The 174043-nt window shown below is 57.1% G+C and carries 164 protein-coding genes, 2 tRNA genes and 3 pseudogenes (1 of these 169 running past the window's edge); 107 read left to right on the forward strand and 62 right to left on the reverse strand.

Features of this window, described 5'->3' with window-relative positions; all coding sequences use genetic code 11:
* On the reverse strand, positions 1-1166 hold the start of the coding sequence (locus tag AC2FH6_RS08405) for a pyruvate carboxylase (RefSeq protein WP_496702070.1). 2272 nt of this gene lie to the left of the window's left edge; the window shows 1166 of its 3438 coding nt (coding positions 1-1166); it begins with the start codon at positions 1164-1166; its stop codon lies beyond the left edge, outside the window.
* 601 nt (positions 1167-1767) lie between these two features.
* Complete coding sequence (locus AC2FH6_RS08410; protein ID WP_496702206.1) at positions 1768-3555, reverse strand: sensor domain-containing diguanylate cyclase; 1788 nt, start codon at positions 3553-3555, stop codon at positions 1768-1770.
* A 181-nt stretch (positions 3556-3736) separates the two neighbouring features.
* Here AC2FH6_RS08410 and AC2FH6_RS08415 point away from each other — a divergent pair, with 181 nt between their 5' ends.
* Complete coding sequence (locus tag AC2FH6_RS08415) at positions 3737-6133, forward strand: ATP-dependent helicase (protein ID WP_496702072.1); 2397 nt, start codon at positions 3737-3739, stop codon at positions 6131-6133.
* A 394-nt stretch (positions 6134-6527) separates the two neighbouring features.
* Here AC2FH6_RS08415 and AC2FH6_RS08420 read toward each other — a convergent pair whose 3' ends face one another.
* A complete protein-coding gene (locus AC2FH6_RS08420; RefSeq protein ID WP_496702074.1) occupies positions 6528-6752 on the reverse strand; it encodes a DUF1127 domain-containing protein in 225 nt (74 codons plus the stop codon).
* Between the two features lie 881 nt (positions 6753-7633).
* On the opposite strand from AC2FH6_RS08420, the gene mraZ reads away from it, so the two are divergent.
* The 9 genes from mraZ to AC2FH6_RS08465 all read left to right on the forward strand — a co-directional run bounded on the left by mraZ (position 7634) and on the right by AC2FH6_RS08465 (position 17312).
* Positions 7634-8137, forward strand: coding sequence for a division/cell wall cluster transcriptional repressor MraZ (gene mraZ, locus AC2FH6_RS08425; RefSeq protein WP_142635055.1), 504 nt, complete (start codon positions 7634-7636; stop codon positions 8135-8137).
* 4 nt (positions 8138-8141) lie between these two features.
* Positions 8142-9134: a 16S rRNA (cytosine(1402)-N(4))-methyltransferase RsmH gene (gene rsmH, locus AC2FH6_RS08430; RefSeq protein ID WP_496702208.1), complete on the forward strand. Its 993-nt coding sequence runs from the start codon at positions 8142-8144 to the stop codon at positions 9132-9134.
* Positions 9131-9499: a cell division protein FtsL gene (gene ftsL / locus AC2FH6_RS08435; protein ID WP_496702076.1), complete on the forward strand. Its 369-nt coding sequence runs from the start codon at positions 9131-9133 to the stop codon at positions 9497-9499. The genes rsmH and ftsL overlap by 4 nt, the downstream gene beginning before the upstream one ends.
* Positions 9496-11283, forward strand: coding sequence for a peptidoglycan D,D-transpeptidase FtsI family protein (locus AC2FH6_RS08440; RefSeq protein ID WP_496702078.1), 1788 nt, complete (start codon positions 9496-9498; stop codon positions 11281-11283). The genes ftsL and AC2FH6_RS08440 overlap by 4 nt, the downstream gene beginning before the upstream one ends.
* A 21-nt stretch (positions 11284-11304) precedes the next feature.
* Positions 11305-12786 (forward strand): UDP-N-acetylmuramoyl-L-alanyl-D-glutamate--2,6-diaminopimelate ligase, encoded by a 1482-nt coding sequence (locus tag AC2FH6_RS08445; RefSeq protein ID WP_496702080.1) that lies wholly within the window; start codon positions 11305-11307, stop codon positions 12784-12786.
* Positions 12783-14177, forward strand: coding sequence for a UDP-N-acetylmuramoyl-tripeptide--D-alanyl-D-alanine ligase (locus AC2FH6_RS08450; protein ID WP_496701654.1), 1395 nt, complete (start codon positions 12783-12785; stop codon positions 14175-14177). The genes AC2FH6_RS08445 and AC2FH6_RS08450 overlap by 4 nt, the downstream gene beginning before the upstream one ends.
* A 24-nt stretch (positions 14178-14201) precedes the next feature.
* Positions 14202-15284 (forward strand): phospho-N-acetylmuramoyl-pentapeptide-transferase, encoded by a 1083-nt coding sequence (gene mraY / locus AC2FH6_RS08455; protein WP_282021459.1) that lies wholly within the window; start codon positions 14202-14204, stop codon positions 15282-15284.
* Between the two features lie 147 nt (positions 15285-15431).
* The gene (murD, locus tag AC2FH6_RS08460; protein WP_496702082.1) at positions 15432-16826 is read left to right on the forward strand and encodes a UDP-N-acetylmuramoyl-L-alanine--D-glutamate ligase; all 1395 of its coding nucleotides are present in this window, start codon (positions 15432-15434) and stop codon (positions 16824-16826) included.
* A gap of 111 nt (positions 16827-16937) precedes the next feature.
* Positions 16938-17312, forward strand: coding sequence for a glycine zipper family protein (locus AC2FH6_RS08465; RefSeq protein WP_246097157.1), 375 nt, complete (start codon positions 16938-16940; stop codon positions 17310-17312).
* A 22-nt stretch (positions 17313-17334) separates the two neighbouring features.
* Here the strand turns inward: AC2FH6_RS08465 and AC2FH6_RS08470 are convergent, their stop codons facing one another.
* Positions 17335-18516 carry a BaiN/RdsA family NAD(P)/FAD-dependent oxidoreductase gene (locus tag AC2FH6_RS08470; protein ID WP_496702084.1) on the reverse strand — a complete coding sequence of 394 codons (1182 nt, stop codon included), beginning with the start codon at positions 18514-18516 and terminating at the stop codon, positions 17335-17337.
* 483 nt (positions 18517-18999) lie between these two features.
* Between AC2FH6_RS08470 and ftsW the strand changes: the two genes are divergently transcribed.
* The 15 genes from ftsW to AC2FH6_RS08545 all read left to right on the forward strand — a co-directional run bounded on the left by ftsW (position 19000) and on the right by AC2FH6_RS08545 (position 35475).
* On the forward strand, positions 19000-20163 hold the full coding sequence (gene ftsW / locus AC2FH6_RS08475) for a putative lipid II flippase FtsW (RefSeq protein WP_142635039.1): 1164 nt from the start codon (positions 19000-19002) through the stop codon (positions 20161-20163).
* On the forward strand, positions 20163-21260 hold the full coding sequence (locus AC2FH6_RS08480; RefSeq protein ID WP_142635037.1) for a UDP-N-acetylglucosamine--N-acetylmuramyl-(pentapeptide) pyrophosphoryl-undecaprenol N-acetylglucosamine transferase: 1098 nt from the start codon (positions 20163-20165) through the stop codon (positions 21258-21260). The genes ftsW and AC2FH6_RS08480 overlap by 1 nt, the downstream gene beginning before the upstream one ends.
* Positions 21257-22654 (forward strand): UDP-N-acetylmuramate--L-alanine ligase, encoded by a 1398-nt coding sequence (gene murC, locus AC2FH6_RS08485; protein WP_496702087.1) that lies wholly within the window; start codon positions 21257-21259, stop codon positions 22652-22654. The genes AC2FH6_RS08480 and murC overlap by 4 nt, the downstream gene beginning before the upstream one ends.
* 88 nt (positions 22655-22742) lie before the next feature.
* Complete coding sequence (locus tag AC2FH6_RS08490) at positions 22743-22991, forward strand: DUF2484 family protein (RefSeq protein WP_496694818.1); 249 nt, start codon at positions 22743-22745, stop codon at positions 22989-22991.
* Positions 22988-23242 carry a DUF2484 family protein gene (locus AC2FH6_RS08495; protein WP_142635031.1) on the forward strand — a complete coding sequence of 85 codons (255 nt, stop codon included), beginning with the start codon at positions 22988-22990 and terminating at the stop codon, positions 23240-23242. The genes AC2FH6_RS08490 and AC2FH6_RS08495 overlap by 4 nt, the downstream gene beginning before the upstream one ends.
* A 45-nt stretch (positions 23243-23287) precedes the next feature.
* On the forward strand, positions 23288-24214 hold the full coding sequence (murB, locus tag AC2FH6_RS08500; protein ID WP_496690897.1) for a UDP-N-acetylmuramate dehydrogenase: 927 nt from the start codon (positions 23288-23290) through the stop codon (positions 24212-24214).
* Positions 24215-24318: 104 nt separating this feature from the next.
* The gene (locus tag AC2FH6_RS08505) at positions 24319-25239 is read left to right on the forward strand and encodes a D-alanine--D-alanine ligase (protein WP_496702089.1); all 921 of its coding nucleotides are present in this window, start codon (positions 24319-24321) and stop codon (positions 25237-25239) included.
* Entirely contained in the window at positions 25227-26222 is a 996-nt protein-coding gene (locus AC2FH6_RS08510; protein WP_142635027.1) for a cell division protein FtsQ/DivIB, read from the forward strand. The genes AC2FH6_RS08505 and AC2FH6_RS08510 overlap by 13 nt, the downstream gene beginning before the upstream one ends.
* Before the next feature lie 8 nt (positions 26223-26230).
* Complete coding sequence (ftsA, locus tag AC2FH6_RS08515; protein WP_281972769.1) at positions 26231-27565, forward strand: cell division protein FtsA; 1335 nt, start codon at positions 26231-26233, stop codon at positions 27563-27565.
* Positions 27552-27965: a hypothetical protein gene (locus AC2FH6_RS08520; protein ID WP_271950279.1), complete on the forward strand. Its 414-nt coding sequence runs from the start codon at positions 27552-27554 to the stop codon at positions 27963-27965. The genes ftsA and AC2FH6_RS08520 overlap by 14 nt, the downstream gene beginning before the upstream one ends.
* Before the next feature lie 348 nt (positions 27966-28313).
* Entirely contained in the window at positions 28314-29921 is a 1608-nt protein-coding gene (gene ftsZ, locus AC2FH6_RS08525) for a cell division protein FtsZ (RefSeq protein WP_282027540.1), read from the forward strand.
* A gap of 212 nt (positions 29922-30133) precedes the next feature.
* Positions 30134-31054: a UDP-3-O-acyl-N-acetylglucosamine deacetylase gene (gene lpxC, locus AC2FH6_RS08530; protein WP_185956629.1), complete on the forward strand. Its 921-nt coding sequence runs from the start codon at positions 30134-30136 to the stop codon at positions 31052-31054.
* 126 nt (positions 31055-31180) lie between these two features.
* Positions 31181-32023 carry an outer membrane protein assembly factor BamD gene (locus AC2FH6_RS08535; protein ID WP_142635022.1) on the forward strand — a complete coding sequence of 281 codons (843 nt, stop codon included), beginning with the start codon at positions 31181-31183 and terminating at the stop codon, positions 32021-32023.
* A gap of 35 nt (positions 32024-32058) precedes the next feature.
* Positions 32059-33708 carry a DNA repair protein RecN gene (gene recN / locus AC2FH6_RS08540; RefSeq protein ID WP_496702091.1) on the forward strand — a complete coding sequence of 550 codons (1650 nt, stop codon included), beginning with the start codon at positions 32059-32061 and terminating at the stop codon, positions 33706-33708.
* Positions 33709-33789: 81 nt separating this feature from the next.
* Positions 33790-35475: a chloride channel protein gene (locus AC2FH6_RS08545; RefSeq protein WP_142635018.1), complete on the forward strand. Its 1686-nt coding sequence runs from the start codon at positions 33790-33792 to the stop codon at positions 35473-35475.
* A 329-nt stretch (positions 35476-35804) separates the two neighbouring features.
* Here the strand turns inward: AC2FH6_RS08545 and AC2FH6_RS08550 are convergent, their stop codons facing one another.
* The 8 genes and pseudogenes from AC2FH6_RS08550 to AC2FH6_RS08585 all read right to left on the reverse strand — a co-directional run bounded on the left by AC2FH6_RS08550 (position 35805) and on the right by AC2FH6_RS08585 (position 44132).
* Complete coding sequence (locus AC2FH6_RS08550; RefSeq protein ID WP_496690891.1) at positions 35805-36692, reverse strand: branched-chain amino acid ABC transporter permease; 888 nt, start codon at positions 36690-36692, stop codon at positions 35805-35807.
* 3 nt (positions 36693-36695) lie between these two features.
* On the reverse strand, positions 36696-37409 hold the full coding sequence (locus tag AC2FH6_RS08555; RefSeq protein ID WP_496702094.1) for an ABC transporter ATP-binding protein: 714 nt from the start codon (positions 37407-37409) through the stop codon (positions 36696-36698).
* Positions 37410-37421: 12 nt separating this feature from the next.
* Positions 37422-38573: an ABC transporter substrate-binding protein gene (locus tag AC2FH6_RS08560; RefSeq protein WP_496702096.1), complete on the reverse strand. Its 1152-nt coding sequence runs from the start codon at positions 38571-38573 to the stop codon at positions 37422-37424.
* On the reverse strand, positions 38570-40450 hold the full coding sequence (locus AC2FH6_RS08565) for a branched-chain amino acid ABC transporter ATP-binding protein/permease (protein ID WP_496702097.1): 1881 nt from the start codon (positions 40448-40450) through the stop codon (positions 38570-38572). The genes AC2FH6_RS08560 and AC2FH6_RS08565 overlap by 4 nt, the downstream gene beginning before the upstream one ends.
* Positions 40447-41217, reverse strand: a complete 771-nt coding sequence (locus AC2FH6_RS08570; protein ID WP_496690888.1) for an N-formylglutamate amidohydrolase — start codon at positions 41215-41217, stop codon at positions 40447-40449. The genes AC2FH6_RS08565 and AC2FH6_RS08570 overlap by 4 nt, the downstream gene beginning before the upstream one ends.
* Positions 41214-41983 (reverse strand): annotated as a pseudogene (locus tag AC2FH6_RS08575) (Rossmann-fold NAD(P)-binding domain-containing protein). The gene AC2FH6_RS08570 and the pseudogene AC2FH6_RS08575 overlap by 4 nt, the downstream one beginning before the upstream one ends.
* Positions 41983-43287 carry a glutamine synthetase family protein gene (locus AC2FH6_RS08580; RefSeq protein WP_496702098.1) on the reverse strand — a complete coding sequence of 435 codons (1305 nt, stop codon included), beginning with the start codon at positions 43285-43287 and terminating at the stop codon, positions 41983-41985. Before AC2FH6_RS08580 ends, AC2FH6_RS08575 begins: the two are co-directional and overlap by 1 nt.
* On the reverse strand, positions 43284-44132 hold the full coding sequence (locus tag AC2FH6_RS08585; protein WP_496702099.1) for a MurR/RpiR family transcriptional regulator: 849 nt from the start codon (positions 44130-44132) through the stop codon (positions 43284-43286). The genes AC2FH6_RS08580 and AC2FH6_RS08585 overlap by 4 nt, the downstream gene beginning before the upstream one ends.
* A 145-nt stretch (positions 44133-44277) precedes the next feature.
* Between AC2FH6_RS08585 and AC2FH6_RS08590 the strand changes: the two genes are divergently transcribed.
* The 7 genes from AC2FH6_RS08590 to AC2FH6_RS08620 all read left to right on the forward strand — a co-directional run bounded on the left by AC2FH6_RS08590 (position 44278) and on the right by AC2FH6_RS08620 (position 49937).
* Positions 44278-44919 carry a cysteine hydrolase family protein gene (locus AC2FH6_RS08590; protein WP_271950264.1) on the forward strand — a complete coding sequence of 214 codons (642 nt, stop codon included), beginning with the start codon at positions 44278-44280 and terminating at the stop codon, positions 44917-44919.
* 772 nt (positions 44920-45691) lie between these two features.
* Positions 45692-46045: a hypothetical protein gene (locus AC2FH6_RS08595; RefSeq protein WP_142635000.1), complete on the forward strand. Its 354-nt coding sequence runs from the start codon at positions 45692-45694 to the stop codon at positions 46043-46045.
* A 10-nt stretch (positions 46046-46055) separates the two neighbouring features.
* A complete protein-coding gene (locus tag AC2FH6_RS08600; protein ID WP_496702100.1) occupies positions 46056-46874 on the forward strand; it encodes a hypothetical protein in 819 nt (272 codons plus the stop codon).
* Positions 46875-46957: 83 nt separating this feature from the next.
* Positions 46958-48157, forward strand: coding sequence for an N-acetyltransferase DgcN family protein (locus AC2FH6_RS08605; protein ID WP_496702102.1), 1200 nt, complete (start codon positions 46958-46960; stop codon positions 48155-48157).
* Entirely contained in the window at positions 48154-49275 is a 1122-nt protein-coding gene (locus tag AC2FH6_RS08610) for an alanine/ornithine racemase family PLP-dependent enzyme (protein WP_496702104.1), read from the forward strand. The genes AC2FH6_RS08605 and AC2FH6_RS08610 overlap by 4 nt, the downstream gene beginning before the upstream one ends.
* Before the next feature lie 48 nt (positions 49276-49323).
* Entirely contained in the window at positions 49324-49536 is a 213-nt protein-coding gene (locus tag AC2FH6_RS08615; RefSeq protein ID WP_281972780.1) for a hypothetical protein, read from the forward strand.
* Positions 49537-49655: 119 nt separating this feature from the next.
* On the forward strand, positions 49656-49937 hold the full coding sequence (locus AC2FH6_RS08620; protein WP_282021446.1) for a hypothetical protein: 282 nt from the start codon (positions 49656-49658) through the stop codon (positions 49935-49937).
* Between the two features lie 339 nt (positions 49938-50276).
* Here AC2FH6_RS08620 and AC2FH6_RS08625 read toward each other — a convergent pair whose 3' ends face one another.
* The 3 genes from AC2FH6_RS08625 to cobT form a co-directional block, all read right to left on the reverse strand.
* Positions 50277-50618, reverse strand: a complete 342-nt coding sequence (locus AC2FH6_RS08625; RefSeq protein ID WP_142634990.1) for a DUF427 domain-containing protein — start codon at positions 50616-50618, stop codon at positions 50277-50279.
* A 65-nt stretch (positions 50619-50683) separates the two neighbouring features.
* Positions 50684-52465: an aminopeptidase P family protein gene (locus AC2FH6_RS08630; protein ID WP_496702106.1), complete on the reverse strand. Its 1782-nt coding sequence runs from the start codon at positions 52463-52465 to the stop codon at positions 50684-50686.
* Positions 52466-52518: 53 nt separating this feature from the next.
* Positions 52519-54396 carry a cobaltochelatase subunit CobT gene (cobT, locus tag AC2FH6_RS08635; RefSeq protein WP_142634986.1) on the reverse strand — a complete coding sequence of 626 codons (1878 nt, stop codon included), beginning with the start codon at positions 54394-54396 and terminating at the stop codon, positions 52519-52521.
* Positions 54397-54674: 278 nt separating this feature from the next.
* Between cobT and AC2FH6_RS08640 the strand changes: the two genes are divergently transcribed.
* Entirely contained in the window at positions 54675-55679 is a 1005-nt protein-coding gene (locus tag AC2FH6_RS08640) for a hypothetical protein (RefSeq protein WP_496702108.1), read from the forward strand.
* A 93-nt stretch (positions 55680-55772) separates the two neighbouring features.
* Here the strand turns inward: AC2FH6_RS08640 and cobS are convergent, their stop codons facing one another.
* Positions 55773-56756, reverse strand: a complete 984-nt coding sequence (cobS, locus tag AC2FH6_RS08645) for a cobaltochelatase subunit CobS (protein ID WP_496690879.1) — start codon at positions 56754-56756, stop codon at positions 55773-55775.
* A 450-nt stretch (positions 56757-57206) separates the two neighbouring features.
* Here cobS and AC2FH6_RS08650 point away from each other — a divergent pair, with 450 nt between their 5' ends.
* Positions 57207-58094 (forward strand): Hint domain-containing protein, encoded by an 888-nt coding sequence (locus AC2FH6_RS08650; RefSeq protein WP_496701691.1) that lies wholly within the window; start codon positions 57207-57209, stop codon positions 58092-58094.
* A gap of 5 nt (positions 58095-58099) precedes the next feature.
* Here AC2FH6_RS08650 and AC2FH6_RS08655 read toward each other — a convergent pair whose 3' ends face one another.
* On the reverse strand, positions 58100-58726 hold the full coding sequence (locus AC2FH6_RS08655; RefSeq protein WP_496689725.1) for a J domain-containing protein: 627 nt from the start codon (positions 58724-58726) through the stop codon (positions 58100-58102).
* Positions 58727-58833: 107 nt separating this feature from the next.
* On the opposite strand from AC2FH6_RS08655, the gene AC2FH6_RS08660 reads away from it, so the two are divergent.
* Positions 58834-59088: a BolA family protein gene (locus tag AC2FH6_RS08660; protein WP_496702110.1), complete on the forward strand. Its 255-nt coding sequence runs from the start codon at positions 58834-58836 to the stop codon at positions 59086-59088.
* Positions 59089-59350: 262 nt separating this feature from the next.
* On the forward strand, positions 59351-60433 hold the full coding sequence (locus AC2FH6_RS08665; RefSeq protein WP_496702210.1) for a glycosyltransferase family 4 protein: 1083 nt from the start codon (positions 59351-59353) through the stop codon (positions 60431-60433).
* A gap of 55 nt (positions 60434-60488) precedes the next feature.
* Here the strand turns inward: AC2FH6_RS08665 and AC2FH6_RS08670 are convergent, their stop codons facing one another.
* The 5 genes from AC2FH6_RS08670 to pepN all read right to left on the reverse strand — a co-directional run bounded on the left by AC2FH6_RS08670 (position 60489) and on the right by pepN (position 67108).
* Positions 60489-60920, reverse strand: a complete 432-nt coding sequence (locus AC2FH6_RS08670) for a DUF4177 domain-containing protein (protein ID WP_281972785.1) — start codon at positions 60918-60920, stop codon at positions 60489-60491.
* A 182-nt stretch (positions 60921-61102) separates the two neighbouring features.
* Positions 61103-62614, reverse strand: a complete 1512-nt coding sequence (gatB, locus tag AC2FH6_RS08675; RefSeq protein WP_496702113.1) for an Asp-tRNA(Asn)/Glu-tRNA(Gln) amidotransferase subunit GatB — start codon at positions 62612-62614, stop codon at positions 61103-61105.
* 70 nt (positions 62615-62684) lie between these two features.
* Complete coding sequence (locus AC2FH6_RS08680; RefSeq protein WP_142634967.1) at positions 62685-63944, reverse strand: hypothetical protein; 1260 nt, start codon at positions 63942-63944, stop codon at positions 62685-62687.
* A gap of 129 nt (positions 63945-64073) precedes the next feature.
* Positions 64074-64502 (reverse strand): hypothetical protein, encoded by a 429-nt coding sequence (locus AC2FH6_RS08685; RefSeq protein WP_496702115.1) that lies wholly within the window; start codon positions 64500-64502, stop codon positions 64074-64076.
* Positions 64499-67108: an aminopeptidase N gene (gene pepN, locus AC2FH6_RS08690; RefSeq protein ID WP_496702116.1), complete on the reverse strand. Its 2610-nt coding sequence runs from the start codon at positions 67106-67108 to the stop codon at positions 64499-64501. Before pepN ends, AC2FH6_RS08685 begins: the two co-directional genes overlap by 4 nt.
* Before the next feature lie 221 nt (positions 67109-67329).
* Here pepN and AC2FH6_RS08695 point away from each other — a divergent pair, with 221 nt between their 5' ends.
* From AC2FH6_RS08695 to AC2FH6_RS08705, 3 genes are all read left to right on the forward strand, one after another.
* Positions 67330-69462: a malate synthase G gene (locus tag AC2FH6_RS08695; protein WP_496702118.1), complete on the forward strand. Its 2133-nt coding sequence runs from the start codon at positions 67330-67332 to the stop codon at positions 69460-69462.
* A gap of 25 nt (positions 69463-69487) precedes the next feature.
* On the forward strand, positions 69488-69913 hold the full coding sequence (locus AC2FH6_RS08700) for a GlcG/HbpS family heme-binding protein (RefSeq protein ID WP_271950308.1): 426 nt from the start codon (positions 69488-69490) through the stop codon (positions 69911-69913).
* A 220-nt stretch (positions 69914-70133) separates the two neighbouring features.
* Positions 70134-70913: a gamma-glutamyl-gamma-aminobutyrate hydrolase family protein gene (locus AC2FH6_RS08705; protein ID WP_496694845.1), complete on the forward strand. Its 780-nt coding sequence runs from the start codon at positions 70134-70136 to the stop codon at positions 70911-70913.
* A 42-nt stretch (positions 70914-70955) separates the two neighbouring features.
* Here AC2FH6_RS08705 and AC2FH6_RS08710 read toward each other — a convergent pair whose 3' ends face one another.
* Both AC2FH6_RS08710 and AC2FH6_RS08715 read right to left on the reverse strand, forming a co-directional pair.
* A complete protein-coding gene (locus AC2FH6_RS08710) occupies positions 70956-73196 on the reverse strand; it encodes a xanthine dehydrogenase family protein molybdopterin-binding subunit (RefSeq protein ID WP_496702121.1) in 2241 nt (746 codons plus the stop codon).
* A gap of 3 nt (positions 73197-73199) precedes the next feature.
* Positions 73200-73664: a (2Fe-2S)-binding protein gene (locus AC2FH6_RS08715; RefSeq protein ID WP_142634955.1), complete on the reverse strand. Its 465-nt coding sequence runs from the start codon at positions 73662-73664 to the stop codon at positions 73200-73202.
* A 114-nt stretch (positions 73665-73778) separates the two neighbouring features.
* On the opposite strand from AC2FH6_RS08715, the gene AC2FH6_RS08720 reads away from it, so the two are divergent.
* On the forward strand, positions 73779-74345 hold the full coding sequence (locus AC2FH6_RS08720) for a TetR/AcrR family transcriptional regulator (protein WP_246097152.1): 567 nt from the start codon (positions 73779-73781) through the stop codon (positions 74343-74345).
* On the opposite strand, the gene kynU is transcribed toward AC2FH6_RS08720, so the two are convergent.
* Positions 74338-75531 carry a kynureninase gene (gene kynU, locus AC2FH6_RS08725; protein WP_496702123.1) on the reverse strand — a complete coding sequence of 398 codons (1194 nt, stop codon included), beginning with the start codon at positions 75529-75531 and terminating at the stop codon, positions 74338-74340. The two genes, AC2FH6_RS08720 and kynU, sit on opposite strands and share 8 nt — an antisense overlap.
* A gap of 183 nt (positions 75532-75714) precedes the next feature.
* Here kynU and AC2FH6_RS08730 point away from each other — a divergent pair, with 183 nt between their 5' ends.
* The 7 genes from AC2FH6_RS08730 (at position 75715) to AC2FH6_RS08760 (ending at position 83634) form a co-directional block, all read left to right on the forward strand.
* Positions 75715-76167: a methyltransferase family protein gene (locus tag AC2FH6_RS08730; RefSeq protein WP_496702125.1), complete on the forward strand. Its 453-nt coding sequence runs from the start codon at positions 75715-75717 to the stop codon at positions 76165-76167.
* Between the two features lie 128 nt (positions 76168-76295).
* Positions 76296-77867 carry a Re/Si-specific NAD(P)(+) transhydrogenase subunit alpha gene (locus AC2FH6_RS08735; RefSeq protein WP_496701713.1) on the forward strand — a complete coding sequence of 524 codons (1572 nt, stop codon included), beginning with the start codon at positions 76296-76298 and terminating at the stop codon, positions 77865-77867.
* A 13-nt stretch (positions 77868-77880) separates the two neighbouring features.
* Positions 77881-79335 carry an NAD(P)(+) transhydrogenase (Re/Si-specific) subunit beta gene (locus tag AC2FH6_RS08740; protein WP_496690868.1) on the forward strand — a complete coding sequence of 485 codons (1455 nt, stop codon included), beginning with the start codon at positions 77881-77883 and terminating at the stop codon, positions 79333-79335.
* Positions 79336-79495: 160 nt separating this feature from the next.
* Entirely contained in the window at positions 79496-79852 is a 357-nt protein-coding gene (locus AC2FH6_RS08745) for a VOC family protein (protein ID WP_142634943.1), read from the forward strand.
* A 108-nt stretch (positions 79853-79960) separates the two neighbouring features.
* The gene (locus tag AC2FH6_RS08750; RefSeq protein WP_142634941.1) at positions 79961-81238 is read left to right on the forward strand and encodes a DUF3422 family protein; all 1278 of its coding nucleotides are present in this window, start codon (positions 79961-79963) and stop codon (positions 81236-81238) included.
* A 68-nt stretch (positions 81239-81306) separates the two neighbouring features.
* Positions 81307-82455: an MFS transporter gene (locus AC2FH6_RS08755; RefSeq protein ID WP_281972794.1), complete on the forward strand. Its 1149-nt coding sequence runs from the start codon at positions 81307-81309 to the stop codon at positions 82453-82455.
* A gap of 15 nt (positions 82456-82470) precedes the next feature.
* Positions 82471-83634: a M20 aminoacylase family protein gene (locus tag AC2FH6_RS08760; RefSeq protein ID WP_281972795.1), complete on the forward strand. Its 1164-nt coding sequence runs from the start codon at positions 82471-82473 to the stop codon at positions 83632-83634.
* Positions 83635-83662: 28 nt separating this feature from the next.
* Here AC2FH6_RS08760 and AC2FH6_RS08765 read toward each other — a convergent pair whose 3' ends face one another.
* The gene (locus AC2FH6_RS08765; protein WP_496690865.1) at positions 83663-84973 is read right to left on the reverse strand and encodes a 3-deoxy-D-manno-octulosonic acid transferase; all 1311 of its coding nucleotides are present in this window, start codon (positions 84971-84973) and stop codon (positions 83663-83665) included.
* Between the two features lies 1 nt (position 84974).
* Positions 84975-85982: a GTP 3',8-cyclase MoaA gene (gene moaA / locus AC2FH6_RS08770; RefSeq protein WP_496694854.1), complete on the reverse strand. Its 1008-nt coding sequence runs from the start codon at positions 85980-85982 to the stop codon at positions 84975-84977.
* A 90-nt stretch (positions 85983-86072) separates the two neighbouring features.
* On the opposite strand from moaA, the gene AC2FH6_RS08775 reads away from it, so the two are divergent.
* Positions 86073-86489 (forward strand): hypothetical protein, encoded by a 417-nt coding sequence (locus AC2FH6_RS08775; protein WP_496690863.1) that lies wholly within the window; start codon positions 86073-86075, stop codon positions 86487-86489.
* Here the strand turns inward: AC2FH6_RS08775 and AC2FH6_RS08780 are convergent.
* Genes AC2FH6_RS08780 through glmU form a run of 4 tightly spaced genes read right to left on the reverse strand, consistent with a single transcriptional unit; the run spans position 86477 to position 90888 of the window.
* Complete coding sequence (locus tag AC2FH6_RS08780; protein ID WP_271950220.1) at positions 86477-87166, reverse strand: DNA alkylation repair protein; 690 nt, start codon at positions 87164-87166, stop codon at positions 86477-86479. The genes AC2FH6_RS08775 and AC2FH6_RS08780 overlap by 13 nt on opposite strands.
* Positions 87163-87708, reverse strand: a complete 546-nt coding sequence (locus AC2FH6_RS08785; protein ID WP_496702129.1) for a pyridoxamine 5'-phosphate oxidase family protein — start codon at positions 87706-87708, stop codon at positions 87163-87165. The genes AC2FH6_RS08780 and AC2FH6_RS08785 overlap by 4 nt, the downstream gene beginning before the upstream one ends.
* A gap of 3 nt (positions 87709-87711) precedes the next feature.
* Positions 87712-89532 carry a glutamine--fructose-6-phosphate transaminase (isomerizing) gene (gene glmS / locus AC2FH6_RS08790; RefSeq protein WP_142634924.1) on the reverse strand — a complete coding sequence of 607 codons (1821 nt, stop codon included), beginning with the start codon at positions 89530-89532 and terminating at the stop codon, positions 87712-87714.
* A 3-nt stretch (positions 89533-89535) separates the two neighbouring features.
* On the reverse strand, positions 89536-90888 hold the full coding sequence (gene glmU, locus AC2FH6_RS08795) for a bifunctional UDP-N-acetylglucosamine diphosphorylase/glucosamine-1-phosphate N-acetyltransferase GlmU (RefSeq protein ID WP_271950216.1): 1353 nt from the start codon (positions 90886-90888) through the stop codon (positions 89536-89538).
* 134 nt (positions 90889-91022) lie between these two features.
* Here glmU and AC2FH6_RS08800 point away from each other — a divergent pair, with 134 nt between their 5' ends.
* Together AC2FH6_RS08800 and AC2FH6_RS08805 are read left to right on the forward strand one after the other, a co-directional pair.
* The gene (locus AC2FH6_RS08800; protein WP_142634920.1) at positions 91023-91694 is read left to right on the forward strand and encodes an HAD-IA family hydrolase; all 672 of its coding nucleotides are present in this window, start codon (positions 91023-91025) and stop codon (positions 91692-91694) included.
* Positions 91695-91734: 40 nt separating this feature from the next.
* Complete coding sequence (locus AC2FH6_RS08805) at positions 91735-92925, forward strand: DegT/DnrJ/EryC1/StrS family aminotransferase (RefSeq protein ID WP_496690859.1); 1191 nt, start codon at positions 91735-91737, stop codon at positions 92923-92925.
* Here AC2FH6_RS08805 and AC2FH6_RS08810 read toward each other — a convergent pair whose 3' ends face one another.
* Positions 92926-93996 carry a Hint domain-containing protein gene (locus AC2FH6_RS08810; RefSeq protein ID WP_496702131.1) on the reverse strand — a complete coding sequence of 357 codons (1071 nt, stop codon included), beginning with the start codon at positions 93994-93996 and terminating at the stop codon, positions 92926-92928.
* A 175-nt stretch (positions 93997-94171) separates the two neighbouring features.
* Here AC2FH6_RS08810 and AC2FH6_RS08815 point away from each other — a divergent pair, with 175 nt between their 5' ends.
* Positions 94172-95335: an isovaleryl-CoA dehydrogenase gene (locus AC2FH6_RS08815; protein ID WP_496702133.1), complete on the forward strand. Its 1164-nt coding sequence runs from the start codon at positions 94172-94174 to the stop codon at positions 95333-95335.
* Between the two features lie 54 nt (positions 95336-95389).
* Here the strand turns inward: AC2FH6_RS08815 and AC2FH6_RS08820 are convergent, their stop codons facing one another.
* Positions 95390-95995, reverse strand: coding sequence for an OmpW/AlkL family protein (locus AC2FH6_RS08820; RefSeq protein ID WP_142635181.1), 606 nt, complete (start codon positions 95993-95995; stop codon positions 95390-95392).
* A 136-nt stretch (positions 95996-96131) separates the two neighbouring features.
* On the opposite strand from AC2FH6_RS08820, the gene AC2FH6_RS08825 reads away from it, so the two are divergent.
* The 33 genes from AC2FH6_RS08825 to AC2FH6_RS08985 all read left to right on the forward strand — a co-directional run bounded on the left by AC2FH6_RS08825 (position 96132) and on the right by AC2FH6_RS08985 (position 126162).
* Positions 96132-97658, forward strand: a complete 1527-nt coding sequence (locus tag AC2FH6_RS08825) for an AMP-binding protein (RefSeq protein ID WP_142634914.1) — start codon at positions 96132-96134, stop codon at positions 97656-97658.
* Positions 97659-97663: 5 nt separating this feature from the next.
* Complete coding sequence (locus AC2FH6_RS08830; protein WP_142634912.1) at positions 97664-98176, forward strand: hypothetical protein; 513 nt, start codon at positions 97664-97666, stop codon at positions 98174-98176.
* Positions 98173-99777, forward strand: a complete 1605-nt coding sequence (locus AC2FH6_RS08835) for a carboxyl transferase domain-containing protein (protein ID WP_496702135.1) — start codon at positions 98173-98175, stop codon at positions 99775-99777. Before AC2FH6_RS08830 ends, AC2FH6_RS08835 begins: the two co-directional genes overlap by 4 nt.
* 5 nt (positions 99778-99782) lie before the next feature.
* Positions 99783-100451 carry a hypothetical protein gene (locus AC2FH6_RS08840; protein ID WP_496702137.1) on the forward strand — a complete coding sequence of 223 codons (669 nt, stop codon included), beginning with the start codon at positions 99783-99785 and terminating at the stop codon, positions 100449-100451.
* 10 nt (positions 100452-100461) lie between these two features.
* Entirely contained in the window at positions 100462-102393 is a 1932-nt protein-coding gene (locus tag AC2FH6_RS08845) for an acetyl/propionyl/methylcrotonyl-CoA carboxylase subunit alpha (RefSeq protein ID WP_496702139.1), read from the forward strand.
* A 64-nt stretch (positions 102394-102457) separates the two neighbouring features.
* Positions 102458-103312 (forward strand): hydroxymethylglutaryl-CoA lyase, encoded by an 855-nt coding sequence (locus tag AC2FH6_RS08850; protein ID WP_496702141.1) that lies wholly within the window; start codon positions 102458-102460, stop codon positions 103310-103312.
* 3 nt (positions 103313-103315) lie between these two features.
* Positions 103316-104098 (forward strand): crotonase/enoyl-CoA hydratase family protein, encoded by a 783-nt coding sequence (locus AC2FH6_RS08855; protein WP_496702143.1) that lies wholly within the window; start codon positions 103316-103318, stop codon positions 104096-104098.
* Positions 104099-104280: 182 nt separating this feature from the next.
* Complete coding sequence (locus AC2FH6_RS08860; protein WP_496690852.1) at positions 104281-104646, forward strand: NADH-quinone oxidoreductase subunit A; 366 nt, start codon at positions 104281-104283, stop codon at positions 104644-104646.
* On the forward strand, positions 104637-105170 hold the full coding sequence (locus AC2FH6_RS08865; RefSeq protein WP_037307875.1) for a NuoB/complex I 20 kDa subunit family protein: 534 nt from the start codon (positions 104637-104639) through the stop codon (positions 105168-105170). The genes AC2FH6_RS08860 and AC2FH6_RS08865 overlap by 10 nt, the downstream gene beginning before the upstream one ends.
* A 10-nt stretch (positions 105171-105180) precedes the next feature.
* Positions 105181-105786, forward strand: coding sequence for an NADH-quinone oxidoreductase subunit C (locus AC2FH6_RS08870; protein WP_271950203.1), 606 nt, complete (start codon positions 105181-105183; stop codon positions 105784-105786).
* Positions 105786-105959: a hypothetical protein gene (locus AC2FH6_RS08875; protein WP_170433422.1), complete on the forward strand. Its 174-nt coding sequence runs from the start codon at positions 105786-105788 to the stop codon at positions 105957-105959. Before AC2FH6_RS08870 ends, AC2FH6_RS08875 begins: the two co-directional genes overlap by 1 nt.
* Before the next feature lies 1 nt (position 105960).
* Positions 105961-106092, forward strand: a complete 132-nt coding sequence (locus AC2FH6_RS08880) for a hypothetical protein (protein WP_271950199.1) — start codon at positions 105961-105963, stop codon at positions 106090-106092.
* On the forward strand, positions 106092-107315 hold the full coding sequence (locus AC2FH6_RS08885) for an NADH-quinone oxidoreductase subunit D (RefSeq protein WP_271950197.1): 1224 nt from the start codon (positions 106092-106094) through the stop codon (positions 107313-107315). The genes AC2FH6_RS08880 and AC2FH6_RS08885 overlap by 1 nt, the downstream gene beginning before the upstream one ends.
* 367 nt (positions 107316-107682) lie before the next feature.
* Entirely contained in the window at positions 107683-108783 is a 1101-nt protein-coding gene (gene nuoE, locus AC2FH6_RS08890) for an NADH-quinone oxidoreductase subunit NuoE (RefSeq protein WP_496702145.1), read from the forward strand.
* 32 nt (positions 108784-108815) lie between these two features.
* Positions 108816-109037, forward strand: a complete 222-nt coding sequence (locus AC2FH6_RS08895) for a DUF5337 domain-containing protein (RefSeq protein WP_142634889.1) — start codon at positions 108816-108818, stop codon at positions 109035-109037.
* Between the two features lie 12 nt (positions 109038-109049).
* A complete protein-coding gene (nuoF, locus tag AC2FH6_RS08900; RefSeq protein ID WP_142635179.1) occupies positions 109050-110348 on the forward strand; it encodes an NADH-quinone oxidoreductase subunit NuoF in 1299 nt (432 codons plus the stop codon).
* Between the two features lie 5 nt (positions 110349-110353).
* Positions 110354-110770 (forward strand): MAPEG family protein, encoded by a 417-nt coding sequence (locus AC2FH6_RS08905; RefSeq protein ID WP_496702147.1) that lies wholly within the window; start codon positions 110354-110356, stop codon positions 110768-110770.
* The gene (locus AC2FH6_RS08910; RefSeq protein ID WP_496702149.1) at positions 110770-111153 is read left to right on the forward strand and encodes a hypothetical protein; all 384 of its coding nucleotides are present in this window, start codon (positions 110770-110772) and stop codon (positions 111151-111153) included. The genes AC2FH6_RS08905 and AC2FH6_RS08910 overlap by 1 nt, the downstream gene beginning before the upstream one ends.
* Positions 111154-111251: 98 nt before the next feature.
* Complete coding sequence (locus AC2FH6_RS08915; RefSeq protein WP_271950189.1) at positions 111252-111656, forward strand: DUF5333 domain-containing protein; 405 nt, start codon at positions 111252-111254, stop codon at positions 111654-111656.
* 20 nt (positions 111657-111676) lie between these two features.
* On the forward strand, positions 111677-112102 hold the full coding sequence (locus tag AC2FH6_RS08920) for a DUF5333 family protein (protein ID WP_271950187.1): 426 nt from the start codon (positions 111677-111679) through the stop codon (positions 112100-112102).
* Positions 112103-112110: 8 nt separating this feature from the next.
* Positions 112111-114132: an NADH-quinone oxidoreductase subunit NuoG gene (gene nuoG, locus AC2FH6_RS08925; RefSeq protein ID WP_496702151.1), complete on the forward strand. Its 2022-nt coding sequence runs from the start codon at positions 112111-112113 to the stop codon at positions 114130-114132.
* A 204-nt stretch (positions 114133-114336) separates the two neighbouring features.
* Positions 114337-115374 carry an NADH-quinone oxidoreductase subunit NuoH gene (gene nuoH, locus AC2FH6_RS08930; protein ID WP_496690845.1) on the forward strand — a complete coding sequence of 346 codons (1038 nt, stop codon included), beginning with the start codon at positions 114337-114339 and terminating at the stop codon, positions 115372-115374.
* 1 nt (position 115375) lies between these two features.
* Positions 115376-115870: an NADH-quinone oxidoreductase subunit NuoI gene (gene nuoI, locus AC2FH6_RS08935; protein WP_037307839.1), complete on the forward strand. Its 495-nt coding sequence runs from the start codon at positions 115376-115378 to the stop codon at positions 115868-115870.
* Positions 115867-116277 (forward strand): carboxymuconolactone decarboxylase family protein, encoded by a 411-nt coding sequence (locus AC2FH6_RS08940; RefSeq protein WP_496702153.1) that lies wholly within the window; start codon positions 115867-115869, stop codon positions 116275-116277. The genes nuoI and AC2FH6_RS08940 overlap by 4 nt, the downstream gene beginning before the upstream one ends.
* Positions 116274-116876 (forward strand): NADH-quinone oxidoreductase subunit J, encoded by a 603-nt coding sequence (locus tag AC2FH6_RS08945; protein WP_281972815.1) that lies wholly within the window; start codon positions 116274-116276, stop codon positions 116874-116876. Before AC2FH6_RS08940 ends, AC2FH6_RS08945 begins: the two co-directional genes overlap by 4 nt.
* On the forward strand, positions 116873-117460 hold the full coding sequence (locus tag AC2FH6_RS08950; protein ID WP_496702154.1) for a hypothetical protein: 588 nt from the start codon (positions 116873-116875) through the stop codon (positions 117458-117460). Before AC2FH6_RS08945 ends, AC2FH6_RS08950 begins: the two co-directional genes overlap by 4 nt.
* Positions 117457-117762, forward strand: a complete 306-nt coding sequence (nuoK, locus tag AC2FH6_RS08955; protein ID WP_050602759.1) for an NADH-quinone oxidoreductase subunit NuoK — start codon at positions 117457-117459, stop codon at positions 117760-117762. The genes AC2FH6_RS08950 and nuoK overlap by 4 nt, the downstream gene beginning before the upstream one ends.
* Positions 117763-117768: 6 nt before the next feature.
* The gene (gene nuoL / locus AC2FH6_RS08960) at positions 117769-119919 is read left to right on the forward strand and encodes an NADH-quinone oxidoreductase subunit L (protein WP_496702156.1); all 2151 of its coding nucleotides are present in this window, start codon (positions 117769-117771) and stop codon (positions 119917-119919) included.
* Positions 119919-121463 (forward strand): NADH-quinone oxidoreductase subunit M, encoded by a 1545-nt coding sequence (locus tag AC2FH6_RS08965; protein WP_142634872.1) that lies wholly within the window; start codon positions 119919-119921, stop codon positions 121461-121463. The genes nuoL and AC2FH6_RS08965 overlap by 1 nt, the downstream gene beginning before the upstream one ends.
* 15 nt (positions 121464-121478) lie before the next feature.
* Positions 121479-122921 (forward strand): NADH-quinone oxidoreductase subunit NuoN, encoded by a 1443-nt coding sequence (nuoN, locus tag AC2FH6_RS08970; protein WP_496702158.1) that lies wholly within the window; start codon positions 121479-121481, stop codon positions 122919-122921.
* Between the two features lie 36 nt (positions 122922-122957).
* Positions 122958-123707, forward strand: a complete 750-nt coding sequence (locus AC2FH6_RS08975) for a biotin--[acetyl-CoA-carboxylase] ligase (RefSeq protein ID WP_496702160.1) — start codon at positions 122958-122960, stop codon at positions 123705-123707.
* Positions 123708-123718: 11 nt separating this feature from the next.
* A complete protein-coding gene (locus AC2FH6_RS08980; protein WP_496702162.1) occupies positions 123719-124498 on the forward strand; it encodes a type III pantothenate kinase in 780 nt (259 codons plus the stop codon).
* Positions 124495-126162 carry a ribonuclease J gene (locus AC2FH6_RS08985; protein WP_496702164.1) on the forward strand — a complete coding sequence of 556 codons (1668 nt, stop codon included), beginning with the start codon at positions 124495-124497 and terminating at the stop codon, positions 126160-126162. Before AC2FH6_RS08980 ends, AC2FH6_RS08985 begins: the two co-directional genes overlap by 4 nt.
* A 6-nt stretch (positions 126163-126168) precedes the next feature.
* Here AC2FH6_RS08985 and AC2FH6_RS08990 read toward each other — a convergent pair whose 3' ends face one another.
* Together AC2FH6_RS08990 and AC2FH6_RS08995 are read right to left on the reverse strand one after the other, a co-directional pair.
* A complete protein-coding gene (locus tag AC2FH6_RS08990; RefSeq protein WP_282021545.1) occupies positions 126169-126873 on the reverse strand; it encodes an NUDIX hydrolase in 705 nt (234 codons plus the stop codon).
* Between the two features lie 25 nt (positions 126874-126898).
* Entirely contained in the window at positions 126899-127297 is a 399-nt protein-coding gene (locus tag AC2FH6_RS08995; RefSeq protein WP_142634860.1) for a DUF983 domain-containing protein, read from the reverse strand.
* A gap of 223 nt (positions 127298-127520) precedes the next feature.
* On the opposite strand from AC2FH6_RS08995, the gene AC2FH6_RS09000 reads away from it, so the two are divergent.
* From AC2FH6_RS09000 to AC2FH6_RS09015, 4 genes are read left to right on the forward strand one after another with little or no spacing between them, the layout of a single operon-like run.
* On the forward strand, positions 127521-127988 hold the full coding sequence (locus AC2FH6_RS09000; protein ID WP_496702165.1) for an EF-hand domain-containing protein: 468 nt from the start codon (positions 127521-127523) through the stop codon (positions 127986-127988).
* 6 nt (positions 127989-127994) lie between these two features.
* Positions 127995-128609: an RNA polymerase sigma factor gene (locus tag AC2FH6_RS09005; RefSeq protein ID WP_496702167.1), complete on the forward strand. Its 615-nt coding sequence runs from the start codon at positions 127995-127997 to the stop codon at positions 128607-128609.
* Positions 128596-128943: a hypothetical protein gene (locus AC2FH6_RS09010; RefSeq protein WP_281994865.1), complete on the forward strand. Its 348-nt coding sequence runs from the start codon at positions 128596-128598 to the stop codon at positions 128941-128943. Before AC2FH6_RS09005 ends, AC2FH6_RS09010 begins: the two co-directional genes overlap by 14 nt.
* Positions 128940-129413: a periplasmic heavy metal sensor gene (locus AC2FH6_RS09015; RefSeq protein WP_496702169.1), complete on the forward strand. Its 474-nt coding sequence runs from the start codon at positions 128940-128942 to the stop codon at positions 129411-129413. Before AC2FH6_RS09010 ends, AC2FH6_RS09015 begins: the two co-directional genes overlap by 4 nt.
* A 5-nt stretch (positions 129414-129418) precedes the next feature.
* On the opposite strand, the gene AC2FH6_RS09020 is transcribed toward AC2FH6_RS09015, so the two are convergent.
* On the reverse strand, positions 129419-130819 hold the full coding sequence (locus AC2FH6_RS09020; RefSeq protein WP_496702171.1) for a diguanylate cyclase: 1401 nt from the start codon (positions 130817-130819) through the stop codon (positions 129419-129421).
* A gap of 87 nt (positions 130820-130906) precedes the next feature.
* Here AC2FH6_RS09020 and AC2FH6_RS09025 point away from each other — a divergent pair, with 87 nt between their 5' ends.
* The 5 genes from AC2FH6_RS09025 (at position 130907) to AC2FH6_RS09045 (ending at position 135291) form a co-directional block, all read left to right on the forward strand.
* Positions 130907-131191, forward strand: a complete 285-nt coding sequence (locus AC2FH6_RS09025) for a DUF3572 domain-containing protein (RefSeq protein ID WP_142634849.1) — start codon at positions 130907-130909, stop codon at positions 131189-131191.
* 25 nt (positions 131192-131216) lie between these two features.
* The gene (locus AC2FH6_RS09030) at positions 131217-131912 is read left to right on the forward strand and encodes an HAD family hydrolase (protein ID WP_496702173.1); all 696 of its coding nucleotides are present in this window, start codon (positions 131217-131219) and stop codon (positions 131910-131912) included.
* Positions 131913-132030: 118 nt separating this feature from the next.
* Positions 132031-133590, forward strand: a complete 1560-nt coding sequence (locus AC2FH6_RS09035; protein WP_496690834.1) for a trimethylamine methyltransferase family protein — start codon at positions 132031-132033, stop codon at positions 133588-133590.
* Positions 133591-133711: 121 nt separating this feature from the next.
* On the forward strand, positions 133712-134299 hold the full coding sequence (locus AC2FH6_RS09040; protein ID WP_496690833.1) for a heme NO-binding domain-containing protein: 588 nt from the start codon (positions 133712-133714) through the stop codon (positions 134297-134299).
* Entirely contained in the window at positions 134296-135291 is a 996-nt protein-coding gene (locus tag AC2FH6_RS09045; protein WP_496702175.1) for a diguanylate cyclase domain-containing protein, read from the forward strand. Before AC2FH6_RS09040 ends, AC2FH6_RS09045 begins: the two co-directional genes overlap by 4 nt.
* 45 nt (positions 135292-135336) lie before the next feature.
* Here the strand turns inward: AC2FH6_RS09045 and AC2FH6_RS09050 are convergent, their stop codons facing one another.
* The 8 genes from AC2FH6_RS09050 to AC2FH6_RS09085 form a co-directional block, all read right to left on the reverse strand.
* A complete protein-coding gene (locus tag AC2FH6_RS09050) occupies positions 135337-136035 on the reverse strand; it encodes a CbiX/SirB N-terminal domain-containing protein (RefSeq protein ID WP_496702177.1) in 699 nt (232 codons plus the stop codon).
* 69 nt (positions 136036-136104) lie between these two features.
* A complete protein-coding gene (locus AC2FH6_RS09055) occupies positions 136105-137037 on the reverse strand; it encodes an AEC family transporter (RefSeq protein WP_142634838.1) in 933 nt (310 codons plus the stop codon).
* A gap of 62 nt (positions 137038-137099) precedes the next feature.
* A complete protein-coding gene (locus AC2FH6_RS09060) occupies positions 137100-137897 on the reverse strand; it encodes an MBL fold metallo-hydrolase (protein WP_496702179.1) in 798 nt (265 codons plus the stop codon).
* Complete coding sequence (locus tag AC2FH6_RS09065) at positions 137894-138700, reverse strand: TatD family hydrolase (RefSeq protein WP_281994858.1); 807 nt, start codon at positions 138698-138700, stop codon at positions 137894-137896. The genes AC2FH6_RS09060 and AC2FH6_RS09065 overlap by 4 nt, the downstream gene beginning before the upstream one ends.
* Positions 138697-139818: a DNA polymerase III subunit delta' gene (locus tag AC2FH6_RS09070; protein WP_496702181.1), complete on the reverse strand. Its 1122-nt coding sequence runs from the start codon at positions 139816-139818 to the stop codon at positions 138697-138699. The genes AC2FH6_RS09065 and AC2FH6_RS09070 overlap by 4 nt, the downstream gene beginning before the upstream one ends.
* A gap of 10 nt (positions 139819-139828) precedes the next feature.
* The gene (gene tmk, locus AC2FH6_RS09075; RefSeq protein ID WP_496702183.1) at positions 139829-140452 is read right to left on the reverse strand and encodes a dTMP kinase; all 624 of its coding nucleotides are present in this window, start codon (positions 140450-140452) and stop codon (positions 139829-139831) included.
* Positions 140449-141615: a D-alanyl-D-alanine carboxypeptidase family protein gene (locus AC2FH6_RS09080; RefSeq protein WP_496690829.1), complete on the reverse strand. Its 1167-nt coding sequence runs from the start codon at positions 141613-141615 to the stop codon at positions 140449-140451. Before AC2FH6_RS09080 ends, tmk begins: the two co-directional genes overlap by 4 nt.
* A 19-nt stretch (positions 141616-141634) precedes the next feature.
* Positions 141635-142819, reverse strand: coding sequence for an SPOR domain-containing protein (locus tag AC2FH6_RS09085; protein WP_496690828.1), 1185 nt, complete (start codon positions 142817-142819; stop codon positions 141635-141637).
* 204 nt (positions 142820-143023) lie between these two features.
* On the opposite strand from AC2FH6_RS09085, the gene AC2FH6_RS09090 reads away from it, so the two are divergent.
* Both AC2FH6_RS09090 and AC2FH6_RS09095 read left to right on the forward strand, forming a co-directional pair.
* A tRNA-Ser gene (locus tag AC2FH6_RS09090) sits at positions 143024-143113 on the forward strand.
* A 1012-nt stretch (positions 143114-144125) separates the two neighbouring features.
* A pseudogene (locus tag AC2FH6_RS09095) lies at positions 144126-144427 on the forward strand (transposase); the annotation flags it as partial.
* Here the strand turns inward: AC2FH6_RS09095 and AC2FH6_RS09100 are convergent.
* From AC2FH6_RS09100 to AC2FH6_RS09140, 9 genes are all read right to left on the reverse strand, one after another.
* Positions 144418-145539, reverse strand: a complete 1122-nt coding sequence (locus tag AC2FH6_RS09100; protein WP_496702185.1) for a Gfo/Idh/MocA family protein — start codon at positions 145537-145539, stop codon at positions 144418-144420. The pseudogene AC2FH6_RS09095 and the gene AC2FH6_RS09100 sit on opposite strands and share 10 nt — an antisense overlap.
* Positions 145536-146612, reverse strand: a complete 1077-nt coding sequence (locus AC2FH6_RS09105) for a Gfo/Idh/MocA family protein (protein WP_496690825.1) — start codon at positions 146610-146612, stop codon at positions 145536-145538. Before AC2FH6_RS09105 ends, AC2FH6_RS09100 begins: the two co-directional genes overlap by 4 nt.
* Before the next feature lie 12 nt (positions 146613-146624).
* Positions 146625-147632 carry an ABC transporter permease gene (locus tag AC2FH6_RS09110; RefSeq protein ID WP_496690824.1) on the reverse strand — a complete coding sequence of 336 codons (1008 nt, stop codon included), beginning with the start codon at positions 147630-147632 and terminating at the stop codon, positions 146625-146627.
* Positions 147629-148570 carry an ABC transporter permease gene (locus AC2FH6_RS09115; RefSeq protein ID WP_496702187.1) on the reverse strand — a complete coding sequence of 314 codons (942 nt, stop codon included), beginning with the start codon at positions 148568-148570 and terminating at the stop codon, positions 147629-147631. Before AC2FH6_RS09115 ends, AC2FH6_RS09110 begins: the two co-directional genes overlap by 4 nt.
* Entirely contained in the window at positions 148567-150051 is a 1485-nt protein-coding gene (locus tag AC2FH6_RS09120) for a sugar ABC transporter ATP-binding protein (protein WP_496702189.1), read from the reverse strand. Before AC2FH6_RS09120 ends, AC2FH6_RS09115 begins: the two co-directional genes overlap by 4 nt.
* A 73-nt stretch (positions 150052-150124) precedes the next feature.
* A complete protein-coding gene (locus tag AC2FH6_RS09125) occupies positions 150125-151162 on the reverse strand; it encodes an ABC transporter substrate-binding protein (protein WP_496690821.1) in 1038 nt (345 codons plus the stop codon).
* 45 nt (positions 151163-151207) lie between these two features.
* Positions 151208-152122 carry a sugar phosphate isomerase/epimerase family protein gene (locus AC2FH6_RS09130; protein ID WP_496702190.1) on the reverse strand — a complete coding sequence of 305 codons (915 nt, stop codon included), beginning with the start codon at positions 152120-152122 and terminating at the stop codon, positions 151208-151210.
* 10 nt (positions 152123-152132) lie between these two features.
* Complete coding sequence (locus AC2FH6_RS09135) at positions 152133-153287, reverse strand: Gfo/Idh/MocA family protein (RefSeq protein WP_496702192.1); 1155 nt, start codon at positions 153285-153287, stop codon at positions 152133-152135.
* A gap of 12 nt (positions 153288-153299) precedes the next feature.
* Positions 153300-154028 carry an SDR family NAD(P)-dependent oxidoreductase gene (locus AC2FH6_RS09140; protein ID WP_496702193.1) on the reverse strand — a complete coding sequence of 243 codons (729 nt, stop codon included), beginning with the start codon at positions 154026-154028 and terminating at the stop codon, positions 153300-153302.
* A gap of 177 nt (positions 154029-154205) precedes the next feature.
* On the opposite strand from AC2FH6_RS09140, the gene AC2FH6_RS09145 reads away from it, so the two are divergent.
* From AC2FH6_RS09145 to AC2FH6_RS09165, 5 genes and pseudogenes are all read left to right on the forward strand, one after another.
* Positions 154206-155234 carry a LacI family DNA-binding transcriptional regulator gene (locus AC2FH6_RS09145; protein ID WP_281972354.1) on the forward strand — a complete coding sequence of 343 codons (1029 nt, stop codon included), beginning with the start codon at positions 154206-154208 and terminating at the stop codon, positions 155232-155234.
* A gap of 61 nt (positions 155235-155295) precedes the next feature.
* On the forward strand, positions 155296-156471 hold the full coding sequence (locus tag AC2FH6_RS09150; RefSeq protein WP_496702195.1) for a fatty acid desaturase family protein: 1176 nt from the start codon (positions 155296-155298) through the stop codon (positions 156469-156471).
* Complete coding sequence (locus tag AC2FH6_RS09155; RefSeq protein ID WP_496694939.1) at positions 156471-156782, forward strand: MocE family 2Fe-2S type ferredoxin; 312 nt, start codon at positions 156471-156473, stop codon at positions 156780-156782. Before AC2FH6_RS09150 ends, AC2FH6_RS09155 begins: the two co-directional genes overlap by 1 nt.
* A gap of 22 nt (positions 156783-156804) precedes the next feature.
* Positions 156805-157854: a hypothetical protein gene (locus AC2FH6_RS09160; RefSeq protein ID WP_496701793.1), complete on the forward strand. Its 1050-nt coding sequence runs from the start codon at positions 156805-156807 to the stop codon at positions 157852-157854.
* A gap of 105 nt (positions 157855-157959) precedes the next feature.
* Positions 157960-158496 (forward strand): annotated as a pseudogene (locus tag AC2FH6_RS09165) (DDE-type integrase/transposase/recombinase).
* Positions 158497-158713: 217 nt separating this feature from the next.
* On the opposite strand, the gene AC2FH6_RS09170 reads toward AC2FH6_RS09165, so the two are convergent.
* From AC2FH6_RS09170 to AC2FH6_RS09205, 8 genes are all read right to left on the reverse strand, one after another.
* Positions 158714-159811: a M56 family metallopeptidase gene (locus AC2FH6_RS09170; protein WP_496701794.1), complete on the reverse strand. Its 1098-nt coding sequence runs from the start codon at positions 159809-159811 to the stop codon at positions 158714-158716.
* Positions 159798-160193: a BlaI/MecI/CopY family transcriptional regulator gene (locus AC2FH6_RS09175; protein WP_142634715.1), complete on the reverse strand. Its 396-nt coding sequence runs from the start codon at positions 160191-160193 to the stop codon at positions 159798-159800. The genes AC2FH6_RS09170 and AC2FH6_RS09175 overlap by 14 nt, the downstream gene beginning before the upstream one ends.
* Before the next feature lie 65 nt (positions 160194-160258).
* A complete protein-coding gene (locus tag AC2FH6_RS09180; protein WP_281972348.1) occupies positions 160259-160663 on the reverse strand; it encodes a DUF2160 domain-containing protein in 405 nt (134 codons plus the stop codon).
* An 8-nt stretch (positions 160664-160671) separates the two neighbouring features.
* Positions 160672-161469: a carbohydrate ABC transporter permease gene (locus AC2FH6_RS09185; RefSeq protein WP_142634711.1), complete on the reverse strand. Its 798-nt coding sequence runs from the start codon at positions 161467-161469 to the stop codon at positions 160672-160674.
* A complete protein-coding gene (locus AC2FH6_RS09190; protein WP_142634709.1) occupies positions 161466-162329 on the reverse strand; it encodes a carbohydrate ABC transporter permease in 864 nt (287 codons plus the stop codon). The genes AC2FH6_RS09185 and AC2FH6_RS09190 overlap by 4 nt, the downstream gene beginning before the upstream one ends.
* Entirely contained in the window at positions 162326-163402 is a 1077-nt protein-coding gene (locus tag AC2FH6_RS09195) for an ABC transporter ATP-binding protein (RefSeq protein WP_496702196.1), read from the reverse strand. The genes AC2FH6_RS09190 and AC2FH6_RS09195 overlap by 4 nt, the downstream gene beginning before the upstream one ends.
* 1 nt (position 163403) lies before the next feature.
* Complete coding sequence (locus tag AC2FH6_RS09200; RefSeq protein ID WP_496690812.1) at positions 163404-164453, reverse strand: ABC transporter ATP-binding protein; 1050 nt, start codon at positions 164451-164453, stop codon at positions 163404-163406.
* A gap of 62 nt (positions 164454-164515) precedes the next feature.
* A complete protein-coding gene (locus AC2FH6_RS09205; protein ID WP_271946219.1) occupies positions 164516-166255 on the reverse strand; it encodes an ABC transporter substrate-binding protein in 1740 nt (579 codons plus the stop codon).
* 319 nt (positions 166256-166574) lie between these two features.
* On the opposite strand from AC2FH6_RS09205, the gene AC2FH6_RS09210 reads away from it, so the two are divergent.
* From AC2FH6_RS09210 to AC2FH6_RS09240, 7 genes are read left to right on the forward strand one after another with little or no spacing between them, the layout of a single operon-like run.
* On the forward strand, positions 166575-167936 hold the full coding sequence (locus AC2FH6_RS09210) for a V-type ATP synthase subunit B (protein ID WP_496702197.1): 1362 nt from the start codon (positions 166575-166577) through the stop codon (positions 167934-167936).
* Positions 167914-168519 (forward strand): V-type ATP synthase subunit D, encoded by a 606-nt coding sequence (locus tag AC2FH6_RS09215; RefSeq protein ID WP_496689803.1) that lies wholly within the window; start codon positions 167914-167916, stop codon positions 168517-168519. The genes AC2FH6_RS09210 and AC2FH6_RS09215 overlap by 23 nt, the downstream gene beginning before the upstream one ends.
* Positions 168516-170312, forward strand: a complete 1797-nt coding sequence (locus AC2FH6_RS09220) for a V-type ATP synthase subunit I (protein ID WP_496702199.1) — start codon at positions 168516-168518, stop codon at positions 170310-170312. The genes AC2FH6_RS09215 and AC2FH6_RS09220 overlap by 4 nt, the downstream gene beginning before the upstream one ends.
* Positions 170309-170752, forward strand: a complete 444-nt coding sequence (locus AC2FH6_RS09225) for an ATP synthase subunit C (protein ID WP_281972343.1) — start codon at positions 170309-170311, stop codon at positions 170750-170752. The genes AC2FH6_RS09220 and AC2FH6_RS09225 overlap by 4 nt, the downstream gene beginning before the upstream one ends.
* Positions 170752-171429: a hypothetical protein gene (locus AC2FH6_RS09230; protein WP_496694952.1), complete on the forward strand. Its 678-nt coding sequence runs from the start codon at positions 170752-170754 to the stop codon at positions 171427-171429. Before AC2FH6_RS09225 ends, AC2FH6_RS09230 begins: the two co-directional genes overlap by 1 nt.
* A gap of 1 nt (position 171430) precedes the next feature.
* Positions 171431-172123 (forward strand): hypothetical protein, encoded by a 693-nt coding sequence (locus AC2FH6_RS09235; protein ID WP_496694954.1) that lies wholly within the window; start codon positions 171431-171433, stop codon positions 172121-172123.
* The gene (locus AC2FH6_RS09240; protein ID WP_496690808.1) at positions 172120-173961 is read left to right on the forward strand and encodes a V-type ATP synthase subunit A; all 1842 of its coding nucleotides are present in this window, start codon (positions 172120-172122) and stop codon (positions 173959-173961) included. Before AC2FH6_RS09235 ends, AC2FH6_RS09240 begins: the two co-directional genes overlap by 4 nt.
* Positions 173962-173966: 5 nt before the next feature.
* Here AC2FH6_RS09240 and AC2FH6_RS09245 read toward each other — a convergent pair.
* Positions 173967-174041 (reverse strand) — tRNA-Glu (locus tag AC2FH6_RS09245).
* Positions 174042-174043: the final 2 nt, after the last annotated feature.

Below are 174043 nucleotides of genomic sequence, written 5' to 3' on the forward strand. Positions count from 1 at the left end.
GTGATTACACCACCCGCATAGGCCGTGCCGCCATCCAGGCGAATACCCATGCCAGTAGCCGAGCGGTATGCGGTGATGCGACCGTAGTCGGGAATGAAGTTGTTCTGCGGGTCTTCGGTTGTGATCCGGGTCTGAAGGGCATGACCGTTCAGGTGCACATCCGCTTGGCTGGCGGCGCCGGTGGCTTCGGCCAACGATTTGCCCTCGGCGATCAGGATCTGTGCCTGCACAATGTCGATACCTGTGACTTCCTCGGTGACGGTATGTTCCACCTGAACGCGCGGGTTCACCTCGATGAAGTAGAACTTGCTGGTTTCCATATCCATCAGGAACTCGACGGTGCCTGCGCATTCATAATTTACATGGGCGCAAATCTTGCGGCCCAGTTCGCAGATTTCCGCGCGTTGTTCTTCGCTGAGATACGGGGCAGGCGCGCGTTCCACGACTTTCTGATTACGGCGCTGGACCGAGCAATCGCGCTCATACAGATGGTAAATTTCGCCATGTTTGTCGCCCAGAATCTGCACTTCGACATGGCGGGCGCGGATAATCATCTTTTCCAAATAGCCCTCGCCATTGCCAAAGGCAGCCTCGGCTTCGCGGCGGCCTTCCAGGACCTTTTCTTCCAGTTCGTCCTCGGATTCGATTGGGCGCATGCCGCGGCCACCTCCGCCCCAGGATGCTTTGAGCATCAGGGGATATCCGATCTCTTTGGCTTGTGACCGGATCGCGTCCATATCGTCGCCCAGCACTTCGGTCGCAGGGATCACCGGAACTCCGGCGGCGATGGCCACGCGGCGGGCGCTGGCCTTGTCGCCCAAGGCGCGCATGGTTTCGGCCTTTGGTCCAATGAAGGTGATCCCGTTCTGGACGCAGGCATCCACGAAATCTGGGTTTTCCGACAACAAGCCATAGCCCGGGTGGATGGCATCCGCACCACATTCCTTGGCCACGCGAATAATCTCGTCAATGCTGAGGTAAGCCGCAACCGGCCCCATCCCCTCGCCGATGCGATAGGCCTCGTCCGCCTTGAAACGGTGCAAGCCAAGCTTGTCCTCTTCCGCATATACGGCGACTGTGCGTTTGCCCATCTCATTCGCTGCGCGCATCACGCGAATGGCAATCTCGCCGCGGTTGGCGATCAGGATCTTGTCGAAATGTGTCATATCAGGTCCCGGTCCTGTTTGTTTGGCGAACTTCTAGGCGAACAATACGCGCAGGTATATCGGTGATTTGGGTAGAACCGGCATGTTAACGCTCGCAAACGCCTCCTGTTGGTGAATGCTTGATAGCCTTGCTGCGCTGCGGCATCAAGACTGGTGAATTGCGGCGTGATTTGGCGTGTTCATTATGGACTTTTTGGCCACGGTCGGCAGATGCTTTGCCAAGTTTCGACATAGCAGGCAAGTTGCGCGCATGGTCGTGCCGGGTGCCGAGCCGATTGACTTCAAGAACGTTGGGAACGAAAGGCCTGACCGTGTCCGGTTATCGTGGATGTGCAGCCCCGAGAGGTTTTGGGCAGATCGTTTGCGTGCTGCTTGCCTCAAATCATTGCGTTACTTCTTTATCCGATCCTCTGAAAGATCACCGACCGTTTAAGAGTCTAGGGATTGTGCCGCTCAAAAGCGATAGGGCTGGCTAGGACGGTTGGCAAGATCGCGATGTGGCCAAGATGTTGGTGAAAGCTAACAAGTATAGAAGTGGCTACCTTGCCCGCTCAGTCAGGCGCCGAGTAACTGAAGTTTTTGCTAAGTATTAGCTAGAGTTTCACGCCGCCGCGACTGGGCCTGAAGTCCGAACCTTTTGGCCGTTGCTATCAGCGGACCCGGTTTCGGTTGGCGTTCCCTTGGCGACTTGCACCTGATTGCGCCCTTTGTCTTTTGCCATATACAGCGCGTCATCGGCGGCGCGCATCAAATCTTGCGGCATGGTGCCATGCGCCGGGTAATGCGATACACCAACCGAAATCGTTATTCGCGGAAGCGACTTGTCACCGTATCGGACCGAAACCGCTTCGACCGACTGCCGTAATTTCTCGGCACGGCTCACCGCGTCATCCGGGGTGTTGTCCGGCAAGATCAGCATGAATTCCTCACCACCGATGCGGCAGGCAATTTCATCCCGATCACAGCCCTGCTCCAATGCGGCACCGACCGCGCGCAAGACCATGTCGCCTGCATCATGGCCATGGGTATCGTTGAACTTTTTGAAGTGGTCCACATCAACGGCGATCAGGCTAAGCGGTACACCGGTCTGCTGACTGCGCGAAATGGATTTGCGCAGGGTTTCCGTCATATGACGACGGTTGAACAGTCCGGTCAAAGGATCACGCACGGACTGGTCGTGCAGCTGATCGCGCATCCTCACATTTGCAATGGCCATGCTGATCTGTTCAGCGCAGAGCTGCGCCAGTTTCCTGCTGACGTGAAACTCTTCTTCGCGCTCTTCAAGCGCGCGCAGATGCAGCAGGCCGACTGTTTCGCCATGCGCCAGAATTGGAAAGCAGAAATACGGGCGGCCGTCATGCGGTTCCGCATGTTCGCAGATGAAATCAATCTCGGAGGCGCCGAATTCATAGGTACGCCCCCGGCGCAGACCCCAGCACCCCTCGGGGTGGATATGCGCTTTATGGGTGCCGCCGTTCCAGCTGGCACATCCATCCAGCACATCGCGCGAGTTCGAGTAGACGTAAACGCTGCCCTCTGCTTCGGGCAGGATATGGGTCATAAAACGTGAGACCATGTCGAACAGCTCATCCAGAGAACGGCTGGATTGCAGCCACTCGTTCAGCTCCCCTAGCAGCCGCACCTCGCGTGCCAGGCGGAGCTGGTCCGCCATCAGATCACGCTCTTTCTCGGATTGTTTGTGCAAAGAGCGCAGTTGCGCCCGGTTGGTCCTGTAGGTCACCAATGACACCATCGCCAGCGCCAACAGGGCCACACCGCTTAGAACGATCAGCGAAATTCTCAGCCGGGTTATGAAGGTCGCCCGCAAATCCGAGATATCGGTAAAAAACTCTATCGCACCGATGAAGCGACCGTTTTTGGTAACCGGCATAAAGACTTTGACTATGTGATGCGCACTGGAGTTCTGAATGTTGCCTGTGTGCAAGTCCAGGCCGTCAATCTCGGATAGGGGCACAACTTCTTGTAAATAGTACACCATTCCCCGGGCAACATCGGCGCGAAAGAACGCGCTGTCTTCGCGCAGGCCGACCTCACCTTGACGAGTGGACCAGACCACGCGTCCACTCGTGTCGAACAACCTGAACCGGTAGACATCCGATGCTTCGGGCATCGAGGTCAGAAACTCTGCGTCATGCCCATCTATATGGCCGGTTCGCAGCGTTGTTTCGGGGTCTTCAAGATGCAAAACAACGCGGCGTTTCCACAATTCTGACTGTTTGAGGATATCTGTCCGCAGCATCCGTTCCACCAAGGGCGCAGGAAGCCTATAGACACCCCAGCCCGCTCCAATGGCGAGGCTGATCAGCAATAGGGTGATCCCGGTCCATTTGAGTCGATGATTGATCGTCCCCCGCTCAGCCAATGCCATATCCATATGCTCCCAAACCTTTGGGCCAAGCATCTGACCTAAGGCTTTACAGAGAGTTAATGGCATCAGTCGAACACCGCTTCATTTGGTTAGAATTGAACGCGAGGAAAATCTTAAAAGCTTGTGAACAAGCCGTGAACAAAGCCTTTCCCTTTGCGCCCATCCGGCGTAGTTTAAGCGTATGAGCAGTTTTGACGAAATGGACGCCTTCGAGGACGCATCGCTGTCGGCGCGGGCGATGCCTGCGGTGGCTGCCGACTATTTGAACGACCTCAACCCGGCACAGCGCGAAGCGGTCGAGCGGCTGGACGGTCCGGTTTTGATGCTGGCAGGTGCCGGCACGGGCAAGACCAAGGCACTGACCGCGCGGATCACCCATCTGCTCAGATCGCATCGGGTACGCGAGAACGAGATTTTGGCCGTGACCTTCACCAACAAGGCCGCGCGCGAGATGAAAGAACGGGTCGGGCGCATGCTGGGCCGACCTGCCGAAGGGATGCCGTGGCTGGGAACGTTCCACGCGATCTGCGTCAAACTGTTGCGCCGCCATGCCGAACTGGCGGGCCTCAAGTCGAATTTTACCATTTTGGATACGGATGACCAAAAGCGCTTGCTCAAGCAACTGACTCAGGCAGCCAATATCGACGACAAACGCTGGCCTGCGCGGATGCTGGCCGGGATCATTGATGACTGGAAAAACCGCGCGCTGACACCAGATAGAGTGCCTGCTGCGGATGCCGGAGCTTATAATAACAAAGGCATTGAGCTTTATGCCCAATACCAGACCCGCCTGCGTGAGCTGAATGCGGTGGATTTCGGCGATCTGCTGTTGCACGTGGTGACGATCTTTCAAACCCACCCGGATGTGCTGGAGCAATACCAACGCTGGTTCCGCTACATCCTTGTCGACGAGTATCAGGATACCAATGTCGCCCAATATCTCTGGCTGCGTCTGCTGGCCGGGGGGCATAAGAATATCTGCTGTGTTGGCGATGACGATCAGTCGATCTATGGCTGGCGCGGGGCTGAGGTGGGTAACATCCTGCGGTTTGAAAAGGATTTCCCCGGCGCTTTCGTGGTGCGGTTGGAGCAGAACTATCGCTCGACCCCGCATATTCTGGCCGCCGCCTCGAATGTGATCCGTGGCAATGAAAAACGACTGGGTAAAGAGCTTTGGACCGACCGGGAAGAGGGCGAAAAGGTTCGCCTGATCGGCCATTGGGATGGCGAGGAAGAGGCGCGTTGGATCGGCGAAGAGCTTGACGCGATGCAGGTCGGGACGCGTGGCGTGCGCCCGATGAACTTGGACGAAATGGCTATCCTCGTGCGTGCGTCGCACCAGATGCGCGCGTTTGAGGATAGGTTCCTGACTATCGGGATGCCCTATAAGGTGATCGGCGGGCCGCGGTTTTACGAGCGGATGGAGGTTCGCGATGCCATGGCCTATTTCCGGTTGGTGGTCAGCCCCGAGGATGATCTGGCGTTCGAGAGGATCGTGAACACGCCCAAGCGCGGCCTTGGGGACAAGGCGCAGCAGACCATTCAGGTGGTGGCGCGTGAAAACGGAGTGTCTCTGGTCGAGGGCGCGCGGATCGTAGTCGAGCAGGGGTTGATCAAGGGCAAGGGCGGCAAGGCGCTGCGCGAGTTGATCGACGGGCTGGCTCGGTGGAATGCGATGACACGTGGACCACGGATTGAAGTGGATGATGACACCCTTATTGATGACGGGGTGTCTCCGATCCGCTATGGCGCGCCCGAGCACACGCATATCGAACTGGCGCAGATCGTGCTGGACGAGTCCGGCTATACCGCCCATTGGCAGAATGAGAAAACGCCCGAGGCGCCGGGGCGGCTGGAAAACCTCAAGGAACTGGTCAACCAGCTGGACAATTTCGAGAACCTGCAAGGGTTTTTGGAACATGTCAGCCTGGTCATGGACAATGAAAAGGAAACGGATGGGGCAAAGGTCTCGATCATGACGTTGCATGCGGCCAAAGGGCTTGAGTTTCCTGCTGTATTTCTGCCGGGGTGGGAGGATGGCTTGTTCCCGTCGCAGCGGTCGATGGACGAGACCGGAATCAAGGGGCTCGAAGAGGAACGGCGTCTAGCCTATGTGGGCATCACCCGTGCCGAAGAGGTCTGTACGATTTCCTTTGCCGCCAACCGCCGGGTGTTCGGGCAATGGCAGAATTCGATGCCATCACGGTTTATTGACGAACTGCCCGAGGAGCATGTCGAGGTTCTGACGCCTCCGGGGCTCTATGGCGGGGGGCAGCCCTCGGCCGGGATCGAAACCCGCGCGGCTGAGGCTAATGTCTATAACTCACCCGGCTGGAAACGGCTGCAGGCGCGGCAGGGACAATATGGCATGTCGCAACCGCGCGAAACCCGCAACACGGTGATCGACGCAACCGCAGTGGCAAGTTTCACACTGGGCGAGCGGGTGTTTCACAAGAAATTCGGCTATGGCGCAGTGGAGGGCATCGAGGGCGACAAGGTTGAGGTCGCGTTCGACAAGGCGGGCACCAAGAAGGTTGTTGCCCAGTATCTTTTTCCGAAGGACGACGTTCCGTTTTAACCAAAAGGAATGCGCCTGACGGCGCATGCTCAATGTTTTGAAAGGCGCCTGGGTGGGCGCCTTTTTCTTTGGGAGAAACGAAAAACGGCGGTTCCCAGGGAGGAGGAAGGAAACCGCCGTTCTTTTCAACACCAAGGCAGGGAGGAGGAGAGCCCCGATGTATCCGAACCCGGGTTTGATCCCGGTATGAGGAAGACGCGGCGACGTCAGGGAGGAGGAGAGACGTCGCCGCGTACTTTCAACATCAGGGCAGGGAGGAGGAGAGCCCCGATGTATCTGCTTCCGGCGTTCAGGGCCGGTATAAAAGGCGGCAACGTCAGGGAGGAGGAGAGACGTTGCCGCAGATTACAGACCCAAGGGAGGAGTAGGGTCTGATCTCTGTATTGCTGTGCGCTTAACGCGCGAATTGTTCTTCTGCGGCCTGCATTGCCAGCCGACGGATCATTGAGCGGTGCAGGCCCAGGTCGGCCAACTCGCGATCGGACAGCTCGGACAGTTCGTTAACCGTCTGGCGGTAGGCCCGATAGCGTGCAAACCGGGTCTTTGCGGTTTCGATCATCGAAGCCAGGCCGAATGCCGGAGCGCCTCTCAGAGCGGTTTGTTGTGTTGCTACACCCATCTGCGTAACCCGTTTCGTGTGTTGGTGCCGAAGTGTTTCGGCGTTTGCTTGAGGATGAAAATAAGCAAATGCTGCGATTGCACAATAGTTGACGTCGTCAATGCTGCTATGCAGCAAATGCATGGATATCAAAGAGTTGAACGTTGGCAATCGAATATGCCTTAAAAATATGGGTTTGAGTTGCGCCAAGGGTGTCGCTTCTAATGCGGTTCCACTGAAAACCATAGGATCGTGACGTAAGGTCCGATTGCTTCGGTACGGTTATCGAAGAAGCCGAATGGCTGTGGTCGTGCGTATATGGGAAATCGTGGGTTCAGGTGGTTTTTAGTAACTTGGGAGTGCGTGGGAACCGAGCCACCTTTGTTGATTCGTAGTTTGGAATGGAGGATTTGCTGGCTCTATCTACGGGGAATCGATGAAAGTGAAAAAATGTTGGGAATTCATGGGACGCTCATAATTTCTCTGATTTGTCTATATATGGTTGCTTTAAGGTATTTGTGTTCTAATTCTGGTGTAAAATAGAGTTTCCATTCATTTTATTATCGATTACATTGTGAGTTGGGACGTGAGTGCGAGAAATTTTCTATTGATTTCCATGAATTCCCATGCCATCCCTTAGTTATCCGATGAGGACGAGGCACATGGGGCGCTAAACGACCCCGAACCAATAAAATCAGGTTTCATACAGGCATCTCGCTTTCATCAATCAAGAGATCCGGCGCGCGGGCGAGCAGACATCCCCCCAGGTGGCGCGCGCAGCTGGACATCCCGCAAAGCGGGTCAATGCGGCGGGTTGATCAGTGGCAGCAGATCAACCCGCCGTTTTAATTCTGGGGGGAGTGAGAATTTCAAGTGGGGCGCAAGCGAAAGGGACAGTCGTCTTGGCGCGCAGGTTTAGAGGTGAAAGCCACCATAAGGTGGACACGAAGGGCAGGGTCTCGATCCCGGCCTCGTTTCGCCGTGTGCTTGAAGCTTCTGATCCCAACTGGCAGCCCGGTGACAATCCCGAACTTGTAATTGTTTATGGCGACCACCGGCGCAAATTCCTTGAATGCTATACTATGCAGGCGATTGACGAAGTTGACGCCAAGATTGATGCGCTTCCACGGGGTTCAATGCAGCGGAAGACATTGCAGCGCATGTTCCACGGACAATCCTTTCCGACAAACGTGGATGAGACAGGGCGTCTGGTTCTACCCGCCAAGCTGCGCAGCAAGATTGACTTAGAGGGTGAAGCCTTCTTTATTGCCGCTGGCGACACGTTCCAGATCTGGAAGCCTGAAACCTACGAGTCTGATGAATTGGCGGCCGCCGAGGAATGGCTGGATGATCAACCCGAGGATTTCGATCCTTTGGTGTTCCTAGATGGCGTCGGGGACGCGTGACGGCATGGCCGGTGCGCAAACCTCTTCTGACAAACCACATATTCCGGTATTATTGCGCCCTTTGCTGGCTGCGGTCTCTCCGGTGTCGGGTGTTTGGTTGGACGGAACCTTTGGTGCCGGAGGATATACCCGTGGCCTGCTCGAGGCAGGCGCGGACAAGGTCGTCGGCGTTGATCGTGATCCGCTGGCCTTTGAAATGGCTGCGGACTGGGCCAAGGGCTATGGTGATCGGCTGGTGATGCAGCCCGGCGTCTTTTCGCGTCTGGACGAATACGCGCAGGACTTGGACGGGGTGGTGCTGGACCTTGGGGTTTCCTCGATGCAGCTGGATTTGGCCGAGCGTGGCTTTTCCTTTATGAAGGACGGCCCGCTGGACATGCGCATGAGCCAGGACGGCGAAAGCGCGGCTGATCTGGTCAACACCGCAAGCGAAGCGCAGCTCGCCGACATCCTGTTTCACTATGGTGAAGAACGCGCCAGCAGGCGAATTGCCAGGGCTATCGTAAAGGCGCGGGCGGAAGAGCCGATCACAACCACTTTGCGGTTGGTGGGGCTTATCGAATCCTGTCTGCCCAGGCCCAAACCCGGTCAATCGCATCCCGCGACACGCAGCTTTCAGGGGCTGCGCATCGCGGTAAATGCAGAATATGAAGAATTGTTCCAGGGCCTGATGGCCGCTGAGCGTGCGCTGAAACCTGGCGGGCAGCTGGCTGTTGTGACGTTTCATTCGATCGAAGACCGCATGGTCAAGCGGTTCTTTCAGTCGCGGGCTGGCAAAACAGGTCGGGCAAATCGTTATGCGCCCGAAATTGCGCAGGACCAGCCGCAATTTGCGCTCAAAACCCGTAAGGCAGTGGGGCCGGACGATCAGGAATTGCAGGAAAATCCGCGTTCGCGCTCAGCCAAGCTGCGTGTTGCGGTGCGCACCGAGGCTCCGGCAGGGGAAATTGAAGCCCGCGCCATTGGGATGCCGCAACTAGGGGGAAGGGCAAAATGAAGAGTGTATTGTATGTGTTGACTGCCTTGGCCGTGTTCGGGGTGGCCCTTTGGGCGTATCAAGAGAACTACCGCACCCAGCAAGTTGTGAAAAAAACGCAAACACTGCAACGAGAGATCGGCGTGGCGCAGGTCCGACTGGCCGTTCTGAATGCGGAATGGGCTTATTTGAACCGTCCTGATCGTCTTCGAGAGCTGGCGGATCTGAATTTTGAACGTCTCGGCCTGCTGCCCTTGCGAGCAGAGCAGTTCGGACGCGCGGATCAGGTTGCCTACGCCGAGGATCCGGATCTTCCGATTGTCGATCCCATCGAATTGCAGGCGATAACCAACATTAAGGCGTTGGGAGAGGTGCAGTTCCCATGACGCGCACGCCCCTCCGCCCTCTGGCCCGTGTCCTGGATGCGCGCGCACGCGGTGAAAACCCCAAGGTTATCGAGCGCGAAAACATCCAGAAGCGCCATGAAGATATGAAGGACAGGGCCCGCGCTCGGGCCGAGGGCCGTTTGCTGGTGCTGGGTCTTTTCTTCTTTTGCGCCTTCTCGGTGGTTGGTGTTCGGATGGGGATGCTTGCGACATCCGAGGCGCAAGAGCCCTTGGCCAACGCCCCCGGTGCCACAATCGCGATGCAGCGCGCCAATATTGTTGACCGCGAAGGGCGCATTCTGGCCACCAACCTGGACACCTATTCCGTCTATGCCCAGCCGCCGTTGATGATCGACCCGATTGCCGCCGCGGATCAACTGGTGGCAATCTTCCCGGATTTGGAAAAAGACCGTCTGATCAAGGATTTCACCGGCAACCGCAAGTTCCTGTGGATCAAAAAGCGTATCTCGCCCGAGCAGAAGCAAGCCGTGCATGACATCGGTGATCCAGGTATTCTGTTTGGCCCCCGCGAAATGCGCCTTTACCCGAATGGCAAGCTGGCAGCACATATCCTTGGCGGGTCAGGTTTTGGGCGTGAAGGCGTGAGCGCTGCCGAGGTGATAGGCGTGGCCGGGATTGAAAAGCAATTCGACGATTATCTGCGGGACCCCGCCAACGGAAACAAGCCGCTGCAACTCTCGCTGGATCTGACCGTACAGGCCGCTGTCGAGCAGGTGCTTTTTGGTGGCATGAAGATCATGAACGCCAAAGGCGCCTCAGCCGTTTTGATGGATGCGCATACGGGCGAGGTCATCTCGGCGGCGTCGCTGCCATCCTTTGATCCCAATGATCGCCCGCGCCCCCCGACGTCGGGGTTCGATCCATCGGACAGCCCTTTGTTCAACCGCTATGTGCAGGGCGTTTACGAGCTGGGATCGGTGTTCAAGATATTCACCGCCGCGCAGGCAATTCAGCTTGGTCTGGTGAATTCTGAAACGATCATCGACACCTCGGGTCCGATGAAAATCGGTCGTTTTCCGATTGGTGAGTTCAACGGCAAGAATTACGGCAAGATCAGCGTGGCGGATGTGATCGTCCACAGCTCGAACCGGGGGACCGGGCGTCTGGCGCTGCAGATCGGTTCGCAGCGGCAACAGGAATTCCTGCGTTCGCTGGGCATGTTCGAACCGACCCCGTTTGAGATTGTCGAAGCCAAAGGCGGCGAACCGCTCAAGCCCAAAAAATGGGGCGAGCTGAGCACCGTGACCATTTCCTATGGCCATGGCCTGTCGACCAGCCCGATGCATCTGGCGGCGGGATATGCGGCGATTGCCAATGGCGGATATTATGTCAGCCCGACCATTTTGCGCCGGAGCGGGTCACAATATGGCCCGCGCGTGATGTCTCTGGGGGCGGCGACGCAGGCGCAGAAGATGCTGCGCAAGGTTGTCACCGATGGCACCGCCAGCTTTGGCGATGTCGTCGGCTATGACGTGGCAGGTAAAACCGGTACGGCAGACAAACCGAAACCGCGCGGTGGGTACTATGATGACAAAGTCATCGCCACTTTTGCGACGATCTTCCCGGCCTATGATCCGAAATACGTGCTGATCGTCACTCTGGATGAACCTTCCATCGTGGCCTATGGCGAAAAACGCCGTACAGCAGGGTGGACAGCCGTACCTGTGGCTGCGGAGCTGATCGGGCGTGTCGCGCCCTTGTTGGGATTGCGCCCCCGGCTTGAGCCTGAGGCGCGCGCTGCTATAACGCTGACCTCGAATTAGGCGTCCGGCGAAAGGTGGGTCATGGGCACTAGGACTAAGAAACTCAGCCAACTGGCCCTGACCGCACGTGCGGGTGCAAACCCTGAGATTACCGGGTTGGCCGTTGATAGCCGCGAGGTCAAAGACGGTTATCTGTTTGCGGCACTTCCGGGAACGCGGGTCCATGGCGCAGAGTTCATTCAATATGCTCTGCGCATGGGGGCCGCCGCAATCCTCACCGATGCCGAAGGGGCTGAGGTCGCAGCGGATGTGCTTGCGGGGTCGGATGCCGCGCTGGTGGTGGTTGAAGACCCAAGGCAGGCGCTGGCAGGATGCGCAGCACTGTGGTTCGGAAAGCAGCCTCAGACCATCGTGGCTGTGACGGGGACCAATGGTAAAACCTCTGTCGTGACCTTTGTCCGTCAGATTTGGATGGAGCTGGGCCATGCCGCCGTCAACCTGGGCACAACCGGGGTCGAAGGCGCATGGACGGCCCCTTTGGCGCATACAACGCCCGAACCGATCACCCTGCATCGGTGTTTGGCCGAAGCGGCTGAGAACGGTGTGACACATGCCGCGATGGAGGCATCCTCGCATGGTCTCGAGCAGCGCCGCCTCGACGGGGTACAGTTGGCAGCAGCGGGTTTCTCGAATTTCACCCAGGATCATCTGGATTATCACGAAACCTTCGAGGCGTATTTTGCCGCCAAAGCAGGACTTTTCGACCGCGTGTTGCCTCAGGACGGCACGGTTGTGGTCAACATGAGCGATCCAAAGGGTGGGCAGGTTCGTCGTATCGCTGAAACCCGTGGGCAAAATGTGCTGACCGTTGGATTGGGTGATGCAGATCTGTGTCTGCTCAATCAGCGCTTTGATGCAACCGGGCAGGATCTGCGGTTTTCGTGGCAGGGTAAGGTATATCAGACCCGATTGAACCTGATCGGTGGGTTCCAGGCTGAAAACATCCTGCTGGCATGTGGGCTGGTGATCGCTGGTGGCGAAGATCCCACGCGTGTTTTCGAGACCCTGCCGCACCTGACGACGGTCCGGGGACGGATGCAACTGGCTGCGACGCGTGAAAACGGGGCTGCTGTGTTTGTCGATTACGCCCATACGCCAGATGCTGTGGCCACGGCACTCAAGGCTTTGCGCCCTCATGTTATGGGCCGGCTGATCGCCGTCATCGGTGCCGGCGGAGATCGTGATGCGACCAAGCGCCCGCTGATGGGCAAGGCTGCGGCCAATAACGCTGATGTGGTATTTGTCACCGACGACAATCCCCGCACCGAAGACCCAGCTACTATCCGTACTGCGGTGATGCTGGGCGCGCCCGAGGCGACCGAGGTGGGTGATCGTGCCGAAGCCATCCTGCGCGGCATAGATGCCCTGCAACCGGGTGATGCGCTGCTGATCGCCGGTAAAGGGCACGAGACAGGACAGATCGTGGGCGATCAGGTTTTACCTTTCGACGACGTAGAACAGGCCAGCATCAGCGTGGCCGCCCTCGATGGGAGGGTGGCATGACGCTCTGGACTGCGGCTGAGGCTGTTGCGGCCACTGGCGGGCGTGCCACCGCCGATTGGCAGGTCAATGGCGTATCCATCGACACCCGCACATTGCAGCCCGGAGATCTGTTTGTTGCGCTGAAGGCGGCGCGCGACGGCCACGATTTTGTGGCGCAAGCGCTTGAGAAGGGCGCAGGCGCAGCGCTGGTCTCGCAGATACCCGAAGGCGTTTCCCCGGACGCGCCGTTACTGATCGTCGAGGACGTGCAGACCGGGCTTGAGGCGCTGGGGCAGGCGGCCCGCGCGCGGACAGAGGCGCGCGTGATTGGCGTGACCGGGAGTGTCGGCAAGACATCGACCAAGGAAATGCTGGCCAATATTCTGGAAACGCAGGGGAAGACCCATGCCAGCGTTGCCAGTTACAACAACCATTGGGGTGTGCCGCTGACGCTTGCCCGGATGCCGCGCGACACTGAATTTGCCGTGATAGAAATCGGGATGAACCACCCCGGAGAGATTGCTCCGCTGGCGCGTCAGGCCCGCCCGCATGTGGCCTTGGTTACCACCGTCGCGGCAGTCCATCTGGAAGCATTCGAGTCCGTCGCAGGTATAGCCCAAGAGAAAGCAGCGATATTTGAAGGGTTACTCCCAGGCGGCGCGGCCATCGTAAATGCGGATATCGAACATGCCGACATCCTGCGCCAATACGCAACTCAGGCTGGGGCAGGGATTGTCGACTTTGGACGCGCTGCGTCAGATTACGTGCTGACCGGAGTTGTGCAGAAACCGGACTCGGTCCATGCAACGGCCAGGGTCGACGGAAAAGCCATCTCCTTTGATGTGCAATCAGCAGGCACTCATTTTGCCATGAATGCACTTGGGGCATTGGCGGCCTGCGTTGAACTTGGTGTCGACCTGAACGAAGCCATCGCAGGCTTGGGCAACTGGTTGCCGGTAAAAGGTCGCGGCTTTCGCGAGCAGATTTCACTGGCGGATGGTGGTCAGGTCGAATTGCTGGACGACAGCTATAACGCCAATCCAACTTCGATGGAGGCTGCCTTGGAAGTTTTGGCCGCCTCACAGGGCAGGCGCCGGATCGCATTTCTGGGTGATATGAAAGAGCTGGGCGCACAAGAGATCCCCATGCATGCAGCGATGGCAAATGTCGCGGCTATGACGCAGATGGATCAGGTTCACTGCATTGGCCCGCTTATGAAAGCGCTTTACGATGCGTTGCCAGCGGAAAAGCGCGGACTTTGGTTTGAGACCAGCGTTGAGATGGCTGAACGGCTGCCAGAGCTGATCTGCGCAGGCGACACTGTTCTTGCCAAAGGATCACTCAGCATGGCGCTGGCGCGAATTGTTGACGGTTTGCGGGAAATGGGGCAAGGGGACGCGCTTGAGCCATGATCGCCGCACGGGAAAGGTATTGATATGCTCTATTGGTTGACCGGCCTGTCGGACGGAGGGGATTTTTTCAATCTCTTCCGGTACATCACGTTCCGGGCGGGCGGTGCCTTTATGACAGCGCTGATTTTCGGGTTTATCTTTGGCAAACCGCTGATCAATGTTCTGCGCCGCAAGCAGGGCAAAGGGCAACCGATCCGGGATGATGGCCCCGAGGGGCACTTCTCCAAAGCGGGCACGCCGACCATGGGCGGCTTGCTGATCGTAGGCGCGCTTGTCACATCGACACTGGTTTGGGCACGGTGGGACAACCCCTATGTCTGGATGGTCTTATTCGTGACGCTGGCCTATGCCGCCATTGGGTTTGCAGATGACTATGCCAAGGTCTCCAAGCAAAACACCAAAGGTGTTTCGGGGAAAATGCGGTTAGGACTTGGTGTGGTTATCGCAGTTCTTGCGTCTATTTGGGCCACGATGCACCACCCTGAGGCGCTGCAGAATCAGCTTGCTGTGCCGGTATTCAAAGACACGCTGCTCAATCTGGGGATATTCTACATTCCCTTCGCGATTGTCGTGATCGTTGGGTCAGCAAATGCGGTGAACCTGACCGATGGGCTGGACGGGCTGGCGATCATGCCCGCAATGATCGCCGCATCGACCCTGGGGATTATCGCCTATGCAGTGGGCCGGGTCGACTTCACTGAGTATCTGGATGTGCATTACGTGCCCGGAACCGGCGAAATCTTTATTTTCACCTCGGCCCTGTTCGGTGCTGGCCTTGGGTTTCTATGGTATAACGCGCCGCCTGCGGCCGTGTTCATGGGCGATACTGGATCGCTTGCCTTGGGCGGCGCTTTGGGAGCGATTGCGGTGGCCACCAAACACGAATTGGTGTTGGCTGTCGTCGGAGGTCTGTTCGTGGTCGAAGCGCTGAGCGTGATCATCCAAGTGCTGTATTTCAAACGCACAGGTCGTCGCGTGTTTCTGATGGCCCCGATCCATCATCACTATGAGAAGAAGGGCTGGGCCGAGCCCACCATCGTGATCCGGTTCTGGATCATCTCACTGATCCTGGCGATGATTGGGCTTGCGACGCTGAAGGTCCGGTAGGCTCCCGCCAAGTTCGGAGGACAGCCGGCCCGCCGCCTCCTGTTGGGCCGGGCTCGCGCTGCGCACGAACCTGCTGTCGATCTTGCCAATGGCAGGTTCATCTGTGCAGTGTGTCGGCGCATTTGAAGTCGAAAGAAGGTGGGAAATATGATCCCGGTCAAAGGGTTTTCAGGACAGAAAGTTGCGGTTCTGGGGCTGGGTCGGTCTGGCCTGACCACGGCGCGCGCCTTGCGGGCCGGTAAGGCCGAACCCGTCTGCTGGGATGATAATCCGGCTGCACGCGCGGCGGCCGAAGCCGAAGGGTTCACATGCTGCGATCTAGGCCGTCACGGGGCGTTTGATGATGTCGCCACTCTGATCGTGTCGCCGGGGATCCCCCATCTGTACCCAGAGCCTAACCCGGTTGTGGCGGCCGCGCTTGAGGCCGGGGTACCGGTGGATAACGATATCGGTTTGTTTTTCCGCTCGTTCGCCGGGCCAGAATGGGACAATCTCGATACTCCGCCCCGCGTGGTCGCGGTGACCGGGTCGAACGGGAAATCAACCACCGCCGCACTTATCCATCATATCCTGACCGAAGCTGGCCGTGAGGCACAGCTGGCGGGGAATATCGGCCGAGGCGTATTGGACATTGATCCAGGGGGCAATGGCTCGGTCGTGGTGTTGGAGTTGTCGAGTTATCAGACAGAGCTTGCGCGGTCGCTGACACCTGATGTGGCCGTTTTCACCAATCTGTCACCGGATCATCTGGATCGTCACGGCGGCATGGGGGGCTATTTCGCCGCCAAGCGCCGTTTGTTTGCCGAAGGCGGCCCTGACCGGGCCGTGATCGGTGTGGATGAGGACGAAGGCGCCTTTCTGGCCGGTCAACTGGCCGAAGCGCCAACGGATGACCGGGTGATCCGTATCTCGGTTGCCCGCAAGTTGACCGGACCCGGATGGCAGGTATTTGCGCGCAAAGGGTTCCTGTCGGAGTATCGCAAGGGGCGACAGGCGGGGTCGATTGACCTGCGCGAGATCAAAGGTCTGCCCGGTGCACATAATCACCAGAATGCCTGTGCCGCCTACGCCACGTGCCGCGCGTTGGGGTTGGCCCCTCGGATCATTCAGGATGCGTTGCACAGCTATCCGGGCCTGCCGCATCGCAGTCAGATCATCGCCGAAGCGGATGGGGTCACCTATGTGAACGATTCAAAGGCGACCAATGTCGACAGCGCAGTAAAGGCGTTGAATGCGTTCAAGAAGGTCCGCTGGATCTGTGGCGGGCTTGAGAAAGAGGGCGGGTTGTCTGCACTCAACTCAGCCAGTGAACATGTGCTCAAGGCTTATGTGATCGGGCGCGAAGCTGCCGGATTTGCAATGCAGTTACAGGCAGATACCCTGGTTTGCACCACAATGGCAGAAGCCGTTGAACAGGCAATGAACGACGCGCAGTCGGGCGAGACGATTTTGCTGGCCCCTGCCGCAGCCAGTTTTGATCAATATGACAATTTCGAACAACGCGGTGAGGATTTTGCAGAACAGGTTCGTAAACGGCTTTAGGACACGCCATTTGCAATAGATCGCCGGTTGGGCCAAGCTGAGATGCTATCAGCTTGACGCGCCATATTTTTTGGTTTTGCTACCCGTCAAATTCAACACGAGGTTATGACTATGCCATATCGTAAGTTTTCCCTGATCCTGCCTGCCATTCTGATTGCGGGTGCCTGCACCAACACTGGCGCAAACTACCAGCCGATCATCGATGGTCCGGTTGGCCCTAATTACAACGTTGATCTGCAGCAGTGCCAACAGCTTGCGGCATCGCAGGCATCTGTTGATGGCACCACGGCCGGGAATGCAGCCATCGGCGCCGTTGGCGCAGCCGCAGTGACCGGGATCGTACAGGACAGCAGCGATAATCTGGGCCGCGCTGCAGTTGCAGGTGCGTTGGTTGGCGCCGGTGCGGATGTGATCAACAAGAACCAGAACAAAGAAGTGTTGGTGCGTAACTGCATGCGTGGCCGTGGGTACAACGTCGTCGGCTAGTGCCACGCAAATACCGTGTCGGCTAACCACGACTGGCGATTGCAGTTCCAGCGGCATGGCCCGAGGACCATGCCCATTGGAAATTGTACCCGCCCAGCCAACCGGTGACATCCACCGCTTCACCTATCGCATAGAGGCCGGGGACATCCCTGGCCTCCAACGTTTTTGACGACAGATCATCGGTGTCGATGCCGCCCAGCGTGACCTCGGCGGTGCGATAGCCTTCGGTCCCGGACGGGGTCAGATGCCAGTTCGACAGGGCCTCGACCAGGTCCGAAAGGGCAGTGTCCGATTGGTCGGCCAGATTGCCCTGCATGGGAATGTGTTGGCTCAGGAAATCGACCAATCGCGCGGGTAACTGCCGGGAAAGTTCAGTAGTCAGGGCTTTGCGTCCGCTGTTTTGGCGCTGATCTCGCAGCAGGTCGAATAGTGGCATATCCTGGATCAGGTTGACCCGGATCGCCTCACCCTCGCGCCAGTATGAGGATAGTTGCAGCGCAGCTGGTCCGCTGAGGCCGCGATGGGTGAAAAGCAAAGCCTCGTCAAAGCTGGTCCGGTCGTTCGACAGCCGCGTCGGCAGCGAGACACCGGACAGGTCCTTGAACCTGCCGTCGGAAAAGGTGAACGGCACCAGAGCCGCGCGTGTCTCGGTCATCCGCAATCCAAACTGGTGCGCGATGTCATAAGCCAGACCCGTCGCCCCCATTTTAGGGATCGACTTACCACCCGTGGCCAGTACCAGATTGGTGCAGGTCAGGGCATGTCGCTGTCCCTCGCGTTCAACCGTCAGCGCGAAACCAGTGTCGGTTTTGCACAGGTCCTTCATCTCGGTCCTTACCCACAGCTCGGCCCCGGCGCGCTCTATTTCATCCAGCAACATTTGGATGATCTGTTTCGAGGAACCGTCGCAGAACAGCTGTCCCAGTGTTTTCTCGTGCCAAGCGATGTCATGACGCCCGACCATTTCAATGAAATCCCACTGCGTGTAGCGCGCCAATGCGGACTTACAGAAATGCGGGTTCTGAGACAGGAAGTTGCCCGGCCCCGCGTACATATTGGTGAAATTACACCGCCCGCCGCCCGAGATGCGGATTTTCTCACCCGGCGCCTTCGCGTGGTCGATCACCAGAACGCGCCCAACGCAATGGGCGGCACACATCAAGCCAGCAGCACCGGCGCCCAGGATGATCGTATCATAAGTCATGCGCGGGGGATGGCGTGGAATGGCTGGGATGGCAAGGGGGAGACGTAAACACGCGCTGCAATCGTCCGTCCGTGACTGTGGATCCGTCCTCTGATTGGTTTGGGAAAATGGAATGAAATTGGCAGTTGGAACATTTGTGATATTGGCCGGAATACCATGTGCCAGAATACGCCCGACAAGGAAGCTCAATATGACGCACTGCATAGGAGGGCGGTTCAGTGATCACGCGCATTTCCCAAGTCACAGTTCAACTGGGAAAAAAGGCTGAATTGGTCGAATCCAGGAGGATAAAGCACTACGATCTTGTTCCCTAGGTGTTCCGAACGCCCGGGACGGGAAGCCCTGAAGCGGATCACTGGCTTGAAGGCGCCAATTTCCCTCTGTTGCGGCGTCATTCCACTAGCCCAAACACTAAAACCCCTGTAGACTCGCTCGTAGACCCCGAAAACGGGGCGTTGACGAGGCAGATAGTGGCGGTATCTCATGACTGAGATGGTGTATGGCGCGGTTCAGGACCAGCGCGGAGAACCGATTCTACCAAAGTGGTGGCGGACGATTGATCGTTGGACGATGTCCTGCGTACTGATCCTGTTTGTCATCGGGCTGTTGCTGGGGCTGGCCTCATCGCCGCCGCTGGCTGGTCGCAACGGGTTCGACCCGTTCCATTACGTCGAACGCCAGGCGCTGTTCGGCGGATTGGCGCTTGTTGCGATGCTGCTGACCTCGATGATGTCGCCCACACTGGTTCGACGTCTGGCGGTGTTGGGGTTTCTTGCTGCTTTTGTCGCGCTGGTCTTCCTTCCCGTCTTTGGCACAGATTTTGGCAAAGGTGCGGTGCGCTGGTATTCGCTTGGCTTTGCCTCGCTGCAGCCGTCTGAATTTCTGAAACCCGGGTTTATCGTTGTGGCGGCCTGGTTGCTGGCCGCGTCACAACAGATCAACGGCCCGCCCGGTCGGCTATGGTCTTTTGCGCTGTGCATGGCGATTGTCGCCATGTTGGTTATGCAGCCCGATTTTGGTCAGGCCTGCCTGATCCTGTTTGGCTGGGGCGTGATGTATTTCGTTGCCGGTGCGCCGATGTTGTTGCTGGTTGGTATGGCGGGGTTTGTCGTGCTTGGCGGTATGTTCGCCTATTCCAACTCGGAACATTTCGCCCGACGCATTGACGGGTTCCTGAACCAAGAGGTCGATCCGACCACTCAGCTGGGCTATGCCACCAATGCGATCCGCGAGGGCGGGCTTTTCGGTGTCGGCGTGGGTGAAGGGCAGGTGAAATGGTCGCTGCCCGATGCCCATACGGATTTCATCATCGCTGTCGCGGCCGAGGAATATGGCCTGATCCTGGTGCTGATTATCATCGCACTGTATTCCCTGATCGTCGTGCGGTCATTGCTGCGGCTGATGCGCGAGCGCGACATGTTCATCCGTCTGGCGGGCACCGGTCTGGCCTGCATGTTCGGGGTTCAGGCGATGATCAATATGGGCGTCGCCGTGCGTCTTTTGCCTGCCAAAGGCATGACTTTGCCGTTCGTCAGCTATGGCGGCTCGTCCCTGATTGCAGGTGGTATTGCAATCGGCATGCTTCTGGCGTTTACCCGCACCCGCCCTCAGGGCGAACTTGGTGATATTCTACGCGGACGAGGCTGATGGGCAAACCCTACCTTCTGATTGCGGCTGGCGGGACCGGGGGCCACATGTTCCCGGCTCAGGCGCTGGCCGAGGCGATGCTGCACAGGGGCTGGCGTGTGCGCTTGTCCACCGATACGCGCGGCGCACGATATACGGGTGGCTTTCCGCATTCGACTGAAATTGTCGAGGCGTCCTCGGCAACCTTCGCTCGTGGCGGACTGCCCGCCAAACTGATGGTCGGTCCCAAGATCGCAGGTGGTGTCGCCGGTATGGCGTTTCAGATGCTGCGCGACCGACCGGACGTCGTGGTCGGCTTTGGCGGTTACCCCTCGATCCCAGCGCTGGGTGCTGCGACGATGTTGAAGATCCCGCGCATGATCCATGAACAGAACGGCGTTTTGGGCCGCGTGAATCAGCTGTTTGCGACCCGCGTGGCGCAGGTGGCTTGTGGTGTCTGGCCGACTGATCTGCCGGACGGTGCAAAGGGCATACATACCGGCAACCCGGTTCGGGCCGCCGTGCTGGACCGGGCTGCGGCGGGCTATATCCCACCGGGCGATTACCCGATGTCGATCCTGGTGATGGGTGGCTCGCAAGGTGCGCGCATCCTTAGTCAGATTGTGCCCGAAGCGATTGCCGCGCTGCCTGATGAGATGCGCCGCCATATTCGTGTCGCACATCAGGCCCGTGACGAAGACGGCGCCCGTGTTTCCGCGTTTTATGACGACCACGGTATCCGTGCCGAAGTGAAACCGTTCTTTCAGGATGTGCCCCGTCGTATGTCCGATGCGCAGCTGGTGATATCACGCTCAGGCGCGTCAAGTGTGGCGGATATATCCGTCATCGGACGGCCCTCGATCCTGATCCCGTATGCCGCCGCAGCGGGCGATCATCAGACCGCCAACGCACGCGGGCTGGTTCAGGCCGGAGGGGCAATCATGATCCCCGAGAACCTGCTTGACGTTCCTTCGCTGACACAGCAAATCACCGCAGTTCTGACAAACCCCGAAGCCGCGCAAAAGATGGCCCATGCTGCCTTATCGACCGGCGCACCGGACGCGACCGAGCGCTTGGTCGCCCAGGTCGAACAGTTGGCGCAGAAGGAGACCGCATGACCCCAGCAACCAAACTGCCGCAGGATGTCGGGCCGATCCATTTCGTGGGTATCGGCGGGATCGGGATGTCGGGCATTGCCGAGGTGCTTTTGAATCTGGGCTACCGGGTGCAGGGCTCGGACCTGAAAGCGTCGAAAATCACCGACCGCCTTGCTGGTCTGGGCGCCGAGATCTTTGTCGGTCAAAGTGCTGAAAACCTTGAGAACGCCGCCGTGGTTGTGGTGTCGACCGCGATCAAACCGGGCAACCCGGAGCTGGACGGCGCCCGTGCGCGGGGCCTGCCAGTGGTGCGTCGGGCCGATATGCTGGCCGAGTTGATGCGCTTGAAATCCAACATTGCCATTGCCGGAACCCACGGCAAGACCACCACCACCACGATGATGGCTGAACTGATGGTGGCAGGGGAATTTGACCCGACCGTGATCAATGGCGGTATCATTCACGCTTATGGCTCGAATGCGCGAATGGGGCAGGGCGAATGGATGGTGGTCGAGGCGGACGAATCCGACGGCTCGTTCAACCGTCTGCCTGCGACCATTGTCATTGTCACCAATATCGACCCCGAGCATATGGAGCATTGGGGCGATTTCGACCAGCTGCGCGACGGGTTCTACGAATTTGTCTCGAACCTGCCGTTTTACGGGCTTGCCGTCTGCTGCACCGACCACGCCGAAGTGCAAACACTGGTGGGTCGCATCACAGACCGGCGCGTGCGGACTTATGGTTTCAACGCGCAGGCGGATGTGCGGGCCGAGAACCTGACCTATAAGGGCGGCGTCGCACATTTCGACATTCACCTGCAATACGAAGACAAGAGGATCGAGGGCTGCACCCTGCCGATGCCAGGCGACCACAACGTCTCGAACGCGTTGTCTGCGGTTGCTGTTGCCCGCCATCTGGGCATGAAAGCCGCCGAAATCCGCGAAGCGTTGGCTAATTTCGGTGGCGTCAATCGTCGCTTTACCAAAGTGGGTGAGGTCGATGGTGTCACGATCATCGACGATTACGGTCACCACCCGGTTGAAATCGCAGCGGTTCTGAAAGCCGCACGCCAGGCCACCGAAGGCCGTGTGATCGCGGTCCATCAACCCCACAGGTATTCGCGTTTGTCTAATCTGTTCGATGATTTCTGTACCTGTTTCAATGACGCCGACGTTGTTGCCATCGCCGATATTTTCGCTGCCGGAGAGGACCCGATCGAAGGGGCGTCCCGCGATGACCTGGTTCAGGGGCTCATCCGGCATGGGCATCGACATGCCCGCGCTTTGATGGACGAATCCGATCTTGAACGTCTGGTTCGTGAACAGGCCCGCCCCGGAGACATGGTTGTCTGCCTTGGAGCCGGTACGATCAGCGCCTGGGCCAATGGCCTGCCTTCGCGCTTGCAGAAATAACAGGCGATGTGACGTAATGGACTCTTTTGCGGTGCAACCCTAAAGAGTGATCGTGCAACCGCAGAAAAAGCGGTCTCGGAGGCAAGATTTGGCGTACTCGGTATTATTTGCAGGGATGTGGGTCATAGCGTCGACTATCGTGGCCATGCTACCGATGCGCCTGCAATTTCCACCGGGGATTGTGTTGGTTATCGTTGCGCCGGCGCTGATTGTCTGGCTGGGTTACGATTTCGGCTGGTTCTTTTCGGTCCTGGGCTTTGCGGCTTTTGCATCCATGTTCCGAAACCCAATTCGCCACTATTGGCAACGTTGGACAGGCCGAGGGGACGACGAATGAATTGGTCCATTGCCCTTGCCGCCCTGTGGGGAGTTGTTGCGAATGTCCTGGCGATGATCCCCAGCAAGGATAATCACTGGACCCGCGCCTATTTCTTGATTGCTGCGGGTATTCCTATCGTTGGCTATGTCACGCTGCAGAACGGTCCGTGGATCGGGTTGATTGTTCTGGTTGCTGGGATCTCGGTACTGCGTTGGCCCGTGATTTATCTGGGCCGGTGGTTGCGTCGGATCCTGGGTGCCGCGCAATAGCGGATACAGCTTGCTTTGGCGGTTCGAATCCGCGAATTAGCGGCCATGACTTCTGTTCCCTCGCCACGCGGCAAGCTCACCCAGAACCGCCCGCTGAATGATCTGACCTGGTTGCGGGTCGGAGGACCGGCGGATTACCTCTTTCAACCCGCCGACCAGGAAGACCTGCAGCAGTTTCTGCGCGACTTACCTGACGATATCACGGTTTTCCCGATGGGCGTCGGCTCGAACCTGATTGTCCGGGACGGAGGGCTGCGCGCCGTAGTGATCCGGTTGGGCCGGGGATTTAATGGCATCTCGATTGAGGGCAACATTGTCACCGCAGGCGCGGCGGCGCTGGATGGGCATGTGGCGCGCAAGGCAGCTGATGCGGGCGTGGACCTGACGTTTTTGCGAACCATTCCGGGGTCGATTGGCGGCGCTGTGCGGATGAATGCGGGATGTTATGGCAGCTATACGGCGGATGTTCTGTGCAAGGCGACGATCATTACGCGGCAAGGGCAGGTCGTCGATCTGACGCCCGAAGAACTGAATTTTCGCTATCGTCAGTCGGATCTGCCTGAGGGTGCGGTGCTGATCTCGGCCACGTTCGAAGGCCCCCTAGATGATCCTGATGAACTGCATGCCCGCATGGACTCGCAGTTGAAAAAGCGGGATGAGACCCAGCCGACCAAAGATCGCAGCGCGGGCTCGACCTTCCGCAATCCGGCCGGGTTTTCCTCGACGGGCCGCGCAGATGATGTGCATGACCTCAAGGCCTGGAAGGTGATCGACGACGCGGGAATGCGGGGCGTGATGCGGGGCGGAGCGCAGATGAGCCCCAAGCATCCCAATTTTCTGATCAACACCGGCTCTGCCACCGCTGCCGACCTCGAAGGGTTGGGCGAAGATGTGCGAAAAAAGGTTTACGAAACAAGCGGCATCACGCTAGAGTGGGAAATCATGCGGGTCGGTGATCCGCTGACAGATTAAAGCTGCGACCGTCAGACCCAAAACAGGCAAAATAGGGCGACGGATCAAAGGCATAAAGCAGGACGGACCACCACATAAGGTCCGCAGGATTTGAGGCGCACGACGTGGGTAGTTCGAGCAGGACAAACCCCAAAGTGGCGGTATTGATGGGTGGACCCTCGGCGGAACGTGAGGTGTCTCTCAGCTCTGGGCGCGAATGCGCAGCCGCCCTAAGGGGAGAAGGCTTTGAAGTGGTCGAACTGGACGCAGGTCCGGACCTCTGTGCGCGCCTTTTGGATATCAAGCCGGATGTGGTCTTCAACGCTCTGCATGGTCGCTGGGGCGAGGATGGCTGCGTGCAGGGTCTGCTGGAGTGGTTGCGTATTCCCTATACCCATTCGGGTGTGCTGGCTTCGGCGTTGGCCATGGACAAGCAGCGCAGCAAAGCGGCGTTCCGTATCGCCGGTCTGCCAGTCGCCGAAAGTGTGATCGAGGCCAAATCCGAAGTTGCCGCGCGTCATACGATGGAACCGCCCTATGTGGTCAAGCCCAACAATGAGGGTTCCAGCGTCGGCATTTATCTGGTGCATGAGGGCGCCAATACTCCACCGAAACTGGCAGACGACATGCCCGAACTGGTAATGGTCGAACAATATGTGGCTGGCCGCGAGTTGACCGTCACAGTCATGGGCGACCGCGCCCTGACCGTGACAGAAATCATGACGGATGGCTGGTACGATTACGATGCCAAGTACAAGCCGGGCGGGTCGTGGCATGTGCTGCCTGCTGAAATCCCGCAGGACATTTTTGACCTGTGTATGGGCTTTGCCAAACAGGCGCATGATCTGTTGGGTTGCAAAGGCGTCAGCCGCACAGATTTTCGGTGGGATGACAGCAAGGGCGCAGAGGGCTTGTTCCTGCTGGAAACCAACACCCAGCCAGGAATGACGCCGACGTCACTGGCTCCGGAACAGGGCGCGCATTGCGGGATAACCTTCGGCCAGTTTTGCGCATGGATGGTGGAGGACGCATCATGCGACCGCTGACAGCCACCCGTGCGCCGGTTATCCATCGGTCAAAGCCACTTGCCGGTCCGGATGCCGATTTCGCTTCGGGGGACCGCAACAATGTAGAACCCAAGTTCCGCCTGCGGCGACTTTGGGGGCGTAAGTCATCGGCGTTTGATCCGGCGCCGTCCCGCCTAAGCTATCGGTTGCAGCGCTGGATGTTGACGCCTGGTGTTCGCCGTGGCCTGAAATACGGGCTGCCGGTCTTCGCTGTGTGTGCTGCGCTTGGCGGGTATTTCAGCTCTCAGGACCGGCGCGAAGCGATTGTGGCTCATGTCCATGATGTGAAAATCTCGATCCAGCAGCGACCAGAATTCATGGTCAACCTGATGGCGATTGATGGGGCGGGAACCAACCTTTCGGAAGACATTCGTGAAGTGGTGCCGCTGGACTTCCCAATCAGTTCCTGGGACCTGGATGTCGAACAGATGCGCGAAACGATCACAGGATTGGATCCGGTTAAATCAGCCTCTGTGCGCATCCGTCCAGGAGGTATCCTGCAGGTGGATGTTGTCGAACGGCAGCCCGCCATTGTCTGGCGTACCCGCCGAGGGGTCGAATTGCTGGATGAAACTGGCGCGCATGTTGAAATCATCGCATCGCGGCAGGATCACTCCAATCTGCCACTGATCGCGGGTGAGGGCGCGGATTCCTATGTACCCGAAGCGCTGCAACTGACGGCCACAGCCAGCAGTCTTGGCAATCGGGTGCGCGGTCTGGTGCGAATTGGCGAACGTCGCTGGGATCTGGTTCTGGATCGCGGTCAGCGCATCATGTTGCCGACAGAACGGCCAGTGCGCGCATTGGAACGCGTGTTGGCCGTGAACGAGGTTCAGGATCTTCTGGAACGCGATGTGGCCGTGGTGGATATGCGCCTGGGTCAGCGACCGACAATCCGAATGACCAAAGCCGCCAGCGAAGACTGGTGGAATACAAAAGTAGATGTGAGTAGTGGGCAGTAACGACAATGATGACCGATCTTTATCAGTCCCAACGGGCCATGCGGCAAATGCGCAGGCAGGCGATGCAACGCGGCGTTGTCGCTATTCTGGATGTCGGGAGCTCAAAGATTTCCTGCCTTGTGCTGCGGTTCGACGGCGCCGGGCGTTTGCACGAGGACAGTGGCATCGGGTCTCTGGCCGGACAATCCGGGTTTCGGGTGATCGGTGCCGCGACCACGCGTTCCCGTGGTGTGCAATTTGGCGAAGTCACTGCGATGCAGGAGACCGAGCGCGCCATTCGAACCGCGCTTCAGGCCGCGCAGAAAATGGCAGATATCCGGGTCGACCATGTGATCGCCTGTTTCTCGGGGGCAAACCCGCGGTCCTATGGTTTGGATGCCCAGGTGGATCTGGAAGGTCAGCTGGTAACCGAGGCCGAAGTCGGCCGGGTTCTGAATGCCTGTGACGTGCCCGACTATGGTGCGGGCCGCGAAGTCCTACATGCTCAGCCGGTGAATTTTGCGCTGGATAACCGATCGGGCCTGATCGACCCAAGGGGTCAGATGGGGCAATCGCTGGCCGTCGATATGCACATGCTGACCGTGGACGCGGTTGCAATCCAGAATATCGTGCGCTGTATCAAGCGTTGCGATCTCGAATTGGCCGGTATCGCAAATTCGGCCTATGTCTCGGGTATTTCGGCGCTGGTTGAGGATGAACAGGAACTGGGTGCGGCCTGTATCGACATGGGCGGTGGCACCACCAGCGTGTCAATCTTCATGAAGAAACACATGATCTATGCCGATTGCGTGCGCATGGGTGGGGATCATGTGACCAGTGACATCTCGATGGGGCTGGGCGTTCCGGCGTCTGTTGCCGAACGGATCAAAACATTCAATGGCGGCGTTCACGCGACCGGCGCGGATGATCGTGACCTGATCGACATCGGAGGGGATACCGGTGATTGGGAACATGACCGTCGTACGGTCAGCCGGGCCGAGCTGATCGGCATCATGCGCCCGCGTGTCGAAGAAATTCTGGAAGAAGTGCGTGTACGGCTGGATGCGGCTGGCTTTGAGCACATGCCCAGTCAGCAGATCGTCCTGACCGGAGGCGGTAGCCAAATCATGGGGCTGGACGGGTTGGCCTCTCGTATTCTGGGGCAGCGTGTTCGCCTTGGTCGCCCGCTGCGGGTCCATGGGTTGCCGCAATCGGCCACAGGGCCGGGGTTCTCTTCGGTTGTGGGGCTAAGCCTGTTTGCAGCCAACCCACAGGATGAATGGTGGGATTTTGAAATCCCCGTAGACACCTATTCCGCACGCCCGTTCAAGCGCGCTGTGCGGTGGTTCCGTGACAACTGGTAAGGCCGCGATCGCGGCGCTGGTCATGGCTGTGCCGTCAGCGATAGAGGCTCAGACCCGTATCACACCCGAAGCCTTCCTGGGGGCCGTTCAAGGAAAGACCGTAAAGTTTCACGTCTATGACAGCGGTATGCTGGTCGGCACCGAAGAGTTCCTGAGCCCGACTCTCTCGGTCTGGCGTATGGAGGGCAAGGGTTGTGTGTACGGGAAAATTACAACTCCTAATGGGCAGATTTGCTTTCTGTACGACGATGACGAGGATGGTCTGCCAGTTTGCTGGTGGCCGTTTTTGTATGAAGACCAGTTGATGGTGCGAATGGTCGGTTTCTCCAGGACAGAAATTCAAGAGGTCAGGGACATTTCTGAGAAAGGTCTTAACTGCCCAAGTGCCCCAATTAGCTAAAGAAAAATCTTGCAGGGGCTGTCAAAATCCCGCAAGATATCCACAGGGCCCGTCAGAGGCCTTGCGAGAGGGCTTGAGCAGTTTTCCGCAGACAGAATGTGAATGAATTGCAAGTGACGCGCCCGTCAACAGTGGCGCGAGCGTCGCATGTTTTGTGGTGCATTGAGATAATTCCGCAACATCTGGCAATATCTGCCAAATACTGTTTCCAGGTGCCTTATTTCCTCCATATTTTGTGGATTTTCGCGATTTTTGGCGTGACGTTTGCCGTTTGGATCGGTAGGATTGTTAGTGGATAGGTAAGAAAAACACCGCGTTGGCGGGTTATATAAACAGGCGGACAGAAGCATGACATTGAATCTTTCGATGCCCGGGCACGACGAGCTGAAGCCTCGGATTACAGTTTTTGGCGTTGGCGGAGCGGGCGGTAACGCCGTCAACAACATGATTGAAAAACAGTTGGACGGTGTCGATTTTGTCGTTGCCAACACCGATGCCCAGGCGCTGCAGCAAAGCCAGTCTTCGTCACGAGTTCAACTAGGCGTGAAAGTCACCGAAGGTCTGGGTGCGGGCGCGCGTCCGACAGTGGGTGCGGCAGCGGCCGAAGAAAGCATCGAGCAGATTGTAGACCATCTGGCAGGCGCGCATATGTGCTTCATCACGGCCGGTATGGGTGGTGGCACCGGCACGGGTGCCGCACCGATCATCGCGCAGGCAGCGCGTGAATTGGGTGTTTTGACCGTCGGTGTTGTGACCAAGCCTTTCCAGTTCGAAGGCGCCAAGCGGATGCGTCAGGCCGAAGACGGTGTTGAAGCCTTGCAGCGCGTTGTCGACACGCTGATCATCATTCCAAACCAGAACCTGTTCCGTCTGGCCAACGAAAAGACCACGTTTACCGAGGCGTTTTCGATGGCGGATGACGTTCTGTATCAGGGTGTCAAAGGCGTGACCGACCTGATGGTGCGTCCGGGCCTGATCAACCTCGACTTCGCGGATGTTCGCGCCGTTATGGACGAGATGGGCAAGGCGATGATGGGCACGGGCGAAGCCACCGGCGAAGATCGCGCGGTTCAGGCCGCCGAGAAGGCCATCGCGAACCCGCTGTTGGATGAAATCAGCCTCAAGGGCGCCAAGGGCGTTCTGATCAACATCACCGGCAGCCACGACCTGACCCTGTTCGAACTGGACGAAGCCGCAAACCGTATCCGTGAGGAAGTGGATCCTGAGGCGAATATCATCGTCGGCTCCACGCTGGATACCGCAATGGAAGGCGGCATGCGCGTTTCGGTTGTGGCAACAGGTATCGACGCCAGCGAAAAGCAGGATGATGTGCCTGTCGCACGTCGTTCGATGTCGGCACCGCTGACCCGTTCGGTTTCTGCAGAGGAAGCGGCCCTGGAAGAAATGTCAGTGGCGGCAAGCGCCGAACCTGAACCTCAGCCCGAACCAACGCGTGAACCTTCGCTGTTTGAAACAACTGAAGAGCCGATGGAACCGCAGTTCCAACCGCGCGCAGAACAGGATGATGACGGCCTGCCACCCCCGGCTTATCAGCCGCGCGTGGCCGAATTCGAGCCGACTCCCGAGCCGGTCGAATACGCCCCAGAAAGCTTTGTTGCACCTCAGCCGCAAGCACCCGCAGGATCGCCATCACCTGAAGCGCTGAGGCGCTTGCAGGCAGCCGTCCAGAATGTACCTCCGGCTGAAAGAGGTCATCCTGCGCCTCGGCCGCAGGAGGTCTCCGATAGTCATGGGGATGCCGACCGCCCGCGGTTTGGTTTTAACCGCCTGATTGATCGCATGACCGGCCACGCAGCCGATACTCCGGCGCAGCAACCGGCCCGCCAGCAGCCGGTATTGCGCCAATCTGACGCAACGGCACCTGCACATGTCGAGGACGACCCGGAGCAGGATCGGATCGAAATACCGGCCTTCCTTCGCCGTCAAGCCAACTGATCGCGGTAACAATATACTAAAGAGGGGCTGCCATTTGGCGGCCCTTTCTTATTTTAAAACAGTGCATTATCCCTATGTGAGCAGGGTTTTGCCGACCTGTCACATTCATGTTTCATTCGGTTGCAAAGAGTGAGTTGAGCCTTTTGACCTGCTTCCTTAGTTGAATGCCAACACGGCCATCACAGGTCGGACGCCACTCACCGAGGTCACACTTGCAACATACGCTCAAATCTCCGATCACGTTTACAGGCCTCGGGCTGCACAGCGGTAAGCCTGCGACGATGATCCTGAAGCCGGCTGCTGCTGGCCACGGCATCTGGTTCAAACGGACGGATATCGAGCTGGGCAATGCGTTGATCCCTGCAATCTACGATGTGGTCGATCGTACCCCGCTTTGTACCCGACTGGTCAATGAAGCGGGCGTTACGGTTTCCACCGTCGAGCATATCATGGCAGCTTTGGCTGGATGCGGTGTCCACAATGCGCTGATCGAGATTGATGGCCCCGAGGTGCCGATCATGGACGGGTCTTCGATTGAATTCGTTCGTGGCATCATGTTGAAAGGCGTGCGTCGTCAGGCAAGCCCGGTCCTGGCCTATGAGGTTCTTAAACCTGTGACCGCAACCCGTGAGGGTGCCAGTGCTTCGATTGCGCCTGCGGACGGTTTGATTATCGATTTTCATATCGATTTTGAAGACAGCGCCATTGGTCGTCAGACTAAGACGCTGGATATGTGCAATGGCTCTTTTGCACGCGAGCTTAGTGATTGCCGGACATTTTGCCGTCGTACCGACGTCGAAGCGATGCGCGAGAACGGCTTGGCTCTTGGCGGCACGCTTGAAAATGCTGTGGTCGTTCAGGGCGACGAAGTTCTGACCCCGGGTGGCCTTCGCCACGCAGACGAGGCAGTGCGTCACAAGATGCTAGATGCTCTGGGTGACTTGTATTTGGCGGGTGGACCGATTCTGGGTCATTTCACCGGCGACAAGTCTGGTCATGCGATGACAAACACGCTGCTGCGCAAGCTGTTTGAAACGCCCGGTGCTGTGCGTCCGATCCTGTGTACCCCCGAACAGGCCGCGCGTCTGCCCGGGCAGGGTCTGGTCTGGGACGAAATCCCCGAAGTCGCCTGATTGGTTCCACTCTGCTGACAAATCCGCCAAAGGGCCTACTAAGGCGTTTTGCACTGGAATTTTATGTGCTAGACCAAGGCCCAAACCGGGGTATTCCCATTAAGCAAGACGACAAGGATTGGCGGAATGATAGGCACCAAAGCGGCGGTCAGATTCGCAGGGGCGGTACTTCTGACAGCAGTTTTGACAGCGTGCAACAGCGGGGGCGCTGACCGCAATCAGAACCTAGAAGGGTTCACCCCCGAACAGATTTTCACGCGTGGGGAATTTGAGCTGTCGGAGAATCGTTCCGACGATGCGGCGTGGTACTTCTCAGAGGTTGAACGTCTTTACCCTTACTCTGACTGGGCAAAGCGCGCGCTGATCATGCAGGCGTTTTCGTACCATGCAGATGAGAATTACGAAGAAAGCCGTGCAGCGGCACAGCGCTATATAGATTTCTATCCAACCGACGAAGATGCGGCCTATGCCCAATATCTGTTGGCACTCAGCTATTATGACCAGATTGACGAGGTGGGCCGCGATCAGGGCCTGACGTTCCAGGCGCTTCAGTCATTGCGCACGGTGATCGAGGTCTATCCGGACAGCGAATATGCCACCTCCGCCGTGTTGAAATTCGATCTGGCCTTTGACCATCTGGCTGGCAAAGAAATGGAGATCGGACGTTATTATCTGCGTCAGGATCACTATACTGCCGCGATCAACCGGTTCCGCGTTGTGGTAGAGGATTTTCAGACAACTTCGCATACCGCTGAAGCGCTCTATCGCCTGATCGAGGCCTATCTCTCGTTGGGTCTGGTGGATGAGGCGCAATCGGCCGGTGCAATTCTGGGTTACAACTACCAATCCTCGGAATGGTATGACGCTGGCTATAAGCTGCTGACCTCTCGCGGGCTGAAACTCAAAAGCCGCGGCAACAACTGGCTCAGCACGATTTATCGCCAGACCGTCAAAGGTCAGTGGTTGTAATCGCCATGGCTAAAGGCGTGGGACGCTGAGACCCGATGCTGCGCGCCCTTGATATCCGCGATATGCTGATCATCGACCGGTTGGAACTGACGTTCCAGCCGGGATTGAACGCGTTGACCGGCGAGACCGGCGCAGGCAAGTCGATCCTACTGGATTCGCTTGGGTTCGTTCTGGGCTGGCGCGGGCGGGCAGAGCTGGTGCGTCAGGGGGCCGCTCAGGGCGAAGTTGTGGCCGAGTTCGAGCTGCACGAAAACCACCCCGCACATGCGATTTTGGCCGAAGCCGGATTGCCCGGAGGCGAAGAGCTGATCCTGCGCCGCGTGAACACAGCCGAGGGCCGGAAAACCGCATGGGTCAATGACCGGCGTTGCTCGGGCGAGGTGCTGCGGGCCTTGTCGGAAACCCTGGTGGAACTGCATGGCCAGCACGATGATCGCGGCCTGCTGAACCCACGTGGCCACCGCGCGATGCTGGATGATTTTGCCGAGGCAGGGGGGCAACTGGCCACTGTGCGCTCTGCATGGTCCGAGATGTCGCGTGCGCGCAAGCTTTTGTCTGAGGTCGAATCTGCCTTGGCTGCCATGCGGGCAGAGGAAGAATTTCTGCGCCATGCGGTCACTGAGCTTGATAAGCTTGATCCGCAGCCCGGCGAGGATGCCGAACTGGATGCAAGGCGCCGCATGATGCAGGGGGCAGAGCGGATTCGCGATGACGTCGCCCGTGCCTATGACTTGCTTGGCAGCGATGGGGCCGAGGGCGCGATGTCTGATGCTCTGCGCTGGTTGGAAGGCGTGTCCGATAATGCAGGCGGGCAGTTGGAAGAGCCTGTTGCCGCACTGGGGCGTGCACTGGTCGAATTGGGCGAGGCGCAAGATGGCGTTAATGCCAGTCTTCAGGTGCTGGACTTCAATCCGGCTGAACTGGAGGCAGTCGAGGAACGGCTTTTCGCCATTCGTGCGTTGGCCCGAAAGCATGACGTTGCCCCGGACGACTTGGGTGGGTTCGCGGAGACCCTGCGTGAGCGGCTGAACCGTTTGGATGCTGGTGACGCTGATCTGGCCGACAGGCGCTTTGCGGTTGAGACTGCGCAGGCAGTTTATCACAAGGCTGCGGAAGCACTCAGTAGCCTGCGCCAACGGGCAGCGGGTGAACTTGACACCGCTGTGATGGCCGAGCTTGCACCGCTGAAAATGGAACGCGCTGTGTTCCAGACCGAGATCACCCCGTCCGATCCCGGCCCCGAAGGTGCGGATGCTGTGGCGTTCACCGTTGCCACCAACCCCGGTGCACCGTCTGGACCGTTGAACAAAATCGCCTCGGGCGGTGAACTGAGCCGCTTCTTGCTGGCGCTCAAGGTCTGTCTGTCCGGCGATGACAGCGCGCGCACGATGATCTTTGATGAGATCGACAGGGGTGTTGGCGGCGCGACCGCGGATGCTGTTGGTAGGCGTCTGGCTGCGCTCGCGCAGGGCGGGCAGGTATTGGTCGTGACGCATTCCCCGCAGGTCGCCGCACGTGCCGCCTATCACTGGCGTGTTCAGAAACATGTGACCGATGGGCAAACTCTGTCGACCGTGGTGCCCTTGGCCCAGGCCGACCGGGTGGACGAGATCGCCAGGATGGTCGCCGGAGACACGATCACGGACGAAGCGCGCGCCGCTGCCCGTGCTCTTCTGGACGCATAGGCCCTCACAGACACGCGATCCGGCTTTTAACCGTGCCCTCCGTGGCTTAGTAAGGGGTGTATTCTGATCCCCCGAGGGCAAATGACCCAGTCAACCCGCACCGTTCTGCGCAACCAGCTCAACCAGGCTCTGGCCGCGATGAAGGACGCGTGGCGGGTGATGCGCAGGCGCGGGCCCAGCCAAATCCAGTTCTGGTTCATCGCGCTGGCGATTGGGATTGCCGCAGGCTTTATGGCATTGGGATTTCGTAAGGCAATTCAGGCATTGCAGGCCTATGTCTACGACACCGGGGATATCTCGTTACTGCACAGCCATGTGGAAAAGCTACCCTGGTTCCTGATCCTGATCACACCGATCATCGGCGGTCTTATCGTTGGCATCATCCTGCACCGGTATACCGATGACGGGCGCGTGCGTTCAGTTGCCGACGTAATCGAAGGCGCTGCCCTCACCGATGGTCGGGTCGAAGGCAAGGCGGGTATCGCGTCTTTTTTCTCCTCGCTGATTACGCTCAGCACAGGTGGGTCCACGGGTCGAGAAGGGCCGGTTGTGCATATGGCAGGCGTGATCTCGACCTGGGTCAGTAATCGTATCCATGCCGACGGAATTACCGGGCGTGATTTGCTGGGATGTGCGGTGGCGGCGGCAGTTTCGGCCAGTTTCAACTCACCCATTGCCGGTGCTTTGTTCGCACTTGAGGTGGTGTTGCGCCATTTCGCGGTGCATGCTTTTGCGCCCATCGTTATCGCTTCGGTCGCCGGGACGGTGATTAACCGGCTGGAATACGGCGACGTGACCGAATTCACTCTGGATACGCCCGGATCACTGCAATTCTATGTCGAGCTGCCCGCGTTTCTGATCCTTGGGTTGATCTGCGGGTTGGTGGCCTTGCTTCTGATGCGGTCGATCTTTTTTGCAGAAGATATTGGCAATCACATTCAAAGCCGGCTGTCCTTGCCCGGATGGCTGCGTCCTGCTGTATCAGGCGCAATGTTGGGACTGATCGCGATCTGGTTTCCCCACATCATCGGCGTTGGATACGAAACCACGATCCGGGCTCTGGCCGGAGATTTGGTTCTGACAACCGCCATCCTGTTCGCAATCATCAAAACTGTGGCTGTTGCGATCACGATGGGGGGACGTATGGGTGGCGGTGTGTTTTCACCCTCGCTGATGATAGGTGCGTTAACCGGGTTGGCATTCGGGTTGATTGCAACGGGTTTGCTGCCCGATGTATCGGGTACCCATACCCTCTACGCATTTGCCGGGATGGGCGCGGTGGCCGCTGCCGTGCTTGGTGCCCCGATTTCGACCACGATGATTGTCTTTGAACTGACCGGAGATTGGCAGATCGGTCTGGCGGTGATGGTGTCGGTTTCAATGTCCACGGCGCTGGCTTCGCGCCTCGTGGATCGATCCTTCTTCCTGACACAACTGGAACGGCGCAATGTGCATCTGGCCGCGGGGCCACAAGCCTATCTTCTGGCAATGTTGCGCGCAGGCGCAGTGATGCGACCGCTTGGCGATGCACGTTCAATCACCCGGGAAGAAGCACAGGTTTTGATTGATCAGGGTCTTTTTGTTCAAGCAAGCGCTACACTTGAGGCGGCGATGCCGTTCTTCGACCGAGACGAAATCCTCTGCATACCGGTGGTGGTGAGCGGTAATGACGGAGCTGAGACGCCAGTCGGTACGCTCTACCATATTGATGCGCTAAAGGCCTATAACCGCGCGTTGGCAGCCACGGCTGCAGAAGAACATTCATAACAGAGGCCCCTGGAACATTGGTCTTTGTCCATCTTGTTCCTTGAAACAGGCGAGGCATTGACGCGATACGATCTTTGGATCTGCACCTGCCGGGCGTGGCCAGTCGAAATCCCGAGGCTCATGTGTACGATTCTATTGCGGACTTTTGTCGGTATCTGGTCAAAGAACGGCAGTGTGGCACAGCCCAATTCCGCGGCGGCTGCGCCAATGTCTGATTTTGGAAGTTAGATTCAATTTCCGCAGAATCCGATTTGCACACTCTTTGTCTGTCATCGCGCTCTGAGGGCAACAATCCGAGCGAGTGATGAACTTTGCGCCAACACCGCTCCTTACGATCTGTTGGCATTCGCCGCTGGAAGGAGGCCATCCGGGCGTAACAGCAACAACAAGATGACTGAGGCCAGAACCATTGCATCCCGGTATGGGGCCAGACTGTCTGGCAGGAAAGCCTGTAGCAGAACCTCCAGCCCGCCGACGATGAACCCACCAAGGACAGCGCCGCCCAAGCTGCCCAAACCCCCAAGTACGGTCGCAATGAAGGCCTTGAGAACGGGGAAAAATCCCATCAGTGGATCCACTGACCCGCGTTGTGCCGTCCAGATGACAGCGGCAATACCCGCAAGTAGCCCTGACAGGGCAAAAGCCACAGCAACGACCCGGTTGGCCTTGATACCCAGCAGTTTGAGCATCTCGATATCTTCGGCAGCGGCGCGCATGGCCATGCCAATCGTTGTGCGCCGCAACACGAATGTCAGGCCTGCAAGGGCTGAAAATGTTACGATGATTGATACGGTCGGGATAATGCCAAATGTCGTCTGGCCGATATGATACGTGCCAGACCATGACGCTGGAAAAGAGATCGGGACGGGTCTGGCGGAAATTCCGTTCTGGAACAGAACTTTGAGGATCTCGGATACCGCGAAAGATGTGATCAAAAGTGCAACGACATCCGCGCCGCGCATGGCGCGAAACGCTGTACGCTCCATTGCCATGGCCATGAACACAGAAGCGCCAAGCCCGACAACAAGAGCGGCGATCGGCGGCAGGCCAAAGCTCATGGCCAGAAAGATGCCATAGCCCCCGAACGTCATGATTTCGCCATGCGCGAAATTGATCAATCGCACAATAGAGAACACAATCGCCAGCCCCAGGGCCAGCATCGCATAAATTCCCCCAAGGCTAAGCGCGTTGATCATTTGTTGAAGAAGAACATCCATCGCTCAAGCCGCCAGATATGCGGATTGCAAGACCGCGTCATTTGCTAGTTCCGACGGTGCACCGGCAGCGGCAACAGCGCCATTCGCCAGCACGACAGCATGATCGGCAATGTCCAGGGCAAGAGCCGCGTTTTGCTCGACCAGAAGCACTGAAATACCGTCGGCTTTCAATTCTTCTACGATGTCGAAAATCTGATCCACGACCTGCGGCGCAAGACCAAGCGACGGTTCGTCCAGCAACAGCAAGCGCGGTCCGCTCATCAAGGCACGTCCCACCGCCAGCATCTGTTGTTCGCCCCCCGACAAAAGCCCCGCCATCTGACGGCGGCGTTCGCCCAGGATCGGGAAACGCTCTTTCATCTCGGCCAAACGTTTGGCGCTGAGCTTCTCGTCGCCCAGAATTGATCCGGCCAGCACAAGATTTTCTTCGACCGTCAGCTGCGCAAACACGCGGCGTCCTTCCGGTGAGATGGCCACACCCGCCCGCACAATGGCGTCGGGTGCGGCCCCTGTCATATCCTTGCCAAAAAGGGAAACAGCGCCCGATACCACGGGCAAAGCACCTGCGATGGCCATGACTGTCGTTGTCTTGCCTGCGCCATTGGCCCCTAAAAGCGCCGTTATGCCGCCTTTGGGGACGATCAGGTCAATGCCCTGAACCGCGCGGATTGGGCCATAGCGGACGTGCAAGCCTTGGATATCGAGTGCTGTTTCCATTGGGTTCAGACCTTACGGCTGTGGCAGGATTGCGGGATCAGCTGAGGTGCGCAGGACAAACTCTTTTTCGCCTGCATCGGTAATCCGTGCGACCACAACATCACGCAGAGGCATCCGGTCGGTCCCCGCGAAAGTGAAGTTGGACATGATACCCTCACCATTCTCAATGCCGGCCATTGCGGCAGTCACGGCAGCAGGGTCTGTCGTGCCAGCCGCTGCGACAGCATCCTCGATCATATGCGCAATATCGCAGCCATTGACGTAGTAATTGTTGTCAGGCGTGATCCCCTTTGCAGCAGAGAACCGCGCGATGAAATCGGCATAGGCAGAGCCTTCGTCTGGGAAGCCACCAGATGTATGCGCTACGCCTGTGACGACATCACCAAGGCCGCGTACGGTTGGTGAATCGAGTACGTCACCTCCCATCACCTGGGTATCAACCCCGGCACCGCGCAGCGCACGGATGAAGGCAGGGAAATCAGGCTCCCACGCCCATGTGACGATCACGTCCGGGGTGGTATCCGCATTCTTGATGGTCGTCACGATGGCAGAAAAGTCCGGCTGGTTCAGCGAATAGTTGCTTTCCCCGACAACGGCACCACCAAGCGATGTGAAGGCCTCGCCAAAGTACTCGGGCCCACCCAATGTGTAGGCACTGTCTGGGGATTTCACGAGCCAGACACGTTCGAACCCTTGCTCGCGTGCGTGGCCTGCCAGTACGGCGGCCTGTTGGTTGTCCGCGGGGTAACTGCCAAAGACATGTTCACCGACTTGCGTCAGAACCGGGGCTGTTCCGGCAAAGGTCATTGTTGGGATGCTGTCAGCCGCTGTGATCTGGGCCGCGGCGATTGTCGGATCGGCATCGGCTGACGCCACGATGAACTGCGCGCCGTCATCGATCATTTCCTGTACAACTTTAACGCCTTCGGCGATGTCAGACCGGGTGTCGCGCACAATCAACTCAACAGGTGTTGTGCCGTTCAGGCCCCCCTTGGCGTTCATTTCGTCAATGCAGAACTGGAACCCGGCATAGGCGGGTCCGTCATAGGGGGCCAGATAGCCCGATTGCGCGGACATTACGCCGATTTTATAATTCTCAGCCATCGCTGTTCCAGCCAGGCCGGTGATAACTGCTGTTGAAAGAAGAAGGGCATTACGTATCATTTTATTGCTACCTCTGTTGGTTGACTTCGGTTGGTTTCGCTAATTTCTGCTTTTTGGGCTGTGCGCCCTTTGCCGATGTAAGCCTCGATGACTTTGGGATTTGCGCGCACGTCTTCAGGCGTGCCTTGCGCGATGACGCCACCTTGGTGCATCACCACGATCCAGTCCGACAGGCGGTTCACGAACCTCAGGTCATGATCGATCAGAAGGACACCGAGGCCGCGTGTTTTGCCGACCTTAATCAGCCGATCAGCCAGGTCATCTGTTTCGCCGGGATTCATGCCAGCGGCCGGTTCATCCAGTAAAAGAATCTTCGGGTCTTGTGCCAAAGCGCGGGCGATTTCCAGGCGCTTGCGGGCACCATATGGCAGGCTGTCGGCGCGATACCCGGCGACTTCCTCAAGATCAAAGGCATCCAGTTCACGCAGGGTGATAGCCGCGGCAGTCTTGCGGTCGTGACCTGCGGCCAAAGCGGCAACAAGAACATTTTCATAGGCTGTCAGACCGCTGAACAGGCGCAAGTTCTGGAAGCTACGCGAGACACCAAAGCCTGGCACTTTGTGATGCGAGACACGGGTCAGATCAACCTCGCCCATATGCGCAGAACCGGTGTCCGCCTGATAGGCGCGTGTCAGCAAGTTAACAAGCGTGGACTTGCCAGCACCGTTGGGGCCAATCAGGCCAGTGATGCGCCCAGTCGGAGCTTCGAAACTGACGTCTCTTACGGCTTTGACGCCTGCGAAACTTTTTGACAGGTTTGATGCTTTCAGCGTGGCTGGGACGACGGGCTCGGGCGTGCGCGCAGGAGTTACTCGGGACTTCAGGCGCCCGAGCAGATTTGCATCGGCGCCAGGGCCAAGTTCAAAGCCTCCGACCAGACCCTGAGGTCGCGCCCAGATCACCAGCAGGATGGCAAGCCCCAGGACAATCGTCGTCAGGCCAAAGACCTCGGGCAAGGTGACGCCAAGCACAGTTGAGCCGCCTTCGAACTGGCGCACAGTGTCCTGCAGCAGCGTCACCGCGATCACCCCGACCACTGCGCCGCCAACCGATGACATTCCGCCGACAATCATCATGACCACCTGCGCAAAGACGAGCCCAAGGTAGAAGGATGCGGGTGAAAATGCCCCTAGCATATGCCCGTAAAGTGCACCTGCGACTGTCGCCATGGTACCAGAGGCACACCAAGCGATGAATCTTGTGCGTCGGGCATTGATGCCAAGTGCTGTTGCGGCATCCTCATCGTCACGGGCCGCGCGGGAAAACAGGCCCAAACGGCTTTCGCGATACCAACGGGCCAGCAGGATTGCGACCGTGGCCGCGCCGAGGGCCAGAACCAGATCTGTCACCCTTGGCACACCGTAAAACGTCTGGCTGCCGCGTGTGATTTCGCGTGCGGCGATGGCCACGCCATGGGCGATGATCAGCAGGCCAAGCGTGGCAATCGTGGCAGACGCACCCACAAGCCGAGCGATGGCGCTTCCGGTTAAAGCTGCAAAGGCAAGTCCCGCAAGGGCGACCACCGGCAGCGACACCCAGATCGTTACTTCATGGCCTGCCAGAAATGACGGTAGATCCGGTAGGGCAGAACGTTGAAGAGCAGCAGGCATGGTGAGAATGCCTGACAGATAAGCGCCTAGCGCCAAAAACGCGCCATGCCCGAAAGACACAATGCCCGTGTTGCCGCAATAAATCGCAAGGGCCACTACGGCGACCACATTGACACACATCTGTACAGCAATCCGCTCGCCAGTGCGTCCAAAAATCAACGTCAGCCCAAGCACCACAGCCAGCAGCACAGCAACCGCCGCCGCCGTCCGGAGCAAGTTGGACGCCCGCAAGCGTCCGGGATGTGTATGAAGGGGGGCGATGCTCATGAGGGAATGTCCCCTACTGCTGTAAGGATTGCGTCTGCCAGCAGATCCGCCCACAGCCCGACTTGCGATTGTTCGCGGATTTGATCGTTTCGAATTTCAATCAGGCAATGCACAAGCTCACGGGGTTCTGCATGCGCTGGAATAAACCAATCGCCCTCAGTTTCGATCTGATAGGGCTTGTTCAACGCAAAGGTCATGTCAGGGCGGCGCTGCGCGATATGTGCCATCAATGCTTTGGCAGCACCGCCTGTACCGCGGCTTAAAAAGCCTGCCTGCCAAGGCCGGTCCTTGCCATCGAGATGCGGTGTAAAGGAATGGATCGAAAACGCGGCACGACGCGGACGGTTGGCAAAGAGCCGATTCAACTCTGCATCCATAGGTCGGAAGATTTCATCGACACGCATGGCCCGGCTCAATTCGGTGATCGCGCTGTTCCCCGGCACCTCAACCTGGTCGCTGATCGCAGGGACCGCCAAGGGGCTGTCAGGGGGACGGTTACAGTCAAATACCAGCCGTGAGTAATTTTGGACGACGAGAGGCGCGTTCAACTGTTCAGCCAACTGGCGCGCTACATTCTGAGCACCAATGTCCCAGCCGCGGTGGCTTTCAATGACGTCGCGGTGGACGCCCAAATCTCCAAGCATCTCGGGGACCGCATTGCCTGCATGCTCACACAGCAGCACGATCTCCGACGTGCTATCCGCATTAACGACGTCAATCGGCGCAGGATCGTTCGGCCCCAATAAGGTATGAGTACACAAATTCATGCAGCTTGGACCGCACGGTGTGTGTATCGTCTTATCATACCGAGCAGATCCTTGGGATCGTGCGGGTCGGCAATCAGATCCAGCATTTTGCTTGGGGCGCCGTCAGTCGCTTTTTGATGCAGCCAGCGTGTGGCCGAGAAATCCTCGACCACAAAGCCAACACCATCAAAAACCGTGATCTGATCTTCGGAGGTTCGTCCCTTTTTAGAACCGGTTAGAACCTGCCACAGTTCGTTGACCGCGTGATCCGGGTCGAGTTGCTGGATATCGCCCTCGATGCGCGCCTGTTTTGCGTACTCTACAGAAATGTCATTGCGCATCAGAATATCCTGTAGCCGATACTCGCAGCGGTTTTAGCTGATTTGGGGGCCAGTATACGCGTCACCATCGCCGATGTTGCCACCGTGCGAAGCGCCGTCAGAAGGGTCATTTCAGAAATGAGTCGTCGATAGCCGGTATCAACAGAGTCCAGCACACCAACGGCGGTTAGGGTTTGCAGGCCGACCTTGGTGTTCGATGGGTGCCCGTTCACGGATTTGAAGGTGTGATCCACACCATCAGAGGTTGGCATGAGTTCAATCACACCGACCTTAGAATGGGACGCAACGCGCGGTGTCTTGTCAAATACCGGCCAGCGTTTGAAATCGGCTTCGATCATATTGGCCAATTCCGCAAGGCAGTCCCGTAGGCCATGCTTGTGGACCAGGTCCCGCATGTTTTCGACGCTGACAAATGGAACCAATGCTCTGTCAGAGGGCGCACTCATCAGTATGTTCCTTCATACGCGGCGCATTTCTGTGCTGTGTCCATGTCTTTTACCGCGTCGATTTCTGCAGCCTTATGGGCGGCGTAGACGCTCGCGAAATCTGGTCCGAACCAACTGGTGACGGTCGTATCCGCCTGAAACGCCTCGAGGGCGGCCTCAAGCGTTTCGGGCAGGCGCACAAATCCACGCGCCGTGAGATCGTCCGCTGACAGAAGCGACAGGTCTTCCTCGGTCGGCGCAGGCGCTTTCAGCCCATCTTCGATCCCCTGAACACCAGCATGTACAACAGCGGCCAAAGCCAGGTAAGGCGACGCCGCTGCATCCGCCGCTCGGTATTCAATGTTGAATTGTCTGGCGATTGAAGCGGGGTCCTTTGCCGTCACAGGGCAGACCCTCAACGAGGCCTCGCGGTCTCGGAACCCGAGATTGTTATACGCAGCCGACCACCGGTGCGGAGTAAGGCGTTCGTATGACACGACAGACGGTGCCGTCAGCGCTAAAATGTTAGGCAGGTATTTTAGCACGCCAGCAGCGAACCCATCAGTAAGTCTGGACATCCCGCAGGGGCCGCTTGCATCAAATGTGACCGGCTCGCCGGCATCGTCGACAAAGCTCATGTGGATATGAACGCCATTGCCGACGCTCGCCACATCGCGGATTGGCGTAAAGGTTGCGGCCTCACCCAGATGACGCGCTGCCGAGCGAGTAAGCTCGCGCAGGATTACCGCCTCATCTGCCGAGCGCACACCCTTGGCAGGGCCGATAACGACCTCGTATTGATTGGGGCCGAATTCCTTCATGATACTGTCTGGTTCAAGCCCGTTTTCGGCGAGTGTCGCCATCAGCACTTCGCAAAGCTTCCGCTGAATCTCGAACCCTTCGCGTCCGTATCCCTGATTTTCCACCGCCGGTGGGCTTTTCAGTTGAAACTCGTGCTCGAACGCCGAGATCAGATGAATGCCCGCCACATCATGCAGGCGCTTCAGCGCGGATTTGAGGATAGCGCGCGTACAAAAGGCCCAAGGATCCCCGTCAAGCGTGACGACATCGCCCATCAGGAAATGCTCGGTCACATCTCCAAATGTCGCCCGGGCCTCTGCGTTTGCATCGGGAATCAAAAGCAAATCACCTAGCGCGCCGAACGGGCTGTCAGCGATTATGTCGAAACAGGTGATCTGCACATTGGTAGGGGTCCAGCCGACCCCCCGCACCAGCCGTTTTTCCAACTGATCAGCGGGAAAGGCTTTGCCGCGCACCTTTCCGGCAACATCGGATATGGCAGCAAAAATTAGCGGCAGGGTCATTTTTCATTTTCCTCTTGAGTAAAGCGCAAAGCATCCCAGGCCTTGATGCGGTCTCGGGTCTGTTCCCAGTTGTCCTCGGCAATCCGCGTCACGATGGCCTCGGTCACCGAGAGAGCCGCCGAGTAAGTATCCCACAAGGTGCCGCTATCAATTGGCACCGGCATGACCTCATGGGCGTGTTTGGCAATCGGTGAAATCCATTTGTCCGTCATCAGGATCACACGGGCATTCCGATCGCGTGAGGCAACAAGCGACAGCTGCTCCAGCGCCGGTTGGTAGCGGCGAAAATCAACAGCATAAAGGATATCCCCGGGCCGCATCCGCAACAGATATTCTGGCCAGCCTTCAGGCGTATCAGGCAGATGAAACACATCCTTGCGGATCTGACGCAGGTGGAACGAAAGATGCTTGGCGATCGTATCGCTGATCCGGCCACCCAGCACGTAAACGCTGCGTTTCGGGTCGGTCAGAAGGGTGCAGATCTGGTTAAACTGATCTTCGGTGATAGCATCAGCCGCCATGGCCATCTGGCTGGCCGATTTGGAAATAAAGTCCTTCAGATATCTCCCATGAACGGGCCGTTCCGCCTGGTGGAGTTGAACAGGCGAGCGGTGCCCTTCTTTCAATTCCGCGATAAGATCACGTTGGAAATCCTGATATCCATCAAGTCCAATCTTGGTAACAAACCGTGAGATTGAAGGCGGTGACACCTCGGCGTGTTTTGCCAGCTCCTGGATCGAGGAAAGGCCAGCAAATGGGTAATCCGACAGGATAGCTGCAGCAAGTTTGCGCTCTCCGCTGGTTAGCATATCGGCTGCGTTTTCGATGCGGTCTCTGATCAACATGCGCTATATGGTGGTGGAAAAATATTTTCTGTCAATCTAAATTGAATTGACTTTGGAATTTTATTTTCTTTTAGTATGGACGTCATGATCGCCCTCATTCATAAAATTAGACCTCTTGGGCAAACATTTGAAAGCAGAGACAGACATGGAATTGACCCGCGATCTTCCACTAGAATATGACCAATCGGGATTGCTGTTTATTGACGTGCAGAACTTTGCAGCCCACAGGGATGGTGCCGAATTCGAAGGGCTGACAAATGCCGAGTTTGACGCAAAGTTTGGCTGGTTTTTTGAGCAGCTGAAATCCAGTATCGTACCTAATATGCAAGCCTTGCAAAAGGGATTTCGCGCGGCGGGAATCGAGGTTCTTTACACAACGATTGAAAGTCTGACCAAAGACGGGCGCGACAGATCTCTGGATTACAAAATCACGGGCTTCAACGTGCCCAAAGGATCCTGGGACGGCAAGGTGATCGACGAACTGGCACCAGCCGATGATGAGATCGTGTTTCCAAAATCTTCGTCCTCAGTCTTTGTCTCGACCCACATAGATTACGTGCTGCGCAATCTCGGCATAAAGCAATTGGTGCTGGCAGGGATCGTGACCGATCAATGCGTCGAAAGCGCAATTCGCGATGCCTGTGATCTGGGCTATCTGGTCACCCAAGTGACGGATGCCTGCATGACCTACACGCAAGAGCGTCACGACAATTCCCTGCAAACGATCAAAGGCTACTGCCGTCAGGTGACGACAGCCGAATTGCTTGACGAAATCGGTCGTGGCTAGGTCGGTGAGGCGCCCAGCCGATCCGTTTGGCGGCGCGTCTCAGGCGTTATCCACACCCGTTTTCTCGCCAAATTCCGATTTTTCCCTGCGCGTCAGTTCAACCTGTCATCATCCAAAAAATCGCTCAGAAATATTTGGCGAGGCACACTCAAAACAGCATGTGAGATCAGAGACAAATCCACACTTTTCGGTAAAACGTCCGAGCATTATCTGCCCTCACCACATGTTTTCCTTGATGCAGCGAATGCCAGTTTCAGAGTGACATACTAAAAAGGCTACATAAGTGGTCACGGATTTGCCGATACACAAAGCAAATGCCAGGTTGAAACCAATTTATTGATCGGTATCGGGGCCTTGGGAACAGCGGTAGGGCCACGAGCGTTGTAATTGCGTCTCCAAGTGGTTACATAGGGAACACTAAAGTTCTGGTTTTCTGCAGCCCAGGCGTATCGCCTGCTAGAGTGAACTAAGTTCTTCCATCATGAAAATTCAGCTGTCACGTCCTCTACTTGGATTTGATGTTTGGGAAAGTTGCCGATGTTTTCGCGCACGACCACATCGCTTGTGACGTTAGTTGATCCGTTTGTGGTGATCAGACGCACCGATGGCTTGCCAATAAACCACAACGCAACCGTTGATCAAATGAGCTTCCGATAGGCAAAAACTGCGCCTATCGACCATCGCGTCCTGGGATTGGCCCGGGCGCAAGATCAAGATTGCGCAGAAAGACATAAAACAGCGAGGCGGCGCTTTCTCCGCCAGAGGAACTAAAATGACATTTCCAGAATGGACGAAACCAGGCATCTACGGTGCTTTGTGTGGTGCGGTGGCGGTCTCAATCCTTGGCTTTACCTGGGGCGGATGGACAACCAGCGGCAGCGCTCAAGAGTTGGCGAAAGACCATGCTAGCGAAGAAGTAACGCTTGCGATGGTGCCGGTCTGCCTGAACAGGTCAACCGCTGACCCCAAGCGCGAAGAAATAATCGAAACACTGCAAGAGGCCTCTGGCTTCAACCGCCGCAAGGCCATGATGGATACAGGTTGGGCAACACTGCCGGGGTCAGATTCGCCAAGCCGCGACCTCGCAGATGCCTGTATCGCGGGGCTTGAGTTGGATGGATCATAAGGCAAAGGCAATGCCGCAACTCTTTCGGACGACTTGGCGCGCAAATCTGTCACTAGGCATTCAGATGAGTGCGGCGCTGCTTGGGTTTACACTCTGTGCTTTGCTTTTATTTTCGATGCCTGCATTCGCTCAATCTACATCGCAATCGGTGCCAGACAATGCCACCGCAACGAGTTACGGTGACGGTTGGAAATGCAACGCCGGGTATAGGTTGAGTGGCGACGTCTGCGCAGCTGTCGTAGTGCCAGAAAATGCCTATCCGACCAACCGTACCTATGGTTTAGGTTGGGAATGTCTTCATGGTTTTCGCGAGAACGATGAAGCGACCTGTGTTGCGGTGATTGTACCCGATGGCGGATTCCTTGATTCATCAGGTGAACGTTGGCATTGCTCTCGCGGTTTTCTCAAAATCGACGATACGTGCCAAGAAATTGTCGTACCCGCAAACGCTTATCTGGCTGATACGACCTATGGACCCGCGTGGGAATGCAAACGTGGGTTCGAAGCATTGGACGACCGTTGCGTCGCCATTGTGGTCCCGGCCAACGCGTATCTGAATTCATCAGGATACGGCCAACCCTGGACATGTGAACGTGGATATTTTGTACAGGATGGCACGTGCGCGGCCGTCGTGATCCCTGAACATGCCTACTTGGACGATGCAACGTACGGCACGGGATGGAAGTGCGAGCGGGGATACGCGACCTCAGGTGTGAATTGCGAAACAATAGAGCTTCCTGCGAATGCCCATCTTGACAGGTCCGGAAACCGTTGGAACTGCAACAAGAATTTCAAGTCATCTAAAGGCCTGTGCGTTCTCGATAACTGAGCGCGCGGCGCGACTATTTCGACTTTGGTATCCGATGGTGACGACCGTGTTGCCTTGGGTGTCGACCACACAAAGGAAACATCATGAAAACCGACTTTAACGTGGCAAACACGATCCGTCGTCCTGTTAGCGGGGCGCAGGCGCCGCCATTGACCAGCGACGAACCCATAAGATCAACTTCTGCCACTCAGATCATCTTACCGCCAACTGCGATTGTCTATTGCCAAGGTAACTTTGCCAAGGCGGATGGCAAAACTGCAAATGGCCTCGTTCGCCATTCAGAGGCCTACAGGATCCTGTCTGTCATAGATAGCGATCACGACGGCAGAGACAGCGGACTGGTTCTTGACGATACTGTAAACCACATTCCGGTCTTCAGAAGTCTGGACGCTGCTGTTGTCCATGAAGCCGTAATCCCAGATACCCTCATTTACGGGATGGCACCATCTACGGGCAGGCTCTCATCGACAGATCGTGACGTTGTTCTCGACGCGATATCACTTGGTATGAACATCGTCAGTGGATTGCATGAGTATCTGGGCGATGATCCAGAAATCGCCTCTTTTGCGGCCGAACGCAAAGTCACCATCCGAGATATTCGCAAACCTAAACCCAGCAAGGATATGCGCCTGTTCGATGGAAGTATTGCAGGTGTGAAAGCACTGCGCATAGCGGTTCTTGGGACCGACTGCGCCATTGGAAAGCGGACAACAGCGACTGTTTTGGCCCGTGCCTTGAACTCAAGAGGCATCAAGACCGTCCTTGTTGGTACGGGCCAGACAGGTTTGATGCAGGGTGCAAAATATGGGGTGGCAATGGATGCCGTACCACCGCAGTTCTGTTGCGGCGAACTTGAAGGCGCGATCGTTGACGCTTCCGAGTCTGAACGACCCGATGTCATATTGATCGAAGGTCAAGGGGCGTTGAGCCATCCGGCATTCTGCACATCCGCCTTTATCCTGCGGGGCAGCCAGCCGGACGCCGTAATCCTCCAGCACGCTCCAAAGCGCGCGCATCGCTGTGACTTTCCCAATATGCCGATGCCCAAGCCTGCAAGTGAGATTGCCCTTATCGAAGCATTTGCTGACACAAAGGTCATTGGTGTCACGCTCAATCATGAGGGGATGTCCGAGGCCGAGGTAACCGACACGATCGCCGCACAGTCACAAATACTCGGGCTGCCGGTAACGGATGTACTCAGCCGGCCGGCTTCGCATTTGCTTGCAATGGTTGTTGCCGCTTACCCTGGGTTACATCACTCCACACCCGTGGCTGCGATATGAGTACCCCTCGCATTGAGGTGCATCTGAGCAAGATACGTCACAATGCGAAGACTGTTGTCGAGCGCCTCAAGACACGCGGCATCGGTGTCACCGGTGTGACCAAGGCGGTGTGCGGGCATCCAGCCATCGCTCAGGCTATGCTCGACGGCGGCGCTGTGGGGCTTGCGGAAGCGCGGCTTAGTAACGTGCGAAGGTTACGCAACGCGGGCATGACATGCCCGATCACATTGATCCGTACACCAATGCTGAGTCAGGTCGATCAGGTCATCCAATACTGTGAGGCGAGCTACAATACAGAAATCCTCGTGATTACCGCTCTGGCCGCCGCCGCGATCCGGAAAGACTGCATTCACGGCATTATCCTGATGGTTGAGATGGGCGATCTGCGCGAAGGGATCATGCCAAAGGACCTCGGCTCGGTTGCACAGCAAGTGGTGGACATGCCCGGCGTTACGCTGAAAGGCATCGGAGCGAACTTTGCATGTCTGGGGGGAATTGCCCCGAATGCTGCAGATATGGAGGCCCTATCTGAACTGGCGAATGAAACAGAGGGGCAGTGTGGTCCCTTCCTTCACACGGTATCTGGCGGAAACTCGGCCAACCTTCCTTGGGCCCTCGGCGGACACCCAGCTTGTCGCATCAATGATCTAAGGCTGGGGGAAGCAATGCTTCTGGGCGTTGATCCGGTATCCGGAGATCAGATAGGCGGGATGTATACGGATGCATTTACGCTTGTCGCTGAGGTAATTGAAACAGGGTCCAAACCTGCATCTCACCCTCAGAGTATCTGCGATCCGGTATTCAAAAGACTTCACCTCGTCCCGAAAAGCGGACAGAGCACACAAATAATTCTGGCCGTTGGTCAGCAAGACACGAACATTTTGGGGCTTTCGATGCCCCCTGGATACAGGTTTATCGGTGCAACAAGCGATCATCTTGTCGTTGGCACTTACCATTCGACGCAAAGCGTAGGATCGGAAATGAAGTTCCAAATGAACTATAGTGCATTGATGAATGCTATGTCCGCTCCTGACGTTAAGACAAAGCTGCTCCGTGGCAGTCATTCACGACACGCGCATGTCTCTCAAGGATCAGGCAATCACCTGGCATCGATTTGAACACTCAACTGATAAATGCACCGTTGAAAACGGTTAGGAGAATAACCATTGGCAAAGCTGACAAAAAAAACTGTCTTCAATGCACACGTTCCCAAGGCGGAAACACCGATGGACAAAACAACGCGGATCGTTAGAGAAATGGTCAACGAAGAAGCAGAGCAAAGACAGATCAAGAATGCCCGGCTCCGCAAAACTCGGCTCGAAAGGGATGCGAATACATTATCTGAAGCCTGTCCGCCGAAGCCCGTCAAAAAGCGGTGACAGGATTGTCGCCCCTTCTTTTTGCCCGACTTGAATGATCGAAACACGAACAAAGCGGCTAGCGAGCATTGTTTTTCCCATGCATCAATCGCACCCATACTCATTTTACGGATACTGCCATGACAATCTCAGATGAGAGCTCAGAAAAAATTCACTATATCTGCCAGACATACGTAGAAAATAAGCCCGGTCGCGGAGGGCAAGGAAGCTTGAAAATTGGCAAGCAATTTGAATACTCCACGGCGGCGGAAGCACAAAACAGAGCAGAAAGGGAAGCGCTATCCGACGATTGCGCTGGCGCTGATGCCTACATGGTCAGTGAGGACCCGAACAGTGGCGAGGTCGGGGCGCCAAGCTTCATCATTAGGCTTGGAAATGTTCCGGAATTTGATGAGTTTTAGATCTTGAGCAGGCTTCAGTTTAACTCTCTAAACTCACCTTGATTGCGGCATTAGATCGACAAAAAGCAAATCTATTTGGTGCCAGAAAAACAGACCATTTTGGGCGTGGGTTTTGCCAAGAAACTGCGCCATGAATACCGGAAAAAGCAGATATTAGTGTAGGCGCAGCGAGAAATCCCAAGGTGCAGGTCGGGCTCGTATGCTACTTTCGTGGTATCCAGCGAAAAGGATCGTTCACTTACTTCGAGCCAGATTTTGACGTGAAGGCCAAAGCGATCTGGCCTTTCATATTGTGCAACAACTAGATTGAGTAGAGGTATTGCGCATCTGGGACATACGTCAGATTTGTTCGACCTTCACGGAATCAAGCGGGTAGAAGGCGACATGGCCTTTGATGTCTAAGGCAGAATGGATCGGGTCTTCATAGCTCCAAGCAGCGTTTTCAGTGACCGAGGATTTGTTGACGATCGAAAAATGCGTGGCTTGGCCCTTGTGTTTGCACTGCGTGACCTTGTCGGTAACATCCAGAAATGCCATCGCGATATCGGTACGAGGGAAATAGATGACCGGATCAAGATCGCCCTCGAGCAATTCCAGAGCATTTGTGGTTTCACCCAGAATGGCGCCTCCTGAACGGACGCTCCATTTGCCTGGTGTCTTGCGAATGGTGATCTCGGTCATCTTTGCTCTTTCCTCTGGTCCGGTTTCCCGCTTGTCCACTGCCCGGTATATGTAACGATGCGGTGTCAGATCGGTGCGGTTGCGGCATCCAACCACAGTTGGGCGTCATCTCCCAGCCTTGGTCGAACTTTTTCGGCAACTTCGCGGTGATATGCGTTCAGCCAGTCGCGTTCGACTGCCGTCAGCATATCGGTCAGAACCAAGCGTCGGTCGATAGGGACATAGGTCAATGTGCGCCATTCCAACATGGGACGTTCCGCGTCACCACTGGGCAGGGTAGGGGCAGATTGCACCACCAAAAGGTTTTCAATCCGGATTCCAAAGGCACCTTCGCGGTAATAACCCGGCTCATTCGACAAGATCATGCCCGGCAGCAAGGGCTCATGGCTGGCTTTGGACAGACGCTGAGGACCCTCATGCACACTCAGATAGGCACCGACGCCGTGCCCGACACCGTGATTAAAGTCCTGACCCGCTGCCCATAGGGGCACACGCGCCACGGATTCGATATCACGTCCAGCCAACCCGGCAGGCCAGCGCAGCATAGACATGGCGATCATGCCTTTCAGCACGCGAGTAAAGCAGGCTTTTTCTTCTTCACCCACATTGCCGATAGCAATGGTCCGGGTAATATCAGTCGTGCCATCCAAATATTGTCCGCCGCTGTCCAGCACCAGGATATGACCGTCTTGCAGCAGGCTGTCGGTTTCCTCGGTCACCCGGTAATGCATGATCGCGCCATTGGGTCCTGTCCCTGCAATCGTATCGAACGAGATATCCTGCAGGGCATTATCCTTGCGCCGGTTCTCCTCAAGCCGAGTGACCACCTGCGTTTCCGTAACATTGCCAGCGGCTTGCGCATCCAGCCAGCATAGCGTTTCGATCACAGCGACAGCATCGCGCAGATGTGCCTCGGCACTGCCTGCGATTTCGGCAGGGTTCTTGCAGGCTTTGGGCAGCGCACAAGGGTCGCCGCCATCGACCATCTGCCCTTCTAGCACATCGGCCACTGCCTGTGGCAGCGTACCAAGATCAACCTGAACCTTACCGTCAAGCGCTGCGACAGCCGTCACAAACGTGTCCGGCGCATGAACTGTGACTGAATCGGCCATCGCCACGTTCAGCTTTTGGTGCGCCATGAACAGATCCACGCGGCCATCCGCATGCAGTATAGCAAACCCATGCGCCACCGGGTTGTACCCGATATCGGAGCCCCGAATATTCAACAACCACATGATCGAGTCGGGCAGGGTAATCACCGCTGCGCCACAGCCCGCGTCCTGCAGGGACTGCGCCAGACGCGCGATTTTGCTGTCTGCGCTTTCGCCCGCGAATTCGATCGGGTGCAGCTTTACCGGGTTCAGTGGTGGATCGGGTTGATCCCGCCAAACCCGGTCCACCAGATTGTCGCTGTGCACCAGTGTAATATCTCGGCCTTCAAGGTCGGTCTGCGTTTTCGCGATCTGACCCGCCGAATGTAGCCACGGATCAAAGCCAACCCGACCACCCTGCGGGAGTTGTTCCTTTAGCCACGCGGCAAGGCTGACCTCGGGCCATGGAACAGGTGTGTAATCGGCGGCGACCTGCGCTTTGACCTGAGTGCGATAACGTCCGTCAATGAAGACGCCGGCCTTATCTGCCAAAACCACGCAAAACCCGGCCGAACCTGTGAACCCGGTCAGCCAGGCAAGCCGTTCGTCGCGCGGGGCCACATACTCGCCTTGATGCACATCCGCGCGCGGGACCAAGAAACCGTCCAACCCGTCGCGTGCCAATTCGGTCCGCAGATCGGCCAGCCGGGGCGGGCCCTGTTCCGGCCGTGCGGTCACGGCGAAGGACTGAAACATGTCATACCTCTATCAGTTTGGAGCGCGCGACGCCATGTTATGGAAAAGGCGATTCAGCCTACTCTCTTCATTCCCATCACCCGTGCTCGTGCGCGCGGATCACTGTCAAACAGAGCGGCCAGTTGCTCAGTCATGGCTCCGGCCAGTTGCTCGACATCCGTGATGGTCACGGCGCGGTCGTAATACCGGGTCACGTCATGGCCGATGCCGATGGCAAGCAATTCCACCATCTTGCGCTTTTCGACCATCCCGATCACATCGCGCAGGTGCTTTTCCAGATAGTTTGCTGGGTTCACGCTGAGCGTTGAATCATCGACCGGCGCCCCGTCCGAGATTACCATCAAAATCTTGCGCTGCTCGCGCCTTGCCGTCATCCGGCGATGCGCCCATTCCAGCGCCTCGCCGTCGATATTTTCCTTCAGCAGACCTTCTTTCATCATCAGCCCCAGATTGGGCCGGGCGCGTCGCCACGGGGCATCTGCGCCTTTGTAGATGATATGGCGAAGGTCGTTCAGGCGACCGGGCTGCTGTGGACGGCCATCGTTCAGCCAGGCCTCACGCGCCAGTCCGCCTTTCCACGCTCGCGTGGTAAAGCCCAGAATCTCAACCTTGACGTTGCAGCGTTCCAGCGTGCGTGCCAGAACATCCGCGCAGATCGCCGCGATCGAAATAGGTCGCCCGCGCATCGAGCCCGAATTATCCAACAGCAGCGTCACCACCGTATCGCGGAACTCAGTGTCCTTCTCGACCTTAAAGCTCAGCGGTGTGGTTGGGCTTGCAACAACACGCGCCAGACGGCCCGCGTCCAGTATGCCTTCTTCGCGGTCGAACTCCCAGCTGCGGTTCTGTTGCGCCTGCAACCGGCGCTGCAATTTGTTGGCCAAACGGCTGACGGCGCCTTTCAACGGTTCTAGCTGTTGATCCAGATAGGCCCGAAGGCGTTCCAGCTCAGCGGGCTCCGCCAGATCCTCGGCGGCGATCTCTTCGTCATGGGTGCTCAGGTAGACCTTATAGTCGGGATCAGCATCGGATGCAGGCGGAGGGGCAGGCGGCTCCAGCGGGGCCTCGCCCTCGGGCATCTCGGCCTCTTCTCCCATTTCATCCTCGGCCATCTCATCCATGGAGACTTGGGCCTGAGACTGATCCTGCTGTTCTTCCTGTGACTGCTCAGGGGTCGCATCCGCGTCCTGTTCGTCCTGATCATCCTGGCCAGTGCTGTCGGGGTCGGGCTGTTCTTCGGCGTCGTCTTCGGCCTGATCTTCCTGATCTTCGTCCAGCTCATCCGGGTCATCGCCCAGCTGATCGCCATAGCCCAGATCCTTGATCATCTGGCGTGCAAACTTGGCGAATTCGGCCTGGTCCGAAAGCACCTCGTCAAGGTTCTCCAGTACGCCCCCCGCCTGATCTTCGATAAACCCGCGCCACAGGTTCATGACATTGTCAGCCGCAGGCGGCAGGTCGCGACCAGTGGCCAGATGCCGGATCAGATAGCCGGCGGCCACCGAAAGAGGCGCGTCAGCTGGCTGTTTGCACTGATCATACCCACGCCGGATCGCTTCGTGCCCGATCTTGACGTCGATGTTGGACGCAGTGCCTGGCATGTCCCGCGCACCCATCGCTTCGCACCGGGCAACCTCCATCGCCTCGTACAGATCGCGGGCCATGTCACCCGGAGGCGCATAGCGATTATGAGTAGCATCATCGTGATAGCGTCGCTGCAAAGCCAAAGCATCCGCGGTCCCGCGCGCCAACAGAACCTCTTCCCGCGTCATGCGCCGCGAGACCTGAGGCAACCGCATCGACTCACCCGACAGGCCCGACGGGTCGACCGTATAGCTCACCGTAAGTTCCGGATCGTCGGCCATCACTTTGGTGGCTTCGGCCAGAGCTTTCTTGAACGGATCAGCGGGGTTGTCTTTGGGTTTGCTCATCGGTGGCAGGTCCGGTCTTGTTCTACTCGGGCAACCTAGAGCCAATCATAGGTCTTGACCATAGGGTCGGCTTTGTTTTCCGGGTAATCAGCGGCACGCCCGAATTGCAAAAACGCCGGACCTGTAGAAAAGAGGCAACGCCCGGCTTCTGCGTGGCCTGTGATTCTAACTGGGGGTGACTTTTCCGTCAGTACAATGCAAAACGAACGGTACACGAACGCGTGATATAGTTATTTGTTTGGGACGGTTTTATGGGACTCAGAAGACAATTTCGAAAATTGTTCGGGATCAAAAGACAGACCATAGAATTACAGCCCTCCGGCTGGCTAGCCGAGAATGTTTTCTGTCAGTCACCCTCAACGCCGCTGAGTGAGATAGTTCACGTTTTCGATCCCAAATACAAAGATCCTGACCCAATCAACCTGGTGCATATCGTAAATTTCTTTTCTGTCGACGGAGCGATGAATGATGTGCAGCGCGCTACGTTGGATAGCATGGTGACTGCCAAATCAGATCCGTTGGCTGGTGAAGGTGAAACAACTTTGGTGCAGGTTCCGGTGCATGGGGACGAAGATCTGATTCAGGCCCATTACGGCCTGCAAGTTGCGACAAAACTGGAACGCACGGTTCTGGATGTCGGAACGTTTCGAATTCCTCGGCCTTTGCCACTTTTGTTTGATATTCTGGAAAAGGGTGCATCCGTTGCTAAACCCGGAGATTTTGTAATCTACACTAATGCAGATATTTGTCTTCAGCCCTATTTTTATGGCGCGGTACGTCAGCTTATTGCGGGTGGTTTCGATGCCATCACGATCAATCGCCGGACATTTGGCGATGCGCATGGGTTTTCCCATGACCCCCTGTCTATGGGCGAGGTTGGTATGCAGCATCCGGGTTTCGACTGCTTTGTTTTTTCCAAAGAAGTTTTCGATCAATTTGTTCGCACAGATTCCTGCCTCGGGATGTCTGGGGTCATACAGCCAATGCTATTCAATCTCGCTGCGCACTCGAAACGAATGCTGATGCTCAAGAATGTCAGTCTGACGTTTCATTTCGGCGATGATCGGCCGTGGAAAACCCAGGACTTTGATGATTATGCCATGCATAACTTCACAGAGGCGGCGGATAGTTTAACCAAATTGGCGGAAGACGTCAGTAAACGCGGTCATCTTCGCGAATTCTGTGACAATCACATTGGAATCTGGAAACTTGACGACGACGGATTGTTGGCTCCAGATGCGGCTCGAGAAGTTGCACAGGCACATTTGGCCAATAATGCATAAAGGCTAGCTTTCGTAGCTTTTGATGATGTGGCCCTACCAGAGCTTCCGAAAGCCTGTGCCACGCACAAGCCCCCGGAAATTCCGTATATTTTGTTATCCCAAGCTGGTGCTTGCAGCGCTTTCCGGGAGTTCCTCGTCAAAACACCGCTGATAGAACTCGGCCACTGTCTGGCGCTCCAGCTCGTCGCATTTGTTCAGAAAGGATAGGCGGAAAGCATAGCCGACATTGCGGAAAATCTCGGCGTTTTGGGCCCAGTTGATTACCGTTCGGGGGCTCATCACGGTCGAAAGATCACCGTTCATGAACGCGGTCCGAGTCAGATCGGCAACGGTGACCATCTGAGCGACGATCTTGCGGCCCTCGGCCGTGTTGTAGTGCGGCGCTTTGGACAGAACGATCATCGTTTCTGCGTCATGGCTAAGGTAGTTCAGCGTCGCGACCAGAGACCAACGGTCCATCTGGGCTTGGTTGATCTGTTGTGTGCCGTGATACAGGCCGGTTGTGTCACCCAGGCCAACAGTATTGGCGGTGGCAAACAGGCGGAAATACTTGTGCGGGGTCAGAATCTCGTTCTGGTCCAGCAGGGTCAGGCTGCCATTGGTTTCCAGAACGCGCTGGATCACAAACATCACGTCTGCGCGCCCGGCGTCGTATTCGTCAAAGACGATCGCAACAGGGTTACGCAGAGCCCAGGGCAGAATTCCTTCGTGGAAATCCGTAACCTGCTTGCCGTCGCGCAGTTTGATCGCGTCCTTGCCGATCAGGTCGATCCGGCTGATATGGCTGTCGAGGTTCACACGCACAGCCGGCCAATTCAGGCGTGCGGCAACCTGTTCGATATGGGTCGATTTACCGGTGCCGTGATAACCCTGAATCATCACGCGGCGGTTATGGGTAAACCCTGCGAGGATTGCCAGCGTCGTATCTGGGTCGAACTTATATGTCGGGTCGATCTCGGGAACCCGTTCTGTCTGTTCGTAAAAGCGTTTGACCTGCATGTCAGAATCGATGCCGAACACATCTCGGACCGAAATCTCTTCTGTTGGTTTTGCGTTTGCGTCAATCGGCCAATCCATGCCTGTCGTCCTTATCCTGATACCGCGGCCCCCGCGCGGGCTTCTGAACCCGTGTGTGGTGCAACATATTGCGGGTAAGGGCAAGGGGAAGCGGCGAGGCTAAAAGACTGAGGCGCAGTTTCATTCGTATTGACGCGCTCGGCATACCGCCTCCGTTCGTTTCAGATAAAGGCACAGTGCCCAATCGGATTACACATAAGGAGATGGTCTTGGTGAAATTGCACTTTTACATCAGGCGATATTGTTGGCCAGCAGGCAACAATATGCATTCAAATATGAAAATATCACTTAGTTTGGGGGTAACTGTGTTTTAGACTGAACATATTGGTGAGTTTTGATGGGTTCCGAGTGAGGTAGTTTATGAGAAGCTTGGTTAAGGCTGCTTTTAGTTCTGTACTTTCCATGGTCATTTGTTGGCGCATTCGGTCGTCAGCATCCTGGGCCTGACCAATGGCTTTTGATGCCCTTCTCCATACTGTCAACAGCACTGGCCGCGGAGACCTGATCGTTCAGGACACGACCGTTCCTGCCATTATCTCTGGCTCTACGATCTCGTTCGATGGTGGGGCAACGTTCCAGACCTACACATATCTTGGCCAAGGCAATTACCGTGGCACAGGGGAATCTGGCGAGTTCATTCGGGTGGGCGGCCAGGTTTATGCCTGGGACACGGCGAACCCGACGGGCCCGATGACATTGGGGAACTGGAAGATCACGACCTCGGATCTTGATCCAACAGACCCGCCCTGTTTTGTTTCCGGGACTTTGATTGATACCGACAACGGACCGGTCCCGGTCGAGAAATTGGTTGTTGGCGACAGGGTGCTCGTCTCGAATGGCGGGGCACTGCCTATTGTCTGGACCGGCAAAAGGGCTCTTAGCACTATGGCTTTGCACAGCAGGCCAAAGTTCAGACCTGTCTGCATCCGGAGAAATGCCCTGGGCAAAGGGATGCCGGATCAGGATTTGTACGTGTCGCCTCAGCATCGGATCGTGCTGGAAGGCTGGCGGGCCGAGTTATTGTTTGGCGAAGCAAAGGTTTTTTCGGCTGCCATCCATTTGGTCAATGGCGATACGGTCTATCAAGTGTCGCCCGATAAGCCGGTAGAATATTTTCACATTGCCTGCGAACGGCACGAGATTTTGACATCCAATGGCGTGCGCAGCGAAAGCCTGTTTCTGGGCGACAGGGCGCTGCAATCCTTTCACCGCGAAGACGTCGACGAATTGCGCGCGCTATTCCCTGAACTGTGTGCTGAGGCGTCGGTTCCTCGAACGCGGTTACGTTGCTTGAAACGCCCCGAAGTGCTGGCGCTGCAGGGTATGGCCAGCAATTAAAACGCCTATTTAAAGTTCCGGCTGTCTTTGATCTGGTCCCAGGCCCAGACAACTTCTTGCAGCTGCTCTTCCTGCGAGCGGTCGCCGCCGTTCATATCGGGGTGCAACACCTTGATCAGCTTTTTATAGGTCTTTCGGATTTCGGCCTTGGACCAGCTGTCATTGGCTTCCAGAATCTCGATAGCGCGACGTTCGGTCGGGGGCAGGCGGCGGCCGCCTCCGCCTGTAGTGCGCCCTTTGTTCTGGGTACTGTTCGCGCCCAGCACCTGGTGCGGGTCTTCGATTCCCAAACGGGCCCAGGCACGTGCCTCGGGATCGCCCATGGGTTTGGTTTCACGCTCCCAGACTTTGTCCTTAGACTGTTGAGCATTCATTTCGGCCTCGGTCGTGCCGTCGAAGAAATTCCATTTCTGGTTATACTCGCGCACATGCTGCTGGCAGAACCAGAAGAAATCATCCAAAACATCCGGTGCTTTCGGGGCCCGAAATTTACCAGGCTCTTCACAGCCCTCATGGTCACAGATTCGCACCGAAGTTTCAGACGCGCCAGACATACCACGCCGTCCACGCGGGTTTTTTTTCTTCGCGCTGGAGACGGACATATCGAATCCAAATGGGTCTGATTTCGTCATGCTATGATCCTTAAGAACGCATCTTCTCGACTCGGAGGCAGCAGTTTAGTCTAAGCAGCCGAAAGTAGAAGAGGGGGGCGGTAATATTTTTGCCGCTGAGCGTAAAAATGACCGTGACCGAAGAAATGCGAAGCCGCCTGCAATCGGCGTTTGATCCACATGAGCTTGAAATCGTTGACGACAGCGAAAGCCACCGCGGGCATGCCGGATTCCAAGACGGTGGTGAAAGCCATTTCAACATCCGAATCCGCGCGGCTGCATTCGAGGGGCAATCTCGCGTTGCCCGCCACCGCGCAGTTCACAGGGCGCTTGGAGATATCGTGCCGCGGATCCATGCTTTGGCATTGGATATCGGTGTTTAGGCAGGCTTTTGTAACGCGGCCCGGAACGGTCGCACCCCTGCAGCGAAGACAATTCGCGGGTTTTGCCGTGATCGTTCAGAGATTGGCACAGGGTCGCGGGTTGGATAGGTGAAAGCCGGCCGGTAATTTTTCGGTGTTTTGGTGATTTCGACCGGTTTCTTGCACTGATTGCAACAAATCAGGAAATTCAGCCTGAATGTGAAAACATTCCATGCATAACAGTTGCTCGAACGCGGGCCCTAATCTACCCTCCTTTGACGGGATGTTTTTCAGGTATTTGGTTTTGAGAGTTCTTTTTGTGCAGGCTGGATTTGGGCCTGGGGGGGCAGAGAAAGTAATCGCGATGCTTTCAGGGCATTTTGCCCGGCGCGGTTGTGCTGTCCACGTCACCGGTTTTCAGATGCCGACCGATGGTCCCTATTTCCCGATGCATCTCGATGTTGAACTCAGCGTTGCAGAAAAGGCGACGGGACAGGCGTCACGTATTACGCATATCCGCTCTGTCATAAAGAAATTCCGACCGGACGTTGTAATCTCATTCCTGACCAAGGTGAATGTTCAGACTCTTCTGGCAAGCGTTGGAACTGGGATTCCCGTTATCATTTCTGAACGCAATAATCCGCTGCGACAGGACGCACATCCCCTTTGGGCACCGCTTCAGGGGATTGCGGGGATAAAGGCAGCAAAGGTTGTCGGGCTGACACATCGCGGATTGGCGGATCTTCCCTTCACTTTGCGCAAGAAGGGGATGGTTATTCCGAACCCGATCCTCCCCTTTGAGCGAGTTGAATCCTCTGGCACGAGGCAGGGTGTGCAACTGGTCGCGGTTGGCCGCCTCGTTCGGCAAAAGGGGTTCGACATGCTGCTGCAGGCGATGCAGCGCATTCATTCCCAAGCTCCAGATACCAGGTTGATTATCTATGGTGAGGGCAGCGAGCGGGAAAATCTGCAGAAACTGCGCGATGATCTGGGGCTACAGTCGGTTGCTCGGCTGCCCGGCAATACGATCGAGGTCGGGGAATGGGCGCAGCGTGCGGACATTCTGGTAGCCACCTCGCGGTTCGAAGGGTTTCACAATGTCGTCGCTGAGGCGGCGGTCAGCGGGATACCGGTCGTGTCTTTCGATTGCGATTACGGTCCGTCAGAGTTCATTCAAAACGGACGGAACGGATATCTGGTTCCCGTCAACGATGTCAGTGGTTTGGAACAGGCAGTGCTGAAGCTGATCCATGAACCCGACCTCAGGGCGCAGATGTCCAAGGTGTCACCTACGCTAAAGGCCGATCTGTCCCCAGATCAGGTCTTTGCCCAATGGGACACGCTAATTCGCGACGTCACGAGCTGAGATTCAAAACGCTACTCCTGACAGCCGTTTTTTTTGACAGGCCCGGTTAGGGCAATCAGGTTTTTTGACCTTCAGTCTCTGCAGTTTCGTCTTCCGATTTTTCTGTTTCAGCACCTTTCAGCGACAAAGGCGGCTCTTTGGCCTGTTCCGCAATGGGGGCCGGGGCCTGAACGGTATCGGGACCAGGAACAGGTTGAGCAAGAGCAACGCCATCCTTTGTTTCGGTCGGGCCAGGTGTCGGGGCAACAGGCACATCAATTTCACGGCGGAATATCAGCACATTGCGCCAGTTCACGGTGCTGCCGGTCAGGCCGGAGCGTTCCTCGCTGGGCAACAACTCGGCGCGTTGATATTCCCAGCCATCCTGCCCCATCTGGTTTAGCACCTGTTCAATAGAAGCAGCGAAACGTCCCTCGGCTGACTTTTCACCCTTGGTCTTGGCAGACTTTTGGGGGGAAGGGACAACTTTGTATTCGTAGCGGGGCATCGGAATTCCTACCTGTAAGTTCCGGGTAATCTAGCAGGTTGATCACAATGGGAAAGTCATCATAGCGCAGCGGGCGAATTCCGGCACATCTGCTGGTGCGGGCCTGGTGCCACAAATGACAAGCGGCGGGACTTTGCGCAAAGGCTAAAGTCCCGCCGCCGAAATCAGTAAAACCGAAAGATCTACGATCCCAGTTTCTTGGCAATCAGCTCGTTAACGGCCTTGGGATTGGCCTTGCCGCCAGTCGCCTTCATTACCTGACCAACGAACCAGCCGGCCAGTTTCGGGTTTACCTTGGCCTTCTCGACCTGTGCCGGATTGGCGGCTATGATCTCGTCCAAAGCGGCCTCGATCGCGCCCGTGTCCGTCACCTGCTTCATGCCGCGGTCTTCGACGATCTGCGCCGGATCTCCGCCTTCGGTATAGACGATTTCGAACAGGTCCTTGGCGATCTTGCCCGAGATCGCGTCCGAGGAAATCAGGTCGATGATGCCGCCAAGCTGTGCAGGTGAAACCGGCGAGTCGGTGATCTCGTGATCTTCCTTTTTCAGGCGGCCAAACAGTTCGTTAATGACCCAGTTTGCAGCCAGTTTGCCATTGCGACCCTGCGCGACCTCTTCGAAATAGGCAGCCGATTCAACATCAGCAGTCAGCACCGATGCGTCATAGTCCGTCAGTCCGAACGTGCTGATAAAACGCGCTTTTTTATCGTCAGGCAGCTCGGGCAGGTTGGCGGCGATGTCGTCAACCCAGGCCTGCTCGATCTCTAGCGGCAGCAGGTCAGGGTCAGGGAAGTAGCGATAGTCATGCGCTTCTTCCTTGGACCGCATCGAACGCGTCTCGCACTTGTCCGGGTCATACAGGCGGGTTTCCTGATCGACCTTGCCACCACCTTCGACGATCGCGATCTGGCGGCGGGCTTCGACCTCAATGGCTTGCTGGATGAAGCGCATCGAGTTCATGTTCTTGATCTCACAACGGGTGCCCAGATGCGAGAAATCCTGTGTTTCCTGATACTTTTCATAGGCCCCCGGCAAACAGATCGAGACGTTCACGTCTGCCCGCAAATTGCCGTTCTGCATGTTGCCATCACAGGTGCCCAGATAGCGCAGGATCTGACGCAACTTGGCGATATAGGCGGCGGCCTCTTCCGGGCCGCGAATGTCGGGGCGGCTGACGATCTCCATCAGGCAAACACCGGTTCGGTTCAGGTCGACGAAGGACATATGCGGGTCCATGTCGTGGATCGACTTGCCCGCGTCCTGTTCCATGTGGATGCGTTCGATCCGCACCATGCGCGCGGTGCCGTCGCCCATCTCGACCAAAACTTCACCTTCGCCGACAATGGGCTGATAAAGCTGGGAAATCTGATAACCCTGCGGAAGGTCGGGGTAGAAATAATTCTTGCGGTCAAAAGCCGATTTCAGGTTGATATCGGCTTTCAGGCCCAACCCGGTGCGCACGGCCTGTTCGACGCAATATTCGTTGATCACCGGCAGCATCCCCGGCATTGCCGCGTCCACAAAGGCCACGTTCGAGTTCGGCTCGGCCCCGAATTGGGTCGATGCGCCAGAGAACAGCTTGGCATTGGACGAGACCTGCGCATGCACCTCCATCCCGATTACCAGTTCCCAATCGTGCTTGGCCCCGGCAATGGTTTTGGGCTTAGGCATTTCGTATGTCAGGTCGAGCATGGCGCGCCTCATTTCCGCAGAAGTCTAAGCCTGCGTATTAGGCCCGGCGCGCCAAAGGGGCAAGGGGGAATCAGTGTCCGGACAGGTGCAACCCTGTCGGAGTAAAGGTCACATCCATGCCGCTGCGCAGTTCCTCACGAAACAGGTCGCCGATTGCCCGCAACGCATCGCGGTGCCCGCGGGCTGCAAACCGTTCGGGCGAGTTGATGCGGACCGAGTTATTGAACCCTTGTGCCGCATGGGCCCAGATCAGCGGATGTAGTTCGGTCAGGTGATCACGGATCAGCCAGTTGGCCGCGTCGTGGATCTGAGCGCGCACCGCGTCGGCCTTTTCATTACCCCCAAGGCCGTTCTGGATGGTTATCGCACAATAGGCAGCCAGCATATTGACCATCTGCTGGTCGGGGCGGTTGCGCAGAATATCGTGCAAACCCTGCAGGAAATACTCGATATCCAGCCGTGCGCAGGCTTCGTCGTCCAGGGCGATGGCATCAAACTGGACCCACGTGTAGCCACCGGCGCCCCAAAGGTCATGGGTACGGGCTGCATTGCGCAGGGCCTGAACCTCAAGCTCTTCATAGCTGCCGAACCAGCGTGGCAGCAGATGAGTGCCCATTGCACGCATATGGCGTTGGTTATGCGGGTCCAACGTAATCAACTGTTCATACTGATCAGCCACGCGCAGATTGGACTTGCGCTGACCTGCCAGCAGAGCACAGCCAACAGCCGCAACCAGCGCATTGTTGGGCGCGGCTTCGCGGCATTTTGGCAGGATATCGGCCGCGCGGTCGAAATGGGCGGTGCAGCGAGACCGGTGCAAGGGGGGAAGAACTGCGTTTGTCGCAGTGCCGCGCCACGCCCAGGCCAGGTCAATATGCGCCATAGCCACAACAAGGGCGATCATCGGATCATCCTCATGCGCCCGCATTTCATCCTCAAGCTCAGAAATTCCGCCAAGAAGATCATAGTCTGACAATGCCCGATAATCGGACAGAGCGTGTTCGACCGCCAGCACTACATCGGACCGAGCGCCGAATGCCAGCAAATCCGCGATTGGCATCCCATCGGGCGCAGTTTCGCGCGCGTCATCGGCGGCACGCATCTTTGCAGAAAGGTCTGCCCACCGATCCTGACGGGCCAGATCGCGGCCAAGCTCTATGACGTCCTGACCGATCAGTTCATCGGCCGAGACATTTGCGACGGGGATATTTACCGAACCCTGATCTGGCAGAGCAGCGGCCAGCACTGCATCGGCGGCGTCGAAATCTGACGCAATTTTCAAGGATGGATGTGGAACGCGGGCCTTTTGGGCCATCAGAAACCGGAACATGCTTACACTCGAAACAAAAAAAATCGTAACCTAGCTTTAGAGACTGGCCTCTATTTGGCTCAAATTCAAGCTACAACCGTCTTATTGTCGCTTTGTTCCGGTCAATGCACCCTGAGCCTCGGGATCGTTTCAAAATGGGCCGAAATGATGCCGTTCAACCTTTAGGCCAGCCTCTTTCAGGCGGGACTCGAGTTCCTTATGCGGAGGGGTCGACTCATCGGGCAGGCGAATCCGCTTTTCCGAGGTCAGCACCAGCGACATGCGCACCGAGAAATCCCAGCGTGTATCCAGACGCACATGGTCGATTTCGCTCAATCTTACGCCAGCCTCGCGCCGCCCCGAGAACCACCGCAGCCCATCCTGTTCCAGCCGGAGCCCCGAACGAGTGTTTTGTGCAAAGTCCCATAATGCGGGCAGGGTGAACAGGGCCAGCAGGCCAATCAGCCACCAGACGGCATCAAAGGCGATGACCAACACAGCCAGCGCGGCATAGACCGACAGCAGAATGGCGATGACCTGCGGTGACCTGTTATGCCGTGTATAGGAATAGGGGGTCATGCGTTCAGGATGCGCGTCACCATTTCGGTCGTGTCCCGTGAAAGGTCTGGCGTTTCGGCGATGCGGGTCAGCTGGTTGCGGATAAGGGCCTGGCGATCTGCGTCATACCGCTTCCACGTCTGGAATGCAGAACACATCCGCGCCGTGGTCTGCGGATTGACCGGATCCAGTTTGATCAGCCAGTCCGCCAGCAGAGAATAACCAGCTCCATCAGCACGGTGGAAACCGGCGTGATTCGTCGCCAATGCCCCTAGAACAGCCCGGAAACGGTTCGGGTTCTTCCAGTTGAAATCCGGGTGCCCGGTCAGGTGGCTTACGTTATCTGCAGTTTCTGCCGGGGCTGACATCGCCACCTGCAGGCCGAACCATTTGTCCATCACCAGCCGGTCATCTTGCCACCGGTCATAAAACGCGTTCAGTTCCTGTTCCCCTTTGCCCGCACGCAACAGGCAGGACAAAGCCGAAAGCTGAAGGGTCATGTTATCGGCGCGCTGATAATCCTCGGCCGCTTTTGCACCCCCGTCCAGCCGTGAGGTCAACGCCAGTGCGGCCCCACCCAGAGCCCGCTGGCCGGCTTGTTCTGCGTCCGGGCTAAAGGCTGCTTCGATGCTGGTTTCGCTGTGCAGGCGGGGCAGCAGATCCTGAACGTGCTGGGCCGTTACCTGCCGCAGCGTTTCAACAGCGGTCCAAATGGCCATCGGGTCGGGCGTGACACCCTGTTCATGCATCATCGCAGCAAGTTCAGATTGGGACGGCAACCCCAGCATCAAGGCGCGATAAGACGGGTCAAGATCGCTGTCGCGCAATACGGCGAGGATGCCATCGAGATAATCCGTTTCCGGTGCCGCATCCGTCAAGATCATCTTGATCAGCGTGTCTTCGGCTAAAGATCGCCCCGCCTGCCAGCGGTTGAACGGGTCGCTGTCATGAGCCAGCAAAAAGGCCCGCTCAGCGCTGCTCTGGTCATGTTCCAGAATCACAGGGGCCGAGAAATCGCGCAGGATTGAGGCCGTGGGTTTGGGCGGATTGGCACCGGCCACGCGTTCCGGTCCTTCGCAACCCTGCAAGCGCCAGCCTTCTACTGTGTATTCGAAAGCAAAGCTTTGGGTTTCCTGCGTGAACTCCAGAATGGTTGTGGGCATGGTTTCATCCCCGTTCGCGCCGATCAGCCCGACCGCAACGGGGATAACCTGCGGCAGTTTTTCTGACTGTCCGGGGGTCGGGTCGGTGCGCTGTCTCAGCGTCAAGGTGTAGATGCCATCAGTCCATTCTTCGGTCACCGATACGCGCGGGGTGCCAGACTGGCTGTACCAGCGTTTGAACTGGGTCAGGTCGCGACCTGTGGTGTCTTCAAACACCTTGATCCAGTCCTCGATGGTGCAGGCCTGACCGTCATGCCGATCAAAATACAGCTCCAGCGCCTGCGCATAGGCCTCGTCACCTACCAGACGTTTCAGCATGCCGATCACCTCGGCGCCTTTTTCGTAGACCGTCGCGGTGTAGAAGTTGTTGATCTCCTGAAAGCTCTCTGGCCTTACCGGATGTGAAAGCGGGCCGTTATCCTCGGCGAATTGGCGCGCCCGCAGGTCGATGGCATCGTGGATACGTTTGACCGGGGCCGAGCGCATGTCCGAGGTGAACTGCGCATCGCGGTACACCGTCAGACCTTCTTTCAAGCACAGCTGAAACCAGTCGCGGCAGGTGATGCGGTTGCCAGTCCAGTTGTGGAAATACTCATGCGCGATGATCGCCTCGATCCGTTCGAAATTCATATCGGTGGATGTCTCAGGGCTGGCCAGCACGGCGGACGAGTTGAAAATGTTCAGACCCTTGTTTTCCATCGCCCCCATGTTGAAATCATCGACGGCGACGATGTTAAAGACATCCAGGTCGTATTCGCGGCCATAGACGTCCTCGTCCCATTTCATCGACTTCTTCAGCGCCTCCATACCGAAGGCGCATTTTCCCTCATCGCCGGGGCGCACCCACAGGTTCAGTTCAACCTCGCGGCCCGATTTGGTTGTGAACTGACCGGGATGTGTAATCAGGTCGCCTGCGACAAGGGCGAACAGATAGGCGGGTTTGGGCCAGGGGTCATTCCATTCGGCCCAACCATCCCCCTTGCCGGTCGGGTTGCCGTTCGAGAGCAGAACCGGCAACGCGCCAATAATGCGTACGGTGAAGATCGACATCACGTCGGGTCGGTCGGGATAGAAGGTGATCTTGCGAAACCCCTCGGCCTCGCATTGGGTGCAATACATGCCGTTCGACATGTAGAGCCCCTCAAGCGCAGTGTTATTGCCTGGGTCGATTTCGACCTCGGCTTCCCAGACAAATGCCGCGTCGGGAACAACCGCCGTCAGGCCGGTCTCTGTGACGTCTGGAGTGATCTCAACCCCGTCAACAGTAGCACGGATCAGTTTCAGTTGCTCACCATGCAGGAAAAACTGACGGTCTAAGGCATCAGGATTGGGCCGGAAGGCGATGCGCGAAGTCACTCGGGTCGCATTTGGGGCCAGATCAAAGGTCAGATGTACGCTGTCCACCAGATAACCAAACGGAGTGTAGTCTTTCAGATAGATCGTCGTGGGGGCTGCGTCGCGCATCGGTGGCCTCGAATGGGGGTTGGTATCAGGCGCGACGTTATGGGTTGCTGCGATGGGCTGCAAGCGGTGCAAGTAAGCTTGTTCAATAGGCGATAAGCATCTGTCGATGTCGACGTGGCCTGACGACCAAAGACCCAAACTGACCAAGACATGTTGCCTATCGGAAATATCCGCCCTAATTGGGGCCTGTATACAACGGCGTACATACGAGGGAATGTGGCATGAGCAGCAGAAAGATGCGGAGCGGACTCAAGGTCGACGGGATTCTGACCGAATTCATAGAAGGGCGTGCTCTGTCTGGAACAGGCGTTGCGGCTGACACCTTCTGGAACGGGCTTGCGCAGATGGTTCACGAGTTGGGCCCAAAGAACCGTACACTTTTGGCAAAGCGGGCCGATATCCAGGGGCGCGTCGATGCCTGGCATCTGGAAAACAATGGCCAGCCGCATAATGCTGCCGCCTATCAGGATTTCCTGCGCGAGATCGGTTATTTGGTGGCTGAAGGCACGGATTTTCAGATCGAAACTGACAATGTGGATCCCGAGATCGCGTTGATTCCCGGTCCTCAGCTGGTGGTTCCTATTACCAATGCGCGTTTTGCACTGAACGCTGCGAATGCGCGCTGGGGCAGCTTGTATGACGCGCTTTATGGCACCGACGCAATGGGCGATCTTCCCGTCGGTGGTGGTTATGATGATGCGCGCGGAGCACGCGTGATTGCTTGGGCCAAAGCGTTTCTGGACGATGCCGCCCCGCTGGCCAGCGGATCATGGGCTGAAATGTCAGAACTGCGCGTTGAAAATGGGGTTCTGGTGCCCGCGCTGGCAGATGCAGCGCAGTTTGTGGGTTTTGGCGGTGCTGCTGAAAACCCGGACTTTGTTCTGCTGAAGAACAACGGTCTGCATGTCAAAGTCGTGATTGACGCTTCCAGCACCATTGGCGCCACCGACCCGGCCGGTATTGCTGACGTGCATCTTGAATCGGCGCTGTCGACGATCATGGACTGCGAAGATTCAGTCGCCTGTGTGGATGCCGAGGACAAGGTGGTTGCCTATGGCAACTGGCTGGGCCTGATGAAGGGTGATCTGACCGAAGAGGTCTGCAAAGGCGGCACGACTTTTACACGCAAACTGTCCGATGACCTGACTTTTACCGCGGCGGACGGTGGCGCTGGTGTTCTTAAGGGCCGGTCGCTGATGCTGGTCCGCAATGTGGGGCACCTGATGACCAACCCCGCCGTTCTGGATGCCGAAGGGCGCGAGATCGGCGAAGGTCTGATGGACGCGCTGTGCACCACTCTGATTGCGATGCACGACCTGCAGCGCGATGGCGGCAACTCGGTCACTGGTTCGGTCTACGTGGTAAAGCCCAAGATGCACGGACCTGAAGAGGTTGCCTTTGCCGTAGAAATTTTCGATATGGTTGAAGACATCCTCGGCCTGCCGCGGAATACCGTAAAGCTCGGTATTATGGATGAAGAGCGCCGCACCTCGGCGAACCTCAAGGAATGTATCCGCGCCGCCAAATCGCGCGTGGCCTTCATCAACACCGGCTTTCTGGACCGGACCGGGGATGAAATCCACACTTCGATGGAGGCAGGACCAATGCTGCCCAAGGGCGACATCAAGAACACGCCGTGGATTGCGTCTTATGAAGATCGCAATGTTGATATCGGTCTGGCATGTGGCTTGAAGGGCAAGGCACAGATTGGCAAAGGCATGTGGGCGATGCCCGACCGTATGGGTGACATGCTGGACGCCAAGACCGGTCATCCGAAATCGGGCGCAACTTGCGCCTGGGTGCCGTCGCCGACTGCCGCGACGCTGCACGCAACACATTACCATAAGGTCAACGTCCTAGAGCGCCAGGACGAATTGGCTGCCGGTGGCGCACGTGGTACGCTGGATGATCTGCTGACTGTGCCTTTGCTGGGCGGCCGCAATCTCAGCGATGATGAGATTGCGCGTGAGATCGAAAACAACGCGCAAGGCATCCTAGGCTATGTGGTTCGCTGGGTCGATCAGGGCGTTGGCTGTTCGAAAGTGCTGGACATCAATGATGTTGGCCTGATGGAAGACCGTGCCACGTGCCGGATTTCGTCTCAGGCCTTGGCCAACTGGCTGCATCATGGCACTGTCGATGAGGCGCAAGTCATGGCCGCGATGCGGAAAATGGCCGTAGTGGTCGATCGGCAGAATGATAACGATCCGGCGTATCGCCCAATGGCTCCCGGTTTCGACGGCATCGCCTTCCAGGCGGCCTGTGATCTGGTTTTCAAAGGTCGTGTTCAGCCCTCGGGTTATACTGAACCTGTCTTGCACGCCCGCCGTCTGGAGATGAAAGCCAGCCTTTAACCCAACAGAAATGACTGGATCGAATATGGTAATTTCTTTGCGCAAAGCGCGTACCCTTATCCGCAAAGCCCTTGAAAAAGGGCGCGAGTTGGGGCTGAAACCCCTCTCGGTCATCGTTCTTGATGCTGGTGGCCACGTCATCGCGTTTGAGCGTGAAGACGGTGCTGCCCCTGGTCGTTTTGCGATTGCGCAGGGCAAGGCCTACGGCTCGGTCATGCTGGGGATGGCGGGCACAGCCCAGATGCAACGCGCCGAGGCGCAGGCCTATTTCATGGCCGCCGTAAACGGTGTTTATGGCGGTCAGGTCGTGCCGGTTCCGGGCGGTGTCCTGCTGCGTGACCGAAAAGGTGCCGTAATTGGCGCAGTCGGTGTGACCGGCGACACGTCGGATAACGACGCCATCGCTGCCATGGCCGGGATCGAAGCGGCCGGGTTGACTGGCGAAGTTTGACCTTTGGTGAACTCGGAGAGCCGGCAAAAGCTCTCCGATCTTTACGAGGCACAAGCGGCGCGCAAAGCGAATAGGGCCTATTCGGCGGTGGTCCGATCAGACCCCTTGTTGTGCAGGAGTGAACAGAGACTTGCGCTGACACACAGGCTATGTGCTATTGCGCGCCTGTGACCCTGTCGATACCTTTCCCGGAACGTGCGGAAAGAACTAGGAAAGAATAATGGCTCGACCTGTCGTCGGTATCATCGGCAATTCATATTTGATGAACGATCAATATCCGACTCATGCTGGCGGCACGATGAACTCGGACGCGGTGGCCAATGTCTCGGGTTGCTTGCCGATGCTGATCCCTGCCGACCCGCGGTATGTCTGTGTTGAGGAACTGTTGCAAGTCTGTGATGGCTTCCTGCTGACAGGAGGACGCCCCAATGTACATCCCGAGGAATATGGCGAACCCGCAACCGAAGCGCACGGTGATTTCGACCGGGCTCGCGATGCGATCACGTTACCTTTGGTGCGGGCCTGTGTCGAAAGGGGGCAGCCCTTTTTCGGTATCTGCCGCGGCTTTCAAGAAGTTAACGTGGCCATGGGCGGAACACTTTATCCGGAAATCCGGAATTTGCCGGGGCGAATGAACCACCGGATGCCACCCGACGGCACGTTGGAAGAAAAATTTGCCCTGCGCCATGTGGTCAACCTGACCGAGGGGGGCGTGTTTCATCGGTTGATGGGCGCTGCCGAGGTGATGACCAACACGCTGCACGGGCAGGGGATCAAAACTGTTGGACATCGCATTGTGATTGACGGCGCTGCACCAGACGGTACGCCCGAGGCGATTTATGTGCAGGACGCGCCCGGTTTCACCCTGTCGGTGCAATGGCACCCGGAATGGGACGCGGTCAATGACCCTGTCTCGCGGCCGCTTTTTGAGGCGTTTGGCGATGCGGCACGCGACTGGTCCGCAGGAGTGCGATCGGGATTGGTTAAACAAACCGCCTGAGTCCCTGCGCCAGCCCTGATTGAAGGGACCGGCGCTTTGCTATCAAACCAGCAGATTGAATTGATTGATCAATGGCAAGCTGCGGGCGCGCTTGCCGGTAAGGTCGAACAGGGCGTTGCCAAGCGCTGGCATCGACGGAGGCGTTCCCGGCTCGCCCACACCACCCAGATGGCGGTTGGTTTCCAGAATACGAACCTCGGTCACCGGGGCGTTATGCATTCGCAGCGCGTCATAGTCGGGGAAGTTAAATTGCTCGACCTCACCGTTGGCGAAGGTGATCTCACCCATCACGGCTGCTGACAGGCCATAGATCATGCCACCGAACATCTGCGCTTCGACCGTTCCCGGATCCAAAGCAAGACCCACATCACAGGCAATCCACGCTTTTGCGATGCGAACGGTGCCGTCCTCATCGACCACCTCGATCACCTGCGCTACCGGGGTGCCAAAGCTGTAGGTCATTGCTACGCCACGACCAAAACCGGCAGGCGTTTCACCCGTCCAACCTGACATTTCCTTGACGGCTTGCAGGACAGCTGCCGACGGCGCGTGCTCGGTTTGGGCCAGCTCAAGACGGAACTCCAGCGGGTCGCGACCGGCGGCCAGGGCCAGCTCGTCCATGAATGTCTCGTGGAAGAACCCGTTATGGCTATTGCCGACCGAACGCCAGAACCCGACAGGTACATCCAGATCGGCGATGTGGCCGCTGACGCGGTAGTTCGGCACGGCATAGGGCTGGTTAAAAAGACCTTCGACCAGGACCTTGTCGGGGCCAGCGCCGGGCAGGCCCGAGATGCGTTCCACGGCCTGTTGCGTGCAGGATTGCGATGCAACTCTGGCGTCGATCAGAACCGCCTTGCCGTCTTTGACCGCGCCACGCATCCGCGCCAGTGCACCGGGCCGGTAGAAGTCATGGCGCATGTCCTCCTCGCGGCTCCAGGTGGTCTGGACCGGAGTATTGGGCATGGCCATGGCGACTTTGGTGGCGATTTCGATGAAATCCAGCTCTCCACGACGACCAAATCCGCCCCCAAGATAGGTGGTGTGAATCTCGACCGCTTCTTTATCCAAATTCGCCGTGTTTGCAGCGCGGGTCAGAAGGAAGGTCGGCGCCTGGTTGCCACACCACAGCTCGAGGTTGGAACCAGTGAACAGCGCGGTGGCGTTCATCGGTTCCATCGTGGAATGCGCCAGATAGGGTACCTGATATTCAGCGGTAATTTCGGTGGCCCCTTCGGGCAAGGTTTCAACATCGCCATCGTCACGCATGGTCGAATTTGGCGAGTCGTCAAACGCCTCGGCAATTTTTGCGAATATACCGTCAGTATCCGGCGGGTATGGGGCGTCGGCCCAATCGACGTCTATTGCCTCAACCGCTTGAATGGCCAGCCAGGTGTTATTGGCAATAACGGCCACGCCGTTGCCCAGATCGACCACCTTCTCTACGCCGGGCATGGATTCCGCAGCGCTGGCGTCAAAGCCGTTCATCGCACCGCCCAGTTTCGGGTTCATCCGAACCGACGCGAATTTCAGACCCTCGGGGCGCACGTCAATGCCGAACTCAGCCGTGCCCGTGGATTTTCCAACCATGTCGACTCGTGGCAGGTTCTGTCCCAGCAAACGCCAGTCTGAGGGATCGCGCAGCTCGACCTGCATGGGCTCGATCTGTCCGGCGGCCTCAGCCAGTTCAGTATAGGGAATGCGCGTCCCGTCCGGCGCGATCACGGCGCCGTTTTCGGTCTTCAACTGGTCACGCTCCAGGCCCAGACGATCAGCCGCTGCTTGTTTCAGCGTTTCCCGGGCTGTGGCCCCGGCTTCCCGCATGCGTTCGAACCCATCGCGCATCGAGGTCGAGCCGCCTGTGACCTGCAGACTGACAACCTTGCCCAGAACGCCCAGCGACTGTGCCAGATTGTGCTGGAAATTCGAGATGTCATATCCCTTGTTCGGCAGGCTCTCACCCAAAATGGCCGAGTTGTAATAGGCGGCTGCCGCAGGCCCGTGAAGGACCCGGATATCGTCCAATTCGACGTCCAGTTCTTCGGCAATCAGGGCTGCCCAAGTGGTCATTACGCCCTGTCCCATCTCGGCACGTGGCGCGAACAGGGTTACGCCCTGCTGATCAATCAGGATGAACGGGCTAAGCGCGGTTTCCCCATCGCCAGGCTTCAGCGGGTTGGCTGCCGGGCGGCTGACATAATAGGCGCCAAACGCGACGCCGCCAACAATGGCGGCTGAGCCGATAAGAAACGTGCGGCGAAGAATTTTTCCTACGGAAGCCATCGCTTATGCCTCCTTCAGTCTGGAGGCTGCGTCATGGATCGCGGCACGGATACGGGGATAGGTGCCGCAGCGGCACAGATTGCCCTGCATCGCATCGTCTATGTCCTGATCCGTGGGGCTGGGGTTCTCGGCCAATAGCGCGGCGGCTTGCATGACCTGACCCGATTGGCAATAACCGCATTGCGCAACCTGATGGTCAACCCAGGCCTGCTGTATCTTGGCCATCGCATCCGGGCTGCCCAGACCTTCGATTGTGGTGACGTCACCCCAGACATCGGACAAGGCAACCTGGCAAGAGCGCACGGCTTCTCCGTCTATATGAACGGTACAGGCGCCGCATGCCGCAACCCCGCAGCCAAACTTGGTGCCGGTCAGTCCGATCTCGTCGCGCAGAACCCATAAAAGGGGGACATCCTCGGGTAGATCGACCTTATATGACGTCCCATTTATCTTTAAGCTGGCCGTCATAGCTGCGTCTCCCTCTTGGCATTTAGTGACGTTCTGACATAAATGGGTGTGAGTGTCAGAGTGTCAACTGACAAATTGAGTGAAAAGTGTCAAAAGGTTCAGATGAGAGATTTCGTGCTAGACGCAAAGTGCCTTGCCATACTGGATTCGGCGCGTAAGGCATTCGCGGCTTACGGCTTTAAAAAGACGTCGATGGATGAAATCGCAAAGGGCGTGGGGATCTCGCGCCCGGCATTGTATCTGTATTTCGACAACAAAGAGGCAATCCTGCGCAGACTCACCGAGTTGCACTATGAGGAGAAGATCGAAGCCGTTGCGAAAGCCCTGCAGGCAGACGGCTCGGTTTCGCAGATCATCGGCCAGGCAATCCACGTGCAGACCGATGGTATGGCTCAGATCATGTCCTCTCCACACGGGATGGAACTGTTAGATGCAGGAAAGTCGCTGGCCTCGGATATCATCACGCAGGGCGAGGCCCGGCTGCAATCTTTATATACCGGGTGGCTACAGAAAGAAGCGTCGAATGATCGTGCCCGTTTGTTTGATGGCGCAAGAGAAACTGCGGAGACCATTGCCTCTGCGCTGCGGGGAAACAAAATCAGCGCGACGGATTTTCAAGAATTCGACCGGATGAACTCGAACCTTGCCGCCATGATTGGTGCAGCGTTGGAAATCAGGTAACCCGCTGTCTGACTTTGAATTCCGGTGCGTCCCATAACCGGTTGGTCATGATGTCGGCCAGAATGTCCACCGCGCCGTTTACATCCTGCTCATCGATATAGAGCGGGGTGAACCCAAAGCGCATGATGTCCGGGGCGCGGAAATCACCGATCACGCCGCGCGCGATCAAGGCCTGCATTGCGGCATAGCCATCGGCGAAACGGAATGAAACCTGACTGCCACGCTGCGCAGGGTCGCGGGGGCTGGCCAGTTTCAGGTCAGGGCAGGTGGCCTCGACGCCCGAAATAAACAGCTCGGTCAGTTCGATTGACTTGGCGCGCACGTCCATGATGTTGGCCATGTCCCAGATGTCCATCGCCGCAGACAGCGCGGTCATCTGGATGATCGGAGGTGTGCCGACACGCATCCGTTCGATACCCTGTCCGGGGCGGTAATCTAGATCAAACGTGAACGGGGCTTCATGGCCCAGCCACCCGGATAATGCAGGGCGCACGCGATCCGCATGGCGGGGCGCCACATAGATGAACGCCGGCGCGCCAGGGCCTCCGTTCAGATACTTATAGCTGCAGCCAACGGCAAAATCCGCATTGCAGCTGGACAGATCAACCGGGATCGCCCCTGCGGAATGGGCCAAATCCCAAACGGTTATTGTGCCGTTCGCATGGGCCTGTTCCGTCAGCGCCTTCATGTCATGGATCCGGCCAGACCGGTAATCGACCTCGGTCAGCATCAGAACCGCGACGTCTTTGGTGATGTTTTCGGCAACATCCTCGGGTGCGACCACCCGTAATTCGTACTCCGATCCGAGTGAACGCAGCAGACCGTCGACCATATAAAGGTCCGAAGGGAAATTGCCGTTATCAGACAGCACAACCTTGCGGTCGGGGCAAAGCTCCAGCGCCGAGGCAACAGCCTGATAGACCTTGATCGACAGGGTATCGCCGGTCACGATGGTACCCGGTTCCGCCCCGATCAACCGTCCGATACGGTCGCCAAGCCCGGTCGGAAGCCCCATCCACCCGGCCTTGTTCCAACCGGTGATCAGCATTTGACCCCATTCGTGTGTCATCATTCCACTCACCCGTTCGGCGGCAGCACGTGGCAATGGGCCAAGCGAGTTGCCGTCCAGATAAATGGTTCCATTCGGCAGATCGAACATGGCTTTGGTTGCAGCGAAATCAGTCATGGAGGTCCTGTGCAGAATTCTGACAAATGTCTGACTAAAGGGCTATCTGATCAGTTCTGCCGTGTCTACGCGTTCGGCCGAAAATGCACAGATGCGACTAACTGTGGTTTTGCTTTCGTGGATGCAAAGCGGTACATACCCCGACAAATGCGACATCCATACCGCAGGACCAAAGGAGCAAGCATGAAGCGCAAACTCGACATCCCGCCCGCTTGGTTGGCGGCCTTTGCCGTTCTCGCCTGGCTGCAGGCGAACTATGCGTCCTTCGGTCTGTCGCTGGCCAGCGGGTTTACCGACCTGCTCAGCGGCCTTCTGATCGGGGGCGGCGTCGTTCTTGTCGTGCTGGCGATTGCCGAGTTTCGTCGACATCGAACAACCGTCCTGCCGCATGAAACTCCATCGAGTCTGGTTCAAACAGGTATCTTCAAGCGCAGCCGCAATCCGATCTACGTTGGCGATGTACTTATTCTGGCCGGCTTGATTCTGCGTTTCGACGCGGTGCTGTCCTTGGTGTTGATGCCTGTTTTTGTCTGGATTTTGGAACGCAGGTTTATTGTGCCGGAAGAAAACCGTATGCGCCGTGCCTTTCGCACGGATTTCGCCAGATATGAAAGGCAAACCCGCCGCTGGATCTGAGGTGGACGGGATTTTACACGACGTAACAATGCTGCGCTTGCGAAATAATCTTGCGCAGTTAAAACTGGTTCTTCAGATAGAATGCCAACTATCCTTGCGAACTGACCGAAAATTAGGGGGACGCGCCGTTGAAGATTGGAACGCCAAAGGAAACATTTGACGGTGAGAACCGGGTCGCGATGACTCCGGATTCAGCCCGTCAACTGCAAAAGCTCGGGTATGAGTGCCTGATCGAGAAAGGGGCCGGCGCTGCGGCCGGGTTCTCGGACGCCACATATAAAGAGGCGGGTGTCGAGGTTATCGGAACCGCGGCGGCGCTGTGGAAAGCCGCCGACATCGTCGCCAAGGTACGTCAGCCAAATGAAACCGAGCTGAAGCGTCTTGCCAAGGGCAAGACATTGATCTCGTTCTTCAACCCCGCAGGGAATGAAAAGGGCATGGAGGCCGCCAAGTCCAAGGGCGCCAACGTGATCGCCATGGAAATGGTGCCGCGTATCAGTCGTGCCCAGAAGATGGACGCTCTGTCGTCGATGGCCAACATAGCGGGCTACCGCGCGGTGATCGAAGCGGGTAACAACTTTGGCCGGTTCTTCACCGGTCAGGTGACGGCTGCTGGTAAAGTACCGCCTGCCAAGGTTCTGATCGTAGGTGCCGGTGTGGCCGGTCTGGCCGCCATTGGCACCTCGACCTCTCTGGGTGCGATCACCTATGCGTTCGACGTACGCCCCGAAGTGGCGGAGCAGGTTGAATCCATGGGCGCCGAATTCGTCTATCTGGACTTCGAAGAAGACCAGCAGGACGGCGCGGCAACCGGCGGTTACGCGAGTGTTCAGTCCGATGAATTCCGCGAGGCACAGCTGGCCAAGTTCCGCGAGCTTGCTCCGGAAATGGACATCGTGATCACCACCGCGTTGATCCCCAACCGCGAAGCGCCCGAGCTTTGGACCAAGGACATGGTCGAAGCGATGAAACCGGGTTCGGTGATCGTGGACCTTGCGGCGGAAAAAGGCGGCAACTGCAAGCTGACCGTTGCTGACGAGAAGATCGTGACCGATAATGGCGTGACCATCATCGGCTATACCGATTTCCCAAGCCGGATGGCGGCACAGTCTTCGTCGCTTTACGCAACCAACATCCGTCACATGATGACAGACCTGACGCCTGAAAAGGACGGTCAGATCAACCATGACATGGAAGACGACGTGATCCGCGGCGCAACCGTGACGCATGCAGGTGAAATCACCTTCCCGCCACCGCCGCCGAAAGTTCAGGCGATTGCCGCTCAGAAAAAGCCTGAGGTCAGGGAGCTGACCCCGGAGGAGAAAAAGGCGCAGGAAGTTGCGGCCTTCAAGGCGCAAACCAAACAGCAGTTCACCTTGCTGGGTATCGGCGGTGCGCTAATGCTGTTGATCGGTCTGATTGCTCCGGCCAGCTTCATGCAGCACTTCATCGTCTTTGTGCTGGCGATCTTCGTGGGATTCCAGGTGATCTGGGGCGTCGCGCACAGCCTGCACACGCCTCTGATGGCGATTACCAACGCGATCTCGTCGATCATCATCGTTGGCGCAGTGATGCAGATCGGATCCGGGTCGTTCCTGGTTATTCTGCTGGCGGCTCTGTCCGTATTCATGGCCGGGATCAACATCTTCGGTGGCTTCCTCGTAACTCGGCGCATGCTTGCCATGTTCCAGAAATCTTAAGGAGGCCGGGCACATGGATTATGGCTTCACCACTGCCGCCTACGTTGTTGCGGCTGTTCTGTTCATCCTCTCGCTTGGCGGCCTGTCGAACCAGGAAAGCGCCAAGCGCGCTGTCTGGTATGGCATCGTCGGTATGGCGCTGGCGGTTTTCGCTACGCTGGTCGGCCCCGGTTCGGGCTTGTGGCTGCTGTCACTGCTGCTGATCATAGGTGGTGGTCTGATCGGTCAATATGTGGCGCAGCGCGTCCAGATGACCGAGATGCCACAGCTTGTGGCTGCGATGCATTCGCTGGTTGGTTTGGCGGCTGTGTTCGTGGGTTTCAACGCGCATTTTGAAATCAAGAATGTCGCCGAAGTTTTTGCGGTTGTTGATGCCGCCAAAGACGTCGACCTGTCCGACCTGGGCGCGTTTGCCAAGCTGATCGCCAAGAAGACAGCGGCAGAGCTGGCAATCCTGCACGTGGAACTGTTCCTGGGCATCTTCATCGGCGCGATCACCTTTACCGGTTCGGTCGTGGCTTATGGCAAGCTGGCTGGCAAGGTTACATCGACGGCAACCAAACTGCCCGGTGGTCACGCGCTGAATGCGTCTGCGGCGGGGCTCTCGCTGATCTGTCTGGTTTGGTACACGTCCACGGGCGGATTCCTGCCCCTGTTCCTGATGACGCTGGCCGCCTTGTTTATTGGTTATCACCTGATCATGGGCATCGGCGGTGCCGACATGCCGGTGGTTGTGTCGATGCTGAACAGCTATTCAGGCTGGGCGGCTGCGGCCATCGGCTTTTCGCTGGGCAACGACCTGCTGATCGTGGTCGGTGCGCTGGTGGGCTCGTCCGGTGCGATCCTCTCCTACATCATGTGTAAGGCGATGAACCGGCACTTTGTCAGTGTGATCCTGGGTGGCTTTGGTGGTCCGCAAGGTGAGCAGATGGCTGTCGAAGGCGAGCAGATTGCAATCGAGGCCGACGGTGTTGCCGCAGCCCTGAATGACGCCGACAGCGTGGTGATCATTCCGGGCTATGGCATGGCCGTGGCGCAGGCACAGCAATCGGTGTCCGAACTGGTTCGCAAGCTGCGGGCGCAGGGCAAGAATGTGCGCTTTGCGATCCACCCGGTTGCCGGTCGTTTGCCGGGCCACATGAACGTTCTGCTGGCCGAGGCCAAGGTGCCGTATGACATCGTTCTGGAAATGGACGAGATCAACGAGGACTTCCCGGAAACGGATGTTGCCATCGTCATCGGTTCGAACGACATCGTGAACCCTGCAGCGCAGGAAGACCCCAACAGCCCGATCGCCGGTATGCCGGTTCTGGAATGCTGGAAGGCCAAGCAGGTGTTCGTGTCCAAACGTGGTCAGGGTACGGGGTATTCGGGTATCGAAAATCCGCTGTTCTTCAAAGAGAACACCCGCATGTTCTATGGCGACGCGAAACAGTCGCTGGACAAGCTGCTGCCGATGATCGATTGATCTAAAGCCTCAACCAAAATGCAAAGGGCGCCTTCGGGCGCCCTTTTCTTGTTTGTCATGTTGGGGGCTTTGCCCCCAAGCCTCCAGGAAATTTCTGGCCAGATGAGGCGGACGGAATGTGGTATCCTTGGGCTATTATAGAGAGACTAGGAGGTGCCCCATGGAAAAGGTCAACGGCATAGGTGGCGTGTTTTTTCGCGCCAGAGATCCGGAAGCGCTGCGGGATTGGTACGAGACCCATCTTGGCGTTCATCATTACGATCCCGTCCCCTGGAAACAGCGCGAAGGCTATACGGTCTTTGCCCCGTTTGCGCAGGACACCGATTATTTTGGCCGCGCCGAGCAGCAGTGGATGATCAATTTTCGGGTCGACGATCTGTCTGCCATGACGACCCAGTTGCAAGCCGCAGGCATTGCCGTCGAGACCAATCCGGAATGGGATAGCGAGGTTGGAAAATTCGCACGTATTCACGACCCTGAGGGCAACCCAATCGAACTGTGGCAGCCAAATCAATGACATAAGGGGTTTGTATACCGTAGTATCCATGTAAGCTATTGAAATAAAAAGATAATTGATGTATTTTTGAACTGTCGTATAGTGCGCCGGACAACGCCGGAGCATTCAATGACGCCGATCGACGATCATCCATTGCGCTATTCGCTGGCCAACGAGTTGCATGCGCGCCCGTTTCCCGTGGCCTCGACGCCATGCACCGTTGCGTTTTTGGCCATCAAGAAACCCGTGGCGGCGGTAGCGCGGGACCGGAGCGAAGACATTGCCCATCTGGTCAATCTTTTGGACCGACACGGTGCGCAGCACCCGCAGCCGGACGCGACGCATTACGCTGGTCAGATCGGGCGTCACTGGCTCAAGTGGGAGCAGCACACGGAATTTGTGACCTATACGGCGATCACCCGGAATGTCAGTGACCGGGCCTTCAACCCCGCTGATTTTGAGGCTTTCCCACCTGATTGGCTGATGGCCAGCCCGGGCCAGAGGATAACCTCGGCCATGGTTCGGGTGACTGAAAGACCAGATGATGAGGCGGTAAAAGCCGCGCTGGCCGAATGGTTCGAACCCGAAAGCCTTGCGGTTGCGCGCGTGCTGGATGATGCTGCGATTTGTGCCAGTGACTTTCGGATTGATCCGGCTGGGCATATGCGCTTCGCGCTCTTCGTGACCAAGGGAACAGGACAGCGCCGAACCGGGCGCATCATCCAGCGCCTGTGCGAGATCGAAACCTACAAAGCCATGTCCATGTTGGGCTTTGCTCGAATCAAGCAACTGATGCCGAAAATCGGAGAGCTGGATGGAAAGCTGACCCGGCTTATGGGGCAGATGACAGATAACTCGGCGCATCCTGACGAACTACTGCCGGATCTGCTGTCAACATCCATCGAATTGGAAACACTTTCTGCCCGATGCGCATTTCGCTTTGGGGCTACCGGGGCCTATGAGGCCATCGTGAACCAACGGATCGAGGTATTGCGCGAGGAAAGGTTCGAGGGCCGTCAGTCCTTTGCTGATTTCATGATGCGCAGGTATGAGCCCGCAATTCGGACAGTGAAAGCCACGGAAAGTCGGCTGCAGACCTTGTCCGACCGGGCGATCCGGGGGGGTGAGTTGCTGCGGACCCGGGTAGATGTGGAACGCAGCGCCCAGAATCAGGCCTTGCTGGAAAGTATGGACCGCCGTGCTGATCTGGCCCTGAGGTTGCAGCACACAGTCGAGGGGCTTTCCGTGGTGGCGATTAGCTATTATGCGGTCTCACTGGCCAGCTATCTGTTGTACCCGTTGACCGCCACCGGGATCAGCAAGGGGATGCTGACCGCGGCGGCAACCTTGCCGGTTGTCCTGTGTGTCTGGCTGGGTATCAGGCATATACGAAAGCGGTTGGCCTAATCCGCGTTTGCTAAACCTTCCCTAGGCTGTAGAACTGACAGGTGCGGGCGCGGAGCAAAGGAAAATACGTGATCGGAATTATGGCCGCTTGGCGGGCCGTGGCGGCCATGTTCATTTTGAACGGCGCTTTGTTCGGGATCTGGGCCTCGCGTATTCCCGCAGTCAGGGATCACCTGGACCTGTCGCACGAAGCGCTTGGCTACGGCTTGCTGTTCATGGCGGCTGGGGCTGTGTGTTCGTTCCCGGTTACCGGACGTCTGACAGATCGGTTCGGGGCTGTGGTGATCACACGGATCATCGCCATTCTTTATACCGCCTCCCTTATCCTGCTGGCCTTTGCCGGAAGCTTTTGGGCGCTGGCGTTTTTCCTGTTCGTATTCGGGGCCTTCCACGGCTCGATGGATGTGGCGATGAACGCCTGGGCCGCCGAGGTTGAGCGCGCCTATGACAGGCCCGTCATGTCGTCGTTCCACGCCATGTGGAGCTTGGGGGCGGGTTTGGGCGCGTTGAGCGGATTTGGCGCGGTGCAAGCGGACCTGACGGTGATGCAGCACTTTTTGCTGGCCGGTGGCCTCGTGGTTGGGCTGACATTGGCCCTGTCCCGGGTGCAGTGGAATTCGCGCCGTGTTGCGCCCTCGGGCGGGGCGGTTTTTGCCCTCCCGTCGGGTGGGTTGATACTTGTCGGGTTCTTTGCCCTGTGCGGGGCGTTGGGTGAAGGGGCCGTCGCAGATTGGAGCGCGATCTTCCTGCGGGATGTGACCGGTGCGCCCGAAAGTGTCGCGGCGCTGGGATTTGCGGTGTTTTCGGTCACGATGGTCGCCTTCCGTCTTGCAGGCGGCGTCGTGATCGCGCGGTTCGGACCAACCGCAACGGCCCGTTTCGGAGGGGTATGCGCCGCCTTGGGGGTGCTGGCTGTGGTCTCGGCCGATGGCCCCGGGATTGCTCTGGTTGGGTTTGGACTGATGGGGCTTGGATATGCAGTGATCATGCCGGTTGCGTTCAGCAGGGCGGCAAATGATCCGCATGTCCCGCCTGGTCAAGCCATCGCCAGCGTGGCCACATTAGGGTATGGCGGGTTGTTGATTGGCCCGCCCCTTATTGGGTTTCTGGCAGAGATGCTTACATTGCGTGTTGCATTCATGGCCTTGCTGCCGCTGGCTGTTTTCATTGTCCTGTTGTCAGGCGCGTTGCGTCCCGGTGACAGCGACGAACGATGATTTTGGGAGATACACATGCCGATCAAAAACCGGTTCGCAGAACTGCAGAGTGAAATCACGGAATGGCGGCGTGATATCCACCAAAATCCAGAGATCCTGTTTGAAACCCATCGCACCAGTGCGCTGGTGGCGGAAAAGCTGAAAGAGTTCGGTTGCGATGAGGTGGTCACCGGAATTGGCCGAACGGGCGTGGTGGGTATGATCAAGGGCAAGGCGGACACGGGCGGCAAGGTTATCGGTTTGCGTGCCGATATGGATGCGCTGCCGATCCATGAGGCGACCGGATTGGACTATGCCTCGAATACCGATGGGGCGATGCACGCCTGCGGCCATGATGGTCATACTGCGATGTTGTTGGGGGCGGCGAAATACCTTTCGGAAACACGGAATTTTGACGGGACAGTGGTGGTCATTTTCCAACCTGCCGAAGAAGGTGGCGGCGGTGGTCGTGAGATGTGTGAAGACGGGATGATGGATCGCTGGGGCATTCAGGAAGTATACGGAATGCATAACTGGCCCGGCCGTCCGGTGGGCAGTTTCGCCATCCGTCCTGGCGCATTTTTCGCAGCTACTGATCAGTTCGACATCGTTTTTGAAGGCAAAGGCGGCCACGCAGCCAAGCCGCATGAAACCGTGGATACAACGGTGATGGCGGCGCAGGCGGTTCTGGCGCTCCAGACCATCGCGGCGCGAAACGCTGACCCGGTGGATCAGGTGGTTGTTTCGGTGACCTCGTTCGAAACCTCTTCAACCGCATTCAACGTGATCCCTCAGACTGTAAAGCTGCGCGGTACGGTCCGTACAATGAGCCGGGACATGCGAGACATGGCTGAAAAGCGCGTGACCGAGATCTGCACCGGAGTGGCCGCCACATTCGGAGGAGCTGTTGAGGTGACCTATTACCGGGGATATCCGGTAATGGTGAACAGCGATGATCAAACCGATTTCGCAGCCCAGGTGGCGCGGTCTGTCTCGGGCGATTGTGACCAGGCTCCGCTGATCATGGGCGGCGAGGATTTCGCCTTTATGCTCGAAGAACGCCCCGGCGCTTATATTCTGGTGGGCAATGGGGACACCGCTGCAGTGCATCACCCTGAATACAACTTCAATGATGAGGCCATCCCTGCAGGATGCAGTTGGTGGGCCGAAATCGTTGAACAAAGGATGCCAGCGGCGTGATCCCAAGGGGCAGGCAGATGCTCTGTCCCTAAACGCCGGTGGTCTTCAGATTTAGCCGGTCGCACAGGGTCTCGACAATGGAATCGAGCGCGGATTTCTGCGTGTTGACGCAGGATTTTGCGGCATCGCGCGCAGTATCCAGCGCGTCCTGATCGCTGAGCCAGGTCGTGACCGCGTCTGCCAGGGCCTGCGCCGAGTTCACCTCAACCGCGCCGCCGGCCTCGATGAGCGGCGCAAAGGTTTCGGCAAAGTTGAAGTATCCGGGACCGGTTATTACTGCCGCCCCGGCCTGAGCGGGTTCGAACGGGTTATGTCCGCCGATCTCATGCAGCGAACCGCCCAGAAATACGATCGGGCAAAGCGCGTACCACGTGCCAGTCTCGCCCAGTGTGTCGGCAACATAGACCTGTGTTTCGGTGTCGATACGCCCTTCGGATGTTCGGAATACGGCAGTTTGAACAGCCTGTTTCAACAGCGCAGCCACATCCTGCCTGCGTTCGGGGTGGCGCGGGATCAACAGCAGCAGAAGGTTGGGCCAGCGCTCCAACAATTTCGCATGGGCGGCCAGAACAATCTCTTCTTCTCCGGCATGGGTCGAGCTGGCGATCCACACAGGACGCCCTGCAATCTGGGTCTGAATATCTTCCAACACAAAATTATCGACCGGAAGCGGATCGGACATCGCTTTGAGGTTGGTTCCCGGTTGCACGCGGTCCGCCACAGCCCCCATGTCCACCAGATTAGCGGCGGTTTTGCCATTCTGGGTCAGGAACAGGCTGAAATTGTCCAAAATGAATCGTGCGGTTTGCGGCCGTTTTTTCCAACCTTCGACGGATTTCTCTGACAGGCGGGCATTCAACAGGGCCAGAGGGATTCCCCGTCCAGCCGCGTCAACGATCAGGCGTGGCCAGATTTCGCTTTCGACAAATACTCCGGCTTCGGGGCGCCAGTGATCCAGAAATCGCCGGACCGGCCCTGCGGTGTCCAGCGGCGGATACTGGTGTCGCGTACGGGGTGGCATCCGTTTTTCGATCAGCGCCGCCGAAGTTGGGGTGCCCGAGGTCACCAGGAACTGGGCATCCGGCAGGCGTTCACCCAGCCGTTTGATCAGGCTGATGACCGACAGGGTTTCCCCCACACTTGCAGCGTGGAACCAGATCAATCGGCCCTTGGGGCGTGGTAGGCTGGCATGGCCGAGCCTTTCATGCTGACGAATTGTCGGGACATCTGCCGCCAGGAGTTTCTTGCGCACGGTGCGCCAAGCCAAAGGTGCAGCAACGGCGGTCAGGCTGCAATACAAACGGTAAAGCAGCGTCGGCTGGCCAGAGGGGGCGGTCATGTCAGCCGCCCGTATGGCTCATGTGGCGGCTCATCTTGCCGTCGACCGCCTGGCGGGAATAGTCGAAGTCGTGACCTTTGGGCTTAAGATTTATCGCCGCGCGGACGGCCTGTTCCAGCGGCACCTCGGTATCGAGATGATCTCGCAGGGGGGCACGCAGATCGGCCATGTCCTCTTGCCCCAGACACATATACAGCTCACCCGTACAGGTCAGGCGGACGCGATTGCAGCTTTCGCAGAAATTATGCGACAGCGGTGTGATAAAGCCGATCTTCTGGCCCGTTTCTTCAAGCCGCGCATATCGCGCGGGTCCACCAGTGCGTTCTGCCAGATCGGACACGGTATAGTGGCTTTCGTATTCCTTGCGGACATCCTTGAGCGACCAGTACTGATCCAGACGGTTCTCGTTCCCTATATCGCCCATCGGCATTACCTCGATCCAGGTCAGATCCATGTCGCGCTCAGCGCACCATTGGGTGATTGTTGGAAGTTCGGCCTCGTTGAACCCCTTCAGGGCCACAGCGTTGATCTTGACCCGCAGGCCAGCCTTTTGGGCAGTATCAATTCCGTTCAGAACCTGTTTCAACCGGCCCCAACGGGTGATCTGGCTGAATTTCTCATCATCCAACGTGTCCAGCGACACATTCACCCGGCGCACGCCCGCCGCATAGAGATCGTCAGCAAAGCGGTGCAGTTGCGAGCCATTGGTTGTCAGCGTCAGCTCTTTCAACGCGCCGCTGTCCAGATGCCGGGTCATGGCATTGAAGAATGACATGATGTTTCGGCGGACCAGCGGCTCGCCCCCGGTGATGCGCAGCTTTTCCACGCCCATCTTCACGAAGGTCGTGCACATACGGTCCAGCTCTTCCAGCGTCAGCAGGTCCTTTTTCGGCAGGAACTTCATGTCTTCGGACATGCAGTAAACACAGCGAAAATCACAGCGATCCGTAACGGAGACGCGGAGATAGGTGATGGCACGTGCGAACGGGTCGATAAGCGGAGCTGTCATGCGTCATACGTAAAGCGGCGACTGGCCTGCGACAAGCCTGAACTGTGCTTTGTGCTGGCACAGTCCTGTGAGGGGGGCTAAGTTCAGGCCATGAAATACGCTCTGCTGACCATTTGTATCCTTGTTGCGGGCTGTGACACTGTCCGCTCGACAACTGATCGGGTTTTCGGTCGCGACAAACCTGCGGCTGAACCAGAGGTTGCCGCGGAAGCAGACGTCACCGAATCCGTTCGGGTCCCCGCAACCGCCGCAGGTTGGGTTGGCGCCAAGACCACCATTGCCAGCTTAGGTGACCCGACAACGCCGGGACGCTGGATGGAAACGCCTTTGGTCGAGACAGAGTTCACGGGTCGCGTTGTCGTGCCCAGAACAGGGGCGCAGGCCTATATCACGCTGGTCCCGGCCCGTGGGCCCCAAGGCAGTGGAAGCAGGCTGTCGCTGGATGCGATGCGGGCGCTGCTTTTGCCTTATGACGAACTTGTCGAGCTGGAAGTTTATTCCAACTGACCTTTCAGATATTTGCCAGCTTCACGCCGAGCAAAGGGCTTCATGGCCGCACTATGGTCGCGCAGAAAGTTAACCACTCGGTCCGCGTCATGTTTCGACAACTCACGCAGCCACCAGGCAACGGCTTTCTGGATGAACCAGTCGCGGTCAGACACATAACCCGCTGCCCAGCCAAGAATACGGTCGCGCCGGTTCAGGTCTTCTGGCTTAGGGTGGTTCTGCTTGGTCCAGGGCAGGGTGGCGACCAGCGCGGCGCGCCGTGTCCACATATGGTCTGACGCTGTCCAGCTTTCGACCTGATCCAACCGCGCCGGGTCCGCAGACAAGCGTTTCTGCATCGCCATACAGGCGTGATCTGCCACCGCCCAGGCATCGAAATCTGGCAACCAGCTTTGCAGCAGGTCCCAAGCAGCCTCATCGGGGCGGATACGGGCTTGGGTCAGCAACTTGGCTGCGGCCAGACGGCCCTCATGGATATCGGTCTGCCAGAGGGCGTCAGCCAGATCCACCCGCGCAGCAACGTCCAGTTCCTGTCGCCATAGTTTGGTCAGGTCGTTCAGAACCGGATTTGCAACGCCCAGATAGAGGCGTTCGACCTTGTGATAAGCCGCCATCTGCACGGCGCGCTCGGGGTCGGCATGGGCCCGGATCTGGTCAAGATAGGTGACGGGCGTCATTGGTCCGCAGCGCGTGTTGGCTTGCCGTCGATCGTCTGATGGTTCCGCTCAACCCAATAATCGCGGATATCGTCATCGGACTTACCGTCGACCCATTTCTGCATCGTGTCCCGTTCGGACTGGTATTCCATGAACGGTACGGCATACCCGCAAGAGGTCTGAACCATGTCAATCGCAATGTCATAGATCTGGCGGGCGCTGCGGTGGTCGGGAAACAGCCCGGCCAACGCGTCCCAGCCCTCGTCCCCGGCATGCAATGTACGCGCGGTGCCATAGGTCCTCAGGATCAGCGGGCGTGTGGTGAAGGAACACCACATGAGGGTCATGCGATTGACCTCAAGCAAATGCCCGGCGGTTTCATTGCCACTGCCGGTCAGGTTCATCCAGACAATCCGATTGGGCCCCAGTACCCGCAGCGAGTCCATCCCTTTGGGAGAGATATTGACCCGTCCTTCAGGTCCGGCGGTGCCGACGAAGAACAGATGCTGATCCTCGATAAACTTGCGATGGGCGTCATCCAGCGCCGGAAATTGCTTGGACATGCGTCACTCCACCGTTACGGATTTCGCCAGATTGCGCGGCTGGTCCACATCCGTGCCCTTGGCCACCGCCGTATGATAGGCCAGCAGCTGAGCGGGCACCGAATAGAGGATCGGCGCAAGGCTGGGGTGCACATGCGGCATGCGGATCGTGCTCCAGACCCCGTCTTCGGCCTCGGCGATGCCGTCATCATCGGACACCAGGATGACTTTACCCTTGCGTGCCATGACCTCTTGCATATTCGACACGGTTTTGTCGAACACCGTGTCTCGCGGGGCCAGAACCACCACGGGCATGTGTTTGTCAATCAGGGCAATGGGGCCGTGCTTTAGCTCACCCGAAGCATAACCTTCGGCATGGATATAGCTGATTTCCTTGAGTTTCAGCGCCCCTTCCATCGCCAGCGGGTACATCAGGCCGCGTCCCAGAAACAGAACATCGCGCGCCTCGGACAAGCGCTGGGCGGATTTCCTGATGGCCCGGTTCTGATCCAACGCGGTGTTCAGCACCGAAGGCAGCCCGCGCAATGCGGCGGCGTGATCGGCAAGTTCCTCGTCGCTCAACGTGCCACGGTCCGCGGCAGCCTTGAGCGCCAGCATCAGCAACACGCTCAGCTGACAGGTGAAGGCTTTGGTCGAGGCGACGCCTATCTCGACCCCGGCATGGATCGGCAGGGCGATGTCACTTTCACGTGCGATCGAGCTTTCTGGAACATTGACGACTGAGACGACCTTGTCCGCTTTGCCGTCGCAATACCGCAGGGCGGCCAGCGTATCGGCGGTTTCACCCGATTGGCTGACAAACAGCGCCATAGTGCGTTCCGGGATCGGAGGTTCACGATAGCGAAATTCGCTGGCGATATCGACTTCGACCGGTATTCTGGCAAGTTGCTCGAACCAGTATTTGGCGGTCAAACAGGCGTAGAAAGCAGTCCCGCAAGCGACCATCGTCAGACGGTCCAGCTTGGTGAAATCCAGATCCCCCGGCAGAACGACCTGATCCCCGGCAGAGGGCAGGTAGGACCGGATCGCCTCGGCAACCACAATCGGCTGTTCCGCGATTTCCTTGGCCATGAAATGCTTGTGCCCGGCCTTGTCGGCGCGGCTGTGATCCACTTTGATCTTGCGGGTTTCGCGATTGGCAAGCTCACCTGCTTCGTTGCGGATTTCCAGCGATGTGCGGGTCACAACCGCACGGTCACCTTCTTCCAGATAGGTGATGCGATCCGTCAGCGGCGCTAGCGCGATGGCGTCCGAGCCGACAAACATCTCTCCGTCCCCGTGCCCGATTGCCAGTGGCGAGCCTTTGCGCGCGGCCACGATCAGGTCATCTTCGCCGTCAAACAGAAAGGCCAAGGCAAATGCGCCGACCAGCCGGTCGATGGTTTTATAGGCGGCTTCAACCGGGGGCAGCCCTGATTTGAGGTAATGTTCAGCCATCAGGGCGACGGTTTCCGTATCGGTTTCGGTTTCGAACCCGATCCCGTGTTCCGCCAGCTCTGTCCGCAGCTCTCGATAGTTTTCAACGATGCCGTTGTGAACAACGGCAACCGGCCCGGCCCGGTGGGGATGCGCATTCGAAACTGTCGGCGCGCCATGGGTGGCCCAGCGGGTATGGCCGATACCGGATTTACCGGGAAGCGGGTCATGCACCAGCAGGTCGCTGAGGTTTACCAGCTTGCCTACAGCCCGACGCCGACCCAGGGATCCGCCATTGACCGTAGCAATGCCTGCACTGTCATACCCCCTGTATTCCAGCCGTTTTAGGGCCTCGACCAGGATGGGGGCAGCTTCGTGCTTGCCCAATACGCCTACAATCCCACACATCTGTCAGGCTCCTTTGTCGCGACGAGCCTTCTTCGCCGTCAACATGTCAAACAATTTACGCGCATAACCGGGCTTGTTGTCCTGCTTGGCGCGCGCAACGGCCAAAGCATCCGCTTCCACATCGCGCGTCACCACGGTTCCGGTGGCCGTCATCGCGCCGTCACCAATGGTGACAGGTGCCACCAACATGGTGTTCGATCCGACAAAGACGTTCTGGCCGATGGTCGTTTGGTGCTTCATCACGCCATCATAGTTGCAGGTGATCGTGCCCGCGCCGATATTTGTCGCCGCCCCAACCGTTGCGTCCCCGATATAGCTGAGATGGTTGACCTTGGCGCCTTCGGCGATTTCAGCATTCTTGATTTCAACAAAATTTCCGACGCGGGTGTTTTCTGCCAGCTCAGCGCCGGGGCGCAGGCGGGCATAGGGGCCGACGATGGCGCCGCGGCTGACATGGCAGCCCTCAAGATGCGAAAACGCGCGGATCGTTGCACCGCTTTCCACCGTGACACCGGGGCCAAAGACCACGTTGGGTTCGATCACCGTATCGCGGCCAATGACGGTATCAGCGGCCAGATAGACGGTTTCCGGCGCCATCAGCGTGACCCCCAAATCCAGCAGTTCGGCGCGGGCACGGGCCTGAAAAACCGCATCCGCAGCGGCCAGGTCAACGCGTGAGTTCACACCCAGCGTCTGTGCCTCGTCACAGGCGACTGCGGTGACATTCAGGCCACGGGATCGGGCGATTGCCACGACATCCGGCAGGTAATATTCACCGGCGGCATTGTCATTTCCCACGCTGTCGATCAGCGAAAACAGTAATTCAGCGTCACAGGCCAAAAGACCAGAGTTACAAAGTGTTATATCGCGCTCTTTATCCGAGGCGTCTTTGTATTCGACGATGCGTTCAAGGGCCTGTCCGTTCATGACCAACCGGCCATAGCGTGCAGGATCTGCGGCCTCAAAACCCAGAATAACCAGATCGTTCTTGGCCCGCGCTTCGATCATACGTTCCAACGTATCGGGTTGCAAAAAGGGCGTGTCTCCGTACAGAACAACCACGTCGCCGTTGAAACCCTGCAGCGCTTCGCGCGCCTGTGCGACAGCATGGGCGGTGCCCAGCTGTTCGGCCTGAATGGCGATTTGTGCGGTCTCGTCCTCGGCCAGGGTTGCTTTGGCAACGGCTTCGGACCCGTGCCCGGTGACAATGACGGTCCGCTCGGGCGACAGAACAGCACCAGCGCGCATGGCATGGACCAGCATAGGCGCCTGAGCAATCGGGTGCAGGACTTTCGGGATATCCGAATTCATCCTGGTGCCTTTACCGGCAGCAAGGATGACAAGGGCGATACTCATGAAATCGTTTTCTCTTTGTGTTTTGTTGCAGTCCGTTTTATCCGCTGAGGGTAAAGTCGCAAGCGGTTCAGCCATCAAACTAGATTGCCGTTTGCAACAAGACGTGGCGAAAACCCGCCGAGGCAGGAGGCGTAATGCGAACAGTCATCTTTGATCTGGACGGGACACTGGCGGATACTTCCGGGGATTTGCTGGAGGCCGCAAACCATTGTTTTCGCGATATGGGGCACGGCGATGTGCTGGTCCACGGGCAGGATGCTGGCATCGCTTTGCGTGGTGGGCGGATGATGCTGACCCACGGTTTGAAGCGGGTTGGGGCCTATGACGAGCAGGCTGTTCACGCTTATTACCCGATGCTTTTAGAAGCGTACTCGGAGGCGATTGACACCCATACCCGGTTTTATCCAGGCGCGCTGGACGCGGTTGGAAAGTTGAAAGAGGCCGGCTATGGCGTTGGTATCTGCACTAATAAACCCGAGGCTCTGGCACATCAGCTGCTGACCCAAATGGGTGTGCGCGACCGGTTCGGCTCACTCGTCGGCGCGGATACTTTGCCGGTTCGCAAACCCGATCCGGAGCCCCTGCGTGAAGCTGCCCGCCGGGCCGGCGGACACCCGGATCTGTGCGTTCTGATCGGGGATTCCGACACCGACCGGAATACGGCGCGTGCTGCAGGTGTACCATCGGTGCTTGTAACATTCGGGCCATCTGGCGACGACATGGCTGCGCTGAAACCCGAAGCGCTGTTGCATCATTTTGATGACCTGCCGAAACTTGTTTTTGATTTGGTCGGAGCTGCAGCCTGACCCCTTGACCCCGGCCCATCGCGGCCTCAAGAGCGAAAAGATGACTGAGAAGTTTACTGGCAATTTCACCCAGCAGGAACCAATCCCGGATGAGGCGATCGAGGCGGCTCTGGCCGTTTTGCGTCATGGCCGGCTGCACAGATATAACGTCTCGCCCGGCGAACTGGCCGAGACCGCCCTGTTAGAACAGGAATTTGCCGCGCAGACCGGCGCAAAATACTGTCTGGCGGTCTCTTCGGGCGGCTATGCACTGGCGACAGCATTGCGCGCGATAGGGGTGCAGCCCGGAGATACTGTTCTGACCAACGCTTTCACCCTGGCGCCGGTGCCGGGGGCGATTGCCTCGATCGGAGCCAAGCCGGTATTTGTCGGTGTGACCGAAGCGCTGACGATTGATCTGGATGATCTCGAAAGCAAACTGGATCAGTCAGATGTGCTGATGCTCAGCCATATGCGCGGGCATCTGTGCGACATGGATCGGTTGATGCAAATCTGCGATGCCGCCGGTGTGGCCGTGATCGAAGATTGCGCGCACACGATGGGCGCCGCATGGCGCGGGCAAAAATCCGGACGGCAGGGCATTATCGGGTGTTATTCCTGCCAGACCTACAAGCACATAAATTCCGGTGAAGGCGGGTTGTTGATCACCGATGACGAGGAACTGGCTGCCAAGGCGACGGTCCTTTCAGGATCCTACATGCTGTATGAGCGCCACCTTGCAGCGCCGGGCCCAGAGGTGTTCGAGCGGATCAAGTACACCACGCCCAATGTCTCAGGGCGCATGGACAATTTGAGGGCCGCGATCCTTAGGCCGCAACTTCGCAACCTGGAACAACAGATTGACCGGTGGAATGAGCGCTATGTCGAGATCGAAAAAGGGCTGCGCGGCACGCCGGGTCTTACCATTGTCGAACGACCCGAGGCGGAAACTTATGTGGGCTCGTCTATTCAGTTCTTGCTGCTGGACTGGTCACCCGAACGGATTGCTCTTGTGATGCAGCGCTGCGCGGCGCGTGGTGTGGATCTGAAATGGTTCGGCGGAGCAGAGCCCACCGGGTTTACCTCGCGCTATGACAGTTGGCGATATGTGGAAAGCGCGCCTCTGCCTGCGAGTGACCGCATTTTGACCGGGATCATGGATATGCGGGTGCCATTGACTTTTTCACTGGATGATTGCCGGTTGATCGCACGGATCATTCGCTCCGAGGTCGGCGCGGTGTTCCAGTCCTGATCACATTGCCTGTGATTCGAGCGGGGATTTTTGGTTCTTCCGCAGCCGCTCGACCAGTCGTTTTTGCAGCCGATTTTCAGGGATCGGATAAGACGGCACCGTATTTTTGGCTTCCAGCAGATTTGGAAAGATCATTTGGATTTCTTCGCGGGCCTGCGCCGTAACGGATGCCAGTGACGTGTCGGTCAGCAACAGGCTTTCGCTCGGGGCGCCATTTGCAAAAACGATTTCATGGTTGTCGAACAGCAGGTGGTAATACACAACCTGATCAAGGCTGTTTTCTATCTCGATCCCCGGCAATTCCGACAGCTTGATGGCCGCGACCAGCACATCCGGCGATCCGAACATGCGCTGCGCCACCGCCGAAGAGATTTGCATTCTGTGCTGCCGGGAAACCAATAGATCCTGTTTCGGCAAACCGTCCCCCAATGCGGATTTCGCGATTCGAACCGGATTCAGGTTTGGATTGATTGCCAGATCGGTTGCCGAAAGATGCCGCTGTCCGATCCATCTGACAGGTTTCAGCCCCGATCGGGTCAGCACAAGATCACCTTCACGCAAGGTTTCAACGGGACGTTCCCCGAGTTCCGTCTCGATCAAGGTGCCCTGACAAAAACACACCAGTAACTCGATGTTATCGACAATGGCGCCAAGGCTATCATTAAGGCCAAGTTCGGTAAGGCGCAGGGTATAGTCACCGGCGGAAGGGAAATCGACCTGCATGGTGAATGTGGAAAAGCTGTTCGCAGTCGGCAGAACAGTCATCGAGGCGATAACGACGCCGTTGCTGTCCAGAATCTCGACGGTAAATCCTTCGCTGCCTGCATTTGAGTTAGATGCCGTCCTAAGTGCGGAATCCAGGCTAAGCTCGCCGGATTTGGGGTCATCCAGCGTAAAGGTTTGCTCCATCACCGTGACTTGGCTTGCGTTGCCATCCATTTCGGCCACACGATTCGATGAACCATTCCCGAGATAGGCACCCTCAGTGTGGTCAGCTTCGATATCCGTACCAGACCAATTTGCGGAACCGCTATTAAAAGTACCATTTACGATGACATTGGTTGGGGCCATTCGCAGAATCCTTGAAGCAAAAACCTTAACGGCTTTGGCGATCTAATCGTCGAGTATGGTGAATTTGTGACGCTCCGGATCGGCTCGCGGGTGAACCTTTTTCGGTCAGCGCTTGACCCGGGTTCATGGTCATGGCAGATTATTTGAACAATCGTTCATTTACTGGGAGAGTTCGATGTTCACGGCGGCCATGCAATTCGATCTGGGTGAAGATGTGAACGCACTGCGTGAAATGGTGCATCGCTGGGCGCAAGAGCGGGTGAAGCCGATGGCCGCGAAGGTCGATGCCTCGAACGCGTTTCCCAATGAGCTTTGGCGCGAGATGGGCGAATTGGGCCTGCTGGGAATTACAGTGTCCGAGGAATATGGTGGCGCGGCCATGTCCTATCTGGCCCATACCGTCGCGGTCGAAGAAGTGGCCCGGGCCTCTGCCTCAATCTCATTGTCATACGGGGCGCATTCAAACCTGTGCGTCAATCAGATCAAGCTGAACGGCAGCGCAGAGCAAAAGGCGAAATATCTGCCTCGGTTGATTTCCGGCGAACATGTGGGCGCGCTGGCCATGTCTGAGGCGTCCGCCGGATCAGACGTCGTTTCGATGAAGCTGAAGGCGGAAAAGCGCAACGACCACTACCGGCTGAACGGAAGCAAGTACTGGATCACGAACGGGCCGGACGCGGATACTCTGGTCGTTTACGCCAAGACGGATCCTGATGCTGGATCCAAAGGGATCACCGCCTTTCTGGTCGAAAAAGAGATGACGGGCTTTTCCACGTCGCCCCATTTCGACAAGCTGGGCATGCGCGGATCAAACACGGCGGAATTGATTTTCGATGACGTCGAGGTGCCCTTTGAAAATGTACTGGGCGAGGAGGGTAAGGGTGTAGCGGTTCTGATGTCAGGGCTGGATTACGAACGCGTCGTGCTCGCCGGGATCGGAACCGGAATCATGGCCGCCTGTCTGGACGAAGTCATGCCGTATTTGGCCGAGCGCAAACAGTTCGGCAAACCGATTGGCAGCTTTCAGCTGATGCAGGGCAAGATTGCTGACATGTACACGGCCATGAATTCAGCCCGGGCTTATGTCTACGAGGTCGCCAAGGCCTGTGACCGCGGGGATGTGACCCGGCAAGATGCGGCAGCGTGCTGTCTGTATGCTTCGGAACAGGCCATGACGCAGGCCCATCAGGCAGTTCAGGCTATGGGCGGCGCGGGGTTCCTGTCGGATTCGCCGGTCAGCCGCATATTCCGCGACGCCAAGCTGATGGAAATCGGCGCCGGTACCAGCGAAATCCGCCGGATGCTGATCGGACGGGAACTGATGAACGAAATGCTCTGAGCAAAAAAAAACGCCCCGCCGACGAGGTAACGGCAGGGCGTTCTGTGTAAAGGATCAGAAGCGGTGAACGTAGGATACGCCGACCAGCCAAGGATCGATTTCAGCGGTGCCGATATCGGCACCGTTCAGTGTGACATCCGAGTCGATATCGAACCAGCGAACGTTCAGACGCACGGCGCCTTTTTCGGTGACCATATAGTCCAGACCGGCCTGCAGTGCGAGGCCGACCGAGTTGTCGAGTTCGAGATCACCCAGAGCCGATTTTTCGTCGAAGAAGATGGTATAGTTGATGCCCGCGCCGACATAGGGTTTCCAGACCGAGTTGGTCGGGAAGTGATAGTTCAGCGACAGTGTGGGCGGCAGGTGTTTGACGGTCCCTGCGTCGAGGCTGCCACCCAGAGTGACCTCATGGCTGAACGGTGTGGCGGCCAGCAGCTCGATACCCAGATTATCCCGAACGAAATACTCGGCAGTAAAGATCGGGCGTGTGTCGGAATCGACATCTGCATCCAGCCCGGCGAGGGACCCATTGTCGGATTTCGGGTCGAGATAGCCGACACCGACACCAACGGTCCAGTCGCCCTGATTTTGGGCGAAAACGGGCGCAGCAAACGCGACGAGCGCGGTCGAAAGAGTCAAAGCGGCGAGTTTCTTGGTCATTTTACGGCCTTTGGATTTGTTGATGACCGGGTTTTGCATGAAGCAGAGCCCGCCGACTCTGATCTGCATCAAATTCCCGTGACCGTCTTTGGTGGCTCGATTCAGAAAAGACATAGAAAAACAAAGGGTTTCGGTAATGTGTCCCGCTGAAGGCATACCTGGTTTGCATCAGGGTGGGGGCTGGGATCTGCCGGACCGGTTGAACATGGCGCGGCAATGCTTGGAACAGCCCCCAGAGCAGACGGCGATCATCGACCTGACCGGGGGTGAGGGCAAGGTCGTCACGTTTGCACAACTCGGACGCTTGGCCGATGACATCGCACTCGCCTTGCTCGATCGGGTGCGGCCTGGGGATCGCGTTGGAGTACTGCTCAGCCAGTCACCCGGCTGCGCGGCTGCGCATCTTGCGATCTGGAAGATCGGCGCGATTTCGGTGCCTTTGTTTAAATTGTTCAAACATGACGCGCTGGCCTCGCGTGTCGCGGATGCAGGGGCGCAACTGGTGTTGACAGACGCAGAGGGTGCTGCGCTGCTGGGGGATTTGGCCGTACCGGTTCGGGTCGATCAGATAGCTCCGTCTGATGATCCGGTGCCCTTTGCGGATACCGGCCCCGAGGATCCGGCAGTTCTGATCTATACTTCCGGCACCACGGGCAGCCCCAAAGGCGCGCTGCATGGGCATCGGGTTTTGACCGGCCATTTGCCGGGGGTCTCGATCAGCCACAACCATCTGCGCGAAGGTGACTTTCTGTGGACGCCCGCCGACTGGGCATGGATTGGCGGGTTGTTCGATGTGTTGATGCCAGGGCTGGCGCTGGGCATTCCGGTGGTCGCGGCCCGGCTCGAGAAATTCACCCCCGAGGCCTGTGCGGATGTGATCGCACGTGGCGGGGTACGGAACGTGTTCTTTCCGCCTACCGCATTGCGGATGCTCAAGGCCACGGATCAGGCGATCCCCGGTCTGCGCTCGGTCGCTTCCGGAGGGGAGCCGCTGGGTGCCGAGATGTTGGAATGGGGGAAGCAGGCGTTCGGCCTGACGATCAACGAATTCTACGGTCAGACCGAATGCAACATGGTCGTGTCTTCCTGCGCTGAGGATTTTCCGGTGCGCCCGGGTTGCATCGGTAAACCGGTTCCTGGGCATGAAGTTGCAGTGATCGACCAGGATGGCCAGCCCACAGATCAAGAGGGCGACGTGGCCATCCGCCGAGGCTCGGCCTCGATGCTGCTGGAATACTGGAACCGACCTGAGGCCACGGCCGAGAAGTTCCGCGGCGATTGGCTGATCACCGGAGATCGCGGCATGTGGGAGGGTGAGTACTTACGCTTTGTTGGCCGCGATGACGATGTGATCACTTCCGCCGGGTATCGCATCGGCCCTGCTGAGATCGAGGATTGCCTGTTGACCCATCCGGCGGTGGCGACAGTTGGTGTGGTCGGTAAACCTGATCCTTTGCGGACTGAGATTGTGAAGGCCTATGTCGTGTTGAAACCGGGAGCCACGGTTGCGGAGCGAGAGTTGCAGGATTGGGTCAAGGATCGTCTGGCGCAGTATTCCTATCCGCGCGAAGTGGCGTTTCTGGAAGAATTGCCGATGACGGTGACGGGGAAGGTGATCCGGAAGGATTTGAAGGCGCGTGCGGTGGGTGAGGTAAGGCAATGAGTCGAATGTTAGTCAGCATCGCATTTTTCTTTGCAACATTTCCGTCTTTCGTTGCAGCTGGAGATTTTCGCCTTGCTGATGCGTTGATGAAATCATGCCTTCAAACCTTTTCGGAGGTCCTAATTGAGACACTGGAAAAAGTGACCGATGAAAGCACATTGATTGACGTTCGTGGTGCAGCGTCTCAGGATGTGGCGCTTTGTGCGGGGCTCGCAATCGATGTTTGTTCTGTTGGTATTCTGGAAAGTCAGGACCAGTGCTTTTCTAAACTCGAAATGAGTATCGACGAAATTCGACAAAAAACGATCACGAATCTTCCCGAGACCATCTCTGGCACATTTCGATCCCGAAGTTACCGATTCGCATTTGCCCGCGCAAAAGAACCGGCAATACGCCTTGATCCAAGCCCTACGGTTCCACCGCAACTGACCAGTGTGCTGTCCGAGGCGATGCGCCTCGCAGACGCGCGTACGGCGCAGCGACTCCAGATTTACGCTCAAAGAGAGGTTCAGGAATGAAACTCACATCCAAATCCATGCCCGCCTCCGAGGGTTTCAAAGCAAACCGCGCGGCCCATCTCGACGCGCTGGCGCAAATCTCTGCCGCTGCGGAAGCGGCCCGTCTGGGCGGGGGTGAGAAATCCCGCGCGCGGCATGAATCGCGGGGCAAGATGCTGCCCCGGCGCCGGGTTGCGAACCTGCTGGACCCAGGGTCCCCGTTTCTGGAAATCGGCGCGACGGCGGCGCATGGGATGTATGGCGATGCCGCGCCAAGCGCTGGTGTGATTGCGGGCATTGGCCGGGTGCAGGGGCGCGAGGTCATGGTGGTTTGCAACGACGCCACCGTGAAGGGCGGCACTTATTATCCGATGTCGGTCAAGAAACACCTGCGCGCGCAGGAGATTGCCGAGGAAAGCCAACTCCCCTGTATCTATCTGGTCGACAGCGGCGGGGCGAACCTGCCCAACCAGGATGAGGTCTTTCCCGACCGCGACCACTTTGGCCGCATCTTCTATAATCAGGCCCGGATGAGCGCGAAGGGTATCCCTCAGATCGCGGTGGTCATGGGTTCGTGTACGGCGGGCGGGGCCTATGTGCCCGCGATGTCGGATGTGACGATCATCGTCAAAGATCAGGGCACGATCTTTCTGGCAGGTCCGCCTTTGGTCAAGGCCGCGACCGGGGAGGTTGTCAGCGCCGAGGATCTGGGCGGTGGCGACGTCCATACCCGTCTGTCCGGCGTGGCCGATTACCTGGCTGAGGACGACGCCCACGCGCTGGCCTTGGCGCGGCAGGCGGTGCGTTCTCTGAATCTGCGCAAGCCGCGGACCGTGGATTGGGCCAGCCCCGAAGATCCGGCCTATGACCCCGAGGAAATTCTGGGCGTTGTCCCCGCCGATCTACGCACGCCCTATGATATCCGCGAGGTGATCGCGCGGCTGGTCGATGGCTCGCGCTTCGACGAATTCAAACCGCGCTTCGGTGAGACATTGGTGACCGGATTTGCCCATGTAAAAGGTTGCCCCGTCGGGATCATCGCCAACAACGGCGTGCTGTTCTCGGAGGCGGCCCAAAAGGGCGCGCATTTTGTCGAGCTGTGTTCGCAACGCAAAATCCCGCTGGTCTTCCTGCAAAATATCACCGGCTTTATGGTGGGCCGCAAATACGAAAACGAAGGCATCGCGCGGCACGGGGCAAAGATGGTGACAGCCGTTGCCACAACTTCGGTGCCCAAGATCACCATGCTTGTCGGGGGCTCTTTCGGGGCCGGGAACTATGGCATGGCGGGGCGGGCCTATCAGCCCAGGTTCCTGTGGACTTGGCCGAACTCGCGTATTTCCGTAATGGGGGGCGAGCAGGCGGCGGGCGTGCTGGCCACCGTCAAACGAGACGGGATCGAGCGGCAGGGTGGCAGTTGGTCGGCTGAGGAAGAGATCGAATTCAAGCGCCCAACATTGGATATGTTCGAGGAACAATCTCACCCACTCTATGCCTCGGCGCGCCTATGGGACGACGGCATCATCGACCCGCGCAAAAGTCGCGATGTTCTGGCCTTGTCGCTGAGTGCCGCCCTGAATGCCCCGATTGAGGAGACACGTTTCGGCGTGTTCAGGATGTAGATACGATGAATCTAAAAAAGAAAATTCTTGATACCATGCCTGAGGTCAAAGTGCCGGACCTCACTAAAAGAGCCGAGATTTCTGTTTTTCTGGTGCACAACTCTCGCGATCCGGAGGACTACTTTTTTCTCTTTGATTTCGAGGAATTTGTTGATCGGTCGAATGGCGGCTACTTCGTTCGCCCGGCGTTAAAGATATTCTCTGGGCGAGACGATTTCAGTCGCGTTCGGTTTGCGCGCGAATTTCGCCAGGTTTTTGCGCGTGAATTTGATCGGATGCGTGCAGAACTCGCAGCCGAGAAGGGTAAGCGTGGTTGGTTGAATTGGAGTTTCGGATTGAACTCGGCTGTGGATATCGTTGGCGGATTGGTCGGTAATTTAATTTTGGCAATCGCCCTATCCGTAGGGAAGAAAGTGTTCGGTGACATCGCTTTGCCACGCATCTTGATGGGTAAAAGCGATGAAGCCAAGCTTGCGGACGAAATTGACAGAACAAAGACTAAGGTCGAAGGCGCGCTGGCTGAGATCGAGATCACTATTCACCCCGAACTTTATCACCACGCATATCGCGATGGTCATCTTGGCAAGATTAGCGGCATGGATCGGGATGCATGGCCGTTGCCGAACTTTGTTCGCGTGCATTTGACAGACGAAAAGAGTGGGTCATGGTGGTAGGAGGCGATCAATGTTCGACAAAATCCTGATTGCTAACCGGGGCGAGATTGCCTGTCGGGTGATGGAAACGGCTCAGAAAATGGGTGTGTCCTGTGTTGCAGTGTATTCGGACGCGGACGCCTCGGCCAAGCATGTGCAAATGGCGGATGAGGCGGTGCATATCGGTGGAGCGGCCCCGGCGGACAGCTATTTAAAGGGTGATGTGATCATTCAGGCAGCGTTGGATACAGGCGCGCAGGCGATCCACCCCGGCTATGGGTTTCTGTCTGAAAACCCCGGTTTCGTTGACGCGGTTGAGGCTGCGGGTCTGATCTTTATCGGGCCCTCGGCGGATGCGATCCGCAAGATGGGCCTCAAAGACGCGGCAAAAGTGTTGATGGAGCAGGCGGGCGTGCCCGTGGTTCCGGGTTATCACGGCGATAACCAAGACCCTGATCATCTGGCGGGCGCGGCCCAGACTATCGGCTATCCAGTGCTGATCAAAGCCGTTGCGGGGGGCGGCGGCAAGGGGATGCGGCTGGTAGAGCACCCCGAAGACTTTACTGAGGCTCTAGACAGTGCGCGGGGAGAGGCGAAAACCGCCTTTGGCAACGATGCCGTTCTGGTCGAAAAATTCGTTTCCAAGCCTCGGCATATCGAGGTGCAGGTGTTCGGCGATGGCACCCAAGCGGTACATTTGTTCGAACGCGATTGTTCGCTGCAACGGCGGCACCAGAAAGTGATCGAAGAGGCCCCGGCTCCTGGAATGACAACTGAAATGCGCGAGGCCATGGGGCAGGCGGGCGTGCGGGCCGCCGAGGCGATTGGCTACAAAGGCGCAGGTACGGTTGAGTTCATCGTTGATGCATCGGACGGGCTGCGCCCGGATCGGTTCTGGTTCATGGAGATGAACACGCGCTTGCAGGTGGAACACCCCGTGACCGAGGCGATTACCGGCGTTGATCTGGTCGAATGGCAGTTGCGAGTCGCTTCGGGTGAGGCGTTGCCAAAAACGCAGGATGACCTGACGATCAACGGGCATGCGTTCGAAGCCCGGCTTTACGCCGAGGACGTGCCCAAAGGGTTTCTGCCCGCAACAGGTACGCTGACACATCTGCGCTTTCCTGCGGAATGCCGCGCCGATAGCGGAGTGCGGTCCGGCGATACAATCAGCCCCTGGTACGATCCGATGATTGCCAAGGTCGTGGTGTATGGCCCGACGCGTGCGGTGGCGCTGGAAAACCTGCACCGGGTTCTGCGGCGGACCGAGGTTGCCGGGACGGTCACGAATCTCTCGTTTCTTGGCGCGCTGACCCGGCACCCTGGATTTGCGGCGGGCGATGTCGATACCGGGCTGATCGGTCGGGATATCGACGGGCTGGTCCGAACTTCTGATGCGCGCGCGGGCTTGATTGTTGCAGCAGCCATGACGGCGCTTGATCTGGTCGAGACCGGGCCCGACACGGGTTTCAGCCTGTGGGCGCCGCTGCACCGGGCCGTCCAGTTGAAGTACGATAGCGAGCTCATTGATCTAGACGTACAGGTCGAAGGACCTGACCGGCAGGTCTGGCAGATCAAGGACACAACGGTTCTGGCGCAACGGCGCAATGGAGGCTGGTACATTGATGACCGCCCGATGCCGCCCGTGGCACTGGCTGGTGCGACAATCACAGTATTCGATGACTATGGGCAAGTGTTTGAGCATGTCGATCCGCTGGATCGCGATGCAAGCGCCTTGGGCGATACCAATGTGGTCGAGGCGCCGATGCCCGGTCTGGTCAAGGCCATGTTCGCCACCGTAGGGCAAGCCGTTTCAGAAGGTGATCGACTGGCCATTCTGGAAGCGATGAAAATGGAACATTCCTTGCTGGCTGCCCGTGATGGTGTGATCGCCGAGGTGCTGGCCGAAACGGGCGCTCAGGTCGAGGCCGGCGCGGCGCTGGTCCGGCTGGAGGAGGAATGATCTGTCCCGCTGCACCGCAACGTGGCACAGTCGGGACAACACGGCATAACGGGAGGCGAAAGCTATGGGTGAACGGGTCGACATTTTTGAAGTAGGGCCACGTGATGGGCTGCAGAACGAACAGCGGGAAATTCCTGTTGCCGAGAAGGTCGCTCTGATCGATTGCCTGAGCAAGGCGGGCTTCAATCGGATCGAAGTTGCCAGTTTTGTGTCTCCGAAATGGGTGCCCCAGATGGCTGGCAGTGCCGATGTTCTGGCCGGGATCCAGCGGGTTGGTAAGGTGCGCTATGCGGCGCTGACGCCAAATATGCGCGGGTACGAGGACGCCTTGTCTGCCAAAGCGGATGAGATTGCCGTATTCGCATCTGCCTCGGAAGGGTTCTCGAAGGCCAATCTCAACGCGACCATCGCCGAATCCATTGAGAGGTTCAAACCGATCCTAGAGGCTGCGCGCCATATTGACCTGCCAGTGCGCGGTTACGTGTCCTGCGTGACCGACTGCCCCTATGATGGTCCGACCCCACCCGAGAAGGTGGCCGAGATTGCGGACACACTATTTGCGTTGGGTTGCTATGAGGTATCGCTGGGAGATACGATCGGGCAAGGAACACCGGACACTATCGCCCATATGCTTCTGGCGGTGCGTGAGACGGTGCCTGTTACCCGCTTGGCGGGACATTTCCACGACACCAATGGTCGGGCCATCGACAATATCGACGCTGCATTGGCGCTGGGCGTGCGGACATTTGACTCAGCAGTCGGGGGGCTGGGCGGTTGCCCCTACGCACCTGGCGCAGCAGGGAACGTGGCCACCGAAGCCGTGGTCGCGCATCTAGAGCGTCTTGGATACGAAATGGGGCTTGATCTGGGGATCGTGGAACAAGCGGCACAAATGGCACTGGCCATGAGGGCGGAGTAGGCGATGTTAGAAACGATCTCGGTCACGGTTGATCCACGTGGCGTTGCAACCCTGACGCTGAACCGCCCGGAGAAGCATAATGCGATGTCCGCGCAGATGATCCGGGAACTGACACAAGCGGCGGTGCAGTTGGGCGGCGATGGCACTGTGCGCGTCGTCGTTCTGACCGGAGCAGGCAAAAGCTTTTGTGCCGGTGGGGATCTGGGCTGGATGCAGGACCAGATGGCAGCGGATCCTCAGACACGCTTTGTCGAAGCACGCAAACTGGCCGAGATGTTGCAGGCGTTGAATGTGATGCTCAAACCGCTGATCGGAGCGTTACAGGGCAACGCCTTTGGTGGCGGCGTGGGCCTTGCCGCCGTCTGCGACGTGGCAATAGGTGTCGAGACCCTGAAAATGGGCCTGACCGAGACGCGACTGGGTCTGATCCCGGCCACCATCGGCCCCTATGTTGTCGCTCGGATGGGGGCGGCACGTGCGCGGCGGGTCTTTATGTCGGCCCGATTGTTTGACGCGGCCGAGGCCGTCGATTTGGGCCTATTGGCCAAAACGGTCTCAGCAGAAGATCTGGCGGACGCTGTCGAGGCCGAGGTTGAACCCTATCTGTCATGTGCGCCTGGTGCGGTGGCCTCGGCCAAGGCCTTGGTTCATGGTTTGGGGCCGCGTGTTGACGATCCCGTTATCGACCAAACGATCCGGGCGCTTGTTGCGCGCTGGGAAACCGACGAGGCGCATGAGGGAATCAGCGCATTCTTCGACAAGCGAAAACCTGTATGGAATAGTTAGGTTTACGTTCTGTCGGTCTGGGCGTTTCACGGATCGAAGTTCGGCTGGAATGAAACGGAATATTAGGGTGCCATGCGGTTGTGTTTGGTTGACCCTCTGACCCCGCGCGGATAGAGAATGTCCAATCAACACGCTAATTGACGGCGCTCCCCTACGGGGCACGCGCAGGAAAGGAGCTATTCGTGGAAGACCTGCTGCGGGAGTACCTCCCGATCCTGGTGTTTCTGGTCGTCGCTGCGGGCCTTGGAATCGTCTTGATTCTTGCCGCTGTGGTGCTGGCCGTCCGCAATCCCGACCCTGAAAAGGTCAGCGCTTATGAATGCGGCTTCAACGCCTTCGACGATGCGCGGATGAAATTCGACGTCCGATTCTATCTGGTCGCGATTCTTTTCATCATCTTCGATCTGGAAATTGCGTTCCTGTTCCCTTGGGCCGTGGCTTTCAAAGACATCAGCGATGTCGGATTCTGGTCCATGATGGTGTTCCTGGGCGTTCTGACCATCGGCTTTGCCTATGAATGGAAGAAGGGGGCCCTGGAATGGGAGTGATGACGGGTGCAAACACCGCCGGCGTCGACAAAGAAGTCGCCACCCAGGCCCTGAATGCCGAGCTGCAGGACAAAGGCTTTCTGCTGACCTCGACGGAGGACATCATCAACTGGGCCCGAACCGGGTCGTTGCACTGGATGACCTTCGGGCTGGCCTGTTGCGCAGTTGAGATGATGCACACCTCGATGCCGCGTTATGATGCAGAACGGTTTGGTATCGCGCCACGCGCGTCCCCACGTCAGTCGGATGTGATGATTGTGGCCGGAACGCTGACCAACAAAATGGCGCCTGCGCTGCGTAAGGTCTATGACCAGATGCCCGAGCCGCGCTATGTGATCTCGATGGGATCCTGCGCCAACGGCGGCGGGTATTACCATTATTCCTATTCTGTTGTGCGCGGCTGTGACCGCATTGTGCCGGTCGATATCTACGTGCCCGGTTGCCCTCCGACGGCTGAGGCGCTGTTGTATGGTCTGATGCAGCTGCAGCGCAAAATCCGCCGCACCGGCACCATTGTACGCTGAGGAGAGGGCAATGAGCGAAGCACTCAAAGAACTCGGCGCGCAGCTGGAACTCAAACGGACCGATTGCGTTCTGTCCTGGGATGTCACCCATGATGAGTTGAACGTGGACGTGGCCCCGTCGAACCTTGTGGAATTTATCGAATTTCTGAAGGGCGATGCCAGTTGCAAGTTCTCGACCCTGGTGGACATCACAGCCGTTGACTATCCCGAGCGGGCCAAGCGGTTCGATGTGGTCTATCACTTTCTGTCGATGTACCAGAACCAGCGTATCCGCCTGCGCGTGTCGATCCGTGAGGATGACATGGTGCCGTCGATTGTCGACGTTCACCCCTCGGCCAACTGGTTCGAGCGCGAGGTGTTCGATATGTTCGGCATCCTTTTCTCGGGCCATCCTGATCTGCGGCGAATCCTGACCGACTATGGCTTTCGTGGCTATCCGCTGCGCAAGGATTTCCCGACCACCGGTTATACCGAGGTCCGTTATGACGAGGCGCAAAAGCGTGTGGTCTATGAGCCGGTCAATCTGGTGCAGGAATACCGTCAGTTTGATTTCATGTCTCCGTGGGAGGGTGCGAATTACATCCTGCCCGGCGATGAGAAACAGGAGAGCGAATAATGGGTGGCATCTGGTGGCTGATCCTATCTGCACTGACCATCATCCCGATGGTAAAGATTTTGCCGTTCTTCGGGATTAACAAATACTGGTGCCTGCTCTGTCTGATCCCCTTTGGCACGATCGCGTTGCTGTGGTGGGTCGGGCTGAAACTGCAAGAGCTGGAGCGCCGCTGAGATGATGATGCTGGGGGAACTGATCGTGCTGGGTGCGCTGGGGGTCCTTCTGGCGGGGGCTGCAGCCAAGGCGGCCGAGGCCGAAAAGGTCCGGGTTCGGGCTGATGCAAAAAAGAATAAGCGGGGGCGTTGATGGACGGCTCAAGATATGATGACGGCAGCACGGACGCGCTGAGCGGAGAACAGAAGATCCGCAATTTCAACATTAACTTCGGCCCGCAACACCCTGCGGCGCACGGAGTTTTGCGTCTGGTGCTTGAGCTGGACGGCGAAATTGTCGAGCGTTGCGACCCGCATATTGGTCTGCTGCATCGTGGCACCGAAAAGCTGATGGAAAGCCGGACGTATCTGCAGAACCTGCCGTATTTCGACCGTCTGGACTACGTGGCGCCGATGAACCAGGAACATGCCTGGTGTCTGGCCATCGAAAAGCTGACCGGGGTCGAGGTTCCGCGCCGCGGTTCGCTGATCCGGGTTCTGTATTCCGAGATCGGGCGCATTCTGAACCACTTGCTGAACGTGACCACCCAGGCGATGGATGTGGGCGCGTTGACCCCGCCGCTCTGGGGCTTTGAAGAGCGCGAAAAGCTGATGGTGTTCTATGAACGCGCCTGCGGTGCCCGCCTGCACGCGGCCTATTTCCGCCCCGGCGGCGTACATCAGGACCTGCCGCCGGAACTGCTGGACGATATCGAGGCGTGGAGCCACGAATTCCCCACCATTCTCGACGATATTGACGGTCTGCTGACCGAAAACCGCATCTTCAAACAGCGCAACGCCGATATTGGCGTGGTGACCGAGGATGACATCCAGAAATACGGTTTCTCGGGTGTCATGGTACGCGGATCGGGGCTGGCCTGGGATTTGCGCCGCGCGCAACCCTATGAATGCTATGACGAATTCGAGTTCCAGATTCCGGTCGGCAAGAACGGCGACTGCTATGACCGCTATCTCTGCCGCATGGAAGAGATGCGCCAGTCCTTGCTGATCATCCGTCAGGCCATCGCCAAAATCCGCGAATGCCCCGGAGATGTGCTGGCCCGCGGCAAGATCACCCCGCCGAAACGCTCGGATATGAAAACCTCGATGGAAAGCCTGATCCATCACTTCAAGCTGTATACCGAAGGCTTCCACGTGCCCGCGGGCGAGGTCTATGCCGCCGTCGAGGCCCCGAAGGGCGAATTCGGCGTCTATCTGGTCGCCGATGGCACCAACAAGCCTTACAGAGCCAAACTGCGCGCGCCGGGCTTCCTGCACCTGCAAGCCATGGACCACATTGCCGGAGGCCACCAACTGGCCGACGTCGCCGCCATCATCGGGACGATGGATGTCGTGTTCGGGGAGATTGATCGGTGAGACGGTGTTTCAATTCGTTCGCCGCAATAGGTTTGTCCGTGGTTTGCGGGGCAGAGCTTTCGGCGGGCCAAGCCGTCGAGGGCAACTTAAATGATCTTCTGGCCGAGGGCTTTAAGATTGTTTCGACAGTTGGGACACCAAGATCAACTGGCATGGATTTGCTAGTTATCGTGCAAAAAGAAGAGGTTGCCGCATTCTGTCAAGTTGGGCTGCAAGAGGTAACCAAATCGCACGAAAGCACCCCAGTGTACGTTTCCGGGCCTTGGAATAATTCCTTGCTTTGCTTGCCCTTGGTAAATGGAGCGTACGAAGGGATTGTGCCGGAAGGTCAATATCAGCCGAATTCAGTGCAGGAGAGTAAGAACTAATGCTCCGCCGTCTCTATCCTGAACAACCCGATAGCTTTGCCTTCACCGCTGCCAACCGGCAATGGGCCGAAGCGCAGATCACCAAATACCCCGAAGGCCGTCAGGCCAGCGCGGTGATCCCTCTGCTGTGGCGCGCGCAAGAACAAGAGGGCTGGCTGAGCCGTCCGGCGATTGAATCCGTCGCTGACATGCTGGGAATGGCCTATATCCGTGTGCTCGAAGTCGCCTCGTTCTATTTCATGTTCCAGCTGCAGCCGGTTGGCTCGGTGGCGCATATTCAGGTCTGCGGCACCACCTCCTGCATGATCTGCGGGGCCGAGGATTTGATTGCGGTCTGCAAGGATAAGATCGCCGCCAAGCCGCATGCTTTGTCCGCCGATGGCAAGCTGAGTTGGGAAGAGGTCGAATGCCTGGGCTCTTGCACCAACGCGCCGATGGCGCAGATCGGCAAGGACTATTACGAAGACCTGACCGCCGAGGGTTTTGGCAAGATCATCGACGATCTGGCCGCTGGCAAGGTGCCGACACCGGGCCCTCAGAACGGGCGCTATGCGGCAGAGCCTTTGAAGGGGCTGACCAGCCTGTCAGAATATGACAGCGGCCGAACCCAGTATAACGCCAGCGTTCAGTTGGCGACTGATCTGGGGGATACCGTCAAGCGCATCGACGGGACCGAGGTTCCGATCCTGACGCCATGGCTGGGCAAGGATGGCAAGGCGGCGGCGACAAAGGCTGCTCCGAATCCTCCCAAGGCCCCCGCACCGGCCAAACCCGCGGTGAAACAAGCGGCTGAGGCGAAGGCGGTCAAAGAAGACCAGCCCGACACGCTTTCGGGTGCGCGGGACGGCAAGTCGGACGATCTGAAGCTGCTTAAAGGTGTCGGGCCTAAGCTTGAGAAGACGCTGAACGAGCTGGGCTTCTATCATTATGATCAGATCGCCAAATGGACGCCCGAGCAGGTTGCCTGGGTTGATGCGCGGTTGAAGTTCAAAGGCCGGATCGAGAGAGACGGCTGGATTGATCAGGCCACCAAGCTGGCGGCGGGTGAAGAAACCGAGTTCGCCAAGCGGGCCAAGGACGACGGTACATACGAAGACTAGGATGTGTGCCCGCTCTGGGCATTTAGGACAAGATGGACAAGGACAAGGAACAGGCCATGGCCCGCAAGGGTCGACATATCGGAGTGGTCATCGCCGTGACCATGCTGGTCTGGCTTGCCATGACCATGTTCATTGGCCCTGCGATGGAACTGCCGGGACGCTATGCGCTGCTGTTTGATTTTGCCGCGCTGGCCGGGTTCATCTATGCGGGCGTCAACATTTTTCAACTCTGGCGCATGCGTCAGGACAGCTGAAGGTAACACATGATGCTGAAGGATCAGGACAGGATCTTTACCAACATCTACGGGATGCATGAGCGTACATTGCGCGGTGCACAGGCCCGGGGGCATTGGGACGGCACCGCTGGCCTGATCGGCAACGGGCGCGACTGGATCATCCAGACGATGAAGGATTCAGGGCTGCGCGGCCGGGGCGGCGCGGGTTTTCCAACCGGTCTGAAGTGGTCCTTCATGCCCAAGGAAAGTGACGGTCGCCCGTCCTATCTGGTGGTGAATGCGGATGAATCCGAGCCTGGCACCTGCAAAGACCGTGAAATTATGCGCCACGATCCGCATACGCTGATCGAAGGCTGCCTGATAGCCTCTTTCGCGATGAATGCGCATACTTGCTATATCTACCTGCGCGGGGAATACATCCGCGAGCGTGAGGCGCTGCAGGCGGCGATTGACGAAGCCTATGACGCCGGTTTGTTGGGCAAGAACGCCGCTGGGTCAGGATGGGACTTCGATCTGTTCCTGCATCACGGGGCGGGTGCCTATATCTGTGGCGAGGAAACTGCCCTGATCGAAAGCCTTGAGGGCAAAAAGGGCATGCCGCGGATGAAGCCACCGTTCCCGGCGGGCGCAGGTCTGTATGGGTGCCCAACCACGGTGAACAATGTGGAATCCATTGCGGTCGTGCCGACGATCTTGCGTCGCGGGGCCGACTGGTTCGCAGGCTTTGGCCGTCAGAACAACGCGGGCACCAAGCTGTTTGCGATCTCGGGCCATGTGAACAATCCTTGCGTCGTTGAAGAGGCGATGTCGATTCCGTTTGAACAGCTGATCGAAACCCATTGCGGCGGCATTCGCGGCGGCTGGGACAATTTGCTGGCGGTTATTCCGGGTGGTTCGTCGGTGCCCTGTGTGCGCGGTGAGAACATGCGCGACGCGATCATGGACTTTGACCACCTGCGCAACGATCTGGGCTCGGGCCTGGGTACGGCTGCAGTGATCGTGATGGATAAATCCACCGATATAATCAAAGCGATCTGGCGATTGTCGAAGTTTTACAAACATGAAAGCTGCGGTCAGTGCACACCGTGTCGTGAAGGCACCGGATGGATGATGCGCGTCATGGATCGCCTTGTGCGCGGTGAGGCCGAGTTGGAAGAGATCGACATGCTGTTTGACGTAACCAAACAGGTGGAAGGCCACACGATCTGTGCCCTCGGTGATGCGGCAGCCTGGCCAATCCAGGGCCTGATCCGCAATTTCCGGGAAGAAATCGAAGACCGCATCAAGGCCCAGAAATCGGGCCGCACGGGTGCGATGGCAGCGGAGTGATTCAAATGGAAGTATTCTCGGACTATGGCCATGCACTTGCATCGGTGATGATCTTCACCCTCGTCGTCCTGTTCCTAGCCCCATTTTCGGCAATGGCCAAACAGGGTAAGGGGCTGGCGCCAGGCGCCACGCCCGAGCAAGATTATTCAGACAGGGCCTATCGGTTGAACCGTGCCTATCTGAACGGCACTGAAACGCTTCCTGCTTTTGTGGCGGTGACGATCGCGGCAATTTTGTTGGGGGTCAGCCCGTTTTGGGTAAACTTGCTCGCCTCGGTGGCACTGGTTTCGCGTCTGGCAATGCTGTTTGTTCATCTGCGTGGACTGGGTAAGCCGAACTCTGGCTTGCGCTCGGTTCTTTACGTGGTTGCCTGGCTTTGCATGTTCGTGATGGGGATCATGGCATTGGTGGCGGCGTTTTAATGATTGAACGAACTGTTGATCTTGTGACCAGAACCAAGAATGTTTCCCTCATCGGCGCAGTTTTACTGCTGGCGGCGGTTTCGGCCTGCGGGCTGATTAAGCCTTCGGAAGATCGTATTCTATTCGATGGCAAGTCGTTCAGAGCCAAAGCAAAGCACATCAACAAAAAAGCGTCTCCTTCGGATTTCACCGTTGTGATCAAAGGAGTATCTGCCTCATTGGATGGTGCACGCGAGGCCGGCCGTTATGAGGGCACCAAGTTTTGCATCGCGAATTTCGGATCCTCCAGGATCGACTGGAAGGTCGGGCCGGATACCGAACCACAAAACCTTCAGATCAACGATGACAGACTAACCTTTGCCGGGAGCTGCCGCCGTCCATGAAGCGGGTTTTTGCATATCACGCCGTGACAGGCCCATTGCTATTGCATAGCAATGCTGGCCTCCGTCGTCTTGGTCTTTCCAAGACGAAAGGATTTGTCATGTCTGGTATCAAAATGCTTGCCGTTGCAACGGCGCTGACACTGCCTGCGGTTGCTTTGGCTAAACCTCCCTTGCGCGAAGTCAAAGAGATCGACAACGAACTCTATTACATCGCTATCGCGAACGAAATTTCGGAATACTGCCCCTCCATCAGCGGGCGGCGTATGAAGGCGATTGGTGTGATGTGGGGCTTGCGGTCGAAGGCGAACCAGTTGGGCTATTCCGACAGTGAAATCCGCTCCTATGTCGATTCGGATGCAGAAAAAGACCGGATGCGCGCCAAGGGCGAGGCCTATCTGGCCCAAAATGGCGTGTCGTATGACCGGCCGAATTCCTTCTGTACGCTTGGTCGTGCGGAAATTGAAAGAAACAGCGCCATCGGCGTGTATTTGAGGGCGAATTGAGTATGGGTTTCAGAGCTTTGATGACGGGCTTTGCTGGTGTTTTGCTTTTGGTCTTAGCTGGATGCGAGTCAACATCCAGCCAAGCTTTGGACGCTGACACATCTCGCGCTCAGTTTCGTACACAGGTTCCGCAGAGCCTCTATGATGTGGCCTTTGCCAACGCTATGGCAGAGCAGATTGCAGGCGGTTGTCCGAATTTGTCGCTCAATCGATCGCAGATCAGGCAAAGCATGAAAACGGTAGCTGACGACCTAGAAGCCAAGGGGTATCGGGAAAGTGATTTTGTCTATCTCGAAAGAAATTTGCCGCGGAAGCGGATACAGGACGACGCTATTCGTTATATCCAAGGAAACGGCATCGTGATTGGCGTTCCAGATACGATGTGCTCGGCAGGGCGAAGCGAAATCGCCAAAAAATCTGCTATCGGCACATTCCTGAAAGGGTAGTTTAAATCATGTCTGACCTCCGCAAAGTTAACATCGACGGACAGGAAATCGAAGTCGATGGTGCGATGACCCTGATTCAGGCCTGCGAACAGGCCGGGGTCGAAGTGCCGCGCTTTTGCTATCACGAGCGTCTGTCGATTGCCGGGAACTGCCGGATGTGTCTGGTCGAAGTTGTTGGGGGGCCGCCCAAACCTGCGGCCTCTTGTGCCATGCAGGTGCGCGATCTTCGTCCAGGGCCGGAAGGGCAGGCACCGGTGGTCAAAACCAACTCGCCCATGGTCAAGAAGGCCCGCGAAGGAGTGATGGAGTTCTTGCTGATCAACCATCCACTGGATTGCCCGATCTGCGATCAGGGTGGCGAGTGCGATCTGCAGGATCAGGCGATGGCATATGGCATGTCGGGCACGCGGTTTAAGGAAGCCAAGCGCGCGGTCGATGATCTGGATCTGGGTCCGCTGGTTGGTACCGCGATGACCCGCTGCATCAGTTGCACCCGCTGCGTGCGCTTTACAACCGAAGTGGCCGGGATCACTCAGATGGGTCAAACCGGGCGGGGCGAAGACGCCGAGATCACGTCATATCTGAACCAGACGCTAGATTCGAATCTGCAAGGTAATATCATCGACTTGTGCCCCGTCGGGGCGCTGACCTCGAAACCCTATGCTTTCACCGCGCGCCCTTGGGAACTGACCAAGACCGAAAGCATCGACGTGATGGATGCCTTGGGCTCGAACATTCGCGTGGATACCAAAGGGCGCGAAGTCATGCGCTTTTTGCCGCGCAATCATGATGGCGTGAACGAAGAATGGATCAGTGATAAGACGCGGTTTGTGTGGGACGGCCTGCGTCGTCAGCGGCTGGACAAGCCATACCTGCGTGAAAACGGTAAGCTGCGCCCGGCGACGTGGCCCGAGGCGTTGACCAAAGCGGCCGAGGCGTTGAAAGGGGCTGAAAAGCCCGCCGGTATCGTGGGCGATCTGGCCCCGGTTGAGGCTGCGTTTGCGCTCAAGCAGATGATTGAAGGGCAGGGCGGGGTTGTCGAATGCCGCACCGATGGCGCCAAGCTGCCTGCGGGCAACCGCGCGGCCTATGCCGGGACTGCCGCGATTGAAGACATTGATACCGCCGAGCGTATCCTGCTGATCGGCACCAACCCACGCGATGAGGCTGCCGTACTGAATGCTCGTATCCGCAAGGCCTGGGCGCATGGGGCCGAGATTGCTTTGGTCGGCCCGGCCGTCGACCTGACCTATGAGTACCACCACATGGGCGATGACCGTGCAGCGCTGCAAAAGGTTGTCGACATGGGCGGCGATGATGAGATCAAGGGCAAACGCTCGCTTGTCATCATCGGGCAAGGCGCGTTGCAAGAGGCGGACGGTGCTGCGGTTCTGGCCGCCGCGCAAGCCATCGCGGCGAATACCGAAAGCGGTTTGATTGTCCTGCACACAGCCGCCTCACGTGTTGGTTCTATGGATGTCGATGCAACCAACGAAGGTGGCATGGATACAATCAGCGCGGCGGATGTGATCTATAATCTCGGTGCCGATGAAGTTGAAATCGGCGACGGCGCCTTTGTCATCTATCAGGGCAGCCATGGCGATCGAGGTGCGCACCGCGCCGACGTGATCCTGCCGGGCGCAGCCTATACCGAGGAAAACGGCCTGTTCGTGAACACCGAAGGCCGCCCGCAACTGGCGATGCGTGCCGGGTTTGCACCAGGTGAGGCTAAGGAAAACTGGGCGATCCTGCGCGCTTTGTCTGCCGAACTGGGTGCGACGCTGCCTTATGACTCACTGGCGCAACTGCGCACCGCGCTGATCGAGGCGGTGCCGCATCTGGCCCGTATCGACGAGGTGATCGAAAACGAGGTTCAGGCGCTGAAGCTCGGCCCTCTGGGCAAGGCGAGCTTCCGTCACACCGTCAAGGACTTCTACCTGAGCAACCCGATTGCACGGGCCTCGCAGTTGATGGCTGAGCTATCGGCGCAGACGCAGGCACGCAAAGGCGAAAAGATCGCGGCGGAATGAACCGAAACTCTGTCATATCGCATCTCGACCCTGTGCTGGTCGGACAGGGGCTCGCCCCTGTTTTGCCTATGAAACGGAATAAAAAGGGTGGCGTAGCGGCTGCAGATGCTGTTTACACCAACGCGCCGACCCAGACGCACTTTGCGCAGGCACATGGCCTTAGCATTTCGTGCGGAATACGGAATACCCACGGTGTGAGGACCAATGGCTGAATTCTTTAACACCCCAGGCGGAATAGCCCTCATCATTCTGGCACAAGTGCTTGCCGTTGTGGCCTTTGTGATGATTTCGCTGTTGTTCCTTGTCTATGGAGACCGCAAGATCTGGGCGGCGGTTCAGATGCGCCGTGGCCCCAATGTGGTGGGCGTCTATGGCCTGCTGCAAACGGTGGCCGACGCGCTGAAATATGTGGTTAAAGAGGTGGTTATCCCAGCGGGTGCAGACCGCACCGTCTTTATCCTCGCGCCGTTGACCTCATTTGTTCTGGCGATGATCGCCTGGGCCGTGATTCCGTTCAACGACGGCTGGGTGCTGTCGGATATAAATGTCGCCATCCTGTATGTCTTCGCCGTGTCCTCGTTGGAGGTTTATGGCGTGATCATGGGGGGGTGGGCGTCGAACTCAAAGTACCCTTTCCTTGGCTCATTGCGCTCTGCCGCTCAGATGATTTCCTACGAGGTCTCGATTGGTCTGATCATCATCGGTGTGATCCTGTCGACCGGGTCGATGAACTTCGGTGACATCGTGCATGCGCAAGACGGGCGCTTTGGGTTCTTCAGCTGGTACTGGTTGCCGCATTTCCCAATGGTCTTCCTGTTCTTCATCTCGGCGCTGGCCGAAACCAACCGCCCACCGTTTGACCTGCCAGAGGCGGAATCCGAACTGGTCGCGGGCTATCAGGTCGAATACTCGGCCACGCCTTTCCTGTTGTTCATGGCTGGCGAATATATCGCCATTTTCCTGATGTGCGCGCTGACCACGCTGCTGTTTTTCGGCGGCTGGCTGTCCCCGATCCCGGGCCTGCCCGACGGCGTGTTGTGGATGGTCGCTAAGATGGCGTTCTTCTTCTTCCTCTTCGCAATGGTCAAGGCGATCACGCCGCGCTACCGCTATGACCAGCTGATGCGGCTGGGTTGGAAAGTCTTCCTGCCCTTCTCGCTGGCTTGGGTAGTCTTCGTGGCCTTTGCGGCGAAATTCGACTGGTTCTGGGGGGCATTCGCCCGCTGGAGCGTAGGAGGCTGACATGACCCAAATCGACTACACCCGCGCCGCCAAGTACTTCCTGCTACAGGACTTCTGGGTCGGCATGAAGCTGGGACTGAAGTACTTCTTCGCACCGAAGGCCACCCTGAACTACCCGCATGAAAAGGGTCCTCTGTCTCCGCGTTTTCGCGGTGAACACGCCCTGCGTCGTTACCCCAACGGTGAAGAACGCTGTATTGCCTGCAAACTCTGCGAGGCGATCTGCCCTGCACAGGCCATTACAATCGACGCCGAACCGCGCGAAGATGGCAGCCGCCGTACCACGCGCTATGACATCGACATGACCAAGTGCATCTATTGCGGTTTCTGCCAAGAGGCCTGCCCGGTCGATGCCATCGTCGAAGGTCCGAATTTCGAATTCGCCACGGAAACCCGCGAAGAGTTGTTCTACGACAAGGAAAAACTGCTCGACAACGGCGAGCGCTGGGAAGCCGAGATCGCCCGCAATCTGGAAATGGACGCGCCGTACCGATGACTGACAGCCCGACAAATCCGTTTGAGCTGATGATGAAGCAGGCGCAGGACATGGCCAAGGCGATGAACCCTGCGATGGAGAGCTTCTCGCCCAAAGGGTTCGAAACTCTATGGCCGACCATGCCGAAAGAAGTCATGGAGATGATGTTCGGCAACACCGTCAACAAGGACGGGTTGGATGCCAAGACCCGCCTGTTGCTGACACTGGCCGGGCTGACCTGTCAGGGCGCGCAGGCGGATGCGGCGGTGCGTCAGACCGTGCGCCACGCTGTGGAAGCCGGTGCCAAGAAACAAGAGATCGTGGAAACGATCGGTCAGATGTCGGTCTTTGCCGGCATCCCGGCCATGACCCGCGCGCTGGAATTGGCGCAAGAGGTCATGGGCGATAACGAGGATGAGGATCAATGACCGTCTTTGCCTTCTATCTGTTCGCCATCAGCGCCATCACCGGCGGGCTGTTCACGGTGATCAGCCGCCAGCCGGTGCATTCCGTGCTGTGGTTGATCCTGTCCTTCCTGTCCGCGGCAGGATTGTTTGTGCTGCTGGGGGCTGAGTTCGTGGCGATGCTGCTGATCATCGTCTATGTCGGCGCGGTCGCGGTTCTGTTCCTGTTCGTCGTGATGATGCTGGACGTGGATTTTGCTGAGCTCAAGGCCGAGATGGCGCGCTATATGCCGCTGGCCTTGCTGATCGGTCTGGTCATCCTGATGCAGTTTGTCATGGCCTTTGGGGCTTGGGACAGCGCGCAGGGTGCTTCCGCCAATCTGGCACAGCCGGTTCCAGTGGATCGTCACAATACCGAGGCACTGGGTGTCATCCTTTACGACCAATACTTCCTTCTTTTCCAACTGGCGGGCCTGATCCTGCTGGTGGCCATGATCGGTGCCATCGTGCTGACGCTGCGCCACCGTCAGGACATCAAGCGTCAGGACATCATCGGCCAGATGATGCGCGACCCGGCCAAGGCGATGGAGTTGAAGGACGTGAAACCGGGGCAGGGGTTGTGAACCGCGCTTTGCAAATAGTCGCAGCGCTAGCGCCAATGCTGTGGTCGGTGGGTCCAGCTTTGGCGGAGGATTGCAACGTTATTGTTTGTGAAATGGCCTCCAAACCTTTTTGGCATGTCGATAAGAGGATTCGTGTTTCGACAGACTGTTCGTTCAAGAACGCTGGTGATGAATGGGGACACTTCTTGGAGGCTAGCTCTGCTGTCGACATAGGAGGCGGTCGGGTTGGTCAGCGTTGGATATCAAGCGGTTGTGGTACTTACGAAAGTGTAGTCATTACCGACTGTAATTCGAAAGAGGTCGTCGAAGTCAGTGGAGTATGTCCGGCAAACAAAAACAATCACCCTGGCATCGATCTTAAAGGAAAATCGACGTCGGCAGATTTGTTGTTTCCTCCATACGGAAATCTAAAATTGACCTCCAAGTCTACGATTCCTGAAATCCAAGAATTGGCAAACAAAAACGGATACGGGATTTCGACCAACCGGCTGGAGCTAATAGGTAGCATGAAAAAGCGAAATCAGATGGACGCTTTTTGCGGCTGCAAACTCTACTACCCCGACTCGCCAGGAGCGAAGCTATGATCGGACTTGAACACTATCTTACGGTCGCGGCGACGCTGTTCGTCATCGGCATCTTCGGTCTCTTCCTGAACCGCAAGAACGTCATCATCCTGCTGATGAGCATCGAACTGATGCTGCTAGCGGTGAATATCAACCTTGTGGCGTTTTCCAGCTTCCTGGGCGATCTGGTCGGGCAGGTGTTTACGCTGTTCGTGTTGACCGTGGCGGCGGCCGAGGCGGCGATCGGGCTGGCTATTCTGGTCTGCTTCTTCCGCAACCGCGGCTCGATCGCGGTTGAAGACGTCAATATGATGAAGGGGTAAGGGCACATGGAAACCACCATCCTCTTTGCCCCGCTGGTGGGCGCGATCCTGTGCGGGTTCGGCTGGAAGTTCATTGGCGAGAAAGCCGCCATGTGGACCGCCACGGGCCTGCTGTTTCTGGCCTGTCTGCTGTCGTGGATCGTGTTCCTGACATTCGACGGTCACACCCAGCAGATCGAGATCATGCGCTGGATCGAAAGCGGATCATTGTCGACAAGCTGGGCCATTCGTCTGGACCGGCTGACCGCGATTATGTTGATCGTGGTGACGACCGTCTCGGCGCTGGTGCACCTGTATTCCTTTGGCTACATGGATCACGATCCACAATGGCGCGAGGGCGAAAGCTATAAGCCGCGCTTCTTCGCCTATCTGTCCTTCTTTACCTTCGCCATGCTGATGCTGGTGACGGCAGACAATCTGGTTCAGATGTTCTTTGGCTGGGAAGGCGTGGGCGTCGCGTCTTATCTGCTGATCGGGTTCTACTATCGCAAGCCCACCGCCAACGCCGCTGCGATGAAGGCGTTTATCGTCAACCGGGTTGGGGATTTCGGCTTTGCGCTGGGTATCTTTGCGCTGTTCCTGCTGACCGACAGCATCAATTTCTCGGACATCTTTGCCTCGGCCCCGGCGCTGGCCGAAGAGAAGCTGCACTTCCTGTGGGGGGAGTGGACCGCGATTGAAGTGATCTGTGTCCTGCTGTTCATCGGTGCGATGGGCAAATCGGCACAGTTGTTCCTGCACACCTGGTTGCCGGATGCGATGGAAGGTCCGACGCCTGTATCAGCCCTGATCCACGCCGCGACCATGGTGACTGCGGGTGTATTTTTGATCTGCCGCATGTCTCCGCTGATGGAGTTTGCGCCGGGTGCGACCGGGTTCATCACCTTCCTCGGCGCTTCGACGGCTTTCTTTGCAGCGACCGTGGGTCTGGTGCAGACCGATATCAAACGCGTCATCGCCTATTCGACCTGCTCGCAGCTGGGTTACATGTTCGTGGCCGCAGGCGTTGGCATGTATTCGGCGGCGATGTTCCACCTGCTGACCCATGCGTTCTTCAAGGCGCTGCTGTTCCTTGGGGCCGGTTCTGTGATCCACGCGATGCATCACGAGCAAGAGATGACGGAATATGGCGGGTTACGGAAGAAAATCCCCTACACGTTTTGGGCGATGATGATCGGTACGCTGGCTATTACCGGGGTTGGCATTCCGCTGACCACATTCGGTTTTGCCGGGTTCTTGTCCAAGGATGCCATCATCGAAAGCGCCTTTGCCGGAGGCACCGGCTATGCGTTCTGGATGCTGGTGATTGCGGCGGCCTTTACCTCATTCTACAGCTGGCGGCTGATCTTCCTGACCTTCTATGGCGAAGAGCGTGGCGACAAACACACGCATGAGCACGCGCATGAAAGCCCGTTGGTCATGCTGGTTCCGCTGGGCGTTCTGTCGCTGGGTGCGGTTTTCGCCGGGATGATCTGGTATGGCAACTTTTTTGGCCACACCGACAAGGTCGGCCAGTTCTATGGCATTCCGGTTGCAGAGGCTTCGGTGGATGGCCACGCGGCAGAGGGCGCGCATGGGGACGATACCCATGCCGAAGATGATCACGGCGACGATACGCATGCGGATGCTGGTCACGCGGAGGACAGCCATGGTGAGAAGGACGCGCAGGGCGGCGATCACCATTATGCCTTTGTTGGAACGCCCGGAGAAGGCGCGCTCTACATCGCACCGGACAATCATGTGCTGGACGATGCGCATGCTGTTCCGAAATGGGTCAAGGTCTCACCCTTCGTTGCGATGCTGCTTGGTTTCATCGTGGCCTATTGGTTTTATATCGTGAATACGACGTTGCCCGCGCGCTTGGCAGCAAACCAGCGTCCGCTTTATCTGTTCCTGCTGAACAAATGGTACTTTGATGAGATCTATGACGCGATCTTCGTCAAACCTTTCTTGGCACTTGGGCGGTTCCTGTGGAAACGCGGCGACGGCAACACGATTGACGGTTTCCTGAACGGGGTAGCAATGGGCATCGTGCCATTCTTCACTCGCCTCGCAGGCAAGGCGCAGACTGGTTACATATTTACCTATGCCTTCTGGATGGTCCTGGGAATTGCTGCCCTGGTCACCTGGATGTCGATCGGCGGAGGCGCACACTAATGGACAATATCCTCTCGATCGTCACCTTCATCCCCGCAGCGGCGGCCGCCATACTGGCGCTGTTTCTGCAGGGCGACGACGCAGCCGCGCAACGCAATGCCAAATGGGTGGCCATGGTTGCGACGACGGTGACCTTCCTGGTCTCGGTTGGCATCTATACTGGCTTTGATCCTGAAAACACCGGCTTCCAGATGGTGGAAGAGGGCCAGTGGCTGATGGGTCTGAAATACAAGATGGGTGTGGATGGCATCAGCGTCCTGTTCGTGTTGCTGACCACTTTCATTATGCCGCTGACAATTCTGGCCAGCTGGAATGTGACAGACCGCGTCAAGGAATACATGATTGCTTTCCTGCTGCTGGAAACGCTGATGCTTGGCGTGTTCATGGCGCTGGACCTGGTGCTGTTCTACCTGTTCTTCGAAGCGGGTCTGATCCCGATGTTCCTGATCATCGGCATCTGGGGTGGTAAAGAGCGCATCTATGCCAGCTTCAAGTTCTTCCTCTACACGTTCCTTGGCTCTGTGCTGATGCTGGTGGCTATGGTTGCGATGTATGCGGATGCAGGCACGACGGATATCGAAGCGCTGATGGCGCATCATTTCTCGTCCGACAGCTTTACCGTTCTGGGCATCCATATCGTAGGCGGTATGCAGACGCTGATGTTCCTGGCGTTCTTTGCCTCATTTGCGGTGAAGATGCCGATGTGGCCGGTCCACACCTGGCTGCCGGATGCACACGTGCAGGCGCCGACCGCAGGGTCGGTCGTGCTGGCGGCGATCCTGTTGAAGATGGGTGGCTATGGCTTCCTGCGGTTCAGCCTGCCGATGTTCCCGGTGGGGTCGGCGGTGATGACCGATCTGGTGCTGTGGATGTCGGCCATCGCTGTGGTTTACACATCGCTGGTTGCTCTGGTGCAGGAGGATATGAAAAAGCTGATTGCTTATTCCTCGGTCGCACATATGGGCTTTGTCACCATGGGCATCTTTGCGGCAAACCAGCAGGGTGTCGACGGAGCCATCTTCCAGATGCTCAGCCACGGGTTCATCTCGGCGGCGCTCTTCCTGTGTGTCGGCGTGATCTATGACCGGATGCACACCCGCGATATCGAGGCCTATGGCGGTCTGGTAATCCGGATGCCGGCCTACGCGCTAGTCTTCATGCTGTTCACCATGGCCAATGTTGGCCTGCCGGGCACCAGTGGGTTCATCGGAGAGTTCCTGACCCTGATGGGCGCATTCCAGGTCAATACCTGGGTGACTGCTGTGGCCGCGACCGGTGTTATCTTCTCGGCGGGATATGCTTTGTGGCTGTATCGTCGGGTCGTATTTGGGGATCTTATCAAAGAAAGCCTCAAGGCGATGACTGATATGAGCTCGCGCGAGCGGTTGATATTTGCCCCCCTGATCGTCATGACGATCCTGTTGGGTGTGTATCCATCGCTGGTAACAGATGTGATTGGCAACTCGACTGCCGCGCTGATTTCGAACTATGATACGGCTCTGGCCGCGGCTGAGACCGCGACCCAGACAGCCGCCTCGCATTAAGGAGGCTTTGGAGACATGATCCAGGCTGATCTGACAATTATCCTGCCAGAGATCGTTCTGGCACTATATGCGATGGCGGCATTGCTTGCGGCTGTTTACACCACCAAGGACGGGCTAGCGCCGACGCTGGTTTGGGTGACCGCCGGGCTGATGGCGCTGCTGGCGTTCTGGATCGCAACAAATGGCGACGGAACAAACATCGCGTTTAACGGCATGTTTGTTGATGACGGGTTCTCGCGCTTTGCCAAAGTGGCGATTCTGCTGTCTGCTGCTGCGGTTTTGATGATGAGCCAGGACTATATGACCCGCCGCGGGTTGTTGCGGTTCGAATACCCTTTGCTGGTGGCACTGGCTGCTGTTGGCATGATGATGATGGTCAGCGCGGGCGATCTGATGTCCCTTTATATGGGGCTCGAACTGCAGTCGCTGGCGCTTTATGTTGTCGCCGCGCTGCGCCGTGACAGCGCCAAATCCACCGAGGCTGGACTGAAGTATTTCGTTCTGGGCGCGCTTAGCTCGGGTTTGCTGCTCTATGGGGCGTCGCTTGTATACGGCTTTACCGGGACCACGCTGTTCTCGGGCATCATTCAGACCGTTCATCACGGCGATGTGAATCTTGGGTTGCTGTTCGGGATGATCTTCCTGATCTCGGGGCTTGCGTTCAAGGTTTCGGCTGTTCCGTTCCACATGTGGACGCCGGATGTCTATGAAGGATCGCCCACACCAGTCACTGCCTTCTTCGCCACGGCGCCCAAAGTGGCCGCCATGGCCCTGTTTGCCCGCGTGTTGCACGACGCATTTGGAGGTGTCGTAAAGGACTGGCAGCAGGTGATCGTACTCTTGTCTGTTCTGTCTATGCTGTTGGGGGCCGTAGCTGCCATCGGACAACGCGACATTAAACGGCTGATGGCGTTCTCGTCGATTGCCCATATGGGGTATGCGCTGATCGGACTGGCGGCTGGGAGCGAGCTGGGTATCAAGGCGATGCTGATGTATCTGGCGATTTACGTGACCATGAATGTCGGAACTTTCGCCTTTATCCTGATGATGGAACGGGACGGTAAACCTGTTACCGACATTGACGCTTTGCGCCAGTATTCCAAATGCGATCCGGGTAAGGCTCTGGCCGTGCTGGTCCTGATGTTCAGCCTTGCCGGTGTTCCACCGATGCTTGGGTTCTTTGCGAAATTCGGCGTCTGGCAAGCGGGTATTGAGGCTGGCCTGACCGGTCTGGTGATCATGTCTGCCATCGCCTCGGTGATCGGTGCATTCTATTACCTACGGATCGTATACTATATGTATTTCGGTGCCGAGAATGACGACCCGATCGACGCAAATTCGTCTCCGGTTCTGTGGGTTGCTCTGATGGGGTCAGCTGCATTGATGTTGGTTGGCGTATTCTATCAGTTTGGGATTGAGGGCGCAGCGGCAGCTGCAGCGGCGACGCTTGTTAACTGATTTCGACCATTGCCCGCGGCCTATTGTTCTTGTGACATGAGTGATTGGCCGGATGGATATGGCCTGCATGTATTGCAAGAGGTCGATAGCACTCTGAACGAAGCCGCCCGGATCGCGCCGATGGCTCAGGGTCCGGTCTGGATACTGGCGCACCGCCAGACACAGGCGCGCGGTCGGCGCGGACGGGTCTGGACCAACCCCGAGGGAAATCTTGCCGCAACGCTGCTGATGCGGCCCGCAGGCCGCCCGGAACAAGCCGCTCTGCGCAGTTTTGTCGCCGCCTTGGCCCTGTTTGATGCATGTGTGGCGGTCACCGGACGCATCTCGGGCTTGTCGCTAAAATGGCCCAATGATGTGTTGCTGAACGGTGGTAAGCTTGCGGGGATTCTGCTGGAAAGTACCGGGCAGGGGCGGGACGTCTCGCATTTGGCAATCGGCATCGGCGTCAATCTCTCGCAGGCACCGACTGCAGATAAAGTCGAACCAGGTGCGCTAAGGCCGGTTTCGCTGTTGTCCGAGACAGGGGCAGATGTCACCACCGAAGATTTTTTGACCGAGCTTGCATCGGCCTATGCGCGTTTTGAGGCCCAGTTTGTAACCTACGGGTTCGAACCCATCCGCGCTGCTTGGTTGTCCCGCGCAGCTAAGCTGGGCGAGGTCATCACCGCGCGTACTGTCACCACTGAGACGGTCGGGACCTTCGAAACGGTGGACGCAGGCGGTAACCTTGTCCTAAACACCGCGAAGGGCCGCGTCAGCATACCTGCGGCAGACGTATTTTTCTGAAAGGGGCACCAATGCTTCTAGCCATCGACTGCGGCAACACTAATACCGTTTTCTCGATCTGGGACGGTGAGGAATTCGTCTGCACGCTGCGCACTTCTACGCACCATGCCCGTACGGCAGATGCCTATTTCACCTGGTACTCTACGCTGGTCAAACATTATGAGATCCAAGCTGATATCACCGATGTGATTATCGCCTCGACCGTGCCGCGTGTGGTTTTCAATCTGCGCGTCTTTGCGGACCGGTTCTTTGGCTGTCGCCCATTGGTCGTGGGCAAGCCGGAATGTCGGCTGCCTGTCAGCCCGCGCATAGACGAGGGTACGGTCCCTGGCCCGGATCGCCTGGCCAATGCTGCCGGGGCATTTGAACGGCATGGCGGGGATGTGGTTGTTGTCGATTTTGGAACGGCCACCAACTTTGACGTGGTGTCTTCGGATGGAGCATATGTCGGCGGCATCATCGCCCCAGGTGTAAACCTGAGCCTTGAGGCGTTGCACCAGGGGGCCGCCGCGTTGCCGCATATCGACATCACACGTCCCGAAAAAGTGATTGGAACAAATACGGTTGGCTGCATTCAATCTGGCGTGTATTGGGGCTATTCCGGTCTGATCGAAGGGCTGATTGCCCGGATAAAGGCGGAATATGGCATGCCGATGAAAGTCGTGGGAACCGGGGGGCTTGCGCCTCTGTTCGATCAGGCAGATGTTGGGTTTGACGCTATAGAAGACGATTTGACGATGCACGGACTGACCGTGATCCATCGCTATAACAAGGAAAATGGCTCAACATGAGCAGTGAACGACTGATCTATCTGCCCCTGGGCGGAGCGGGCGAAATTGGCATGAATGCCTATGTCTATGGCTATGGCAAACCGGGGAAGGAACGGCTGATCCTTGTCGATCTTGGCGTGACCTTTCCGGATATGGACACAACACCCGGTGTCGACCTGATCCATGCCGATATCAACTGGCTGAAAGAACGTGCCGACCGGCTTGAGGCGGTTTTTGTCACCCATGCGCACGAAGATCACGTCGGCGCTGTGGCGCATTGCTATGACGACTTGGGCGCCCCGATTTATGCGCGCGCCTTCACCGCAAATCTCGCACGTCGCAAGATGGAAGAGAAAGCCCATCCGACAGACGCGGTTCAGACCCTTTCGGCCTGGCCTGAGCAGGTGACGGTTGGCCCATTTACAGTCGGGTTTTTGCCGGTATCGCACTCGATCCCCGAAAGTGCGGCGCTTGTCATAGACTCGCCTGCGGGGCGGATCGTGCATACAGGGGATTTCAAGCTGGATGCCAACCCTGTGGTAGGTGAACCGTTTGATCAGGACCTGTGGGCCGAGGTTGCCAAGGACGGCGTGAAAGCATTGGTCTGCGACAGCACGAACGTGTTTTCAACGCATGCGGGCCGCTCGGAATCCGAGGTCGGGCCTGAGATCACCAAATTGGTCGAAAATGCCAAATCAATGGTGGTTGCGACGACTTTTGCCTCGAATGTCGCCCGGGTGAAGACGCTGGCCGAGGCTGGGCAGCGCGCGGGACGCTCGGTCGTTCTGTTGGGTCGTGCGATGCGGCGGATGATTGAGGCCGCGACGGAAACCGGTATTCTCACGGATTTTCCCAAGGTTATCAGCGCCGAAGAGGCCGTAGATATCCCGCGCCAGAACCTGATGCTGATCGTAACCGGCAGCCAGGGTGAACGCCGTGCGGCCAGTGCCCAGCTTGCACGCGGTAAATACCGCGGGATCGAATTGAAGGAAGGCGATCTGTTCCTGTTCTCGTCGAAGACGATACCGGGCAATGAGAAGGGCGTAATCTTCATCATGAACCAGCTCAGCGAAAAAGGCGTTGATGTGGTGGATGACAGCTCGGGTCTGTATCACGTCTCTGGCCATGCCAACCGGCCTGATCTGGAAATAGTGCACGCCATAGTCAACCCGCAGATGGTTATTCCCATGCATGGTGAACACCGACATCTGCGAGAACATGCTAAACTGGCCGAAGCGGGTGGTCGTACCGGGGTTGTGGCAGTCAATGGCACGATGCTGGATCTCAGCGGCAATGCCCCCAAGGTCGTCGACTACGTTGAGACAGGCCGAACTTATCTGGATGGATCCGTAAAGGTCGGAGCCTTGGATGGAGTTGTCCGCGACCGCATTCGCATGGCCTTGAACGGGCATGTAACCGTGACGGTTATTTTAGACGAAGAAGACGAACCGTTGGGTGAACCCTGGTGCGATACGATGGGCTTGGCCGAGACCGGAACATCGCGCGCAGCACTGGTCGAAGTTCTGGAAGAGGACCTGAACCAATTCCTCATGCGGGCGGATACCAAAACCCGGCGCGACGATGACAAGCTGGAAGAGGCATTGCGCCGGATCGTGCGTCAGACAGCAAAGACCGAGATCGGCAAAAAGCCCGAGGTGACCACGGTGATCAGCCGAATGAAGTAGGTTCGGCTAGAAGTCCTGTTCGGACATTGGATAGCCTTTGATCTGTAAGAACAGGCTTTGTTCTTCTTGATTGAGGAAGAACGGAACGCTTTGGGGTGGTTCGGGTCGTGTGACCCGGGCTGCAACTTCGGCCAGAACAACTTCGGTTATGAAGGGAAGATCAAGCTCGCGCGCCTTGTTCAACGGAACCCATTGCAGGTGAGACAACTCATCCGAAGCGCGGCCAAAGTCATCCAGATCGCCTTGCAGGGCGTCTGCATCTACCAAAAAGAATCGTGCATCAAACCGGCGCGTACGGCCGGGCGGGGTGACGGCGCGAAAAACAAACTGCAATGCCTGTGCAGAGGGCAGAAATCCTGCCTCTGCATAGCTTTGCCAGTCAATCGGCACCTCACCTGTCCAAGCGCCGGGAACTCCAAGCACCAGGCCGGTTTCCTCCCAGAGCTCGCGGATTGCGGCGGCCGCCAAAGCATTCTGCAGCCCGGGCGGAGACTGTTCAGTAAGCCGATCGCGGCAGAGCTGGGACATGTCAGCCGATAGCGGGACCAGAGCGTCCTCTGCGTCTACCGCGCCACCTGGAAACACGAATTTGTTCGGCATAAAAACGGCTTTTGCGCCCCTTTGACCCATCAAAATGGAAGGGTTCGTCATCCGGTCCCGCAACACGATAACTGTTGCAGCGTCCCGTATAGCCGTTTTGTCTGTACTCATCTCAGGGCCGACCCAATCATTCCAGTCATCGGTCCGTTTCGAACCCATGCATCCGTCGTGCCCACTGATAGGCGACAACGGCCCCTTTCATTCGCGGTAGCAGGAACAGTGTCAAGGCTGTACATCCGAATGCAAAAATCAGGAACATGTTCAGCGGGTCAGGGCGCCACTGGACATAAGAGATGTGCAAAGCGGGCGCCAGCAGGTGACCGACCAACAGGATTGTCAGATAGGCTGGACCGTCATCCGCACGGTGATGAAACAGTTCCTGACCACAGCTGCTGCAGCTGTCATTCACCTTCAGGTAGCTGTGCAACAGCTTGCCTTCACCGCATTTTGGGCAGCGGCAACGGAAGCCTTTGATTAGCGCAGGCCGGGTTGGACGGTCGTTCTCGGATATTGTGTCGATCGTTTGATCTGTCATTTTGAAACTCGCGCATTCAGATTGCCCTGATATTGCGCTTGTTTTGCCCCACAGAAAAGGGGGGTGCGTCGCTTTGTGCCGCGATGAGATGTCCGGAAATTATGTGGTCGATGGCAGTGAGCGACAGAATAAAATTCAAATTGGGCGACGGAAACCGAAAACTGCACCGTTTTAACCTATGTGAGCAGCGACAAACCGGTCGCGAGAAACAAAGGAAAACGATATGAAAAGCGCGAAACTTATCCCGGCCATTCTGGTATCGGCCATTGCATTGACAGGCACAACCGCCTTGGCTGTCGGTCCGAAAGGCCGAGAGGATGTGACCTTTCAAGAGCTGGACCTGAACAATGATGGTCAGGTCACGCAGGAAGAAATGCAAACCTATAGGCAACAGCGTTTCGCCAATGCCGACACCAATGGCGACGGCATGCTGAGCGTCGACGAGATGCAAGCGGCTAGCCAGAAGAAGGCGAATGAGCGTGTGAATCAAATGTTCGAAAAGCACGATGCCAATCAGGATGGCCTCTTATCCGATGATGAGTTGCCCAAGCCGCGCCGTGCTGGCAAGATGTTTGACCGCATCGACGCGGACAAAAATGGCACGATCTCGGAACAGGAATTTGCCGATGCGAAAAACCGGATGGGCTGGCATCACAAAAAACGTGACAAAGCTGGCACCGACGACAGCTAATGAAGGATGCGGGACCTGAGTACCTCATCAACGGGGGCTCGCAGCCAAAGTCAGGCTGCGGGCGACCCCGGAGACGATGCATTGTTGCGGCGGTTCGCCGAGGGTGACGCTGATGCGGCACGCATTTTGACCGATCGGCTTGGGCCGCGCAGTTTTTCGGTGGCGCTCAGGCTGTTGAACGACCGGGCCGAAGCCGAAGATGTCACACAGGAAGCCATGATGCGCCTATGGACGATGGCGCCGGATTGGGTTGCTGGACAGGCAAAGGTATCGACTTGGCTTTACCGGGTCACTCTGAACCTGTGTGTCGATATTCGGCGGAAGAAATCGGCGGACAGTCTTTCTGATGTTGCCGAACCTGAAAGCGATGCGATCAGTGCAACCGAACACCTTCAGGATGCCGCTAGGTTGGACGCACTGCAGTTCGCGTTGGCGCAACTTCCGGATCGGCAACGTCAGGCTGTTGTCTTGCGCCACATCGAAGAGTTGCCCAATCCCGAAATCGCGGGAATTATGGATATTTCCATCGAAGCTGTAGAGAGTCTGACAGCTCGGGGAAAGCGGGCACTGGCACAGCAGTTAGCCGCAAGAAGAGACGAGTTGGGATATGCCGATGGATGAAAATAGCGACCTGAATCACCTGTTTTTACGTGCTCGTCAAGAAAATGAGCCGTTACCCGATGCACTCGCCCTTCGTATTCTGGCCGATGCGGAAACCGTTCGTTTGCAAAGGCTTCAGAAATCACCCCAAGGGTTCTGGGCACAGGCATTGGATAGTTTCTTTGGCTGGCAGGGGATGGGAGGTCTGGCGGCCGCGGGCATTGCTGGCATCTGGATTGGATTGACTGCCCCGGCTTTTTTGCCCGATCCGGCGACGTTGCTTTATTCGCAATCCTCTGGATTTGAGGTTGCGGATATGGATCTGAATACAATCTTCCTGGAGGAAGGCGAATGAGCGAACAGTCAAAACCTAAACGCCGGTGGATGCCTGTCCTGCTGATCGTGTCCCTTGCTATCAATCTGCTAGTCATCGGTGCGGTTGTTGGCACGGCGCTGCGCGTCAGAAACAATGACCACGTCAAAACCCCTCCGGGATTTGGATCGGCGCTTTATCGCGCGCTTCCCAAGCATGAACGCCAGGCGATGCGGGCCGAGCTTTCGGGCCTGCACCGCCAAGGTGTCGATCATCGGACGGCGGATTTTCAAGCCCTTGGCGACGCACTTCGCGCCGAACCCTTCGCAGCTGACGCTGTAGAGGCTTTGTTGGGTCAGCAGGCGCAGGTGATGTCAGAGATGCAGTCTGCTTTGCAGGAGCAGTGGCTGATCCGTGTGTCAGCCATGAGCCCGAAAGAACGCGTCGAATACGCTGATCGTCTGGAAGATGTGGTGCACCGAAAATCGAAAGCGGGCAGAAAACACGACTGACCGGATCAGGCTGCGTGATTCTGGACCATGACCTGATTGCGTCCCGCCTTTTTCGCAGCATACAGGGCCGTATCCGCAGATTTTATCATGTTGTCCAATGGTGCGGGTGGGATGCCCTGGCGAAACGTGTTGTCATCGGCCGTAATGAGGCCGATACTGATTGTCACTGCGATTGGTTCGGCGGCCTCGGATAGGTCAAATGGACACTGGCAGATGTCGTCGCAGACGGTTCGTGCGATCCCCAATGCTCGAGGCCCCGTAGTTTCAGGCAGACCGATCAAGAATTCTTCGCCCCCGATCCGTGCCACAAAGCCGTCAGAACCAATGGAATTGCGCATGCGCTTGGCTGTTTCGATCAAGACCTGATCGCCTCCGGCATGGCCAAACTTGTCGTTGATTGATTTGAAATGGTCCAGATCGGCCACCATCACGGTAAACCCGAGCCCGGTCAGCGCAGACTGCCGGGCGATTTGCTTCAATGCTCGCATTGCATAGCGGCGGTTATGCAGGCCGGTCAGTGGATCCACCCAGGATTCCGCGATGCCACGCCGCAAAGAATCCCGCATCTGGTCAATTCGGCTTTTGCGGGCAAGCTGGTTATCAAGCCGCAACAGAGTTTCACGGGGGCAGAACCCCGCCATACAGATGGCATCCGCGCCACGATCCAGCGCTTCGGCAGCCAGAGACGCGTCATCCTTTCTCAAGATGCCGATCAGCACCGTGTGCCGTGTTGCCCCACGCGATTTCAAATCCGCCAGAATACTCAGGCCTGAAGATTCGCCATCAATTTCGACAATAATCGCGTCCGGGATGGGGCCGGAAAGCAGGCGGTGAAGGTTCGATATCGTGTGAATCGACAGACTGTGATGCGTATGTTCGGACAGCGCCTTCTGCCAAAGCGCCCCGGTTTTAGCGGATTGCGTCAGTAGGGCGGCGCGCGCAGCTTTGGGTGGCGTAGCAAAGGCGCTTGTTGCTTCGGCAAATCCCAAACATGGCGATCCGCTATTGTCTTGCAATTCCTGCGTATCGGCGCGTGCCCTTAGCAAGCTGCGAACCCGAGCTAGCAACAACGTGTCCTTGAACGGGTGCGCCAATACATCGTCCAACCCATCTGACAATGCCCTCAACCTTGCGGATTTGTCGTTTTGCGGCGCGATAGCGACAATGGGTATATCCGCCAGATCCGGGTCGGCCATTACCACTTTCTTGACATCTGCCGCCGTTCCATCCGGCAATGACTGCGCGGTTAAGATCAAATCGGGGCGCACACGTTTCAACAGCCCATCAAGACCCCGCAGATTTTCCCCCTGTGCGACGTGATACCAGGCCGCGGTAAGCTGTACCTTCAGCATAATTCGATTGGTTGAGGTCCCGTCCAGGACAAGGATCGTGCCTTGCACCGACATATCAGTCACCGTTGATTGCATGCGTTGCTAAAGTGTTTATGACTCTGGTTAACAAACCCTTTCCAATATCAGATCAGGGGCTTCTTTATGCCAATTTCCGCTCAATCCGCCGAAACGCTGGCGCTGAATGCCCTTGCTTGGCTTGTGGGCAATGATGACCTGCTGCCTGTATTTCTGGGTTCGACGGGGGCTTCGGTGCAGGACATAAAAGACAGGGCAGCAGAGCCGGAGTTTCTGGGTTCAGTTCTGGATTTTCTAATGCTTGACGATTCGTGGGTAGTCGAGTTTTGTGACGTCAATTCTGTGCCGTATGATCAGCCGGGCCAGGCCCGCGCCTTATTGTCCGGCGGCGCGGAAGTTCATTGGACCTGAAAGCCTACCGGGCAGGAGTTTCACAATGCCAATCCAAGCCATCCTGTTCGACAAAGACGGTACCTTGTTTGATTTCGCGGAAACCTGGGGCACGTTCGGGCGCAATTTTTTACTGCGAGTGACGAACGGAGATCATGCCCGTGCGGCCGAGCTTGGGCAGGTGATCGGCTTTGACCTCGAACAGGTTGCCTATTCTGAGGACAGTGTTGTCATCGCGGGCACCGTCGAAGAAATCGCCGAGGTTCTAGAGCCGCACCTCCCGGAAATGCCGCGCGAAGAGTTGGTGGACCTGTTGAATGCCGAGTCGGCCTCATCTCCGCAAGCCCAGGCCGTTCCGCTTATCCCTTTCCTTGAGGGGCTGCGTGAGGCAGGGCTGAAACTGGGTGTTGCGACCAATGACGGAGAAATGCCCGCATCCGAGCATCTTTCGTCCGCAGGAATCCGCGAACATTTCGATTTTGTCGCCGGTTATGACAGTGGGCACGGATTCAAGCCAGGCCCGGGTCAACTCTTCGCCTTTGCGCAGCATGTGGGGGTTAACCCAGAAAACATAGCAATGGTGGGCGACAGCCTGCATGATCTGCAGGCCGGACGGGCAGCAGGTATGAAGACGATCGGGGTTCTGACGGGTATGGCGCGTGCAGAAACGCTCGAAGCGATGGCGGATGTCGTCTTGCCAAACATCGGACATATACCTGCTTGGTTGTACGAAAAGGCGTGATCGGGCTGTGAATTCGGCGGTTCAGACGCCGAAACCGACATAGCCTGTCGCAGACAGAGCGGCCAACAGTACGCGTTCGGGGCTTGCTTCTAGAAAGCCAAGTTCCGAGGAGTGTCCAATGGCCGACAAGAAAGCACGCAGAGGTCGCAGCGGAGGACGGGCCGGTGCCGCCGAGAGACGGGGCGCAGCGGTTATTGATCAGATGCCGTGGAGCCCTCCGATCAACACCGACAAACCAACCGAACCGTTGGACGAGATTGGCGTCGCGGCGATCCACGAGGGCGCAATGCGGATTCTCGAAGAGATCGGGATCGAGTTCTACAACGAAGAGGCAATCGGAATCCTGCGTGAGGCCGGATGTACGATCAACGGTGACAACGTTCGAATGGGCCGGGACTTTGTCATGGAAATGGTGCGTAAAGCCCCATCCACCTTTACCATCACACCGCGTAATCCCGACCGCGCAATCGAGATCGGGGGCAAGAACCTGCTGTTCGGAAATGTGTCGTCCCCGCCGAACTACTGGGATATGGAGATTGGCACCAAGGTACCGGGAAATCGCGAGATGTGCCGGAACCTGTTGAAGTTGACGCAGTATTTCAACTGTATCCATTTTGCCGGCGGATACCCGGTCGAGCCAGTGGATATACATGCCAGCGTCCGGCATCTGGATGTTCTCTACGACAAGCTGACTCTGACCGATAAGGCGATGCATGCCTATTCGCTGGGCAAGGAACGCGTCGAAGACGTCATGGAAATGGTGCGGATCGCAGGGGGTCTGAGCCATGAAGAATTCGAAGCCAAGCCGAGGATGTATACCAACATCAACTCGACCTCGCCGTTGAAGCACGATCAGCCCATGATCGACGGTTGCCTGAGGTTGGCGCGGCGCGGGCAGGCGATTGTTGTGACGCCGTTCACCTTGGCCGGGGCGATGGCCCCCGTCACAATGGCCGGTGCAGTAGCGCAATCCCTGGCTGAGGCGCTGTGCGCGATTGCATTGTTCCAATATGTGCGACCAGGGATTCCTTGTGTCATTGGTACGTTCACCTCGAATGTGGATATGAAATCTGGTGCTCCGGCTTTTGGAACGCCGGAATACATGCGGGCGACACAGATGACCGGCCAGATGGCCCGATTTTATGACCTGCCCCTGCGGTCTTCGGGTGTCTGCGCGGCAAACGTTCCGGATGGCCAATCTGTGTGGGAGACCTCGAACTCATTATGGGCGGCGGTGCAATCGGGCACCAACATGGTCTATCACGCTGCAGGTTGGCTTGAGGGTGGCCTGATCGCAAGCCCTGAAAAGTTCATTATGGATTGCGAGATATTGCAGCAAATTCAGCGGTATATGCAGCCGGAATTGACGGCAACCGGCCCTGACGAGATTGCTCTGGATGCGATCCGGTCAGTCGGCAATGACGGGCATTTCTTTGGCATTCAGCACACTCAGGATCGCTATACCACAGCGTTTTATCAGCCGTTTCTGAGTGACTGGAAGAACTATGAGGGTTGGGAAGTCGCAGGAGGCGTCTGGACCGCTGAGCGCGCGCATCACATGTTCAAGGAAATCATCACCAGCTTTGAAGCTCCGGCAATGGATGAGGGCATCCGGGAAGAGCTTGCCGACTTTGTCGCACGACGCAAAACCGAAGGCGGAGCGCCGACAGATTTCTAGCGTAATCTCAGTCACTTCCACTTCGATACTTGCGTGAATTCTATGTGGTGACGCCCGCGTGTTGGGTGTTTGTTAACAAATTTCAGAGCACACTGCGTGAGAAACCAATTTGAGGTCTCTCATGCATGGTCTGATCAACCGGGCGATTCAATCCTTTGTTGCGGTGACCTACGGGCAGCCGTGCTGGATGCGCGTGATGGATTCAGCCGAACTGGGCTTTGCCGAGTTCGAGGCCATGCTTGTTTACGACGATGATATTACCGAGCAGGTATTGGATGAGGTATGCACGGTCCTGAAACGTTCACGCAGTGACGTTCTTGAAGACTTGGGAACGTACCTTGTGTCTCATCCCAACATGGAAGACCTGCGCCGTCTGTTGCGATTTGGCGGTGTCAGCTATCTGGAATTTCTCCATTCGCTTGATGATCTGTCTGACCGGGTCAGATTGGCCGTATCGGATCTAAATCTTCCGGCACTTGAATTGCACGAGCTTTCACCGACGGAATACAGATTGTCCTGCCATCCAGGTCTGCCTGGGTTTTCAAGCGTCATGGTTGGCGTATTGCGCGCGATGGCTGATGATTACGGGGCTCTGGCCATGTTGTCGCATGAGGGCCAGCAGGGTGAGATCGAGTTTATCTCAATCGTTCTGGTAGAAAGCGCTTTTTCAGAAGGTCGGCATTTTGATTTAGGGGCGCGAAAAGCATGATGAACGCGAATAATCTGGCAGAGCTTTTACAAACCCTGTGCCCGATGTTTTTGCTGGTGAACGAGGATGGGAAAGTGACCCGCGTCGGATCAACCTTGCAAAAGCTGCGCCCTGAAAAGCCGATGGAAGGTCAAAGCTTTCTGGATATCTTTGAGCTGCTTCGCCCCAGAGCGGTGACTACGGTTTCAGGCTTGATGTCCCAAGCGGGCACCAAATTGCACCTCAGGTTTCACGACGCCCCGCGCACCGCATTGAAGGGCCTTATCGCTCCGCTGCCCGAAGGTAAGGGGGCGGTCATCAATCTGTCTTTCGGAATATCGATTTTGGATGCGGTCCGGGACTATGCCCTGACCAGTGCGGATTTCTCGGGCACTGATCTGGCGATCGAATTATTGTATCTGGTCGAGGCGAAATCGGCAGCGATGGAGGCGTCCAGATCTCTGAACCTGCGCCTTCAAGGGGCGATGCTTGCCGCCGAGGAAAAGGCATTTACAGATACACTGACAGGGCTGAAAAATCGCCGGGCGATGGATGTTCTATTGGATCACATGATCTCGTCCAAATCTCCATTCGCGCTGATGCATCTGGATCTTGATTTTTTCAAATCGGTCAATGACCAATTCGGGCATGCCGCAGGCGACTATGTGTTGCAACAGGCGGCGCGGATCATGGGTGAGGAAACCCGCGGAGACGATACAGTGGCGCGTGTCGGCGGGGACGAATTTGTAATTATATACAAAGGATTGACGGACGAGGGTGTTCTCTCTGCAATCGCCAGCAGGCTGATCGAACGGCTGCGGGAACCGATGATGTTCGACAACGTGTCGTGCCAGGTTTCAGCCAGTATAGGCACGGCGCTTTCGACCCAGTTTCCATCGCTTAAACCGGCTGAGATTTTGCATGCGGCAGACCTTGCCCTGTATGCGGCCAAGCGAAATGGCCGGTCTCGCCACTGTCTATATTCGCAGCTTGTGGATCACTCACACAGATAGGTTTCCCCCTAAAGGAACCGGCAAAGTGTATGTGGTCAGACGACTCTATTTCGATGAAGAAAAAGCTTTGAGAACGGACGCTATGTGTTGCTGCACCAGTGGCAGTTCACCCACAACCGGTAAAACCTGTCCCTTGAACTTGGCCTTGCTTAATTCTTGCGGCACATCCTCAAGAACATGGCCACCCGTGCAGGCAAAAAATGGCAAACACAGGGTTTGGGCGCCGGTTCCTGCAGCGGCCACAGAAATCGAAGGGGCCTCTTCGACAAACCCAAGGCGCAGGGATCCAAGTGGAATTAGTTGCAACAAAGCGTCGCCGAATGCCGTTGCAACGGCGGAAGGGTTTCTGCTGCGGCCCGATCCATGCGCAGCGATCACAAGGTCCGTTTCTTGTGACCGCCAGTCTTTGTCCTGCAGCGTTCCCTCAAGGGATTGCGCGACCAACTGGGGCAATTTCGGGTCCGCGCCTAAGGGATCCAGAATAGGGTTTCGGCGGTCACCAATACGTTTCGGCAGCACATCTGTGACAAACCACCCTTTGGCCATGAATAGGGGATAGATGACGGCGTTGCCGGGAATCTTGTCCAGTGCGCTGTCAAGTGCCCCAGGGGCTGCCAGCGTTGCAGAATGAACCGAAACACCGGCACACAGGGCATTTACATCGGCCGCATAAGCCGCCAAGACCGCTTCGGCTGGTTCTGGGTCAGAAGGTTGGCCATGGGTAACGATAAGGGCGTGTGTCATAAATCTGTCCTGTCCACTTTAGCGATAGGTGCGCCGCGTCGTGTAAAAGTCAATCCGCCTGCCGCACCGTCAGCCCAATAGGGTCAGCCAAAACCAGACGCTCAGGATAGATACTGCCGTCCCCAACAGAACAGAGGATGCAGCAACCCGTTTGGCGCGGCCATAGATGTTTGCAAAGATATAGGCGTTGAAACCAGGGGCCATGGCGGCTGTCATCACTCCGGACCGGAATAGATCCTGTGGCAGTCCAAGGGTGGATCCGAAAAGCCAGAAAAGGCTCGGGTGCAGCAGCAGAGAAACGCCGCAGACAAAGGCGATCGCCCTTAGGTCACCTTCGGGTCTGTATTTAACCAGAACGCCCCCAAGCGCGAATAGCGCGCCGGGAAGGGCCGCGCGGGTCACCAGGCCAAGGGCATCATCCACAACGGCTGGCACGCCGAGCCCGGACAGATTTACGATGAAACCCAGTGAGATTCCGACAATCAGAGCGTTGCGAAACATCGCGGTCAGGACCGAGCGAACCATTCGCGATCCTCCGTGGCCCCGGTTCCGGATCACCTCCATTACCGTGATGCCTAGGCCGTAACAAAACGGCGAGTGAAAGGCGATGACGGCATAATTGCCCGTAAGGCTTTCAGGGCCATAAGCCCGTTCAGTAATCGGCAATCCCAGCAGGACGGAATTGGAGAACAGGCAGCAAAAACCGATTGCGACGCAATCTTCCCATTCGCGGTTGAAGATCAGTCGCGCGCCGAACAGGCCGGCACAAAAGCAAAGCGCAGCAGCAGAGTAAAAGCTGATCAACAGCTTGGGATCAAAACTGACACTGAGGTCGAGATGTGAAATCGCAAGAAACAGAAGGCAGGGGATTGCAAAACCCTGAGTGAACTTCATCAGGCCATCAATGTGGTTTTCCTTGAAGTATCCAAGAAGAGTGGAGACGTAACCGGCTCCAATAACAAGAAAAACTGGAAGGATGACTTCAATGAGATTTTGCAGCATGTCAGCGTTCCGCAACAGTTATTCGCGCGGGAAAGGATATCTGCATGATCTCGGCCAGGGCTCTACAGAGCCTGATGTATCACCATGCCGTCATAAGCAGGGGTGATGTTGTCTGCGGTTTCTGCGTCGACCGTGGCATAGTCAAGATCGATATGCATGTTGGTCAGAACCGCGGTTTTTGGTTGCAACAGGTCGATCCAGCCAAGGGTCTTTTCCAGATGCGCATGGGTCGGGTGCGGGGACCGGCGCAGCGCGTCGATCACCAGACAGTCCAGACCCTCTAATGTGGTCCAGGCATCGTCATATATCTCTGCCACGTCCGGCAGGTAGGCCAGATTGCCCATTTTGAAACCAAGCGCGTCGATTGATCCGTGGTTCACCTTGAAGGGGTGAAACGGGATAGGGCCTCCGGGGCCAGTGATCTCGAACGGGCCGTCGATTGTCTTGAGGTTGAGGATCGGCGGGTAGGGTGAGTTTTCGGGTTGGATGAAGGCATAGCCAAATCGGCCCAAAAGATCATTCTGGGTGTCGCCATCAGCCCAGACCGGCACCCGTTCGCGCATGTTGAAGACAATCATGCGCAAGTCGTCAATGCCGTGGACGTGGTCGGCATGGGAATGGGTATAGACCACCCCGTCCAACCGCCCGGTGCCGGTGTCCAGCAGCTGGCTGCGCATATCCGGGGTTGTGTCGATCAGAACAGAGGTGGTGCCTTCGGGCCCGTTACGTTCGACCAGCATCGAGCAGCGGCGGCGGATGTTCCTGGGGTTTTCGGGGTCGCAGTCGCCCCAGTGACCGCCAAGACGTGGCACTCCACCTGACGAGCCGCAGCCCAAAATGGTGCAGCGCAGCGTGGTCATGCCGCCGCCTTGTAAGAGGCGACCTTGGTGAAGAGTCTTTCGAAATTGGCCTGGGTCTGCGCCGCGAAATCGGCATAGCCCATGCCAAAGACCTCGGCGCCTTTGCGGGCGGTGTGGGCGGTATAGGCCGGTTCATTCCGTTTGCCGCGAAACGGGGGCGGCGCCAGATAGGGCGCGTCGGTTTCAACCAGGATGCGGTCTACTGGCGCATTTGCGAAAATATCGCGCAATTCCTGGCTTTTGGGAAAAGCGGCGATGCCCGACATGGACAGGTAAAACCCAAGATCCAGGGCGGACTGTGCCAGTTCGGCCGAAGACGAAAAACAATGCATCACACATGAATAGGGGGCATTGCCGTATTCTTCGGCCAGAATGCGGGCCATGTCTTCGTCCGCCGCGCGCGCATGAATGATCAAAGGCAGTCCGGTACGCTGAGCGGCCTCGATATGAACGCGCAGGGATTGCTGCTGAACCTGCGCACTGTCGGCGGTATAGTGATAATCCAGCCCGGTTTCACCGATACCAACAAACTTGGGGTGCTGTGACAGTGCCACCAGCTCGTCCACAGTTGCCATCGGTTCATCGGCTGCACTCATCGGGTGCGTGCCTGCCGCGTAGAATACCGGCGCGTGAGCCTCAGCTATGGCGCGCACAGTGGGTTCGTTCCTCAACCTGGTGCAGATCGTCACCATCCGGGTCACACCGGATTCGGCCGCATTTGCGACGATCAGGTCCAACTGTCCTTCAAAATCGGGGAAGTCCAGATGGCAATGGCTGTCGGTGATTTGGGGGGTGTCGCTCATCTGTTCTGACCGGCGGTTTCCTGTATCTTGAACACCGTATCTAGGACCAGAGCGGCAGGGTCAAGGTTCACCACCTGCCCGTGGCGGGCGCGGGCGGTGATCTGGGCTGCGGTTTCCGCCCAAAGGCGTGCCTGCTCCGGCGATCTGGACAAACGGGACAGGATATCACCTTCGTTTGGCGCGGCCTCTGGCGATGGCGGAGCACCAGTCGCACCGGTCACAGCAAGACGTGACAAGGCAATGTCGATCAGCGTCAACAGCAACTCGAACCGTTCGGCTGCTCCGCGCTGTGCGGCAGCCTCGGCCAGAGCCAGAGCGCGTTGTCTGTCCAGCCGGGGCAGGGTGCTCAGGATCGCGATGAGCTCGGCATATATTTCGAGTCCGCTCAGATTTATCAGGCGGACGGCGTCCCCAACGGACCCGCTGGCCAGAGCGGCCAGATGGTCGGGGTTTCCAGTCAGCTCAACCCCGGTCTGGGTCAGTGCGGCGTTCATATCTTCCGCGTTCAGCGGCGAAAGGCGCAAGGTACGGCACCGGGATCGGATCGTGGGCAAAAGGCGGGACGGTTGATGCGATATCAACAGCAGCGTTGTCCGCGCAGGCGGTTCTTCGAGCATTTTCAGCAATGCGTTGGCGGCGCTGATGTTCATTTCATCCGCAGAATCTACGATGACGACACGGCGGCCCCCATCGGCCGAGGACAGGCCGAAGAACTTCCCAAGTTTGCGAATGTCGTCCACAACGATTTCATTTCGCAACCTGCCCTGATCGTTCACGGATCGTTTGATGGCGGCCAGGCCAGGCTCGGCACCAGCCAGAATTCGATGAACAACCGGGTGATCTGGTGGAATCTCAAGCGTTTTAGGGGGAGGTGGCGCGCCAAACAGTCCGTCCTCTTCGACCGGCGGGGTTGCCAGCAGAAACCGCGCGATCCGCCAGGCCAGCGTTGCCTTGCCCACACCTCGGGGGCCGGTCAGCAGCCAGCCATGGTGCAGGCGATCTGAAGCATAAGCGCTAAGAAAGGCCTGCTCGGCCTCTGCCTGCCCAAACAGATGTGGCGTTTCGCGCGGATGAAGGGCACCGGGTGCCTGATCCGGGATCGGGATGTCGTTGTTCATCAATCGTCCGTCACAAGGCTTGCATGACGATATCTGTCACATCGCGGGCAACGCTGTCCATGTCCCTATTGCCATCGACCAGGCGAAACCGGTCGGAAAATTCATCCGCCAGTTCAAGAAAACCGGCCCGCATCTTCTGTTGTAGGTGAATGCCGAAATCCTCGAACCGTTCTTCGGTGCCCTGTCGCCCCTTGGCCCGAGACAGGCCGGTTTCAGGGTCCATGTCGATCAACACGGTCAGGTCCGGTTCACGTTTGATCATCAGCCTATGCAACTGATCGACCAATCCCCGCAAGTCGCCGCGCGACAGGCCCTGATACATGCGGGTGCTATCGGCAAACCGGTCACAGATCACGATCTTGCCCGCCGCCAGAGCGGGTTCGATGGTGCGTTCCAGATGGTCGCGGCGCGCAGCGGTGAACAACAGGATTTCCGTCTCGGCGGACCAGCGATCGGGATCGCCTTCAAGAACCAGTCTGCGGATTTCCTCGGCCCCGTCAGAGCCGCCAGGTTCACGCGTCAGAACGACATCATGCCCGAGCCCGCGCAAATGCTCGGCCAGCATACGCGCTTGCGAGGATTTGCCCGATCCGTCAATGCCTTCGAAGGTTAGAAACAACCCGCCCGCCGTCACATCGCGCCCAACGGGTTACCGATGACATCTTTCGCAACAATGCCGCCAACTGTCATAATCCGCACGAAGAAACCGCCCTTTTCGACGCTTTCCGCTGCAACCAGGGGTCTACGGATCTCGGGCAGGCCATCGGGTTTGATGACAAGCTCAGCGATTTCCTGTCCTTTGGCGATGGGGGCCTCAAGCGGACCGTCATAGACGATTTCTGCCTCAACATTCTTATCCCCGAGAACAGGCAGCAGCAGTGTCAAATCCTCTTGCGGGACAAGATCAACCGTTTTCGAAGTGCCCATCCAGATATCGGCTTGTCCTATCGGTTTTTCTGCTTCGGCAAGCTGCCTCTCGACAAAATTGCGAAACGACCAGTTAACGACGGCCTCAGCCTCCTCTGCGCGGCGGGCGACGCTGTCGAGCCCCGACAAAACGAATATGACCCTGCGATCGCCCTGTTGGGCCGATCCTACAAGGCCATAGCCCGCTTCTTGCGTGTGGCCAGTCTTTAGCCCATCCGCACCAATCCCAAGTTTCAGCAAGGGGTTCCGGTTACGCGAATTTGACGGCACCCGGTTGTCGAATTCGAACTCTTCCTCGGCGAACAGAGGGTAATATTCGGGAAAGTCGCTGATCAGATGGTCGGCCAGAATGGCGAGGTCATGCACAGACATCATGTGGCCTGCGGCTGGCCAACCGTTCGAATTCGCAAAGTTCGAATTATTCATACCCAGCTGTTGCGCGCGTTGGGTCATGAACCGGGCAAACCCAGCTTCGGTTCCGTCCGGGCTGAGGGCTTCGGCGATAACAACACATGCGTCATTTCCTGACAGGACTATGATCCCGCGCAGCAGGTCTTCGACCCGGACACGGTCCTGCGTGTTCAGGAACATGCTCGAGCCCTTATAGCTGGTCGCATGTTCGGAAACCGGAAGTTCCTCGTTCAGTTCCAGGCGACCGTCCCGCAGCGCTTCGAATGCTACAAACAGGGTCATGAGTTTGGACATGGACGCGGGCGGCAACGGCTGGTCTGCGTCTTTGGACAAAAGAACGGTTCCTGTCGTTTGGTCCATGACATAGGCAGCACGGGCTTGCGTATCGAAAGCTTGTGCGGGCAGGGCAAACATAGCCAAACCGAGGGTCAGTACAGATGATCGAAATGAGGACAGCACGAGGGGGACCTCCTTTTGCTTAATTCTTCACGGTATAGGCGTCAGAAAAGCCCAGATCTTTGACGTCGCTTTGCATTGCGTTTCGTTCCGCCCGCGTCAAAGCAGGACCAACGATCACCCTCCAAACAGTTTTGCCATTGGCTTCGAGTTTTTGAACTTTCGCAGGCAACCCGTTTCGCCGAATTTTCTCGGCAGCACCTTCGGCATTTTCTTCAACTGTGAAGGTGCCCACCTGAATAAACGGTTTTGAAAGCGATGAAACGGAGGTTGCCTCAGTGCTGGCTGCGGTTGCTGCCGGGGTAGGGGCGGCCTCTTCGATGGCCGCTGCAGCACCCTCAATCGGGTCCAGAGGTGTTTCGGTGATTTCGTCGGCAGGCTTCTTTTGCCACCATTTCCGCTTCGGTGCAGCCTCGGTTGGCGGCGCGACAGTGGGATCGGTCAGATTTGCGGTTGGTGCTGGCTCAGGCGCCGCCTCGATAATCTCTGTTGCCACCTCATCGGTCTTTTCTGCGGTTTCAGCCACGGCTGAAGCTGTCGCAGCACCAGCTGCAGCAACTGGAGCCTTCTTTTGCCACCATTTACGCTTGGCTGGTTTATCAACGTCTTCGGACACATCTGCTGTGGTCTGGCTATCGGTTTTCTTGTCCTGAGGTTCAACCGCCTCAGCCGTTGGGGTCTCTTCGGGTTCAGCGACCTCTTCGGGCTCAGGAGCTTTTTCTTCTACTTTCTCGGCAGGCTTGCGCCGCAGGGCAACTACTTCAACCCGAGTCGGTGCGCCTGCGAGGATACCCAGTTTCGCGGCGGCAGTCGAAGACAGTTGCAGCGCAGGGCCCGGCAAGTTGCGTTCGCGGCGGAAAAGTGCGCCGGTTACGGATTTGTTGTTCTTTGTATTCGTTATCCGAACACGTTCAGGCTGTGTAACGTCCGGGTGCGCGACCCAGATTCCGCCCAACGAGGGGCGCCCATCCCACAAACCGGCTTCGGTGACCTTGAAGACATCAGGAGCTTCAACATCATCACGCGCGTTCCCTGTCGTTTTGGGAAACAGCTCTAATTTGCCGTCGTCCTGCACGCTTTCGTCCGCCTGCTCGGTGGATGTTCCACCCGATGTCAGGGCCTCGTCGCACCCTGACAGAGCCGCAACTGTTATTACCAGAACCGCCAGTGCCCGCGGTTTTGCGCGTGTCGTGGTCGCTCGATCCATATTTGCAATCCCTTGCCTGTAAGGGGCCTCTTTCATCGTACCCCGCCGCCGATCGCTGGTTCTGAACTGCCAGCCTGTCACGGTCTTTCACGCAAAGCATAGCCTGCACGTTCGGCCATGGAAAGTCTGCTGCACAGGCTTCGGCAAGATTTCCCTATTTGGTCTTGCCACCGTTTAAAGATAGCCTTAGACCCGGCCCCACGCGGGGAGGTGGCAGAGTGGTCGAATGCGGCGGTCTTGAAAACCGTTGGGCGTGAGAGCGTCCCCAGGGTTCGAATCCCTGTCTCCCCGCCACTCATACTTGTCTCACTTCAGTTGTGTTTTCTGATCCGGAATTGCGCCGCAATTCCCGCGAGTTGGCGCATGCGCTTTCAATCAGAGATGGAGCAAACCATACACTCAGAACGCAATTCAGGCCTCAGTCTCAGTGGCGCATTTTGGCGGGGTCGCTTTGGGAGGGATTTCCCTGATACCCGGCAACTTACAGGGAATTTTCGTGAGATGGGTCTGGAATCCAGAGTTTCTCCTCTCAGAAATGTATGTTTTTCAGAGGTCTATGCTGCAAATTCCCAAAAAGGTGGAGTAGGGAATTGTTCCCACAGATCAAGGAGGGCGAACCCTGTATCTGGGAGGCTGGTTCTTGAGGTGTCAAAAGTCGAACGACATTCCTGTTCGGCCCAATCAAGTGCGTGGGTAACGCTGACCAGACGCTTGAGTGTGAGTTCGGGCGGCCGGGTGCCGTCGAGAATCGCGGCCTGAATTTTCGGTGAGAGAAAGGCAGTCAGGTCGCAACTCCCGATGAAGCGAGAGAAATCCTGGACTTGAAAGGAGGGGACCGCGTAGCGTTTTGAGGATAAAATGACTGACATCAACTCCCATCGCGCAACATATTTTTGGATTTCTGAGAACCCTAAGGAGATCGAACCATGCGAGTGAGTGTTTTGACATTCAGCGCGCTTCTTACAGGATTTACTGCCGTTCAAACTCATGCTCAGAACGCGGCTCAGGACATCACCAATCTTCTGCTCAGCAACCGGTCTGGAGACTGCGCGGACTATGCTGGAGTATATTCCGCTTCAGTGGAAGACGTCACGCGACAACAATAATTTAGGCCCATTGATTTCCGTTTGGCTGCGTGATTCATCGCGTTCAAAATGAGCGGTGTACATGTCTGACCGGGCGCACCAAGGGCGGCATGAACACAAAGTTGCATGCGGTTTGTGACAGATGAGCCCTTTTGCGCTATTGGTTAAAGCACAATGGCGAATGAAACCCCTGGGATCTGTCTGTCACTGCCGGTTAGTTCAGCAACTACATTAGCGCGAGGGCATTGGTCAGCAGCCCGCCAAATGTCGAATGGTTGCTGGGTGAGCGCGGATATGATGCCGATTGGTTTAGAGACGCGTTGAAAGATAAAGGGATACGCGCGTGCATCCCAGGCCGCAAACAGCGCAAGACAACTGTCCGATACGACAAGTGCCGCTACAAACGTCGCAATCGGATTGAGATCATGTTTGGCAGATTGAAGGACTGGCGACGCGGTTCGACAGGTGTCTCAAAGTCTTCCTCTCAGAAATCGCTCTCGCCGCTTTGGTCATCTATTCGCTATGTGTCCTGAGCCTAATGCTTCCTATCTCGACCTCCCTATTGCGTTTAGACGAAGCAACCGCGGCGAGAACGATGGCCAATGATTTTAGGTTGGTTCTTGCAGATGTTGAGGGCTCTCGGTCGTCTTCAATTGAACAAAGAAGCTCCCCCATGGCGCCACGAAACCCGTCGTTGAACCATTGTCCTTCGAGTGCAGGCCGCGCAATGCCATGCGCTGTCTCAAGTGTCACAGATTGCGTCGACAGATCCGGTCCAACTGATGTCAGGCTACCGGTCTTACCTGCAACGTATGTTGTATCGCGAGGCCCATAGGGAACGCCCCCGTCAAAAACCAGGCTTGCTTGGCCTTGGTCCAAACGAACCAGAGCCTGCGACATCAGAGGCACTTTGTTGGCCTGGCCGCGTGCAGATGTAGCAGTTGCAAAGACGCTTTCTGCTCTATCTCCGACAAGAGACGCAAGAAAGTCGAACCAGTGAATTCCAAAGTCGTAAAGTATCAGCTGGTCGATTTCGTCAAACGGGGTACCTGCAGTCCAGCTGTGATCCCAGTGAATTGAGATATGGGCCGACAGAACATCACCGATCAATCCGGCTGAAACCGCCTCACGCATCCAGGACAGGTGCGGGGCCCAACGACCGTTTTGGTTTACCGCTAGTTTAACGCCTTGATCATCTGCCAGCTTCACAAGGTCATTACCCAGATCGAGGTCGGTGACAAAAGGCTTCTGGCTGAGCACGTGTTTGCCCGCTTGCAAGGCAGCTCTGATGATTGGCACGCGATGTTCAGGGTGCAGCGTGACATCGACAACGTCGATCTCGCTATCGGCAAGAAGCGCCTCCCAGTCATTTTCGATGCGGGCAGACGGGCAGTAAACAGCAGCTTTCTCTTCAGCCTTCGCGCGCGTACGGTTCCAGATTGCGGCGACGTCCCAGCCTGCTGTTCGGTAGGCATCAAGATGGCTTGCAGAAATCCCACCAGTACCAATAACCCCGATCCGGGGTCTATAGCGTCGAGGCATTGGTGGAAGATATTGCAGATCCGGCGCATCGATTTCGTGCCGATGCGCAGATTTTAGTGCGTACTGGTCTGTATTGGCACTGTCTGAGGTCATGCGAGTAACCGAAGTGTTCGTTTTTCATATGCCGAGCGGAGCGCCGTATCGACGATCCGTTGCGCTGTCAGGCAAAGTGCTGGATCCAGTGGCCCTTTGACCGGGATTTCTCTGGATATGCAGTCAAGGACGTACTCAATCGCATTTCGTTCACCTAACGGTAGCGGAGTCACTGGTATCTCGTGCCGGTCAGGTCGTGTGCGGGTTTGAACCGTTATGTGATCGGCATAATCGGGCGATGAAATGGTGCCGTCTGTGCCCACAAAGACGAATCCGCAAGTTGGTTGAGGTTGCGTTGTCCACGGGTCGGTGAAGGTGCCCCAGCGCGTTTCCATTTTTGAGAGCCCGGTTTCATAACGGCAAACGGCAATGGCATGTTGATCGACCTCAATCCCCGGTGTCTCATCGACTGTGCATGTCACCTCGATCGGCTCCTTTCCCCCTAAATACCAGGTTCCAAGCGTCGCGCCGTAGCCAAGGTAATCCAACAGTGACCCACCGCCCGATGCCCGCTTATACCACCATGAATTCGGTTTCTGACGCTCAACCTCGTCCGGGGTGACTTCGACCTTGTCGGCCAGATGGTATAGAGGCCCGCGATTTCCATCGTAGAAATGCACTTCGCGCAGGTTGCCGATCATCCCCTCATCAATCAACCGTTTGGCCGTGACGTGGCTTTCGACCCATCGTAATGGCCAGTTGATGATCAACTGCTTGTCGGTCCTATCCATTGCAGCCATCATGCGGCGCGCATCATCAGAAGATGCGGCAAAGGGCTTTTCGACAAAAACATGCAGGTCGTAAGAGGCCAGACGTTCGGTATATTCCGCATGCTGAGCCGTTGCCACACAAAGAATTGCCATGTCGTAGGGTCCCGCAGCCATGCATGTGTCGAAGTCGGTAAAGATCCGATCTTCGGGAACGCTGAAGGCCGTTGCCGCTGCTTTCATCTTGTCCCAATCAGGATCGAATATACCGGCGATTTCAGCGTCAGGGTGATCGTGCACCATCCGAAGCAAGTCACCCATATGCATGTGATCGAAACTGATGCCGACGATCCGGAATTTGGCCATTGGAAACTCCCTTTAGCGCGTGCCGGTGATCCTGACGTAGAGTGCGGTAACTGCAAGAATGATCAGCCCAAACAGGGCCGTGCGCGCACCTTCCGGCATTTGCATCAATGTTAGCATAGTATCCAGCACACGCAGAATAAGTGCGCCCACAATCGCACCTGCGAAACTGCCACGACCTCCGAAGATTGATGTGCCGCCAATCACCGCCGCAGCGACAGAGGGTAACAATAAGGGGTTGGCAAGGCTCAGCGAAGTTTGACGGATCATGCCGAGATAGAGCAAGCCAGCCAGCGCAGCGATCAAACTTGAAAGCACGTAGAGCCCCAGATAGACCTGCCATGCTCGGACCCCGGACAGCTTAGCGGCCTGCTCATTGGAGCCTAGGGCGAACAGCAGCCGACCAAATCCTGTATAGCGCATAAGCCACAGGATAAAGAGCGCAAACGGGATGAATACAAAAAGGCCATTCGGCATTCCAGCGGTGCGGCCGGTTCCGAGCCAGGCAAGGAAGGCGGGGATTTCGGTGCCAGCATTGATAACGAGGCGTTGATAGACCTGCAGACATCCGGTGGCGATTAACCCCGATCCCAGTGTCATGATCAATGGATGGACCCGGACCAATCCCACACCGATGCCATTTACAACGCCCACAACTAGGCCAGCTGACAGCGCGATCAATACTGCAGGTGTCACGCCCCAAATCGCACTAAGTGTTGCGCAAACGAAGGCTGACACGGTGGCAACTACCCCGACCGAGAGATCAATTCCTGCGGTTAGCATTGTCAGCACCTGACAAGCCGCAAGCATCGCCAATGGAATTGCGAACTTGATCAGGTTGCCAACCCAAAAGGTTGAAATCAGCCCATCCCGACCTGCTCGGACCGGGGTAACGATACCTGGCCGCAATACTTCGAGCACAGCGATCATCAAGACAAGGAAGACCAATAGCGGGATGATCGGGTTGTCGCGCAGATAACGGCCAAAGCGGACCATCGGTGGATCTATGGTGTCCATGCTCATCGGCGGGCTCCTTTTAGTGAAGCCGCCGTGCCCAGCATAACGACGAGAACCATAATAGTGCCTTCGATAATCGTGGTCACGTTTGGATCGACGGCCAGCAATGTCAGGATCGTCCGAATGATCCGCAAAATGAACACCGCGATGATCGGTCCAAGCAGACCGCCTTTGCCACCGCCCAGCACGACACCGCCCAAAACGACGGCCGCGACCGAGGCCATAAGATATGGCCCCGGAACCGGCTCTCCAATCCCGGTCAGCGCAGCGAGGCTTAGACCGCCCATGGCGCAAAACAGCCCGCATAGCGCATAGGCCGTTATCTTTGTTCTTCCCACTGAAACGCCAGAGCGGAAGGCGGCAAGCTCGTCTGATCCGGTGGCGTAGATCGATAGTCCGAGTTTGGAGCGCCGGATTGGCATCCAGACAACAGCGATGCCCAAGGCAATGACAAGCAGTGCCTTGGGCAGCCCGGCGAATAGAAAGTGACCGCGTATTGCCTGTTCCAGCCAATCTGCAGTCGCGCCGCCCGGTGTCTCAAGGATCAACAGCGCGACGCCTTCCCACACAAACAGCATGGCGAGTGTCACAACGATATCGGGCACGCGCGTTACAACGATCAAAAGACCATTGATCAACCCCATCAATAACCCGACCCCCAACACGATAAACAAGGCCGGTACACCGGCCATGCGCTCCATCAGAACGGCTGCAGTCACAGCACAGACAGCCATCATAGACGCAACAGACAGGTCGATACCGCCGACGATTACGACGATGGCCATACCGGCGGTTGCGAAAGCAAAGGGCAGGGCGGCGCGGGCAATACTCTCCAGTCCTGACGCACCGAAAGTTGGTTGTATCAATTTTGTGATGGTCAAAAGGACCATGAGAAGAATCGCTAACCCCATGACCCATGCGTGTTTTCGGATGGCCACGCTCACGCCGCGCCCTCCGTCTCAGTCAGGCCATAGGCAGCACGCATCAGTGTTTGTTCATCCGCGTCGGCCGCATCTATCACATCAACCACGCGACCGTTGAAGATTACGACCGCGCGGTCACAGGCAAGTGGGATTTCTTCCAACTCGGACGTGTAGAATAGAACCGCCGCTCCTTGATCTGCCAACTCACGGACAAGCGGGTAAATCTGGCGTTTTGTGCGCACATCGATGCCACGGGTCGGATCGAATAGAAGCAGGGTTTCGACACCTGTCGCGAGCCAGCGACCAATGGTGACTTTCTGTTGGTTGCCACCTGAAAGCCTTTGCACCTCGCCCTGCGCGCGTGTGTCGATCTGCAGCTTCTCGACCGCGTAAGCGACCCGATCGCGCTCATGCCGCAATTTTATTGGTCCCCAGTTCTTGAGCCGGGCTGAAAATGGCAGAGCGATGTTTTCTTTAACTGACCTTTGCGCCAGCAGAGCGTCTGAACGATCGCCCGGAACGAAAGTTATCCCGACGGCAATGGCGTCGGCGGGGTGGGCGAAGTTTACGGGCTTTCCATCAACTTCCATCGATCCTGAAGATGGGCGATCAAAGCCCGCCAGAACCTCAAACAGTTCATCTTGCCCCTGACCTTCAAGCGCGACCACCCCTAGGACCTCGCCGGGGAATAAGTCGAACGAAACATCCGAGAAACTGGGCTCAAAAGCCAGTGACTTAATGCCTAGGCGCGGTGTCTTGGCCTGTGGTTCATTTGCTCGAAGGATCTGACGTGTTCCAATGTCAATCTTCTGACCCAGCATCAATTCGACCACGCGTTCTTCTACGCCGGGTTCAATGTCGAGATCTCCGACAGACATGCCATCCCGCAACACAGTGGCCCGATCGCACAGTTCCGAAATCTCGGTGAAACGGTGAGAAACATAGATCACACCCATCCCGTCATTTGCTTTGCGCCTTACGGTCTTCAATACGCGTTCAACCAGATCCGTCGGCAGCGCCGCGGTCATTTCGTCCAGCAAGAGGACATCTGGTTCAACTGCCAGCGCGCGTGCCAGATCGAGGATGCGCAGTGTAGCAAGTGGCAGGTCGCCAATCATTGCCGATAGTTTCAGGCCTTCGATGCCAAGTTCTGTAACCCAGTTTTGAAACTGATCGACAGGTGTGTCTGTCAGCCGAAGATTGTCGGATACGTCGAGATCAGGAATGAGTGAGGGTTCTTGATAAACCGGCACCAAACCGGAACGGCGCGCCTCGGCGGGGCTTCCGACAAACGCTTGTTTGCCTCTGATCAATACCTGACCAGCGTCGGGTTTAAGGGCACCGGTAATGATCTTGACGAAAGTGGACTTGCCAGCGCCATTTGCGCCCATCAAGGCGACGATCTCGCCTTCGGCAACCGTGAGGTGCGCATTGGTCAACGCCCGTACGGCGCCATAACTTTTGGCCACGTCAGACGCGTCGAGAAGTGGTGTGCTGCTCATGGAAGTCCTTGAATGCCGAGTGGGTTGGATTTGCCTTCCACCCAGCTAAAGGCGGAAGGCCAGTCAATTCGGATCAGCCCTCGCCGGGTCCCTTACAGTCGATGATTTGTTCCATCGTGTAATCGGTCCAGCCGGGAACGGTCACTGATACGGGCCACTCTGGGTCAAGGTTAGGATTCTGAGCCGCTGTGATCGTTTCACGGCCTGCGTCCGTCGCATTCTCCCAAAGCACAGGATCTACAAGAACGGTTTTGTTCTCAGGTGCCTTGCCGTTCAGAATGTCGACAGCCAAAGCAATGCCTGCGCCGCCGACTGAGCCAGGATTTGTCACTGCCGCGCCGTTCAATCCCTCAACCTCGGTCAGATATTGAACAAATCCTGCGTTGTCTGCGCCAACGATCGGAACCAGGGGAGCGCCGGATTCAGTGAAAGCGTCGACGATTACATTGTCGATGCCGCTGGTCCAGACACCGTCAAACGGGATGCCGGTGGCCAGGTAATCAAAGATCTGTTGCTTGCCCTGATCTTGCTGCCAGCCGGTGAAAACCTCGTGCACCACATTGACATCGGGGTGTTCTGCCAACGCGCGTTTAAAGCCGTTGTCGCGGTCAGTATCCGCCGAAACCCCAGCAATGCCACGCATATAGACAACGTCACCTTTGCCACCAAGCTGTTCAAACAACCACTTGGCGCCAAGATAGGCGTATTCTTCTTGATTGTTCGAAAGAATGTAGGCGCCTTCAGCCGAAACGCCGGCATCCACGGCAACAACTACGATGTCCTGAGATATCGCCTTTTCCAGTGCCGAGTTTAAAGCATCGGGGTTGGATGGGTTCAGCACGATGGCGTCTACACCCGCTTCAATGAGGTTGTTGATGTCTTCCAGTTGCCCGGCTGAATCGGTGTTGCGATGCGCAACGATTAGGTTCGTCACATCGGCTTCGACCAGAGCTTGCGCACGCATGGCGCAGATCATCTGTTCGCGCCAACCATTACCTTGAACGGTGTTGGACACTCCGATTGTGTATTGCTTGTGCCCGTCAGCCAACGCCACAGTTGAAAGAGACGCTGAAACTGCAAGAGCAGCAACACCATAAAGTAGGTTCTTCATTTTAGTTTCCTCCCAGTTTTAGTCATTTCAAATTTGATAATTTCTTCACTTGATGAATGGTGACAGGACATCCCGGGCCAGCAGAAAACCCCGCTTGACCTTTTCGTCAGTCCCTTCGAACAATCTGTCTTCATGTTCGATAATGATCGGACCGTCGTATCCGGCGCGGTACAGGCCGGAAAAGAAACCGGACCAGTCCACATCGCCCAGCCCGCATAGCCGTGGGATTTGCCATCCCATGCCGGTAGACATCACACCGTTCTCATAAAGCCCGTCCTCATCAACCATCACGTCTTTGGCATGGACATGAGCCATGTGAGGACCGAACTCCTTGATGAACCGTGTCTGATCGATGAACTGCCAGATCAGATGTGAAGGATCGAAGTTCATGCCAACCGCATCGCCCCATTCTTCAAAAATCCGCCGCCAGATTCTTGGCGAGTAAGCAATGTTGTGACCCCCGGGCCATTCGTCATAGCTGAAGATCATCGGGCAGTTCTCAAAGCACAGACGCACACCAGAGTTTTGTGCATGCCTCACGATCGGATCGAAAATTTCGGTGGCACGCTCCCAGTTCGCGTCTAGATGCAGAGTGCGATCTCCGCCGACGAATGTGTTGACAACTTTGATGCCCATAACACCGGCGGCGGTGATTACTTTGTTAAGATGTCCAATAACTTCAACCCGATGCTCTTCATCGGCGTGGAGCGGGTTGGGATAGTACCCCAGACCCGAAATCTCGATCCCCTGATCGCCGAGTTGCCCGACAATTTCATTGCCCTGATCCGCGGAAAGGCCATCTACGTTGATGTGGCTGGTTCCCGCATAGCGCCGTTGTTCGCCACCTGACGATGGCCAGCAGGCGACCTCCGTCGCCGAAAACCCATTGGAACCGGCCCAGGCCGCCACCTCAGTCAATTGAGAGTTTTCGAATGGTGCAGTCAGTAAGCCCAGTTTCATGTCATCGCCCTCAAATCTCGCTCAAATCGACCCAGCGGCTCTCACTCGCCGACTTGACGACGGCTTCGCAGAACTGCATCTCGTAGTGGCCGTCCTCAAATGTGGCCCATGTGCTGCCTTGTTGCCGCCCGCCCGCGATGACGTCGGCATAGACCGCCCGGAAAAAGTTGAAGAATGAATCTGCGAACCCTTCGACATGCCCGGGCGGCAAGGTGGCGGCTGCGATCCCCGGACCGTTCATCAAGGTGAAGTCACGCATCAGGGTTTGGTTGGGCGCGTCACGATGCCCAATGAACAGATGATCAGGAGTTTCACTGTCCCAAGCCGCACTGGCATTTGCTCCGGCGATGTCCCATTGCAATGAGTTCTTTCGCCCCATGTTGACCTGAGATGTGCTCATCACGGCCCGTGCTCCGCTCTCATATCGGATAAGGATCATGGCAGCATCGTCGGTATCGATGCGCACAGTCTCGGTTTCACCGGTTCCGCTGGTAAATGTCTCAATTGGGCCAAGAGGTTTCTGGCGTTCCGGAAGGAAGGTTGTCAGCTCTGCAAAGACGGAGGTCGCCTTCAACCCGGTGACAAAGCTCGTCAGGTCAACCCAGTGCGTTCCAATGTCACCGACCGAACGCAACACACCACCCATTTCGCTTTCCAACCGCCAATTCCAGTCGTTGGGCTTGGCAAGCCAGTCCTGATGGTAGTGCCCGGTAACAAAACGGATATCACCCAGATCCCCGGCCATTACCATGCCGTGGGCTTGTTGGTTCAGCGGATAAAAGCGAATGTTGTAACAAACCGCTGCAACCTTGCCAGAAGCCTTGGCTAGGTCGACCATCTCGGCGCTTTCTACGGACGTCATGGCAAGTGGTTTCTCGCAGATGACGTGTTTGCCCGCAGCTAGGATCGATTTCACTTGCGGATAGTGTGCGTGGTTAGGGGTCGTTACGTGCACTATATCGATGTTTTCATCCGCCAACAGATCCTCCAGAGAGTCATAAGCCCGGGCTACGCTCATTGCCCGCGCTCGTTCCCTTCCGCGCTCTGGCGATGACCCAAGAACACCTCTTACGTCCACGCCCAGACGCCGAAGCGCCTGAACGTGCACTGTTCCTATGAAGCCGGTCCCGATCACCGCAGCGCGGATTTTTGCGAAGTCACTCATCGTGCGCTCCTGTCAAACAACCGAATACCCTCCGTCCACGATCACGCAGGCACCGGTCACAAAGGCTGCCGCATCGGATGCGAGAAACAAGGCTGTTCCAGCGATATCTTCTGGGTGACCCCAGCGTGCCAAGGGTGTGCGTGCTTCTACAGCGGTTGAGAAACTGGCGTCTTTTCGGGCTTTCGCCGATTGCTCGGTCACGATGAACCCGGGCGCGATCGCGTTCACCCGAATACCGTCTTTGGCCCACGCAATCGCCAGTGATTTTGTTAGTTGTTCCACGCCGGCTTTTGACGCGCCATAGGCTGGGTTTAGAGGTGACCCAAAACGCGCATACATAGAGGCAACATTTATGACGCGCCCTTTCGCAACCGAAAGGGCAGGGTGCAGCGCTTCGGCGCAGCGAAAAGACCCGGTCAGATTTACGTCCAGCACGTGGGAAAAGAACTCAGGTGCCATTTCTTCACCGCGTCGAGTCACCGCCGCACAGTTTACCAAGACGTCAATATGGTCCCGTTCACCTGCAAATTTGTAGACTTCGTCGGTGTTGGTTACATCCAGTTGAATGTAGTCAAACCGGGCAGCGTCCTCTTCGGCGCATTGCGGTTCCACACCGGTAATCTCCACTGTGGCACCCGAGTCCTGGAATTCTCTTGCAATAGCGGCACCAATTCCGGCTCGGCTGGCACCGATCACCAGGACCTGTGCCCCGGCAAAGTCGAATGTGACCTTCGAAACCATCAAAGAACCCGGCTTTTGTTGCGTTTGACTTCGGATGCCATCAGGTTCCCTCGTTTGGCGAAATCGTTACTGCAATCGATTACATTTTGGGAAAAACCTACTTTCCAAATTGTGTAATCGATTACATAATCGGCATCACATGAGATTCGAGTCAAGCCAGAAATCGACTGCCAAGCAATGAGCAAGATACCCAAACCCGCCACAATACAGGACGTCGCACGTGTTTCGCAGGTGTCGACAGCCACTGTCAGTCGTGTTCTGTCCAATCCCGATCTGGTGTCAAAATCAACACGTGTTGCTGTTTTGGAAGCTATTCGCGAGACGGGATATCGCGTTAATCAGGCAGCCCGAAACCTGCGGATGAAAAGGGCGGGGGCCGTACTGATCCTTGTTCCCAACCTCGGCAAACCTTTCTATTCGGGCATACTTGCCGGTATCAGCGAAGGGTTTGCGGGCTCGGACTATGCAGTTCTGATTGCCGATACCGAAAGTAATCCGCTGCAGGAAGAAACTCTTGCCGGGTACTTTCGAGACGGCCGGATAGATGGCGCAATTTCTTTGGATGGTGGCATTCCTTCGACCGCACTTCAGCAATGCGTCACATACGGCGCCGGCGACCGCATAGTATTTTTGTGTGAATGGGTGGAAGGCGAGGCCTTTCCGGTGATTTCCAGCGACAACGCCGAAGGTGCGCGATTGGCGATCAGGCACCTGCATGATTTGGGCCACAAAAAAATCGCGCATGTTACCGGTCCCGACGGGAATGTTCTGACGACCGCTCGGCGTAAGGGCGTGGTCGAAGAACGGACACGCTTGGGGCTTCCAGCGCGGCCCGAGTGGATTATCAGGGGAGACTTCTCGCTGGAATCCGGACATGAGGCCGCCAGACGAATACTTGCGATGGATGAGCGCCCAACGGCGGTGTTCTGCGCTGCGGATATGGTTGCCTTTGGGTTGATTTCTGGGCTGGTCGCGGGTGGGTTGAAGGTGCCCGGTGACATTTCGGTTGTTGGTTTCGACGATATCGAAATGTCAGGATCTTATGTTCCGGCTCTGACAACAATCCGACAGGACCGACACCAACTGGGACGCCGTGCGGCAGAGGTTTTGCTGGGCCAGTTGGCGAACACTGGCAAAGCGCTTCCAATGAAATCAGCGCTCCCCGTAGAGCTTGTAACACGGGCGAGCTCTGCGCCGCCCAATTAGCGAAGTCAAAATTCAGGCGCCTTTGCTATAGTCAACGAAGAAGCGGGTGGCGCTGTGAGCGATGGAGAAAGGGGAAATGAGTAAGTCGACCATACCCATTGGCTCTGAACTCACTGTTCGGGATTATTCCCTGACTGGTGCGAATACGCGTCAAGCGATAGAAAACGGTCTGTCGGCCGCAGAGTGGTACCACAGCGATGTTCCTCGTAAGAAGCTGAAATCGCTTATGAAGCGCAGGGATGCGCCGGCCATTCGTGACACAGTGATCTGGATCGCTTTGCACTTTGTATTTGCGGCTGGCGGGCTGTACTTCTGGGGCAGCTGGCTTTGCGTGCCATTCTGGTTTGCTTACGGTGTCGTGTATGGTTCGGCCTGCGACAGCCGTTGGCACGAATGCGGACACGGAACAGCCTTTCGAACCCGATGGATGAACGACGTCGTGTACCACATCGCGTCCTTCCAGATTATGCGAAACCCGGTCAATTGGCGCTGGAGCCATGCGCGGCATCACACCGATACACTCATTGTTGGCCGCGATCCGGAAATAGCGTGGATGCACCCGATCAGCCTGATCCTGAAGGCGCTTGCATTTGTAGGGATTTTTGAGACCTGGACTTCACTCAAAGTTCTAATGCGAAATGCCATGGGGAACTTGTCGCAAGAAGAGCAGGATTACATTCCGGAAAGCCAATGGCCCAAAGCGGTCCTTTGGGCGCGGATTAACATTGCGATCTACGCCGCTGTTTTGTTGATTTCATTTGTTTTGCTTGTCTCCGGGGCCGCATGGAAATCCCTGATCCCCATACTCTTGATCGGAGGTCCTCGGGTCTATGGGTGTTGGCATTTTGTAATGACGGGGTTGCTTCAGCATGGAGGGCTTGCGGAGAACGTTCTTGATCACCGTTTAAATTCACGTACACTTTATATGAACCCGATAAGCCGTTGGGTTTACTGGAACATGAATTACCATATTGAGCATCACATGTTCCCGATGGTTCCGTATTACTCTCTTCCAGCGCTTCATGATCTGATCAAGGATGATCTGCCGCCGCCGAATACTTCGATTTGGGACGGCTACAAAGAAATGATGGGTTCTGTCATGAAGCAGCGTGTTGACCCGAGTTACGCCATACGAAAGTCTCTCCCACCGACGGCCCGCCCATATCGGGAACATTTTCACTTGGCAGTTCCGGAGAGAAACACGGGGTTAGAAATTGGTGATCGAGGAGGAACGTAATGCCTTGGGTTGACGCATGCGCCGTAGACGATGTTGAGGAAGAAGATCTCATTCGTTGGGACCACGACGGTAGAACCTACGTGATTGTTCGCAGTTTGGACAATGAGTTCTATTGCACCGACGGCCTCTGTACACACGAACAAGTGCACTTGTCGGACGGGCTGGTGATGGACAACGAGATAGAGTGCCCCAAGCATAATGGGCTATTCGACTATCGCACGGGCAAAGCTTTGAGGGCGCCCGTATGCGAAGATCTTCGCACCTACGAAACCAGAGTAGGAAATGGTCGCGTCATGGTATTGGTGGAATGATTTTTTGGGCTAGGAGTGGTTTGTGATCGAGCTGTCCGCAACAGGCATCCGGCTTTCATTCGATTTGCAGTTGGGGTTGATCGAGAGTTTCAGTGTGTACGACGGTAACGCTGAGATTTCACCACTACATCGCGCACCTTGGGTCGGCACAGACGAAGTTATGCCCGAAGGTATAGCACCTCATTTGGAAAAACTCGGCGGTGATTTCTTCTGCGCCCCATTCGGGTCAACTGAGGGGACATCGCCGCTGCATGGGTGGCCAGCTAACTCTCGTTGGAGACTAGAAGAAAAGACCGACAGCTATTTGCGCGCTGAGCTCGACAGAACGGTCTATGGAGCTAGGCTGCAAAAAGAGATTACACTGCATCCTGAGCATCCATTCGTCTACCAGCGTCACACTTTCATTGGTGGCGACGGCACGATGCCGGTTGCAAATCACGCAAATGTATCCTTGCCCAATGGTGGGATCATTCAAACCTCTCGAAAGCAGTGTTGGAGAACGCCTAAGGTTGAACAGGAAGTTGATCCGGCCTTAGGCTATTCAGCGCTTAGATATCCGGCTGAAAGCCAAACGTTGGCGTCTTTTCCCGGGAAAGACCGCGAAGTGAATCTGTCAAACTACCCATGGTCTCCACAGAGTGAAGACTTTGTTGTTGGATTGGATTCGCCTGATGAGAAATTGGGTTGGACCGCGGTAACTCGCCCCGTGGAGGGCGACATGTTCCTGTCGCTTAAATCGGCTCAGGCTTTGCCGATGACGATGTTGTGGCATTCGAACGGTGGTCGATATTATGCTCCTTGGTCGAGCCGCCACTTCGCCTGCCTTGGGGTTGAGGAGGGGGCCGCTTCGCCCATCCTGGGAAAGGTCGAAAACAGTTTCCCGAACGATCACGGCGTCATTCATCTAAACCCCGATCGCCAAGTTGAGGTTACACATGTCATCGGGGCGCTTCGTTGGCGTAGTGGAGCCAGGGTGATTGCAGTTGAAACTCTGGGAAACCAACTTTTGATCCGAGGTACAGAAAATCAGGAGATTCTTGTGCCATTCGATCCGCAAGCCCTGAACATTTGAACGGGTGGTGCAGGGGAAATTGGTTTGAGACAGGCAGGGCAGTTTCGTAGCTTCGCTTGATGACAAAAACGCTCACTTTTTTGCTGCTTCAAAACCAACCCTGAGATCATTCGTCTAGCAGTGATCGTGTACGTTCGATTCTGGTTGAATAGGTTTGGCCCTATCTGTGCTGCAGAAATTAGCCGAAAACACATAAATCGGATGCGATGTTCCGCGAACTGTTAGCGGCATCTCAAAAAGGTTATTATTGAAGATCAACGGCAAGCAATATTACCTGTGACGGGCAGCCGACCATGAAGGCGAGGTCTTGGAAAGCTATGTCACGAACCGCCGGGATCGTGTTGCGGCCCTCGAAGAAAGCGATGAAACGATACGGCCAGCCAGGTTTCGTCGTCACTGACAAATTGCACTCTTACGACGCGGCGATGAAAGTCATAGGGAATGCGTTAGGACAAGAAACTGGCCGTAGGAAGAACAATCTTGCTGAGTATTCACATCTTCCGTCGGCGAAAAGAACGTGCGATGCTCTGCCTCCGGCAAATGTGATGTTTGCAAAATTTTGCCGCAGACGACACTTCCGTCCATAGTCACTTCAATCATGAACGGCAGCTTTACTCACGCGACAAGTTCAAACTCAGTTGAACTGCCGCCCTTTCGGCGTGGAGCCAATTTAGTTTCGCCTAATTTTTAGCTTTCTGAGGTAGACTGAGACTGGTTCGAATTTACCTGACAGCACCGCCACTCAGCCTGTTTCACCAAGCAACCTGCGATTTCTTTCTTCTGCAAACGCAGATTGGCTTCGCTGCAAGAATGTGCGTCGCGCTGCAGATCCTTCGAGAATATTTCCCACGAATAAGGGTCAGTTGCCCTGATTGCGGGCTTCCAACCGTTCAAGGTTCACAACGGTCGACAACATCAACCTGTCATGGCTCCAGTCGTCTACAGGCTGCAATGACGCAGCGCCTAACGCCAATGTCACAGCAAAAGCTGCGCTTAAGGCAAAGAACAGAGGAGGCATTGTGGGTTGGATTGCAGGGGCATCTGCCAGGGCAATCACACGTTGACGCAAGACGCGTTTGGCCTTGCCCCCTTTAACCAAAGCCACATTCAATACACGCGGGCTGCCGCGCATTACTGTATTGGAGCAATAGTTCAGCAGGCAGGAGGTGTATTCGACCGCGTTGATTCCACGGCGCGAAACGACGGATTGATCACAGGCCAGCTCGCGCAGCCGATCGAATTGAAACTTGAGAATCAGATATGCCGGGTTCCAGAACAGGAACGGCCGCAAAAGCTCGAACCCCAGTTCCCATTCAACATCGGCAGCCCTGACATGTTGCAGCTCGTGTGCAAGGGCAAACCGCATATCGCTGGGGGTGTTGAGCAGATGGCTGGGCAATACCACATGCCGGCGCCACAAACCGCGAACGGCGAAGGGGACTGTGACCCGGTCGGACAGGCGGATATCGACCTTCTCCGAGCTTCGCCACAGGTAGCTGGAGCGAACAATGCCTCGGATTGCCAACCCGTCACGGATAATGCGCAGGATGCAGACCGCAGAATAGAGCGCCATTACCACCAAGATTGCCGATATAATCGGGTTTTCTCCTGCAAGGGTCTGTTCGATCCACCTTTGCCGGGTATTGAGCAGGGCCTCGAACTGGGTAGCGGGCATGGCGATATCGCCACGCAGATAGGCTGCAACCGCAAGATCCCCAATGGCGACCCCGCCTTCAACGGAATACAGCGCCATGACCAAACCAGCCACGATTGCCAAAAGGGGGCTGAGCAGGACGCAAAGACACAGAATTTTCAATGCGCGCAGCTGTGCAACAAACCCGTGTCGCATCTGCGTCATTGAAACCACGTATCTTGCCGCGATCCATACAATAGCCGCTAGGGCAAGAACCAGATTCAGTTCGAGAAATGCGTCGAGAACCGGTTTAACCGCTGTCATTTTGCAGTCTCCTCTCTACCAGTGCCCGAATATCCTCAAGATCTGCCTCGCTCAGACCGGCGTCATCTACCAACCGTGCAACCAGCGTGGCTGGTGTGTCATCGAACAGGGTTCGTGACAGGTTCTGCAGTGATCGCGCCTGATACCTATCCTTCTCCAGAAGCGGCGTATAACTCAGGGTCTTGCCGTTTTTGCGACTTTCTACAAAGCCTTTTTCGTCAAGAATGCGAAGGATTGTTGCCCCTGACGTATAGGCCAGGTTCCGATCTGGTGGCAGCCGGTCCAGTACATCACGCACCGAGCCCTGACCCAGAGCCCAGAGTTCGTTCATGAACTCCAGTTCGACCTCGGTCAGCAGGTTTGTCGTCTTTTTCTTTCGCATTGATCCCGGTGCCGTCATTTTTCCTGTGCCTGACAGACAAGCATCCTTTGATGGTTTCGCAAAGCTTAAACTTTCCAGAACACGAAAACGCCCCAGCCGATGGACAGGAACAGCGGTGTCCAGACCGGTTGCCCGACTAGCCCTAACCAGGCCAGAAAAATGTAAGCTGCCCCAAGCAAAGTGATGAACAGCCGGTCGCCCAATGTGGTGGTCAAGCCCAGAACGCCGCGCCGTTCAATCCCGTCGCGGAATTTGAACCCTTCCAGCAGACCGATCAGCGCGATGGCTGAAAAGATGCCGACAAATACGGCCAGGGTCGCCGGTGTCCACGCCATCCAGAAATCCGGCCACAAGGGCGCAGTCCAGGAAAACTCTTTTTCTTCGGGCTGACCCACACTTCCCCACCCGGCCTGTGCTTGCGCCAAGGCCGAACCGGGGATCAGAAAGGGGATCAAAAGCAGTTTACGCATATCGAACCTCATACACGCCCCATCGCGAAACCACGCGCGATGTAGTTGCGGACAAACCAGATGACGATGGCGCCGGGGATGATGGTCAGCGTCCCGGCGGCGGCCAGCAGGCCCAATTCGTACCCGGCGCTGGACGCGGTTCGGGTCATTACGGCAGCGATGGGTTTGGCCTCGACCGCTGTCAGGGTCTTGGCCAACAGCATTTCGACCCATGAGAACATGAAGCAGAAGAATGCCGCGACGCCTACACCCGCTTTGATATTTGGCAGGAATATCGTGACGAAAAAGCGCGGGAAGGAATACCCGTCCACATAAGCGGTTTCGTCCAACTCCTTGGGGATGCCACGCATGAACCCTTCCAAAATCCACACCGCTAGCGGCACGTTGAACAGCGTATGCGCCAGCGCCACCGCCAGATAGGTGTCAAACAACTGGATTGACGAATAGAGCTGAAAGAACGGTAAGGCGAACACCGCAGCCGGTGCCATCCGGTTGGTCAGCAGCCAGAAGAACAACTGCTTGTCCCCTAGGAACCGATAGCGTGAGAACGCATAGGCCGCTGGCAGGGCGACACAGACGGAAAGTACCGTGTTCAGCGTCACATAGGTGATCGAGTTGATGTAGCCCCAATACCACGTCGGGTCTGTGAAGATCGTGATGTAATTTTCCAGCGTAAAGGTCTGCGGGAACAGAGAAAAGCCCGACAGGATCTCGTTCGTGGTCTTGAAGGACATCGCCACCAGCCAATAGATCGGCAACATCAGGAACGCGATATAGAGGATCGGGATGAGGGAGCGCTTTTTCATTCGGCGTCATCCTTTGTCATCAGAGTGTAGAAGACCCATGAGACCAGCAGTGTGATGGCGAAATAGATCAAGCTCATCGCAGCCGCAGGGCCAAGGTCGAACTGTCCCAGTGCGATCTTTACAAGATCGATCGACAGTAAGGTGGTCGAGTTTCCGGGACCCCCGCCAGTCAAAACGAAGGGTTCGGTGTAGATGTTGAAACTGTCCATGAACCGCAGCAGGATGGCGATTGTCAGAACCGTCTTCATCTTGGGTAACTGGATATACCGGAACACTGACCACGGGCTGGCACCGTCGATCTTGGCCGCCTGATAATAGGCGTCCGGGATCGAAACCAGACCCGCATAGCACAGTAGAACCACCAGCGAAGTCCAGTGCCAGACATCCATGATGATGACAGTGATCCAGGCCGACAATGGTTGCTGTGTCATGTCATAATTGATGCCCAGCACGTCATTCAGAAAATACCCCAGCAGGCCGATTTTGGGCAGGGTAAAGATGTTCCACATCGAGCCGACGACGTTCCAGGGGATGAGCATCGGCAGAGCCATCAGCACCAGACAGACCGGCACCCAAAAGCCTTTGCGCGGCATCGACAGGGCAACAATGATGCCCAGCGGCACCTCGATGATCAGGATCATGAAGGTAAACAGGAACTGTCGCCCCAAAGCGGCCTGAAAACGGTCGGAGCGCAGGATTTGTTCGAACCATCCCAGCCCTTCCCAGAAGAACTGGTTATTGCCGAAGGTCTCCTGCACCGAGTAGTTGACCACCGTCATCATTGGCACCAGCGCGTTGAACGCGACCAGTGCCAGAACCGGCAGGACAAAGAACCATGCTCTTTGGTTTATTGTTCTCATTGGGCCCGCTCCTGCGTTGCGATCCAGCCGTCGCGATAGACGCGGGACTGCTCGGGTTTGAATTGCAGAAAGACCATCGAGCCTTGTTCGGGGGCATTGTGTTCGGTGACGGCCTTGATCGGCGTGTTCCCAACCATGGCACTGACCACGTAATGGCGCCCGATATCGGCCACTTTGGTGACATGTGCCGGTATACCGGATTGGCCGAAGCCTACATATTCCGGGCGTATTCCCAGATCGGTGCGACCACCTTCACCATGGGTCGGACCTTCCAAGGCCACCTCATGCCCTTCGAAAATAGCGCGATCACCCTTGGTATCGCAGGGCAACACATTCATGCCGGGCGAGCCGATAAAGTGACCAACGAATGTATGCTGAGGCCGCTCGAACAGTTCAACCGGCGTACCGATCTGAACCACTTCTCCATCCTGCATGACCACGACTTCATCAGCAAAAGTCAACGCCTCGGTCTGGTCGTGGGTGACGTAGATCATTGTGGCTTTTACGCGCTGGTGCAGCTCTTTCAACTTGGACCGCAGTTTCCATTTCAGATGCGGGTCGATCACGGTCAGCGGCTCATCAAACATCACCGCATTCACGTCATCGCGCACTAGTCCGCGCCCCATCGAGATTTTTTGCTTGTTGTCCGGGCTCAGGCCAGAGGCTTTGGTGCCCAGCATATCCGTGACATCCAGCATTTCGGCAATCTCATCAACACGCCGCTTAATGGTTGCCGCGTCAACGCCCCGGTTTTTCAGAGGAAAGGCTAGGTTCTCGCCTACGGTCATCGTGTCGTAGATCACTGGAAACTGAAAAACCTGCGCAATGTTGCGCTGATCAGGGGGCAGGGCGGTCACGTCGCGGTCATCAAACAGGATCTGCCCCTCAGAGGGTGTCAGCAGGCCCGAGATGATGTTCAGCAGCGTAGACTTGCCGCAGCCCGATGGCCCCAGCAGCGCATAGGCCCCACCATCGCGCCAAGTGACGTCGATTTCCTTCAGCGCATAATCTTCGGGGCCTTGCGGCGATGGCATATAGCTGTGTCGAAGGTTTGAAAGCTTGATCTGTGCCATGTCAGGCCACCCTTTTGCCGTCTTGGCCGAAATACCGGCAATGGGCCGGATTCATATAGAAACTATGGTCTTCGCCAACCTGATAGGGATGTACGCCCGCCGCCAATGAGACCCATGCGTCGTTCCCATGTTGGAAATGCGCACTGGAGTCAGATCCGGATAGCTCGGTCACGATCACACGCCCGGTCAGCTCTACATCTGCGTCCGATGTGCGGAATGGCGTCACGCGATGCGGGCGTACCGCCACTGTGTATTCACCGTCTGCGATGCCGGTGACGGCCCATCCACCGCCCCCTGCAAGTTGCGCCTGCGCACCCGAGACGGTGATATGCGCGACGTTGATGGGCGGATCCGAGAACACACGTGCGGCAGCGATGTTTTCCGGATTGCGGTAGATATCAGCGGTTGGCCCAAATTGGGTGACCCGGCCGTCTGCCATCAGAGCGGTATGACCACCGAGCAGCAATGCTTCTTCCGGTTCTGATGTCGCATAGACCACAACGGCCCCGCGTCCGGCAAAAAGATCAGGAAGTTGCTCGCGTAGCTCTTCGCGCAGTTTGTAGTCCAGATTGGCAAGGGGTTCATCAAGGAACACGGCCCGGCTTTCCTTGGCAATCGCGCGGGCCAAAGCGGTGCGTTGTTGTTGCCCACCCGACAGCTCGTGCGGGCGGCGCTGCAGCATCGGACGCAGTTGCAGCAGATCAGCGGCCTCTTCCACGCGGCCTTCGATTTCGCTTTTCGCCATGCCTGCCACGCGCAGGGGCGAGGCAATGTTGTCGAAAACGCTCATATGGGGGTAATTGACGAAAAACTGGTGCACCAGACTGATCTTACGCTTCTGCGTATTCAGCCGAGTCACGTCCTGACCGTCCATCAGGACTTTGCCTGTGGCGATCGGATCCAGTCCAGCCATCATCTTGATCAGTGATGTTTTCCCGGAACCGGTGGCACCCAGTAACACATTGAAATGGCCTGTTTGCAGCGTCAGATTCGTGGGTTTGATATGGATGACGTTGCCGACCCGTTTGGTCGCGTCTTGAAGTTCGATCATCTGGTGTTCTCTGGGGGTATTTGGGGGTAGGCCGGGTCTGAGCCCGGCCTACGAGTTTACGCTTACTGGGACTGCCAGCGCTGAACCAGTTCGTCATAGTTGACGGTCTGGCCTTGCGGCTTTTCGTTCTCCAGCTTGGCTTTTGGCGAACCCGGCTTTTCCAGCCAGAAGGACGCATCCTGCGGCTCGTTCAAGCGCGGACCACAACCGCCGTAGACACCGGCGCTTTCATCCGCGGCCTGCATCCGGCCCATTGTGATGTCCATCTCTTCGGCCAGACGATCCATCGCTTCTTGCGGAGTGAAGGCACCCGAGTTCACGTCACCGATCTGCTGCCACCAGATCTGGGCCAGCTTTGGATAATCCGGCACGTTGATGCCGGTCGGCGACCATGCCACGCGGTCAGGTGAGCGATAGAACTCGACCAGACCACCCAGCTTGGGCGCGCGTTCGGTGAACGACTCGTGGTTGACCGAGCTGTCGCGAATGAAAGTCAGACCCACATGGGACTTCTTCACGTCGACCGTCTTGGATGTCACGAACTGGGCATACAGCCAAGCCGCCTGAGCACGATCCGCAGGGGTCGACTTCAGGAAGGTCCAGGATCCCACGTCCTGATACCCAACCTTCTGACCATCTTCCCAATAGGGGCCATGCGGGCTCGGCGCCATCCGCCAAAGCGGTGTGCCTTCGTCGTCGACGGTGTTGTTGCCTTCGGACTTCGGCTTCACCATGTCGGCGGTAAAGGCGGTGTACCAGAAGATTTGCTGGGCCACGTTGCCTTGACTAAGCGCCGGCAGCGACTGGTAGAAGTCATAAGACGCGGCACCTGGAGGTGCATAGTTGCGCAGCCATTCGTCCCATTTGCGGATCGCATAGACCGCAGCTGGACCGTTCGCAGCACCGCCGCGCGACACAGATGCGCCAACAGGGTTACAGGTGCCCGCTTCCATGCGGATGCCCCATTCGTCAACGGGGATGCCGTTCGGCTCACCCTTGTCGCCAGCACCAGCCATCGACAGCCACGCGTCGGTCATACGCCAACCCAGGTCAGGTGCGCGCTTGCCGTAATCCATGTGGCCATAGATCGCGGTACCGTCGACTTCTTTCACATCGTTGGTAAAGAAATCGGCGATGTCTTCGTAAGCGGACCAGTTGACCGGAACGCCCAGATCATAGCCGTACTTCTCTTTGAACGCAGCTTTGTTTGCCTCATCGTCGAACCAGTCCTTGCGGAACCAGTAGAGGTTCGCAAACTGCTGATCAGGCAGCTGATACAGCTTGCCATCCGGACCGGTGGTGAACTGAATGCCCATGAAGTCATCCAGATCCAGCGTCGGAGAGGTCGTGCCCGCCCAGTCGCCACCCATCATGTCGGTCAGCGGATACGCCAACTGCAGACGCGAGTGGGTGCCGATCAGGTCACTGTCGTTCACGTAGCCGTCATACAGATTCCGACCTGTTTGCAGCTGGGTTTGAACGGCTTGAACTACTTCGCCTTCACCCAGAATCTGGTGATTGACCTTGATGCCGGTAATTTCTTCGAACGCCTTGGTCAGAACCTCAGATTCGTAAGAGTGCGTAGGGATGCCTTCGGACAGGACGTTGATTTCCATGCCATTGTAAGGCTGTGCAGCTTCGATGAACCATTGCATCTCGGCCATCTGTTCGTCTTTCGACAGGGTTGATGGCTGGAATTCGTCGTCGATCCAACGTTGTGCTGCGGCTTCGTCGGCCCAAACGGGACCGTGCCCCGCAATGACGGCAGCCGCCGCCACTGCGGAAAGTAGATGTCTCCGCATCTGTTTCCTCCCAAAGATAATGTGATCCGGCGCAGACCGGATGACGATCAGCATCAGCGATTTGCCTCCTGCGTGTCAAACTAAATTTTTAGTAATTGAGGTGATAGCCGGGATAAATTTCTGAAAATGAATTGATTTATATCATGTTTTAAAGCACCATTTGCCCATTAATTTCAGTTCGCAGACCCCTTGAATGCAGGGTCACGCGCATGGTTTTTCGGCAGACGCTGTGATGCGGGTCGATTTGAAAAGCAGACTTTTGTGACCGTTTGCTGCACGATTTGAGTTCAATCAAGTTTTCAGGCTATGAGGATCAGAAATGTCCCGAAGTCTTCTGAAATTTACCCGCGTTCTCGAGATCGTGGGGGATACGCTAAAGATAAAAGTTCCGAGTGACGGGTCCGCTGACGCGACGGTGCGTTTCAACGATCTGGCCGTGATCGAAACTGTCGATGGGCACAGAACGCTGGCGCAAGTCATCTTCATCGACCGCGATGTGATAACCTTGCAAGTGTTCTCGGGTACCAAAGGGATTTCGACCGAGGCGACAGCAACGTTCCTTGGTCATCCGATGCAAACCCCGTATTCGGCCAATATTCTGGGCCGGGTGTTTGACGGCGCAGGCGAGGCGATTGACGGCGGTCCGGACTTGTCTGCCGAACCGCGCATCGACATTGGGGGACCAACGGTGAATCCGGTTGAGCGGTCGGTTCCCAACAAGATGATTCGCACGGATGTGCCGATGATCGACGTGTTCAATACGCTGGTCGAAAGCCAGAAGATCCCAATATTTTCGGTATCCGGTGAGCCGTTCAACGCGTTTCTCAGCCGCATCGGCATTCAGGCGGATGCGGATATTGTTGTGTTTGGCGGGCTAGGGCTGATTTTTGACGACTTCCACACGTTCAGAACCTCGTTCGAGGATGCGGGCGTGTTCTCGCGGACCGTGATGTTCGTCAATCAGGCCATGGACCCGTTGGTCGAACGCCTGCTGGTGCCGGATATGGCGCTGGCCGTTGCCGAGAAATTCGCTGTGGAAGAGGGCAAGCGTGTTCTGGTCCTGCTGACGGATATGACCGCCTATGCCGATGCGATGAAAGAGGTTGGGATCAGTCAGGAGCGCGTCCCATCGCAGCGTGGATATATGGGCGATCTCTACTCGCAACTGGCACGACGGTATGAGAAAGCTTGCGACTATGCCAAAGGTGGATCGGTTACTGTGCTGACTGTCACAACCATGCCCGGGAATGACGTGACGCATCCGGTGCCGGACAACACCGGATATATCACTGAAGGCCAGTTTTACCTGCATTCCGGCGTGATCGACCCGTTCGGCAGTTTGTCACGCCTCAAGCAGAATGTAATCGGCAAGACCACGCGCGAAGACCACGGCCAGATCATGAACACGATGATCCGGTTCTATTCCGAAAGCCGAGATGCCGCGCAGAAACAGGCCATGGCGTTTGACCTATCGGATTATGACAACCAGTTGCTGAAATTCGGCGCTTTGTTCCGCAAACGCTTTATGGACATCAACGTCTCGATCCTGCTGGAGGATGCGTTAGATCTGGCATGGAAGACACTAGCTGAATGCTTTGCCCCCGAGCAGTTGCTGATGAAGCAGGATCTGATCGACAAATACTTCCCAAAGGATGCACATGGCGCGGTTGCAGCTGAATAAATCGTCGCTTGCGCGCGAGCAGACGCAGCTGAAAAGCTATGAGCGGTTCTTGCCGTCTCTGGACCTGAAGCGTCAGCAACTGATGGCTGAACGGGCCAAGGCACGTAAAAATGTGCAGCACCTGCAGGAGGAGGTGACGCGCTTGGCACAGCAGGTCGGGGAAAAGCTGCCCATGCTGGCGCAACAAGGTGTCGACCTGGAAGGGTTGGTCGAACTAAAGGATTACCGGCTGAAGAAGGTCAACGTGGTTGGCGTTACCATGCCCGATCTGGACCGAATCGAGGTCGCGGTACGTCCGTATTCCCTTTTGGCCAAGCCACATTGGGTGGATGCAGTGGCGCGTTTGTTGCATGACATGATCGAAGCCCGATTGCGCGTGAAAGTGGCCGAAGAAAGGGTCAGGATTTTTGACAAATCAGTCGCCACGATCACGCAGCGCGTCAATCTGTTCGAGAAGGTGTTGATCCCGCGCGCCAGGGCCAACATCAAGAAAATCCGCATCTATCTGAGCGATGAACAGATGCAATCCGTTGTGCGCTCGAAAATCTCCAAACGCAAACATGCGAAGGAGGTTGCGGCATGAGTGTTGCAAGGCTGAAGAAACTGTCTTTGGTCGGCCATGCCGCGAACAAGGGGGACACTCTGGGCGCGCTGCAGACATTGGGATGCATGCATGTTTTGCCTTTGGCACCGCCGCCGGCAGAGCCAGAGCGGATCAACGAGCGTGGTGCCCGAGATGCGTATAAAGCATTGCGGTTTTTGAAAGAATCGTCGGAAACGCGTCGTCAGGTTCGGCGCGATTCTGGTTTTGATATGGACCAGTTCGTCGGTGAAGTCCTGGACTTGATGCAGCGCATACGGGATATGACCGACCACCGGGATTTTTTGGCCCACCGGATCGCTCAGGTGCGCCCGTGGGGAGATCTGGATTTTCCGCCGAGTGATGTATTGGCAGGCAACCGGCTTTGGTTCTATCAACTGCCGCTAAAGCACCGTGAGGCACTGGCGGAGCTTCAGTTGCCCTGGGCCATCCTGCAAGAGGATCACCGGTTTCTCTACGCCGTTCTGATCGCCCCGGAAGATCCCGAAGACGACATCCTTCCAGTGCCGCGCACCCATACGGGTTCGTTGCCCATTCACGAGCTTGAAGCTCAGCTGGAAGAGGCCGAAATCGCCATTGAGGCGCTGGAAGCCGAGCGTATCGGGCAGACCCGTTTTCTGACGTTGATGCGGAGTAATCTTGCCGCCGCCGAAAGCGCAGCCGAACTGGCCCATGCCACGCAAAAGGTCCGCGACGAAGGCGAAGTGTTTGCCCTGCAGGGTTGGGTGCCCAGCGATCAGGTCGAGGCTGTCCTGGACATGGCCAATTCGCAGAACGCCGCTGTTTTGATCGAAGACCCGGGCCCGAACGAGATGCCTCCGACGCTGCTTGAGCAGCCGGAAAATCGCAGTGCAGCGGTGGACCTTGCCCTGTTCTATCAGGTTCCTGGGTACCGAGAATGGGACCCCAGCATAATCGTGTCCGTCTCGTTCGCGATCTTCTTTGCGATGATCGTTGCGGATGCTGGCTATGGCCTGGTTATCCTGCTGGGGCTGTTGGCCTTCTGGAAACGTCTCGACAATACACCGGCGAAAAGATCGTGGCGGCTTTATGGTTTGATCATCTCGGGCGCGACGGTCCTGTACGGGATTTTGGTTGGAAGCTATTTTGGCGCTTCCCCGGCCTCGGGCACGATCTGGGGGAAACTCAAGCTGTTGGACCTGAACAATTTCGACTCGATGATGATGATTTCAATCGTGGTCGGTGTTCTGCACCTGATATTGGCGAATGCGCTTGCAGCACGCGCGTCTTGGGGGCGGCGCAGTTCCGTTGCCAATCTTGGCTGGATCGCGGTGTTGATCGGCGGGTTCATACTGTGGCTGAGCTATATGAAAGGGGGACCCACAGCACCGGGTGCTGCGATTATGATCGCAGGCGCTTTGGCGATCCTTCTGTTCACCAGCGAGCGCGAGATTGCCAAACCGTCAGACTGGCTTTGGCGCCTTATAGAAGGGGTGCAGGGGCTGGCCGGGGCGATGGGGGCCTTTGGCGATGTGCTTAGCTACATGCGCCTGTTTGCGCTGGGGCTGGCCTCGGCTTCGCTGGCGATCACGTTCAACGATCTGGCGGTCTCGGTGATGCAGTCCCTGAAAGGGCTGGGCCTTCTGTTCGGAGTGTTGATCCTGATCGCCGGGCATATCCTCAATTTCGCGCTCGCCATGATGAGCGGCGTCGTTCACGGATTACGTCTCAATTACATCGAATTCTTTAAATGGGGCCTGCCGGATGAAGGCATCGTCTTTCGCCCGTTCGCCCGCAAGGAGGTTCAGGAATGAATGAGCTTGTACTTACATTGGGCTGGTTGGGAATCTATGCCCCCATGGCGCTGGGCGCCGCAGCAAGCGCGATTGGCTGTTCCATTGCTGGACAGGCCAGTATCGGAGCGATGACGGAAACCGAAGGCGGGTATGGCCGGTTTATCGGCGTGTCGGCCTTTCCATCGACGATGGTGATCTACGGCATCGTCATCATGTTCACGCTGAACCGCGATGTGACGCCTGAAAATGCAGGCGGGCTGTTCGGGATCGGTATCCTGTCGGGCATCGCCCTGATGTATTGCGGCATCTGGCAGGGAAGGGCCTGTGCTGCAGCGATCAACGCAACCAAGGAAAAGCCCGAGATTTTTGGCCTGGCACTTGCGCCTGCTGCAATCATCGAGGGCTTTGGCGTATTTGCCTTTGTCTTTGCATTGGTCATCAGCGCGGGGATTAGCTGATGGCACAGGACGGGATGATTTCGCATGGGGTGGATGCGCTGATCGACAAGCTGCGCAGCGATGGTGTGGCTGCCGGTCAGGCCGATGCAGACAATCTGCGCGCTGAAGCCAAAGCCGAGGCGGCCAAAATCCTTGCCGATGCCAAGCGCGACGTTGATGAGTATCGGAAAAAGGCCCGTGCCGAAGCGGATAATTATCGCACAGCCGGAGAAGAGGCGCTGAACACAGCGATGCGTGATGCGGTGCTTACAATGAAGGCCGGTCTGACAGATCGATTCCGCAAGGATGTTGAACGGCTGGTCACCAAAGAAATGACTGATCCTGAACTGCTGAAACAAATGATCCTTGAGGTCGTCGGTCGCGCCGCGTCAGACGCCAGACTGGAAGGGCCCGCGCAGGTCATACTGCCCCCCAGGGTCGCCACTCAGGATGACATCAAACAGAACGCCGATGATATTCAGTCGGGAAAGCTGACGCGTTACGTTCTGGGACTGACGGCTGAAATGCTGAAGGAACAGGTTGAGCTGCACAGCGCGGATGACACCCAGAATGGCATCCGCATCCGGGCTGATGAACAGGGGGTTGTTCTGGATCTGACCGATAAGGCAGTCGCCTCGTTGTTGATGGAACATTTGCAGCCGCGCTTTCGTGCCGTTTTGGAAGGTGTGATCCGGTAACATGTCGGACCCTGACGCCTATATCGCGCTGATCAGCAGCCTACCGGGCTCGGAACGGTTGTTCATCGCCAAACAACCTCCGCTGTCGCGGCTCAGGCTGGACCGGCGCTTGCGGGCGCTGACACCAGCGGATGCGCGGGTTCTGGAGGTAATGGAACACGCTCTGAACTGGAACAACTATGATATGAACGTCACGGATGCACAGACCATTGAGCGATGCAAAGAAGCGCTCCGGCACATTCCACAACCGACCTTGCGCAAGCTGTTCATGGAACGGATGGATTTGAGGACGGCGGTTGCCGCGCTGCGCCTGCGCAAACAGGGGGGTGCTGCACCCAGTGGCGTCTATGGCGTTGGACGCTGGAGCCGACACATTCCGGCCAACTGGGGCGACCCTGCCTTTCGGCTGGAAACCCCAATGCCCTGGATCAAAGAAGCCAAACACTTGCTGGATGTCGATGATCCCCTGGGGCTTGAACGGTTGCTTTTGTCGGTCAGCCATAAGCAACTGAAACGCTACGCCGCGCGCCATCTGTTCGATTTCGAAGCCGTGGCGATTTATGTTCTGATCTGGAATATTTTTGATCGCTGGGCGCAAAGCAATGCGCGTGACGCGGCAACGCGCTTTGAGAAACTGGCGCAACACGCCATGGCAAGTGCGATCGACTTGGATTTTGAAGGAGTAAGCGCATGACAGCCCCAACCTCCGCCACGCAGACCTCTACTGCCCGCGTCGTCTCGGTACAGGAAGGGCTGGTACAGATTCAGGCGAACCCTGATGCCACAGGCCATCCCGGACAGCTGGTCAAGAATGAGGTCGTTTTCATTCTGCCCACGCGGCCCGGCCCCGGTGGACGTCAGGAACGTCTGAAAGCCGAAGTGTTACGGGTGCGGGGCGACACTGCCGATGTGCAGGTTTACGAAAGCACTGATGGCGTCGCCGTGGGCGACCCAGTCGAACAATCCGGGCAGCTGCTCTCGGTCGAACTTGGTCCTGGGCTGTTGGGGCAGGTGTTTGACGGCTTGCAGTCGCCTTTGGCCAAAGTGGCGGCAGAATTCGGAACCTTTCTGCCGCGTGGGGCGGACGTGGCGCCGCTGGACACTCAGGCAAAGTGGTCGTTTACCCCATCGGTCAAGGTGGGCGACACGGTCACTGCAGGCGACAGCATCGGGGCGGTGCCCGAGGGGCATTTCACCCATAAGATCATGCTGCCCTTTAATTGGGTTGGGGATTACAAAGTCATTTGGGTTCAGAAGGGTGCGGCCATGATCCATGATATCGTGGCGCGGCTTGAAGATGCACAGGGGGGTGAGCACACGCTGACCCTGTCGCAGAAATGGCCGGTACGGCGGGCTTTGCCGGAAAACGTTCTGAAACGCACCTTGTCCGAGCGGCTCTATCCAACCGAACCTGTCCTGACCTCTCAGCGCCTGATCGACACGTTCTTTCCGATTGCCCGCGGTGGGACGGCCTGTATTCCCGGTCCGTTCGGCGCAGGCAAGACGGTGCTGCAGAACCTGATTGCACGCAACGCCAAGGTGGACATCGTGATCGTGGTGGCCTGTGGTGAACGCGCGGGCGAGGTTGTCGAGACGATTGCGGAATTCCCGAAGATGACCGACCCGACCACTGGCGGCAGTCTGATGGACCGGACGATCATCATCTGCAACACCTCCTCGATGCCCGTAGCCGCGCGCGAGGCGTCTATATTCACCGGGATCACTCTGGGTGAGTATTACCGCCAGATGGGGTATGATGTGCTGCTGATCGCGGACAGTACCAGTCGCTGGGCTCAGGCCATGCGCGAGACCTCCGGCAAGCTCGAAGAAATTCCGGGGGAAGAGGGCTTTCCCGCCTATCTCGAAAGCTCGATCAAGGGGTTGTACGAACGCGCCGGAGCGATGAAGACCAATGATGGGGACACCGGCAGCCTGACCCTGATCGGGACCGTGTCACCGGCAGGTGGGAACTTTGATGAACCGGTCACGCAATCGACGCTGTCCACGGTGAAGTGTTTCCTCGGCCTGTCGTCCGAACGCGCCTATAAGCGGTTCTATCCTGCGGTCGATCCGATGCTCAGCTGGTCGCGTTATCTGGAACAGCTCTCGGACTGGTACGACACCAACGCCGAAGCCGGATGGACGGGCAAAGTGCGCGACTTGCTGGCATTGATCGAAAGGGGTGAACAGGTTGACCAGATGATGCAGGTGACCGGCGAGGAAGGGGTCACGATCGAGGATTTTGTGACTCAGCAAAAGGCGCTGTTTGTCGACATGGTCTATCTGCAGCAGGATGCCTTTGACCCGGTGGATGCGTCGGTGCCGCTAGAGCGTCAGAAGATGACGTTCAAACTGGTCTATGGCGTCACTCAATCCACCGCGCAGTTCGCCGACAAGGCCGAGGTGCGCCAGGTCTTCACTCAGCTTACGGGATTGATGAAGAACTTCCACTATGCCGCCGAAAACACGCCGGAATTCAAATCCGTCTGGGCGCAAGTACAGGCCCTGTGTCAGGAAAAGTTCGGAGTGTGATGAAGTGGTAGCCCGTAGGGGAATCGAACCCCTCTTTCCAGGTTGAAAACCTGGCGTCCTAACCGATAGACGAACGGGCCAC

The sequence above is a fragment of the Ruegeria sp. CDSC045 genome, assembly GCF_059610725.1.

What these genes read in the sequence shown, in the direction of transcription:
- AC2FH6_RS08865 (WP_037307875.1), top strand. Translation starts at nt 104,637, where the DNA reads ATGGGAGTGATGACGGGTGCAAACACCGCCGGCGTCGACAAAGAAGTC.
- AC2FH6_RS09225 (WP_281972343.1), top strand. Translation starts at nt 170,309, where the DNA reads ATGAATGAGCTTGTACTTACATTGGGCTGGTTGGGAATCTATGCCCCC.
- nuoH (WP_496690845.1), top strand. Translation starts at nt 114,337, where the DNA reads ATGGCTGAATTCTTTAACACCCCAGGCGGAATAGCCCTCATCATTCTG.
- pepN (WP_496702116.1), bottom strand. Translation starts at nt 67,108, where the DNA reads ATGCGCGACGCAGCCCCCACGACGATCTATCTGAAAGACTACACTCCG.
- AC2FH6_RS09235 (WP_496694954.1), top strand. Translation starts at nt 171,431, where the DNA reads ATGTCGGACCCTGACGCCTATATCGCGCTGATCAGCAGCCTACCGGGC.
- AC2FH6_RS08920 (WP_271950187.1), top strand. Translation starts at nt 111,677, where the DNA reads ATGACGGGCTTTGCTGGTGTTTTGCTTTTGGTCTTAGCTGGATGCGAG.
- AC2FH6_RS08560 (WP_496702096.1), bottom strand. Translation starts at nt 38,573, where the DNA reads ATGATACGTAATGCCCTTCTTCTTTCAACAGCAGTTATCACCGGCCTG.
- AC2FH6_RS08585 (WP_496702099.1), bottom strand. Translation starts at nt 44,132, where the DNA reads ATGTTGATCAGAGACCGCATCGAAAACGCAGCCGATATGCTAACCAGC.
- nuoK (WP_050602759.1), top strand. Translation starts at nt 117,457, where the DNA reads ATGATCGGACTTGAACACTATCTTACGGTCGCGGCGACGCTGTTCGTC.
- murC (WP_496702087.1), top strand. Translation starts at nt 21,257, where the DNA reads ATGACCCCAGCAACCAAACTGCCGCAGGATGTCGGGCCGATCCATTTC.
- murD (WP_496702082.1), top strand. Translation starts at nt 15,432, where the DNA reads ATGATCCCGGTCAAAGGGTTTTCAGGACAGAAAGTTGCGGTTCTGGGG.
- AC2FH6_RS08680 (WP_142634967.1), bottom strand. Translation starts at nt 63,944, where the DNA reads ATGTTCCGGTTTCTGATGGCCCAAAAGGCCCGCGTTCCACATCCATCC.
- AC2FH6_RS08835 (WP_496702135.1), top strand. Translation starts at nt 98,173, where the DNA reads ATGAAACTCACATCCAAATCCATGCCCGCCTCCGAGGGTTTCAAAGCA.
- AC2FH6_RS09140 (WP_496702193.1), bottom strand. Translation starts at nt 154,028, where the DNA reads ATGGTTTCGAAGGTCACATTCGACTTTGCCGGGGCACAGGTCCTGGTG.
- AC2FH6_RS08895 (WP_142634889.1), top strand. Translation starts at nt 108,816, where the DNA reads ATGGACAAGGACAAGGAACAGGCCATGGCCCGCAAGGGTCGACATATC.
- AC2FH6_RS08545 (WP_142635018.1), top strand. Translation starts at nt 33,790, where the DNA reads ATGACCCAGTCAACCCGCACCGTTCTGCGCAACCAGCTCAACCAGGCT.
- AC2FH6_RS08780 (WP_271950220.1), bottom strand. Translation starts at nt 87,166, where the DNA reads ATGACGCCCGTCACCTATCTTGACCAGATCCGGGCCCATGCCGACCCC.
- AC2FH6_RS08605 (WP_496702102.1), top strand. Translation starts at nt 46,958, where the DNA reads ATGAAAACCGACTTTAACGTGGCAAACACGATCCGTCGTCCTGTTAGC.
- AC2FH6_RS08915 (WP_271950189.1), top strand. Translation starts at nt 111,252, where the DNA reads ATGTCTGGTATCAAAATGCTTGCCGTTGCAACGGCGCTGACACTGCCT.
- AC2FH6_RS08990 (WP_282021545.1), bottom strand. Translation starts at nt 126,873, where the DNA reads ATGAGTACAGACAAAACGGCTATACGGGACGCTGCAACAGTTATCGTG.
- AC2FH6_RS08665 (WP_496702210.1), top strand. Translation starts at nt 59,351, where the DNA reads ATGTTTTTCAGGTATTTGGTTTTGAGAGTTCTTTTTGTGCAGGCTGGA.
- AC2FH6_RS08710 (WP_496702121.1), bottom strand. Translation starts at nt 73,196, where the DNA reads ATGGCTTCCGTAGGAAAAATTCTTCGCCGCACGTTTCTTATCGGCTCA.
- AC2FH6_RS09110 (WP_496690824.1), bottom strand. Translation starts at nt 147,632, where the DNA reads ATGAGCATGGACACCATAGATCCACCGATGGTCCGCTTTGGCCGTTAT.
- AC2FH6_RS08880 (WP_271950199.1), top strand. Translation starts at nt 105,961, where the DNA reads ATGATGATGCTGGGGGAACTGATCGTGCTGGGTGCGCTGGGGGTCCTT.
- AC2FH6_RS09150 (WP_496702195.1), top strand. Translation starts at nt 155,296, where the DNA reads ATGGAGAAAGGGGAAATGAGTAAGTCGACCATACCCATTGGCTCTGAA.
- AC2FH6_RS09065 (WP_281994858.1), bottom strand. Translation starts at nt 138,700, where the DNA reads ATGAGCGACACCCCCCAAATCACCGACAGCCATTGCCATCTGGACTTC.
- AC2FH6_RS08965 (WP_142634872.1), top strand. Translation starts at nt 119,919, where the DNA reads ATGGACAATATCCTCTCGATCGTCACCTTCATCCCCGCAGCGGCGGCC.
- AC2FH6_RS09155 (WP_496694939.1), top strand. Translation starts at nt 156,471, where the DNA reads ATGCCTTGGGTTGACGCATGCGCCGTAGACGATGTTGAGGAAGAAGAT.
- AC2FH6_RS08550 (WP_496690891.1), bottom strand. Translation starts at nt 36,692, where the DNA reads ATGGATGTTCTTCTTCAACAAATGATCAACGCGCTTAGCCTTGGGGGA.
- AC2FH6_RS08440 (WP_496702078.1), top strand. Translation starts at nt 9,496, where the DNA reads ATGACGCGCACGCCCCTCCGCCCTCTGGCCCGTGTCCTGGATGCGCGC.
- AC2FH6_RS09205 (WP_271946219.1), bottom strand. Translation starts at nt 166,255, where the DNA reads ATGCGGAGACATCTACTTTCCGCAGTGGCGGCGGCTGCCGTCATTGCG.
- AC2FH6_RS08785 (WP_496702129.1), bottom strand. Translation starts at nt 87,708, where the DNA reads ATGTCCAAGCAATTTCCGGCGCTGGATGACGCCCATCGCAAGTTTATC.
- AC2FH6_RS08555 (WP_496702094.1), bottom strand. Translation starts at nt 37,409, where the DNA reads ATGGAAACAGCACTCGATATCCAAGGCTTGCACGTCCGCTATGGCCCA.
- AC2FH6_RS08695 (WP_496702118.1), top strand. Translation starts at nt 67,330, where the DNA reads ATGAGCAGCAGAAAGATGCGGAGCGGACTCAAGGTCGACGGGATTCTG.
- ftsW (WP_142635039.1), top strand. Translation starts at nt 19,000, where the DNA reads ATGACTGAGATGGTGTATGGCGCGGTTCAGGACCAGCGCGGAGAACCG.
- nuoN (WP_496702158.1), top strand. Translation starts at nt 121,479, where the DNA reads ATGATCCAGGCTGATCTGACAATTATCCTGCCAGAGATCGTTCTGGCA.
- AC2FH6_RS08450 (WP_496701654.1), top strand. Translation starts at nt 12,783, where the DNA reads ATGACGCTCTGGACTGCGGCTGAGGCTGTTGCGGCCACTGGCGGGCGT.
- nuoF (WP_142635179.1), top strand. Translation starts at nt 109,050, where the DNA reads ATGCTGAAGGATCAGGACAGGATCTTTACCAACATCTACGGGATGCAT.
- ftsA (WP_281972769.1), top strand. Translation starts at nt 26,231, where the DNA reads ATGACCGATCTTTATCAGTCCCAACGGGCCATGCGGCAAATGCGCAGG.
- AC2FH6_RS08410 (WP_496702206.1), bottom strand. Translation starts at nt 3,555, where the DNA reads ATGGCATTGGCTGAGCGGGGGACGATCAATCATCGACTCAAATGGACC.
- AC2FH6_RS09000 (WP_496702165.1), top strand. Translation starts at nt 127,521, where the DNA reads ATGAAAAGCGCGAAACTTATCCCGGCCATTCTGGTATCGGCCATTGCA.
- cobT (WP_142634986.1), bottom strand. Translation starts at nt 54,396, where the DNA reads ATGAGCAAACCCAAAGACAACCCCGCTGATCCGTTCAAGAAAGCTCTG.
- AC2FH6_RS09055 (WP_142634838.1), bottom strand. Translation starts at nt 137,037, where the DNA reads ATGCTGCAAAATCTCATTGAAGTCATCCTTCCAGTTTTTCTTGTTATT.
- AC2FH6_RS08730 (WP_496702125.1), top strand. Translation starts at nt 75,715, where the DNA reads ATGAAGCGCAAACTCGACATCCCGCCCGCTTGGTTGGCGGCCTTTGCC.
- AC2FH6_RS08565 (WP_496702097.1), bottom strand. Translation starts at nt 40,450, where the DNA reads ATGAGCATCGCCCCCCTTCATACACATCCCGGACGCTTGCGGGCGTCC.
- AC2FH6_RS08705 (WP_496694845.1), top strand. Translation starts at nt 70,134, where the DNA reads ATGGCTCGACCTGTCGTCGGTATCATCGGCAATTCATATTTGATGAAC.
- nuoE (WP_496702145.1), top strand. Translation starts at nt 107,683, where the DNA reads ATGCTCCGCCGTCTCTATCCTGAACAACCCGATAGCTTTGCCTTCACC.
- AC2FH6_RS08825 (WP_142634914.1), top strand. Translation starts at nt 96,132, where the DNA reads ATGTGTCCCGCTGAAGGCATACCTGGTTTGCATCAGGGTGGGGGCTGG.
- AC2FH6_RS08570 (WP_496690888.1), bottom strand. Translation starts at nt 41,217, where the DNA reads ATGAATTTGTGTACTCATACCTTATTGGGGCCGAACGATCCTGCGCCG.
- rsmH (WP_496702208.1), top strand. Translation starts at nt 8,142, where the DNA reads ATGGCCGGTGCGCAAACCTCTTCTGACAAACCACATATTCCGGTATTA.
- AC2FH6_RS08875 (WP_170433422.1), top strand. Translation starts at nt 105,786, where the DNA reads ATGGGTGGCATCTGGTGGCTGATCCTATCTGCACTGACCATCATCCCG.
- AC2FH6_RS08655 (WP_496689725.1), bottom strand. Translation starts at nt 58,726, where the DNA reads ATGACGAAATCAGACCCATTTGGATTCGATATGTCCGTCTCCAGCGCG.
- nuoG (WP_496702151.1), top strand. Translation starts at nt 112,111, where the DNA reads ATGTCTGACCTCCGCAAAGTTAACATCGACGGACAGGAAATCGAAGTC.
- AC2FH6_RS08535 (WP_142635022.1), top strand. Translation starts at nt 31,181, where the DNA reads ATGATAGGCACCAAAGCGGCGGTCAGATTCGCAGGGGCGGTACTTCTG.
- AC2FH6_RS08590 (WP_271950264.1), top strand. Translation starts at nt 44,278, where the DNA reads ATGGAATTGACCCGCGATCTTCCACTAGAATATGACCAATCGGGATTG.
- AC2FH6_RS09180 (WP_281972348.1), bottom strand. Translation starts at nt 160,663, where the DNA reads ATGCGTAAACTGCTTTTGATCCCCTTTCTGATCCCCGGTTCGGCCTTG.
- gatB (WP_496702113.1), bottom strand. Translation starts at nt 62,614, where the DNA reads ATGCTCGACCTGACATACGAAATGCCTAAGCCCAAAACCATTGCCGGG.
- AC2FH6_RS08610 (WP_496702104.1), top strand. Translation starts at nt 48,154, where the DNA reads ATGAGTACCCCTCGCATTGAGGTGCATCTGAGCAAGATACGTCACAAT.
- AC2FH6_RS08850 (WP_496702141.1), top strand. Translation starts at nt 102,458, where the DNA reads ATGGGTGAACGGGTCGACATTTTTGAAGTAGGGCCACGTGATGGGCTG.
- AC2FH6_RS09190 (WP_142634709.1), bottom strand. Translation starts at nt 162,329, where the DNA reads ATGAGAACAATAAACCAAAGAGCATGGTTCTTTGTCCTGCCGGTTCTG.
- AC2FH6_RS09195 (WP_496702196.1), bottom strand. Translation starts at nt 163,402, where the DNA reads ATGGCACAGATCAAGCTTTCAAACCTTCGACACAGCTATATGCCATCG.
- AC2FH6_RS08470 (WP_496702084.1), bottom strand. Translation starts at nt 18,516, where the DNA reads ATGACTTATGATACGATCATCCTGGGCGCCGGTGCTGCTGGCTTGATG.
- AC2FH6_RS09070 (WP_496702181.1), bottom strand. Translation starts at nt 139,818, where the DNA reads ATGAACAACGACATCCCGATCCCGGATCAGGCACCCGGTGCCCTTCAT.
- AC2FH6_RS09170 (WP_496701794.1), bottom strand. Translation starts at nt 159,811, where the DNA reads ATGACAGCGGTTAAACCGGTTCTCGACGCATTTCTCGAACTGAATCTG.
- AC2FH6_RS08740 (WP_496690868.1), top strand. Translation starts at nt 77,881, where the DNA reads ATGGATTATGGCTTCACCACTGCCGCCTACGTTGTTGCGGCTGTTCTG.
- AC2FH6_RS08650 (WP_496701691.1), top strand. Translation starts at nt 57,207, where the DNA reads ATGGCTTTTGATGCCCTTCTCCATACTGTCAACAGCACTGGCCGCGGA.
- AC2FH6_RS09215 (WP_496689803.1), top strand. Translation starts at nt 167,914, where the DNA reads ATGGCGCGGTTGCAGCTGAATAAATCGTCGCTTGCGCGCGAGCAGACG.
- AC2FH6_RS09125 (WP_496690821.1), bottom strand. Translation starts at nt 151,162, where the DNA reads ATGAAGAACCTACTTTATGGTGTTGCTGCTCTTGCAGTTTCAGCGTCT.
- recN (WP_496702091.1), top strand. Translation starts at nt 32,059, where the DNA reads ATGCTGCGCGCCCTTGATATCCGCGATATGCTGATCATCGACCGGTTG.
- AC2FH6_RS08805 (WP_496690859.1), top strand. Translation starts at nt 91,735, where the DNA reads ATGACTGAGAAGTTTACTGGCAATTTCACCCAGCAGGAACCAATCCCG.
- AC2FH6_RS09120 (WP_496702189.1), bottom strand. Translation starts at nt 150,051, where the DNA reads ATGAGCAGCACACCACTTCTCGACGCGTCTGACGTGGCCAAAAGTTAT.
- AC2FH6_RS09185 (WP_142634711.1), bottom strand. Translation starts at nt 161,469, where the DNA reads ATGAAAAAGCGCTCCCTCATCCCGATCCTCTATATCGCGTTCCTGATG.
- murB (WP_496690897.1), top strand. Translation starts at nt 23,288, where the DNA reads ATGACTTCTGTTCCCTCGCCACGCGGCAAGCTCACCCAGAACCGCCCG.
- AC2FH6_RS08870 (WP_271950203.1), top strand. Translation starts at nt 105,181, where the DNA reads ATGAGCGAAGCACTCAAAGAACTCGGCGCGCAGCTGGAACTCAAACGG.
- AC2FH6_RS09015 (WP_496702169.1), top strand. Translation starts at nt 128,940, where the DNA reads ATGAGCGAACAGTCAAAACCTAAACGCCGGTGGATGCCTGTCCTGCTG.
- AC2FH6_RS08810 (WP_496702131.1), bottom strand. Translation starts at nt 93,996, where the DNA reads ATGGCCCCAACCAATGTCATCGTAAATGGTACTTTTAATAGCGGTTCC.
- cobS (WP_496690879.1), bottom strand. Translation starts at nt 56,756, where the DNA reads ATGGATTGGCCGATTGACGCAAACGCAAAACCAACAGAAGAGATTTCG.
- AC2FH6_RS08715 (WP_142634955.1), bottom strand. Translation starts at nt 73,664, where the DNA reads ATGACGGCCAGCTTAAAGATAAATGGGACGTCATATAAGGTCGATCTA.
- AC2FH6_RS08670 (WP_281972785.1), bottom strand. Translation starts at nt 60,920, where the DNA reads ATGCCCCGCTACGAATACAAAGTTGTCCCTTCCCCCCAAAAGTCTGCC.
- AC2FH6_RS08975 (WP_496702160.1), top strand. Translation starts at nt 122,958, where the DNA reads ATGAGTGATTGGCCGGATGGATATGGCCTGCATGTATTGCAAGAGGTC.
- AC2FH6_RS09010 (WP_281994865.1), top strand. Translation starts at nt 128,596, where the DNA reads ATGCCGATGGATGAAAATAGCGACCTGAATCACCTGTTTTTACGTGCT.
- AC2FH6_RS09005 (WP_496702167.1), top strand. Translation starts at nt 127,995, where the DNA reads ATGCGGGACCTGAGTACCTCATCAACGGGGGCTCGCAGCCAAAGTCAG.
- AC2FH6_RS09025 (WP_142634849.1), top strand. Translation starts at nt 130,907, where the DNA reads ATGCCAATTTCCGCTCAATCCGCCGAAACGCTGGCGCTGAATGCCCTT.
- AC2FH6_RS08765 (WP_496690865.1), bottom strand. Translation starts at nt 84,973, where the DNA reads ATGACCGCCCCCTCTGGCCAGCCGACGCTGCTTTACCGTTTGTATTGC.
- AC2FH6_RS08595 (WP_142635000.1), top strand. Translation starts at nt 45,692, where the DNA reads ATGACATTTCCAGAATGGACGAAACCAGGCATCTACGGTGCTTTGTGT.
- AC2FH6_RS09220 (WP_496702199.1), top strand. Translation starts at nt 168,516, where the DNA reads ATGAGTGTTGCAAGGCTGAAGAAACTGTCTTTGGTCGGCCATGCCGCG.
- kynU (WP_496702123.1), bottom strand. Translation starts at nt 75,531, where the DNA reads ATGACTGATTTCGCTGCAACCAAAGCCATGTTCGATCTGCCGAATGGA.
- AC2FH6_RS09050 (WP_496702177.1), bottom strand. Translation starts at nt 136,035, where the DNA reads ATGACACACGCCCTTATCGTTACCCATGGCCAACCTTCTGACCCAGAA.
- AC2FH6_RS08840 (WP_496702137.1), top strand. Translation starts at nt 99,783, where the DNA reads ATGAATCTAAAAAAGAAAATTCTTGATACCATGCCTGAGGTCAAAGTG.
- AC2FH6_RS09200 (WP_496690812.1), bottom strand. Translation starts at nt 164,453, where the DNA reads ATGATCGAACTTCAAGACGCGACCAAACGGGTCGGCAACGTCATCCAT.
- AC2FH6_RS08495 (WP_142635031.1), top strand. Translation starts at nt 22,988, where the DNA reads ATGAATTGGTCCATTGCCCTTGCCGCCCTGTGGGGAGTTGTTGCGAAT.
- glmS (WP_142634924.1), bottom strand. Translation starts at nt 89,532, where the DNA reads ATGTGTGGGATTGTAGGCGTATTGGGCAAGCACGAAGCTGCCCCCATC.
- AC2FH6_RS08580 (WP_496702098.1), bottom strand. Translation starts at nt 43,287, where the DNA reads ATGACCCTGCCGCTAATTTTTGCTGCCATATCCGATGTTGCCGGAAAG.
- mraY (WP_282021459.1), top strand. Translation starts at nt 14,202, where the DNA reads ATGCTCTATTGGTTGACCGGCCTGTCGGACGGAGGGGATTTTTTCAAT.
- AC2FH6_RS08625 (WP_142634990.1), bottom strand. Translation starts at nt 50,618, where the DNA reads ATGACCGAGATCACCATTCGCAAGACACCAGGCAAATGGAGCGTCCGT.
- moaA (WP_496694854.1), bottom strand. Translation starts at nt 85,982, where the DNA reads ATGACAGCTCCGCTTATCGACCCGTTCGCACGTGCCATCACCTATCTC.
- AC2FH6_RS08910 (WP_496702149.1), top strand. Translation starts at nt 110,770, where the DNA reads ATGATTGAACGAACTGTTGATCTTGTGACCAGAACCAAGAATGTTTCC.
- AC2FH6_RS09210 (WP_496702197.1), top strand. Translation starts at nt 166,575, where the DNA reads ATGTCCCGAAGTCTTCTGAAATTTACCCGCGTTCTCGAGATCGTGGGG.
- AC2FH6_RS08760 (WP_281972795.1), top strand. Translation starts at nt 82,471, where the DNA reads ATGCCGATCAAAAACCGGTTCGCAGAACTGCAGAGTGAAATCACGGAA.
- AC2FH6_RS08830 (WP_142634912.1), top strand. Translation starts at nt 97,664, where the DNA reads ATGTTAGTCAGCATCGCATTTTTCTTTGCAACATTTCCGTCTTTCGTT.
- AC2FH6_RS08750 (WP_142634941.1), top strand. Translation starts at nt 79,961, where the DNA reads ATGACGCCGATCGACGATCATCCATTGCGCTATTCGCTGGCCAACGAG.
- AC2FH6_RS08630 (WP_496702106.1), bottom strand. Translation starts at nt 52,465, where the DNA reads ATGTTTCAGTCCTTCGCCGTGACCGCACGGCCGGAACAGGGCCCGCCC.
- AC2FH6_RS08620 (WP_282021446.1), top strand. Translation starts at nt 49,656, where the DNA reads ATGACAATCTCAGATGAGAGCTCAGAAAAAATTCACTATATCTGCCAG.
- AC2FH6_RS09240 (WP_496690808.1), top strand. Translation starts at nt 172,120, where the DNA reads ATGACAGCCCCAACCTCCGCCACGCAGACCTCTACTGCCCGCGTCGTC.
- AC2FH6_RS08905 (WP_496702147.1), top strand. Translation starts at nt 110,354, where the DNA reads ATGGAAGTATTCTCGGACTATGGCCATGCACTTGCATCGGTGATGATC.
- AC2FH6_RS08700 (WP_271950308.1), top strand. Translation starts at nt 69,488, where the DNA reads ATGGTAATTTCTTTGCGCAAAGCGCGTACCCTTATCCGCAAAGCCCTT.
- AC2FH6_RS09175 (WP_142634715.1), bottom strand. Translation starts at nt 160,193, where the DNA reads ATGCGAAAGAAAAAGACGACAAACCTGCTGACCGAGGTCGAACTGGAG.
- AC2FH6_RS09230 (WP_496694952.1), top strand. Translation starts at nt 170,752, where the DNA reads ATGGCACAGGACGGGATGATTTCGCATGGGGTGGATGCGCTGATCGAC.
- AC2FH6_RS08480 (WP_142635037.1), top strand. Translation starts at nt 20,163, where the DNA reads ATGGGCAAACCCTACCTTCTGATTGCGGCTGGCGGGACCGGGGGCCAC.
- AC2FH6_RS09040 (WP_496690833.1), top strand. Translation starts at nt 133,712, where the DNA reads ATGCATGGTCTGATCAACCGGGCGATTCAATCCTTTGTTGCGGTGACC.
- AC2FH6_RS09085 (WP_496690828.1), bottom strand. Translation starts at nt 142,819, where the DNA reads ATGGATCGAGCGACCACGACACGCGCAAAACCGCGGGCACTGGCGGTT.
- AC2FH6_RS09145 (WP_281972354.1), top strand. Translation starts at nt 154,206, where the DNA reads ATGAGCAAGATACCCAAACCCGCCACAATACAGGACGTCGCACGTGTT.
- AC2FH6_RS08980 (WP_496702162.1), top strand. Translation starts at nt 123,719, where the DNA reads ATGCTTCTAGCCATCGACTGCGGCAACACTAATACCGTTTTCTCGATC.
- AC2FH6_RS09105 (WP_496690825.1), bottom strand. Translation starts at nt 146,612, where the DNA reads ATGGCCAAATTCCGGATCGTCGGCATCAGTTTCGATCACATGCATATG.
- AC2FH6_RS08600 (WP_496702100.1), top strand. Translation starts at nt 46,056, where the DNA reads ATGCCGCAACTCTTTCGGACGACTTGGCGCGCAAATCTGTCACTAGGC.
- AC2FH6_RS09100 (WP_496702185.1), bottom strand. Translation starts at nt 145,539, where the DNA reads ATGACCTCAGACAGTGCCAATACAGACCAGTACGCACTAAAATCTGCG.
- AC2FH6_RS08815 (WP_496702133.1), top strand. Translation starts at nt 94,172, where the DNA reads ATGTTCACGGCGGCCATGCAATTCGATCTGGGTGAAGATGTGAACGCA.
- AC2FH6_RS08985 (WP_496702164.1), top strand. Translation starts at nt 124,495, where the DNA reads ATGAGCAGTGAACGACTGATCTATCTGCCCCTGGGCGGAGCGGGCGAA.
- AC2FH6_RS09060 (WP_496702179.1), bottom strand. Translation starts at nt 137,897, where the DNA reads ATGACCACGCTGCGCTGCACCATTTTGGGCTGCGGCTCGTCAGGTGGA.
- AC2FH6_RS08885 (WP_271950197.1), top strand. Translation starts at nt 106,092, where the DNA reads ATGGACGGCTCAAGATATGATGACGGCAGCACGGACGCGCTGAGCGGA.
- AC2FH6_RS08745 (WP_142634943.1), top strand. Translation starts at nt 79,496, where the DNA reads ATGGAAAAGGTCAACGGCATAGGTGGCGTGTTTTTTCGCGCCAGAGAT.
- AC2FH6_RS08445 (WP_496702080.1), top strand. Translation starts at nt 11,305, where the DNA reads ATGGGCACTAGGACTAAGAAACTCAGCCAACTGGCCCTGACCGCACGT.
- AC2FH6_RS09020 (WP_496702171.1), bottom strand. Translation starts at nt 130,819, where the DNA reads ATGTCGGTGCAAGGCACGATCCTTGTCCTGGACGGGACCTCAACCAAT.
- AC2FH6_RS09045 (WP_496702175.1), top strand. Translation starts at nt 134,296, where the DNA reads ATGATGAACGCGAATAATCTGGCAGAGCTTTTACAAACCCTGTGCCCG.
- nuoL (WP_496702156.1), top strand. Translation starts at nt 117,769, where the DNA reads ATGGAAACCACCATCCTCTTTGCCCCGCTGGTGGGCGCGATCCTGTGC.
- AC2FH6_RS08945 (WP_281972815.1), top strand. Translation starts at nt 116,274, where the DNA reads ATGACCGTCTTTGCCTTCTATCTGTTCGCCATCAGCGCCATCACCGGC.
- AC2FH6_RS08855 (WP_496702143.1), top strand. Translation starts at nt 103,316, where the DNA reads ATGTTAGAAACGATCTCGGTCACGGTTGATCCACGTGGCGTTGCAACC.
- AC2FH6_RS08465 (WP_246097157.1), top strand. Translation starts at nt 16,938, where the DNA reads ATGCCATATCGTAAGTTTTCCCTGATCCTGCCTGCCATTCTGATTGCG.
- AC2FH6_RS08510 (WP_142635027.1), top strand. Translation starts at nt 25,227, where the DNA reads ATGCGACCGCTGACAGCCACCCGTGCGCCGGTTATCCATCGGTCAAAG.
- nuoI (WP_037307839.1), top strand. Translation starts at nt 115,376, where the DNA reads ATGACCCAAATCGACTACACCCGCGCCGCCAAGTACTTCCTGCTACAG.
- AC2FH6_RS08800 (WP_142634920.1), top strand. Translation starts at nt 91,023, where the DNA reads ATGCGAACAGTCATCTTTGATCTGGACGGGACACTGGCGGATACTTCC.
- AC2FH6_RS08775 (WP_496690863.1), top strand. Translation starts at nt 86,073, where the DNA reads ATGAAATACGCTCTGCTGACCATTTGTATCCTTGTTGCGGGCTGTGAC.
- AC2FH6_RS08820 (WP_142635181.1), bottom strand. Translation starts at nt 95,995, where the DNA reads ATGACCAAGAAACTCGCCGCTTTGACTCTTTCGACCGCGCTCGTCGCG.
- AC2FH6_RS08660 (WP_496702110.1), top strand. Translation starts at nt 58,834, where the DNA reads ATGACCGTGACCGAAGAAATGCGAAGCCGCCTGCAATCGGCGTTTGAT.
- AC2FH6_RS09130 (WP_496702190.1), bottom strand. Translation starts at nt 152,122, where the DNA reads ATGAAACTGGGCTTACTGACTGCACCATTCGAAAACTCTCAATTGACT.
- glmU (WP_271950216.1), bottom strand. Translation starts at nt 90,888, where the DNA reads ATGAGTATCGCCCTTGTCATCCTTGCTGCCGGTAAAGGCACCAGGATG.
- AC2FH6_RS08415 (WP_496702072.1), top strand. Translation starts at nt 3,737, where the DNA reads ATGAGCAGTTTTGACGAAATGGACGCCTTCGAGGACGCATCGCTGTCG.
- AC2FH6_RS09030 (WP_496702173.1), top strand. Translation starts at nt 131,217, where the DNA reads ATGCCAATCCAAGCCATCCTGTTCGACAAAGACGGTACCTTGTTTGAT.
- AC2FH6_RS09135 (WP_496702192.1), bottom strand. Translation starts at nt 153,287, where the DNA reads ATGAGTGACTTCGCAAAAATCCGCGCTGCGGTGATCGGGACCGGCTTC.
- AC2FH6_RS08685 (WP_496702115.1), bottom strand. Translation starts at nt 64,502, where the DNA reads ATGACCCCCTATTCCTATACACGGCATAACAGGTCACCGCAGGTCATC.
- AC2FH6_RS09035 (WP_496690834.1), top strand. Translation starts at nt 132,031, where the DNA reads ATGGCCGACAAGAAAGCACGCAGAGGTCGCAGCGGAGGACGGGCCGGT.
- AC2FH6_RS08940 (WP_496702153.1), top strand. Translation starts at nt 115,867, where the DNA reads ATGACTGACAGCCCGACAAATCCGTTTGAGCTGATGATGAAGCAGGCG.
- ftsZ (WP_282027540.1), top strand. Translation starts at nt 28,314, where the DNA reads ATGACATTGAATCTTTCGATGCCCGGGCACGACGAGCTGAAGCCTCGG.
- AC2FH6_RS08995 (WP_142634860.1), bottom strand. Translation starts at nt 127,297, where the DNA reads ATGACAGATCAAACGATCGACACAATATCCGAGAACGACCGTCCAACC.
- ftsL (WP_496702076.1), top strand. Translation starts at nt 9,131, where the DNA reads ATGAAGAGTGTATTGTATGTGTTGACTGCCTTGGCCGTGTTCGGGGTG.
- AC2FH6_RS08845 (WP_496702139.1), top strand. Translation starts at nt 100,462, where the DNA reads ATGTTCGACAAAATCCTGATTGCTAACCGGGGCGAGATTGCCTGTCGG.
- AC2FH6_RS08420 (WP_496702074.1), bottom strand. Translation starts at nt 6,752, where the DNA reads ATGGGTGTAGCAACACAACAAACCGCTCTGAGAGGCGCTCCGGCATTC.